The 230,686-nt window shown below is 36.7% G+C and carries 224 protein-coding genes and 2 tRNA genes (1 of these 226 cut by a window edge); 143 read left to right on the forward strand and 83 right to left on the reverse strand.

Annotation, left to right across the window (positions count from 1 at the left end):
• Positions 1-253 precede the first annotated feature (253 nt).
• The 44 genes from GKE48_RS07155 (at position 254) to GKE48_RS07370 (ending at position 39,566) form a co-directional block, all read left to right on the forward strand.
• Complete coding sequence (locus GKE48_RS07155; RefSeq protein ID WP_154300762.1) at positions 254-1,918, forward strand: primosomal protein N'; 1,665 nt, start codon at positions 254-256, stop codon at positions 1,916-1,918.
• Complete coding sequence (locus GKE48_RS07160) at positions 1,911-2,726, forward strand: TPM domain-containing protein (protein ID WP_173016904.1); 816 nt, start codon at positions 1,911-1,913, stop codon at positions 2,724-2,726. The genes GKE48_RS07155 and GKE48_RS07160 overlap by 8 nt, the downstream gene beginning before the upstream one ends.
• Positions 2,727-2,847: 121 nt before the next feature.
• On the forward strand, positions 2,848-3,513 hold the full coding sequence (locus tag GKE48_RS07165; protein ID WP_154300764.1) for a response regulator transcription factor: 666 nt from the start codon (positions 2,848-2,850) through the stop codon (positions 3,511-3,513).
• The gene (locus GKE48_RS07170; RefSeq protein WP_154300765.1) at positions 3,510-4,568 is read left to right on the forward strand and encodes a sensor histidine kinase; all 1,059 of its coding nucleotides are present in this window, start codon (positions 3,510-3,512) and stop codon (positions 4,566-4,568) included. Before GKE48_RS07165 ends, GKE48_RS07170 begins: the two co-directional genes overlap by 4 nt.
• Positions 4,549-5,259 (forward strand): LytR/AlgR family response regulator transcription factor, encoded by a 711-nt coding sequence (locus GKE48_RS07175; protein ID WP_154300766.1) that lies wholly within the window; start codon positions 4,549-4,551, stop codon positions 5,257-5,259. Before GKE48_RS07170 ends, GKE48_RS07175 begins: the two co-directional genes overlap by 20 nt.
• 9 nt (positions 5,260-5,268) lie before the next feature.
• Positions 5,269-6,516, forward strand: a complete 1,248-nt coding sequence (locus GKE48_RS07180; RefSeq protein WP_154300767.1) for a sensor histidine kinase — start codon at positions 5,269-5,271, stop codon at positions 6,514-6,516.
• 119 nt (positions 6,517-6,635) lie between these two features.
• The gene (locus tag GKE48_RS07185) at positions 6,636-7,388 is read left to right on the forward strand and encodes a hypothetical protein (protein WP_012739108.1); all 753 of its coding nucleotides are present in this window, start codon (positions 6,636-6,638) and stop codon (positions 7,386-7,388) included.
• Positions 7,389-7,541: 153 nt separating this feature from the next.
• Positions 7,542-7,973 (forward strand): hypothetical protein, encoded by a 432-nt coding sequence (locus tag GKE48_RS07190; protein WP_012739109.1) that lies wholly within the window; start codon positions 7,542-7,544, stop codon positions 7,971-7,973.
• A 79-nt stretch (positions 7,974-8,052) separates the two neighbouring features.
• On the forward strand, positions 8,053-8,823 hold the full coding sequence (locus tag GKE48_RS07195; protein ID WP_012739110.1) for a hypothetical protein: 771 nt from the start codon (positions 8,053-8,055) through the stop codon (positions 8,821-8,823).
• 150 nt (positions 8,824-8,973) lie between these two features.
• A complete protein-coding gene (locus tag GKE48_RS07200) occupies positions 8,974-9,750 on the forward strand; it encodes a hypothetical protein (RefSeq protein ID WP_055214653.1) in 777 nt (258 codons plus the stop codon).
• Between the two features lie 60 nt (positions 9,751-9,810).
• A complete protein-coding gene (locus GKE48_RS07205; RefSeq protein WP_154300768.1) occupies positions 9,811-10,575 on the forward strand; it encodes a hypothetical protein in 765 nt (254 codons plus the stop codon).
• 212 nt (positions 10,576-10,787) lie between these two features.
• The gene (locus GKE48_RS07210) at positions 10,788-11,552 is read left to right on the forward strand and encodes a hypothetical protein (protein ID WP_055214658.1); all 765 of its coding nucleotides are present in this window, start codon (positions 10,788-10,790) and stop codon (positions 11,550-11,552) included.
• 143 nt (positions 11,553-11,695) lie between these two features.
• Positions 11,696-12,136: a hypothetical protein gene (locus GKE48_RS07215; RefSeq protein ID WP_055214660.1), complete on the forward strand. Its 441-nt coding sequence runs from the start codon at positions 11,696-11,698 to the stop codon at positions 12,134-12,136.
• Positions 12,137-12,215: 79 nt separating this feature from the next.
• Positions 12,216-12,989, forward strand: a complete 774-nt coding sequence (locus GKE48_RS07220) for a hypothetical protein (RefSeq protein ID WP_022098453.1) — start codon at positions 12,216-12,218, stop codon at positions 12,987-12,989.
• A complete protein-coding gene (locus GKE48_RS07225) occupies positions 12,982-13,803 on the forward strand; it encodes a hypothetical protein (RefSeq protein ID WP_119220634.1) in 822 nt (273 codons plus the stop codon). Before GKE48_RS07220 ends, GKE48_RS07225 begins: the two co-directional genes overlap by 8 nt.
• Position 13,804: 1 nt before the next feature.
• Positions 13,805-14,353, forward strand: coding sequence for a DUF5028 domain-containing protein (locus GKE48_RS07230; protein WP_154300769.1), 549 nt, complete (start codon positions 13,805-13,807; stop codon positions 14,351-14,353).
• A gap of 1 nt (position 14,354) precedes the next feature.
• Positions 14,355-15,119, forward strand: a complete 765-nt coding sequence (locus GKE48_RS07235) for a hypothetical protein (RefSeq protein ID WP_154300770.1) — start codon at positions 14,355-14,357, stop codon at positions 15,117-15,119.
• Complete coding sequence (locus GKE48_RS07240; protein WP_173016905.1) at positions 15,112-15,927, forward strand: hypothetical protein; 816 nt, start codon at positions 15,112-15,114, stop codon at positions 15,925-15,927. The genes GKE48_RS07235 and GKE48_RS07240 overlap by 8 nt, the downstream gene beginning before the upstream one ends.
• 3 nt (positions 15,928-15,930) lie before the next feature.
• Positions 15,931-16,569, forward strand: coding sequence for an ATP-binding cassette domain-containing protein (locus GKE48_RS07245; protein WP_154300772.1), 639 nt, complete (start codon positions 15,931-15,933; stop codon positions 16,567-16,569).
• A 124-nt stretch (positions 16,570-16,693) separates the two neighbouring features.
• Complete coding sequence (locus GKE48_RS07250; RefSeq protein ID WP_119212795.1) at positions 16,694-17,461, forward strand: ABC transporter ATP-binding protein; 768 nt, start codon at positions 16,694-16,696, stop codon at positions 17,459-17,461.
• Positions 17,451-19,514 carry an ABC transporter permease gene (locus GKE48_RS07255; protein WP_154300773.1) on the forward strand — a complete coding sequence of 688 codons (2,064 nt, stop codon included), beginning with the start codon at positions 17,451-17,453 and terminating at the stop codon, positions 19,512-19,514. The genes GKE48_RS07250 and GKE48_RS07255 overlap by 11 nt, the downstream gene beginning before the upstream one ends.
• Before the next feature lie 88 nt (positions 19,515-19,602).
• The gene (locus GKE48_RS07260; protein WP_041688060.1) at positions 19,603-20,499 is read left to right on the forward strand and encodes a chemotaxis protein; all 897 of its coding nucleotides are present in this window, start codon (positions 19,603-19,605) and stop codon (positions 20,497-20,499) included.
• Positions 20,500-20,790: 291 nt separating this feature from the next.
• Positions 20,791-21,294 (forward strand): hypothetical protein, encoded by a 504-nt coding sequence (locus GKE48_RS07265; protein ID WP_049777885.1) that lies wholly within the window; start codon positions 20,791-20,793, stop codon positions 21,292-21,294.
• A gap of 57 nt (positions 21,295-21,351) precedes the next feature.
• Entirely contained in the window at positions 21,352-22,854 is a 1,503-nt protein-coding gene (locus tag GKE48_RS07270; RefSeq protein WP_055285436.1) for a hypothetical protein, read from the forward strand.
• Positions 22,851-23,456, forward strand: a complete 606-nt coding sequence (hisH, locus tag GKE48_RS07275; protein ID WP_012739124.1) for an imidazole glycerol phosphate synthase subunit HisH — start codon at positions 22,851-22,853, stop codon at positions 23,454-23,456. The genes GKE48_RS07270 and hisH overlap by 4 nt, the downstream gene beginning before the upstream one ends.
• 19 nt (positions 23,457-23,475) lie before the next feature.
• Positions 23,476-24,234, forward strand: a complete 759-nt coding sequence (gene hisF, locus GKE48_RS07280) for an imidazole glycerol phosphate synthase subunit HisF (protein ID WP_012739125.1) — start codon at positions 23,476-23,478, stop codon at positions 24,232-24,234.
• A gap of 12 nt (positions 24,235-24,246) precedes the next feature.
• Positions 24,247-24,921, forward strand: a complete 675-nt coding sequence (locus GKE48_RS07285) for a uracil-DNA glycosylase (RefSeq protein WP_154300774.1) — start codon at positions 24,247-24,249, stop codon at positions 24,919-24,921.
• Positions 24,922-24,991: 70 nt separating this feature from the next.
• Positions 24,992-25,468 carry a COG2426 family protein gene (locus GKE48_RS07290; protein WP_012739127.1) on the forward strand — a complete coding sequence of 159 codons (477 nt, stop codon included), beginning with the start codon at positions 24,992-24,994 and terminating at the stop codon, positions 25,466-25,468.
• A 167-nt stretch (positions 25,469-25,635) separates the two neighbouring features.
• A tRNA-Glu gene (locus GKE48_RS07295) sits at positions 25,636-25,707 on the forward strand.
• 91 nt (positions 25,708-25,798) lie between these two features.
• Complete coding sequence (gene rimP, locus GKE48_RS07300) at positions 25,799-26,269, forward strand: ribosome maturation factor RimP (RefSeq protein WP_012739128.1); 471 nt, start codon at positions 25,799-25,801, stop codon at positions 26,267-26,269.
• A 26-nt stretch (positions 26,270-26,295) separates the two neighbouring features.
• Positions 26,296-27,441 carry a transcription termination factor NusA gene (gene nusA / locus GKE48_RS07305; RefSeq protein WP_012739129.1) on the forward strand — a complete coding sequence of 382 codons (1,146 nt, stop codon included), beginning with the start codon at positions 26,296-26,298 and terminating at the stop codon, positions 27,439-27,441.
• A gap of 19 nt (positions 27,442-27,460) precedes the next feature.
• Positions 27,461-27,736 carry an RNase P modulator RnpM gene (gene rnpM, locus GKE48_RS07310; RefSeq protein ID WP_012739130.1) on the forward strand — a complete coding sequence of 92 codons (276 nt, stop codon included), beginning with the start codon at positions 27,461-27,463 and terminating at the stop codon, positions 27,734-27,736.
• Positions 27,726-28,043 (forward strand): L7Ae/L30e/S12e/Gadd45 family ribosomal protein, encoded by a 318-nt coding sequence (locus GKE48_RS07315; RefSeq protein WP_012739131.1) that lies wholly within the window; start codon positions 27,726-27,728, stop codon positions 28,041-28,043. The genes rnpM and GKE48_RS07315 overlap by 11 nt, the downstream gene beginning before the upstream one ends.
• Before the next feature lie 31 nt (positions 28,044-28,074).
• Positions 28,075-30,924 (forward strand): translation initiation factor IF-2, encoded by a 2,850-nt coding sequence (infB, locus tag GKE48_RS07320; RefSeq protein WP_154300775.1) that lies wholly within the window; start codon positions 28,075-28,077, stop codon positions 30,922-30,924.
• A 25-nt stretch (positions 30,925-30,949) separates the two neighbouring features.
• Entirely contained in the window at positions 30,950-31,342 is a 393-nt protein-coding gene (gene rbfA / locus GKE48_RS07325; RefSeq protein ID WP_012739133.1) for a 30S ribosome-binding factor RbfA, read from the forward strand.
• Positions 31,343-31,353: 11 nt separating this feature from the next.
• Positions 31,354-32,310 (forward strand): DHH family phosphoesterase, encoded by a 957-nt coding sequence (locus tag GKE48_RS07330; protein WP_154300776.1) that lies wholly within the window; start codon positions 31,354-31,356, stop codon positions 32,308-32,310.
• Positions 32,307-33,218 (forward strand): tRNA pseudouridine(55) synthase TruB, encoded by a 912-nt coding sequence (truB, locus tag GKE48_RS07335; RefSeq protein ID WP_154300777.1) that lies wholly within the window; start codon positions 32,307-32,309, stop codon positions 33,216-33,218. The genes GKE48_RS07330 and truB overlap by 4 nt, the downstream gene beginning before the upstream one ends.
• A gap of 16 nt (positions 33,219-33,234) precedes the next feature.
• Positions 33,235-34,161 carry a bifunctional riboflavin kinase/FAD synthetase gene (locus tag GKE48_RS07340; RefSeq protein ID WP_154300778.1) on the forward strand — a complete coding sequence of 309 codons (927 nt, stop codon included), beginning with the start codon at positions 33,235-33,237 and terminating at the stop codon, positions 34,159-34,161.
• Between the two features lie 121 nt (positions 34,162-34,282).
• Positions 34,283-34,549, forward strand: coding sequence for a 30S ribosomal protein S15 (gene rpsO, locus GKE48_RS07345; protein ID WP_012739137.1), 267 nt, complete (start codon positions 34,283-34,285; stop codon positions 34,547-34,549).
• Between the two features lie 160 nt (positions 34,550-34,709).
• A complete protein-coding gene (locus GKE48_RS07350) occupies positions 34,710-36,794 on the forward strand; it encodes a polyribonucleotide nucleotidyltransferase (protein WP_082414035.1) in 2,085 nt (694 codons plus the stop codon).
• 110 nt (positions 36,795-36,904) lie between these two features.
• Positions 36,905-37,327 carry an HIT family protein gene (locus GKE48_RS07355; protein WP_154300779.1) on the forward strand — a complete coding sequence of 141 codons (423 nt, stop codon included), beginning with the start codon at positions 36,905-36,907 and terminating at the stop codon, positions 37,325-37,327.
• A gap of 19 nt (positions 37,328-37,346) precedes the next feature.
• Positions 37,347-38,090, forward strand: a complete 744-nt coding sequence (locus GKE48_RS07360) for a YebC/PmpR family DNA-binding transcriptional regulator (protein WP_012739140.1) — start codon at positions 37,347-37,349, stop codon at positions 38,088-38,090.
• Positions 38,091-38,196: 106 nt separating this feature from the next.
• Positions 38,197-39,048, forward strand: coding sequence for a PilZ domain-containing protein (locus tag GKE48_RS07365; RefSeq protein ID WP_154300780.1), 852 nt, complete (start codon positions 38,197-38,199; stop codon positions 39,046-39,048).
• Positions 39,049-39,050: 2 nt separating this feature from the next.
• The gene (locus GKE48_RS07370) at positions 39,051-39,566 is read left to right on the forward strand and encodes a hypothetical protein (protein ID WP_022097173.1); all 516 of its coding nucleotides are present in this window, start codon (positions 39,051-39,053) and stop codon (positions 39,564-39,566) included.
• 309 nt (positions 39,567-39,875) lie between these two features.
• Here GKE48_RS07370 and uxaC read toward each other — a convergent pair whose 3' ends face one another.
• Together uxaC and GKE48_RS07380 are read right to left on the reverse strand one after the other, a co-directional pair.
• A complete protein-coding gene (gene uxaC, locus GKE48_RS07375; protein WP_154300781.1) occupies positions 39,876-41,282 on the reverse strand; it encodes a glucuronate isomerase in 1,407 nt (468 codons plus the stop codon).
• 21 nt (positions 41,283-41,303) lie between these two features.
• Positions 41,304-42,308, reverse strand: a complete 1,005-nt coding sequence (locus GKE48_RS07380) for a LacI family DNA-binding transcriptional regulator (protein ID WP_055215356.1) — start codon at positions 42,306-42,308, stop codon at positions 41,304-41,306.
• Positions 42,309-42,610: 302 nt separating this feature from the next.
• Here GKE48_RS07380 and GKE48_RS07385 point away from each other — a divergent pair, with 302 nt between their 5' ends.
• Both GKE48_RS07385 and GKE48_RS07390 read left to right on the forward strand, forming a co-directional pair.
• Entirely contained in the window at positions 42,611-44,107 is a 1,497-nt protein-coding gene (locus tag GKE48_RS07385; protein ID WP_055214808.1) for a tagaturonate reductase, read from the forward strand.
• 89 nt (positions 44,108-44,196) lie between these two features.
• Positions 44,197-45,684, forward strand: a complete 1,488-nt coding sequence (locus GKE48_RS07390) for a UxaA family hydrolase (RefSeq protein WP_022098496.1) — start codon at positions 44,197-44,199, stop codon at positions 45,682-45,684.
• 48 nt (positions 45,685-45,732) lie between these two features.
• Here the strand turns inward: GKE48_RS07390 and GKE48_RS07395 are convergent, their stop codons facing one another.
• Together GKE48_RS07395 and GKE48_RS07400 are read right to left on the reverse strand one after the other, a co-directional pair.
• A complete protein-coding gene (locus GKE48_RS07395) occupies positions 45,733-47,025 on the reverse strand; it encodes a sensor histidine kinase (protein WP_154300782.1) in 1,293 nt (430 codons plus the stop codon).
• Between the two features lie 29 nt (positions 47,026-47,054).
• Positions 47,055-47,768: a LytR/AlgR family response regulator transcription factor gene (locus GKE48_RS07400; RefSeq protein WP_154300783.1), complete on the reverse strand. Its 714-nt coding sequence runs from the start codon at positions 47,766-47,768 to the stop codon at positions 47,055-47,057.
• A gap of 225 nt (positions 47,769-47,993) precedes the next feature.
• Between GKE48_RS07400 and GKE48_RS07405 the strand changes: the two genes are divergently transcribed.
• The 3 genes from GKE48_RS07405 to GKE48_RS07415 all read left to right on the forward strand — a co-directional run bounded on the left by GKE48_RS07405 (position 47,994) and on the right by GKE48_RS07415 (position 55,283).
• Entirely contained in the window at positions 47,994-54,239 is a 6,246-nt protein-coding gene (locus tag GKE48_RS07405; RefSeq protein WP_154300784.1) for an InlB B-repeat-containing protein, read from the forward strand.
• A gap of 61 nt (positions 54,240-54,300) precedes the next feature.
• Positions 54,301-54,795 carry a hypothetical protein gene (locus GKE48_RS07410; RefSeq protein WP_154300785.1) on the forward strand — a complete coding sequence of 165 codons (495 nt, stop codon included), beginning with the start codon at positions 54,301-54,303 and terminating at the stop codon, positions 54,793-54,795.
• A 38-nt stretch (positions 54,796-54,833) separates the two neighbouring features.
• A complete protein-coding gene (locus tag GKE48_RS07415) occupies positions 54,834-55,283 on the forward strand; it encodes a hypothetical protein (RefSeq protein WP_055285496.1) in 450 nt (149 codons plus the stop codon).
• 97 nt (positions 55,284-55,380) lie between these two features.
• On the opposite strand, the gene GKE48_RS07420 is transcribed toward GKE48_RS07415, so the two are convergent.
• Positions 55,381-56,493: a sugar kinase gene (locus GKE48_RS07420; protein ID WP_012739150.1), complete on the reverse strand. Its 1,113-nt coding sequence runs from the start codon at positions 56,491-56,493 to the stop codon at positions 55,381-55,383.
• A 279-nt stretch (positions 56,494-56,772) separates the two neighbouring features.
• Here GKE48_RS07420 and GKE48_RS07425 point away from each other — a divergent pair, with 279 nt between their 5' ends.
• The 4 genes from GKE48_RS07425 (at position 56,773) to gltA (ending at position 64,847) form a co-directional block, all read left to right on the forward strand.
• A complete protein-coding gene (locus tag GKE48_RS07425; protein ID WP_154300786.1) occupies positions 56,773-60,675 on the forward strand; it encodes an Ig-like domain-containing protein in 3,903 nt (1,300 codons plus the stop codon).
• Between the two features lie 281 nt (positions 60,676-60,956).
• The gene (locus GKE48_RS07430) at positions 60,957-62,510 is read left to right on the forward strand and encodes a chitobiase/beta-hexosaminidase C-terminal domain-containing protein (protein ID WP_154300787.1); all 1,554 of its coding nucleotides are present in this window, start codon (positions 60,957-60,959) and stop codon (positions 62,508-62,510) included.
• Positions 62,511-62,565: 55 nt separating this feature from the next.
• The gene (locus GKE48_RS07435) at positions 62,566-63,444 is read left to right on the forward strand and encodes a sulfide/dihydroorotate dehydrogenase-like FAD/NAD-binding protein (protein WP_117913983.1); all 879 of its coding nucleotides are present in this window, start codon (positions 62,566-62,568) and stop codon (positions 63,442-63,444) included.
• Between the two features lie 17 nt (positions 63,445-63,461).
• Positions 63,462-64,847, forward strand: a complete 1,386-nt coding sequence (gltA, locus tag GKE48_RS07440; protein ID WP_243138467.1) for an NADPH-dependent glutamate synthase — start codon at positions 63,462-63,464, stop codon at positions 64,845-64,847.
• Between the two features lie 62 nt (positions 64,848-64,909).
• Here the strand turns inward: gltA and GKE48_RS07445 are convergent, their stop codons facing one another.
• Positions 64,910-65,452, reverse strand: coding sequence for a hypothetical protein (locus GKE48_RS07445; protein WP_154300789.1), 543 nt, complete (start codon positions 65,450-65,452; stop codon positions 64,910-64,912).
• A gap of 96 nt (positions 65,453-65,548) precedes the next feature.
• Between GKE48_RS07445 and GKE48_RS07450 the strand changes: the two genes are divergently transcribed.
• From GKE48_RS07450 to GKE48_RS07510, 13 genes are all read left to right on the forward strand, one after another.
• Positions 65,549-66,247: a thiamine diphosphokinase gene (locus tag GKE48_RS07450; RefSeq protein ID WP_173016906.1), complete on the forward strand. Its 699-nt coding sequence runs from the start codon at positions 65,549-65,551 to the stop codon at positions 66,245-66,247.
• Between the two features lie 84 nt (positions 66,248-66,331).
• Entirely contained in the window at positions 66,332-67,777 is a 1,446-nt protein-coding gene (locus tag GKE48_RS07455; protein WP_041688071.1) for an acyl-CoA carboxylase subunit beta, read from the forward strand.
• Between the two features lie 15 nt (positions 67,778-67,792).
• Positions 67,793-68,647 (forward strand): OadG family protein, encoded by an 855-nt coding sequence (locus GKE48_RS07460; RefSeq protein WP_055214834.1) that lies wholly within the window; start codon positions 67,793-67,795, stop codon positions 68,645-68,647.
• A gap of 2 nt (positions 68,648-68,649) precedes the next feature.
• Positions 68,650-69,015 carry a biotin/lipoyl-containing protein gene (locus tag GKE48_RS07465; RefSeq protein WP_012739159.1) on the forward strand — a complete coding sequence of 122 codons (366 nt, stop codon included), beginning with the start codon at positions 68,650-68,652 and terminating at the stop codon, positions 69,013-69,015.
• A 38-nt stretch (positions 69,016-69,053) separates the two neighbouring features.
• The gene (locus GKE48_RS07470; protein ID WP_012739160.1) at positions 69,054-70,205 is read left to right on the forward strand and encodes a sodium ion-translocating decarboxylase subunit beta; all 1,152 of its coding nucleotides are present in this window, start codon (positions 69,054-69,056) and stop codon (positions 70,203-70,205) included.
• Between the two features lie 12 nt (positions 70,206-70,217).
• Positions 70,218-71,636, forward strand: a complete 1,419-nt coding sequence (locus tag GKE48_RS07475; RefSeq protein ID WP_117913978.1) for an oxaloacetate decarboxylase subunit alpha — start codon at positions 70,218-70,220, stop codon at positions 71,634-71,636.
• Between the two features lie 188 nt (positions 71,637-71,824).
• Positions 71,825-72,445, forward strand: a complete 621-nt coding sequence (locus GKE48_RS07480; protein WP_330583102.1) for a hypothetical protein — start codon at positions 71,825-71,827, stop codon at positions 72,443-72,445.
• Positions 72,438-73,388, forward strand: a complete 951-nt coding sequence (locus tag GKE48_RS07485; protein WP_154300791.1) for a MurR/RpiR family transcriptional regulator — start codon at positions 72,438-72,440, stop codon at positions 73,386-73,388. The genes GKE48_RS07480 and GKE48_RS07485 overlap by 8 nt, the downstream gene beginning before the upstream one ends.
• A gap of 12 nt (positions 73,389-73,400) precedes the next feature.
• Complete coding sequence (locus tag GKE48_RS07490; RefSeq protein WP_012739164.1) at positions 73,401-74,639, forward strand: BaiN/RdsA family NAD(P)/FAD-dependent oxidoreductase; 1,239 nt, start codon at positions 73,401-73,403, stop codon at positions 74,637-74,639.
• Positions 74,640-74,661: 22 nt separating this feature from the next.
• Positions 74,662-75,333 carry a (d)CMP kinase gene (gene cmk / locus GKE48_RS07495; protein ID WP_154300792.1) on the forward strand — a complete coding sequence of 224 codons (672 nt, stop codon included), beginning with the start codon at positions 74,662-74,664 and terminating at the stop codon, positions 75,331-75,333.
• A gap of 57 nt (positions 75,334-75,390) precedes the next feature.
• A complete protein-coding gene (gene ispH / locus GKE48_RS07500) occupies positions 75,391-76,197 on the forward strand; it encodes a 4-hydroxy-3-methylbut-2-enyl diphosphate reductase (protein WP_243138472.1) in 807 nt (268 codons plus the stop codon).
• On the forward strand, positions 76,163-77,254 hold the full coding sequence (gene rpsA, locus GKE48_RS07505) for a 30S ribosomal protein S1 (protein WP_022098514.1): 1,092 nt from the start codon (positions 76,163-76,165) through the stop codon (positions 77,252-77,254). The genes ispH and rpsA overlap by 35 nt, the downstream gene beginning before the upstream one ends.
• A 101-nt stretch (positions 77,255-77,355) precedes the next feature.
• Positions 77,356-77,799, forward strand: coding sequence for a hypothetical protein (locus GKE48_RS07510; RefSeq protein WP_154300793.1), 444 nt, complete (start codon positions 77,356-77,358; stop codon positions 77,797-77,799).
• A gap of 16 nt (positions 77,800-77,815) precedes the next feature.
• Here the strand turns inward: GKE48_RS07510 and GKE48_RS07515 are convergent, their stop codons facing one another.
• The gene (locus tag GKE48_RS07515; RefSeq protein ID WP_022098516.1) at positions 77,816-78,571 is read right to left on the reverse strand and encodes a YlmH/Sll1252 family protein; all 756 of its coding nucleotides are present in this window, start codon (positions 78,569-78,571) and stop codon (positions 77,816-77,818) included.
• 111 nt (positions 78,572-78,682) lie between these two features.
• Between GKE48_RS07515 and GKE48_RS07520 the strand changes: the two genes are divergently transcribed.
• A complete protein-coding gene (locus GKE48_RS07520; protein WP_119211602.1) occupies positions 78,683-79,465 on the forward strand; it encodes a CheR family methyltransferase in 783 nt (260 codons plus the stop codon).
• 46 nt (positions 79,466-79,511) lie between these two features.
• On the opposite strand, the gene GKE48_RS07525 is transcribed toward GKE48_RS07520, so the two are convergent.
• Positions 79,512-80,624 carry a ribonuclease H-like domain-containing protein gene (locus tag GKE48_RS07525; protein WP_154300794.1) on the reverse strand — a complete coding sequence of 371 codons (1,113 nt, stop codon included), beginning with the start codon at positions 80,622-80,624 and terminating at the stop codon, positions 79,512-79,514.
• 160 nt (positions 80,625-80,784) lie between these two features.
• Between GKE48_RS07525 and rsxC the strand changes: the two genes are divergently transcribed.
• The 45 genes from rsxC (at position 80,785) to GKE48_RS07745 (ending at position 126,590) form a co-directional block, all read left to right on the forward strand.
• Positions 80,785-82,104, forward strand: coding sequence for an electron transport complex subunit RsxC (rsxC, locus tag GKE48_RS07530; protein ID WP_055285509.1), 1,320 nt, complete (start codon positions 80,785-80,787; stop codon positions 82,102-82,104).
• Positions 82,105-82,121: 17 nt separating this feature from the next.
• The gene (locus GKE48_RS07535) at positions 82,122-83,102 is read left to right on the forward strand and encodes an RnfABCDGE type electron transport complex subunit D (RefSeq protein ID WP_117913969.1); all 981 of its coding nucleotides are present in this window, start codon (positions 82,122-82,124) and stop codon (positions 83,100-83,102) included.
• A gap of 1 nt (position 83,103) precedes the next feature.
• Positions 83,104-83,718, forward strand: coding sequence for an RnfABCDGE type electron transport complex subunit G (locus tag GKE48_RS07540; RefSeq protein WP_154300795.1), 615 nt, complete (start codon positions 83,104-83,106; stop codon positions 83,716-83,718).
• Positions 83,719-83,731: 13 nt separating this feature from the next.
• Positions 83,732-84,415 (forward strand): electron transport complex subunit RsxE, encoded by a 684-nt coding sequence (gene rsxE / locus GKE48_RS07545; protein WP_022098520.1) that lies wholly within the window; start codon positions 83,732-83,734, stop codon positions 84,413-84,415.
• Positions 84,416-84,426: 11 nt separating this feature from the next.
• Complete coding sequence (locus GKE48_RS07550; protein WP_012739175.1) at positions 84,427-85,038, forward strand: electron transport complex protein RnfA; 612 nt, start codon at positions 84,427-84,429, stop codon at positions 85,036-85,038.
• 15 nt (positions 85,039-85,053) lie between these two features.
• A complete protein-coding gene (locus GKE48_RS07555) occupies positions 85,054-85,845 on the forward strand; it encodes an RnfABCDGE type electron transport complex subunit B (RefSeq protein ID WP_154300796.1) in 792 nt (263 codons plus the stop codon).
• 89 nt (positions 85,846-85,934) lie between these two features.
• Entirely contained in the window at positions 85,935-88,751 is a 2,817-nt protein-coding gene (locus GKE48_RS07560; RefSeq protein WP_154300797.1) for a YfhO family protein, read from the forward strand.
• 2 nt (positions 88,752-88,753) lie between these two features.
• On the forward strand, positions 88,754-90,055 hold the full coding sequence (locus GKE48_RS07565) for an ATP-binding protein (protein WP_022098523.1): 1,302 nt from the start codon (positions 88,754-88,756) through the stop codon (positions 90,053-90,055).
• Positions 90,052-90,675, forward strand: a complete 624-nt coding sequence (ruvA, locus tag GKE48_RS07570; protein WP_154300798.1) for a Holliday junction branch migration protein RuvA — start codon at positions 90,052-90,054, stop codon at positions 90,673-90,675. The genes GKE48_RS07565 and ruvA overlap by 4 nt, the downstream gene beginning before the upstream one ends.
• Before the next feature lie 32 nt (positions 90,676-90,707).
• Positions 90,708-91,709, forward strand: a complete 1,002-nt coding sequence (gene ruvB, locus GKE48_RS07575) for a Holliday junction branch migration DNA helicase RuvB (RefSeq protein ID WP_154300799.1) — start codon at positions 90,708-90,710, stop codon at positions 91,707-91,709.
• Between the two features lie 96 nt (positions 91,710-91,805).
• Complete coding sequence (locus GKE48_RS07580) at positions 91,806-92,213, forward strand: cell division protein ZapA (protein ID WP_055214854.1); 408 nt, start codon at positions 91,806-91,808, stop codon at positions 92,211-92,213.
• 85 nt (positions 92,214-92,298) lie between these two features.
• A complete protein-coding gene (locus GKE48_RS14555; protein ID WP_173016907.1) occupies positions 92,299-94,692 on the forward strand; it encodes a U32 family peptidase in 2,394 nt (797 codons plus the stop codon).
• A 30-nt stretch (positions 94,693-94,722) separates the two neighbouring features.
• The gene (locus GKE48_RS07590; RefSeq protein WP_022098527.1) at positions 94,723-96,087 is read left to right on the forward strand and encodes an FtsW/RodA/SpoVE family cell cycle protein; all 1,365 of its coding nucleotides are present in this window, start codon (positions 94,723-94,725) and stop codon (positions 96,085-96,087) included.
• Positions 96,032-97,525, forward strand: coding sequence for a peptidoglycan D,D-transpeptidase FtsI family protein (locus tag GKE48_RS07595; protein ID WP_022098528.1), 1,494 nt, complete (start codon positions 96,032-96,034; stop codon positions 97,523-97,525). Before GKE48_RS07590 ends, GKE48_RS07595 begins: the two co-directional genes overlap by 56 nt.
• A gap of 64 nt (positions 97,526-97,589) precedes the next feature.
• Positions 97,590-98,597: a lytic transglycosylase domain-containing protein gene (locus tag GKE48_RS07600; protein WP_243138468.1), complete on the forward strand. Its 1,008-nt coding sequence runs from the start codon at positions 97,590-97,592 to the stop codon at positions 98,595-98,597.
• 29 nt (positions 98,598-98,626) lie between these two features.
• Positions 98,627-98,944: a leucine-rich repeat protein gene (locus GKE48_RS07605; protein ID WP_022098530.1), complete on the forward strand. Its 318-nt coding sequence runs from the start codon at positions 98,627-98,629 to the stop codon at positions 98,942-98,944.
• A gap of 182 nt (positions 98,945-99,126) precedes the next feature.
• Positions 99,127-100,407 carry a diaminopimelate decarboxylase gene (locus GKE48_RS07610; protein ID WP_022098531.1) on the forward strand — a complete coding sequence of 427 codons (1,281 nt, stop codon included), beginning with the start codon at positions 99,127-99,129 and terminating at the stop codon, positions 100,405-100,407.
• A 15-nt stretch (positions 100,408-100,422) separates the two neighbouring features.
• Positions 100,423-101,811, forward strand: coding sequence for a hypothetical protein (locus GKE48_RS07615; RefSeq protein ID WP_022098532.1), 1,389 nt, complete (start codon positions 100,423-100,425; stop codon positions 101,809-101,811).
• Between the two features lie 54 nt (positions 101,812-101,865).
• A complete protein-coding gene (locus GKE48_RS07620) occupies positions 101,866-102,210 on the forward strand; it encodes a hypothetical protein (protein WP_118009016.1) in 345 nt (114 codons plus the stop codon).
• A 23-nt stretch (positions 102,211-102,233) separates the two neighbouring features.
• Complete coding sequence (locus GKE48_RS07625; protein ID WP_154300802.1) at positions 102,234-103,217, forward strand: hypothetical protein; 984 nt, start codon at positions 102,234-102,236, stop codon at positions 103,215-103,217.
• Positions 103,218-103,324: 107 nt separating this feature from the next.
• Entirely contained in the window at positions 103,325-103,714 is a 390-nt protein-coding gene (locus GKE48_RS07630) for a GerW family sporulation protein (protein WP_022098535.1), read from the forward strand.
• A gap of 60 nt (positions 103,715-103,774) precedes the next feature.
• Positions 103,775-103,915 carry a hypothetical protein gene (locus GKE48_RS14560; RefSeq protein WP_012739192.1) on the forward strand — a complete coding sequence of 47 codons (141 nt, stop codon included), beginning with the start codon at positions 103,775-103,777 and terminating at the stop codon, positions 103,913-103,915.
• Positions 103,916-104,052: 137 nt separating this feature from the next.
• Positions 104,053-104,238 (forward strand): 50S ribosomal protein L28, encoded by a 186-nt coding sequence (gene rpmB / locus GKE48_RS07635; RefSeq protein ID WP_012739193.1) that lies wholly within the window; start codon positions 104,053-104,055, stop codon positions 104,236-104,238.
• 253 nt (positions 104,239-104,491) lie between these two features.
• Positions 104,492-104,851, forward strand: a complete 360-nt coding sequence (locus tag GKE48_RS07640) for an Asp23/Gls24 family envelope stress response protein (RefSeq protein ID WP_012739194.1) — start codon at positions 104,492-104,494, stop codon at positions 104,849-104,851.
• 44 nt (positions 104,852-104,895) lie between these two features.
• Positions 104,896-106,599, forward strand: coding sequence for a DAK2 domain-containing protein (locus GKE48_RS07645; RefSeq protein WP_330583103.1), 1,704 nt, complete (start codon positions 104,896-104,898; stop codon positions 106,597-106,599).
• A 5-nt stretch (positions 106,600-106,604) separates the two neighbouring features.
• Positions 106,605-108,662: an ATP-dependent DNA helicase RecG gene (recG, locus tag GKE48_RS07650; protein ID WP_154300803.1), complete on the forward strand. Its 2,058-nt coding sequence runs from the start codon at positions 106,605-106,607 to the stop codon at positions 108,660-108,662.
• 15 nt (positions 108,663-108,677) lie between these two features.
• The gene (locus tag GKE48_RS07655) at positions 108,678-108,908 is read left to right on the forward strand and encodes a hypothetical protein (protein ID WP_012739197.1); all 231 of its coding nucleotides are present in this window, start codon (positions 108,678-108,680) and stop codon (positions 108,906-108,908) included.
• A gap of 133 nt (positions 108,909-109,041) precedes the next feature.
• Complete coding sequence (gene spoIVA, locus GKE48_RS07660) at positions 109,042-110,529, forward strand: stage IV sporulation protein A (RefSeq protein ID WP_012739198.1); 1,488 nt, start codon at positions 109,042-109,044, stop codon at positions 110,527-110,529.
• 71 nt (positions 110,530-110,600) lie between these two features.
• Positions 110,601-111,752, forward strand: coding sequence for a GGDEF domain-containing protein (locus tag GKE48_RS07665; RefSeq protein WP_055214871.1), 1,152 nt, complete (start codon positions 110,601-110,603; stop codon positions 111,750-111,752).
• Positions 111,753-111,772: 20 nt separating this feature from the next.
• Positions 111,773-112,300 (forward strand): adenine phosphoribosyltransferase, encoded by a 528-nt coding sequence (locus GKE48_RS07670; RefSeq protein ID WP_022098540.1) that lies wholly within the window; start codon positions 111,773-111,775, stop codon positions 112,298-112,300.
• 60 nt (positions 112,301-112,360) lie between these two features.
• Positions 112,361-113,098, forward strand: coding sequence for a purine-nucleoside phosphorylase (gene deoD, locus GKE48_RS07675; protein WP_055214873.1), 738 nt, complete (start codon positions 112,361-112,363; stop codon positions 113,096-113,098).
• A complete protein-coding gene (locus tag GKE48_RS07680) occupies positions 113,095-114,777 on the forward strand; it encodes a MutS-related protein (RefSeq protein WP_022098542.1) in 1,683 nt (560 codons plus the stop codon). Before deoD ends, GKE48_RS07680 begins: the two co-directional genes overlap by 4 nt.
• 69 nt (positions 114,778-114,846) lie before the next feature.
• The gene (locus GKE48_RS07685; RefSeq protein ID WP_022098543.1) at positions 114,847-115,029 is read left to right on the forward strand and encodes a hypothetical protein; all 183 of its coding nucleotides are present in this window, start codon (positions 114,847-114,849) and stop codon (positions 115,027-115,029) included.
• A gap of 16 nt (positions 115,030-115,045) precedes the next feature.
• A complete protein-coding gene (alaS, locus tag GKE48_RS07690; protein ID WP_330583104.1) occupies positions 115,046-117,688 on the forward strand; it encodes an alanine--tRNA ligase in 2,643 nt (880 codons plus the stop codon).
• Between the two features lie 114 nt (positions 117,689-117,802).
• Positions 117,803-117,979, forward strand: a complete 177-nt coding sequence (gene rpsU / locus GKE48_RS07695) for a 30S ribosomal protein S21 (RefSeq protein WP_005539624.1) — start codon at positions 117,803-117,805, stop codon at positions 117,977-117,979.
• 273 nt (positions 117,980-118,252) lie between these two features.
• The gene (locus tag GKE48_RS07700; RefSeq protein ID WP_012739205.1) at positions 118,253-118,549 is read left to right on the forward strand and encodes a YabP/YqfC family sporulation protein; all 297 of its coding nucleotides are present in this window, start codon (positions 118,253-118,255) and stop codon (positions 118,547-118,549) included.
• Positions 118,533-119,717 carry a sporulation protein YqfD gene (locus tag GKE48_RS07705; protein ID WP_154300804.1) on the forward strand — a complete coding sequence of 395 codons (1,185 nt, stop codon included), beginning with the start codon at positions 118,533-118,535 and terminating at the stop codon, positions 119,715-119,717. Before GKE48_RS07700 ends, GKE48_RS07705 begins: the two co-directional genes overlap by 17 nt.
• Complete coding sequence (locus GKE48_RS07710; RefSeq protein WP_055214885.1) at positions 119,710-120,729, forward strand: PhoH family protein; 1,020 nt, start codon at positions 119,710-119,712, stop codon at positions 120,727-120,729. The genes GKE48_RS07705 and GKE48_RS07710 overlap by 8 nt, the downstream gene beginning before the upstream one ends.
• A 1-nt stretch (position 120,730) precedes the next feature.
• Positions 120,731-121,240 carry an rRNA maturation RNase YbeY gene (gene ybeY, locus GKE48_RS07715; RefSeq protein WP_012739208.1) on the forward strand — a complete coding sequence of 170 codons (510 nt, stop codon included), beginning with the start codon at positions 120,731-120,733 and terminating at the stop codon, positions 121,238-121,240.
• A gap of 12 nt (positions 121,241-121,252) precedes the next feature.
• Positions 121,253-121,633: a cytidine deaminase gene (gene cdd, locus GKE48_RS07720; protein ID WP_012739209.1), complete on the forward strand. Its 381-nt coding sequence runs from the start codon at positions 121,253-121,255 to the stop codon at positions 121,631-121,633.
• 62 nt (positions 121,634-121,695) lie between these two features.
• Positions 121,696-122,064, forward strand: coding sequence for a hypothetical protein (locus tag GKE48_RS07725; protein ID WP_055285541.1), 369 nt, complete (start codon positions 121,696-121,698; stop codon positions 122,062-122,064).
• Between the two features lie 17 nt (positions 122,065-122,081).
• Positions 122,082-122,933 carry a DegV family protein gene (locus GKE48_RS07730; protein WP_022098550.1) on the forward strand — a complete coding sequence of 284 codons (852 nt, stop codon included), beginning with the start codon at positions 122,082-122,084 and terminating at the stop codon, positions 122,931-122,933.
• Between the two features lie 15 nt (positions 122,934-122,948).
• Positions 122,949-123,506 carry a TetR/AcrR family transcriptional regulator gene (locus GKE48_RS07735; RefSeq protein WP_055285546.1) on the forward strand — a complete coding sequence of 186 codons (558 nt, stop codon included), beginning with the start codon at positions 122,949-122,951 and terminating at the stop codon, positions 123,504-123,506.
• A 149-nt stretch (positions 123,507-123,655) separates the two neighbouring features.
• The gene (locus GKE48_RS07740; RefSeq protein ID WP_154300805.1) at positions 123,656-125,629 is read left to right on the forward strand and encodes an oleate hydratase; all 1,974 of its coding nucleotides are present in this window, start codon (positions 123,656-123,658) and stop codon (positions 125,627-125,629) included.
• Positions 125,630-125,729: 100 nt separating this feature from the next.
• Positions 125,730-126,590 carry a L,D-transpeptidase family protein gene (locus tag GKE48_RS07745; protein ID WP_154300806.1) on the forward strand — a complete coding sequence of 287 codons (861 nt, stop codon included), beginning with the start codon at positions 125,730-125,732 and terminating at the stop codon, positions 126,588-126,590.
• 3 nt (positions 126,591-126,593) lie between these two features.
• Here the strand turns inward: GKE48_RS07745 and GKE48_RS07750 are convergent, their stop codons facing one another.
• On the reverse strand, positions 126,594-127,373 hold the full coding sequence (locus GKE48_RS07750) for a ZIP family metal transporter (RefSeq protein ID WP_022098554.1): 780 nt from the start codon (positions 127,371-127,373) through the stop codon (positions 126,594-126,596).
• Between the two features lie 193 nt (positions 127,374-127,566).
• On the opposite strand from GKE48_RS07750, the gene GKE48_RS07755 reads away from it, so the two are divergent.
• From GKE48_RS07755 to GKE48_RS07880, 26 genes are all read left to right on the forward strand, one after another.
• Entirely contained in the window at positions 127,567-128,439 is an 873-nt protein-coding gene (locus GKE48_RS07755; protein ID WP_022098555.1) for an AraC family transcriptional regulator, read from the forward strand.
• On the forward strand, positions 128,436-129,974 hold the full coding sequence (locus GKE48_RS07760; RefSeq protein WP_154300808.1) for a glycoside hydrolase family 43 protein: 1,539 nt from the start codon (positions 128,436-128,438) through the stop codon (positions 129,972-129,974). Before GKE48_RS07755 ends, GKE48_RS07760 begins: the two co-directional genes overlap by 4 nt.
• Positions 129,975-129,979: 5 nt before the next feature.
• Positions 129,980-131,224: an aminoacetone oxidase family FAD-binding enzyme gene (locus tag GKE48_RS07765; RefSeq protein ID WP_154300809.1), complete on the forward strand. Its 1,245-nt coding sequence runs from the start codon at positions 129,980-129,982 to the stop codon at positions 131,222-131,224.
• Between the two features lie 5 nt (positions 131,225-131,229).
• Positions 131,230-132,876 (forward strand): NAD(P)/FAD-dependent oxidoreductase, encoded by a 1,647-nt coding sequence (locus GKE48_RS07770; RefSeq protein ID WP_082425959.1) that lies wholly within the window; start codon positions 131,230-131,232, stop codon positions 132,874-132,876.
• Between the two features lie 69 nt (positions 132,877-132,945).
• The gene (gene proB, locus GKE48_RS07775) at positions 132,946-133,797 is read left to right on the forward strand and encodes a glutamate 5-kinase (protein WP_012739219.1); all 852 of its coding nucleotides are present in this window, start codon (positions 132,946-132,948) and stop codon (positions 133,795-133,797) included.
• Between the two features lie 41 nt (positions 133,798-133,838).
• Positions 133,839-134,984: a hypothetical protein gene (locus GKE48_RS07780; protein ID WP_022098559.1), complete on the forward strand. Its 1,146-nt coding sequence runs from the start codon at positions 133,839-133,841 to the stop codon at positions 134,982-134,984.
• A 14-nt stretch (positions 134,985-134,998) separates the two neighbouring features.
• Entirely contained in the window at positions 134,999-135,253 is a 255-nt protein-coding gene (locus GKE48_RS07785) for a DUF896 domain-containing protein (protein ID WP_012739221.1), read from the forward strand.
• Complete coding sequence (locus tag GKE48_RS07790) at positions 135,254-135,814, forward strand: 5-formyltetrahydrofolate cyclo-ligase (protein WP_012739222.1); 561 nt, start codon at positions 135,254-135,256, stop codon at positions 135,812-135,814.
• Positions 135,814-137,061, forward strand: a complete 1,248-nt coding sequence (locus GKE48_RS07795) for a glutamate-5-semialdehyde dehydrogenase (protein WP_022098560.1) — start codon at positions 135,814-135,816, stop codon at positions 137,059-137,061. Before GKE48_RS07790 ends, GKE48_RS07795 begins: the two co-directional genes overlap by 1 nt.
• A gap of 27 nt (positions 137,062-137,088) precedes the next feature.
• Positions 137,089-138,765 (forward strand): bifunctional diguanylate cyclase/phosphodiesterase, encoded by a 1,677-nt coding sequence (locus GKE48_RS07800; protein ID WP_022098561.1) that lies wholly within the window; start codon positions 137,089-137,091, stop codon positions 138,763-138,765.
• A 24-nt stretch (positions 138,766-138,789) separates the two neighbouring features.
• On the forward strand, positions 138,790-140,211 hold the full coding sequence (gene miaB, locus GKE48_RS07805; protein WP_022098562.1) for a tRNA (N6-isopentenyl adenosine(37)-C2)-methylthiotransferase MiaB: 1,422 nt from the start codon (positions 138,790-138,792) through the stop codon (positions 140,209-140,211).
• 15 nt (positions 140,212-140,226) lie between these two features.
• Positions 140,227-142,881, forward strand: a complete 2,655-nt coding sequence (mutS, locus tag GKE48_RS07810; RefSeq protein WP_154300810.1) for a DNA mismatch repair protein MutS — start codon at positions 140,227-140,229, stop codon at positions 142,879-142,881.
• A gap of 15 nt (positions 142,882-142,896) precedes the next feature.
• The gene (mutL, locus tag GKE48_RS07815) at positions 142,897-144,774 is read left to right on the forward strand and encodes a DNA mismatch repair endonuclease MutL (protein WP_022098564.1); all 1,878 of its coding nucleotides are present in this window, start codon (positions 142,897-142,899) and stop codon (positions 144,772-144,774) included.
• Positions 144,775-144,782: 8 nt separating this feature from the next.
• A complete protein-coding gene (gene miaA, locus GKE48_RS07820; RefSeq protein WP_022098565.1) occupies positions 144,783-145,724 on the forward strand; it encodes a tRNA (adenosine(37)-N6)-dimethylallyltransferase MiaA in 942 nt (313 codons plus the stop codon).
• A 2-nt stretch (positions 145,725-145,726) separates the two neighbouring features.
• Entirely contained in the window at positions 145,727-147,001 is a 1,275-nt protein-coding gene (locus tag GKE48_RS07825; RefSeq protein WP_022098566.1) for a methionine gamma-lyase family protein, read from the forward strand.
• 79 nt (positions 147,002-147,080) lie between these two features.
• Complete coding sequence (locus GKE48_RS07830; RefSeq protein ID WP_022098567.1) at positions 147,081-147,344, forward strand: DUF4321 domain-containing protein; 264 nt, start codon at positions 147,081-147,083, stop codon at positions 147,342-147,344.
• A 19-nt stretch (positions 147,345-147,363) separates the two neighbouring features.
• Positions 147,364-148,056 carry a RadC family protein gene (radC, locus tag GKE48_RS07835; RefSeq protein WP_022098568.1) on the forward strand — a complete coding sequence of 231 codons (693 nt, stop codon included), beginning with the start codon at positions 147,364-147,366 and terminating at the stop codon, positions 148,054-148,056.
• Between the two features lie 22 nt (positions 148,057-148,078).
• The gene (locus tag GKE48_RS07840; protein ID WP_022098569.1) at positions 148,079-149,095 is read left to right on the forward strand and encodes a rod shape-determining protein; all 1,017 of its coding nucleotides are present in this window, start codon (positions 148,079-148,081) and stop codon (positions 149,093-149,095) included.
• A 15-nt stretch (positions 149,096-149,110) separates the two neighbouring features.
• On the forward strand, positions 149,111-149,950 hold the full coding sequence (mreC, locus tag GKE48_RS07845) for a rod shape-determining protein MreC (RefSeq protein WP_022098570.1): 840 nt from the start codon (positions 149,111-149,113) through the stop codon (positions 149,948-149,950).
• Between the two features lie 19 nt (positions 149,951-149,969).
• The gene (gene mreD, locus GKE48_RS07850) at positions 149,970-150,503 is read left to right on the forward strand and encodes a rod shape-determining protein MreD (RefSeq protein ID WP_022098571.1); all 534 of its coding nucleotides are present in this window, start codon (positions 149,970-149,972) and stop codon (positions 150,501-150,503) included.
• Entirely contained in the window at positions 150,487-153,240 is a 2,754-nt protein-coding gene (locus tag GKE48_RS07855; protein ID WP_022098572.1) for a penicillin-binding transpeptidase domain-containing protein, read from the forward strand. The genes mreD and GKE48_RS07855 overlap by 17 nt, the downstream gene beginning before the upstream one ends.
• Before the next feature lie 44 nt (positions 153,241-153,284).
• The gene (gene minC, locus GKE48_RS07860) at positions 153,285-154,037 is read left to right on the forward strand and encodes a septum site-determining protein MinC (protein WP_334296466.1); all 753 of its coding nucleotides are present in this window, start codon (positions 153,285-153,287) and stop codon (positions 154,035-154,037) included.
• A 108-nt stretch (positions 154,038-154,145) separates the two neighbouring features.
• On the forward strand, positions 154,146-154,958 hold the full coding sequence (minD, locus tag GKE48_RS07865; protein WP_055214926.1) for a septum site-determining protein MinD: 813 nt from the start codon (positions 154,146-154,148) through the stop codon (positions 154,956-154,958).
• 48 nt (positions 154,959-155,006) lie between these two features.
• Positions 155,007-155,282 carry a cell division topological specificity factor MinE gene (gene minE / locus GKE48_RS07870; RefSeq protein WP_012739238.1) on the forward strand — a complete coding sequence of 92 codons (276 nt, stop codon included), beginning with the start codon at positions 155,007-155,009 and terminating at the stop codon, positions 155,280-155,282.
• Between the two features lie 13 nt (positions 155,283-155,295).
• A complete protein-coding gene (locus tag GKE48_RS07875; protein ID WP_022098575.1) occupies positions 155,296-156,459 on the forward strand; it encodes an FtsW/RodA/SpoVE family cell cycle protein in 1,164 nt (387 codons plus the stop codon).
• A gap of 40 nt (positions 156,460-156,499) precedes the next feature.
• Complete coding sequence (locus GKE48_RS07880; protein WP_022098576.1) at positions 156,500-156,895, forward strand: methylglyoxal synthase; 396 nt, start codon at positions 156,500-156,502, stop codon at positions 156,893-156,895.
• Between the two features lie 69 nt (positions 156,896-156,964).
• Here GKE48_RS07880 and GKE48_RS07885 read toward each other — a convergent pair whose 3' ends face one another.
• The 3 genes from GKE48_RS07885 to GKE48_RS07895 all read right to left on the reverse strand — a co-directional run bounded on the left by GKE48_RS07885 (position 156,965) and on the right by GKE48_RS07895 (position 159,780).
• Positions 156,965-158,014 carry a tyrosine-type recombinase/integrase gene (locus GKE48_RS07885; protein WP_022098577.1) on the reverse strand — a complete coding sequence of 350 codons (1,050 nt, stop codon included), beginning with the start codon at positions 158,012-158,014 and terminating at the stop codon, positions 156,965-156,967.
• A gap of 96 nt (positions 158,015-158,110) precedes the next feature.
• On the reverse strand, positions 158,111-159,256 hold the full coding sequence (locus tag GKE48_RS07890) for a DEAD/DEAH box helicase (protein ID WP_154300811.1): 1,146 nt from the start codon (positions 159,254-159,256) through the stop codon (positions 158,111-158,113).
• Positions 159,257-159,402: 146 nt separating this feature from the next.
• The gene (locus tag GKE48_RS07895) at positions 159,403-159,780 is read right to left on the reverse strand and encodes a LysM peptidoglycan-binding domain-containing protein (protein WP_055214931.1); all 378 of its coding nucleotides are present in this window, start codon (positions 159,778-159,780) and stop codon (positions 159,403-159,405) included.
• Positions 159,781-159,957: 177 nt separating this feature from the next.
• Between GKE48_RS07895 and lexA the strand changes: the two genes are divergently transcribed.
• Complete coding sequence (gene lexA / locus GKE48_RS07900) at positions 159,958-160,578, forward strand: transcriptional repressor LexA (RefSeq protein ID WP_154300812.1); 621 nt, start codon at positions 159,958-159,960, stop codon at positions 160,576-160,578.
• Between the two features lie 367 nt (positions 160,579-160,945).
• On the opposite strand, the gene rsfS is transcribed toward lexA, so the two are convergent.
• The 23 genes from rsfS to GKE48_RS08015 form a co-directional block, all read right to left on the reverse strand.
• Positions 160,946-161,296 carry a ribosome silencing factor gene (gene rsfS / locus GKE48_RS07905; RefSeq protein WP_154300813.1) on the reverse strand — a complete coding sequence of 117 codons (351 nt, stop codon included), beginning with the start codon at positions 161,294-161,296 and terminating at the stop codon, positions 160,946-160,948.
• A gap of 3 nt (positions 161,297-161,299) precedes the next feature.
• Positions 161,300-161,896, reverse strand: coding sequence for a bis(5'-nucleosyl)-tetraphosphatase (symmetrical) YqeK (yqeK, locus tag GKE48_RS07910; RefSeq protein WP_154300814.1), 597 nt, complete (start codon positions 161,894-161,896; stop codon positions 161,300-161,302).
• Positions 161,897-161,907: 11 nt separating this feature from the next.
• A complete protein-coding gene (gene nadD / locus GKE48_RS07915; protein ID WP_012739248.1) occupies positions 161,908-162,516 on the reverse strand; it encodes a nicotinate-nucleotide adenylyltransferase in 609 nt (202 codons plus the stop codon).
• Positions 162,513-162,800 carry a ribosome assembly RNA-binding protein YhbY gene (gene yhbY, locus GKE48_RS07920; protein ID WP_022098583.1) on the reverse strand — a complete coding sequence of 96 codons (288 nt, stop codon included), beginning with the start codon at positions 162,798-162,800 and terminating at the stop codon, positions 162,513-162,515. Before yhbY ends, nadD begins: the two co-directional genes overlap by 4 nt.
• A gap of 17 nt (positions 162,801-162,817) precedes the next feature.
• Positions 162,818-164,110 carry a GTPase ObgE gene (obgE, locus tag GKE48_RS07925; RefSeq protein WP_154300815.1) on the reverse strand — a complete coding sequence of 431 codons (1,293 nt, stop codon included), beginning with the start codon at positions 164,108-164,110 and terminating at the stop codon, positions 162,818-162,820.
• 105 nt (positions 164,111-164,215) lie between these two features.
• Complete coding sequence (rpmA, locus tag GKE48_RS07930; protein WP_022098585.1) at positions 164,216-164,506, reverse strand: 50S ribosomal protein L27; 291 nt, start codon at positions 164,504-164,506, stop codon at positions 164,216-164,218.
• A gap of 4 nt (positions 164,507-164,510) precedes the next feature.
• Entirely contained in the window at positions 164,511-164,837 is a 327-nt protein-coding gene (locus GKE48_RS07935) for a ribosomal-processing cysteine protease Prp (protein WP_012739252.1), read from the reverse strand.
• A gap of 33 nt (positions 164,838-164,870) precedes the next feature.
• The gene (rplU, locus tag GKE48_RS07940) at positions 164,871-165,179 is read right to left on the reverse strand and encodes a 50S ribosomal protein L21 (protein WP_012739253.1); all 309 of its coding nucleotides are present in this window, start codon (positions 165,177-165,179) and stop codon (positions 164,871-164,873) included.
• A 150-nt stretch (positions 165,180-165,329) separates the two neighbouring features.
• A complete protein-coding gene (locus tag GKE48_RS07945) occupies positions 165,330-165,926 on the reverse strand; it encodes a phosphatase PAP2 family protein (protein WP_173016908.1) in 597 nt (198 codons plus the stop codon).
• A gap of 17 nt (positions 165,927-165,943) precedes the next feature.
• A complete protein-coding gene (locus tag GKE48_RS07950) occupies positions 165,944-167,173 on the reverse strand; it encodes a ribonuclease E/G (protein ID WP_154300817.1) in 1,230 nt (409 codons plus the stop codon).
• Between the two features lie 3 nt (positions 167,174-167,176).
• Complete coding sequence (hisA, locus tag GKE48_RS07955; protein ID WP_154300818.1) at positions 167,177-168,265, reverse strand: 1-(5-phosphoribosyl)-5-[(5-phosphoribosylamino)methylideneamino]imidazole-4-carboxamide isomerase; 1,089 nt, start codon at positions 168,263-168,265, stop codon at positions 167,177-167,179.
• A gap of 22 nt (positions 168,266-168,287) precedes the next feature.
• Positions 168,288-168,887, reverse strand: a complete 600-nt coding sequence (gene hisB, locus GKE48_RS07960) for an imidazoleglycerol-phosphate dehydratase HisB (RefSeq protein WP_154300819.1) — start codon at positions 168,885-168,887, stop codon at positions 168,288-168,290.
• Between the two features lie 30 nt (positions 168,888-168,917).
• Entirely contained in the window at positions 168,918-170,210 is a 1,293-nt protein-coding gene (gene hisD / locus GKE48_RS07965; RefSeq protein WP_022098589.1) for a histidinol dehydrogenase, read from the reverse strand.
• A 68-nt stretch (positions 170,211-170,278) separates the two neighbouring features.
• Positions 170,279-170,929, reverse strand: coding sequence for an ATP phosphoribosyltransferase (hisG, locus tag GKE48_RS07970; protein WP_022098590.1), 651 nt, complete (start codon positions 170,927-170,929; stop codon positions 170,279-170,281).
• Entirely contained in the window at positions 170,929-172,209 is a 1,281-nt protein-coding gene (hisZ, locus tag GKE48_RS07975; protein ID WP_154300820.1) for an ATP phosphoribosyltransferase regulatory subunit, read from the reverse strand. Before hisZ ends, hisG begins: the two co-directional genes overlap by 1 nt.
• Before the next feature lie 110 nt (positions 172,210-172,319).
• The gene (locus tag GKE48_RS07980; RefSeq protein ID WP_055214954.1) at positions 172,320-173,261 is read right to left on the reverse strand and encodes a diguanylate cyclase domain-containing protein; all 942 of its coding nucleotides are present in this window, start codon (positions 173,259-173,261) and stop codon (positions 172,320-172,322) included.
• Between the two features lie 16 nt (positions 173,262-173,277).
• Positions 173,278-173,808, reverse strand: a complete 531-nt coding sequence (locus GKE48_RS07985) for a Holliday junction resolvase RecU (protein WP_022098593.1) — start codon at positions 173,806-173,808, stop codon at positions 173,278-173,280.
• Positions 173,766-174,767: an RluA family pseudouridine synthase gene (locus GKE48_RS07990; RefSeq protein WP_154300821.1), complete on the reverse strand. Its 1,002-nt coding sequence runs from the start codon at positions 174,765-174,767 to the stop codon at positions 173,766-173,768. Before GKE48_RS07990 ends, GKE48_RS07985 begins: the two co-directional genes overlap by 43 nt.
• 15 nt (positions 174,768-174,782) lie before the next feature.
• A complete protein-coding gene (locus GKE48_RS07995; RefSeq protein WP_022098595.1) occupies positions 174,783-175,358 on the reverse strand; it encodes a hypothetical protein in 576 nt (191 codons plus the stop codon).
• A complete protein-coding gene (locus GKE48_RS08000; protein WP_012739265.1) occupies positions 175,336-177,174 on the reverse strand; it encodes a YgiQ family radical SAM protein in 1,839 nt (612 codons plus the stop codon). Before GKE48_RS08000 ends, GKE48_RS07995 begins: the two co-directional genes overlap by 23 nt.
• 10 nt (positions 177,175-177,184) lie before the next feature.
• Positions 177,185-177,919, reverse strand: a complete 735-nt coding sequence (locus GKE48_RS08005) for a pseudouridine synthase (protein WP_154300822.1) — start codon at positions 177,917-177,919, stop codon at positions 177,185-177,187.
• Positions 177,920-179,278: an RsmB/NOP family class I SAM-dependent RNA methyltransferase gene (locus GKE48_RS08010; RefSeq protein ID WP_330583105.1), complete on the reverse strand. Its 1,359-nt coding sequence runs from the start codon at positions 179,276-179,278 to the stop codon at positions 177,920-177,922.
• 37 nt (positions 179,279-179,315) lie between these two features.
• Positions 179,316-180,119: a GTP pyrophosphokinase gene (locus GKE48_RS08015; protein ID WP_055214964.1), complete on the reverse strand. Its 804-nt coding sequence runs from the start codon at positions 180,117-180,119 to the stop codon at positions 179,316-179,318.
• A 103-nt stretch (positions 180,120-180,222) separates the two neighbouring features.
• Between GKE48_RS08015 and GKE48_RS08020 the strand changes: the two genes are divergently transcribed.
• Positions 180,223-181,092 (forward strand): hypothetical protein, encoded by an 870-nt coding sequence (locus GKE48_RS08020; protein ID WP_154300823.1) that lies wholly within the window; start codon positions 180,223-180,225, stop codon positions 181,090-181,092.
• 12 nt (positions 181,093-181,104) lie between these two features.
• On the opposite strand, the gene GKE48_RS08025 is transcribed toward GKE48_RS08020, so the two are convergent.
• From GKE48_RS08025 to der, 7 genes are read right to left on the reverse strand one after another with little or no spacing between them, the layout of a single operon-like run.
• Positions 181,105-181,716, reverse strand: a complete 612-nt coding sequence (locus GKE48_RS08025; RefSeq protein WP_022098601.1) for an ATP synthase subunit B family protein — start codon at positions 181,714-181,716, stop codon at positions 181,105-181,107.
• A 27-nt stretch (positions 181,717-181,743) separates the two neighbouring features.
• Positions 181,744-182,229: a pantetheine-phosphate adenylyltransferase gene (gene coaD, locus GKE48_RS08030; protein ID WP_330583106.1), complete on the reverse strand. Its 486-nt coding sequence runs from the start codon at positions 182,227-182,229 to the stop codon at positions 181,744-181,746.
• A 2-nt stretch (positions 182,230-182,231) separates the two neighbouring features.
• Positions 182,232-182,810, reverse strand: coding sequence for a 16S rRNA (guanine(966)-N(2))-methyltransferase RsmD (gene rsmD, locus GKE48_RS08035; protein WP_330375390.1), 579 nt, complete (start codon positions 182,808-182,810; stop codon positions 182,232-182,234).
• A 3-nt stretch (positions 182,811-182,813) separates the two neighbouring features.
• Positions 182,814-185,306, reverse strand: a complete 2,493-nt coding sequence (locus tag GKE48_RS08040; RefSeq protein ID WP_055285617.1) for a LuxR family transcriptional regulator — start codon at positions 185,304-185,306, stop codon at positions 182,814-182,816.
• A gap of 30 nt (positions 185,307-185,336) precedes the next feature.
• Complete coding sequence (locus GKE48_RS08045; RefSeq protein ID WP_055214973.1) at positions 185,337-186,347, reverse strand: NAD(P)H-dependent glycerol-3-phosphate dehydrogenase; 1,011 nt, start codon at positions 186,345-186,347, stop codon at positions 185,337-185,339.
• A 36-nt stretch (positions 186,348-186,383) separates the two neighbouring features.
• On the reverse strand, positions 186,384-187,046 hold the full coding sequence (plsY, locus tag GKE48_RS08050) for a glycerol-3-phosphate 1-O-acyltransferase PlsY (RefSeq protein ID WP_055214975.1): 663 nt from the start codon (positions 187,044-187,046) through the stop codon (positions 186,384-186,386).
• Positions 187,046-188,371, reverse strand: coding sequence for a ribosome biogenesis GTPase Der (der, locus tag GKE48_RS08055; protein ID WP_055214977.1), 1,326 nt, complete (start codon positions 188,369-188,371; stop codon positions 187,046-187,048). Before der ends, plsY begins: the two co-directional genes overlap by 1 nt.
• Positions 188,372-188,510: 139 nt before the next feature.
• Between der and GKE48_RS08060 the strand changes: the two genes are divergently transcribed.
• The gene (locus GKE48_RS08060) at positions 188,511-189,344 is read left to right on the forward strand and encodes a hypothetical protein (RefSeq protein WP_154300824.1); all 834 of its coding nucleotides are present in this window, start codon (positions 188,511-188,513) and stop codon (positions 189,342-189,344) included.
• Between the two features lie 49 nt (positions 189,345-189,393).
• Here GKE48_RS08060 and pgeF read toward each other — a convergent pair whose 3' ends face one another.
• The 25 genes from pgeF to pta all read right to left on the reverse strand — a co-directional run bounded on the left by pgeF (position 189,394) and on the right by pta (position 211,079).
• Positions 189,394-190,278 carry a peptidoglycan editing factor PgeF gene (gene pgeF / locus GKE48_RS08065; RefSeq protein WP_154300825.1) on the reverse strand — a complete coding sequence of 295 codons (885 nt, stop codon included), beginning with the start codon at positions 190,276-190,278 and terminating at the stop codon, positions 189,394-189,396.
• A 14-nt stretch (positions 190,279-190,292) separates the two neighbouring features.
• Complete coding sequence (locus GKE48_RS08070) at positions 190,293-190,640, reverse strand: YraN family protein (protein WP_022098610.1); 348 nt, start codon at positions 190,638-190,640, stop codon at positions 190,293-190,295.
• Positions 190,640-190,930: an EscU/YscU/HrcU family type III secretion system export apparatus switch protein gene (locus tag GKE48_RS08075; protein WP_022098611.1), complete on the reverse strand. Its 291-nt coding sequence runs from the start codon at positions 190,928-190,930 to the stop codon at positions 190,640-190,642. The genes GKE48_RS08070 and GKE48_RS08075 overlap by 1 nt, the downstream gene beginning before the upstream one ends.
• Before the next feature lie 27 nt (positions 190,931-190,957).
• Positions 190,958-192,499, reverse strand: a complete 1,542-nt coding sequence (gene fliK, locus GKE48_RS08080) for a flagellar hook-length control protein FliK (protein WP_055285623.1) — start codon at positions 192,497-192,499, stop codon at positions 190,958-190,960.
• A gap of 10 nt (positions 192,500-192,509) precedes the next feature.
• Complete coding sequence (locus tag GKE48_RS08085) at positions 192,510-193,166, reverse strand: ribonuclease HII (RefSeq protein ID WP_055285626.1); 657 nt, start codon at positions 193,164-193,166, stop codon at positions 192,510-192,512.
• A gap of 23 nt (positions 193,167-193,189) precedes the next feature.
• On the reverse strand, positions 193,190-194,089 hold the full coding sequence (gene ylqF / locus GKE48_RS08090; protein WP_243138469.1) for a ribosome biogenesis GTPase YlqF: 900 nt from the start codon (positions 194,087-194,089) through the stop codon (positions 193,190-193,192).
• A gap of 11 nt (positions 194,090-194,100) precedes the next feature.
• Entirely contained in the window at positions 194,101-194,658 is a 558-nt protein-coding gene (gene lepB, locus GKE48_RS08095) for a signal peptidase I (RefSeq protein ID WP_022098615.1), read from the reverse strand.
• Positions 194,659-194,736: 78 nt separating this feature from the next.
• Positions 194,737-195,084, reverse strand: a complete 348-nt coding sequence (gene rplS, locus GKE48_RS08100) for a 50S ribosomal protein L19 (RefSeq protein ID WP_012739285.1) — start codon at positions 195,082-195,084, stop codon at positions 194,737-194,739.
• Between the two features lie 130 nt (positions 195,085-195,214).
• Entirely contained in the window at positions 195,215-195,733 is a 519-nt protein-coding gene (gene rimM / locus GKE48_RS08105; RefSeq protein WP_012739286.1) for a ribosome maturation factor RimM, read from the reverse strand.
• Between the two features lie 84 nt (positions 195,734-195,817).
• The gene (locus GKE48_RS08110) at positions 195,818-196,048 is read right to left on the reverse strand and encodes a KH domain-containing protein (RefSeq protein ID WP_012739287.1); all 231 of its coding nucleotides are present in this window, start codon (positions 196,046-196,048) and stop codon (positions 195,818-195,820) included.
• 23 nt (positions 196,049-196,071) lie between these two features.
• Entirely contained in the window at positions 196,072-196,317 is a 246-nt protein-coding gene (rpsP, locus tag GKE48_RS08115; protein WP_022098616.1) for a 30S ribosomal protein S16, read from the reverse strand.
• A 40-nt stretch (positions 196,318-196,357) separates the two neighbouring features.
• The gene (ffh, locus tag GKE48_RS08120) at positions 196,358-197,704 is read right to left on the reverse strand and encodes a signal recognition particle protein (RefSeq protein ID WP_022098617.1); all 1,347 of its coding nucleotides are present in this window, start codon (positions 197,702-197,704) and stop codon (positions 196,358-196,360) included.
• An 11-nt stretch (positions 197,705-197,715) separates the two neighbouring features.
• Positions 197,716-198,060, reverse strand: a complete 345-nt coding sequence (gene ylxM / locus GKE48_RS08125; RefSeq protein WP_181990434.1) for a YlxM family DNA-binding protein — start codon at positions 198,058-198,060, stop codon at positions 197,716-197,718.
• Between the two features lie 122 nt (positions 198,061-198,182).
• Positions 198,183-199,433, reverse strand: a complete 1,251-nt coding sequence (locus tag GKE48_RS08130; protein ID WP_022098619.1) for an AI-2E family transporter — start codon at positions 199,431-199,433, stop codon at positions 198,183-198,185.
• Between the two features lie 23 nt (positions 199,434-199,456).
• A complete protein-coding gene (gene ilvA / locus GKE48_RS08135; protein WP_154300828.1) occupies positions 199,457-200,674 on the reverse strand; it encodes a threonine ammonia-lyase in 1,218 nt (405 codons plus the stop codon).
• A gap of 34 nt (positions 200,675-200,708) precedes the next feature.
• Positions 200,709-201,641, reverse strand: coding sequence for a signal recognition particle-docking protein FtsY (gene ftsY, locus GKE48_RS08140; RefSeq protein WP_055214982.1), 933 nt, complete (start codon positions 201,639-201,641; stop codon positions 200,709-200,711).
• 2 nt (positions 201,642-201,643) lie between these two features.
• Complete coding sequence (gene smc, locus GKE48_RS08145; protein WP_154300829.1) at positions 201,644-205,213, reverse strand: chromosome segregation protein SMC; 3,570 nt, start codon at positions 205,211-205,213, stop codon at positions 201,644-201,646.
• A gap of 13 nt (positions 205,214-205,226) precedes the next feature.
• Positions 205,227-205,940: a ribonuclease III gene (gene rnc, locus GKE48_RS08150; protein ID WP_154300830.1), complete on the reverse strand. Its 714-nt coding sequence runs from the start codon at positions 205,938-205,940 to the stop codon at positions 205,227-205,229.
• A gap of 102 nt (positions 205,941-206,042) precedes the next feature.
• Positions 206,043-206,276, reverse strand: coding sequence for an acyl carrier protein (gene acpP, locus GKE48_RS08155; RefSeq protein WP_012739296.1), 234 nt, complete (start codon positions 206,274-206,276; stop codon positions 206,043-206,045).
• A gap of 20 nt (positions 206,277-206,296) precedes the next feature.
• Positions 206,297-207,310, reverse strand: coding sequence for a phosphate acyltransferase PlsX (gene plsX / locus GKE48_RS08160; RefSeq protein ID WP_154300831.1), 1,014 nt, complete (start codon positions 207,308-207,310; stop codon positions 206,297-206,299).
• 75 nt (positions 207,311-207,385) lie between these two features.
• Complete coding sequence (locus GKE48_RS08165; RefSeq protein WP_154300832.1) at positions 207,386-207,907, reverse strand: hypothetical protein; 522 nt, start codon at positions 207,905-207,907, stop codon at positions 207,386-207,388.
• Positions 207,908-208,015: 108 nt separating this feature from the next.
• Positions 208,016-208,195, reverse strand: a complete 180-nt coding sequence (gene rpmF / locus GKE48_RS08170; protein WP_022098626.1) for a 50S ribosomal protein L32 — start codon at positions 208,193-208,195, stop codon at positions 208,016-208,018.
• 3 nt (positions 208,196-208,198) lie between these two features.
• Positions 208,199-208,723 (reverse strand): YceD family protein, encoded by a 525-nt coding sequence (locus GKE48_RS08175; RefSeq protein ID WP_022098627.1) that lies wholly within the window; start codon positions 208,721-208,723, stop codon positions 208,199-208,201.
• A 133-nt stretch (positions 208,724-208,856) separates the two neighbouring features.
• Positions 208,857-210,056 (reverse strand): acetate/propionate family kinase, encoded by a 1,200-nt coding sequence (locus tag GKE48_RS08180; RefSeq protein ID WP_022098628.1) that lies wholly within the window; start codon positions 210,054-210,056, stop codon positions 208,857-208,859.
• A 27-nt stretch (positions 210,057-210,083) separates the two neighbouring features.
• Positions 210,084-211,079 (reverse strand): phosphate acetyltransferase, encoded by a 996-nt coding sequence (gene pta / locus GKE48_RS08185; RefSeq protein ID WP_012739301.1) that lies wholly within the window; start codon positions 211,077-211,079, stop codon positions 210,084-210,086.
• 207 nt (positions 211,080-211,286) lie between these two features.
• Here pta and GKE48_RS08190 point away from each other — a divergent pair, with 207 nt between their 5' ends.
• Positions 211,287-212,498 (forward strand): nucleotidyltransferase, encoded by a 1,212-nt coding sequence (locus GKE48_RS08190; protein WP_154300833.1) that lies wholly within the window; start codon positions 211,287-211,289, stop codon positions 212,496-212,498.
• Between the two features lie 61 nt (positions 212,499-212,559).
• Here the strand turns inward: GKE48_RS08190 and GKE48_RS08195 are convergent, their stop codons facing one another.
• From GKE48_RS08195 to GKE48_RS08225, 7 genes are read right to left on the reverse strand one after another with little or no spacing between them, the layout of a single operon-like run.
• Positions 212,560-213,924: a PFL family protein gene (locus GKE48_RS08195; protein ID WP_154300834.1), complete on the reverse strand. Its 1,365-nt coding sequence runs from the start codon at positions 213,922-213,924 to the stop codon at positions 212,560-212,562.
• Between the two features lie 23 nt (positions 213,925-213,947).
• Entirely contained in the window at positions 213,948-214,220 is a 273-nt protein-coding gene (locus GKE48_RS08200; RefSeq protein WP_022098631.1) for an ACT domain-containing protein, read from the reverse strand.
• A gap of 33 nt (positions 214,221-214,253) precedes the next feature.
• Positions 214,254-215,063, reverse strand: a complete 810-nt coding sequence (locus GKE48_RS08205; RefSeq protein ID WP_154300835.1) for an MBL fold metallo-hydrolase — start codon at positions 215,061-215,063, stop codon at positions 214,254-214,256.
• A gap of 2 nt (positions 215,064-215,065) precedes the next feature.
• Positions 215,066-217,120 carry a cell division FtsA domain-containing protein gene (locus tag GKE48_RS08210; RefSeq protein ID WP_154300836.1) on the reverse strand — a complete coding sequence of 685 codons (2,055 nt, stop codon included), beginning with the start codon at positions 217,118-217,120 and terminating at the stop codon, positions 215,066-215,068.
• A gap of 37 nt (positions 217,121-217,157) precedes the next feature.
• The gene (coaE, locus tag GKE48_RS08215) at positions 217,158-217,748 is read right to left on the reverse strand and encodes a dephospho-CoA kinase (protein WP_154300837.1); all 591 of its coding nucleotides are present in this window, start codon (positions 217,746-217,748) and stop codon (positions 217,158-217,160) included.
• A complete protein-coding gene (gene polA / locus GKE48_RS08220; protein ID WP_055285638.1) occupies positions 217,748-220,432 on the reverse strand; it encodes a DNA polymerase I in 2,685 nt (894 codons plus the stop codon). Before polA ends, coaE begins: the two co-directional genes overlap by 1 nt.
• Before the next feature lie 15 nt (positions 220,433-220,447).
• A complete protein-coding gene (locus GKE48_RS08225) occupies positions 220,448-220,816 on the reverse strand; it encodes a zf-HC2 domain-containing protein (RefSeq protein ID WP_022098635.1) in 369 nt (122 codons plus the stop codon).
• A gap of 117 nt (positions 220,817-220,933) precedes the next feature.
• Between GKE48_RS08225 and GKE48_RS08230 the strand changes: the two genes are divergently transcribed.
• A tRNA-Leu gene (locus GKE48_RS08230) sits at positions 220,934-221,016 on the forward strand.
• Between the two features lie 80 nt (positions 221,017-221,096).
• On the opposite strand, the gene glgA is transcribed toward GKE48_RS08230, so the two are convergent.
• The 9 genes from glgA to GKE48_RS08275 all read right to left on the reverse strand — a co-directional run.
• The gene (gene glgA, locus GKE48_RS08235) at positions 221,097-222,533 is read right to left on the reverse strand and encodes a glycogen synthase GlgA (protein WP_022098636.1); all 1,437 of its coding nucleotides are present in this window, start codon (positions 222,531-222,533) and stop codon (positions 221,097-221,099) included.
• A gap of 111 nt (positions 222,534-222,644) precedes the next feature.
• Positions 222,645-223,700, reverse strand: a complete 1,056-nt coding sequence (locus tag GKE48_RS08240; RefSeq protein WP_022098637.1) for a C40 family peptidase — start codon at positions 223,698-223,700, stop codon at positions 222,645-222,647.
• Positions 223,701-223,841: 141 nt separating this feature from the next.
• A complete protein-coding gene (gene spo0A / locus GKE48_RS08245; protein WP_154300838.1) occupies positions 223,842-224,627 on the reverse strand; it encodes a sporulation transcription factor Spo0A in 786 nt (261 codons plus the stop codon).
• A 151-nt stretch (positions 224,628-224,778) separates the two neighbouring features.
• Positions 224,779-226,128, reverse strand: coding sequence for a sodium-dependent transporter (locus GKE48_RS08250; protein WP_022098639.1), 1,350 nt, complete (start codon positions 226,126-226,128; stop codon positions 224,779-224,781).
• 32 nt (positions 226,129-226,160) lie between these two features.
• Complete coding sequence (spoIVB, locus tag GKE48_RS08255; RefSeq protein ID WP_022098640.1) at positions 226,161-227,396, reverse strand: SpoIVB peptidase; 1,236 nt, start codon at positions 227,394-227,396, stop codon at positions 226,161-226,163.
• 86 nt (positions 227,397-227,482) lie between these two features.
• A complete protein-coding gene (gene recN / locus GKE48_RS08260; RefSeq protein ID WP_022098641.1) occupies positions 227,483-229,156 on the reverse strand; it encodes a DNA repair protein RecN in 1,674 nt (557 codons plus the stop codon).
• Positions 229,157-229,179: 23 nt separating this feature from the next.
• Positions 229,180-229,635 carry an arginine repressor gene (gene argR / locus GKE48_RS08265; RefSeq protein WP_012739316.1) on the reverse strand — a complete coding sequence of 152 codons (456 nt, stop codon included), beginning with the start codon at positions 229,633-229,635 and terminating at the stop codon, positions 229,180-229,182.
• A 12-nt stretch (positions 229,636-229,647) separates the two neighbouring features.
• Entirely contained in the window at positions 229,648-230,529 is an 882-nt protein-coding gene (locus GKE48_RS08270; protein WP_022098642.1) for an NAD(+)/NADH kinase, read from the reverse strand.
• A 40-nt stretch (positions 230,530-230,569) separates the two neighbouring features.
• Positions 230,570-230,686, reverse strand: partial view of a TlyA family RNA methyltransferase gene (locus GKE48_RS08275; protein WP_022098643.1) — the 3' portion only. 687 nt of this gene lie beyond the right edge of the window; the window shows 117 of its 804 coding nt (coding positions 688-804); its start codon lies beyond the right edge, outside the window — the gene reads right to left on this strand; the stop codon is at positions 230,570-230,572.

Genomic DNA, 230,686 nt, shown 5'->3' on the forward strand with positions numbered 1-230,686 from the left:
AGGGCTTAACCAAGAGAAAAGGTTAAGACGGTTTGGATAGAACAAAGAGAGTTATTCTTAAGAGTAATCGGATGAAAGAATTTTAATGTGCAGTTTTGAAAGAGCAATATGAAATATAATGTATACAGGCAGGTCGCATGACCTGCTTTTTTTGTGCGTTTTCATACTAAATGTGGGTTTGAAAAGAGTAATAATGGGTGCTACAATTAGCATAACTTTGAATTAAGTTATTACATATGAGGGGAGAGAATGAATGTATCAGTGTCCTAATTGTGGCGGACGGTTAATTTTCGATATATCGTCACAGTCGATGTTATGTGAGCATTGTAATACACATTATAATCCATATAAGCTTGGAGAAGGAAATTCGGCTGAAGAAAATAAGGAGTATGATGTTACGGTATTCAAGTGTCCGCAGTGTGGCGGTGAAATTATGAGTACAGATAATACGATTGCTGATTTCTGCAGCTTCTGTGGAGCATCTACAGTTCTGGAAAGCAGAATTTCCAAAGAACTCCGTCCGGGATATATTATTCCGTTCAGCAAAACCAAGCAGGATTGTAAGAATCAATATAAGAAGATGATGAAGCGTGCATGGTTTGCACCTAAGGAATTAAAAGATGAAAAATATATTGATGGTTTCAGGGGAATCTATATGCCATACTGGGCTTATCATGTATCACAGAAAGGTCCTGTTGTATTAAGAGGAGAGAAAAGCAAAAGACGGGGAGATTACATTTATACGGACCATTTTGATATTAACGGTGATATGGACTGTCAGTATAAGGGAATATCGTTTGATGCGTCATCTTCATTTGATGATAATATAAGTGAGGCGATTGCACCGTATGATGTTAAGAATATGGCGGGATTTACGCCGGCATTTCTTAGCGGATTTTATGCTGATACGGCAGATGTAGGGTGTGATGTTTATATGAATGATGCAATTGATATGGCTGGTGAAGAGACATATGATTATGTATCCAATAATATCCCGCTCGGAGGGGTATCACTTCATGAAACAGAAAGTACTATTAAATCAAAATGTAATGCGGTAATCGAGTCTGTTGACAGGACATTGTATCCAGTGTGGTTTCTGTCGTATAGGAACAGGGACAGAGTTGCATATGCAACGGTCAATGGTCAGACTGGAAAAGTATCGGCAGATTTACCGGTTTCTATTGGCAGATATTTTGCTGGGTCAGCACTTCTGGCTGTTCCGATATTTATATTACTCAATATGTTCTTCACATTAAGACCGAAGGTAACACTTAATGTTGCAGCTGTAATAGCACTGATTACAATTATATTGTATGTGTTTGAACTGGGAAAAATAAAGAGACGGGACCAGAAGCTTGATGATAGAGGCTCATGGGAAGAATCAAAGCTTTCCAGCCGCAGATATAAAGCCGGAACAGATAATGATAATCTGGCAAAACAGATGGCTGATGGCAGAAATAATGCAAGGATTAACAGAGTAAGTAAGAAAGAAAAAAATAAAATGGCACCATTGTTGAAGGTTGTTGTTATATTTGCAATATGCTTGGTTGGAATTCCTAATTTTATGTTTGCTTTTTCTATATTTAGTGCAGTATTTTCAGTGGGTTCCTCTTTTTTCGTCAGTGCGGCATGTTTTGCTATAGGCGTTATTATTACGCTTGGTAATTGCAAGACATATAAAGAAGTATCAGGAGGAAAAAATGTGCCGGGAAGTGTAGGTGCACTTGTAGCATTGGCTGTTTCAACACTGATTCTGCTTATTAATCCGGTATCTGACCTTTTTTATTATGGTGCAGTTATATTTGTGCTTGCTTCGCTGATGTTTACACTTGTTGAGCTTATTAAGTATTACAATGTGCTTGCAACAAGAAGACTGCCACAGTTTGATAATTACAAGGGAGGTAATGATAATGCGTAGAAAAATAACATTTTTACTGACCTTTCTTGTAGCAGTTCTAATTATCGCATTGGCAGGAGGCAGAGTATACGCTGATACAGGCTATGAGGTTGAAGATTATGCTAATCAGGATTTCTGTTATGTTAATCAGGATACAGGCTATGAAGCAGTGATTGTTGATGATGCATTTCTTTTATCAGTTGCTGAGAAGAGCATGCTCCTTGAGAAGATGAAATTAATTACCACTTATGGTAATGTTATGTTTAACTCTATAAGCTATAACAGCACTTCGACAGAGAGTTATATTAAGTCTCTGTACAGAGAAAAATATGGTTCTGAGAGCGGAACGATATTTGTTATTGATATGGATAACAGAAATATATGGATACATAGTAATGGTGCTATTAACAGGACAATTAATAAGGCATATGCAGAAACAATTACTGACAATGTGTATACTTATGCATCTGATGCAGACTATTATATATGTGCGATGAAGGTGTATGAGCAGGAATATACGCTGCTTCAGGGAAGAAAGATTGCACAGCCAATGAAATATATAAGTAATGCATTGCTTGCGGTTGTTATTGCAGTTGTCATTAATTATATAATTGTGCGTGTGTACTCCTCAAAGAGGAAGGCATCAACAAAGAGCCTTATGAATGGATTGTTTGAGTACAGGGCATTTAATAATTGTAATGTTGTATTTACACATCAGACAAAAACATATTCTCCACGAGAATCAAGTTCTGGCGGTTCGTCAGGCGGAGGAGGCGGAGGCGGCTCATCCGGCGGCGGTGGAGGAAGCGGCGGCGGCCACAGCTTCTAATACGGTGGGCGTTTAGGAACAGTGTAAATCAAGACAGAGAAACCTTTTTGAGTTTTCTCTGTCTTTTTTTAGTGAAACAGTTTACAATACATTTATATCAAAATGCAGTGAGGAACTTATAATGAACAGAATTCTGATTGTTGAAGATGATAAAGATATAAGCAGGGAGCTTAAGGAACTGCTGGAAAATTCAGGGTATGAAGCGGTTGTACTGACTGATTTTAAAAATGCATGTGACAGTATTATTGCTGCAGAGCCGGATCTTGTTCTGCTTGATATCAATATTCCGTATATGAATGGGGAAATGCTTTTACAGCAGTTAAGGAGTAAATCAGATGTGCCGGTAATTATGGTTACAAGCAGGGATTCCGAGGCTGACGAGGTGCTTTCCATGAGTTATGGGGCAGACGATTATATAACCAAGCCGTATAATCCGACAATACTTCTGTTAAGGATTAATGCAGTATTTAAGAGGCTTGGTGCGAAGTCAGATAATACAACAACTTACCGTGGAATGGAAATACTGCCACACAAGGGTGTAATTAAGTATAAGGATGAAGAGATAACTCTTACTAAAAATGAAATGACAATATTCATGTATCTGTTATCACACAGGGAGCATATAGTTTCAAGAGATGAGCTTATGACTGAGCTGTGGAACAATGAGGAGTATCTTAATGACAATGCGCTGACTGTGAATATAAGCAGATTAAGAGGCAGATTTAAAGATATTGGTCTGGAAGATGTTATTGAGACAAGAAAGGGACAGGGATATATTCTCGTATGAAGTCAGGAAAATATATTAAAGACAGACTGTATTCAGTGTGCATATTTGTGGCAATGCTTATCATAAGCGTACTTATGATGGCGGCATTCAAGGTGTCTGTACAGTTGATAATCGCAGAAATATGTATAATGATAATATGCTATATTGCAGTTGTGCTGGCAGATTATTACCACAGAAAGAAGTTCTATGACGAACTGGAGGCAAACATAGCTGCACTTGAAGAAAAATATCTTATTACAGAGACACTTGTCAGACCGGCTTTCTATGAAGGTCAGATTTTCTATGATTCTGTGAGTGACATAGACAGGTCAATGACGGAGAATGTTAAACGATACAGGCAGGGAATGGAGCAGTTCAAAGAGTATGTTGAAATGTGGATTCATGAGATAAAGCTTCCGATAGCCTCACTTACACTCATGCTTCATAATAACATGGATAAATGTGATAAAGAATTTGCGGACAGGATGAATACGCAGATTCGCAGAATCAATAACTATATTGAGCAGATTCTTTATTATGTGAGAAGCGAAAATGCAGAAAAAGACTATATAATTAACGATGCCAGACTGTCTAAGATTATAAGTAATGTAGCATTAAAGAATAAGGATGATCTGCTTGAAAATGATATCACATTTGAAGTGAGCAATGCAGACAGGATTGTTCTTACAGATGCAAAGTGGATGGAATTCATGCTTAACCAGATAGTGAATAACAGCATAAAGTACAAGGATAAAACAAAGGCAGAGTCGTATATAAAGATGTCGGCAGCAGAGGATAAAAAATGTGTTGTTCTTGAAATACTGGATAATGGAATTGGTATAAATGCGTCTGATTTGCCGAGAGTTTTTGACAAATCATTTACAGGGGAGAATGGAAGAGAGTTCTCCAAGGCAACAGGAATGGGACTTTATATTGTAAAGAAGCTGTGTGACAAGTTAGGACATGCCATAACCATTGAGTCGGTAAAGGGCGAATATACACGGGTGAAGATTACATTTTATAAGAATGATTTCTATAAGGAGATAACAGACAGCAATGAAAGTGGCAGTATGTGATGACAACAGAGAGTTCTGTGAGAAGGAACGGACGACTATAAAAGATGTATTTAAGCAGTATTTTCAGGGAGAAGATTGTCAGGTGGATATCTACAATGACGGTCAGACAATTATTAATAATTATTCAGATAATGCTTATGATATGGTATTTCTTGACCTTGAACTGGGCGATGAGAATGGATTTGATATTGCGGAACAGATAGTATTAATGAATAATGACGCAATTATAATATTTGTTACATCTCATGAGAATCTGGTTTATGAAGCATTCAGATTCAGACCGCTTGGGTATATAGTTAAAGACAGATTTGACCGTGAATTTACAAGAATGATGGTAAAGATAGTTGATAAACTGATAAAGATGAGGCAGGTAATAGAACTGGGTGGAGAGAAATTCTATGTTGACAGGGTTGTTTCAATTGCAACGCAGAAAAGGAAGATATGCGTCAAAAGTCTTAAAGGAGAAATATTATTGGCAGATTCATATAGTAAGCATGTTGCAGAACTTGAAAAATATGGATTTGTGCAGTCAAGCAAGGGTGTGCTTATTAACATGAAATATATTAAGAGCATTGATGAAGATAACGATGTATTTGTGATGTATAATAACGAGCGCGTTCCTATAAGCAGGCGCAGGAAGAAAGATGTCATAGAAGAATACAGAAAATTCATGTTTGATAATAACAGGTAGGAAACAGGTATGATGGATATAATTAATATAGTGCTTACATGTGTATTCCTGTGTGTAATGAATACAGGTGTAATATTTATTATGGACAAGATAAGGAAGCTGACGGGAGATAATATAATACATGTGATTAAGATGGTTCTGTTAGTGGGTGCAGGGGCAGCAGTCTATATAATGACATATTATGGAATTAATCCATGGGTGATAATGGAACTAATGATTATCATTGCCATTCTGATTGTACAGTATATAGAACAGATAACAATTAAGGTAATACTGGAAATATCACTGATAAATTGTATCGGAATAGCCATATTATCTGCTAATCAGGCTGATATAATAGCAATATGTATTATATATCTGATTGTGGAATTATATATGTTTGTAGTCTATCTGTCTGCAATAATTATAAAATACAGGGAATTGGATAATCTGGAAATGATGTTCATACAGATATGTGTAAGTTCAGTGTTGGCGGGATTATTCTTTGGAACAGGCATATATGATACATATAACTATGGTGTAGAAACCGCTGGAATATTAATTGTGACAGTTTTAACATTTGAAATAATCGGACATTGGATGCAGGACTTTTTTAACAGGACTGAGGAGATTAATAAAAGAATGGAATATGCAAATGAACAGTTTGAGGTTGAACGTGTCCAGAAAATGTATGAAGAGAGCAGAAAGTTAAGACACGACCTTAAGCAGTGCCTGAGTTCTGCAATTGGTTATATGGATGACAACAATTATGATAAGGCGGAAGATTTCTTAAAGAATATTATGAGTGAGAAAATCAATTCATATGCTTATAGAAAATACTGTGATAATAGAACGCTCAACTATATTCTTAATGATAAGAATGATAAATGTGAAAAGCAGAATATAGCATTTACATGTATGGTACTTGGTCAGGTTGGACTGATTGATGATATAGATATGTGTATTCTTGTCGGAAATATAATTGATAATGCCATTGAGGCAGCAGCAAAATGCAGTGATCCGTATGTCAATGTTGAGATAACAAGCAGAGGTGGAATATTCATGGATGTGGAGAATCCTGTTAAAGAAACATTTCTTAACAGAAAGAATCCGTTCCTGACTACTAAGCTTGATAAGAATAATCATGGAATTGGTACGAAGAGCATAAGGGATATTGTTGCCAAATATAATGGGGAAATCAGGTATGAGGAAAAGGATGGAAAAGTAACATGTCATATATTCCTTTCAACCAAATATGTTAAGAAAGATAAAGAATAATTACCACTTGTGTCAAAAAACGACCGCTTGTGCATATGCTATTGAAAACAAGTGAATAGGGAATTACATTAAGACTGTACATTGATGGATGTACAGTCTTTTTAGTATAAGGAGAAGATATGAAGAAGAAAATAAAGAGTGCAGTAATAAGTATAGTTGTTATAGCAGTATTATTATTGGCAATTCTAATTGGTGTTAAGAATGGTACACTAGATAAGCTGACAAAAGAAATGCCGACACTTGCAACAAATCAGGCAGAGACAGAAAAGGCAACGGTAAATGCGAGAAATAATTCTACAGAAAGTAAACCTTATGATGGAATCGAGGTTGCTGAATATGGAGAAGAGTTTGTAATACGTAGAAAAATAGATGGCCGTAAGTACGACGAAAATGATAGAACTACATATAATATATATCATGTAAAAGTTAATGATTGCAAGATATCGAGACAGTGTGATTTTGATATTAACAGGTTGGATTTTGGATTGGATAATAAGAAAAAAAGTTTGGATGAAAACAATAATTTTATATCAGATTTTTATTATGCAACAGTAGAATTGGAGATAACAAAGGATATTGATGATAATGATGTGATGGATTATATGAATGTTTTTCAGACGACTTGGTCTATATTAAAATTGAATAGCGATGGAACAACACAGTCATTTAAAACTAGTGCATGTGTTGGCTCTGATGCGGAAACTAATCAAATTGGAAAAACAAATTTTAGCTTTGAAAAAGGAGAAACAAGAACATTAACATTATATTATATATTGTCGGATGAAGAAGTCGAAAATGATAAACTTGTTATAAGTTTTAGCCTTAAAAATTCACCATTTATAGGTCCATTAGCAATCGTACATGAACCATAAGCAAATTAAATAAGTTTTTTAAAACAAGATAATTACCACTTGTGCAAAAAAACGACCGCTTGTGCATGGGCTATTGAAATTGATAAATATAAAAGATACATTGAAGCAGACAGGTACTTATGTATCTGATTAAAATCTAAGGAGGATTTCTTTATGGATTTAAAGAAACTAACAGGAAAGCTGACAACAATAGTTGCAGCAGGAGCAATGGTAATGTCAATTGGTGGTGGTGTAGTGTGGGCTAATAATTGCAAAGATGAGTATGCCCATATGTCATTTGATGAATCTGCGGGGGAGTATCTGGATTATACGTCTAGTAGATTGAAAGAAGATACATCATGTGGATATATCAAAGGTATAGAATCATCGAACGGATATTCTTTTAATGCAACACTTGTTGGGGTGGATGAAACGGGATATTGTGAAGATTTTGAATTGATTGATTATGATGTTAATCCAGGAGATGAGATATGGATGTATAACTATGTCAAAGAAAATGGATATAATTATGCTGCAGTAAAGTGTGAGAGTAATACAGGGGATGATTACTCAGTTGGATTTTTATGGAGTCCAGATAGTGTCTAAAGTTTAATTAAATTATTTATTAGAAAGAAGATTGTATATCATAATATATATACAATCTTTTTTCTAAAAGGGAGCAGATATGAAGAAAAAAATAAAGAGTGCAGTAATAAGTATAGCAGTTATAGCAGTATTATTATTGTCAATTCTAATAGGGGTTAAGAATGGTACGCTAGATAAGCTGACAAAAGAAATGCCGACACTTGAAACAAAACAGGAAGAGACAAAGAAGTCAGCAGAAAATGAGTCTCAAAAAAATGAAAGCAGTAACTCTGTGAGAATAAGAAATTCTAGCAGAAGAGATATAGCAAATGTTGGTCAGCAGTTTGAATTAAGAAATAATGACGTAAAATATACATATGATGAGAATAATCGAGAAACTTATAATGTATTTTATATAACTGTTAAGAGCGTCAATATTTCTAGACAATGCGACTTTGATATTAATAGAATTGATTTCGGATTGAGTACAAAAAGAGATAGTATGGATAATAATGATAATTTTATATCGGATTACTATTATATGACGGTTGAATTGGAAGTAACCAAGGATATTAATGACAATGAAATGTTTGCAGATGATTATAATAATTTACAAACATTATGGACTAGTGTTAAGGTTAATAAGGACGGTACATATAATAAAATTAAGGATTATGAAAATGTAGGGTCAAGTTCAGACAATACTCATGGAAATGTACATTTTGAAAAGGGTGAAACTAAAACAATAACATTATACTATCTTATAACAGATGAAGAATTTGAGAATGAAACATTAGCAATAGATTTTCATTATTATGGGTCACCATGCAAAGGAACATTAGCAATCGTACATGAACCAGAAGAAAATTAAATCAGTTAATCTTTTTAGTAAATAATTACCACTTGTGTCAAAAAACGACCGCTTGTGCATATGTTCTTGAAAAGAAGTGAATAGGGAATTACATTAAGACTGTATGTTGATGAAATTCAATGTACAGTCTTTCTAGTATAAGGAGAAGATATGAACAAGAAAATAAAAAGTGCAGTAATAAGTATAGCAGTTATAGCAGTATTATTATTGGCAATTCTAATAGGGGTTAAGAATGGTACGCTAGATAAGTTGACGAAAGAAATGCCGACACTTGCAACAAGTCAGACAGAAACGGAGAAGTCAGCAGAAAACGAGTCTGAAAAAAATGAAAGCAGTAGCAACTCTGCTAGGGTAAGAAATTCTAGAAAAAGAGATATAGTAAATATAGGACAGGAGTTTGAATTAATAGATTGGGATATAAGGTATGGATATGATGAAAATAATAGAGATACATATAATGTTTTCAATGTAACCGTAAAGTCAGTAGATATATCAAGAGAATGTGATTTTGATATAAAAAGGATTGATTATGGTTTGACAAATAAAAAAGACAGCATGGATGATAATAATAATTTCATATCAGACTATTATTATGTAACTGTGAAATTAAATGTTAACAAAGATATTAATGATCATGATGTACCGCCTGATGGAGAAATAAGTATGTTCCAGACAATGTGGTATATAGGAAAGGTAGATAGTAATGGAACATTACAGCGTATCAGTAATAGTGGAGCTGTTGGTTCAGATGTACCAGATAAACATGGAAATGTATATTTTGAAAAAGGAGAAACTAAAACAATAACATTATATTTTTTAATAACTGATGAAGAATTTAAAAATGAAACATTAGCAATAGATTTTCATATTTACGGGTCTCCAGATAGAGGAACTTTAGCAATCATACATGAACCAGAAGCAAATTAAATAAGTTAAGTACTCATGCATTTGATTAAAATTTAAGGAGCATTCTAATAGGGAGAAGATATGAAGAAGAAAATAAAAAGTGCAGTAATAAGTATAGTTGTTATTGCGGTATTGTTATTGGCAATTCTAATAGGTGTTAAGAATGGTACACTAGATAAGCTGACAAAAGAAATGCCGACACTTGCAACAAAACAGGAAGAGACAGAAAAGTCAACAGAAAATGTAAAAAATGATTCTACAGAAAGTAAACCTTATCAAGGAATAGAAGTCGCTGGATATGGGGAAGAGTTTGAAATAAGGAGAGAAATATCTGTAGATCGTAAGTACAATGAAAACGATAGGACTACATATAATGTATACCATGTAAGAGTTAAAGATTGTAGAATATCAAGACAGTGTGATTTTGATATAAATAGGATTGATTATGGTTTGGCAAATAAGAAAGACAGCATGGATGATAATAATAATTTTATATCAGATTATTTCTATGTAGCTATCGAATTGGAATTAACTAAAGATATTAATGATAATGATGTGGATGATTATTATAATGTTTTCCAGACTTCATGGTTTATAGAAAGTTTGAATGACGATGGAACATTTGAACCTATTAAAAATGCAGGAACGGTTGGTTCAGATGCAGAAGCCAATAAAATTGGAAAAACAAATTTTAGTTTTGAAAAAGGAGAAACAAAAAATTTAATATTATATTGTATATTTACAGATGAAGAAGTTGAGAATGACATAATTGCATTGAATTTTCATCTAAGAAATTCACCATTTATAGGACCATTAGCAATCATACATGAACCAGAGACAAATTAGATAGGGCATTTTTATGAAATAGTTACCACTTGTGTCAAAAAACGACCGCTTGTGCATATGCTATTGAAATTAATAAATATAAAAGATACATTGAAGCAGACAGGTATTTATGTATCTAATTAAATTATAGGCTCTGATATAATTATCTGCTAGAAAAGAGGTTGTATATCAGGTAATGGATATACAATCTCTTACTTTGAAAAGGAAATATCATGAAAAAAAGAATAAAAAGTGCAGTAATAAGCATAGTTGTTATAGCAGTATTATTATTGTCAATTCTAATAGGTGTTAAGAATGGAACAATAGATAAGCTGACAAAAGAAATGCCAACACTTGAAACAAAACATGAACAGACAGATATACAAAATGAAAATCAAAACAATACAGGTAATGATTCTGCAAGAGAAGAAAACTTAAGTAAAAGAGATGTGGCGTATATAGGTCAGCAGTTTGAATTGAGGGATGATGATATAAGATATAAATATGATGAAAATAATCGGAAAACATATAATGTATTTTATATATCTGTTAGAACCGTTAATATTTCCAGAGAATGTAATTTTGATGTAAATAGAATAAGATTTGGACTAGACGATAAGAAAGATAGTATTGATGCAGATTATAATTTTATATCAGATTATTACTATGCAATGATAGAGTTAGAGGTTACTAAGGATATTAATGATAATGATATAATATTAGATAATGATAATGAATTCCATACATTATGGCATTCTGTAAAACTGAATGAAGATGGTACATATAATAAAATTGAAAATTATGAAAATGTTGGGACAAGTTCAGACAATACTCATGGAAATGTTCATCTTGAAAAGGGTGAAACTAAAACAATAACATTATACTATCTTATAACAGATGAAGAATTTGAGAATGAAACATTAGCAATAGATTTTTATATTGAGGGGTCACCATGCAAAGGAACATTAGCAATCATACATGAACCAGAGGCAAATTAGATAGAGCGTTTTTATGAAATAGTTACCACTTGTGCAAAAAAACGACCGCTTGTGCATGGGCTATTGAAATTGATAAATATAAAAGATACATTGAAGCAGACAGGTACTTATGTATCTGATTAAAATCTAAGGAGGATTTCTTTATGGATTTAAAGAAACTAACAGGAAAGCTGATGACAGTGGTCGCAGCAGGAGCAATGGTAATGTCAATTGGTGGAGGTGTAGTGTGGGCTAATAATTGCAAAGATGAGTATGCCCATATGTCATTTGATGAATCTGCGGGGGAGTATCTGGATTATACCAGAGGAAGAGACAAACAAGATACATCTTGTGGATACATAAAAGGTGTTTATTCATCAAATGATTATTCATTTAATGCAACACTTGTTGGCTCAGATGGTAATGATTCTCATAATTACTATGAAGATTTTGATCTGATTGATTATGATGTATTTCCAGGAGATGAGATATGGATGTATAACTATGTCAAAGAAAATGGATATGATGGAGCAGCAATAAAGTGTGAAAGTAATACAGGGGCTGAATATTCAGTTGGTTTTTTATGGAGTCCAGACAGTGTATAGAATCTGATATAATTATCTGCTAGAAAAGAGATTGTATATCAGATAACGGTATACAATCTCTTACTTGAAAGGGAGAAATATGAAGAAGAAAATAAAAAGTGCAGTAATAAGTATAGCAGTTATAGCAGTATTATTATTGTCAATTCTAATAGGGGTTAAGAATGGTACGCTTGATAAGCTGACAAAAGAAATGCCGACACTTGCAACAAGTCAGGAAGAGACAGAGAAGACTACAGTAAATGTTAAAAATGATTCTACAGAAAGTAAACCATATGAAGGAATAGAAATTGCTGGATATGGAGAAGAGTTCGATGTAAAATTGCATATTTTGACATCTGGTAAATATGATGAAAATGATAGAAGTACTTATAACATATTTCATGTAAGAGTTAATGATTGTAAAGTATCGAGACAGTGTGACTTTGATATAAATAGGATTGATTATGGATTAGAAAATAAGAAGGCTAGCATGGATAGTAATAATAACTTTATATCAGATTATTACTATGCAGCAGTAGAATTAGAAATAACTAAGGATGTTGATGATAACGAAACATCTGGTGTATATGATAATATTTTTCAGACTGTTTGGTATATAGAAAGTTTAAAAGATGATGGAACACATCCGCCTATTAAAAATGCAGGAACGGTTGGCTCTGATGCAGAAGCCAATCAAATGGGAAAAACATATTTCAGTTTTGAAAAAGGTGAAACAAAAAAATTAATATTATATTGTATATTTACAGACGAAGAGGTTGAAAATGACACAATTGCTTTGAGTTTTCATGATAGGACATCACCATATATAGGACCATTAGCAATCATACATGAACCGGGAGGAGAAAATGAATAAATTAATTAAAATAGAAATGGAAAGAGCATTTAAGAATAAGATGCTTATAATATCTGTAGTAATAGGATTAGTTATTGTTGGATTTAATATATGGAACGAGATTATTCCTGCAAGAAAAACATTAGATAAACTGCTTGAGATGGGAAAATACAGCGGTATACAGCTTCCGGGACTATATATGAAGTGGATGGGAGTAAGACCGGGGTCTTATGTATTTCTTTATTACTTTATTATGCCGCTGCTGACAGCATTGCCATATTCTATAAGTATATTGATGGATGTGAAGAAGCATTATGTTAATAATATATTTACAAGAATTGATAAAAAGAAGTATTACAAAGCGAAGCTTTTTGCCCAGTTTATAGTAGGTGGTTTTGTGGCAAGCTTTCCGCTTGTTATATCATTTGTTGTGACAGCTATGATTTTGCCAGCTTTTAAGCCAGAATCGGTCAGCTCACAGTTTAATTTCTCAAAACTGTCAGTTTTTGGAGATTTATTTTTTAAAGCACCGTTTGCAATGGCTGTTATAGTATTTTTATTTGCATTTGTGGGATTTGGACTTATTAACTGTATTGCATACATATTTGCAGACCTTGTAAATAACAGGTTTATGGTCGCACTTACACCATTCATGATGTATTTCTTTTATTATATTGTTTGTTCATCTATTGGAAGAGATGGCCCTATGGAATATCTGACAGCATCCAAACTGCGTTATTCTGAACTGAAATTTATGATAATTGATATGGTGATGTTAATAGTGCTGATAACAGTATCGTATTTTGTACGAAGCAGAAGAAAGGATGCAATCTGATATGAAGAAGAAAATATTAATAATAGCGTTAGTATGTATATTGGCGGGAGTGGCAGCGTTCTATATAGTTAAAGTCAATAAGATGTATCCACAGGGAAGTGTAACTGAATATGAGCTTAATGAATCGGTTGAATTGAATGGATATTCGGCATCTGTCAGCAGTTATAAGGTTATGTCAATTGAAGATTTTTTGAATGAGTATGGAATTGATAAAAGAAAAGACATAAGTGATGAGCAGGATGATTTATATGTGATGGTTGCTGAATGTACTTTAGATATAACGGGAGAGATGAAAGGATTTCCTTATGCAGATATCAGACTGGCATCGGGAGCTTTTTCACAGGGAATATCTAATGATTATATAAGAGAAATTAACAAAGATGTCAATTTTTCTAAGTTTGAGCAGGGGACGAGCATTACTGTAGATATACCTTTCCTTATCCACAGCATATCATTTCCTCACAGCATAAATGCTGATAAGCTGAACAAAGAAGAATGGCAGTTGTATTTCTCAGTAACTCCGGGTAAGTATGTGAGAATGGGTAAATAATATGTGGAATGAATTGAGAAGAAGATATGTTAATACAGAAATGCTGTTCTGGCTTGCAGGAGCAGTTATTTCCCAGGAAGTTCTGCTTACAATTTTCTTAAGGTCTTTACAAAGAAATGCGTCGGGAACACCGTGTGTATTAGATGTATTGACCTGTATGTCACAGAATTATGTGTTTCCACTGATGATGATTATAGCAGCTGTCTGCAATCAGAGAATGATGAAATGCGACAGAGATCCAATGATAATTCTGAAATACAGTTCGAGGGCAGGAATATATCTGTGGCAGAGTATCTGTACGATAGTGTATTCGGCAGTGCTGTCGTTAATATATGAACTGGCTGCAATTGCATATGCAGCAACTAAGTTTGATGTGTTTTTTAACTGGAACAGTTATTCAAGTTATAAATTAATGAATATGGATGTATTGCCGGCAGGTCAGGTGACAAGCATACAGGTAATGTTTGCTTACTGGATATTAATGGCTTTGATGATTGCGATAACATGTTTTATAGGAATTATATTTGAAATAATATTTTCGTCAGATGTTATATCAGGTGTGGCTGTTATTATATTTGCAGGAGTAGATATATTTATACCGCTTACCTATCATAAAATGATTATATTCGGGGCTGCATGGTATAGTTACGGAGAGTGCGCCAGAAAGCTTGGCATAGCTGCTTTAATTATGGCTGTTCTGATTATTGCAGGTCTTATTCTTCAAAGAAAGCGTGAGTATTATGAATATAAAAAAGAAGATGAGTAACAAAAGTATAAGAGGCGTTATATGGCATGATATTGCAAGAGGGTTCTATGCTGACAGATTCAGATATTTAATTGTTGTTCTTATGCTTGCCGGAGTGCTGATAATATTAGGAAATCATGAATTCGGAATGATGGATACGATATTCTTTATTCAGGGCGGTTATGATCCTGTTCTTATTATTAAGGAGGGAAAGATTGTATTTCCTTTTGTGTGGATGCTGATTCAGTTTCTTGTGCCATTCATGATATACAGTTATTGCAATGATGATTGTGAAGGCGTAGGGATTGATTTTCTTATGAAATGCAGAAGCAGAAGATTGTGGTGGAACAGTAAATGTCTGTGGAACTGCCTGACTGTACTTTCTGTATATGCAATTCAGTATGCAACAGCATTTGTATATGGATTATGCAATGGAAACCTGAGTATGAAGATTAATTATGAGCTTTTTGAAAAGATTAGTAATAAATCTGTTCCGGATAATGCGGCAAACGTGTGGATTATAGTGTATATGCTTGTAATGCCGGTTGTTGTTTCTTTGGTAACAGCACTGGTTCAGATGACAATCTCCATGTTTACGAATCCGATGATTGGCATGCTCGCAGTTATGGCATGGAATGTTATGTCAGTATTTATAAACAATCCGCTGATGATAGGAAATAATTCTATGGTGGTAAGAAGCAGTGTGTATAATGCACAGAGAATACAGGTATGGCAGTCGGTCGCAGTATGCCTTGTCGTGTATATTGTTGTGTATGTGGCCGGAATGATTGGATTTAATAAAAAAGATATTCTTGTGAGGGAGGATTAAAAAATGTATATTAAAATAACAGATGTTAATAAGACAATAAAGAAAGCACCAATATTAAGGGATATCAATCTGGAATTCACAGGTGGAAAGGTATATGGATTAAGAGGAAAGAATGGTTCGGGAAAGACTATGCTTATGCGTGCAATATGCGGGCTTATTACTCCGGATTCAGGAATAATTGATATTGATGGAAAGATACTTGGAAAAGATATATCTTTTCCGGAAAGTATAGGCGTGTTAATTGAGAATCCTTCATTTATAGGTAATTATACAGGGTTTAAGAATCTTAAGGTGCTGGCATCTATTCAGAACAGAATTGGTGATGAACAGATAAGAAAGGCACTTGAAGATATCGGACTTGACCCTGATGATAAGAGAACTTACAGAAAGTATTCTCTGGGAATGAAGCAGAAGTTAGGAATTGCGGCAGCAGTTATGGAAAATCCTGATATTATTATTCTTGACGAGCCGATTAATGCACTTGATGATGTCAGTGTTGAGAAGGTTCATGATATATTAGAAGAACAGAAGAAAAGAGGAGCGGTAATAATTATTGCATGCCATGATAAAGAAGAACTTGACCAGTTATCTGATGAGATTATAGAGATATCAGATGGCAGAATTATCAATAAAACCTGTTAGTAGTATCATTACATAGTACCGGAGTAATGTTACAAAAATGTAATGTTCCGTAATATTGAACAAACGACACCGGATTAGTTAAGTGGTAAAACATAATTAATCTATATGAAAGGAATTAATTATTATGGAAACAATACTTAAGATTGATAACATTGAAAAGTATTATGGAAACAAATCAAGTCTTACCAAAGCGATTGACAATATTTCGTTTGAGGTTGGAAAGGGAGAATTCGTTTCTATAATGGGAGCGAGTGGTTCAGGAAAGACGACTCTTCTTAACTGTATATCAACACTTGATAAGGTGACTACAGGTAAGATATATGTCGGAGACAATGAAATTACCCAGTTAAAGGGTAATAAGCTTAACAAGTTCAGAAGAGAGGAGTTAGGCTTTATCTTTCAGGACTTTAATCTTCTTGATACTTTAACAGCATTTGAAAATATTGCACTGGCACTTTCTATACAGAATGTTCCGGCAAGGGAGATTGAATTAAGAGTAAGACAGACTGCAAGAGAGCTTGGTATTGAAGATGTATTAAACAAATATCCTTATCAGATGTCAGGCGGACAGAAGCAGAGGGTAGCAAGTGCAAGAGCCATTATTACGAACCCAAAGCTTATTCTTGCTGATGAGCCCACAGGAGCACTTGATTCAAGGTCATCAAGGATGTTGCTTGAGAGCTTTAATTTTCTTAATACTGAGCTTTTGGCAACTATTCTTATGGTAACACATGATGCATTTACAGCAAGCTACGCAGGCAGAGTGATATTTATCAAGGACGGTAAAATCTTCAATGAGATACGCAGAGGCGAATCTACAAGAAAAGAATTTTTTGATAAAATCATTGATGTTGTGACATTGTTAGGAGGCGACCTTAATAATGCTCTTTAAGATATCTTTAAAGAACATCAGGAAGAGTTTAAAGGATTATACCGTCTATTTCTTCACTCTTATTCTTGGTGTCGCAATATTTTATGTGTTTAATGCAATTGACAGTCAGAGCGTTATGCTTGATGTAAGAGAAAATATGATGGATATTATAAAGCTGATGAATGACATGCTTTCAGGCGTGAGCGTATTCGTATCGTGCATACTTGGATTTCTGATTATATATGCAAGCCGTTTTCTTATTAAAAGACGTAATAAGGAGTTTGGCATATATCTTACACTTGGAATGAGCAAGAGAAAGATTTCAGCGATTCTTTTCTTTGAGACACTGCTTATCGGCATTGTTTCACTTGTGGCAGGGCTTGTTATTGGTACAATCCTTTCACAGTTTATGAGCGTGATTGTTGCTAATATGTTTGATGCTGATATGACTAAGTTTAAATTCATATTCTCAATGAAGGCATGCGTCAAGACTTTAATATATTTTGCAATTATGTATGTGTTAGTTATGATATTTAACACATTCAGTATCAGCAGATGTAAGCTTATTGATCTTCTCAATGCAGGTAAGAAAACTGAGAAGGTTACCATGAAGAACCCGGTTGTCTGCACAATAGTATTCGTCATAGGTGTTGGTATTCTTTCTTATGCATACTGGATGGTTACAAGGGGTGTTAGAACTTTAAATACTTTTGATAAAATAGGTATTCCTATTGCACTTGGCTGTGTTGCCACATTTTTAATATTCTGGTCAGTCTCAGGTTTTATGATAAGAATATTCACAAGTATTAAGAGTGTGTATTATAAAGGTGTGAACAGCTTTGTGTTAAGGCAGTTCTGCAGCAAGATTAACACTACTGTATTCTCGACAACTGTTATATGTATCATGCTTTTTATTACAATAAGCGTGCTTTCTGCAGCACTTTCAATGAAGGATTCGCTTTCAAAGGATCTGGACAGTATGTGTCCTGTTGATGTACAGCTTGCAAAATATTCATATGATGCGATGAGCGAGGCATATGCCACATCACAGGATATGAATGAAAAAGACAGGGAAATGCTGGAAGATTCCAAATTAAGTATAATAGAAACACTAAATAACAGTGGATTTGATGCGCAGAAGTATTTTAAGGATGTTGCAGAATATAATGTATACAACACCGGATTGACAGTTAAAGATACACTAGGGGATATTAATACAGATGATTATCAGTTTATTGCAGATACTATTATGCCGGTAATGACTATTGGCGATTATAATTCTGTTGCAAGACTGTACGGTAATAGTACGTATGAACTTAATGACGATGAATATATTATAGTGGCAGATTATAAGAACATGGTTATGATTAGAAATCAGGCATTAAAGAAAGGAATTACATTATCTGTCAATGGAAAAGAGTATAAACCAAGATATAATGAATGCAAGGATGGTTTTGTACATATTGGTGTTCAGAATATGAATGACGGGATTCTTGTTGTGCCTGATAACGCGGTAAAACCACAGCAGGTACGCAATATGGGGCTTAGTGCTGACTATAGGGCAGATACTAAGGAAGAAAGATATTTTATTGAAACACAGTTAGACAATTTAATGAAAAATATATCATTTAAGAAGAGCTTCATTAGCTGGAATTCCAGAATTGACCTGGCTGAAAGCAGTGTCGGGCTTGGAGCGTTAGTTACATTTATTGCCTTATATTTAGGAATTATATTCCTTATAAGCAGTGCGGCAATTCTTGCTTTGAGAGAATTGTCAGACAGTGCAGACAATAAGGAACGATATGGAATGTTAAGGAAGCTTGGAGTAGATGAGAGAATGATTGATATGGCGCTTTTTAAGCAGATTGGAATATTTTTTGCGTTTCCGCTGATTCTCGCACTTATTCATTCTGTGTTTGGAATTAAGTTTATTAACATAATTCTTGCAACTATGGGAATGAGTTCAATGGCAGCGTCTATAGGGCTTACGCTCGCATTCGTTGCTGTTATTTATGGAGGATATTTCCTTATAACTTATCTGTGCAGCAGAAGCATTATAAGACCTGTAAGATAAGTTTTTCATTATTTCATTGTTTTTTTAATATGTTTCTGTTATAATGTTCACATAGAAGTTGTTCGTGAACAACATGGAGGAATTTAATATGGAAACTAATATTTTGATAGAGAGTGGAACTAATGAGTTAGAGGTTCTTGAATTCACAATAGGGAATAATCATTATGGTATTAATGTTGCCAAGATTAAAGAGATTGTGCCATATAGTCCGGTTACACCGGTTCCGAATGCACATCCTAGTGTAGAAGGAATATTCATGCCAAGAGATTTAATGATAACAGTTGTAGACCTTGCTAAGGTTATTAAAAGTGCTCCTTCAGGAGATATTTCGAAGGATATGTTTATTATAACTAATTTCAACAAATTGAATGTCGCTTTTCATGTACATACAGTTGTTGGAATCCACAGAGTATCATGGGCTGATATTATTACTCCAGATACAACAATAAGTACTGCTGACAACGGAATTGCCACAGGAATTGTTAAGATTAACGGTCAGCTTATTATTATTCTTGACTTTGAGCGTATTGTATCAGATATAAGTCCGGAGACAGGTCTTAAGACTTCTGATATTCTCAAGCTTGAAGGCAGACCAAGAAGTGAAGCACATATTGTCATAGCAGAGGATTCACCTCTTCTTATTAAGCTGATATCTGATTCACTTGTTAAATCAGGTTATGATAATCTTACATTATGTCATAATGGTCAGGAAGCATGGGATTTTATATCAGATGCCAAGGCAGGAAAAGTACCGCTTGATATAGACTGTGTTATCACTGATCTGGAGATGCCGCTTATGGATGGCCACAGACTTACAAAGCTTATTAAGTCTGATGACAAGTTAAAGAATATTCCGGTTGTTATATTCTCATCACTTATTAATGAACAGATGAGAGCAAAGGGAGAATCACTTGGTGCAGATGTTCAGTTGTCAAAGCCAGAAATTGGACTGCTTGTATCAGAAATCGATAAATTACTCAGATAATTTTCTTCATTTTACACTTCCTCTTATGGGACGCCGCCTGACATGGGCGGTGTCCTTTTTTGCGCGAGCAGCGATGAGAGAAGATATGGAAAGTTCACAGTTGTGCTTGCACAAACTGTGAACTTTATATAGATTTTCGAGGAGCGCCGCGACAATGCCAGAACATAGTTCTGGCATATCGCTGCTCGCGCAAAAAGGATTGTCGCGGAGCGCCACCCGTGCAAAATACTGAAGCGATGACAACCATCAAAAAAGATGTTATAATTACATGGTTATGAAATGGAGGTACTTATGATTTATAATGATTTAATTGATGATATAAAGAGTGCTGATTATGTACTTTTTGGCTTGGGGAAAGAAATATATTCTTCTGATGATACAGAAATATATGACAATCTGAAAAAGCTGTTTGCATCTATGGAACATGTGAATTACTTTATTGTATCTACTGATAAAGCTGGTACAATCAGGAATTGTGGACTTAATGAAAGAAGAATTGTCTGTCCGGTCAATGAAAATAATGCTGAAGAAGAGGAGAAACAGTGGGATTTCTACAATAAATGGCTGTCATCCTCACTTGCAAAGAAGCTGGTTATTGTGGAACTGGGGGAAGATTTTTCTAACCCTAATGTTATAAGATGGCCATTTGAAAGAATTGTGATGATTAATCAGAAGGCTAAGATGTATCGTGTTCACAGTACATTTTACCAGATTCCTAAGGAAATCGGGGACAGGGCATGTGCTTTTGAGATGAATGGAGCACAGTTTATAAAAGAACTTGTAAAATGTTGTTAATAATCAATATTTATGATAATATTTTAGTATATTTTGATTGGATGGGAGGTAAGAATTTTGGCTGATAATGAACAGCAGGATGATTATCTTAGTAATATGCTTAATGCGCTGAATGAAAAGGAACAGGAGAGCCAGTCTTATAATGATCCAGAGACAATTGCAAGGCAGGCTAAAGAGAAGCTTGATGCTGAGAATGCTGTTAAAGAGGCTAATGAGCCGGAGCGTGAAGCTGATGCAGACGCTAAGTTAGAGGCGCTTCTTGATAATACTCCGCTAGAAGAGGCAGCGGAGGCAAAGTTGACATCAGATGATAATTCAGAACTTTCAGATGACGATATGAAAAGACTTATGAATATGAATCTTGATGATATTATTGATGATGTTAAGTCAGACAGTGCGTCTATAGATGATCTGTTTGGAAGTTCTCCTGATAAAGAAACAGAACATAATGAAAAAAGTGCTGATACTCAGGCACAGACGATTAGTGCAGATGATAAGAAAAAGTTAAAACCACAGAAAGAAGGCTTTTTCAAGAAGATTAAGAAAGTGTTCTTTGACAGTCTTGAGGATGATACAGAAACTGCAGAGAGTGCATCAGAAGCTGCAGAGAGTACATCAGAAGCTGTGGGAGAGAAAGAACGTATAGAAGAGAATGTAGTAAAAGATTCGTCTGATAAAGGAAAAACTTCATCTGGAAATGAACCTAAAGATGAGAATGAGCAGATTATAGAAGATGTGTTCGGAAACAAGAGTACGCTTGATGAGTCACAGGTTCCTAAGAAAGGCTTTTTTGCAAGACTTAAGTACAGGCTTGAACAGATGAAAGCAAAGCACATTGAAGAGGATAAGGCTGAGGAAGAAGCCGAAAGACTTGAAGAAGAAGAAAAGCAGAAGAATAAGGAATTAAAGAAAGCTGCGGCAGCAGAGAAGAAAGAGCAAAAGAAGCAGGCAGGAGAGGCTAAGAAAGCACAGAAGGCTAATAAACCTAAGAAGGTAAAGCCTAAGAAGGTAAAGAAACCGAAAGAACCACCTAAACCGCAGGATATTCTTAAGATAAAGCCTGTTTCAATTGTTATGCTTGTATTATTTGTAGCAGGTGTTTCGGTACTTATAAGTGTTTTAAGTTCAGGCTTTTATTATAACAACAGTGTTTCTCTGGCTAAAGATTATTACAGCAATGAGCAGTATGAGAAGGCTTATGATAAGTTAAGCGGAATAAAGCTTAATGGCAGTGATAAGACTCTTTATGAGCAGGCTTCAACAATTATGTATGTTCAGAAACAATATGATTCATATGAGAATTATATGAAACTTAACATGAAGACAGAAGCACTTGACAGCCTTATTAAGGGAGTGAACAGATATAATAGTCTTCGTCCGCAGGCACAGGAGTTAGGCATTGATAATAAGTTTACTGCTGTATATAAGCAGATAGTATTGGCTTTACAGGATACATTTAAGATATCTGAAACAGAAGCAATAGGATTATCATCAATGTCAGATACAGATTTTACTAATTATTATTACAGAATAGAAGAATACGGAAAGGCAGTACAATGATAGCAATTATCGATTATGACGCAGGTAACTTAAAGAGTGTTGAAAAGGCTCTGGTATCATTAGGAGAGGAGGTTTTAGTCTCAAGAGATTCAAGTGAAATCTTACAGGCTGATAAGGTTATTCTTCCGGGAGTTGGTTCATTTGGTGATGCAATGAACAATCTTGATAAGTTCGGACTAGTTGATACTATTAAGAAGGTGACAGGTAATGGAACCCCATTCCTTGGAATATGTTTGGGATTACAGCTTTTATTTAAGGAAAGTGATGAGACTCCGGGGGCGGAGGGACTTGATATTCTTCCGGGAAAGATATTAAAGATTCCTGCTAAGGATGGTTTCAAGATTCCGCATATGGGATGGAATTCTCTTGATATTAAGCCTGAAGCGAGACTTTTTAAGGGACTTGAAGGTAATCCGTATGTGTATTTTGTACATTCTTATTATCTTAAGGCAGCAGATGAGGGGATTGTGGCAGCAACTACGGAGTATACTACACATATTCATGCTTCGGTTGAAAGCGGCAATGTGTTTGCATGCCAGTTCCATCCTGAAAAGAGCAGTGATGTCGGACTTAAGATATTAAAGAATTTTGCGTCATTATAATTGCTAAAAGGAGTTGCTGATGTTTACTAAAAGAATTATACCATGCCTTGACTGCAAGGATGGAAGAGTTGTCAAAGGAACTAATTTTGTTGATTTAAGAGATGCAGGGGATCCTGTAGAGGTTGCGTCAATGTACGATAAATCAGGTGCAGACGAACTTGTATTTCTTGATATTACAGCTTCAAGTGATGGAAGAAACACAACTGTTGATCTTGTAAGAAGAGTGGCAGAAAGAGTGTTTATTCCGTTTACTGTAGGCGGTGGAATACGAAGCACAGATGATTTTAAGGTACTTTTAAGAGAAGGGGCTGATAAGATATCAATTAATTCGGCAGCTATTATGAATCCGCAGCTTATATCTGATGCGGCTGATAAGTTTGGAAGCCAGTGTGTTGTAGTTGCAATTGATGCAAAGAGGAATAGTGATGGTCATTGGAGCATATATAAGAATGGCGGAAGAGTTGATATGCATATGGATGCTGTAGAATGGGCTATGAAGGCAGAAAAGCTCGGTGCAGGAGAGATTCTTCTTACAAGTATGGACTGTGACGGAACGAAAGCCGGATATGATATTGAGCTTACTAATACAATTGCGTCAAATGTATCAATACCTGTAATTGCTTCAGGTGGTGCAGGCAGTAAAGAACATTTTCTTGATGCATTTACTAAGGGAAAAGCAGATGCAGCACTTGCTGCTTCTTTATTCCATTATAAGGAACTTGATATTATGGAACTTAAGAAATACCTTGCAGATAATGGTATTCCTATGCGTATGTAGGAGGATATGGATATGTCAATGATAGATAATGACTGGCTTCCTGCTATTAAGGAGGAATATTCCAAGCCATATTACAAGGAATTATTTACATTTGTTAAGGATGAATACAGCAAATGTGTTGTATATCCTCCGGCAGATGATATATTTAATGCGTTTCATTTTACACCGCTTAGTAAGGTTAAGGTACTGATACTTGGTCAGGATCCTTATCATAATGTACATCAGGCACATGGACTTTCTTTTTCAGTACTTCCGGGAGAGGAAGCACCGCCTTCACTTAAGAATATATATAAAGAACTGCATGATGACTGTGGATGTTATATTCCTAATAACGGATATCTTAAGAAATGGGCCGACCAGGGAGTGCTTCTGCTTAACACAGTACTCACTGTAAGAGCACATCAGGCTAATTCACATCAGGGACACGGCTGGGAGCAGTTTACGGATGCAGTTATTAATGCTGTCAATATGCAGGACAGACCTATTGTGTATATGCTGTGGGGTTCGCCTGCACAGAGAAAGGCATCAATGCTTAATAATCCGAAACATCTTATTCTTAAAGCACCACATCCGAGTCCGTTATCTGCGTACAGAGGCTTTTTTGGCTGCAGACATTTCAGCCAGTGCAATGAATTTTTAAAGGCTAATGGGGTAGAACCGATTGACTGGCAGATTGAGAATATATAATACACTTGATTTTTTAACAAATATTATGTATTATCAATTCTGTTTATTATTAAATTAAATAGGAGATAGTATGTTAAAAAAGTATTTGTATATTTTTCTTATTTCTATGGTTCCACTTATTGAGCTTAGAGGTGCAATTCCTGTATCACAGGGATTCCAGTTACCATTGTTACAGTCATATATTGTGTGCGTAATAGGTAATATGCTTCCTGTACCGGTTATTTACCTTTTTGCAAGAAAGGTTCTTGAGTGGGGAAAGGATAAGAAATATATTGGAAAGTTCTTTACTTTCTGTATTGAAAAAGGACACAAGGGTGGAGAGAAGCTTAAGGAGAAGGCTGGAAGAGGTCTTTTTGTAGCATTATTACTTTTTGTTGGAATTCCGCTTCCGGGAACAGGTGCATGGACGGGAACACTTGCAGCAAGTTTTCTTGATATGGGATTTAAGAAGAGTGTAATAGCAGTTTTGTTAGGAGTTTTACTTGCAGGAGTGATTATGGGAATCGCAAGTGCGGGAGTATTTACAGCAATTTTTAGTTTTGCATAAGATTATTAATTAGCTTGAAATCCAGTATTTAAGCGCTTTTTTGAAGATTTTGAATGATTATTGTAAAAAATATTAAAAAAATTCAAAAAAGTGCTTGACGGATTACGATAATTGAGTTAAGATATCATTGTTGCTGCGGTACACAACTGCAAGACAACGAAAGCTATGGCTTGTTGGTCAAGAGGCTAAGACGCCGCCCTCTCACGGCGGAATCAGGGGTTCGATTCCCCTACAAGCTACTATATGTGATACGGAAAGAGTGGGCAGAGATGTCCACTCTTTCGTTCATGTATAAGAAAACTGAATACTTTTAGAAAGGGTGAGTACTGCATGGGAAAAAGAGAAAGCTATGAAGCTAAGACAACAGAACTTATACAGCCGGTTGTTGAAGCTAACGGCGTGGAACTTTTTGATGTTGACTACGTGAAAGAAGGCAGCGACTGGTATCTGCGTGTCTACATTGACAAAGAAGGCGGAGTTACTATTGATGACTGCCAGAATGTGAGCAGAGCTTTCAATGAGATACTGGACAGGGAGAATTACATTGATGACCAGTATATATTTGAGGTAAGTTCTCCGGGTCTTACAAGACCTCTTAAGAAAGAGAAGGATTATGAAAAGAGTATTGGCAGAATGATTGAGATTAAATTATTCAGTCCTGTTGATAAATCTAAGGAATATTCCGGGGTTCTTAAGGAATATGATAAAGATACGGTAACAATCAGTATTGATGATGTAACTAAAACATTTGACAGAAGTAATCTGGCTATGATCAGATGGGCATTTGTAGATGAAGTATAATATATTTTTGGAGGAAATTAAAAGCAATGAATAAGGAATTAATTATGGCACTTGATGCTCTTGAGAAGGAGAATGGAATCGATAAAGAGATTATGTTTGCAGCTATCGAGAAATCTCTTATGGATGAGTACAAGGCTGAGTTTGATAAGGCTGATAACGGTCGTGTTGAGTTAGACAGAAGAACAGGTGATTTCCACATTTATTCTGACAGAACTGTTGTTGAGGAAGTTATTGTTCCAGAGAACAGAGAGAATAAGAAAGAAAAATATGTATCAGGTACTGATATTGCATTAGAAGATGCCAGAAAGATTAAGCCTGACTGCCAGCTTGGAGATGTTATTACTGTTGAAGTAAAGTCTGAGGAGTTCTCAAGAAAGGCTGCTAAGAATGCTAAGAATACTATTGTGCAGACTATCAGAGAGCAGGAAAAGAATGCTCTTTATAATGAGTATCATTCTAAGGAGAAGGAACTTATTACAGGTATTGTGCAGAGAGTTGCTGACAATGGTGATCTTACAATTGATCTTGGAAGACTCCAGACAGTTCTTAAGGCTGATGACAAGTTCAAGGATAAGAAGTTTGTGCCAGGCGATAGAATTAAGTTATATGTTGTTGATGTAATTAACAGAGAAAAGGGTGGTCCTGTTGTAAGAGTTTCAAGAAAGTCACAGGAGCTTGTTAAGAAACTTTTTGAAGAAGAAGTTACAGAGATTAAAGATGGCGTTGTTGAAATCATGGGTATTGCAAGAGAAGCCGGCTCAAGAACTAAGATGGCAGTAAGAGCTAATGTTGCAAATGTAGATCCTGTAGGTGCATGTGTCGGTATTAACGGTGCAAGAGTTAAAGCTATTGTTAATGAACTTGGCAATGAGCAGATAGATATCATTGAGTGGGACAGCAATTCAGCACAGCTTATCGTTAACGCATTAAGCCCTGCAAAGGTTGTTTCAGCAGTAGCTGATGATGAAGAGAAGAAGGCTAAGATTGTTGTTTCTGAGCAGCAGCTTTCTTTAGCAATTGGTAAGCAGGGACAGAATGTAAGACTTGCTGCAAAGCTTACAGGATATGGAATTGATATTAAGAGCGAGGCTGAACCTGAAGAACATACAGAAGAAGAGAACTTAGAAGAAGAGTATGTTGAACCATCTGAATTAAGCCTTGATGAAGAATAATTATTAGGAGTGATGCATAGTGGCTACAGTAAAGAAGATTCCACAAAGACAGTGTATTGGCTGCGGTCAGATGAAGGATAAGAAGGACTTAATCCGTATTCTGAAGACACAGGATGAATCAATTGTTATAGATGCTACAGGCAGGAAGAATGGCAGAGGGGCTTATATATGTGCGAATGAAGACTGCCTGTCTAAAGCATTTAAGAATAAGGGACTTGAAAGGTCATTTAAGATGGCAGTAGATTCTGCTGTCTATGATGAGTTAGCAAAGGAGCTGAATAATATTGGAAAATAAACAGAAAATCCTTAATATGATTGGACTTGCGCAGAAAGCCGGAAAGGTTGCAAGCGGAGAGTTTTCAACAGAGAAGGCTGTTAAAACCGGAAAGGCATACACAGTTATTGTTGCAGATGATTCTTCAGATAATACTAAGAAAATGTTTACAAATATGTGTACTTATTACAAGGTTCCGATACATTTTTTTAGTGACAAGGTGAGTGTTGGCCACGCGATAGGAAAGGAATTCCGCGCATCACTGGCAGTCCTTGATGAAGGATTTGCAAAGACCATAGAAAAATATTTTGAACAGGGTTTAGAATAACAGCAGTGCTGTTATTTGGAAAAGAGGTTAAATGGCAAATATGAGAGTACATGAATTGGCAAAAGAATTAAATATAACATCTAAGGATATTACTGATATGCTTAGCAACAGCGAGAAGACTTATAAGCCTGTAAGCGGACTTACAGATGCAGAAATTTCAAGTGTGAGAAAGAAGTTTGCTCCTGCACCTAAGGTTGAGAATAAGCCGGCAGCACAGCCAGCAAAGCAGTCACAGCCTGTAAAGAATGATAACAGGGATAACAGACAGCAGAATCAGGCTCCAAAGCAGCCACAGCAGGGAACACAGAATAAGTCTGGCAATGCTGATGATAAGAAGCATATCTCACAGGTATATTTCCCACAGAACAGTTCAAGGGATAAGAATTCCAGAAGAGATAATAATAACAGAGACGGACAGCGCGATAACAACGGCGGCTACAGAAATAATGACCGTAATAATGGCGGTTATAGAAATAATGACCGTGATAATAACGGCGGTTATAGAAACAACGACCGAGGCAATAACGGTTACAGAAATAATGACCGTAATAATAACGGTGGTTATGGTAACCGTGATAACAACGGTGGCTACAGGAATAACGACCGTAATAACAATGGCGGCTACGGTAACCGTGATAATAATGGTTACAGAAATAATGACCGTAACAATGGCGGCTATAGAAACAATGACCGCAACAACAATGGCGGTTATGGCAACCGTGATAATAATGGCGGTTACAGAAATAATGACCGTAACAACAATGGTGGTTATGGTAATCGTGATAATAATGGCGGTTATAGAAACAATGACCGCAACAATAACGGCGGTTTCAGAAATGACAGAAACGGACAGTCTGGAAATGGCGGCTTCAGAAAGGATAATGACCAGAACCGTGGAGGATTTAACGGAGGTCAGAGAAGAAATAATGACAGAAGAGATTCTGCACCTAAGGAAGAGTTTGATTTTTCAGCTAAGCCAGATTCAAGAAGACATGATTCAAGAATAGACAGCAAGAAGAATGACAGAAAGAGAGATAATGAGGCTAAGGAAAATCTTAAGTTCGCTAACAGCAGATTTGATAAGAAGCCTATGACAAAGCCTGAGAAGAAGGAAAAGGAAGAAGAGACAATCAAGCAGCTTGTTCTTCCAGATACTCTTACTATCAAGGAACTTGCAGATAAGATGAAGGTAGCTCCTGCAGCACTTGTTAAGAAGCTGTTCTTACAGGGTAAGGTTGTTACTATTAACGAAGAGATAGATTACGATGCAGCAGAAGAGATTGCTCTTGAGTTCAACTGCATATGTGAGCATGAAGAGAAGGTTGATGTTATTGCAGAACTTCTTAAGGAAGATGAAGAACCAGAGGATAAGCTTGTTCCAAGACCACCAGTTGTCTGCGTTATGGGACACGTTGATCACGGTAAGACTTCATTACTTGATGCAATCAGAGAAACTCATGTGACAGCTAAGGAGTCAGGCGGAATCACACAGAAGATAGGTGCTTACCAGGTAAATGTAAATGGTAATCTTATTACATTCCTTGATACTCCGGGTCATGAAGCATTTACAGCTATGAGAATGCGTGGTGCTCAGGCTACAGATATTGCTATTCTTGTTGTAGCTGCAGATGATGGTGTAATGCCACAGACAATTGAGGCTATTAACCATGCAAAGGCAGCAGGTGTTGAGATTATTGTTGCTGTCAATAAGATTGATAAGCCTAATGCTAATATCGAGAAGGTTAAGCAGGAGCTTACTGAGTATGGACTTATTGCAGAAGACTGGGGCGGTTCTACTACATTTGTTCCAGTATCAGCACATACTAAGCAGGGTATTGATGAGCTTCTTGATATGATTCTTCTTACAGCAGAGGTTAATGAGCTTAAGGCTAACCCTGACAGAAAGGCAAGAGGTATTGTTATTGAGGCTGAGCTTGATAAGGGACGTGGTCCTGTAGCATCTATCCTTGTACAGAAGGGAACTCTTCATGTGGGAGATGCTGTATCAGCAGGTTCTTGCTATGGTAAGATAAGAGCCATGATTGATGATAAGGGTAACAGAGTAAAGGTTGCCGGACCATCTACTCCGGTTGAGATTCTTGGTCTTAATGATGTTCCTAATGCAGGTGAAATCATTATGGCTGCAGATTCTGAGAAGGAAGCAAGAAGTATAGCAGAGACATTTATCAGCGAGGGAAGAAAGAAGCTTCTTGATGATACTAAGCATAAGGTATCTCTTGATGCACTCTTTGAGCAGATTCAGGCTGGTAATATGAAGGAACTTAATATTATCATCAAAGCTGATGTACAGGGTTCTGTTGAGGCTGTTAAGTCAAGTCTTGTAAGACTTTCTAATGAAGAGGTTGTTGTTAAGGTAATTCATGGTGGTGTTGGTAATGTTAATGAATCCGATGTAGTACTTGCATCTGCTTCTAATGCTATCATCATTGCATTTAACGTTAAGCCTGATAATCAGGCAAGAATTGTTGCAGAGAGAGAAAAGGTAGATTTAAGACTTTACAGCGTTATCTACAATGCTATTGAAGATGTTGAGGCAGCCCTTAAGGGTATGCTTGAGCCTATCTATGAAGAAAAGATTATCGGTCATGCAAGAATCATGCAGATATTCAAGGCTTCAGGAGTTGGTAATATTGCCGGCTGTATCGTTGAAGAGGGAAGAATTACAAGAGATTCTGTTGTCCGTATAACAAGAGGAAGTGAGAAGGTTTATGAAGGACCTATCGCATCTCTTAAACACTTCAAGGATGAGGTTAAGGAAATCAAGGCAGGTACTGAGTGTGGTATGGTATTTGAAAAGTTCAATGATATCCAGCCAGAGGATATGATTGAAGCACATATCATGGTTGAAGTGCCAAGATAGGATTTAGTTTTTATTTGGAGAATATATGCGTAAAAATAGTGTAAAGAATACCCGTATTAACGGCGAGGTATTGAAAGAATTAAGTAATATAATCAGAAGTGAGATTAAAGACCCTAGAATCAACCCTATGACTTCGGTTGTAGCGGTTGAGGTCGCTCCTGACCTTAAGACATGTAAGGCATATATAAGTGTTCTTGGTGATGAAAAGTCACAGAAGGATACGATTACAGGTCTTAAGAGTGCAGAAGGATATATAAGAAGACAGCTTGCAAGAACTGTCAATTTAAGAAATACTCCTGAAATAAGATTCATTCTTGATCAGTCAATTGAGTATGGTATTAATATGTCTAAGCTTATTGATGAAGTTACAGAACATGATAATAAGATGCACGTTGAGGTTGAAGACGAGACAGAATAAAGAGGTTAGTCATGAATATTATTGAAGAAATCGGACATGCAAAGGTTATAGGTATCACAGGACATATCCGTCCTGATGGTGACTGTGTTGGTTCAACATTAGGTTTATATAATTATATCAGGAAGAATCTTCCTGAGTGCGAGGTTACTGTTTATCTTGAAAAGCCGTCAGATGAATTTAATTATCTATCTGGTATTAATGATATTAAGCATGAGGCCGAGGATAAGCATTTTGATTTATTCGTAGTACTTGACTGCAGTTCAATGGATAGAATTGAACCATTTATGAACTGCTTTGAAAATGCTGATAAGACTATCTGCATAGATCATCATATAAGCAATAATTCATTTGCTGATGTTAATTATGTAGAGCCACAGTCAAGTTCGGCATGTGAAGTTCTCTATACAACATTTGACGAGGATAAGGTCGATAAAAATGTTGCAGAGTGCATATATACAGGAATAATCCATGATACAGGTGTGTTTAAGTACAGCTGTACATCAAGAAGGACAATGGATATAGCTGGAAAGATGATGGAGATGGGAATTGATTATTCTGACATTATCGATAACAGCTTTTATAAGAAGAGTTATATCCAGAACCAGATTCTTGGAAGAGCTTTGCTTGAAAGTGTGTTGTTTTATGATGGCAGATGTATATTTTCAAGTGTATCTATTGAAGAAATGAATTTCTATGGTGTCACTGGCAAAGAACTTGGTGGAATTATTGAGCAGTTACGCTTAACAGACGGAGTTGAAGTGGCTATATTCCTTTATGAAACAGATAAGGACGAATACAAAGTAAGTCTTCGTTCAAAGAAAATGATTGATGTTGCAAGAATCGCCACAGCATTTGGCGGTGGAGGACATGTGAGGGCAGCAGGATTCTCTGCTAAGGGCAATGTCCACAGTATCGTTAATAAGATTGGCGAAATGATTGAGCAGCAGTATAATGAGGATAATGCATGAATGGTGTTTTAAATGTATATAAGGAGCAGGGATTTACATCTCATGATGTAGTTGCAAAGCTTCGGGGAATACTTAAAACTAAAAAAATTGGTCACACAGGCACACTTGACCCGGATGCGGTCGGGGTGCTTCCTGTGTGCATCGGTAAGGCTACAAAGCTGTGTGACCTTATAACTGATTGGGGAAAGACTTATGAGGCTGTAATGCTTCTTGGCACAACGACAGATACTCTTGATATATCAGGGAAAATTGTTGCCCAGTCAGAGGTTAATGTGAGTGAAGTGGATGTCCTTAAAGTATGTAATGAATTCATAGGTGAGTATGAGCAGATACCGCCTATGTATTCAGCTTTAAAGTATAATGGACAGAAGCTTTATGAGCTTGCAAGAAAAGGTATTGAGATTGAAAGAAAACCAAGAACTGTCCATATTAATACATTAAGGGTGAATGATATCAATCTTTCGGATAAACAGAAAACAGTTACTATTACTGTTGACTGCTCAAAGGGAACTTATATCAGGTCATTATGTGATGATATAGGTAAGAAGCTTGGGTGTGGCGCATGTATGATGAAGCTTACAAGAACGCGGGTAGGTGAATTCATGCTTGATGATACACTTACACTTAACCAGATATCGGCTCTTGTGTTAAAGGGTGAAATAGAAGACAGGATAACTGGCATAGATAAGATATTCAGTGATTATCAGGAGATAACATTTGCAGAAGAATACAGCCGGTATCTTCACAATGGCAATAAGTTGTCAAGAGAACAGATACCAGCAGATGCTGCAATCAGTGATAATGAGAAATACAGAGTGTACGATTCTGATAAATGCTTTATCGGTGTATATGAATTTCGAGATGAAGTGCTTTATCCGGTTAAGATATTTTACGAAGACAACAAGTAAAGGGGCGTGATCATCTTTGGAATATATTCATGGAACAGATGATTTTCAATTAAATAAGGAAAGTGCAGTTACATTAGGAAAATTCGATGGAATTCATACAGGACATCAGAAGCTCATTGAGATTGTAAGGCAGAAAGCAGATGAGGAGAATCTGCTTGCGGTTTTGTTTACATTTGACAGCCTGCCACTTTCGATATGTCCACAGAAGTATCAGCATTTTATATCTACAAGCAGTGAAAGACGCAGACTGTGTGAGAATTTTGGCATAGATGTTGAGATTGAATATCCGTTTACAGATGAATTCATGCATATGGAACCTGAAGATTTTATATGCAGGATTCTTATTGATAAGCTGCATGCAAAGTATGTTGTTGTAGGTACTGATTACCGTTTTGGAAAAGACAGGGCAGGTGATGCAGCAATGCTTGTGGAAGCAGGAGAAGAACTTGGATTTACAACTATTATTGTTGAAAAGGAAAAATATCAGGATAAGGAAATCAGCAGTACATATATAAGAGAAGAATTAAAGGTTGGACATATGGAAACGGTAAATGTTCTTCTTAACAGACCGTTTAATGTTACAGGTGTGGTTTCGATAGGAAACCAGCTTGGACGGAAGCTTGATTTCCCTACTATTAACATATATCCGACGGAGTATAAGCTCCTGCCACCTAATGGAGTATATGCTACCCAGACGACTATTGATGGTGAAAAATTCTACGGGGTTACTAACTTAGGAACTAAGCCTACAGTAAGTGATGCACCGGAGATAAGTGTTGAGACGTTTCTTTTTGATTTTGACAAGGATGTGTATGGCAAGAAGGTTGATGTTGAATTCATACATTTTATAAGACCAGAGATGAAGTTTGAAGATGTTGAGGGATTGAAGAGACAGATTGCGGCAGATTCGGATTTTGCAAGAAATATGTTTCTTATTGGATAATTAATACTTGCAAAGGTTTAATGCCTGTGTTACAATAATCAAGTATGAGCCGTCACCCAGCTGTAGGACACTCCGACCTGAAGCTTAGTGGCAGGAGATTAATATTTAGGAGGATTTAGACATGATATCTAAGGAAAAGAAAGCAGAAATCATTGCTACTTATGGAAGAAAGCCAGGAGACACAGGTTCTCCAGAAGTTCAGGTAGCTATCTTAACAGAAAGAATCGCTGAGTTAACAGAACATCTTAAGGTTAACCAGAAGGATCACCACTCAAGAAGAGGTCTTCTTAAGATGGTTGGTAAGAGAAGAGCTTTACTTGCATATCTTAAGGATACAGATATTGAATCTTACAGAAATCTTATTGAGCGTTTAGGCTTAAGAAAGTAATTAATCAGGGCGGAGTGTATAACTCCGCCCTATTGCGTTGTTAATGGCAGAAGGGATACCCCGAGACCACTGAAATGTATATCATGGCGGTAGTTTATGGTGTGTTTTTCAGTTGTTTCGGACCTTCTGTTAAATATATATTTTTATGGAAGGAGTTCATATGTTTAAACAGTATGAAATGGAACTCGCCGGAAGAACTTTAAGAGTTGATATCGGCAGAGTGTGTGCACAGGCTAACGGTGCTGCGTTAATGCATTATGGTGATACTGTTGTTCTTTCAACAGCAACAGCATCTAAAGAACCAAGAGAAGGAATTGATTTCTTCCCATTAAGCGTTGAATATGAAGAGAAGATGTATGCCGCAGGAAAGATTCCTGGTGGATTTAACAAGAGAGAAGGTAAGGCATCTGAGAATGCTATCCTTACATCAAGAGTTATCGACAGACCTATGAGACCATTATTCCCTAAGGACTATCGTAATGATGTTACTCTTAATAACATGGTTATGTCAGTTGATGAGAATTGCAGACCAGAATTACTTGCTATGATTGGTTCTGCTATTGCTACATCTATTTCAGATATTCCATTTGACGGTCCATGTGCTACAACACAGATTGGTATGATTGATGGAGAATTCATCGTTAACCCATCTCAGGCACAGTGGCAGGATGGAGATCTTCAGCTTACAGTTGCTTCAACTAAGCAGAAGGTTATCATGATTGAAGCCGGAGCTAATGAGATTCCAGAAGACAAGATGATTGAGGCTATATATAAGGCTCATGATATCAACCAGACAATCATTGCATTTATTGATAAGATTGTTGCTGAGGTTGGCAAGGAAAAGCATTCTTATGTAAGCTGTGCTGTTCCTGCAGAGATGTTTGAGGCTATGAAGCAGGTTGTATCTCCAGAAGAGATGGAGGTTGCTGTATTCACAGATGACAAGCAGACAAGAGAGAAGAATATTGATGCTGTAACTGAGAAGATGAAGGAAGCATTTGCAGATAACGAGGAATGGCTTGCAGTTCTTGGTGAGGCTGTTTACCAGTACCAGAAGAAGACTGTACGTAAGATGATTTTAAAGGATCACAAGAGACCAGATGGAAGAGCTATTAACCAGATCAGACCACTTGCAGCTGAGGTTGATATTATTCCTAGAGTTCATGGTTCTGCAATGTTTACAAGAGGACAGACACAGATATGTGATGTTGTTACTCTTGCACCTTTATCAGAGGCACAGAAGGTTGATGGTCTTGATGAGAATGTAACTACTAAGAGATACATACATCACTATAATTTCCCTTCATACTCTGTAGGTGAGACTAAGCCATCAAGAGGACCAGGACGTCGTGAAATCGGACATGGAGCATTAGCTGAGAAGGCACTTGTTCCTGTACTTCCATCAGAGGAAGAGTTTCCATATGCAATCCGTGCCGTTTCTGAGACATTTGAATCTAATGGTTCTACATCAATGGCTTCAACATGTGCATCTTGTATGTCTCTTATGGCAGCAGGTGTTCCTATTAAGAGAATGGTAGCCGGTATTTCATGTGGTCTTGTTACAGGCGAGACAGATGATGATTATATTGTACTTACTGATATCCAGGGACTTGAAGATTTCTTCGGAGATATGGATTTCAAGGTAACAGGTACAACAGAAGGTATTACAGCTATCCAGATGGATATTAAGATTCACGGTCTTACAAGACCAATCGTTGAAGAGGCTATAAGAAGAACAAGAGAAGCAAGACTTTTCATCATGGATACATGTATGAAGCCTGCTATTGCTGAGCCTAGAAAGACTGTTGGTGAGTATGCGCCTAAGATTATCCAGACATCTATTGACCCTGCTAAGATTGGCGAAGTAGTTGGACAGCGTGGTAAGACAATCAACGCAATCATTGATGAGTGCGGTGTCAAGATTGATATTACTGATGATGGATTCGTTTCTGTATGTGGTGTTGAGCAGGCAGGAATGGATAAGGCTATGAAGTATATCAAGACTATTGTAGAAGACTTCGAAGAAGGCAAGATATATGAAGGTAAGGTTGTAAGCATTAAGGAATTCGGTGCATTCGTAGAGTTTGCTCCTGGCAAGGAAGGAATGGTTCACATTTCTAAGATTTCTAATGAGAGAATCAACCATGTTGAAGATGTTCTTACACTTGGCGATCATGTAAAGTGCAAGTGTATGGGTAAGGATAAGATGGGAAGAATCAGCTTCTCAATCAAGGATGCAATTTAATTAATATGAGAGCATATTAATTAAATACGGGTTTGAACAGATTGTATCTGTTCAAACCCGGCAATATAGAAGCATGAGTTATATTTGGTTATAGAAAAGAGGATACGATTATGGTAGATCAGAATTGTGCATATTGTGTAGAGGGTGACCTCGTAGCTAAGTTTGGTATTAAGATATGTGAGCTTGAGACATCTAAGGTATATCTGTTCAAGGAGCAGAGTCATCCTGGAAGATGTATCGTAGCACATAAGAAGCATGTTGGTGATATGAACGAGTTAACTGCAGAAGAGAGAGCTGCTTACTTTGAGGATGTTGCAAGAGTAGCAAGAGCTATCATGGCTGCTTTCCACCCAGATAAGGTTAACTATGGTGCATATGGTGATACAGGTCATCACCTTCATTTCCATCTCTGCCCTAAGTATAAGGACGAGTTCGAATGGGGTGGAGTATTCCTTATGAACCCAGATAAGAAGTATCTTACAGATGCTGAATATGCAGAGATGATTGAGAAGATTAAAGCAAACATTAAGTAATTTGAAATGAGGTATTTTTATGTCAGGACATTCAAAATTTGCGAATATCGCGCATAAGAAGGCAGCCAATGATGCAGCTAAGGGTAAAATCTTTACAAGACTTGGTAAGGAGCTTATGATTGCTGTTAAAGAAGGCGGTCCGGATGTTAATAATAATAGTAAGTTAAGACAGGTTGTTGCTAAGTGTAAAGCAGCTAATATGCCTAATGATACAATTGACAGAGCTATTAAGAAGGCTGCAAGTAATGATATGTCTAACTACGAATCAGTTACATATGAAGGATATGGTCCTAACGGAACAGCTATTATCGTAGAGGCTCTTACTGATAACAGAAACAGAGCTGCTTCTAATATCCGTAGTGCTTTCACTAAGGGTGGCGGTAATGTTGGTACTCCAGGCTGTGTATCATTCATGTTCGACAACAAGGGACAGATGATTGTAGACAAGGAAGAATATACCGGAGATGCTGATGAGCTTATGATGTTAGCTCTTGATGCTGGTGCAGATGACTTCAATGAAGAAGAGGATTGTTATGAAATCCTTACTTCACCAGAGGAGTTTGATGCTGTTAACCAGGCATTAGCTGATGCCGGAGTAACATTTGCTTCAGCAGAGGTTACTATGATTCCACAGACAACTGTTGACCTTACATCTGAGGATGATATTAAGAAGATGAACAGAATCTTAGGACTTTTAGATGAAGATGATGATGTTCAGAATGTATATCATAACTGGAATGAACCAGAAGAAGATGAAGAATAATTAATTATGAAAGAAGATTCTCATGCGAGTTTGGTATGAGAGTCTTTTTTTATTGCTGTAAATGTGTTATCATTATATCATTAATTGCGTGTAATGGAGAAAAACTATGCTTTTACAGGAGATGACCGAGGATAATAACCTGATAATTGAATTAAGCATGAATGGACAGAAATATGAGTTTCCATCTAAGGTTATAAGAAAAGTTAATCAGGGCGTATTGGTTGAGCCAATAAGAATTAATGGTAAGATATTAAGCTTTAATTCTTCAGGTGGCGGTATAACGGTAAGTATATATATGATAAGAGACGGTAAGCCTCCAATGTTGTGGAAAGGTGTTGCAGTTAATTCAATCAGAGAAGAGGAAGGAACATTATATAAGATTTCAGCTAATGGAGAAGGCTTTGAAGTTAACAGACGAGGGGCTTTCAGGCTGTTTATAGGTATCTCCGGTGTTGCACAGTTAGGAACTAACCGTAAGGCAGTTGATGTTATTGTTAAAGATGTGAGTGAGAGTGGATTCTCTTTTGTTGGCACGGAGGATATGGACAATGTCATTAATATGCCGGTAAGACTTGTGTTTGCTGACTTTAATCAGAATTACAGTCTTATGGGGATTATTGTGAGGAAGGTTGTTATCGGTGAGAACAAGATAGTATATGGATGCAGGTTAGGCGTGCGTAATGCTAACCTTGAACAGTATATAAGCCAGAAGCAGAGACAGATGTTATCAATGAACCATGGCAATTTTGCATTTCAGAATAAGGAGATACTGGAGAAAGCTCTTAAGGAACCGGGCAGGGCAGACAGGACAGCACAGGAACAAGAACCGGATGATAAGAATTATAAGAAAAAGCAGATCAAGAATGACGGAACATATAAAGAAAGAGATATTAATAAAGTTGGTAAAACTGAACGAAGAGATATATTCAGAGATACACTTGAAAGGAAGAAGGTATGATTATGAAACCTACTTTAAGGCAGATTGAGGAAAGAGAAAAGCAGAAAAAGGAAAAGCGCCAGATTGATACGCTGATTAAATATGACCGTGCCAAGATATGTCCAAAGTGTGGGGAACTTATGCGTTATGCATTTGGAGAAGTGTTTAAGTGTGACAACTGTGGAGCAGAGGAACTGACATCTTTTGGCAAGGTGAGAAAATATATAGAAGACCATGGTCCTTCTAATGCAGCTAATATATCAGATGGAACAGGGGTTCCTGTATCAACAATTAACAGGTATCTGCGAGAAGGAAGAATAGAGATTCCTGACGGTTCGGACAGCTATATCAAATGTGAGGACTGTGGAGCAGAGATAAGATACGGAAGATATTGTCCGGCATGTGCAGCAAAGCATAACAAAGGTCAGAATGTCGGTATATTTAATTCTGAAGCAGGAGAAGTTCCAAAGCATAAGAGAGATGCATATGGTAAGATGCATACTCTTGATGTAATGGAAAAGACAAGGAATAAAAGATAAGAACAATATAATAATGAAAGAACAGTAAAAGCCCGTTGGTTAAGAGATTAACCAGCGGGTTTTTTCTATAGATACATATAATAAGGATAAATGAGGAGAACAAAATGAAGAAAATGTTTATTACAGAGAGAAGCATAGAAGGAACAGAATGATGAACTTTCAGGGAAGAATGATGAACTTTCAATAAAGAATAATGAGTTACAGGCAGAAGTTGAAAGGTTAAAGAAGTTATTAGCAGAACAGAATAAGTAGTAAAAAAGCCGTTACCACAAATGTTGTGGCAGCGGCTTTTGTCTTTTTAGGTATTAATTAAAGATCAAATCCAAAGTATCTTACAGCGTTGTTGTATGAGATACCTTCAACTATCTTCTTTAATGCCTTCTCATCTGCTGGGTATTCACCATTCTCTACCCATCCACCGATAAGCTCGCACATGATTCTTCTGAAGTACTCATGTCTTGTGTATGAGAGGAAGCTTCTTGAATCTGTAAGCATTCCGATGAAGTTACCAAGAAGACTTAAGTTAGCAAGGCTTGTCATCTGGTTAGTCATACCAACCTTATGATCGTTGAACCACCAAGCTGAACCCTGCTGAATCTTGCCAACAGCCTTAGAATCCTGGAAGCATCCGATAACTGTTCCGATAGCAGCGTTAACTGAAGGGTTAAGTGAGTAAATGATTGTCTTAGGAAGCTCATCTGTAGCATTAAGTGCGTTAAGGAACTGAGCCATCTCAGCAGAGCAGTCATATGTGTTAATGCAGTCAAATCCAGTATCTGGACCTAACTGGTCATAACGGAATCTGTTATTATCACGGATTGTACCATAATGTAACTGCATTACCCAGTTACGCTTGTTGTATTCTTTACCTACAGATACCATGAATGCTGTCTTGAACTTGTTCATCTCTTCTGTAGTGATAGCAGAACCAGAAAATCTCTTAGCAAAGATTGCTTCGATTTCTTCTTCTGTGTATGGCTTGTACATTACATACTCAAGAGCGTGATCTGATACTGAGCATCCCATAGAAGCAAAGAAATCCATACGGTTTCTAAGAGCATCCATTAATGAAGCAAATGAATTAACTTTAATTCCGCTTACATTAGATAATGTCTCAAGGTAATCAAGATATTCAGGCTTTTCGATGTTCATAGCCTTGTCAGGTCTCCATGCAGGAAGTACCTGTACGTCAAATGTCTTATCATCCTTAAGAACCTGATGCCACTCAAGTGAGTCAACAGGATCATCTGTTGTACAGATTAATGTAACATTTGACTGCTTGATAAGGTTACGAACTGACATAGAATCTTCCTGTAGCTTTGCATTACAGAGATTCCATACTTCCTCAGCTGTATCGCCGTTGAGAATACCGTTGTATCCGAAGTATCTCTGAAGTTCAAGGTGGCTCCAGTGATAAAGTGGGTTACCGATAGCCATCTCAAGAGTCTCAGCCCATTTCTGGAACTTCTCGCGGTCAGAAGCATCACCTGTGATGTACTTCTCATCAACACCGTTAGTTCTCATCTGACGCCACTTGTAATGATCGCCACCAAGCCATACCTGTGTGATGTTCTCAAACTTTCTGTCTTCAGCGATTTCCTTAGGATTGATATGGCAGTGATAGTCAAGTATTGGCATCTTAGCTGCATAATCGTGGAATAAATGCTGAGCTGTTGGAGTTGAAAGTAAAAAGTCTTTGTCCATGAACTGTTTCATGATTCATAATCCTCCTGTGAATTAAAATATTGTTGTGTTGCGTTTTATTATATCAGCGGCGATGATACTGTGATTGTCAGCATCTTCACCGGATAAAACCTTCATTAGCACGCTTACCGCGCATGAGGATAGTTCCTCAACCTTACTGTCAATAGAGGTAAGTTCAGGTTCTGTACATAATGAAAGAACAGAGTTATTGTATCCAATAACCTCTAAATCCTCAGGAATTCTGATTCCGTGAGTATGTGCAAACTTGACAGCACCGGCAGCGATAGAGTCATCAGATGTCATAACGGCATCAAACTTCATTCCTTTATCATATAGATATGTAAGATAATCCCTGGCATGAGATATGTTCTTGCCACACAGATGATGGAATTCATCCGGGAGAGTAATACCAGCTTCATTAATTGCTTTAAGATAGCCGTGGTACTTATTCATGCCACTGTATGAAGTACTCGTATATAAGTAAACTATATTACGATGTGAATTATTTATCAAGAGTTTTGTCGCATTGTATACAGCTTCTTCATCATTGCACATTACTGAATAAATGTTGGCAGCGTCCAGATAGCCGTTGACCAGAACTATAGGAACATCTTTAGCTGCATTAATAATGTAGTCGTTGTTATGTTCACTGGTATTTTCTACAAACTGTGAACCGGCAAGAATAATTCCGTCAACTCTTTTACTCAAAAGAAGCTCGAGATAATTCTTCTTATTATTATAATCTTTACCAGTGCAGCAAAGAATAGAGTCGTAGTTGTATTTGCGAAGCTCCTGTTCAAGATAGTAAACAGCGTTGGCAAGGTATATATCAGATGAATCTATGCACATAATGCCAATTGTCTTCATAGTATTAAGACCTAATCCTCTTGCAAATACATTAGGAGTGTAGTCTAATTCTTTCATTGCATTAATAACTTTGTCTCTTGTCTTTTCAGAAACCCTGGTGTTGCCGTTAAGAACCCTTGAAACTGTTGCTATGGATACACCAGCTTTTTTAGAAACATCATATATATTAATATTCATGTGCGACCTCATCTCTTGACGAATGTAAATGTATCGCCTAACAAAAATTGATAAAAAATGAATAAATGTAAGCGCTTACATATTGATAAATGAATTATACAATGGTATTATTATAAAAACAAGTGTAATGTAAGAATTTTTTAAAAAGCAGAAAAATGTATTGACTTAGAGCATTTTTAAGTATATTTTATTTATGAAAGCGCTTACATGCACTTATTTACATACCATTTACTGGTTAATAATTAGGGACCGTTATCGTAAAACGGATTATTCCCAATGAAAAAAGGAGATTTAAGATGCAGAGATTAAACAAGAGTATTACACATGCAGTTGACAGACCTGTTAAGGTTATGCAGTTCGGTGAGGGTAACTTCCTTAGAGCATTCGTTGATTATATCTTCGATGTAACTAATGAGAAGACAGATTTCAACGGTGGTGTTGTTATCGTTAAGCCTATCGAGTTCGGTACACTTGAGAGATTCCATGATCAGGAATGCCAGTACACACTTCAGTTAAGAGGTTTTGTTGATGGAAAGCCTAAGGAAATCACACGTCAGATTACATCAGTAGTAGATGCAGTTGCAGCTATTGAGGATTATGACAAGTACATTGAGTATGGTACAAGCGAGACTCTTAGATTCATCGTTTCTAATACAACAGAGGCTGGTATCGTATTTGACGAGACAGATAACGATCCTAATGCACGTCCTCCTAAGACATACCCAGGAAAGCTTACACAGCTCCTTTACAAGAGATATCAGAAGTTCAACGGAGCAGCAGATAAGGGACTTATCTTACTTCCATGTGAGCTTATCGCTGATAATGGTATTGAATTAAAGAAGTGCATCATGAAGTTTATCGAGCTTTGGGGACTTGAAGATGGATTCAAGGATTGGGTTAACAATTACTGCTCATTCTGCCCAACACTCGTAGATAGAATTGTTCCAGGATATCCAAGAGAAGACGCAGCTAAGCTTTGCGAGGAATGGGGATATGAGGATCAGCTTATCGACAGAGCTGAAGTATTCGGTCTCTGGGTTGTAGAGAGTGATTCTAATCTTCCACTTGAGCAGCTTGAGAAGGAACTTCCATTCAAGGAAGCTGGACTTAATGTAGTATTTACTAAGGATCATCATCCATACAAGGAAAGAAAGGTAAGAATCCTTAACGGATCTCATACATCATTTGTATTAGCTTCATTCCTTGCTGGTAATGACAATGTAGAGAATTCTATGAAGGATCCTGTAATCAGAAAGTACATGGAAGAGACACTTTACAATGAAGTTATTCCTACACTTTCACTTTCTAAGGAAGATTGTGAAGAGTTTGCTAAGGCTGTTATTGACAGATTCCTTAACCCATTCGTAGATCATAGATTATTAAGCATTTCACTTAACTCAGTATCTAAGTGGGAAGCTAGATGTTTACCTTCATTCTTAGGATATGTTAACAAGTTTAACAAGCTTCCTAAGTACCTTACATTCTCTATCGCTGCACTTATGAGCTTCTATACATCACAGACAGAAGCTGAGTTTAACGGCGGTATTGTATTAAAGGGTAACAGAAACGGTGAAGAGTACAACATCACAGATGACAAGGCTGTTCTTGATTTCTTCAGAGATAATTCAGGAAAGTCTGCTAAGGAATTCACACATGCTTACTTAAGCAATACTAAGTTCTTTGGTGGCGAGGATCTTTCTAAGGTTCTTAACCTTGAAGAAGTTATTACTGAGTACATCACAGATATCAGAGAAAGAGGTATGAGAGCAGTAGTTAATGATTTAGCTGACTAATTAATAGCTCTTTGAATGATTATAGAGCGGATGTTTTTATATTCATCCGCTCTTATTTAATATAATAATCAAATTGAATTGGAGGATATATGCAGGATTTTATCAAGATTAATAAAGATGATAATGTTGCTGTAGCATTAAAGCCTATTGCTAAAGGCACAACTCTTAATGTTGCAGGAATTGATGTGACAACTGTAGAAGATATTCCACAGGGACACAAGTTTGTAATTAAGGCTATCAAGAATGGTGATCCGGTTATCAAATATGGTTTCAGAATCGGATTTGCACAGGCTGATATTCCAGTTGGAGCATGGGTTCATACTCATAACTTAAAGACTGGTCTCGGTGAATTACTTGAATATACATATGAACCAGAGGGACATAAGGATGTTGAGCCTTCAGAGCCAGCTTATTTCGATGGATATATGAGAGAGAACGGAAAGGTTGGTGTCCGTAACGAAGTATGGATTGTTCCTACAGTTGGATGTGTTAACTCAATTGCAAGAGCAATTGAAACAACAGCAAGAGCTAACAAGCCAGAAGGAGTAGATGAAGTAGTTGCATTTACTCATCCATATGGATGTTCACAGACAACAGAGGATCAGGAGAATACAAGAAAGATTCTTGCTGATTTAATTAATCATCCTAATGCAGGTGCAGTACTTGTTCTTGGTCTTGGATGTGAGAACAGCCGTATAGAAGTTCTTAAGGACTATATTGGAGAGGTTAATCCAGACAGAGTTAAGTTCCTTCAGGTTCAGGATGTTGAGAATGAGCAGGAAGAAGCTGAGAAGCTTATGAATGAGCTTATGGCTTATGCTGCAACATTTAAGCGTGAAAAGGTTAATGCCAAGGAACTTATCATTGGTATGAAGTGTGGCGGTTCTGATGGATTATCAGGTATTACAGCTAACCCAACAGTTGGTCTTTTCTCAGATATGCTTGTATCTAAGGGTGGTACAACTATCCTCACAGAAGTTCCTGAGATGTTTGGTGCAGAGACAATTCTTATGAACAGATGTGCTAACAAGGAACTCTTCGAGAAGACAGTTCACCTTATTAATGACTTTAAGGAATACTTCATTAAGAATGGCCAGGAGATTTACGAGAATCCTTCTCCAGGAAACAAGGATGGCGGTATTACAACTCTTGAAGACAAGTCTTTAGGATGTACACAGAAGTCAGGAAGCTCATTAGTAAAGGGTGTTCTTGCATATGCAGAGCCAGTTAATACTAAGGGACTTAATCTTCTCAGCGCACCTGGTAATGACCTTGTTGCTGCTACAGCTTGTGCAGCTTCAGGTGCACAGATGGTTCTTTTCACAACTGGACGTGGAACACCATTTGCATCACCGGTTCCTACAGTTAAGATTGCAACTAACTCAAGACTTGCAGGAAATAAGGGTAACTGGATTGACTTTAATGCAGGAAGAATTGTTACAGATGATCTTCCACTTGAAGATGCAGCTAAGGAGCTCTTCCAGCTCGTATTAGATGTTGCTTCTGGTAAGAAGGTTAAGGCCGAGATAGCAGGATTCCATGATCTTGCAATCTTTAAGCAGGGTGTAACATTATAATTAATACAATAATATAAAAGATGGGGACTGTATGTGCAGTCCCCATTTTTATATACAAGCCTGAAAATAGAATGTACCGTCTTTAGTAAAAAATGCATATATGCCGTTATATTTTTCTATTACTGAAATTATGCTGCGGACACCAATGCCATGGTCAGGTTCATCAGTAACAGGAATCTGGTTGTGGAATCGGGGCTCCTTAAAGTATGTATTGGCTATGTTGATGCATATTTTGTTATTTTTTTCAAACAACTTAATTGTTATAAGACGCTTATTGTCTTTTGAGACAGCGTTATCACACTGCTTTATACAGGAATTTATTGCATTTTCTAAAGCATTTGCAAGGAGACTGCACAAATCAGTAATTCTGTAACTTGAAAAATTAGTGGCAGTTACTGATATCTGTGTGGAAATGTCTGCGTCATGGGCTTTATTTATATATGAAGATAATATTAGGTTAATTGCTTCGTTGCTGCAGTATCTTGTTATTCTTGTGTTATCCAGATTATTATTAATTTCATTTATATATTCAAGAGCTTGCTGCGTATTGTTACCAGCAAGGCAGCTTTGTATGAAATTCATATGGTGTCTTAAGTCATGTCTGTATATCGCAGCCTGTTTCTGATAATCTGTAAGCTGAGATATTTCTTTTTCAGCCTGAGCTGCAGCTGCGGAAAGTATGATGTTTTCACGCTCTGCTGTATTTTTTTTGTTGGACATACTGAGTGTCACTATTGACAAGAAAAAATATAATACAACAATAAAACTGTCCATGAATTCAATTATTACGGCTTTGCCGGTATATAGAAGGTTAGTATATACGGTTAGAGCATATTCAAGTATATAATATGTAAGAGGGAGAAGGAAAAACATGGAAATAATGTTTTTTGATTCTTCTTTGAGTTTTATTATGTAAGGCGAAATGTATTTAATTACCACAATCAGAAGCGGAATAGTGATTACAATTGTTACAACATCTGAAATTACAGGGATTTCAGGAAATATATATTTTGCCAGGGTTCCAAACCATTTTCTGGGTGTACACATCAGATAAGCGGACATAACGGCAATAAATGATATATATATATTCTGGTGACATATATATCTGATAATAAGAATTAAAGGAATATGTATCAGTACAGGATAACATTTAAAAAGGACATTTTCGCCTAAAAGCACGTAGAATAATGCCTGAAACAGAACAAATAATACAGTAGTAAGTATAAAAAGGCGCTTATTGTCCTCCCATTGTATTCCGGCAAAATAGAAAGATACAATAATTCCGAATATTAAAACAAAACCATAATTAATAAGGTTTAGTACTGAGACTATGTCTGTCATTAAATTCTCCTCCGAATGTATATTATAGATTATTCTTCCATCTGGAAATCCAGATATTGTTTCTTTATGTCCGAAACGCGTCTTTGTGCAACCGGGATAGTTTTGCTGTTAGTTAATTCAATCCTGACTGCATCTATTGTCTTGATGTAATTCATATTAACAATGAAAGAACGGTGTGGCAGAGTAAATTCTTTATGTGTCATAAGTGTATCACATATAGATGAGAATACGTCTGTCGATATTACCTGCTCGTTGTCTGAAAGGTATAATATTACTTTCCGGTTAAGAGCTTCAGCGTACATAATATCTGATAAGTATATTTTATGTATACCTGAATTATTCTTTATAATATATGTATCATTGCGTTCCTTATGAAATGTATCAATAATATCATCCAGTGTATCATATAATGCTTCTTTAATTATGGGTTTAAGAAGATAATTAAATGCTTTGACTGTGTAGCTTTCTACAGCAAATTCAGGCGATGATGTCAGAAAGATTACAGGTGAAAATCTGTCAAAGGCACGGATTTCCCTTGCCAGATTAATGCCGTCCATTACTGGCATAATTATATCGAGAAAATATATGTCATATTTCTCAAATTCAGCAGTTGATGCCAGTTCAACACTGCTTGTGAAACATTTTATAAAAAATTTCTGACCTTTATCACAGGCGTATATTTCTAACAGTTCTCTAATTCTGTTTAATTCAGCTTCATTATCGTCACATATAGCAATTTTCATAGTATTTTCCTCATTAAAGCTTAGTATGTAAATTATCTCTTGATTAATTATATATTGCAAGAGACTAAATTTCTATATATAAATCTAATCGTTCATGTCAAAAAAATTGTAATTCACGCAGATAACCTCACAAATGTCTTTTAATCAGGTATTATAACTACAATATATAGCAGACGGAAAACTAAATATCAGTATATGTGGTTATAACATAAAGGAGGCGTTCGGATGAAGAGGTTTTTGAGTATACTTTTATGTTCTGCAATTCTTGCTGCAGCTATACCGGGCATGTATTACGCAGAAGGGAATCAGTCATCATATGATGAGCTGTCCCAGTTAAAGGAGATTGATTATCAGCTTAACGGTGGTCATTATGTCAGTGGCTATAATGCACCAGACAAATATCCGGCAGGGCAATTACCGGATAAGGATGATATTGTCAATCAGGGGTATGAGTTTGGAGGATGGTATGATAATAAAGAGCTGACAGGTAGTCCTGTAACGGAGATTTCAGAAGAGAATTACACAGGAGTTGTAGTTCTTTATGCAAAATGGATTGAACGTTATTATTACATTGACATACCTGAAAGCGTAGATGCTGATAAGACGAATCTTACAGTATCGGGACATGCAGGCGGACTGTATGAGAAAGATAAAGTAAGTGTATCTGTTTATTCTAAGAATGAATGGAATCTTCTGAATGGAGATGTAAAGCTTGGATATGAATTATATAATGAAGAGAATAAACTGTCTCTTACTAATAATTCAGTAATAACAGAGCTTACAGCAACAGGCAGTGACAAGACAAGAAAATATATGACAAGATTACAGGAAATTCCTAAATATGCAGGAATATATACAGATAATCTTACTTTTGATATTTCATTTGAAACAACAAAATATAACATTAAGTATGAAACTAATGGCGGAACACTTTATACTGATGATGATGAACAGGGGCGTGCAGCAGAGCTTGATAATTCGGTATATGAGGCGGGAACAAAGCTTTCAGATCTTCCGGTTCCGGGCAAGGCAGGCTCGACATTTTTGGGATGGTGTTATGATGCGGACTGTACAGATTATGTTGCCAGTACAGACAGACTTTTAAGTGATGTTGTATTATATGCATCATGGGTTGACGGTCAGGAGCTTAAGACAGTCAGTATAGATACATACGCAAGAAGTTATGATGTTGATGCAAATGATTTTACAATTACGGTAACTGATAAGAGCGGAAGGTTAACTAAAGAAGAAGTAAAGAATAAAGTATCAGTTAAGAATGTAAGCGATTCTTCTGAGAATACTTCAATAGATATTACAGCCGGAAGTGTATTAGATGATGGAGCGTATACATTTATAATAAAATGCAATGGCACATGGCAGGAAGGCTGTGGCTACCGTCTTGAACTTTCAGATGACAGGCTGTATTTCACAGGCTATGACCAGACAATAAGAGAATATGATTTTACAGTTTATAAGCCGGATGTAACTAATGTGAATCTTAGGGATGACATTAAGTACATAAAGTCAGGAAGCTTAAGTAATCTCTATGTTAACGGAGAGAAGGCTGATAGAATATCTGTGACGGTAATGACTGTAGGACAGGATGGTACAATAAGTCAGGAAGCTGTTAAAACTACAGGAAGCTTTACATATTCGGACAGTAAACTTAATGCAGGAGATAAGATTGCAGTATATGACGGAGATGTTGTGCCACAGTTAGATGGCAGTGTTATATCTGATGATGATGTTTCGTTCTTTGAGATTACATCAGCTAAGGGAAATGAATATTCCTACAGGGGTATGGCAGCAGAGGAGATACTCTTTGTTCCTGATGTTCTTCCTGTTAATGTAGCTGATGATAAGGATAATAATCCTGATAATGACAGCATAACAATTACAAAGAATAAAATGTCATATGGCAGTGACAGTCTTGGAGCAGGACTTGGACTTGATGAAGATACAACAGTTGATACAGGCGATTATCTTGCTCTGTATGCAACAGGAAATGATGATATACAGTATGCTGTTATAACAAATGTTTCAACTAATAATGCTGATTATGTAATCACATATAAGAATGTGACATGGGATGAAGTTCAGGCAGCCATGGATGTATATCAGACTGATAATGTGAGTGGTGAAAGTATATTACAGAATCAGGATATCAGTGGCATTGAACAGAGCGTTGAGCAGCAGGCTGTTGACAGTGGATTTGCACAGAGTGTTGTAGATGAGGTTGCACAGGCTGTTGTAAGAACGAATTCTTATCAGGAACTTCAGGAATATCTGTCTGATACTATGGATGCCAATATCAGCATTGTGCCGCAGGATATAACTTATCTTCCAGATAAGGCTCAGGGCAATGTTGCATTATATAGCAGCAAGAAACCAGAAGTAAAGCTTGAGCATGTAAGAGCTAACCTTTCAACTGATTTAAAACATTTTGAGAATGTAAGTGGATTAAGACTTGCTCTTGATATTGGTGTAGAGATTTCATTCTCTAATATGAAGGTAATTGTATCAGCAACATTTGAGCAGGAAGTTAAGATTAATATTAATGTAAGTGGTAAGGCTATATGGAAAGTATGGGGCATATTCCCATATATTGATGACTACCGTGTTGCGGTTTCATTAGATCTGTATGATTACACTGGAATTAATTTTAATGTTAATGTAAGAACTGCTGAAGAAGATGATGATGACGAAAGTTCTTCTAAACTTGATGAAGTGATTAATGGAATAGCAGAAGAACTTAAGAATATGATGGAAATCGGAACTACTTATATATCTGACAAGTCGGATTTATCTACAAGGCTTGAAGATATGAAGGATTCTGATGATGATAGCGAGATATCTGTTGCGAAGAGTCTTGCTGAAAGATATTCTGATATGCTTGATGATGAGGCTGACTGGGTTGAATTATACAGTAAGTCATTAACAGAGTCACATGTAAGGGTTATTGGAATTATTGATATCGAGTTTAAGGTTGAATTCGTTGTTTCTGCCAATGTTAATATATCAATGGGCATGACTTACTGGTATAAGAATGCCAAGAGATATGTTTACAGCATTATGGTATTTGACAGAAAGGTTACAAGTGATTCTATTGATTTAAGCGAAGAACAGTATGAGTTCTCGGTATATGCAATAGGAACAATAGGAATACGGGCAGGAATAAGACTAAGTGTGGCTGTAGGTCTTATATCAACAAAACTTGCAAGTGTTGGATTTACAGCAGAGGTTGGTGGATACGCCCAGGTATGGGGATATCTGTACTATCAGTTGAAATACGCAGCTTCGCAGGGCAGAACAGCAAGCTCAATGGGCGCTATATACATGGAAATAGGCGTGTATATGGAGGTTAATTTCCTGGCACAGGCACTTTCTGGAACGTTTAGTTATAATCCTACACTTTTTGAGAAGCAATGGCCGTTGTATAGTGTTGGTGTAGTTGAAAATGTGTGCGATTATGCATATGGTCAGGATTCTGTTAAAGATATCAAGATGAAGAGAGATGTTAAGACTGTAAGACTTCCTGATACATATTTTGAAATGCAGTATCTTGATATGAAAGAAGGTCTTGACGATAATAATGAGTATTTTACTAAGGTTTATGATGACAGTGACAGATATTTTTCTATAACAATGACTAATCCGGCGTTCTCATATGATCCTGAAACTAATATAGTTGAGGTTAATCCTAGTAGTGAACCTCAGCAGGATGGTGAGATGATAATAACATGGAAGAGTCAGAAGGGTTCTTTTAATACTAAGCCGATAACAAGAAAGATATCTCTGCACTGGGATAATTTAAGAGATGGATATTATATAGCATTCCAGACTAACGGTGGTTCAGTTGTAGATGCTATAATATCTAAGTACAATAAAGAAATTACAAAGCCTGAAGATCCTGTTAAACAGGGCTATACATTTGCAGGCTGGTATACAGATGAAGCACTTACAAAGAAATATACTATTCCGTCAGTAATGCCTAATGAGGACAGAATTGTATATGCGAAGTGGGAAGCAGCTGATATGATTTATAATGTTGTTGATTATGTGGAAGGAACGGATGGTGTGTATACAGCAGCTTTATCACAGAGAGTAAGTGCTGATGGAAGCACAACGATTAATTATTATTATGCAAGAAATAAATATAATATTAAGTTTGTTTCAGAAGGCAGTGTTGTTTCAGAAGGAAGATACACATATGGAACTCTTATGCCGACACCGGTTGCATATAGGGCAGGATATGTATTTGAAGGCTGGGAACCAGCTGTCACACAGACAGTTCCTGCAAAGGATACAACTTATACAGCCGTATGGAAAGAAGCAGATGATGTTGTATACACAACAAAATATTATCTTGAAAATGAATCAGGAGAATATGAACTTGATAAGACTAGAATTAATAAAGGAACAACAGGACAGAATGTAACTGCAGATAAGCAACAGTATGACAACAGGCTTTATCATCTTACAGATGATTTGCCATCTGGTACTGTTGCGGCAGATGGAAGCCTTATATTCCGGGTGCATTATGATAGAAATACATATAGCATATCATTTAATTCTATGGGAGGAACTGTAAGTACTGAAAAGAAAACAGCCAGATGGGGAAGCAATGTTATTGCACCGGTTCCTGTAAGAGCAGGATATGCATTTGCAGGCTGGTATGTTGACAGGGCATGTACAGAAGCGTTTGACGGTACAATGCCGGCATATGATATTACTTTATATGCAAAGTGGGATGCAGATAAGGTTAATTATACTGTTGAACATCTTGTTGAAAAGCTTGACGGTTCATATGAATTGTATGACAGACAGGCCTTTACATCTGATACTGACAGCCAGGTAACGCCATATGTTAAGTATATGGAAGGATTCAGTTCACCAGAGACAGAAACTGCCATAGTAAAAGGCGATGGTTCGACTGTTATAAGATATTTCTACAAGAGAAATGTACACAGATTTGTTCTCAAGCTGAATAATGGACAGCCGGATGTTGTATACGATTATAAATATGGCACTAAGATTAATATTATTAATCCGGAAAGAACCGGTTATACATTTACAGGCTGGGATGAAGATGTTGCAGGTACAATGCCAGACAGAGACGTCACTTATACTGCAAGCTGGAAGATAAACCAGTACACAATCAGTTTTAATACAGATGGTGGCAGTGAAATTGCTTCTATAACACAGGATTATAATACTGAGGTTAATTTTAATGAGATTCCGGTTAAGAAGGGATATACATTCACAGGATGGGATAAAGCTGTCCCGGATGTAATGCCTGCTGGTAATATTGTTATAACAGCACAGTGGAAGAAAGATATATATACTATAAGTTATAATCTTGATGGAGGAAAGGCTGACAATCCTGAAACATATGAGGTTGATACTAGCGTTATAACTCTTAAGAGACCACAGCGTACAGGTTATACGTTTACAGGCTGGAGCGGAACTGGTATAGATGGAACGGCTATGGATCCAGTAATTACAACAGGTTCTACAGGTAACAGAAGCTACACAGCAAACTGGAAGGAAAACAGTTATGTTATCCGGTTTATTCCATATGGTGACGGAACAACTGGTTCTATGCAGGATATGCAGCTTATGTATACAGATAAAGCAGCATTAAGTGCTAATCAGTTTAAGAGAACAGGTTATACATTTGCAGGATGGACAAAAAAGGCAGGAGCAGACAAGTTATATGATGATAATGAAATTATCAGTGGACTTGGAACAGCAGATAATGAAATAATTACCTTGTATCCAGCTTGGACTGCTAATGAGTATACAGTACATTTTGATACAAAGGATGGAGATGCAATAAACGACCTTGTATTTACATATGACAAGAAATACGAACTTCCAAAGACTTCAAGATATGGATATACATTCCTTGGCTGGTGTGTAGAAGATGGCGGAACGGTTACATATAAACCGGGAGCTTCTGCTGATAATCTTGTGGGTGAAGGAACGGTTACATTATATGCAAGCTGGAGTCTTAATAAGACATTTACTTACAGCCACCCATATTCATATCGTGTAACTGATGATTCAAAGGAAGAACCAGTCAAGCTGCATTTCTTCATAGATGGAGCATCAGGAACTTCAACAAGTGGTTATACAAGAACTAATTCCATCTATATGGAAGGTATATCTCTGAATGAGATAAAGAAGCATTGCAATACGATGACTGTTACAATCAGTTATTATATTAAAATGGTAGATGACGGATATGCAGAGGTAGACACTACATATAGAAAAGATTCTAACAAGTCATGGAATGGATGGCATGGAGAGAAGCTTGATCTCAAGAAGAAAAATAAACAGACAATCACGCACACATACAGCATAGGATGCAAAGATATAGATGCTATATGCTACAGATTTGATGCAAGTGGTTCATTTTCTGATAAATATGATTTGAGCAATATTAAGGTCAGTGTAAGGTTTGATTAATTAGTAATTCGTACAGACTGGTTTTATAACCGGTCTGTACGGAATGTCAGGAGGGATTGGAATGAAGATTTCAAAAAACAAAATTATGATAACAGCAATAATAGTACTGTGCGTAGCAGTTGCTGTTCTGGCTGCAGTGCTTGTTATCAGAAAAGATAAGAATAAAGATAATGATGATAAATTTACACCAACGATTGATTCTGATTCTGGTGAAATTGGTACAGGAAGTAATTACAGTGGCGGACAGAAGGGAATAAGGATACCAGGATATCCATCTATAACTGTAGATGCAGGAAAAGATAATGTTACAATGAATCTGTTTAACCCTGAAGGAAATCCATGCTACTTTACATTTGAAATTGTTTTATCTGATACGGGCGAGACTATATACAAGTCAGATATGGTTGAACCTGGAAAAGCTATAACTAATGTAAAACTGCAGCATCCGCTTGCAACAGGAGAACATAATGCTGTTATTAAGATTAGCACAGCATCGCTTACAGATGGAAAGACAATGAATGGTGCTAATGTTGAGACAGTTTTAGTTGCAAAATAAATAAATAGTCATTAATGGATGAAAGAATGGAGGCTATTATGAGAAAATTGACAGCTATGGCATTGAGTATGATGTTTATATTGGGAAGTATTATTCCTGTGGGGGCAGAAGAGACACAGACAAGACAGTCAACAATATCTGTATCAATTGATCCGGTCTATACAGTGACTATTCCGGCAAATACAACAATTGAAAGAGGAGAACAGTCTGTTAAGCTTGGAAGTGTTTCTCTTGATAATGCAAGATTAGAGCCAGACAAGAATGTAAATGTATCTGTAAGTGCAAGTGGAAAACTTAAGAACAGTAAAGATGAGAGTAAGACAATTGCATATAAGATTATGGATGGTAACAAAGAATTCAGTACAGCTACATATGCAGAGAGTGGAAACAGTACTAATCTGACACTTTCAATAGATAAGTCTGAATGGGATAAGGCATATGCGGGTTCATATTCAGATACACTTGTGTTTACAATCTCTTATAGATAGTGAAGCAAAAGAACTATAGATTATTAAATAAAAAAGAGTTGTCCGGTTTCACGGGCAACTCTTTATTTGGTCTGAATCCAAATATGAATTAAATTAATTATCTCTGAACTCTTGCGCCAGCACCACCAACGATACCTTCAACTTCCTTAAGAGAAGCCATTGTTGTATCACCAGGAGTTGTCATAGCTAATGCACCGTGAGCTGCACCGTAGTTAACAGCCTTCTCAGCATCTTCAAATGTCATAAGACCATATACAAGACCTGAAGCGAATGAATCTCCGCCACCAACTCTATCCATGATCTCAAGTCCATCATACTGAGCAGCCTTGTAGATTTCTCCATCAGCCCAGCAGATTGCTGACCAGTCATTAACTGTAGCTGTCTTAACCTGACGAAGTGTTGTAGCAACAGCCTTGAAGTTAGGGTATGTAGCAGCAGCTTCGTTGATCATCTTCTTATAACCATCAAGGTTAAGAGTCTTAAGGTTCTCATCGTTACCTTCGATTTCGAAACCAAGGCATGCTGTGAAGTCTTCTTCGTTACCAATCATAACGTCAACATACTTAGCAACTTCCTTATTAACTTCCTGAGCCTTAGCTAAACCGCCGATAGCTTCCCACATAGATGGTCTGTAGTTAAGATCGTAAGATACAATTGTACCGTACTTCTTAGCTGCCTTACAAGCTGCAATAACAGTCTCGCAAGCCTGCTCAGAAAGAGCAGCGTAGATACCGCCTGTATGTAACCAACGAACACCTAAACCACCATCGCTCTTGTTCTTGAAGATGTAATCAAAATCGAAATCTTCTGGAGTAGCCTGAGAAATAGCTGTGTTAGCTCTATCAGAGCAACCCTTAGCACCACGGATACCAAATCCTCTTTCTGTGAAGTTGAGACCGTTTCTGCAAAGACGTCCGATACCATCTGTCTTCTTCCAGCAGATAAGTGATGTATCAACGCCACCCTGCTCGATGAAGTCCTTCATAAGAAGACCTACTTCGTTATCAGCAAATGATGTGATAACAGCAGTTCTCATACCGAAGCACTTGTGAAGACCACGGATAACGTTATATTCTCCGCCACCTTCCCATGCTCTAAAGCTTCTTGCTGTACGGATTCTGCCTTCACCTGGATCAAGACGAAGCATAACTTCACCTAATGATACAGCGTCAAAAGTACACTCTTCAGCTGGTCTTAAATTTAATTTCATTTTTTAGATACCTCCAAAAATATTTTATTGCTACAATATTTTAACATAATAATCTGATTAATTCCATCATTTTACCCAAACTTTTATATGTTTTATAAGAAATATGATAAATTGCAACAGCAGTTGACAACAATAGCGAAAAATATTGTATGCAGGCATATTGAAAAAAGTATGTATAAGATGTAATATTAATAAATAAAGATTTCGATATAATATAATAGTTATTATTTGATTTTAATATAAGCACAGATATACTTATGCAAAGCGAGGGTTATATATATGAAGAATGTTAAAAAAATAAGACAGCTGACAATGCGTCTTAAAATGCAATGGAAGATTCTTATAGGTGTGCTTGTTTCTGGTGTTGCATGCGGTGGAGTACTTATATTTGCTAACGCTGACTCAAGTGTTTCTCTTTCTCTGACACCGGCACAGTCAAGTGTAATACAGGGATCTACATCTACAGTTATTCATGCCAATCTTTCAGGTACGGATGATGAATTTTATGACGCGAGCAATCCTTCGAACAATGGTATTGCAAGTCCTGTAAGACTTGAATGGACAATATCGGATGAAGATTATGATGTTGTAAAGTTTGTTAATCCAAGTTCAGGCGGAGATGCTTATCTGCAGACTGTATCAGGAACAACTAATCCTACAGTATATGGTAACAGGGCAGGAGCAGCTACAATAACAGCAGCATATCATTCTAAGAAGTTTTCAGATACAGGAGCTGTTGTATATGATAATGTACTTGCTACATCAACAGCAGCAGTATATGTTCCTATTAATGTTAATGTTGAAAGGAAAAGAGGTAATACTGTTCTTGAAGAGGCAGATCTTCTGAAAGAAGGAGATTTAATTACCATAACAGCCAATACCTGTGAGAGTAATAAGCTTTTTATTGAAACATCTAATGATTCAACAGGTGAGGTTAGTTCAGATGGAATCGTAGAGATGTATTATAGGGATTCTTCTAAAGTAGTACTTAAGGTTATTGGCGGTGGTTCAACTGTTATTACGGCAAGAACTGCAGACGGAAGCGGAATTAATCCTCTTACATATACATTTACAGTAAGGGCAGAGGTTAAGTTTAAGGAGAGTATATCTAATTCACAGGGACATTTTATAACACATCTTCCTAGCGATGCATCTAACAGATATATGGTTCTTTCAGATAAGGATTATGAAGCATTTACATATGAGGACATTCCTTCTAATGTAGTTAATCCTGTTAAGTCTAACGTAATATATAAGACAGATAATTCAAATGTAGCATCAGTTGCAGTTGGAACAGTATGTGGAGTACATGCAGGAGTTACAAAGGTGAGTGCAGGACTTACTACTATTGATGTTGGAGGCAATGAATCGTGGTTTACAAGAGATGCTGTTAATGTTGTAGTTCCATTTAAGAAGATGGGAAATGAAGTGAGCAATATGAATGTTGGTGATGAACTTCAGTTGTCAACATCAGCAATTGAATCAGAAGTAACATGGTCAACTTCTGATAACAAGGTACTTCAGGTGGATTCTGCAACTGGTCTTGTTAAGGCAGTTGGCGCGGGTACAGCTACAATATATGCAACAAGAGTACAGGATGAATTATACACAGTGTATAATATGCCATATCAGCTGGCATATAAGATTACAGTTATAGATGGTTTTGGCCTTAGTACAGTAAGCACAACAGTTAATATTGGAAGTTCAATAGACATTAAGGCTCTTGTTACTAATCAGCCAAGTAAATCACAGATTACATATACTGTAACTAATCAGGCTAATGAAGCAGGAGTTATACCTACATATGATCTTATAGAGGTAAGACAGTCAGATGATGGTACTGTATTTACAGTAACAGGTGTTGCGTCGGGTGTGACACATCTTACTGTTTCACAGAATATTAATGGAGTTATTAAGTCTGAGACTTGTGTAATATATGTTACCACTCCTGTAGGAGATGTAAGTATTAATCCTTCTTCAATATCAATTGACAGAGGAAGCACTGGAACAGTACAGGTATTATTCAATCCGGCAGGACCTACTAACAGCAATGTTTTATGGTCATCATCAGATACAACGGTAGCTACGGTAACAGGAGACAGTTACACAGCTACTATTAAGGGATTATCTGGTGGTAATGCAACGATTACAGTAATAACTGAAGACGGACTTAAGGTTGCAACCTGTGATGTCTATGTAAGAGAGCCAGTAACAGGAGTTACACTTAACGCGACAACAGTTGAGTCTACTATGGCAATTGGAAAGTATCAGCTTGTAGCAACTGTAAAGCCATCAGGAGACGGTGTGAACAGAAATGTTACATGGTCATCCTCAGATGAATCAGTTGCAACAGTTGATGAGAATGGCCTTGTAACATATATTAAGCCAGGATACTGTACAATTGTCTGCAAAACAGAAGATGGTGCATTTATTGCAACATGTAATTTTATTATAAGCATACCAGTTGAGACTATTAAACTTGATTATAAAGATGAGATTATGTCAATAGGACAGACATTAAGAATCACAGCAGAAGTTCTCCCTATAACGGCTACGAACAGGACTGTAAGTTGGGAATCATCTAATACTAATGTATGTATAGTTGATTCTAATGGTCTGGTTGAAGCTGTCGGAACAGGTAGTGCGACAATACTTTGTAAGTCACTTGATGGTGGTGTTACAGCAATGTGTAATATATATGTTAAGCAGCCTGTTACATCAATTGTCCTTAATACGACAGATATTACAGTGAGAAAAGGACAGGTGTTCTGGCTTAATGCCACATGTCTTCCAGAGAATGCAGATAATAAGCTTGTTACATGGGAAAGCCGTGATGAAAACGTATGTAAAGTAGAAAGCGATGGTAAAGTTACAGCTACAGGTGCAGGAACAACATCTATAATATGTACTAATGTTGACACGGGACTTACAGCATATTGTATTGTTACTGTTACACAGCCTGTAACAGGAATAACACTTAATTCTGATTATCAGGAATTATGGGTTGGAGCAAAATATGCTATTATACCTTCAATTGAGCCAATAGATGCAGAGAATAAGAAAGTCACATATCTTTCAAGTGATACATCAGTTGCAACAGTTGATGAAAATGGTGTTGTAACAGCCTTAAAGGGTGGTAACTGTGTAATTGAAGTTACAACAGATGAGTGTCATCTCACAGCAGCTTGTACAATTGTTGTTAAGGAATATGTTTCAACTATTACATTGAGTGAAAATAATAAATTCATGAATGTGGGTGCAACAGGAAAGCTTATTGCAACGGTTGGCACAGATACAGCAACTAATAAGAATATAGTGTGGTCATCATCAGATAACAGTATATGTTCAGTAGATCAGGAAGGTAATCTTAGTGCTGAATCAGTTGGTAATGCTGTTATTACAGCTACAGCAGCGGATGGAAGCGGAGTTACAGATTCATGTATCATAAGAGTTGTTAATCCGGTTACGGGAATAGAAGTTGTGCCGGATTCATTGAGATTGTTTGTTGGAGATTCACAGAAACTTGGTGTTAACGTATATCCGGATAATGCAACAATTAAAGATGTTGTATGGAAATCAGCTAATGAATCAATCGCAGTGGTTGATGAGGATGGCGAGGTGTTTGCTATCAGTTCCGGTAAAGTTAAGATTACAGCAACATCTCAGGATGGTAATAATATCAAAGGAATCTGCTGGGTTTATGTAACTCCAAGAGTTAATATATCCTCACTTAGAATTAATTCAAAAGAAATATATATGCTTACAGGCAGAACAAGACAGTTATCGGTAATAGTAAGGCCGGCTGTTAATAATGATTCATATGAATGGTACTCATCAGATACAGGAATAGTTACGGTTGATGGTAATGGTGTTATTACAACTGTAGGTCCTGGTGAAGCAGAGGTTTATGTCATAAGTGATGGTGCAGGTGTTGAATCAAGCTGTATAGTTCATTCACTTGCAATAAGCAGGTCTAATATTACTCTTGAGCAGTATGACAGATATACATTAGATGTAATAGGAACAGATAGTAAAATTACATGGAGAAGCAGTAATCCAAGGGTATGTACAGTTTCTTCTTCAGGAGAAGTTATTGGACGAAAAGCAGGAATAGCAACAATAACAGCTGTTGTTAATAATAAGACATTAAGCTGCACAGTAAGAGTTACAAGCATAAGATAATTCAGGTAATGATAAAATTATTATGACCATCAGTGTTGTACTGATGGTCATAATTTTTTGGACAAAAAAAGGAGATGCGGTCAAACATCTCCTTTTTCAAAATATGAGGGGGAGATAGAAAGAATTCTCTTTGCTATCTAATATAGAATATACATGATAAATGTGAGCAAAATGTGTACAATTAGTTAAACAAAAATAAAAATCATAAAATGTATTTTATTGATTAATATTCTCTAATATGTTAATATCAAAATGTTATTTAAGTGTATGGAGGTCTATATATGCCAGACGATTTTAATAAGAATACAAGCATAGAAGACGAAATTGAAAAGTCGTTGCAGAAAATGGTAGAAGAAGAAACTACAGTTGCCAAAGCTTATGTAGGAAAGGCTGATGATTATAAAGCAGAGCAGCCATCAGATATTAATGATGGGAGGACGAGAGTTGTTCCTAAGATAACAGATGAAATTCTTAAGGAACAGCAGGTAATTAATAAATCATCTCAACCAACACAAGAAGAATTAACTGATAGAGATATTTTACTTGATGATGATGACGATGAAGAACCAGAAGATGAAGATAAAGAGATTTTGAAAGACACCACTAAGAAACCACTGGATAAGAAGACAAAGCTTATTATAGCAGGGGTTGCTGCGGGAGTTGCATTAGTTTTAATTATAATAATTATAGTTGCTGTATCACTTAACAAGAAGAGTAAGAATAATTATAATTATTATTATCAGACAGGAATGAAACTGTACGAAGAGGGTAATTATGGTGATGCATCATCATATCTTAGCAAGGCTTCTAAAGAAAATGAGGGAAAGAAGAATCTGAACCTTAAGTATACATTGTATAGATGCTATGAAAGCTCAGGAAATGAGGATGAAGCTGTTAATGTGCTGAAGGATATACTTTCATATGATGAGAATTATGAAGATGCGGTTAAAGCTCTTGCAGATATTTATTATAAGAAAGAGGATGCAGATAATTTAACAAAGCTTATAAGAAAGTATCAGGATGGAAAATGCAGCAATGCAGTTAAGAATTATATTGTAAAAGAACCATCAGCTTCTAAAGAGCCGGGTTCGTATGATGATGATGTTGAACTTAAATTTACATGTGATTCTGGTTGTGTTGTTTATTATACAACTGATGGAAAAGAACCTGATATTAAGAGTACACTATATGATGGAACAGCAATTAAGTTAGAAACAGGCACAACTAAGATAAAAGCAGTTTCTGTTAATTCTATTGGGGTATATAGTAAAGTAGTTGAATTTGAATATGTTGTTGAATATGGTGCTCCTGTAGCACCAGATGTAACTCCTGCGTCAGGAAAATATTCAGATGGAGAGAAGATTAAGATTAATAATATCCCTGACAAATGTAAGGCATATTATACAACAGATGGTACAACTCCTACATCTTCATCAACAGAGTATACAGGTGAATTCGATATGCCAACCGGTAATACTGTAATCGCATTTGTAATAATTAACGATCATGAGCAGAGCAGTACAGTAGTTAAGAGAAATTATAATGTTGAAGTAAAGAATACATATACATACAGCCAGGCTGAAAGCCAGCTGAAAAATGTCCTTATATCAAAGAAGGTGCTTAAGTCAGACAGCAAAGCTTCAGATGGTTCAGGTGTTAATTTTGTCTATATTTCAAAGACAAAGGTTGGCAACAATGAAATGTATATTATCAGATATGATGTAATAAAGGGTGGTTCTACAACAACTGCTGGATTATATGGCGTTGATACATCAAGCGGTAAGGTGTATACTGTTACAGGTACAGAAGGCAGTTATTCTGCCAAAGAATACTAAAGGTTGATTGTGCGTAATGCACTTCATAATATTACTTTTTGAAAGGAGAATTGTAATGTATAAAATTCTTAAGGCTGAGAAGTTAGCAGAGAAGATCTTCCTTATGGATGTTGAAGCTCCTAGAGTTGCTAAACATTGTGAACCTGGCCAGTTCGTTATTGTAAAGATGGATGATTTGGGCGAAAGAATTCCACTTACTATTTGTGATTATGACAGAGAAGCAGGAACTATAACAATAGTTGTTCAGATAGTTGGAGCGTCTACTGAGAAGATGTCACATCTTAAAGCAGGAGATGCATTTGAAGATTTTGTTGGACCTCTTGGATGTCCATCAGAGCTTATCAGCAAGGATATTGAAGAACTCAAAAAGATGAATATTGTATTCATTGCCGGAGGTCTTGGAACAGCACCTGTATATCCACAGGTTAAATGGATGCATGAGCATGGTGTAGATGTTGATGTTATCGTTGGTGCTAAGAATAAGGAACTTATAATCTTAGAGGAAGAGATGAAGGCTGTTGCTGGTAATCTTTACATAACAACTGATGATGGAAGCTATGTAAGAAAAGGTATGGGTACAGATGTGCTTAAGGATCTTGTTGCAGAAGGAAAACATTATGATTTATGTGTAGCAATCGGACCTATGATTATGATGAAATTCGTCTGTCTTCTTACTAAGGAACTTGGAATTCCTACAATTGTCAGCATGAATCCGATTATGGTTGATGGAACTGGTATGTGTGGTGCATGTCGTCTTAAGGTTGGCGATGAGATTAAGTTTGCATGTGTTGACGGACCTGAATTTGACGGTCATCTTGTTGACTTTGACCAGGCTATGAAGAGAAGTGCTATGTACAGAACTGAAGAGGGAAGAGCAATGCTCAAGCTTCAGGAAGGCGATACACATCACGGCGGTTGTGGACAGTGTAATTAGAAAGGATGGGTTTCAAAATGGACGTAATGAAGAAAGTGCCAGTCAGAGAGCAGGCTCCTGACGTAAGAAATAAGAATTTTGATGAAGTATGTCTTGGATATAACAAGGAAGAAGCTATGGAAGAGGCAACAAGATGCCTTAACTGTAAGAATGCAAGATGTGTTCAGGGCTGTCCTGTATCTATCGATATCCCAGCATTTATTCATCAGGTAAAAGAAGGAAATATTGAGGAAGCATATAAGATTATTGGTAAGTCAAGTGCACTTCCTGCTGTATGTGGCCGTGTATGTCCACAGGAGACACAGTGTGAAGGTCAGTGTATCAGAGGAATCAAGGGTGAATCAGTATCAATTGGTAAGCTTGAAAGATTTGTTGCTGACTGGGCAAGAGAGAATAATGTTGAGCCAGAGAAGCCAACAGAGAAGAAAGGCAAGAAAGTTGCTGTTATCGGTTCAGGTCCTTCAGGACTTACATGTGCCGGAGATCTTGCAAAAATGGGATATGACGTAACTATATTCGAGGCTTTACATGAGGCTGGTGGTGTATTAGTATATGGTATTCCTGAATTCCGTCTTCCTAAGTCAACAGTAGTTGCCCACGAAGTTGAGAATGTTAAGAAGTTAGGCGTTAAGATTGAGACTAACGTTGTTATTGGTAAGTCAATGACAATTGACCAGTTACTTGAAGATGAAGGCTTTGATGCAGTATTTATCGGTTCTGGTGCAGGTCTTCCAAGATTCATGGGTATTCCGGGCGAGAATGCTAACGAAGTATTCTCAGCTAATGAGTACCTTACAAGAAGTAATCTTATGAAAGCTTTCAAGGATGAGTATGATACTCCAATAGCAAGATTTAAGAAGGTTGCTATCGTTGGTGGTGGTAATGTTGCTATGGATGCTGCAAGAACAGCATTAAGACTTGGAGCAGAAACTCATATCGTATACAGAAGAAGTGAGGAGGAGCTTCCAGCAAGAGCTGAGGAAGTACATCACGCTAAGGAAGAAGGAATTATATTTGACCTTCTTACTAATCCGACAGAGATTCTTACAGATGACAAGGGTAATGTTACAGGTATGAAGTGCATTAAGATGGAACTTGGTGAACCTGATGCTTCAGGAAGAAGAAAGCCTGTAGAGATTCCTGGTTCAGAGTTTGTTATGGAATTAGATGCAGTTATCATGTCACTTGGTACTTCACCTAACCCACTTATATCTTCAACAACTAAGGGACTTGACATCAACAAGAGAAAATGTATCGTAGCAGAAGAAGAAAATGGTAAAACATCTAAGGAAGGTGTATATGCCGGTGGAGATGCTGTTACAGGTGCAGCTACAGTTATTCTTGCCATGGGAGCAGGAAAGGCTGGAGCTAAGGGAATTGATGAATTCCTTTCTAACAACTAATCAGAATATAGTAAACCCGCTGTGTCTGTTAATTACACAGCGGGTTTTATTGATTATAAGAATTAATTAAACATTTTTTCAACGAACTGTTCTGAAAAATTCTCGGCTTCTTCATCTGAAAGTTCAGTAAATTGTACGGTTAACTGTTCTTTAACATAAGCTGTACGGTTAAAATATTTCATTTCTTCCTGAATATCTCCAGTGTAAGAATTTTCAATATCTTCTTTGGTTATGTTGTCTTCAAGCCAGTTAAGTACATTGGCGGCTTTCTTATCCTCAGTTTCAGCCTTGGCTTTAATTTTGTTAGAGTATTTCAAAGACCAGACACCGATTGCAATGAATCCGATAAATAACAGACCAAGAACAATATTAATAAAAAGGAATGAAGGTGCATCTTTAGTTACTATCTTAATGATACCGATATCATTAAGAATCATAAGAATGATTCCGATTCCTCCACATACAAAGAATGTGATGGCAGAAGATAAGTTATCCTTGTACTTGTCAGTGCTGCTTTCATACAGGCTTCCACCTGTAAGAAGAGAGTCATTCCCGTTATTATCCTGAATGTTGTCATTAGTTATGTCAGTTGCGTTTTCAGACATAATATTCCTCCTTGTTATAGAACTTAACCATAAGTCCTTTATTGTTCAGATATTATAAAATATAATTGTGAAAAAATAAAGAACATCTGGATTAATGTGGTAAAATACGAAAGAAAGATATTACAGATTAGTAAGATTAAGGAGATTGATATGAAAACACTTATAGTGACAGGGGGAAGTCTTGATATAAGCTGGGCAAAGGATTTTGTCAGGACAATAAATGCTGAATACATAATTGCAGCTGACAGTGGCCTTAAATATATTGATGAACTCGGACTTGTGCCGGATATGATACTGGGGGATTATGACTCAGTAGAAGATGGACTGCTTGATAAGTATAAAAGTATAGATATTAAGACTTATCCTAAAGAAAAGGATTATACAGATACGCATATTGCTATTATAAATGCATTGAAAGCCGGAGCGTCAGTCATATATATACTTGGGGCGACAGGTACAAGGATGGATCACACATTTACCAATATATGCAATATGAAAGCTGCACTTGACAGTGGCGTACCATGTTTTATATGTGACAGTCACAATAAAATATATCTTATAAATGACAAGATGGGAGAAGTGAAAGTGTCCAAAACAGGACAGTATGGTGATTATGTATCATTTGTTCCACTATCTGAAGAAACAATTATAAGTCTTGCAGGGTTTAAATATGTGCTTGATGATTATATACTTAATCAGGGTTTAAGCATATGCCAGAGTAATGAAATTAAAGAAAATGTGGCGGTTATAAATATAAAAAAAGGACTTGTGATTGTATTTGAAACAAAGGACTAAAAATACTTGTAATTATTGGCAGATTGTAATAAAATTAACAAAGAGTTGCGCAATAGCAACGTAAAAAACAAGGGAGGTCTCGTAATGAGTAATACAACACAGGCATTATCAAGGATTGAAGCAATACTTGATGATAGCAGCTTTGTTGAAATCGGTGCTGGTGTGACTGCCAGATCTACAGATTTTAACATTCAGGAAAAGAAGGCTCCATCCGATGGTGTTATTACAGGATACGGAGTTATTAATGGTAATCTTGTGTATGTATACAGCCAGGATGCAACTGTTCTTAATGGTTCTATCGGTGAGATGCATGCTAAGAAGATTTCAGCACTTTATGATTATGCTATGAAGATGGGAGCTCCTGTGATAGGTCTTATTGACTGCGCAGGTTTAAGACTTCAGGAAGCAACAGATGCTCTTGAAGGTTTCGGTACAATTTATAAGAAGATGTCTATTGCATCAGGTGTTATTCCACAGATCACAGCAGTTTACGGTAACTGTGGCGGTGGACTTGCAATTCTTTCTTCATTATCTGATTTTACATTTATGGAAGATAGCAAGGCCAAGCTTTTTGTTAACAGCCCTAATGCATTAGATGGTAATAATGAATCAAAGCTTGACTCAGCGTCAGCTAAGTTCCAGGCAGAAGCAGGAGTTGTTGATTTTACAGGAGATGAGGAGACTATTGCTAATGGTGTAAGACAGTTAGTTTCTATGCTTCCTGCTAACAACGAAGAGGATGCTGCAGTTTCTGCAACAACAGATGATCTTAACAGAGCATGCCCGGATATGGCAGCAGAGATTGCTGATCCTGCATTAGCTCTTTCAGATATTGCTGATGATAATGTATTTGTTGAAGTTAAGGCTTCATATGCTAAAGAAATGGTTACAGGATTTATTCAGGTAGATGGAATTACTATTGGTGCTGTAGCTAACAGAACAGCTCTTTATGATGAAGAGGGTGAAGTGGCTGAAAAGTTTGAACCGGTTCTTACAGTTAAGGGCGCTTACAAGGCAGAGAATTTTGTTAATTTCTGTAATGCATTTGAAATTCCTGTACTTACACTTACTAATGTTAAAGGATTCGAAGCTACAGTGGCAGCTGAGAAGGGAATTGCAATTGCAAGTGCCAAGCTTACATATGCATTTGCTAACGCAGATGTACCTAAGGTTAATGTTATTACAGGTGAGGCTTATGGAAGCGCATATGTTTCTATGAACTCTAAGTCTTTAGGTGCAGACCTTGTCTACGCATGGCCAACAGCTTCTATCGGAATGATGGATTCACAGCTTGCAGCAAAGATTATGTATGCTGATGAGATAGCAGCCGCTTCTGATGTGGCAGCAACTGTTTCAGAGAAAGCAGCTGAATATGCTAAGTTACAGTCAAGTGTTGAGTCAGCAGCAGCAAGAGGATATGTTGATGCTGTTATTGACCCGGAGAATACAAGACAGTATGTAGCCGCTGCATTTGAAATGTTATTTTCAAAGAGAGAGGTTCGTCCTGATAAGAAGCATGGAACAGTTTAATTAAGAGGTGACAATATGAAGAAGACTAATTTGAAAAGATTCTTATTGTTATTCTGCATGTTAGCCTGCGTATTCAGTATGACAGCCTGTGGTAATGCACAGATTGATACTAATACAGCTAAAGAATCCATTAAAGATAACGAGGTTGCTTATGTTGAGAATTACCTCAAGGACTGGGCAAAGGATATGATTCTTTACCTTGACAGCAATCAGGGTGAAGCAGGAACAGATGCTCTTATTGCAGATGCAGAAGCAGGAATAACCCTTAATGATGTTAACAGTAAGATGTATATTGTTAACCAGCAGGGAATGAATGTTAAAACAATAGGATTATACAATAGCTGGAACAGCACTAAAGATGAACTTGGTGAACTCAAAGAGTCTGTTGATGTTAACAACATTAATGTAAAGGTCAGTGATGAAACAAGTGAATTATGTACTATTTCAGTTAAACTTAAATTCGAAAAGAGAGTATGTACATTCGAATTTGTAATCAATACAGATTACACACTTGAAAGTGGAGCTATTAATCCATCATACACAACAGGTGAGAAGATGGGTAAGGCCGGAATGAATACACTTATTGGTATGGGAACTGTATTTGTAGTTCTTATATTCATTTCATTCATTATTTCTCTGTTCAAGTATATAAGCGTATATGAGAACAGAAAGAAAGAACAGAAAGAAGACACAGCTTCTGTTGGTGTTGATAATGCTATAGCACAGATTGTTTCTAATGAAGAAGAAAATGTTGAGGACGATCTTGAACTTATTGCAGTTATTACTGCAGCAATTGCAGCATCAGAAGGAACATCTACGGATGGTCTTGTTGTCCGCTCAATTAGAAAGGTTAATAATAGGAGGAAATAATCATGAAGAACTATACAATTACAGTTAATGGTAACGTATATGATGTTACTGTAGAAGAAGGAACAGGCAGTGCAGCTCCAGCAGCTAAGGCAGCCGCTCCTAAAGCAGCTCCAAAGGCTGCACCTAAGGCAGCAGCACCAGCAGGTGCTCAGGGAGCAGTTAAAGTTAACGCTCCAATGCCAGGAAAGATTCTTAAGGTTAATGCAACAGCAGGTGCTGCTGTAAAGAAGGGCGATGTATTGGTTGTCCTTGAAGCTATGAAGATGGAGAATGAAATCTGTGCTCCTCAGGATGGCACAATTGCAACTGTTGAGTGTGCAGCTGGTGATTCTGTAGAGTCAGGTAAGGTATTAGTTTCATTAAATTAATTATGATACTGATATAAAGTGACTTACGGAGGTATAAGATGAGTTATATTATAACAACTTTAGGAAACCTCGTTCACCAGAGTGCATTCTTCGGACTTACATGGGGTAATTACCTTATGGTTCTGGTTGCGTTTGTTTTCCTTTATCTTGCAATTAAAAAAGGATATGAACCTCTGCTCTTAGTACCTATTTCTTTTGGTATGCTTCTTGTAAACCTTTATCCTGACATTATGTTAGCAATAGAGGATTCAAGTAACGGTGTAGGTGGTTTGTTACATTATTTCTATTTACTTGATGAATGGAGTATTTTACCATCACTTATTTTCTTAGGTGTTGGTGCTATGACTGATTTTGGTCCATTGATTGCTAACCCGGCAAGTTTCCTGCTTGGTGCAGCAGCACAGTTTGGTATCTTTGCAGCATATCTTATGGCTATTCTTATGGGATTCCCAGATAAGGCAGCAGCAGCTATATCAATTATTGGTGGTGCAGATGGTCCTACTTCAATATTCCTTGCAGGTAAGCTTGGTCAGACTAAATATATGGGACCTATTGCAGTAGCAGCATATTCATATATGTCACTGGTTCCTATTATCCAGCCACCAATTATGAAGCTTTTAACAACTAAGAAGGAAAGAGAAGTTAAGATGGAACAGTTAAGACCTGTTTCTAAGCTTGAGAAGATTCTTTTCCCTATAGTAGTTACTGTAGTAGTAGTACTTATTCTTCCTACAACAGCACCACTTGTTGGTATGCTCATGTTAGGTAACCTTTTCAAGGAAAGTGGAGTTGTTAAGCAGCTTGCAGAGACAGCTTCTAATGCACTTATGTACATAGTTGTTATTATCCTTGGAACATCAGTTGGTGCTACAACAAGTGCAGAAGCATTTCTTAACCTTGATACATTAAAGATTGTTGCATTAGGACTTATTGCATTCGCATTTGGTACTGCAGCAGGTGTGTTATTTGGTAAGATTATGTGTCTTGTTACACATGGTAAGGTTAATCCGCTTATTGGTTCAGCAGGTGTATCTGCGGTTCCTATGGCAGCCAGAGTTTCGCAGAAGGTTGGTTCTGAGGCAGATCCTTCTAACTTCCTTCTGATGCATGCTATGGGACCTAACGTTGCCGGTGTTATTGGTACAGCGGTTGCAGCCGGCACATTTATGGCCATGTTTGGCGTTATGTAAAAGGAGGATATTATGGCAGAACAGGTTAAAAAACCTTTAAAGATTACTGAGACAGTATTGCGTGATGCACATCAGTCTCTTATAGCTACAAGAATGACAACAGAGCAGATGCTTCCTATCGTAGATAAGATGGATAAGGTTGGTTATCATTCAGTAGAGTGCTGGGGAGGAGCTACATTTGATGCTTCACTCAGATTCCTTAAGGAAGATCCATGGGAAAGACTTCGTAAGCTTAGAGATGGATTCAAGAATACTAAGCTTCAGATGCTTTTCAGAGGACAGAATATATTAGGTTACAATCATTACGCAGATGATGTAGTTGAGTACTTTGTTCAGAAGTCAATTGCTAACGGTATTGATATTATCCGTATTTTCGACTGCTTTAATGATTTAAGAAACTTAGAGACAGCTGTTAAGGCTGCCAAGAAGGAAAAAGGACATGCTCAGATTGCTCTTTCTTATACATTAGGTGATGCTTATACACTTGATTACTGGAAAGAGACAGCTAAGAGAATTGAAGATATGGGTGCAGATTCTATCTGTATCAAGGATATGGCTGGACTTTTGCTTCCATACAAGGCTACAGAGCTTGTACAGGCATTAAAGGATGGTTCATCTCTTCCTATTCAGATGCATACACATTATACATCTGGTGTAGCTTCAATGACATACTTAAAAGCAGTAGAAGCAGGTGCTGATATTATTGATACAGCTATGTCACCATTCTCAATGGGAACATCACAGCCAGCTACAGAGGTTATGGTAGAGACATTTAAGGGTACACAGTATGATACAGGACTTGACCAGAATCTTCTTGCTGAGATAGCTGATTACTTCCAGCCAATGCGTGAGGAAGCATTAAAGAGCGGACTTATGAATACTAAGGTTCTTGGAGTTAATATTAAGACATTACTTTATCAGGTTCCAGGTGGAATGCTTTCTAACCTTGTATCACAGCTTAAGGAAGCTGGTGCAGAGGACAAGTACAGAGATGTATTAGAGGAAATCCCAAGAGTTCGTAAAGATTATGGTGAACCACCTCTTGTTACTCCTTCATCACAGATTGTTGGTACTCAGGCTGTTCTTAATGTATTACAGGGTGAGAGATACAAGATGATTACTAAGGAATCTAAGAAGGTTCTTGCTGGTGAATTTGGTCAGACAATCAAGCCATTCAATCCAGAAGTTCAGAAGAAGGCTATCGGTGATACAAAGCCTATTACATGCCGTCCAGCTGACTTGATTGAACCACAGCTTGAGAAATTCAAGAATGATCCAATTGTACAGCAGTACAAGCAGCAGGATGAGGATGTGCTTTCATATGCATTATTCCCACAGGTTGCGACAGAGTTCTTCAAGTATAGAGAAGCTCAGCAGACAAAGGTTGATCCTGCAAAGGCAGATACAGCTAATAAGGCTTATCCAGTCTAATAATTAATATAATAGACCGTCATGTGCGCAAAAGCGTATGTGGCGGTCTTTTTTTGCAGCGAAGCTGCGTAGAGACTTGACCTGCAAAAAAAGCAGGCAGCAAGCCTGCAATCCAGAATGTTTCTCTTGATATAAATTCATTTTGCATGTAAAATTAAACAGTATAATTAAGCAAAAGGAGCACGATTGTGATTAAGTTAGAACGATTTGAAGTCATGAATATGAATAATGCCATCAGAGGTGCAAGAAATCCATTGAACAGCTGGGCAAGAATGGACAGTTACTTTGATGAGGAAGGAAAATTTGTTTTTGGTCCTAATGATCTTGACCTTGCCAAGAGATTATGTAAGGCAGGCTCAGACCACAGAAAGTTCATAAGACAGATATTTGTTACAGTCGATATAACAGCACCACTTTACTGGTGGAAGGAATACGATACATATAAGGTTGGAACAGTTGCCAATTCAACAAGTACAATGCACAAGATTCACAGCAAGCCTTTTGAGATGTCTGATTTCAGTACAGACCATATGACTGATGCCGCTCTTGATATGATGCAGAAGAATATTGATTTTCTGGAAGGAATCAGAACACAGTTTGTAGAGACTAAGGACAAAGCATTATGGTACAGCATGATACAGCTTCTCCCTGAAAGTTATAACCAGATGAGAACATGTACTCTCAATTATGAGAATCTTGTTGGAATATATTATTCTAGAAAGGGTCATAAGCTTGCAGAGTGGCATACCTTCTGTGACTGGGTAAAAGAACTGCCATATTTTGAAGAGCTTTTTATAGATAATGAATGATTTAGAACAACATACAGATGTATTAAATCTCATAAGAGTTAGAATGTCAGGACTTAGCAAGGGACATAAAAGAATAGCAGAGTATATTCTGGCTAATTATGAAAAATGTGCATTCCTTACTGCGGCAAAGCTGGGAGAAGTTGTTGGAGTAAGTGAGTCTACGGCAGTGAGATTTCCGGCAGCATTGGGGTTTTCAGGGTACCCGGAGTTCCAGAAAGCGTTAGAAGACATTTTGCAAGAAAAAATTCACTCATTCGATAGAATAGATGTACTTAATTCACACATGACAACCAATATGGTCGTGAATAATGTTATGTCAATGGATGCAAGAAAGATAGAGCATACATTAAAGTCATTTGATACAGCATCGTTTGATATGGCTGTTGAGGATATAATGGCTGCAGAAAGCGTGTATATAATTGGAGCGAGGTCGTGCGAACCACTAGCAGAATTCTTTGGGTATTATCTTAGGTTGGTCAAGAAAAATGTACAGGTGGTAAAGACTGGCAATACCAACGAATTATTTGAACAGATGATGTACATAGGTGAAGGTGATGTTGCAATAGGTATCAGCTTTCCCAGATATTCAATGCGAACGCTTAAAGCAATGGAATTTGCCAATAACAGGAAGGCGAGAGTTATTGCCATAACAGATTCAGTACACTCACCAATGAATATGTATTCATCATGTAACCTGTTTGCAAGAAGTGATATGGCGTCAATAGTTGATTCACTTGTTGCACCAATGAGTCTTATTAATGCTTTAATAGTATCAATATGCCTTAAGAATAGTGAACAGGTAGTAGAGAATATTGAGAAGATTAACACGTTTGTTGATAATTTCGAGTATTCAGGCAATGATGAGATTAATATGTTAGATGAAAATGTTGTCAATGAATTAAGAAAATGTATGGATAATGCAGCTATTGATGAAGAAAAGTAAGAGAGAGCGATAATGAGCAATGTTATAATAATTGGCGGTGGAGCAGCAGGAATGATGGCTGCGATAACTGCTGCCAGAAACAATAATAAGGTTACACTTATTGAAAAGAATGAAAAGCTTGGAAAGAAGCTTTTTATTACAGGAAAAGGCAGATGTAATTTTACCAATGCCGGGGATGAAGAAGATATATTTAACAGCATAGTTACCAATAAAAAGTTCATGTACAGCAGTTTAAGAGGATTTTCTAACTATGACTGTATGGGATTTTTTGATGAGCTGGGACTTAAATTCAAGATTGAGCGAGGTAACAGGGTATTCCCGGAGTCAGACCACTCGTCTGATGTTATAGGTGCGCTTTCAAGGCAGATGAAAAAACTTGGTGTAAATGTGCTTCTTAATACACAGGTTGTAGCTGTGAATGAGGAAAATGGCGAATTTGCAGGTGTTGTTGTAAAAGATGCATCAGGACAGAAGGAGATTAAAGGTGATGCGTGCGTTATTGCAACAGGTGGTAATTCATATTCATCCACAGGCTCTACAGGGGATGGTTACAGATTTGCAAAAAGTATTGGACACAGCGTTACACCAATACTTCCGGCACTTGTACCTCTTAATGTAAGAGAAGAGTGGGAAGAACTTCTTATGGGACTAAGCCTTAAGAATATAGAGGTTACATTTTACGATGGAGATAAGAAGGTATTTACTGATTTTGGAGAAATGCTTTTTACACATTTTGGTGTGAGCGGTCCTGTAATATTAAGCGCAAGTAGCGTTATTACTGGAATAGTTAAGGAAAGACCTGTAAGATTAAGCATAGACTTAAAGCCTGCAATTACTGATGAACAGCTTGATGAGAGAATATTAAGGGATTTCTCAAAGGAACAGAACAAGGCGTTTAAGAATTCATTAGATGAGCTGCTTCCTAAGAAGCTTATTCCTGTGATTGTAATGCAGTCCGGAATTAAGCCTGAAAAGAAGGTTAATGAGGTTACAAGGGAAGAAAGACAGAGACTTGTGAAGCTTCTTAAGAATTTTGACATGACAGTAACTTCTACGAGAGGTTTTAATGAAGCGATAATTACACAGGGTGGGGTTAATGTTAAAGAGATTAATCCTTCGACAATGGAATCAAAGCTTGTCAAGAATATATATTTTGCAGGAGAGGTTATAGATGTTGATGCAGTGACCGGAGGATTTAATTTACAGGTAGCATGGTCAACAGCATACGCTGCTGCAAGTCATATACAATAATTTATTTAAAGGAGCAGAGAAAATGAGTGCAATAGCAATCGATGGACCTGCAGGAGCAGGAAAAAGTACAATAGCAAAGCTTTTAGCAAAGCAGTTAGGATATGTGTATGTTGATACAGGTGCAATGTACAGGGCAATGGCTGTATATTTTTCACAGAACGACATTAATCCAGATGATGAGAATGCAATTAATGGTGCTGTAGATAATATTGATATTAGTATTGAGTACAAAGACGGCGTACAGCAGGTGATACTTAATGGTGAGAATGTGACATCACTTTTAAGAACAGAAGAAACAGGAAAGATGGCATCAAAGACATCTAAGTATGCAGAAGTAAGGACTAAGCTGGTTGCACTTCAGAGAGGACTTGCAAAGAAAACAGATGTTATCATGGATGGAAGAGATATAGGAACAACAGTACTCCCAGATGCATTTGCAAAGATATATCTTACTGCAAGTTCTGATGCGAGAGCTAAGAGAAGATATGATGAACTTAAGGAAAAAGGTGAAAACTGTAGTTTTGATGCTATCAAGGAAGATATTGAAAAAAGAGACTATGAAGATATGCACAGAGCAATATCTCCTTTAAAACAGGCAGATGATGCTGTGCTTGTTGATACATCAGATATGAATATAGAACAGGTTGTAGCTGCTTTAAGTAAGATAATAGATGAAAAGAAGGCGGGCAGATAATTGAAAGAAGTAATACTTGCAAAGTCAGCAGGCTTCTGTTTTGGTGTTCAGAGGGCAATGGATACTGTGTATGCTGAGGCAGACAAGAAAAATGTATATACTTATGGTCCGATAATTCATAATACTGAGGTTGTCAATGAACTTGAGAGCAAGGGTGTAAAGGCTGTTAATGATATATCTGAGATTCCAGAACCTGAAAAGTCAACTGTTATAATCAGATCTCATGGAGTATCAAAGGCAGTATATGAATCAATAAAGAACAGCGGGGCAAAGATTGTGGATGCAACATGTCCGTTTGTATTAAAGATTCACAAGATTGTAAAGGATGCAAGTGCTGAAGGTGACCAGATTGTAATTATTGGCAATGAGAAGCATCCTGAAGTTGAAGGCATTATGGGGTGGTCAGAGACACCTGTACATGTTGTTGATACAGTTGAAAAAGCTGAAAGGTTGAAACTTGACAAGAGTAAAAATGTGCGTGTGGTATCCCAGACGACATTTAATTACAAGAAATTTCAAGATTTAGTTGAAATTATAAAGAAAAAAGAGTACAATATTTGCATTAGTAATACGATATGTAATGCAACTGAGGAGCGTCAGAACGAGGCAAGACGGATTGCTCGAAGAGCTGATGCTATGATTGTTATAGGGGACAGCAGTAGTTCAAACACTCGTAAACTGTATGAAATTTGCAAGACGGAATGTCAGGAAACCTTTTACATTCAGACTCTTAGCGGCCTTGAGCTTGATAAGCTCGAATCATCAGACTGCATAGGTATTACAGCCGGGGCATCAACCCCAAACAATATCATTGAGGAGGTTTATACTAATGTCAGAAGAAAGCTTTGCACAGATGTTAGATAACGAAGAATGGAAGGAAATCCGTACAGGAGAGGTGGTAGACGGAAGAGTTATTGCAGTTAAGCCAGATAGAATTGTACTTAATATAGGTGGCAAATCTGATGGAATCATTACTCGTTCAGAGTATACATCAGCTCCTGATGTGGATCTTACTACTGTAGTCTCAGTTGGAGATGAGATGAAGGCTAAGGTTCTTAAATCAAACGATGGTGAGGGACAGGTTGCTCTTACATATAGAAAGCTTGTTGCAGATAATGGCAATAAGAAACTTGAAGATGCATTTAATAATCAGGAGCCAATTACAGGTGTAGCTAAGAACATCAAGGGTGGTCTTGAGGTTATCGTTGATGAAGCAAGAGTATTTATTCCTGCAAGCCTTATTTCAGATACATTTGTTAAGGATTTATCTGTATATAACGGTAAGGAAGTTACATTTGTCATCACTGAATATGATCCTAAGAACAGAAAGATTATCGGTGATTGCAAGCAGCTTATTGTTGCAGCTAAGAAGGCAGCAGCAGAGGCAGTTCTTTCTAAGATTAAGGAAGGCGATACAATCGAAGGAACAGTTAAGAATGTTACAGATTTCGGTGCATTCATTGACTTAGGCGGTGTAGATGGTCTTCTTCACATCTCAGAGATGTCTTGGGGAAGAACAGAGAATCCTAAGAAGGTTTACAAGATTGGTGATTCAGTTAAGTGCTTTATCAAAGAGATTAACGGAGATAAGATTGCACTTTCAGTTAAGTATCCAGACCTTAATCCATGGAATAACGCAGCAGAGAAGTATGCTGTAGGTAATGTTGTTAAGGGAACAGTTGCAAGAATGACAGATTTCGGTGCATTCGTCCAGTTAGAAGATGGTATCGATGCATTACTTCATGTTTCACAGATTTCAAGAGATCGTATTGAAAAGCCATCTGACGCACTTTCAATCGGTCAGGAAATTGAAGCTAAGGTTGTTGACCTTAACGAAGCTGATAAGAAGATCAGCTTAAGCATTAAGGCATTACTTAACGACAACGAAGCTCAGGAAGAAGCTCCAGCAACAGAAGAGTAATAAAGATATTATAAGGGCTGTGAAAAGCTCTATGTTGAGGCATTTGTTCACATCAGTGGGCAGATGCCTCATTTAATATGCTGGTAATCGGAGGTGTTGTTATGTATTCGAAAAACAAGCCGTCAATTGTGAATGGTTTATGTGCTGGTGTATTAGTCTGGATTATTTTACTGATTTCAGATTATATTGATGAAACGGTATTAGATAAAGGCTTTTTTATTGGTTTGATTATATACATGATTGTGCCTGTAATATTAGTCTGCTGTTATATTTATAATTACATTGCATACAAGCCGGACCGGAAAAAGCTTCTTGCATGGTTTGGCGGTTATAGTGCAGCATTTCTGGTATCTGGAGTAATTGTTTTTATACTTGTTAATAATGGACTGCTTATTAAACAAAAATACAGGGGTGATGGCATTTATTTAAATGGAATGGAATATATGTTTTATGGAGTTCCTGCCATTGTTGTTTTTGGAATGTTATGTATTGTGTTTCATTTGATATATTTTAAGATAAAAAAACATAGAAATTCGGGGCTGTAGAAAAACAGCCCATTTTTTAAATATATTTTCTGAATGAAAGATAAACACGGCCTTTTTTGGTTTCTTTACCGCAGCCCTGATAGATGAATTTGCCTGTTCCGCGGATAACAAGTATATCATTAGCTTTTAACTGATAGCTGTTGTTTTCCATCTGACGGCTGTTAATGAATATTTTTCTTGCCCTGAATAATTCTACTGCCTGACTTCGGCTTAGCTTTGTGAGGCTGGCAACGGCAGCGTCAATCCGTTCACTTGCAGATAAAACTTCAATATCTTCAAGCTCAGGTGAACATTCGATATCGTTAATATCAGTCTTTGTACACTGGATATGTGTATGCTTTACTGTAGACAGGTTGTCAATTATGAAATCAGCAATATGTGAAACACAGTAAAGATAGGCGTCCTTGCCTTTTATATTTATATCTCCAAGCATTTCTCTTTTAATTCCAAGATTCATAAGAGCACCAAGGTAATCTCTGTGTGACAGTGATTCAGCATATTTTTCTATAAGAGGAGATATCTTTATAAGAGTTATAGGAAATTCTTCTTCATAGCCAAGAGTTTCGTAAGAACCAAACTGTATCATCTGTCTTTCACATGCATCATTGCCACCGTATGTTTTAAAAGCTACGAAATTAAGTGCGTTTCTCATCTGTGCGAATACTGACTGCTCGTTGATATCCAGGAAATTGGTATAAGTATATATATTCTGGCGGAAGGAACGATTGGCTGCGTCCATTATTTTATTTTTTAAAAGCGATTCATTATCCATTAGTTTATAAATAATCCTTTCAGGTTTTTTGAAAATATGATAGAATTATAACAGAATTAAGAATAATTTACATTACATTTGTTTCGTGGAACGATGTAGAAAAGAGGGATTATGATTAAAGATTATGAGGATTTTAAGAAATTTATCCTGAGTCTTACAACTATTGACCTTAATGCATATAAGGAAAAACAGATGAAGAGGCGTATAGATACACTTATTGCAAGACATAAGTATGATGGTTACGATAGTTATTGTAAGGCAATAAAGGAAGATACAGGGTTAAGAGAAGAATTTGTTAATTATATTACGATTAATGTATCTGAATTTTATAGAAATCCGAATCTGTGGAAGACACTGGAGGATGTTATACTGCCGGATCTGATAAGTAAGTTCGGACCAAGACTTAAGGTATGGAGTGCGGCATGTTCTACTGGTGATGAACCATATTCACTTGCTATGGTGCTTGCAAAGAAAGTACCTATGAGGGATATTAAGATTATTGCGACAGATCTTGATGAACAGGTTCTTGAGAAGGCTAAAGATGGTGTATATGGTGAAAACAGCATAAAGGGACTTCCTAAGGAATTTCAGGATAAGTACTTTGAAAAGATGGGCGACAGGTTTTATAAAATATCTGATGACATAAAAAGATGTGTTGAGTTTAAGAAGAGTAATCTTCTAAAGGATCCATATCCAACAGGCTGTCATCTTATTGTGTGCAGGAATGTTCTTATATATTTTACAGAAGAAGCCAAGAAAGATGTATATGAGAAGTTTAATAAATCTTTAGTTACTGATGGGTGTCTGTTTGTAGGTAATACTGAACAGATAATCGGTTATAGGGATATGGGATACAGCTATGACCAACTTTTCTTTTACAGAAAGACTAATTAATAAAATGCGTAACCGGAATAATATCAGTCTGGTTACGCATTTTTAATTATGAAAATATATGATTTATAACGGAATGTATATATTTTTCTGTGTTATCAGTGCTTTTTAACAGTATATCATCTACGTTGCAGTATTTTTCCGGGTCAGAATAATCTTTTTTAAATATGTTTAAATCACAATTATCATAGAGCGGAAGAAAGATGCCCGTCTTTTTGGTGTAACAGTTAGAAGCAGAGCATTTAACACGGTTATTACTGTCTACATATTGTGCAATGCTTTTGTGAATGGCTTCGTCTTCTGATGTCAGATAATAATAATTCTTATAGTCTTTAAAAAAATATTTCAAAGTATCTGATATAACTGGTATTACAAGAGTTAATGTACGGTTCTTAATCAGAATATGTATATTGTTAAGACATATATGCCTGTCCACGGGTACGCCTACGGGCAGAGAACATTCAGCAATCAGCCGAAGGCTCACATTTCCATCGGAATCAGTATCTTTATCAATGACAGCATTGTCAACAGTGTAAGAATTCATAATTATTGCATAATAGGAAACAAGTGGAAGCAGACTTAGCATTCCTTCTATATCGTCATGGTTGTGAAGAAGGAGAAGTTTCCTGTATTCGTTATGTGCTGTATCAGAAGGTTTTGCTGCAAATTTTCTGTATATATCAATTAGTTCACCGCCTGAATACATATCTTCACGTTCTATTCCAAGAAAATGTTCAATAGTTTTCTGCTTATAGTCAGAAAGTGACAGAATAGATTTACATTTTCTTGCAGTTTTATATAAGTCAAGGCTTTCAAGATGTGAAAGGTCAAGTGAAACATTAAGATGTGCTGCACGCTCAGTAATAAAAGGAATATCGAAGGCATCCCCGTTAAAATGTATTAATGTATGAAAATCTTTTAGAAAATCATTAAATGCGGATAAAATATAAGCTTCATCGGAATCGGATTCTGCAAGCCACTGTAAATAATGCGATATTCCGTTACGGAAATATACAGCGCCTATGAGGTATACTATATTATAATTTCTTGAAAATCCTGTGGTTTCTATATCAAAAAAGCAGATGCTGTCGGTATCCGGACATATTGCTTTAAGCATTGCGGTGTCTGCGTTTGTGTGCAGGGTATCATTAATAGTTATCATAAAAAATCCTCGTTTTTAGGTTTGATTAGACAAACCGATTGTTAAAAAAGTACTCATTTTCTCTTATTATATAGGAATATATACACAAAAAAAAGTAGATTTTTGCTATTTATTGAGATAAAATACTATTTAATAAAAACTTTATAAGGAGAAATATGTCATGGGAAAGTGTACATTTAAAGGTGGATGTCATCCTTATGACGGTAAAGAGTTTTCTAAGGATAAACCAATCAAAGAACTCTTTCCAGCCGTAGGAGAGATGGTGTTCCCGCTTTCACAGCACATCGGCGCACCTGCTAAGCCAGTTGTTGCCAAGGGCGACTATGTCCTTGCAGGCCAGCTGATAGCCGAGGCAGGTGGATTTGTTTCTGCGAACATTCATTCATCTGTATCAGGTACTGTTAAAGCTATTGAGCCAAGAACATTGGCTACAGGCGGTAAGTGCAATTCTATCATTATCGAGAATGATGGCGAATTCAAAGAAGTTGAATATACACCTATGAAGTTCGAGGATCTTACTAAGGACGTTATCTTAGAAAGAATCAAGGCTGCTGGTGTTGTAGGTATGGGAGGAGCTGGTTTCCCAACTAATGTTAAGCTCTCTCCAAAGAATCCTGAAGCCATAGATTACATTATCGTTAATGGAGCAGAGTGTGAGCCTTACCTTACATCTGATTACAGAAGATTATTAGAAGAATCAGACAAGGTTGTTATGGGTCTTAAGATTGCTCTTAAGATATTTGACCATGCTAAGGGAATTATCGGTATTGAAGATAATAAGCCTGAGGCAATAAGAATCATGCAGGAAGCTACAGCTTCTGAGCCTGATATTGAAGTTAAGCCATTAAAGACTAAGTATCCACAGGGAGGAGAGCGTAGTCTTATATATGCAACAACAGGAAGAGCTATTAATTCAAGCATGCTTCCAGCTGATGCAGGCTGTATCGTACATAATGTTGATACAATATTCTCAATCTATCTTTCAGTTATAGAAGGTAAGCCTCTTACTAAGAGAATATGTACTGTAACAGGCGACGGAGTTAAAGAGCCTGGCAACTTCTATGTATGGTTAGGAACTAATTACAGACAGCTTCTTGACGCTGCAGGTGGTCCTGTAGGAGAACCTGAGAAATATATTTCTGGTGGTCCTATGATGGGATTTGCCATGTACAGTCTTGACGTACCTGTTGTTAAGGGAAGTTCATCACTTCTTGTATTCCAGAATGATATCGTATCTAAGATAGAGTCTTCTGCATGTATAAGATGTGGTAAATGTGGTGAGGCATGTCCGGAACACCTTCTTCCAGCAAAGCTTGCCGGTTTTGCATCACGTAATGATGAAGAAGGCTTTACTAAGTTCGATGGTATGGAATGTGTAATGTGCGGAAGCTGTTCATATGTCTGTCCAGCCAAGAGACCATTAACACAGCAGATTAAGGCTATGAGAAGTACAGTACTTGCTAACAGAAGAAAGAAGTAGAAAGGTGGGCAATCAAAGTGAGTGAGATTTTTAATGTATCGACTAATCCTCATGTGCGAAGCGGGAATACTACTCAGACAATAATGAGAGATGTTCTTATTGCTTTAACTCCTGCCAGCATATTTGGTATAGTTAATTTTGGCCTCGATGCACTGCTTCGTATAGTAATCGGTATTGTTACTTGTGTAGCATGTGAGGCATTATATCAGTATTTCATGCATAAGAAAGTTACTGTTACAGATTTAAGTGCAGCAGTAACAGGTCTTCTTATTGCATTAAATATTCCATCAACATTAAATGTTGGTTTTGAAATCGTAGGATGTGTATTTGCAATTATCGTAGTTAAGCAGCTTTTTGGAGGACTTGGACAGAACTTCATGAACCCTGCTCTTGCAGCAAGATGTTTCCTTCTTATTGCATATACAGGTCCGATGACTAATTTCGTTACATCTAACGGATTTTTAGACGCATATTCAGGCGCAACACCTCTTGCACTCCTTAAGCCTGGTGCAGAATCAACAGGCGTTGTTTCATTAGCTAAGATGTTTATTGGTACAACAGGTGGTGTTATCGGTGAGACTTCAGCAATCTGCCTTCTTTTAGGTGGTATCTACCTCCTTGCAAGAAAGGTTATTAACTGGAGAATACCTGTAATATATGTAGGTGTATTTGCAGCGCTTATATTCCTTTTTGCACCAGGACATCATTTCGATGTAATCTACATGCTTGAAGAAGTATGTGGTGGTGGACTTTTACTTGGTGCCATCTTCATGGCAACAGATTATGTAACTTCACCAATTACACCTAATGGTAAAATTGTATTTGGCTGCTGCTTAGGTCTTCTTACATTCATTTTCAGAATGTATGGTGGTTCAGCAGAAGGCGTTTCATATGCAATTATCTTCTGTAACCTCTTAGTTCCTCTTATTGAGAGAGTAACAGTTCCTAAGTCATTTGGTAAGAAGAAGCCAGAGAAGAAAGCAAAGGAGGCTGCATAAGATGAAGAAAATAGTTAAAGATGCATTAGTTTTATTTGCTATAACACTTGTAGCCGGAATTCTTCTTGGTGTTGTATATCAGATAACACTTGATCCTATTGCAAAGGCTAATGAGAATGCTAAGGAAAAGGCTTACAAAGCAGTTCTTGCAGAAGCAGACAGCTTTGAGACAATAGATGCCCTTCCTTCTGATGATGATATTAATGCTTCATCAGACATTGACTTCTCTAAGGATAAGGTCAATGAAGTTGCTATAGGAAAGAAAGGCAGCGAGACAGCAGGTTATGTTGTAACAGTTACAGATAGTGACGGTTACGGCGGAGATATCAAGTTTACAGTTGGTATTTCAACAGATGGAAAGGTACTTGGAGTATCATTCCTTTCAATCAGCGAAACTGCCGGTCTTGGTATGAGAGCTAAACAGGATCCATCATTCACATCACAGTTTACAGATAAGTCTGATGCAGTTACATCATTTTCAGTAGTAACAGATGGTTCAGCATCAGAAAGCAATGCTAATGTTGATGCAATCGGTGGTTCTACAATTACTTCTAAATCAGTCACAAAGGGTGTAAATTATGCGCTTGCAGTTTACAAGCTTGTGGCAGGAAACTAGGGAGGTGCGGACTTTGAATAAATGTATAGAAAGACTTTATAATGGTATTATTAAAGAGAATCCTACCCTGGTACTTACACTTGGTATGTGTCCTACACTTGCGGTTACTACATCAGCAATCAATGGTATAGGTATGGGACTTTCTTCTACAGTAGTACTTGCATTATCAAACCTTATGATTTCATTACTTCGTAAGGCTATTCCAGATGGTGTAAGAATGCCAGCGTTCATCGTTGTCGTTGCATCATTTGTTACAATGGTACAGTTCCTTATGCAGGGCTTCCTGCCAAGTCTGTACGACTCACTTGGAATATATATTCCTCTTATAGTTGTTAACTGTATTATCCTTGGACGTGCGGAAGCCTATGCTTCTAAGAATCCTCCAATTCCTTCATTCTTTGATGGAATAGGTATGGGACTTGGATTCACAATTGCTATCACAATCCTTGGAGCAATAAGAGAGCTTATCGGTGGCGGTACAATTTTCTCAGATGGTACTAACGCATTATTTGATCTCTCAACAATCGGTTACACACCAGCAAGTATCTTTATCCTTGCACCAGGAGCGTTCTTTGTTCTTGCATTCATGATTGCTATTATGAACAGAATTAAGAGAAAGAAAGGCATGAAGCCTGCAGAAGTTCCTGACTACACAGAAGAGATAGAAGAAGCTAAGGCTGAGGCTAAGAATAACTAAGGGAGGTAAATATGGGATATTTTTCACAGTTATTATTGATAGCTGTAAGTACAGCAATTGTCAATAATGTAGTTTTAAGCCAGTTCCTCGGTTTGTGTCCTTTCCTTGGAGTTTCTAAGAAGATAAACACAGCAGCAGGAATGGGTGGCGCTGTTATCGGCGTTATCACTATTTCATCAGCTGTCTGCAGTCTTATATATGACTGTATACTTACACCGCTTAAGCTTACATATCTGAATACAATTGTATTCATCCTTGTAATTGCGGCACTTGTTCAGTTTGTTGAAATGTTTTTAAAGAAGACATCACCATCTCTTTATGAAGCACTTGGTGTATACCTTCCACTTATTACAACTAACTGTGCAGTACTTGGTATTGCACTTACTAACGTACAGAACTATAACACAGCAGCAGGACTTAATATTGGTCAGAAGCTTTTAGATTCTGTAGTCAGTGGATTAGGAACAGCTGTTGGTTTTACAATAGCAATCATAATCATGGCTGGTATACGTGAAAGAAACGAATTCAATGATGTTCCGGAAAGCTTTAAGGGAATGCCTATTGTATTACTTACTGCAGGACTTATGGCTATCGCATTCTTTGGATTTTCAGGTATTATTTAAGAGGAGGACGACAAGATGTCAGGTATAATTATTGCTGCAGTTGTTGTAAGCTGCACTGGTCTTCTTCTCGGACTTTTCCTCGGAGTAATGGGTAAGAAGTTCTATGTTGAAGTAGATCAGAAAGAGATAGATGTAAGAGCAGAGCTTCCTGGAAACAACTGTGGTGGTTGTGGATATGCAGGATGTGATGCACTTGCTAAGGCAATTGCCGCAGGAGAAGCTCCAGCTAACGCATGTCCAGTTGGTGGCGCACCGGTTGCAGCAAAGATTGGTGCAATCATGGGTGAGGAAGTTGGAGAATCAGTAAGAATGACAGCATTTGTTAAATGTGCTGGTGACTGCGACAAAGCAAAAGAAAATTATGTGTACTCAGGTGCAATGGATTGTACAGCAATGAACGTCGTTCCTAACGGCGGTTCTAAGGCATGTACATACGGATGTATGGGATATGGTTCGTGTGTTAAGGCATGTCCTTTTGATGCAATTCATATTGTTAATGGTATTGCTGTAGTAGATAAGGGCAAATGTAAAGCATGTGGTAAATGTGTTGCTGTATGTCCAAGACACCTTATTGAAATCATACCATACAAGAGTAACTATACAGTTAACTGTTCATCTAACGATAAGGGTAAAGATGTTATGTCAGCATGCTCTGTTGGATGTATTGGATGTATGTTATGTACAAAGCAGTGTAAGTTCGGTGCTATTACAGTAGAAAACAATATTGCACATATTGATTATTCAAAGTGTACAGGTTGTGGAAAGTGTGCTGAGAAGTGCCCTAAGAAGATAATACATCTTCATTGATAATTTAATCACAATAAGTTATAATAAGAAACTGCCGTAGGCTTATGCTTATGGCAGTTTCCTAGTTTAAGAAAAGAGAAGATACACCTATGGCAGAGATGAAATCGAAGTTACAAGATTTTTATAAAAGACTTGATTCCAGAAAATCAACATATTTTCTGGCTTATTCAGTTATTTTTGCAATCCTTGCTATAGGTGTGTTTTCTTTTTATTTTTTCACTAGAAAGACATTCATATGGGAGGTTGATGGCTGGGAACAGCATTATAAGTCACTCATATATTATTCACAGTATTTAAGGGACTTCTTTAAAAATATATTTATCAATCATCAGTTTGTAATACCACAGTGGGATTTTGCAATAGGTGAGGGAAGTGATGTTATAGGAACATTTCACTATTATGTGATAGGCGACCCATTTACATTCTTATGTTTCCTGTTTCCAGCAAAGTACATGTATATATTCTATGAAGCAATGATTCTTTTAAGAATATATCTGTCAGGTATAGCATTTTCACTGCTGTGTTTTTATACAGGACATAAGAAAAGATATGTCCTTCCAGGAGCAGTAGCTTATGCATTCTGCTACTGGGCAATATACAATGCGGTAAGACATCCGTTCTTTCTTAACCCGCTTCTGTATTATCCGCTGCTTATATTGGGTGTTGAGAAGATAATCAGAGAGAAGAAAATGTGGCTCTTTACAATAACAGTAGCTGTTGCTGCAATGAGTAATTTTTATTTCTTCTACATGCTTGTGTTCACAACAATTATATACGTTATTGTGAGATTCATATTCCGTTATGGAAAGAATGTAAAAATGTGGGGCAAAGGAATATTAAGACTTGCAGTTTCATCGGTTACAGGACTGTGTATGGCGGCAATAGTGTTTCTGCCTGTGCTTCACGTTTTCTTAAGTGACAGCAGATTTAATACACCTAATAAAATGGGACTGGTATATCCTTTTTCATACTATGCAAAGCTTCCGGGACTTTTTATCGTTGAGGGTGATAACTTCTGGACATGCATGGGATTTGCAGTACCTGTGTTGCTTGCAGTGCTTTTAATGTTTAAGAGCAGACGTAAGTACACAATGCTTAAGACTTATTTTATTATAAGTGCTGTGATGATATGTATACCGTTCTTCGGACAGGCAATGAACGGATTTTCATATATGTGTAACAGGTGGATATATTCATTTGCATTATTATGTGCATATATACTTGTGTGCATGATGCCGCGTCTTATAACACTGGAAAGAAAAGAAATCCGCTTTATTGGAATTGCACTTACAATATATTTTGTGGTATGTATGTGCGTAAAGTATTCAAGAAATGGCAAGCTTATAAGTGCAGTTGCAATTGGAGTGATATTGCTAATTGGACTTAGCATAAAGAATGTTAATGAATATAACAGATGCATGATGGTGACAGTAGCGGTTATGCTGGCGGCATTAGCTAATGGTATATGGAAAAATGCTTCATTTGGGGAAAATTATGCGGCACAGTGCATAAGCGTTAAAATGGCACAGGAAGATGTGTTTGGAAGCGAGAAGGAGCTTATAAGTAAAGATGCTGAAGATACAGATTTTATCAGATATTCAGGCTCTGGACTTTCGTACAATATGAACTGCATAACAGGAATATCATCCTCTAATCTGTACTGGACACTTACTAATCCGTATGTATCGAAGTTCAGATATGATTGTGCAATCAGGCTTGATACGCTGCTTCCGCACAAATACACAGGCTATGATGACAGGTCATCTCTTATAACATTGTCATCTGCCTCAAAGTATCTGGTAAGTAAGACCGGTGGACTTGTTCCATATGGATTTGCTTATGAATCAGAAAATGATGATTATGTAATGTATAATAATGACAATGCACTTCCGTTAGGATTTACTTATGACAAGGCTGTTAATAAGAATGAATGGGAGGGCTTAAGTGCAGTTGATAAGCAGAAAGCAATGCTTCAGGCTGTTGTTATTGACAGGAGTGGGAAGGATACCAGGGAGGCGCTTCCTGACAGGGTATCTGTTAAAGATTTAAGTTATGACAGCCAGATTAAAGATTATACAATGAATTATGATGCCAAAGAAGTACAGTGTACGGATAATACATTTGCAGTAACTAAGGCAGGTGCCAGGGTAACATTTAACTTTACAGGCAGTGGCGCAGGTGAGACTTACTTTAATATTAATGGGCTTGATTATGAAGGCGCAGCACAGTTCCAGCTGTATTTTGGAAAGAAAAAGTTTGACCCGTTAGACTTATACTCTAAGTCAGACTGGAAAGAGCTTTCACATAATGAAAAGAAGAAGATATTTAAGAATTTCATATACTGGACACAGTCTACAAGCAGTGTTAAGCTTGGGATTACGACTGATACAGGAGTAACCAAGTCAATGAATTACTTTACATCTGATTACAGCTATTATAGTAACCAGCATGATTTCAGTGTGAATATGGGCTATTCGGAAGAAAATGTTACATCAGTTACAGTGACTTTCCAGAAGATTGGCGTGTATTCTTATGATGATATACAGATTGTATGCCAGCCAATGGACAGTTACACTGACGAGATTAATACACTTAAAGAAAATGTATTAACAGATGTAGAGCTTGGAAATAATAAGGTTACAGGTCAGATAACACTTGACCGTAATAAATATCTGTGTCTTACAATCCCTTATTCAAAGGGCTGGAAGGTATATGTAGACGGGGAAAGACAAAAGCTATATAATGCTAATGGTCAGTATATGGCTGTATATCTTACAAGTGGAACGCATAATGTAACACTTAAGTATTCTACGCCGCTTCTTAAAGAGGGAGCGTTGGTGTCACTTGCAGGTGTGGCCATCTTTGCCATGCAGCTTGTAATTAATAAGAGAAAGAAGAGGGAGTAATAATGTACAGAGAAGTTGCGAAACTTATTATATATGGTAATCATGAGGACACTATTCTTATGAAAATGTCCGATATTTTCAAAAAATTTGATAGGGATGAGGAGACTCCTGACAAGCTTATAAGTGATATATATGAGCAGATTAAGAGAATATTGGAGGTTGCCACAGATTATGGCTTTGATAAGAATTTATGGCATAATTACCTTACATTCTATCTTATAACTAATGAGAATCCATTCAGCCTTACATGTGAAAAGGTAGGTGCTAATGATGGAAGCGTTAATGAATTTGCTAAGAACGACTTCAAGGTGTTTATGAATCTGTTTAATTATGATTTCAGACCTATTGAGGCTGCACTTGGAATCAACTGTTTTTCACTTATATCTGATTACAAGGCAATTGTTAAGAAAGAGCTTATGTACAATAAGAATGTAAGTGAGAAGGTACAGGCTTTAAGCCTTAAGCTTGAGACAGCAAAGGACGAGAATGAGTTCTTTAATTATGTTACTGATTTCTATAAAGCATATGGTGTAGGAATGTTCGGACTTAATAAAGCATTCAGAGTAATAGGCGGTGATAATGGCGTTACATTTACACCAATTAACAATATGGATAAGGTTATGTTAGATGACCTTATAGGTTATGAAATCCAGAAGAAGAAGCTTGTTGAGAATACAGAGGCCTTTGTTCAGGGAAGAAAAGCTAATAATGCGCTTCTTTTCGGTGACAGCGGAACAGGTAAGTCAACTTCTATCAAGGCTATTGTCAATGAATATTATGACCAGGGTCTTAGAATGATAGAGATATACAAACATCAGTTCAAGGATTTATCTAATGTTATAGCAAGCATTAAGAACAGAAATTACAAGTTCATAATATATATGGATGATTTATCTTTCGAGGAATTCGAGATTGAATACAAGTTCTTGAAGGCTGTAATTGAAGGCGGTGTTGAGACTAAGCCTGATAATATTCTTATCTATGCAACATCTAACAGAAGACATCTTATCAAGGAAACATGGAATGACAGAAATGATATGGAAAGCAATAACGGTCTTCACAGATCTGATACTATTGAGGAGAAGCTTTCATTAGTGAACAGATTTGGATGCCAGATAAGCTACTCTAAGCCATCACAGAAAGAATTCTTTGATATTGTTATTGGCCTTGCAAGGAAGAATAATGTTAAGATGACAGATGAAGAGCTTATGGCAGAGGCTAACAAGTGGGAACTTTCACATGGTGGAATATCAGGAAGAACAGCACAGCAGTTTATCAATTACTGTCTTGGGGGTAGAGAATGATTTCATACATTAAAGGTGAGCTTGCCGAAATCCTGCCAGATGTAATCGTTGTGGAAGCCAATGGAATCGGATATAATATAAATGTTCCGGGTTCAGTTCCTGGTGAGCTTCCATCAGTTGGCAGTGAGGTTAAGATATATACATATATGAATGTCAAGGAAGATGAATGCAGTCTGTTCGGATTCCTTACAAGAGATGATTTAAGCATGTTTAAAATGCTTATCTGTGTCAATGGTATTGGCCCTAAGGCAGCGCTTGGTGCATTATCTAATATCACAGCAGATGATTTAAGATTTGCAGTTCTTGCTGATGATGTGGCAGCAATCAAGGCACTTCCTGGTATCGGACCTAAGACAGCACAGAAGATTATAATTGAGCTTAAGGATAAGTTAAAGCTTGATGAAGTATTTGAATCAGCACTTTCTAAGAATAAAAAGGCAGACAATAACAGTAATGTAAGTAATGTCATGATGATAAGAAATGACGCTGTTGAGGCACTTGTATCACTTGGATATTCAAGCAAAGATGCACTCGTTGCTGTCAAGGAAGTGGAAGATATAGAGAATAAGGATTCTGAGACGGTTCTTAAGGAAGCGTTAAAGAAGCTGGCTAAATTCTAGAGCAGAATAGTATTTGAGAAATGAGGGGCTATATGGAAAAGAGAATTATATCAACACAGATAACTGAAGAAGATTATGGTATTGAGAATTCCTTAAGACCGTTATCTCTCGATGACTATGTTGGACAGAATAAGGTTAAGAGTAATCTTAAAGTATATATTGAGGCAGCAAAGGAAAGAGGAGAGGCACTTGACCATGTGCTTTTCTATGGACCTCCGGGACTTGGAAAGACAACTCTGGCAGGAATTATTGCTAGTGAAATGGGGGTTAATATCAAGGTTACATCAGGTCCTGCAATCGAGAAGCCGGGAGATATGGCAGCTATACTTAACAACTTGAGTGAGGGTGATATTCTCTTTGTTGATGAGATTCACAGACTTAACAGACAGGTTGAAGAAGTGCTGTATCCGGCAATGGAGGATTATAAGATTGATATTATGATCGGAAAGGGTGCAACAGCAAGGTCTATAAGACTTGATCTGCCACAGTTCACTCTGATAGGGGCAACAACAAGAGCGGGACTTTTATCAGCACCTTTAAGAGACAGATTCGGTGTTGTAAGCCATATGGAATTCTATACAGTTCCGGAGCTTGAGAAAATTATTATCCGTTCAGCCAATGTGCTTAATGTTGATATTGACTCAGACGGAGCACATGAGCTTGCAAGAAGGTCAAGGGGAACACCGAGACTTGCCAACAGACTTTTGAAAAGAGTAAGGGATTTTGCACAGGTTAAATATAACGGACATATCAATAAGGATGTTGCTGATTATGCACTTAATCTGTTAGATGTTGACAGAGATGGATTGGACCGTAACGATCGTGTTATACTTACTACAATAGTTGATAAGTTTGATGGCGGACCTGTCGGTATTGAGACACTGGCAGCTTCAATAGGCGAGGATTCAGGAACTCTTGAAGATGTTTATGAGCCATATCTTATACAGAACGGGTATATTAACAGAACTCCAAGAGGAAGAGTTGCAACTAAAGCAGCTTATGATAATCTTGGCAGGCCATTCAAACAAAAATAACATAAAATATTCTAAAGAATGTGTTTTATGAGTTGAATAGTAAGTGTATTTATTATATACTTAATATGTTTATTTCTACATATATGGAGGGGTCTTATGTCATCAAAGAATACAGCAGAAGTAATTCTTGGAGGTAAGGTAATCAAGCTTGGTGGATATGAAAGCGAGGAGTATCTTCAGAGAGTTGCATCATACATTAATAACAAGATAACTGAATTTAATAAAGAAGAGAGTTACAGACGAATGTCAGCAGAGCTCAGAACTGATATGATGTATCTTAATATTGCAGATGATTACTTCAAGGCTAAGAAGATGGCAGACAGTATTTCATTAGATATTGAGAACAAGGATAAGGAAATATATGACCTTAAGCATGAGCTTATTGCAGCACAGATTAAGGCAGAAAGTTCAGCAAAAGAGATTAAGGAATTAAAGAGTGAGATTAACAAGTATCAGAAGAATATTGTCAAGTTAGAGACAGAACTGAATGACTCTAAGAAGTGATTTACGTAAGATTATCTGGTATTAATAATAACGGCTGTTGCAAATGCATTTGCAGCAGCCATTTAATTTAAAGGCGGTTACAACTATGAATGTTGATAAGAGAAAAACACAGGTGGAGGTTTTAGCACCAGCAGGTTCACTTGATATTATGAAAGCTGTTGTGGCGGCAGGGGCAGATGCAATATACCTGGGAGGCAATATGTTTGGAGCAAGGGCATTTGCCAATAATTTTAATGATGAAGAGCTTATCTGTGCTATTGAATATGCACATTTATTCGGTAGAAAGGTTTACCTGACAGTTAATACTCTTCTTAAGTCAAGAGAGATAGAGAACAGTCTTATAGAATATCTTATACCATTCTATGAGGCAGGTCTTGATGCAGTGATTGTACAGGATATGGGTGTGCTTAACCTTATAAGAAAACATTTTCCTGATATGGATATACATGCAAGCACACAGATGACACAGACCGGAGTGTATGGCAGCAGGCTTTTAAAGGAACTTGGTGCAACAAGAATAGTCACTTCAAGAGAGATGAATCTGCAGGAAATAAAGCAGCTTCATGAGAGATTAGATGTGGAGATAGAAAGCTTTGTGCATGGAGCATTATGTTACTGTTATTCGGGACAATGCCTGCTTTCAAGCTTTAACGGAGGAAGAAGCGGCAACAGGGGAAGGTGTGCCCAGCCGTGCAGGATGCCTTATGATGTGTATGATAACGGCGAAAAGATTAATAACAGAAACAACAGTTACGCATTAAGCCCTAAGGATATGTGTGCATTACAGATACTTCCTGATGTTATAGAAAGTGGAGTGTATTCTCTGAAAATTGAAGGCCGTATGAAGAATGTCACATATGCGGCTATGGTAACGCATATTTACCGTAAATATGTTGATATGTATCTTGAGAGGGGACGAAAAGGCTTCAAGGTAGATAAGCAGGATATTGATGACCTTTCAGATATATATAACAGAGGTGCATTTACTACAGGCTATTATGACAGCGTCAAGGGAAAGAAGATGATGTCACTGGGGCGTCCTAACCATATGGGAACGGAGTGCCTTAAGGTAGTATCTAACAAGGCAGGAAGAATTACATTTAAAGCATTAAAGAATGTAAACAGAGGTGATGTCTTTGAGATTGATAAGGAACATTCATTTGAGAGCGGAGCTGATGTGGCAGCAGGACAGACCTTCGTTGTCAATCTTCCTAAGAAATACCCGCTGTATGAGGGAAGAATTGTCAACAGAATGAATAATGCTAAGATTAAGGCATATATAGCGGATAATTATGTCGGGACAACACCTAAGCTTCATGTAGATATGAAGCTTAGTGTAAGAAAGAATGAAAATATATCACTTACAGTAATGTATGATGGAATTGAAAAGACATGTACAGGAGAGATAGTTACCGAAGCACAGAGCCGTCCGGCCTCAGAGGAGGAACTGGTTAAGAATTTAAAGAAAACCGGCGATACATGTTTTGTGGTGGAAGATGCAGAAGTGCAGCTTGATGATGGTGTGTTTGTGCCTGTCGGCTGGATTAAGGAATTAAGAAGAAATGTACTTGAACAGCTTGAGACACATTTAAAGCACAGTCTTGTAAGAACTTATAATAAGCCTGAATGTGCAGAGACTGACGACAAGAATGAAGCTGATGATAATAATTATCAGGTAAGAAAAGCTGCATACCTTCATGATATAGCGCAGGTAAAGAAAGCAGCATCAGTTTCAGGTGTTGAAAGTATTTATCTTGATTATAAGATGTTTTATATGAATGATGAGAATTCATTAAAAGAGGCTGTAAAGCACTGTCAGTCACATGGAATATATGTATATATGTTCCTTCCACATATTCTTAAGGCAGAGAAATATGATAAGTTTAAGTACTTATGTGAGAAAGCTTCTGACTGTGGCATAGACAGGTTTGTATGCCGTAATATTGAGCAGATTGGTTTTCTTGGAAGTGACAACTGGAAAAAATTATCTGACAAGGTGCATATTATTACGGACAGCGGCATATATATATTTAATACATTTGCAAAAGATGAATTAAGAAGGCTGTGCAGTAATGCCGGGGTTATTCTTGACAGAATGACACTGCCGCTTGAACTTACAGATAAGGAGATGAAGCCTGTAATTGGAAGTGACACGGAACTTGTAGTATATGGGAATGTGCCTCTTATGGTATCTGAACAGTGTGTGAGAAGAACTTACGGAAAATGTGACGGATGCTGGGGCATCATTAATATTACAGGGCCGAAGGGCAGCTCTTATACAGTGGAAAGTATGTGTGAATTCTGTTATTCTGTAATGAAGGGAGAAAAACTCAATCTTACAAAAGAAAATCCCGAAGAATGCGGTGTGTGTGTAATTCGTTATGAATTTGACGAAAGTGAAGCAGATGATATACAATTAGTTATGACTGATGGAGTGAGTGGCGGTACTACAGGACATTTTCATCAGGCAATCGACTAAGATTAAGTGACTTGAATAAAGGAGATTGCTATGCAGTCAGTTTTTATTGAACTTACAAAATACATATTTGCTTTTCTGATGGCGTTTTATGTTCTTTCTGCTTACAGAGGAGCAATAATCCATAAGGAAGAAAAGAGAAAAGGAATATATATCCAGCAGTATATTATAATATTCGCGATACATTTTCTTGGATATTATGTGTTGTATCTTATGAAAGGTGAGACTAGATATATAGGCTTTTATTTTGTACAGCTTATATATCTTATAGTATTCATTGCGTTTTATTACATATTGTATCCAAAGGCTTCAAGGCTTCTTGTTAATAATATGTGTATGCTGATGTCAGTTGGATTTATCATGATAGCAAGGCTTAATTTTGACAAATGTGTTAAACAGTTTGTTATTGCTGTGTTTGGAACGGTTATTATGTTTCTTGTTCCATGGCTTTTAAAAACTGTTAAGAGCTTCAGAAACTTTGGATGGATATATTGCATTTCGGGACTTGTGCTTTTATGTGCTGTTTTATTAGGAAATAAGGTGTATGGAGCCAATCTTACATTAAGCATAGGAGCATTTTCTGTACAGCCGGCAGAGTTTGTTAAGATTTTGTATGTTATGTTTGTTGCTTCGATGTTTAATAAGTCAACGACATTTAAACAGACATGTATTGTTACAGCGTTTGCCGCACTTCATGTTATTATTCTTGTGCTTTCAACTGACCTTGGTGCTGCACTTATATTCTTTGTGGTGTATATTGCAATGCTTTATATAGCAACAAGAAAACTGGCCTATGCCGGGGCAGGACTGATTGCCGGAGCAGGTGCATCTGTTATTGCATATAAGCTTTTTGCACATGTGAGAGCGAGAGTTATTGTATGGCGTAATCCGTGGGAATATATTGATACAAGCGGATATCAGATATGTCAGTCTCTTTTTGCAATTGGTATGGGATCGTGGTTTGGATATGGATTATGTCAGGGTATGCCTGATAAGATACCTGTAGCAGAGAAAGATTTTATGTTTTCTGCTATATCTGAAGAATTTGGACTCATATTTTCAATAGCTCTATTCTTAGTGTGCCTTAATAATCTTATTCTTATGATGAATATAGCTTCAAGATGTAAGACACTTTTTTATCGTCTTGTAGCTGTAGGACTTGGGGTTACATATGGGGTTCAGGTGTTCTTAACTGTGGGAGGTGCAATTAAGTTTATACCGATGACAGGTGTTACACTTCCTTTTGTAAGTTACGGGGGAAGCTCTATATTAAGCTCGCTTATAATGTTTGCTCTTATTAATGGAATGTACAATATGAGACAGGATGAAGGTGACAGGAAAGATGGCAGAAAACAAAAAACAGGACAGACGAAGAAAAAAACAAAACATACAAAGTGATATAGTTGATAATGAAAAGAAGAATCTGCGAAATAAAGAGACTAATATAATTGCATTCTTTTTTGTAGGACTTTTTCTTGCAACTATTGTGTATCTGTGTATATTCAATGTGAGAGATGCAGGAACAATTGTGAATAATCCTTACAATAAAAGAGTAGACAATCAGGAAAGCAAGGTTGTAAGAGGTGATATATTAGCAGATGACGGAGATGTACTTGCAACAACGCTTACGGATGAGGATGGTAATGAAACACGTTATTATCCTTATGATAATCTGTTCTGTCATTCGGTTGGATTTACTTCTCTTACAGGGATGAAGACAGGAATAGAACAGTCTCAGAATTATTTTCTTTTAAGTGAGACAGATAATGTGCTTGATCAGATTGGTAATGACCTGTCTGGAGGAAAAGCAAAGGGGCATAATGTTACAACAACACTTAATGTTGAACTTACTAAAGCGGCATATAAAGCACTTGGTAATAATAAAGGTGCAGTTATAGCGATGGAACCTGCTACGGGTAAGATTCTTGCAATGGTATCGAATCCATCATTTGATGCAAATGCAGTAAATACCGATTATGATGAGTGGATTACTTATGATAGTGCGGATTCGGTGCTTTTAAACAGGGCAACGCAAGGGCTATATCCACCTGGTTCAACATTCAAGATAATTACTGCTCTTGCATATATAAGGCAGAATCAGAATGATTATTATAATTATTCATATAATTGTGATGGACAGGCATATATATCTGGTGGAACTACTATTGCATGCTTTGATCATACGGCACATGGATATCAGGATTTAAGAAAAGCATTTGCTAATTCCTGTAATTCTGCATTTTCTACGATTGGAGCAGGACTTAATAAGACATCTTTCATGAATCTGTGCAGTACATTATTATTTAATTCTAATCTTCCTGTAGGGTTTGAGTATTCTAAGAGTACAATGGCTGTAACACAGGATTCTTCGATAAGTGAGATGCAGGAGACCGGTATCGGTCAGGGAAGGACGATGATGACACCGCTTCACAATATGATGATAGCGGCTAGTGTTGCTAATGATGGCGTTATGATGACTCCTTATATTGTTGACAGTATAAGTGACAGTGAGGGAAGAACGGTTGTTAAGAATAAGCCAACAGAGGCAGGAACTGTGATGTCAGCAGAAGAGGCAGAATACCTTACAGAATGCATGAGAGAGGTAATAACTTCTGGTACAGGAAATTCTATGAAATATTCATCATATGAAGCAGCAGGAAAGACCGGTTCGGCACAGTATGATGACTCTGACAGATATCATAGCTGGTTTACGGGCTTTGCACCTTATGATAATCCCCAGATAGCAGTATGTGTGATTCTGGAAGGGGGTTATTCTGGTGTGTCAAGTGCACAGGTGGTAGCAAAAGCTGTGTTTGATACATATTTCGGCTATTGATATTGAAGTTGTGAGAATGTATAATATTGTTTAGTGATTAATTGCATGATTATGAGGAATGATGATGAATACTGTTAACTATATCACTCCGTCAGATGGTGACATATATCTTGTTAATAACCAGACATATGTTAATTCTGGTGGGACTGATTTTGATAAAATATATAATAATATTACTGTGGACGATTCTCTTGAGAATATTTTTGCCGGAGCAGCAAAAGAATTTGGAATCAATGAGAATTTTCTTAAAGCTGTAGCACAGGCAGAATCAGGGTTTGATCCGGATGCTGTATCGTATTGCGGAGCACAGGGAATAATGCAGCTTATGCCATATACGGCAGAAAGCTATGGTGTTACGGATCCTTTTGATGCCAGACAGAATGTATATGCCGGTGCACAGATGTTATCAGAGCTGTTAGACAGTTATGATGGTAATGCTACGCTTGCTCTTGCAGCATATAATGCTGGCAGTGGTTCAGTACAGAAGTATGGAGGAGTGCCTCCGTATGAAGAAACGCTTAATTATATCAGCAAGATTAATGATATATTAGGTGGTGTACTTGCTAATGACTCAACAACCGTTGATGGTGCATATGCTACAGATTTTACTGTAGCTTCTGATGTGAATGCTCCTGATACAATTACAGGGAATTATGCCAGTAAACATACAGCGACTGAAAGGACAGGAAGCAGTTATAAGGAACAGGATAACAGTTCGCTTATAAGTTATGAGGAGTATCTGTATGTATGTGAAACATATAAGGATATCCTTGCTAAATTATTTTCGGCAATATCTGCAGATAAAGGTGACAATTTAGCTGCAGAATTGTATAATATAGTCACAGGAACCGGTTCTGAAAGAATTGGGGTAACAGGAACGGATATTATTAATAATAACAGTGATGAACAGCAGTACATAAAGACTGGGACATATTATGGACAGATAGAGGCAAATGTTCAGCTTATTAACAGAATGCCTTATGATAATGTATATAAGAATGATCCACAGTCAGTATATCAGGCACAGGCATCTATGATAAGTCCACTTGTTATTAAATTTTTGGAACAGTAATCCGGACTAACAGGAAAGAGGGAAATGATATGAGTGGTAGCCGAATTAAAGTGACATTGTACAACAGAACATTTAAAGAGATTGATATGTCAGATTTTACAAGAATAACAGAAGGAATTTTTTCTAACAGAGATGATATTGTAGAGGTTGCATTTCCAGAAGGGGTAGAGGTAATAGCACCTAATGCTTTTGAAAACTGCAGGAGACTTGAGAAAGTTGAGTTTCCAAAGTCCCTTAAATCAATTGAAAATGAAGCGTTCATTAATTGCCTTAGTCTTAAAGAAGCAGACTATGGAAAGAATGTAACGGTTGCACCTGATGCATTTAAGGGATGTATTAATTTATAATTTCATTAATTGATAAGAAGCCTTTAGTGGCTTCTTATTTTTTGCAGACATATCATACTAAAAACTTGACAAATATTTCTGCATAATATAGGATTTCTTACAGTGGCCTGACTATGCGTTGGTGCTGTATACGTGGGCTTGCGAAAGATTTTTAGAAATTCAGCACAGAAACGAGGAAGATAATGAGTAAGAAAAAGACATTTGTTACACTTGAACAGCTTAAGGAAATCGACAAAACATATCCGACTCCTTATCATCTCTATGATGAGAAGGGAATCAGAGAGAACGCTAAGAGATTAAAGGAAGCATTCTCATGGAATAAAGGTTATAGAGAGTATTTTGCTGTGAAGGCTACTCCTAATCCATATATTTTAAAGATATTAAAGGATTATGGCTGCGGTGTTGACTGTGCATCTATGGCAGAGCTTATGATGGGCTATGCGCTTGATTATAAGCCGGAAGAGATTATGTTCTCATCTAATGATACTCCAGCAGAAGAGTATGCATATGCTAATGAGATAGGTGCTACTATCAATCTTGATGATATTACTCATATTGAGTTTCTTGATAAGATATTAGACGGTAAGTTTCCTGAAACAATGAGCTGCCGTTACAATCCGGGCGGATATTTCCAGCTTGGAACATCTATTATGGATAATCCAGGTGATGCCAAATATGGTATGACACATGACCAGATTATTGAAGCATTTAAGATATTAAAGAGCAAGGGGGTTAAGCATTTTGGTATCCATTCATTCCTTGCAAGTAATACAGTATCTAATGAATATTATCCAACACTTGCTAAGATTTTATTCGAGCTTGCAGTTGAGTTAAGAGACAAAACCGGTGCAGATATTAAATTCGTAAATCTTTCAGGCGGTGTTGGTGTTGCTTACAAGCCAGATCAGGAGCCTAACGATATTGCAGTTATCGGTGAAGGAGTACACAAGGTATATGATGAGGTTCTTGGTGCGGCCGGAATGGGTGATGTTGCAATCTATACAGAGCTTGGAAGATTTATGCTTGCTCCATATGGCTGTCTTGTAACTAAGGCAATTCATGAGAAGCATATCTATAAGGAATACATCGGAGTTGATGCATGTGCATCTAACCTTATGCGTCCGGCAATCTATGGTGCATATCATCATATTACTGTTGCGGGTAAAGAGGATGCACCTTGCGACCACAAGTATGATGTCACAGGTTCTTTATGTGAGAACAGTGATAAGTTCGCAATTGACAGAATGCTTCCTAAGATTGATATGGGTGATTATCTTATTATCCATGATACAGGAGCACATGGTTTTTCTATGGGATACCAGTATAATGGAAAGTTAAGATCAGCAGAGCTTCTTCTTAAGGAAGATGGCAGTGTTCAGATGATCAGACGAGCAGAGACAATAAAGGATTACTATGCTACATTTGATTTCTGTGATGCGTTGGATAAGTTGAATTTAAAATAAACGAGGTTTGATATATTGAAGAATTTAGGTTATATAGCAGGCGAAATTACAAAGGGAAAGAATCTTTCAGAAAATCTTTTAAAGTATGGTAATGGAATGTGTTCCATGTATAATGGGCTTGGATTTATCAAAATGTCCATGAATTATTATACTGTACTTGATATTGCAAGAGATTTACAGAATGATAAAGACCTTCTTAACATGATTAACAGACTTAATGAGCTTGTGGAGCGTTTCGTGGAGAATGATGAATGTGATGATTATGAGGCATTCAACGAACTCAATTCATTCCGTGAACAGATTATTGAGATTATGGAAGTTATAACAGCTTATGTTGACAGATTAAGAATATATGAACATGTACTTAACAGAGTTGAGTACAGATTTAACGAAGGTGAACTGGATTACGACTACTATAATACCTATATGACTAATGAGATTATGCATTATATATTGTCTGACAAGGATAATGTTGTTATTAATGGCAAGATTTCAGAGATAGTAGGACAGCTTCCTGTAAGAATGTTAAAGGACAGATTCTTTGAGCATATCAGAGATGCATTTACACTGTATCATGGTGCTGGAAAGGATTCGATAGATGATTTCTATTACACTTTAAGTACAAGTGCGATGCTCTCAGGTGAGGCGGGATTTGATAAGTTCCCGGATGTCTATGATATATATAACACACTTGCAGGGGCTGATTACAGAAATATTGATAAAGACGAATATGTAAGACTCAAAGGAGCACTTGATATTGCAACTGAGAAGATGACAGATTATGCTGATGTATATGTGCTTCTTACACAGGTTGTTAATGATGCACTCACAGTTGTCCTTACAAGAAGAAATACACTTGACAGAATAGAAGAGATTGAGAATGCCAAGAATGTTTTAAGTAAGACGAGAAATGCTTATGTTACAGGTGAAAGATTTGAAGATATTTCAGAAGATTTTGCTGCATTTGAAGGAAAACAGGAAAGAATTCTTGAGGCAGTATCATCTGGTGATTATGCAATAGAATACAGCCTTGCTAACTTTGTGGATGAGCTTAAGGAATATGAGCTTTTATCTGCATATAATGCTTTGTCTAAAACACTTAAGTTACAGTCAGGCAGTGATTTTGTTAAACTTGAATCAGAGGTATTTGCTGAGATTCCTGATAATTCTTATGCTGATGAGACGGCAGAAAAGCTTATTATGGAACTTGACGACAGTTTTAAAAACATGAATGTAATGGTTAAGAGAGCTGTTATGGCATCAGTGCTTTCAAGTCTTCCGGTATTCTTTAACAATACGGAAGAGATACAGGCTTATATTAATAATTCTCTTATGCAGTGCAATGATGATGCAGAGCAGAAGGCAGTTGTTGAGATCATTAAGACAATGATAAGTGATAACTAATGCAAATGTGCTGATGTGCATATGAGAAGTTTAAGGTTTTTGGGGGATGTTAAGTTGAAGTGGTATAGATATCTTTATCTTGGGGATAACGCAAGAAAAGCAAAATACAAAACATTTGGTCTTATCAGAAAGAACAGATTTACCATAGATACTTATATTGTTGCAATTTCTGTCAATCCTGATAATATTCTTGATGTTTATTCAGCTAATATGCTGAAACAGCCGCATTTTAAGAATAAATCATACAGAGATAAAGTGTATGTTGTAGGACTTGCGAAGGGCAGGGATGAGGCACTTGAACTGGTAAGATGCATAGTTGACGACACATATTCCCATACAGGAGGCGTTGATGTCGCTGGTTATCTTAGGTTTGGCACAGAATTAAGGAAGGGCAGCTGACATGCTGCTGGAAAGGTGGGGCTATGCTGCATGTTTTATTGCTTATACTTAAGATAACAGGCATAGTTATCGCGTGTATTTTAGGACTTGTAATAATTGTTGTGGCAGCAGTTCTTTTTGTGCCGGTAAGATATAAGGCTGATGCTGATTATCATGGTAAGTTCAAGGTACATGCGAAATTGTCATGGCTTGGAATATTAAGGGTGCTTGTTTCGTATGATGAAGAACTTGCAATTAAAGCCAAGGCACTTTTTATTACAATTTACAGTAATAATCAAAAAAAAGAAAAAACTTCAAAACATAGGACATCAAAGAAGAAAAAAACAAAACACTCAGAAGAAAATATTTTTTCTGTAAACGACGATGAAGCCAAGAAGCTTACGGAAAATGAGGAAAAACCACAGATTAAGATGGCTGAGGCTGTGAGTGATACTAAAGAAGATACACAGGCTGTTAAAAATAATGTGGAAGATATTAAAGAGTCTGCAGAGAGTCTTAAAGAGACTGTATCAGAAGATGAATCTAAGACGACACAGAATAAGAACTTCTTTGATAAAGTTAAGGATAAATGCTTTGTAATATATACAAAGATTAAAGAGATAATAAACCTTGTAAAGGATACAGTAAAAAAGGTTTCCGGAGCGGCTGACAAGCTTAAAGGAAAAGTGAAGAAGGCAAAAGAATTTGTGACAGATGAGGATAATAAGGCACTTTTTCATTTTTTTGTGGAACAGTTAAAGACACTTATTAAGGTTATTAGACCTAAGAAATACAGAATTAATGCAAGACTTGGATTTGAAGACCCGGCGACAATGGGCAAAGTGCTTGCTTATATATCAATCTTTTATGGTATGTCAGGAGTTGACCTTTCTTTAGAACCGGTATTTGGTGAGAATATTAAAGAGGGCAGTATATTCCTGAAAGGAAATATATGTATATTTTCAGTGCTTGTGATAGCGTTAAGAGTGTATAGAAATGAACAGTTTAAAAAGTTTATTTCCAGATAGAGAAGGTTATGTTATAATGTTAACAGTACTTCACAAAACAAGGAGGTCAAAATCCCTCTCCTCATCATAGGATTCGGATTTTGATTTGCAAAACAAGGAGGGATTTTATGGCAGAGAATAATTTTGATTCAACAGTTGCATCACTTTTTAAGGGGATGGATGCATTTATATCAGCTAAGACTGTTGTTGGTGATGCGGTTACGGTTAAGGATACAATTATCCTTCCGCTTGTTGATGTTTCGTTTGGAGTTGGAGCAGGAGCATTTGCAGGGGATAAGAAGAATAATGCCGGTGGTGGAATGACCGGAAAGGTTACACCGAGCGCGGTTTTAGTTATTCAGAATGGTGCAACCAAGCTTGTTAATATTAAGAATCAGGATACTGTAACTAAGATTCTTGATATGATTCCTGATGTTATTGATAAATTCAAGGGTAAGGATGAAAAGGTTGTAACTGATGCAGATATTGATGAAGCTATTGAAGATGCAGCGGAGTAGTTTTTCATAAACATATGTAATGTGCATATTATATAACATACTTATTAAGGAAGTATATATATGTGCAGACTGCTTGGATTTATATTCTTCTGGATTGCTGTTGGAATGATAATAACACTGTTTATAATGGATAATGTATTCTTGTGCGTATGCATAATAATTACATTGATTGTTGTGGGTTATAACATGTTCTGCCAGTAATCAGAACAATATGTTGTGCTTTTGAGAGAATTTTGAAGAAAATTCTTGAAAAATGTGTTGCAAAATATTTTTTTATCTGATACAATAATTTCTGTTGTGGGTAAATTACCCAATACCGGTAAGGAGGTGTTATTGAAATGGCTAAGTGTGCAATTTGCGAAAAAGGTCCTCACTTTGGTAATGCAGTGAGTCATTCTCATAGAAGATCTAATAAAGTTTGGAATGCTAATGTTAAGTCTGTTAAAGTAAAGGTTAACGGAAATGCTAAGAAGATGTATGTTTGTACTTCATGCTTACGTTCTGGTTTAGTTGAGCGTGCATAATCTATGAGCTTTAAAGTTAATACCAGTATATTAAGGTGAATTGCGCAAAACGCGATTCACTTTATTTTTTGGACATTCATTTGATAATCAAAGTTTAATAAAGAATTCGAAAATGTGTTTATTTTTCTGTAGAAAGATAGTATAATATTTGTGCTATTTATATACATATTTTTATGTAAAGTTTGACTGCGCGAAACTTGCATCCGTATTACGGGTGTTAACAAATACAAGCCGCAGTATTGGAGGACTATCTATGAAGGGAACTTTGGAGAATAAACTTGGAAAAGTTTCGATTGATTCGGAAGTTATTGCACAGTACGCAGGTTCTACAGCAGTTGAGTGCTTTGGAATTGTGGGTATGGCTGCTGTCAGCATGAAAGACGGACTTGTTAAGCTTCTTAAAGGAGACAGCCTTACAAGAGGAATCAGTGTGGTTATAGATGAGAATAATCTTATTGAGATTGATTTTCATGTTATTATATCTTATGGTGTAAGTATTGCTGCAGTAGCAGATAATCTTATTGAGAATGTTAAGTATAAAGTGTCAGAATTTACCGGCCTTGAGATTAAGAAAATCAACATATATGTTGAAGGCGTAAGAGTAATTGATTAATTGAAATATTGTTATAATGCTTAATTGCAGAATGGAGGATAATCGTGGCAACTAATACAATAGATGCAGCACTTGTGCAGAAGATGTTTCTTGCAGGAGCTAAAAACCTTGAGTCTAAGAAAGAATGGATTAATGACCTTAATGTTTTCCCTGTTCCAGATGGTGATACAGGTACTAACATGACTCTTACTATTATGTCAGCAGCTAAGGAAGTAAGTTCTATTGCTAACCCTAATATGGAGAATCTTTCTAAGGCTATATCATCAGGCTCGTTAAGAGGTGCAAGAGGTAACTCAGGCGTTATCTTATCACAGCTCTTAAGAGGCTTTACTAAAGAGATGAAGGGCGTAACTGAAATTACTGTTGAGACACTTGCACTTGCAACAAGCAGAGCTACAGAGACAGCATATAAGGCAGTTATGAAGCCAAAGGAAGGAACAATCCTTACAGTTGCTAAGGGTATTTCTGATAAGGCTGCTGAGATTGCATCACAGACAGATGATATTGAAGAGGCTATGCGTATAATTATTGAACATGCTGAATATGTACTTTCTAAGACACCTGATATGCTTCCTGTCCTTAAAGAAGCGGGAGTTGTGGATTCAGGCGGACAGGGACTTGTTGTTGTTCTTAAGGGAATGTATGATGCACTTACAGGAAAGGTTACAGATTTTTCTATAACAGAGAGTAAGCCATCCAATGAACAGACAGTTCCGGGCGCAGGAAAGGGAGCTGCTGTAGAGAATGTAGATATAAAGTTCGGTTATTGCACCGAGTTCATAATTATGCTTGATAAGGAGTTTGATGAGAAGACTGAAGCAGACTTCAAAGCATTCCTTACATCGATAGGTGATTCTATAGTATGTGTTGCTCTTGATGATATTGTTAAGGTTCATGTGCATACTAACCATCCAGGTCAGGCATTTGAGAAGGCCTTGGAATATGGTCAGCTTACTAAGATGAAGGTCGATAATATGCGAGAGGAGCATAACCAGAAGGTTGTTGCACAGTCAGAACTGCAGGCGGCAGCAGCTAAGCAGGCTATGGAGAAAAATTCTGAAGCTGAACAGAAAAAAGCTGAGCCAGCTAAGGATTTTGGATTTATCACAATTGCACCGGGAAGCGGAATCGCAGAGATTTTTAAGGGACTTGGTGTTGATGAAGTTATTGAAGGCGGCCAGACAATGAACCCTTCGACAGAGGATATCCTTAATGCAGCAGATAAGATTAATGCCAAGACAATATATGTTCTTCCTAATAACAGCAATATTATTCTTGCAGCTAACCAGGCAGCATCAATTGTTGAAGACAAGGAACTTATTGTTATCCCTACTAAGACAGTACCACAGGGAATTACAGCTATGATTAACTTTGAGACAACACGCAGTGCTAAGGATAATGGCGATGCGATGACAGACAGTCTTTCAACAGTTAAGTCTGGACAGCTTACTTATGCTGTAAGAGATACATCAATTGACGGCAAGGAGATTAAGAAGGATAATTATCTTGGATTAGGTGATAAGGGACTTGCTGCAGTTGGTACTGATATGGATGAGACTCTTCTTGAGATGATTGAGTCAATGATGTCGGATGAAGCTGAACTTATAAGTGTTTACTATGGAGCTGATATTGAAGAAGCTGCTGCCGAGGCAGTTGTTTCTAAGATTGAAGAAAAGTTCCCTGATGTAGATGTTGAACTTCAGTTTGGTGGACAGCCGGTTTATTATTATATTGTATCTGTTGAGTAAGAATTATGAATATAACAGAATTAAAGGGAATCGGCGCTAAGACAGCTGAGAATTTTAACAGGCTTTCGGTATACACAGTATCGGATCTCGTGGGGTTATACCCACGGGATTACGATGTATACCATGAGCCTGTTTTTGTTAAAGATATAAGCCATGAATCAGAGCATACAGAGGTAGCTGTTGAAGGACAGGTATGCAAAAGCCCGGATATATATGGGAGCGGCAGGCTTAAGATATTAACTGTGACTATAAAGGATTATAATGGCGACTCCATAAAATGCAGCTGGTATAACATGCCATTTTTAAAGAATACATTAAGGCTTGGAACAAGATATGTATTCAGGGGAAGGCTGGTTAATAAAAGAGGCTGGTTATTAGAACAGCCGAAAATGTATACACTTGCCCAGTACAAGGAACTTCAGGGAACACTGCAGCCAATATATCCTCTGACTAAAGGTCTTACTAACAATGCTGTTACTAAGGCAGTTGCACAGGCACTTGAAAAATACAGCGCGGGACTTGAAAAGGAATATATACCTGATTATATAAGAAAGAGATATTCGCTTGCTGAGCATAATTTCAGTGTTGTTAATATACATTTTCCTAAGACAATGGAAGAATATGTTCAGGCGAGACACAGACTTGCGTTTGAAGAGTTTTTTTTATTCACGCTAGCAACTCTTTCATTAAAGAGTGCAAATGAACGCATACCGAACAGCTATGTAATACCAGAAAGCAAAGAAAAGGATCAATTCCTTGAAAGCCTGTCATATTCACTTACTAATGCACAGTTAAGGACTGTGTCAGAGGTTGCACAAGATATGTCAGGTGAACACCTGTGCAGCCGTCTGATACAGGGGGATGTAGGCTCAGGAAAGACAGTTGTTGCAACAATTGCACTTATCAATACGGTTATTGCAGGATATCAGGGAGCATTGATGGCACCAACAGAGGTTCTTGCAAGACAGCATTATGAATCGTTTGTTAAAGGCTTTGAAAAGGCAGGACTTGATATCAGAGTTGAACTTCTTGTTGGTTCAATGACAGCGAAACAGAAAAAGGAAGCATATGCAAGGATTGCAGATGGAACTGCCGGAATAATAGTAGGAACGCATGCGTTGATACAGGAAAAGGTTGAATATAAAGAACTGGCACTTGTTATAACAGATGAGCAGCACAGATTCGGAGTAAACCAGCGCCGTGACTTTTCACAGAAAGGGAAAAGCCCGCATATTCTTGTAATGAGTGCAACGCCAATACCAAGAACTCTGGCAATTATACTGTACGGTGACCTTGATATATCAATAATTGATGAGATGCCTGCGAACAGACTTCCTATAAAGAATTGCGTTGTGGATGAAAGCTACAGACCGAAGGCGTATGCATTTATACACAAGCAGGTTGCTTCCGGCAGACAATGCTATGTAATATGTCCAATGGTTGAGGACAGTGAGGCTGTAGAGGCTGAAAATGTTGTTGATTACACGGCAATGCTTAAGAAAGAACTTCCGGATATAAGGATAGAATATCTTCATGGCAAGATGCGTCCATCGTTAAAGAATGAGGTGATGGAAAGATTTGCAGCACATGAAACAGATGTGCTGGTATCAACTACAGTTATCGAGGTTGGTGTAAATGTGCCTAACAGCACTGTTATGATGGTAGAGAATTCGGAAAGATTTGGACTTGCACAGCTTCATCAGTTAAGAGGCCGTGTTGGGCGAGGAGAATATCAGTCATATTGTATATTTGTTACAGGCAATAAGTCAGAGAAGATAAGAAAAAGACTGGAAATTCTTAATAAATCCAACGATGGATTCAAGATAGCTGAGGAAGATTTAAGACTGCGTGGACCGGGAGATTTCTTCGGGGTAAGGCAGAGCGGTGATTTTGATTTCGGAATAGCAGATGTATTTACTGATGCAAAGACATTAAAGGAAGCGTCAGATGCAGCGAAAGATATGCTAAAGAAAGATCCTGAGTTAAAGCTTGAGAATAATGTATATCTAAAGCAGAAGGTTGCAGAGTATACGATTAAATGTTTAGAAAAGATTAATCTGTAAAGGAGATGTATGCACATGAGACAGATGGAATTCACAATGAGCAGACCTAATCTTGTCAAGCCAGGAGATGAGGTAGATATTACGGAGGGTAAGCTTCCTAGCAGTTATTATTATACGATAGAGCCGGCAGTTGCAATGTCAGGAAACTATTCAACACCTGACAGGTTAAAGTCAAGACATGGAATTGTTAAAGAGGTTGGAGAGACAAGCAGGGGTTATTATGTGCTTGCGGAATTTGATGAATAATTGCGACTATTCGGAATTAAGCAAAATTACAATTAAATGCAGAATAAAAATTATGCTTTTCACATATATTTTTTACAAGTATATGCGGAAGGCATAATTTTTTATGTACCGCTTTAATTACAGGGAGGAAAGTATGTCAGACAGAAAGGAAAATATAAACTTTAATCTGTACGAGGATATAAAGAAACGCACTAATGGGGAGATATATCTTGGTGTGGTAGGTCCTGTACGGACAGGAAAGTCGACATTTGTAAAAAGATTTATGGATCTATGTGTAATTCCTGAGATTGCAGATGCTAACGAGAAACAACGCACAATCGACGAACTGCCACAGAGTAGTGCTGGAAGTACGATTATGACTACTGAACCTAAGTTTATACCTGGTGAGAGTGCAGCAATCTGCATGGCTGATGATATTAAGATTAAAGTGCGTGCAATTGACTGTGTTGGATTTATGGTTGATGGCGCAATGGGAGCAGAGGAGAATGGCAAAGAAAGAATGGTTAATACTCCATGGTCAAAAGAACCGGTTCCATTTTCAATGGCAGCACAGATTGGTACTGAAAAGGTGATAGAGGAGCATTCTACTATTGGAATCGTTATTACAACAGATGGCTCATTTACAGGAATAGAACGGGATAATTATGTCAACGCGGAGCAGATGGCTATAGATAAGCTGAAAAAGATTTCAAAACCGTTTGTTGTGATATTAAACTGTGTGAAGCCTTATGCTAAAGAATCTGTGCAGCTTGCAGAAGCTATGAAAGAAAAATATGGTGTAAATGTCTATGCTCTTAATTGTGATCAGCTAAGAAAAGAAGATGTTGACAGGGTTATATCAGGTGTGCTTAAAGAATTTCCGGTATCACAGCTTGATTTTTATGCACCTGCATGGGTTGAAGTACTTGAGTCATCACACTGGCTTAAGATGCATATAGTAGATGCGGCACTTTCGATTCTTGATAATATAAATGTTATGAAGGATGCGTATCTTGAGTTGAATAATACATGCGAATACATAGAAAAGATTGATGTGAAAAATGTTGATATGTCAACAGGGAGGGTTGAAATTGAATTTAAGCTTTCGAAAGATCTATATTATAAAATATTAAGTGAACTTACAGGAACGCAGATTAATAATGAGCATGAGCTTATAGATATGATTAAATCTCTTTCAGACAAGAAGAATGAACTGGGAAGCTTTGGTGATGCAATAAGCGAAGTTAATCTTAATGGCTTCGGAGTTGTTACACCTTCAAAAGAAAATATACAACTGGATGAGCCGGTAGTGATTAAGAATGGCAATAAATATGGAGTTAAGATAAAAGCTAAAGTTCCGTCTATTAACCTGCTTAAGACAGAAATAATGGTTGAAATTGCCCCGATTGTTGGAAACAGGAATCAGGCAGAAGATCTGATTGAATATATAAAAGGAAATATGAAAGATAATCCGGACGGAATCTGGGATACCAATATATTTGGAAAGACAATAGAACAGATTGTATCAGACGGAATATATGAAAAAACACATAATATGACAACTGAGAGCATGGGAAAGATTGGCGATACAATTGAAAAAGTAATGAATGAGAATTCAGGACTTGTGTGTCTTATTGTGTAAAAAATACTTTATTTAACTGAAAAGTTATGATAATATAAATTCAATTATAATTGAACGACAAGAGGTTTGCAATGGAAAAGAAAGGAACTGGAGCTGAACATGTAAGTTACAGACATAATGTGTTCAGAAACAAAATGCTTGGCTTTGAGAAAATATTATTTATCATAATGGTATCGGTTAATATCTTATATATTATAGTGTCATTTGCTGATAAGAATCTGCCGGCTATAATGACAGAAGATATAATAAGATTAATATCCGTTACGGCGGTCCAGATTATAAGCTGCTGTTCATTCAGAATTATTAATTTCAGAGATAATTTTTCTAATGAAACTAAAAACAGGATGTGTTGTATATCACTGGTAGGGCTGTTTGCTGCTGAGGAACTTTTATTTTATTTTTGTGAACCCTTGTGGGTTGGAACAGCAGTGGTAATGGTGATAAGTTCATTTTTTAATGACAGAAAGACCATTTTTGTTATATATGCTACATCAATAGCTGTATGGATTGCATCAGCATTTATGTATAATTACAGTGCTTCAAGTGCAGTGAAGGCACTTGATGTAAGAGATTTTGCAGCTACATTTTTACTGATAAGCTGTGTATTTGCAATATCGGTTATATTGTATAATTTCAATAAGCTGCAGGTGGAAGATGTTGTTGAATATTATGATGGAGAGAAAAAGCTTCAGGAGAAGCTTTCAACAGATTATCTGACACAGCTTCATACAAGGTTTTCTATATATGAGAACATCAAGCAGGCAATGCATGATTATTACTTTTCAGGGAAAGATGTATGTGTGGCAATGCTTGACATTGATTTCTTTAAGAAAGTTAATGACACATATGGTCATGACAAAGGTGATATGGTATTAAGAACATTATCGCGGGTTATAAGCCAGTACACTGATGATACGATTCATGCAGGCAGATACGGAGGAGAGGAGTTTCTGATTCTTTTTTCAGGATATACCAGAAAGCAGGCAGGAAAGATACTGGAAGGAATGCTTACTAATTTTAGAAATCAGGAGTATGATTTCTTGCCTGAAGATGTTATAATAACATTCAGTGCTGGCTTTACATATCTTGATAATAAAAATATTGATGTGGAAGGCTTCATAAAATGTGCAGATGAGGCACTTTATTATTCTAAAGAGCATGGAAGAAACCAGATAACATACTATAATGATCTGAGATTACGAGACATGCAGGTTAACAGATAACCAAGGAGGATTTATATTAGATGAACAAGAAAGTTGAAGATTATGTAAGAAGTATACCTGATTTCCCAGAACCGGGGATTATATTCAGGGATGTTACAAGTGTTATCCAGAGTCCTGAGGGATTAAAGCTTGCAATAGACGGTCTTACAGATCTTATAGGGGATACAGAATTTGATGTTGTAGTAGGACCAGAATCAAGAGGGTTTATATTTGGCGTTCCTGTTGCATATAATACCGGTAAGGGATTTGTTCCTGTAAGAAAGAAGGGAAAACTTCCGTGTGAGACTATATCAGCAGATTATGAACTTGAATATGGTACAGCTACTATAGAGATGCATAAGGATGCGATTACTCCGGGACAGAAGGTTATTATTGTTGATGATCTGATTGCTACAGGCGGAACAACAGAAGCTATTATCAAGCTTGTAGAAGAGCTTGGAGGAGAAGTAGTGAAAGTTCTTTTTCTTATGGAGCTTGAAGGCCTTAAAGGAAGAGATAAGATTGCAGGATATGATGTCGAGTCAGTAATTAAATACCCAGGTAAATAATTATTCGGGCTGCTTTATTATATAAAGCAGCCTTTTTAAGATTGATAACAGGAGGCAGATATGGGGACACCACATAATGAAGCACAGACAGGAGATATAGCAAAGACAGTTCTTATGCCGGGAGATCCTTTAAGGGCAAAGTATATAGCAGATAATTATCTTACAGATGTAAGCTGCTTTAATACGGTCCGCAATATGTCAGGATTCACAGGAATTTATAACGGATGCAGGGTATCTGTTATGGGAAGTGGTATGGGAATGCCTTCAATGGGAATATATTCATATGAATTATATAATGTATATGATGTGGATAATATTATAAGGATTGGTTCAGCGGGAGCATTTGATGATGACCTTAATCTTATGGATATTGTACTTGGAATGGGCTCATGCACTGATTCTAACTTTGCGGCACAGTACAATCTTCCGGGCATATATGCACCGATAGCTGATTTTACGCTTTTAAAGACTGCATATGATGTTGCAGAAGAAAAACATTTTTCGGTTAAAGTTGGCAATGTACTGGCATCAGATGTATTTTATAATGATGATACAACAGTTAATGACAGATGGAAGAAGATGGGTGTGCTTGCAGTTGATATGGAGTCAGCAGCGTTGTATATGACTGCTGCCAGATGCAGAAAACATGCACTTACTATTCTTACAATAAGTGACCATCTCTACAGGGGTGAGAAGCTGTCAGCACAGGAGAGACAGACAGGATTTACTAATATGATGGAGACAGCTCTTGAAACTGCAGTCAGATTGCAGAATAACAGGCAGATGGAGGATTTATGACAGATACAGATTTAGAGATTATTGTTTTTGTACTGCTGGCTGTTGCAATCGGCGTGTATGTATGTGTAAGCAGCAGTATTAAGCGGAAGAAGGCAGCGGAGAATGCCATAAAGAAAGCGTGGGGCAAACGTGTTGTATACAAGGGAACAGATGAGAGCTTTGAATATATATCGCATTATGCCAAAGGTAATCCGAGTGAATCTATGATTGATGATATAACATGGAATGATCTTGGCATGGATGAAGTATTTAAATGTATTAATAATACTAATTCATCTGTTGGACAGGAATATCTATATAAGATGTTAAGAGAACCGGTTGCAGATGCAGAAAAGCTTCACGAACTGGACAGGCTTGCAGATGAATTCACAGCTAATGAAAAAGAAAGAATCACAATTCAGAAGATATTTATGAATATGGGAAAAAGCCGTAAGATTGCAGTTACAGATTATATCGGTTATATAATGGATATAGAGCAGGGAAGTAATATTGTGCATTATCTTGCGTGGGTATTTCTTATTGCTTCAATACTTGTTACGGTTCTTGTAACTCCGGTGCTTGGAATATGGCTTATAATTGCATCGGTAGCATTTTCAATAATTACTTATTACAAGTATAAGGCTAAGATTGAGAATTATTTCAAATGTATTAATGTTATTGTGAAAATGGCATCGGCATCTGAAGATATATGTGAAAGCAATATAAGTTTTCTTGAACCAGAGTGTAACAGGCTTAAAGAGATATTAAAGAGCTTTTCTAAAGTAACAAAAGGCTCATGGATGATTGAATCAGGCAATGTTGATGGTTCAATCGGAGAGGTTGTACTTGATTATCTAAGAATGATAACGCACATGGATATTGTGAAGTTTAATAAGATGACAAAGCTTATAACTGCCAAAAGTGAGGATGCATATAACCTTGTAGATACACTTGGATTCATAGAGACATCAATTGCTGTTGCATCATTCAGGGAAAGCCTGCCATTTTACTGTAAGCCTGAATTTGTGGAAAATACTAATAACCTTAGTGTGAAAGAAGTGTATCATCCGCTTATAGATAATCCTGTGTGTAATTCAATAACAACTAAAGGAAATGTTCTTCTTACAGGTTCTAATGCTTCAGGTAAATCAACATTTTTAAAGACAATAGCAATCAACAGTATTCTGGCACAGACTATAGGAACAAGTCTTTCCAAAGAATACATTGCTCCAGTATATAGGATATATTCTTCAATGGCATTAAGGGATGACCTTGCTAATTCGGACAGTTACTATATTGTTGAGATTAAGTCATTAAAGAGAATTCTTGATGCAGTTGGTAAAAAAGGCAGAACGGTTCTATGCTTTATTGATGAGGTACTTCGTGGAACTAACACTGTTGAGAGAATTGCAGCATCATCAGAGATATTAAAGAATCTTAATACAGGCAGGGCGTTGTGCTTTGCAGCAACACATGATATTGAGCTTACAACAATACTTAAGGACTGTTACAGCAACTATCATTTTCAGGAGGAAGTTACTGAGGATGAGGTTAAGTTTGATTATAAGCTGTATGCCGGACCTGCAACAACAAGGAATGCAATCAAGCTTCTTAATGTTATAGGGTATGATAAGAATATAATTAAGGGAGCAGAACAGCGTGCAATGCATTTCCTGACAGATGGAAACTGGAAATCTTGATAAATGTTGTTTCTTGTGATATTATAAATTATTGCGAAGGCTTTTATTATAATTCGTGGAGGTAATAATATGGTTGGGTTAGTCAGCGCGCTCGTGGGCGAGATAGCTTATGAAGTGGTAAGATTTGTTATAATGCTTGCGTTACTGGTACTTGCAGTATTCGTAGGTGGTAAACTCCGAAAGGCAGCAGATGCCAAGAAGGCAGCTAAGATGGCTGCATCGGAGAATAAAGAGAAAGAGATTACTGAATAATCAGGAGGAAGTTAAAGTGCAGTACAGAGGTGTGAATGAATTAAGAAGATTATACCTTGATTTCTTTGAGAGCAAGGGACATTTGAAAATGAAGAGCTTTTCTTTAGTTCCACATAATGATAACAGTCTGCTTATCATTAATTCAGGTATGGCTCCACTTAAGCCATATTTTACAGGACAGGAGATTCCACCAAGAAGAAGAGTTACAACTTGTCAGAAGTGTATAAGAACAGGTGATATCGAGAATGTAGGTAAGACAGCAAGACATGGTACATTCTTCGAGATGCTCGGTAACTTCTCATTTGGTGATTATTTCAAGGATGAAGCTATTCACTGGTCATGGGAGTTCTTAACAGAGACTGTAGGACTTGATCCAGACAGATTATATCCATCCATATATCAGGATGATGATGAAGCATTTAATATATGGAATAAGGAAATCGGTATTGCACCTGAAAGAATATTCAGATTTGGTAAGGAGGATAACTTCTGGGAGCATGGCGCTGGTCCTTGCGGTCCATGTTCTGAGATATATTATGACCGTGGTGAGAAATATGGCTGTGGTAAGCCAGACTGTACAGTAGGCTGTGACTGTGACAGATATATGGAAGTATGGAACAATGTATTCTCACAGTTTAACAATGACGGACACGGCAATTACACAGACCTTATCCAGAAGAACATTGATACAGGTATGGGACTTGAAAGACTTGCAGTTGTTGTGCAGGATGTTGATTCTATATTTGATGTTGATACATTACAGGCACTTCGCAACAAGGTTTGTGAGATGGCTGGAGTTAAGTATAAGGAAGATGAGAAGCAGGATGTCTCTATCCGTGTTATCACAGACCATATCCGTTCAGTAACATTTATGGTAAGTGATGGAATTATGCCATCTAACGAAGGAAGAGGATATGTCTTAAGAAGACTTTTAAGAAGAGCTGCAAGACATGGAAGACTTCTAGGTATTGAAGGAAAGTTCTTATCTAAGCTTTGTGAAACTGTAATTGAAGGCTCTAAGGATGGTTATCCTGAATTAGAGGAAAAGAGAACATTTATTACTAAGGTTATCTCTGAAGAAGAAGATAAGTTTAATAAGACTATCGACCAGGGATTAAGCATCCTTAATGATATGGAAGCTGAACTTGCTTCTAAGGGTGAGAATGTATTATCAGGAGCAGACGCATTTAAGCTCTATGATACTTACGGATTCCCTATTGATCTTACTAAGGAAATCCTTGAAGAGAAGAATATTACAATTGATGAAGCTGGATTTAATGCAGCTATGGAAGAGCAGAGAGTTAAGGCAAGAAATGCACGTAAGGTAACTAACTATATGGGTGCTGATGCAACTGTATATGATGAGATTGACCCTGCTATAACAAGCACATTTGTCGGATATGACAAGCTTACTAATGAATCTGAGATTACAGTTCTTACAACAGAGGAAGAAGTTGTTGACGCTTTATCTGAGGGTGATAAGGGAACTGTTATTGTAGATGAAACTGTATTCTATGCTACTATGGGTGGTCAGGAAGGCGATAAGGGTGTTATTAAGACATCTGAAGGAGAATTCACTGTTGAGACTACTATCAAGTTAAAGGGTGGCAAGATTGGTCATGTCGGAACTATGACTAAGGGCATGATGAAGGTTGGAGATACTGCAACAATGGAAGTTTCCCCTGCTTACAGAGCAGATACATGCAAGAACCACAGTGCAACACACCTTCTTCAGAAGGCTTTAAGAACTGTTCTTGGTGATCATGTTGAGCAGAAGGGTTCATACGTTGATCCTGACAGATTAAGATTTGACTTTACACATTTCCAGAGCATGACTAAGGAAGAGATTGCTAAGGTTGAAGATATTGTTAATGAAAAGATTGCAGAGGCTATTCCTGTTGTTACTGATGTAATGACAATTGAGGAAGCTAAGAAGACAGGAGCTATGGCACTTTTCGGTGAGAAGTATGGCGAGAAGGTAAGAGTAGTTGCTATGGGAGACTTCTCTAAGGAATTCTGTGGTGGTACCCATGTTGCTAATACAGCTAATATCAGACTTTTCAAGATTGTATCTGAGGCAGGTGTTGCTGCAGGCGTAAGAAGAATTGAGGCTCTTACAGATAAGGGTGTTATGAAGTACTACGCTGAACTTGAGAAGACTATTGAAGAGGCAGCTAAGGCAGCCAAGGCAGAGCCCGTACAGCTTGTTAAGAAGATTGCAGCTATGAATGATGAGATTAAGTCACTTATGAGCGAGAATGAGAAGCTCAAGGCCGAGCTTGCTAATAATGCACTTGGAGATACAGCAGGAGATATCAAGGAAGTTAACGGCGTTAAGTATATCGCAACTAAGGTTGACGGTGTTGATATGAATGAATTAAGAAACCTTGGTGATAAGTTAAAGGGTGAGATTGGTTCAGGTGTTGTTATTATCGTCAGCGCACAGGGTGCTGATAAGGTAAGCGTTATTGCAATGGCAACAGATGATGTTATTGCCAAAGGTGCTCATGCTGGTAACCTTATCAAGGCTCTTGCTCCTATTGTTGGCGGTGGCGGTGGCGGCCGTCCTAATATGGCTCAGGCTGGTGGTAAGAACCCTGCCGGTATTGATGAGCTTATTGCTAAAGTACCTGATACAATTCTTGCACAGATTGGATAATTGGGGCTTGACGATTTGCAAAAATGTGATATAATGTTTTTTGTGCGATTAGTAAATACCCTATTTATGTAGTTTGGCGCACAATTTGCAACAGAAGGGTGGTCAGGAAGTAGTATGTCAAATGTCATCGTTAAAGAAAACGAGTCTTTAGATAGCGCATTACGCAGATTCAAGAGAAACTGTGCTAAGGCAGGCATTCAGCAGGAAATTCGTAAGAGAGAACATTACGAGAAGCCAAGCGTAAGACGTAAGAAGAAGTCAGAAGCAGCTAGAAAACGTAAGTTCAACTAATAATTAATATTTTTGACATGAGAGAGCGGTGCTTAGGCATCGCTCTTTTTGGATTTATAATAAAAAATCCGGTTTTGCTGGAAAGTCTCAATTATAAACTTAACAGGATACTTAATTTTGAAGCAACAAATCACAACTATTTCAGACAACATATAACGGATATTAAAGAGAGTCTTATTAAAAAATTAGAAATAGGAAATATAATGACAGACTAAAATCATACTTTAAAGGATAACAGCATAGAATATAAAAAGATTTTGGAAGTCTGCTTATATGGTCGATTTTATCAGCAGCGGTATAAGGCTCGGACAGATGTGTGATCTTAGCAGAGATGTTGTTGCAGGACTTCCTGTTATATCAATGCTGGGTGACTGCGAGGTTTTTATAGAGAATTACAGGGGGATACTTGAGTATTCAAGCGAATATCTTAAGGTTTCTACGAAAATAGGTAATATAAGAGTGAGCGGGAGCAATCTTGTGATATACCATATGAATCAGGACGAAATCCTTCTTAGGGGACGCATTGGCAAAGTTTCTCTAAAAGGAGAGGCTGATGAAAAGGATACATAATTATATTGTTATTGAAATATCCGGATGGGAGCGGGAAAGGTTCGTTAATCTGTGCTGCAGGCGCGGGATTACATTATATAACTGCCAGTGTGTGAAAGAGACAATAAGAGCGAGAATAACAAGACAGGATTATTTCAAGACTAAGGAAATGCGAAGAAAATGTCATGTTCATATTAAAGTTTTAAAGAAACATGATATAGAGTTTCTTTTTGCAAGATACAGAAGAAATTATTCGATAATTGCTGGCTTTGCCACTGCATTTGTATTGATGTTCATTGCCAGCAGATTCGTGTGGAGTATTGAATTTGACGGAAATTACATATATACAGATGATTCAATGCGTAGGTTTCTTAAAGAGCATGGCATCAACACAGGTGATAAAGTTAAGAATATAGATACAGAAAATATCGAGAAGGCAATTAAAAATGAACTGTCGCAGGTTACATGGGTTAATGTACGGATTGAGGGAAATATTCTGAAAGTCAGTATTGATGAATCTAAAGCTGATGAGCTACACAGCACCACTAATGATGGCAATATAATATCAGGATATTCCGGTGTTATTGAATACATTATAACCAGAAGCGGAACACCGAAGGTCACTGTTGGTGACGAGGTATCAGAAGGCGACATACTTGTTGAGAATACATTGTATGTTCCTGATGATTACGAGGAGAATATACAGCAATTTCAGACGCAGGCTCAGGCGGATATTCTGATAAGAACGCAGTTATCATGGGATAATGAGATAAATGCGGTATATGCCGATAAAATATATACTGGACGAAAGATGACGACATATGCTATAAGCATAGATAAATATGAAATTTCTCTCGGCTTTCCACGACATTTAAAAGAGTATGACAAGGTTGTTAATGAGGGGAATATAAAGATTGGTAATCTGATTGCACTTCCTGTATCTGTACAGAAGATTACTCTTAATGAGTATAAGGAAAATGAGGCTGAGTACAGTGAGGAGGAAGCAGCGGCTATTCTTAATGAAAAAGCTGAGAGATTTATAAAACATTTGAAAGAAAATAAAGTGCAAATAAATGATTATCATGTTAATATAGAAAGAAGCGGGGATAAGTATATTGCACATGCTGATATTGATGCAACTGTTCCTGCGGATTTTGATGTTAGAAAGGTGGAGACATCTGATGAGTGAGGTAGAGAGTCTTATTAATATACCGGTGGAACACTGTTCGAATATATTTGGACAGTTTGATGAATATGCGAAGGTTATAGAGAAAACACTTAAGGTTACAATTATTGTAAGAGACAGCTCTGTGAAGGTTATAGGTGCAGAGGCAGCAGTGCAGAGAGCATCAGGAGTACTTAATTATCTGTATGAGCTGTCTAAGAGAGGCAACCAGATTACAAGACAGAATGTTGATTATTCCATTGCACAGTCATTTGAAGAAAAGGCTGATTTGCTGATTGAGATTGATTCTGATACAGTGTGCAGGACGATTGCAGGAAGGCCTATCAAGCCTAAGACATTCGGACAGAAGGAGTATGTTGATGCCATTAGGGATAAGATGATTGTGTTCGGAGTAGGACCGGCAGGAACAGGTAAGACATACCTTGCTATGGCGATGGCTATTAATGCATTTAAGAATAATGAGGTCAACAAGATTATTCTTACAAGACCTGCGATTGAGGCTGGTGAAAAGCTCGGATTCCTGCCGGGAGATTTGCAGAGTAAGGTTGATCCGTATCTTAGGCCTCTGTATGATGCACTTTTCCAGATTATGGGTGCAGAGAGCTTTAATGCTAATATGGAAAAAGGTCTTATCGAGGTTGCACCGCTTGCATATATGAGAGGCCGTACACTTGACAATGCATTTATTATTCTTGATGAGGCACAGAATACAACACCTGCACAGATGAAGATGTTCCTTACACGAATTGGATTCGGCTCAAAGGTTGTTGTTACAGGTGATATGACACAGAAGGATCTGCCAAGGGATACCGTGTCAGGTCTTGAGGTTGCGACTAAGGTTTTATCCAAGGTTGAAGAGATAGCATTTATAAAGCTTACGAATAAAGATGTTGTAAGGCATCCTCTTGTACAGAAGATTGTCAAGGCATATGAGGATTACGAGGAGAATCAGGCTAAGGCTGCCAAGAGAAGAGAAGCAAGAAAGGGAAGTCAGACAGGAAGGAGAAAAAATTGATATGACTATTAATATAGAGTACGAAGCCGAGGAAAAGCTTGACTTAGATTATGAGAAGATAATTACTGATGTTGTCAATGAGGCGGTTGATTATGAAAAATGTCCTTATGAAGCAGAGGTTAATGTAACAATTGTTGACAGTGAATCTATCCACGAGATTAATAAGGAATACAGAAATATTGATTCTCCGACAGATGTACTTTCATTTCCGGGAGTTAATTATGTTACACCTTCGGATTTTGATGCAATTGAGGACGAGTTAGAAAACAATGCTGAGGATTATTTCAATCCTGATACAGGAGAGCTTCTTCTTGGAGATATTGTTCTGTGCGTTCAGAAGATTAAGGAACAGGCGGACAAGTATGGTCATTCTGAAAAAAGGGAGTTGGCATTTCTTACAGCACACAGTATGATGCACCTTTTTGGTTATGACCACATGACACCAGAAGAAAGTGCAGTTATGGAAGCAAAGCAGAATGAAGTACTTGAAAGACTTGGAATTACCCGTTAAGAGGTGACATATATGACAGATAATGAACTTGTTGCTAAAGCTAAAGAGGCACTTGAGAACTCATATTCACCGTATTCACATTTTGCAGTTGGTGCGGCACTTTTAAGTACTGATGGACAGGTATTTATAGGCTGTAATATTGAGAATTCTTCTTTCGGGGCTACTAACTGTGCAGAAAGAACTGCAATATTTAAGGCGGTCAGTGAGGGTGTAAAGGATTTTAAGGCGATTGCTATTGTATGTTCAGGAGACCAGCCTGCTTATCCGTGTGGAATATGCAGACAGGTGATGTCTGAATTTTTCAATCCTGATACAAGAATTATTGTTGAGGAAGGCGGCGGGCTTAAGACTTATACAATGAGTGAAATTCTGCCAGACAGCTTTTCGTTATAGTATAATATTGCTTATAAATGTTAATACTTCCCAGTAAGGACAACTTACAGGAGGGAGTATTGATGAATAAGAAATCATTCTGGCTTTATGTTGTGATTATGACTATGGCTGTAATAGCTGTAGTACTTGCAATATTTATACTTGTGGTAACAGATAATAAGAAGCCTTCTAATCAGCATTTTAAAGAAGAGGTAAGCTCGCAGGTGACTAAAGTAACTGAAAGTGAAGAGTACCAGTATGTGCTTAAGTACGAAAGAGATACTTTAAGAATATACAGAAATATTGTGAACGAAGGACGCGAAGTGTTCTATGATTATGCAGATATTAATATGGATTCACTTCCAGATGATATAAGAGAAAGACTGACTAAAGGGATATATTTTGAAGGAGAAGCACAGCTGTATGATTTTCTGCAGACATATAGCAGCTAGAAAGGATATACATTTACATGGTTAAGATTATTTCGGACAGTACAAGTGATTTGACTAAGGAACTTATAGACAAGCTTGATATATCGGTTATTCCGCTTCACATTCTGCTAGGCAATGATGAATACAGGGATGGAATTGATATTACGCCAGATAAGATATATGAATGGGCAGATGAGAATAAGACAACACCTAAGACGTCGGCGGTGTCTATTGATGATACAATAGAGATGTTTAAATGTGTTCTAGAAGAGGATAGGGATATTGTCGCATTTGCAATATCAGAGGATATGTCAACTACAGCTAATGTGTTCAGACTTGCGGCAAGAGAGCTTGAGGCAGAGGACAGGATTCATGTAATTGACTCTGAGAATCTGTCTACAGGAATAGGACATCTTGTTGTCGAGGCTGCTGTTATGGCAGGAAAAGGCATGTCTGCAGCTGACATTGAGAAGAATATATTAGAATTAAGACCGAGAGTCAGGGCAAGCTTTGTTGTTGATACGCTTACTTACCTTCACAGAGGAGGAAGATGCAGCGGACTGGCTGCCATGGCTGGCGGTGTACTTAAACTTCATCCAAGAATTGAAGTTAATAATGGAAAGATGAATCCTGGAAAGAAGTACAGAGGACGCATGAAGAATGTTGTACTGGATTATGTTAAGGATATGGAAGAAGACCTTAAGAAGGCTAAGAAAGACCGTGTATTCATTACACACTCTGGCTGTGATAAAGAGATAGTTGATGAAGTAAAGAATTATCTTAAACAACTTGATGTGTTTGATGAAATATATGAAACAAGGGCAGGCGGCGTTATATCTTCTCATTGTGGTCCGGGAACATTAGGAGTTCTTTTTATTGCCGGAGAATAATTTCAGGAGAAATGTATGGCTAAATTTACGAAAAAAGCGATAATGGACTGTTTTCTTAATATGCTAAAGCGTAAGAATATTGACAGGGTAACGGTTACAGATATATGTGAGGAATGTGGAATTAACAGGAATACATTTTATTATTATTTCAGTGATATATATGATGTGCTTGACAGTGTTCTTATAGAAGAGACAGAAAAGAATATTGATATTACGGAAGATGCAACTTTTTATGAGACATATAGTAAGGCAGCTTCTGTTATTATTGAGTATCGTGCAGCAGTTATTCATGTGTATAATTCCAGAAACAGAGATATTATTGAGAAATATCTGCATAATACAACAGAATATCTTGTTGGACTTTTTGTTAAGAAATATTCTAAAGACCATAAGCTTACAGAAGATGACAGAGAGTATATAACAAGCTTTTACAGCTATTCAATAGTTGGAATTGTGTCAAGATGGATAGGCGATGGAATGCCGCCATATGATAAAGATCTTATTAAGCGTTTTTCTGAATCATTTGATGCAACGATTGATACAATGATTAATCTATGTGAAGCTAATAATTAGTTATTAAAAACAGACAAAACATGTAAAGTGTTCGATTTTGGGACAAAGTACATGCTTTGCCTGTTTTTTTATTTGGAGAAAAAATGTATGCTAAATATAATAAAAAACGGCAAAAATAAATAAGAAAGCACAGAAAGGTGGAAAAGATTATGAGCAAAAAGGCGTTAAAACTAGGAGCAGCTTCTATTCTTGCACTGGGGGCAGGTGCGGCAGTTGTATCAAAAAAGAACAAAAGGGATGAACAGAGGAAGGTAACTAAAGACATTCAGGAAAGAGCACAAAAGGAGTTTCGCAATACTGAAAGAGGGAAATATACTAAGAATAGTAAGGGAATATATTACTCTAATGGTAACTATGAAGCATTTGCAAGACCGGAAAAACCAGAAGGAGTTGATGATAAATCAGCTTATATTGTAGGAAGTGGTCTTGGTGCATTAGCTGCAGCGTGCTTTCTTGTAAGAGATGGACAGATGAAGGGTGAGAATATTCATATACTTGAGGCTATGGATATTGCAGGCGGTGCATGTGATGGAATTAATGATCCTACAAGAGGTTATGTAATGCGTGGCGGACGAGAGATGGAGAATCATTTCGAATGTCTGTGGGATTTGTTCAGAAGTATTCCGTCTATTGAGACTCCGGGAGTTTCTGTACTTGATGAATATTACTGGCTTAACAAGCATGATCCTAATTATTCTCTTTGCAGGGCAACTGTAAACAGAGGTGAAGATGCACATACAGATGGCAAATTTAATTTAAGCCAGAAGGGCTGTATGGAAATAATGAAGCTGTTCTTCACTAAAGATGAGGATCTGTATGATAAGACAATTGAAGATTTCTTTGATGAGGAAGTTTTTGATTCAGATTTCTGGCTGTACTGGCGTACGATGTTCGCATTTGAAAACTGGCACAGTGCGCTTGAAATGAAGCTTTATATTCAGAGATTTATCCATCATATAGGTGGACTTCCTGATTTCTCAGCATTGAAGTTTACCAAGTATAACCAGTATGAATCACTTATTTTGCCTATGCAGAAATATCTTGAAGATGCAGGTGTTGATTTCAGGTTTAACACAAGAGTTGATAATGTAATCTTTGATTTCAGGGATGGAAAGAAGATTGCAAAGACCATTGAATGTACTGTAAAAGGTGAGACTAAGTCAATTGATCTTACTGAGAATGATTTGGTGTTTGTTACTAATGGAAGCTGTACAGAAGGTACTATATACGGTGACCATACACATGCCCCGGTAGGTAATGCAGAGGTAAGAACAAGCGGCTGCTGGAGTCTGTGGAAGAATATTGCAGCACAGGATAGTTCATTTGGACACCCAGAGAAGTTCTGTGGTGATATATCAAAGTCTAACTGGGAGTCTGCAACTGTTACAACAAGCGATGAGAAGATTATTTCTTACATTAAGAAGATATGTAAGAGGGACCCAAGAACTGGAAATGTTGTTACAGGCGGAATTGTCAGCTGTAAGGATTCAAGCTGGCTTTTAAGCTGGACAATTAACAGACAGGGACAGTTTAAGGAACAGAAGAAGGATGAGGTGTGTGTATGGGTATACAGCCTGTTTACTGATGTTGATGGTGATTATATCAAGAAGCCTATGAAAGAGTGTACAGGTGAAGAGATTACAGCAGAATGGCTGTATCATCTTGGCGTTCCTGTTGAAGAGATTGATGAGCTTGCTAAGAACCACTGTAACACTACACCAACAATGATGCCATTTATTACTGCATTTTTCATGCCAAGAAGAAAAGGTGACAGACCTGATGTTATTCCTGATGGCTGCGTTAATTTTGCATTTCTTGGACAGTTTGCTGAGACTCCGAGGGACACAATATTTACGACAGAGTATTCAGTCAGAACTGCAATGGAGGCTGTATATGGACTGCTTGGCGTAGACAGAGGTGTTCCTGAGGTCTGGGGCAGTGTATATGATGTAAGAGACCTGCTTGATTCATCTGTTAAGCTTATGGATGGCAAATCTCCATTAGAGATTGATTTAGGACCGTTTAATGTTATCAAGAAGGTTGTCTTAAAGAAGATAAAAGGAACTGTTATTGAAAAAGTGCTAAAAGACCATGATGTAATTAAAGATTATATGAAATATTAGTTGAAATATTAGCTGAAATGTGTTGAAACATGAAGGGATACCAGTTAAACTTATGGCTGGTATCCCTTTTTGCAGGGAAATAATACATCAGGAGATAAAAGTGAAGAAGACTATAATATTAACTTTGTTATTGATAACAGCTCTGGTTGCAAATGGATGCGGCAATAAGAAAAATGTAACAGACATGAAAGATAAAGAAACTACTGTCTCAGCGGTACAACAGGAAACAACACAGTTAAGAACACAGGAGACAACTACTGGACTGACAATGGATTCTGAAACACAGCAGGAAGAGACAACAGAAGAAGAAAGCAAGACAGTTGTGGCAACGGAGGTTACGGATTCTTCACAGACTGTATATGAGACAGCACCACAGGTAGCAGAGCCAGATAATAATAGCTTTGCAGCGGGTTATGCAGCATCATCACAGTATTCTCAGCTTGTAATTGTCCAGTCGAATGGAACAAATGCAACTGTAACTATGCATGAACTGCAGGATGGCGTATGGACTGAGATTTTAAGGACAGATGGATTTGTAGGTTCTAATGGAGTTGGTGAGGCGAGTGAGTTTACATCAGCTACACCACAGGGAACATTTCCGTTGTATTTTGCATTTGGAATTAATCCGGATCCGGGAACGAAAGTTCCTTATCTTCAGGTAGATGAATATGATTACTGGGTAGGAGATTCGTCTTCTCCTTTATATAATCAGTATGCAAGAGCTGATTCTGATACAGACTGGGACAAGAGCAAGTCTGAAAGAATAATTGATTATCCGACAGCTTATGGGTACTGTCTGTTTATTGGATATAACATAGAAGGTGTTCCGGGAAAAGGAAGCTGTTTTTTCTTACATTGCTCTAATGGAAGACCAACGGCAGGCTGTGTATCAGTACCAGAGTCTGATATGGCATTTATATTAAGAAATATAGGTGAGGATTGTGGGATAGTGATTGAGTAATCACTATCCCAATGCTATATCAAGAACCATCATAAGTGCAAATCCTACAGCGGCACCTATAGTTCCTATATTGCTGTGTTCGCCGTTCTGTGATTCAGGAATAAGTTCCTCTATTACAACATACATCATAGCTCCTGCTGCGAAAGAAAGCAGATAAGGAAGAACAGGCGTGATAATACCAGCAATAAGAATTGTTATGAATCCGCCGACAGGTTCAACAACACCAGAAAGCACTCCGCATATGAATGCTTTCTTCTTACTCATGCCTTCACTGCATAATGGCATTGATATAATTGCTCCTTCTGGAAAATTCTGTATTGCAATACCAATTGCAAGAGCCATTGCAGCAGTAGCAGTTATTCCTGAATCTTTCATCATTGCACCGGCGAATGCAACACCGACTGACATACCCTCAGGAATATTATGTAATGTCACAGCAAAAAGCATCATTGTAGTTTTGGATATGGAATTGGTTCTAATACCTTCCTGATTTCTGCTTTCAATATGCATATGTGGAATGACAGTATCAAGAAGCAGAAGAAAGAATATTCCTGCGAGAAAACCAACCAGTGCAGCCAGCCATTCCGGAGCACTGCTTCCTTTTGACATATCTATAGATGGTATCAGCAAAGACCATACTGATGCGGCAATCATAACTCCTGCCGCGAATCCTAAAAGCATTTTCTCAAACTTTGGAGCAATCCGTTTTTTTAAGAAGAACACCATGGCAGAGCCAAGAGATGTTCCGATAAAAGGAATTGCTAATATTATAAATTCTGACATAAAAGCTCCTTTCTATGTAAGTTAGGCATAACTAACATTATTATTATAGCATTTAAGGGTTTATATTACAAATGTTTTATCGAAAGAGAGTGATAATATGCCAAAAGTTACCTGTAACGACTTTCTGAAATAAAAGTTTCCTACAACGACTTTTTGTGATAGAATGTTTCTATACAAGTTGGAGGTGTCAGATATGGGGAATGTAGTTGATAAAGGAACCAGCTTTTTGTTTCATGTGAACAGGTATGTGGCAGGTAGTGAAACTGACATGTATAAACATGGATATGCGGAGCTTTTATATGTGTCTGATGGAAGCCTTACTGAGCATGTATGTGGGGATAAGGTGCATATAAAGAAAGGCGATGTATGCTTTATTAATTCGGGGTGCGTACATAAGGAAAGCTTTGAGGAAGATGACACATTTGTAATAAGACTCGAAGTGTCAGATGAGATTATTAATGCGGTTATAAGTAATGCTATGGCGGATAAACAGGCGGTGGATTATATTAAAGAGCTTGTTAAAGTGTTAAAGAACAGCGGATATATACATTTTGGCTATAAAGATGATTATGATAATGAGCTTAAGGATATGCTTACTGCTATGATAAGCGAGTGTGGTGTGGCGGATATGGCGTCTGCATATATATGTCAGGGGCTTATGCTTAGGATTCTGTGGCGGCTAGGAACAGTATATGAGTATGCACAGTCAAGATACATAAGAAAGAAAATTAACTGGCTTTTGCATCAGGAAATTACAGATTTTATTGAAGATAATATGAAAGATGTTACAATAGATATGCTTGTTGAAAGATTCGGTTATCAGGAGGATTATTTCAACAGGTTTTTAAAGGCACAGACAGGTATGACTTTCACGGAATATCTGCAGGATTGCAGATTGAACAAATCGGCCATTCTCTTAAAAGAAGATTCAATGGATGTTGATGAGATTATAAAGGAAGTCGGATATAGAAACAAAGGATATTTTTACAGGATATTTACAGAGAAATACAACATGACACCTGCAAAATTTAGAAAATATATTAAAGAAAAGGAGTTTACGATATGAGTGATATGTATAACAATCCGGTACAGAGAGGATTCTTTCCAGATCCTTCGTTAGTAAGAGTTGGAGATGACTATTATATGGCTAATTCAACATTTCAGTATTTCCCTGCAATTGCAATCAGCCATTCCAAGGATATGATTCACTGGCATGTAATTGGACATGCAATTACAGATTCAGAAGAACTTGATTTAAGAGATATTAAAGACTCACATGGCATATGGGCACCGGATATTAATTATGTTGATGGTAAATTCATTATAATGGCAACTTTAAGGCTTAACGGAGATGGCAAAAGAGATAATAATGTATTAAGACGCCAGCTTGTTGTAACATCAGATAAGCCACAAGGACCATATTCAAAGCCAGCCTGGCTTGAGGTTGATAATATTGACCCATCTTTATTTGTTGATGATGACGGTAAGAAGTATCTTCTTATAAGTCCGGGAATCAATCTTTTACCACTCAGTGATGACTGCACTAAGGTTATAGGTGAAAGTGTGTGTGTATGGCCAGGAACTGGAGAGAGATGTCCGGAAGGACCACACATTTTTAAGAAGGGTGAGTATTATTATGCAATGCTTGCGGAAGGCGGTACAGGCTATGGACACGGAATCAATGTTGCCCGTTCAAAGAATCTGTATGGACCATATGAGGAATCACCATACAATCCTGTATTGAGACAGTTTAATCCAGATGCACCGATTCAGAGAACAGGACATGGCAATATAATTGAGACACAGGACGGAAGCTGGTGGTGCTATTATCTGTGTGGAAGACCTAATCAGGGCAACTATACAACAATAGGAAGAGAGACAGCACTTGACCCTGTTACATGGCTTTCAGACGGCTGGTTTGTGATTAATGACAGAAAAGGACCAAGCCTTACACAGAAAGCACCTGAATTACCTGAATGCACATATGAAAAATGGACAAGAGATGATTTTGATGATGATACACTTAATCTTAACTGGGAGTTTGTAAGAAATCCTGTTAAGGGTAATTATTCTCTTACAGAAAGAAAAGGATACTTAAGGCTCTGGACAATGGACGGAACTCTTAATGAGATAAGGGCTAAGAATACTCTTGTAAGAAGAGAACAGGAATTATCGTATACAGCACATACAAAGGTTGACTTCTATCCTGAAAAGGACGGAGAACAGGCAGGTCTTACCTGTTATTACAGTACTGCGACTTATGCAAGATTGTCATTGTGTTATGAGAATGGAAGAAAATTGCAGCTTGTGATTAACAGAAACCATGGCGAAGAACTTATCTCACAGGTGGACAATATAAAGGAGCAGAGCATATACTTAAAAGTTGTAGTTGATAAACTGACAAGAAGCTTTTTCTACAGCTATGATGGTGAACAATGGGAACCAGCAGGAGTGCTTGAAAATTGTATATATCTGTGTGATGAGGGTGTGCCTGATGACAGAAAGCGTCATACAGGAACGCTTGTTGGAATATATGCCAATAATGGTGGCTGCGGAAGCAGGATACCGGCAGATTTTGATTATTTTGAATATGAGGATTAGATTTTATGAGTTTTGATTGTGTGGTTATAGGCGGAGGTGCAGCCGGAATGATGGCTGCCATACAATGTAAAGAGAATAATATGCAGACTGTGATTATAGAACACACAGCAAAGCTTGGAACTAAGATATTAAAGACTGGCAATGGCAAATGTAATTTTTCTAATACATTTATGACTAAGGAAATGTATCAGAACAATAACGCAGATTATGCGATGGAGATTATTAACAGGTTTAATGTTGATGATACAATACATTTTTTTGAGGACTTAAGTGTATATAAGAAGGAACGTAATGGTTATCTGTATCCGAGGTCAGAGATGGCGGCTTCTGTGGCTCTGGCGCTTACAGGAAAGATACAGGCACTTGATATTCCGGTTTTCTTTGAGACATCTGTTAAAAGAATTGACAGGGCAGGCAGCGAATATGTGTTACAGCTTGAAGGAGCGAAGACTAATACAATTAAGACTAAGACAGTGATACTTGCATGCGGTTCGGCAGCTTCACCGTCTTCTGGTTCTGATGGAAGCGGTTATAAGCTTGTTAAGAAGCTTGGAATTAAGGTTGTTAAGCCTCTGCCGGCTCTTACGGCACTTGAATCGGACAAGAAGAATATGAAGCTTGCAACGGGTGTAAGAGCATATGGTAATGTTAAGATTATGGCAGCAGGCAGAGTGGTTGCTGAGGATACTGGCGAGATTCAGTTTACTGATTATGGAATATCAGGAATCCCTGTTTTTCAGGTGAGTCGTTTTGCTGTCAGGGCGATGGAAGAAGGTCAGAGGGTTGAAGCACTTGTTGATGTGGCAGCAGATATTAAAGAAGATGACCTTTTATCAATGCTAAAATGTGCTGTTAATACAAGAAAGCATCAGTCAGTAAGCGAAAGCCTGTCAGGGTTGTTTAATAAAAAGCTTGTAATGATGATATGTAAGGATATTGGAATTGAGGGCAATTCCTCGGCTTCTGATATAGATGACGACATATGCCAGAAACTTGTCAGACATATGAAATCCCTCCGCTACCATATAACAGGATATAAGGGAAATGATTATGCACAGGTATGTCAGGGTGGTGTTGATGTATCCGGACTGAATGAGAATCTTGAATCAGTTGATAACCCTGGGATATTCTTTGCAGGGGAGCTTGTGGATATAGACGGCAGATGTGGTGGTTATAACCTTCAGTGGGCATGGAGCAGCGGCGTGGTTGCTGCTAAGTCAGCGTTTGATTATTGTAACAGACAGGAATAAGAATAATGGAAAAGAAATGTATTAAGATTAGTAATATAAAGATATCTCCTGATAAAGATACAGCATTTTTAGAAGGAATTATAAGAAAAGAATTAAGACTTGGAAAAGATGCACAGATTGATTATGAAATAGCAAAAAGGTCACTTGACTGCAGACACAAGCCTCAGGTTATGCATATATACAGTGTCGAAGTGTATAAGGTGGTGCGTTCCGGCAGGGAAGAAAAGCTTGAGAATATAATTAAGAAATCAGGCTGTAAAAATGCTGTTATGTCTAAAAGGGTTATCTATAAGTTTCCTGTTAATGCGACAGAAAATGTTAATGAAGATGAAAGACCTGTAGTTATCGGGTTTGGACCGGCAGGAATATTCTGTGCTCTTGAGCTTGCCAAAGCGGGGCTTAGACCTGTTGTATATGAGCGTGGACAGGATGTTGATACAAGAACGAAGAAGGTTGCACAGTTCTGGGAGACGGGGGAGCTTGATACAGAATGTAATGTTCAGTTTGGTGAAGGCGGAGCAGGCACATTTTCTGATGGAAAGCTTAACACACAGATTTCAGATACATTTGGAAGAATAAGATATGTTCTGCAGAGCTTTGTAAAGTTCGGTGCATCAGAAGAGATTCTGTACGCCAATAAGCCGCATATAGGAACAGATGTGCTTGCGGTTGTAATTAAGAATATAAGACAGCATATTACTGCGCTTGGCGGTGAAGTTAATTTTGGAAGCTGTCTTAAAAAGATTGAGATTAAAGACGGAAAAGTGTGTGGTGTTGTCATATCTGACAAAGATGGCGAGTATGCAAGAAAATGCAGTAAAGTGTGCCTTGCAATAGGTCACAGCTCAAGAGATACATTTGAATATCTTCACAGTGAGAATATAGATATGGAGCCGAAGCCTTTTGCTGTTGGAGTAAGAATAGAACATCCTCAGGAAATGATTAATTATAATGCTTATGCTGATGCTGCATATGAGCTTCCGGCTGCTGATTATAAAGTTACTTACAAGACAAAGAATACAGATAAAGAACGAGGTGTGTATTCTTTCTGCATGTGTCCAGGAGGTTATGTTGTTAATGCTTCATCAGAGAACGGCAGGACATGTGTTAATGGAATGAGTTATTCAGGCCGTGATTCCCGCAATGCTAATTCAGCAATAATTGTTACAGTCGGACCGGATGATTTCGGACATGGAGTACTTGACGGAATAAAATTTCAGAGACAGTTAGAAGCAAACGCTTATGCTGAAGGAAATGGAAAAGTTCCGGTACAGTTATTTGGCGATTTTGAAAAAAATATAACAACAACGGAATTGGGAGAGGTTGAGCCTTGCATAAAGGGTGAATATACATTTGCTAATCTTAGGAATGTATTACCTTCTTATGTGACAGATTCGGTTGTTGAAGGTGTGCATGGTTTTTCAAGATTTATACATGACTTTGACAGGAAAGATGCCGTACTTTCGGGTGTTGAGAGCAGAACATCAAGTCCTGTAAGAATAATAAGAAACGATGAACTTGTAAGTACATCAGTATGTGGATTGTATCCGTGCGGTGAAGGTGCAGGGTATGCAGGAGGCATAACATCTGCTGCAGTTGATGGTGTTAAGGTTGCGGAATATATGGCAGTAACAGCTGCTTGTATGGGATAATATGGACTTTTTAATAAAAATATAGTAAAATAGACCAGTATTTGATTTTTTTACTGGAGATATTAAAATATGGGGAATTATAGAGAGTTTATAAAAGATAAGAAAAGAATTGTTATAAAGATAGGTTCATCTTCACTTATGCATGAGCAGACAGGCAGATTGGACCTTTTAAAGATTGAAAAGCTGGTAAGGATTCTTATTGATATTAAGAATTCAGGAAAAGATGTTGTTTTAGTTTCTTCTGGTGCAATAGCTGTGGGAAGGGCTGTTATAGGACTTTGTGACAGACCTACAGAACTTCCGGTAAAACAGGCATGTGCATCCATAGGACAGGCTAAGTTAATGATGGTTTACCAGAAGATATTTGCAGAATATGGTGCAGTTGCATCACAGGTTCTTCTTACCAAGAATACAATAGTTAATGATGTTAACAGAACTAATGCGCAGAATACATTTAACGAAATCTTAAAACTTGGGGCAGTTCCAATCGTTAATGAGAACGATACAGTATCAACTTACGAGATTGAACAGCTACAGGCTTTTGGAGATAATGACAGACTTTCAGCAATTGTTGCTTCAATTATCGGAGCGGACCTTCTTATTCTGTTATCTGATATTGATGGTCTGTATACAGATGATCCAAACACTAATCCTAATGCAAAATTTGTTGAAACTGTATACGAGATTGATGAGAAGCTTATGGGAATGGGTAAAGATTCATCTGGCAGTAATATGGGGACTGGCGGAATGACAACCAAGCTTATTGCAGGAAAGATTGCAACACTGTCGGGGGCGGATATGATTATTACTAATGGTAATGATGTTGACAATATTATCAGGGTTATGGCAGGAGAGAATGTTGGAACATTGTTCTTAGACCACAGAGCATCTGATTTTGACCTGATGTCTCTTATAGATTAAGGCTGATTGAAGATTACTTGGACGACAACGGGAGGTCATACATGGATATTAAGCTGATGAGGAATTCGGAGAAGGGAATATTTTATTCTATTAATGACAGGCTTTTAATGCAGATAACAGATGATAATTATCAGTATCAGGGTCTTCAGGGAAAGAAATATTTTATTCTGAATGCAGCAACTAATGAAAAATTTGAAGTGGCATCGCAGATTAAGAAGTATAATTTCTGTAAGGTGAGATATGCATGCCTTGAAAGAAATTATATGTTCTTCACATCACTGGAATCAGTGACTGAAAGCCGTACACTTCTTACTGTATACAGGTTTATGTTCGATACTAATGAGAATGAGGCAGTATTCAGTATGGAGATAGATAATACTGATATATCTGATGGATTGAGATATTATATATTTGTTATGGATTCTAATTATTTTTTTGTTGAAAAGCTTGAAAAGAAAGGAAAACTGAAAGATATATTTCTCTATGATATTAATTCTGAAACAGATAATGATATGAGTGATACATTTGTGAAAAATACAGGTATATATAAGGTACTTCCAATAGGTGGAAACAATTGTGTCATAAAATTCGGGGCAGACAGACTTGTATCAGATGGAACAGGCGGCGAAGAAAAAATAGCTGTACTTAATGCTAAACAGTTTGTTTCTGAGATATCGTTTAATGGTCAGATGATAACTATGGAAGAACTTGATGTGTCAGATGAATCGACTACATTTCCATATATAAAGGCAGGTTCTGGAAAGATTATTTATTCGAAATATAATTTTAATAGTCAGTCAGAAGAAATCATTATATATGATGCTATAACAAAGGTTAAGCAGGTAAGACTTAATAATAATGTTGAACATGCAATGGATTTAAGTTTTACTTATATTATCAATGATATCCCATATTTACTTAAAAAAGTGGATAAAAGTACATGCTTTGTTAATCTTAATACACAGAAGCCAGAATACAGGCTTCATTCTGATATGAAATTCAGATATATGAAAAATGATATTGTTGTTATAACCCGTATGAGACATCGATTTTTCTTTATTAAGAAAGCTTCTGAATATATTGAAGCATATAGAATTTTGGATCTTCATCATCCTGTGCTTTCTACAAAGGCTGTATATAACAGTTGTGCAGAAAGCGGAGATGATTTGATTATATTTACTAATTAGTGACAGAGGTTTGTATGGTTACAGAGAAAACATTAGAAAGAATTAACGAGCTTTATCATAAATCTAAAGCAGAGGGACTTACAGATGCAGAACTTGCTGAACAGAAGCAGTTAAGAGCTGATTATGTTAAAGCTTTCAGAGAAAACTTAAGAGGACAGTTAGAATCTATTAAGATTAAGAATCCTGATGGTTCTTTAATAGATGTCAAGGCAAGACATGATGAGAAGATGAAAAGATTGGCAGAGGAACAGGCAGAGAAAGGTAACTAGATGGATAAGAATGAAGTGCGTCAGCTTATTATGAACCGCAGACATGAATTGTCAGATGAAGATATTGAAATGCAGAGCGGACTTATAATTGACAGATTGAAAAAATCGGACATATATAAGACATCGGAAAATGTATTTCTGTATATGAGCTATAACAGGGAAGTTGATACATATATGCTTCTTTCGCAGTGCTTTATGGATGGCAAGAAAGTATATGCTCCAAAAGTTTTATCAAAGACACAGATGGAGTTTTATTGCTTATCTGATGAGAATGATCTTGTAAGTGGTTATATGGGAATTATGGAACCGTCTGACGTCTGCGATAAAGCTAAGATCAGAGATGGACTTTTTATTATGCCGGGGCTTGCGTTTGATTATGATTTTCACAGAATAGGTTATGGCGGAGGCTTTTATGACAGATATCTATCGGAAGATAATACATTTATAAAAGCGGCACTTGCTTTTGATTTCCAGCTTTTAGAGAGTATTCCTTATGAGGAACATGATTTAAAACCGGATTATATTATTACACAGACACAGTTTATAAGGAGGGAGAATTGATGGAATCACTTGAACAGATTGGAATTAAGGCTAAGAAGGCATCAAGATATCTTGCTAAGCTTGGAATAGATGAGAAGAATAAGGCACTTGAAGCGGTTGCTGATGCACTTATAGCTAATGCAGAGAGTATAATTGCAGCCAATGAAAAAGACCTTGTTAATGCCAAAGCCAACGGAATGAAGCCTGCTCTTATTGACAGACTTACGCTTGATGTTAAGAGAATCAATGCAATGGCAGATGGAATAAGAGTTCTTACAGGTCTTGAAGATCCGGTTGGCGAAGTAACAGGCATGAAGAAAAGACCTAATGGACTTGTTATCGGAACGAAGAGAGTACCTCTTGGCGTTGTTGCAATTATATATGAGTCAAGACCTAATGTTACTGCTGATGCATTCGGACTTACTTTCAAGTCTGGCAATGCCTGCATCTTAAGAGGCGGAAGTGATTCTATTAATTCTAATATTGCTATTGCAGATGTTATTGCAAATGCACTTTCTGACAACGGAATTAATCCTGATGTTATTAATCTTATAAAAGATACAGACAGAGCACTTGTTAACCAGCTTATGAAGATGAATGATTACATTGATGTAATTATTCCAAGAGGTGGAGCAGGGCTTATTAAGAATGTTGTCAACAACAGTACAGTACCTGTAATTGAAACTGGTACAGGGAACTGTCATGTATATGTTGATGAATATGCTGATATTGATATGGCTGTCAAAGTTATATATAATGCCAAGACTTCAAGAATTGGAGTATGTAATGCGTGTGAATCATTGGTTATTCACAAAGCTGTTGCAAAGCAGGCAATTCCACTTATTGTAAATGCACTTAAAGAAAAGAATGTTGAAGTGCGTGGTGATGAATATGCAATGCAGTGTGATTCAAGAATTGTTCCGGCAAGTGATGATGACTGGGGAATGGAATATCTTGATTACATTATATCTGTTAAGACTGTTGACTCTGTTGACGAAGCAATAGAACATATTAATACATATAACACAGGCCATTCAGAGTCAATAATTACTAAAGATTACAATAATGCCAACAGATTTCTTGATGAAATAGATGCTGCATGTGTATATGTAAATGCTTCCACAAGATTTTCTGATGGATTTGAATTCGGATTCGGTGCTGAGATTGGAATAAGCACACAGAAGCTTCATGCAAGAGGTCCTATGGGGCTTAAAGCACTTACAACTACTAAGTATGTTATATACGGAGAGGGACAGATAAGACAGTAAGATGTTTTATAAGTATGGGGTGTTTTTATGATTAGAAGAGATTTTGATTTAGAAGAAATGAAATATTTTCTTCATCTTGTCGGACAGAGTACAGATGATTATCTTTATATACTGGATTTAACTAATGATAAAGCTGTTTATTCAAAATCAATAACTAATGTGTTTGCACTTGATTCAGAGGAATTTTCCAATGCTATGCAGGAATTGGTTAAAGTTGTTCATCCGGACGATATTGATATGCTGATGAATGATATAGAGGATGGAATGAATGGAAGAAAGAGCAGTCATAATTTAGAGTATAGATGGAAAACTGTGGATGGAGAATATGTTGCAATAAATTGTAGAGGACAGTATATAATAAGCCATGGAGCTATTTACCTTATCGGAAGAATATCGGAGATTGGGAAACAGAGCAGATTTGATAATAATACAGGGCTTTACAGGGAAATTGTTCTTGAAAATGTATATAATGAATATGCTAAAACCAGAAATGCGTCAGGTTTTCTTATGCTTGTTGGTGTAGATAATTTTAAAGAAATTAATGAAAAATATGGTGCAAAAACAGGTGATGAAGTATTGAATATTCTTACTGATTCAATAAAGAAATATATTGACACACCACTTAGAATATTCAGAATGCCTGGTGATGAATGTGCCATATTTATGCCGTATTCCATGGAAAATGATATTAATCAGGCTAAGATTCTCTATAAGAGAATAAGAAATCGTATTGACAGAGCAATTGAAATAAGAAAGTATGATATATTTTTTACAATATCAGCAGGGGTTGCTGAATTTGATACAGAGAAAGACAGTTTTAATGAGTTGTTAAAAAATGCCAAATTTGCTCTTCATGCTGCCAAACTCAATGGTAAGAACCGATGTGAAATATTTGTTGAAACTGAGTATACAGAGTATATAGAAAAACTTAGTGTTCAGGATGAATTACGCAGATGTATAAGTGAAGGCTTTGAAGGATTTGAGTTATATTTTCAGCCAATATATAATACCGACGATGACAGTTTGTCAGGAGCAGAGGCTCTTATAAGATGGAATAGCAGAAAATATGGATTTATAGGTCCTAACACATTCATACCGCTTCTAGAGGACAGTGCACTTATTATTCCACTTGGAAGATGGATAATTAATACTGCTGCTAAGGCATGCAACAGATGGATTACCAGTATTCCGGATTTTGTTATGCATATTAATTTGTCTTTTGTACAGATTGTCAAAAGTAATATAGTTAAAGATGTATTAGAGAATATCGAAAGATACAGTGCAGCTAATAATCATTATGTATTTGAAATAACAGAAACTATAGAGATGGACCAGATACCAGCTGTTCAGAACGTATTTAAAGAATTTGTAAAGAATGAATTCAGATTCGCAATTGATGATTTTGGAACAGGATATTCAAATTATGGATATATGCGTGACAGAACATTTGATATAGTTAAAGTTGACAGGTCTTTTGTAACTGATATAGATAAACTTAAAGATAATTATCTTATGGTAAGTTTTATAATTAAGATGGCACATGAGATGGGATTGCATGTGTGTATTGAGGGTGTTGAAACAAAGGAAGAACTTTCATGTGTTAAGAAACTTGGTGCAGATTATATTCAGGGATACTATTATGGTAAACCGGTATGCTTACAAGATTTTGAAGAACAGCACTTGAAAAGATTTGTATTAGGATAAGTATAGAATGGAGAATTGTAGATAATGCAGGAAGTTAATAACACCAGTGCACTTGAAGAACAGCTTTATTATATTGGAGAATGTAAGAAGTTCCTGGAAAAGAAAACAAAAGAAATAGGCAGACCGTTATATGCATGTGTACACACATTTGGCTGCCAGATGAATGCCAGAGATTCTGAGAAGCTTCTCGGGGTACTTAAAGAGATTGGATATCTTGAGACAGAGGATGAGGATAAGTCAGATTTTGTTATATATAATACATGTACTGTAAGAGAGAATGCTAATCTTAAGGTTTATGGACGTCTTGGACATCTTAAGAATGTCAAAAGAAAGAATCCGCATATGCTTATTGCAATGTGTGGCTGTATGATGCAGGAGCCTGATGTGGTCGAGAAGATAAGAGATTCTTATAAGTTTGTTGATATTGTTTTTGGTACATTTAATATATATGCAATGGCAAAGCTTATATATAACAGAATTACATCAGGAAGCCAGGTTATTGATATCTGGGAAAAGACAAAGGATATTGTTGAGGAGCTTCCTACAGAAAGAAAGTTCCCATTCAAATCAGGTGTTAATATTATGTACGGCTGTAATAATTTCTGTACTTACTGTATCGTGCCTTATGTACGAGGAAGAGAGATAAGCCGTGAGCCTAAGGATATCATTATGGAGATTGAAAGGCTTGTAAAGGATGGCGTCAAAGAAGTTATGCTTCTTGGACAAAATGTTGATTCTTATGGAAAGACACTTGACAAGCCTGTATCATTTGCGCAGCTTCTAAGAGAGATTGATAAGATAGAGGGACTTGAAAGAATCAGATTCATGACACCTCATCCTAAGGATATTGAGGAAGAGACTCTTGAAGTTATAAGAGATTCCAAGAAAATATGTAATCATATACATTTTCCACTTCAGTCAGGAAGCTCAAGGCTTCTTAAGCTGATGAACAGAAAGTATACTAAAGAGCATTACTTAGAGCAGGTTGAGATGATAAGAAGAATACTGCCCGATGTTTCTATTACAACTGATATTATTGTTGGGTTTCCAGGAGAGACAGAGGAAGATTTCGAGGATACTATTGATGTTGTAAAGAAAGCAAAGTTTGATAGTGCATATACATTTATATATTCAAAAAGAACAGGTACGCCTGCTGCCAGAATGGAGAATCAGGTGCCTGAGGATGTTGTTAAGGACAGATTTAACAGACTGCTTGCAACTGTAAATGAGGTGTCACATGAGCATATCAGAAGATATGAGGGCATGGATATGAAAGTCTTGGTTGAGGGTAAAGATGACCATGAAGAAGGTTTTGTTACAGGCAGAATGACTAATAATATTCTTGTACATTTCGCAGGGGATGAATCACTTATCGGACAGATTGTTACAGTACATCTTGACGAATGTAAAGGATTTTACTATATGGGCAGACTTATCGAGGATTAATCAGGGAGTAATATAATGGCAGAGTATTCACCAATGATGCAGCATTATCTTGCTACTAAAGCAGAGTACAAGGACTGCATACTTTTTTACAGACTTGGAGATTTCTATGAAATGTTTTTTGATGACGCTTTAGTTGTCTCTAAGGAACTGGAACTTACATTAACAGGAAAAGACTGTGGACAGGAGGAACGTGCGCCTATGTGCGGCGTTCCTTTTCATGCGGCAGAAACTTATATTAACAGGCTTGTTTCTAATGGACACAAGGTCGCAATATGCGAGCAGATGGAAGACCCTAAGCAGGCAAAAGGTATTGTTAAAAGAGAGGTTATAAAGGTTGTAACACCGGGAACTAACTTAAACAGTCAGGCACTTGATGAAACTAAGAATAATTATCTTATGAGTATTGTTTATCTTGGAGATGTGCTTGGTGTTGCTATTGCAGATTATTCAACAGGTGACTTCTTTGTAACTGAGATTGAGACAGGTGCGGAGCTTATTGATGAAATTAATAAGTTTGTTCCGTCAGAGATAATACTTAATGAGTATTTTGCAATGAGCGGAATAGACCTTACATTTATATCAGAGAAGCTTTCCATATCAGTGTCAACACTTGAAAACTGGTACTTTGATGATGATTCCTGCAAGGCAAAGTTAAAAGAACATTTTCATGTAAATATGCTGGACGGACTTGGAATCAAGGATTATCCGGTAGGAATTGATGCTGCGGGAGCACTTCTTATATATCTTACCCAGACACAGAAAAGCGATATGTCGCATATTACAAGCATTGTGCCTTACACAACAGGCAAATACATGCTTATAGACAGTTCATCAAGACGAAATCTTGAGCTTGTTGAGACTATGCGTGAAAAGCAGAAAAAAGGCTCGCTTCTGTGGGTACTTGATAAGACCAAGACTGCAATGGGCGCAAGAGCGTTAAGAAATCTCGTTCTGCAGCCGCTTATTAACAGAGACGAGATTATAAGAAGACAGGACGCTATAGAGGAGCTTTCTGATAATGCAATTGACAGGGAAGAGATTCGTGAATATCTTGGCCCTATATATGACCTTGAGCGAATCATGACTAAGATTAGTTGTAAGTCGGCTAATCCAAGGGATTTAATTGCATTTAAGAATTCCCTGGAGATGATACCTCACATTAAGAATCAGATAGGACATTTTAAGTGTGATGTATTCAGACAGTGCTTTGAGCAGATGGACGACTTAAAAGACTTATATAATCTTGTTGACACTGCAATTATAGATGATCCTCCGATTACAATGCGTGATGGCGGAATGATAAAGGACGGCTTTTCAGCAGAGGCTGATGAGCTTCGTAATGCCAAAATTAAAGGAAAAGAATGGCTTGCAGAGCTTGAAAGCAGGGAGAAAGAAAAGACAGGAATTAAAAATCTTAAAGTTAAGTATAACAAGGTATTCGGATATTACCTGGAGGTTACTAATTCATTTAAAAACCTTGTTCCTGCTGAATGGGTACGAAAGCAGACTCTTACCGGTTCTGAAAGATACACTACAGATGAGTTAAAGCATCTTGAAGATATTATTCTTGGCGCAGAGGATAAGCTGTACTCACTTGAGTACGACTTATTCTGTGAGGTCAGGGAGCGCATAGCGGCAGAGGTTGTAAGAATACAGAACACTGCTAAGGCTATTGCAATGATTGATGTGTATGCGTCACTTTCTGTAGTTGCAACACAGAATAATTTCGTAAGACCTAAGATTAATGAAAAGGGTATTATAGATATTAAGAATGGTAGACACCCTGTAGTTGAGAAGATGATTTCCAACGATATGTTCATTGCTAATGATACTTATCTTGACAATGGCATGAACAGGATTTCGATTATCACAGGTCCTAATATGGCTGGTAAATCTACATATATGAGACAGACTGCACTTATTGTGCTTATGGCACAGACAGGTTCTTTCGTGCCTGCTGATTCAGCCAATATATGTATTGTAGACCGTATATTTACACGAGTCGGAGCATCTGATGACTTAGCTTCCGGACAGTCTACTTTCATGGTTGAGATGACAGAGGTTGCCAATATTTTGAGAAATGCAACTCCTAAGAGCCTTATAATTCTTGATGAAATCGGAAGAGGAACAAGCACATTTGATGGACTGAGCATTGCTTGGGCTGTTGTTGAATATATTGCCAATACTAAATATCTTGGAGCCAAGACGCTTTTTGCAACACATTACCATGAACTTACCGAGTTAGAGGGAACGCTTGACGGAGTTAATAATTACTGTATTGCTGTCAAGGAGAACGGTGATGATATCGTCTTTTTAAGAAAGATAGTAAAGGGTGGTGCTGACAAGAGCTATGGTATTCAGGTTGCCAAGCTTGCAGGAGTTCCTGATGTGGTTCTTAACAGGGCGAAGGAGCTTGTTGTTGACTTAAGTGATGCTGATATATCACAGAAAGCTAAGGACATTGCACAGTATTCCAAGAAGCTTGACAAGATGAATGACAAGTACAGAAAGGTTAATGACCTTGAAGTTAAGCAGATGTCTCTTTTTGATACTGTTAAGGATGATGATATAGTAACTGATATAATGAATCTTGATATAAGCAATATGACACCTATTGATGCACTGAATACGCTTTATAAGTTGCAGGGAAAAGCTAAGAACCGCTGGTAAAACAGGGAGGATTGTATGTCAATAACACTTTTAGACCAGAATACGATTAATAAGATTGCTGCAGGAGAGGTCGTCGAAAGACCTTCTTCTGTAGTTAAAGAACTTGTTGAAAATGCTATAGATGCCGGAGCAACTGCGGTTACAGTTGAGATAAAGGAAGGTGGAATTTCATTTATCAGGGTTACTGACAATGGAAGTGGTATCAATAAAGATGAGATTGAGATAGCATTTAAAAGACATGCAACAAGTAAAATTAAATCAATTGAAGATCTTATGGCTGTTTCGTCTCTGGGCTTCAGAGGTGAGGCACTAGCGAGTATAGCTGCTGTATCACAGGTTGAACTTATTACCAAGACTGCTGACAGTCTGAGTGGTGTGCGTTATACAATTGATGGCGGAGTACCAGGTGAAGTGGCAGAAATAGGCGCTCCGGAGGGAACTACATTTATTGTAAGAAATCTTTTCTATAATACTCCTGTTAGAAGAAAGTTCTTAAAGACAGCGACTACCGAGGGAGGATATATTGGTTCGCTTGTGGAATATCTGGCACTTTCGCATCCTGATATTTCGTTCAGGTTCATAAGTAATAACCAGAATAAGCTGCATACATCGGGTAATATGAATCTTAAAGATATAATATATAATGTGTATGGCAGGGATATAACTAATAATCTGTATGAAATCAGCGGCAAGTCGCAGGATATTGAGGCTTCTGGTTTTATTGGCAAGCCTATGGTTGTCCGCGGAAACAGGACATATGAGAATTATTATATCAACGGCAGATATATCAAGAGCAGTATTATAACTAAGGCTATAGAGGATGCCTATAAGGGCTTTATAATGCCACATAATTATCCGTTCAGTGCGATACATTTTAAGATTAATCCTGCAATTATTGATGTAAATGTACATCCAACCAAGATGGAACTGCGATTCTCGAACAATGAATATATATATAATTTTGTATATGATACATGTTTAAAAGCTCTTAATTCAAAAGAACTTATTGCAGAAGTTTCTGTGCCTGATCCTGTTGCAGTTAAAATGCAGGAAGCACCTGTTGTAAGAAATGTTATGCCGGATGTTAAGCTGCCAGAGAAGAATGTTTCGGATAGTATGCCATGTAAGACAGAGACAAAATCTGCAGAGTCTGCAAAAGCAGAAATTAAGCCGAAAAGACTTCCGGAGCCATTTGAAATTAAGGGTTCTCTGCAGATGGTTAAAGAAGATAAAGTAAGATATGAAGCTGTGACAAAATCTGAACCACCAAAGCAGATGAATCTTTTTGAGAATAAGCTTCTTGATGAGAACAGCCGTAACAAATACAGAATCATAGGGCAGCTGTTTGATACTTACTGGCTTATTGAATTTGAAGATAAATTCTATATGATGGATCAGCATGCGGCGCATGAGAAAGTGCTTTATGAAAGAACGATGAACAAGCTTCATAATAAGACGATTGGAACTCAGATGATTCTTCCACCTATTGTACTGTCACTTAACATGCATGAGGAAGAAATATACAAGACTAATCAGGATATATTTAAAAGATTAGGGTATGAGATTGAAGAGTTTGGCGGCAATGAATATAAGGTTACAGGAATTCCAGCAGGACTTCCTAAGATGGATTACAAACAGCTCCTTATTGATGTTCTGGATGGACTTTCTGAAGAAAGTGCCAGCAAAGATCCTGATATTATTACTGAAAAGGTTGCAAGCATGTCATGTAAAGCGGCTGTAAAGGGCAATAACAGACTGTCATTTAATGAGGCATTTGAACTGATGGACGAGCTTATGAAGGCAGAGAATCCATATAACTGTCCGCACGGTAGACCAACACTTATTATGATGAGCAGATATGAGATAGAAAAGAAATTTAAACGAATAGTATAGAGGCTGATATGAAGAAAGAACCTTTAATAATACTTACAGGTCCGACAGCAGTTGGAAAGACTGAACTTTCCATTGCACTTGCAAAGGCGGTAAATGGTGAGATAATAAGCGCCGATTCCATGCAGGTATACAGATATATGGATATCGGAACTGCCAAGATAACAAAAGAAGAGATGCAGGGGGTTAAGCATTATCTTGTTGATGAGATTGAGCCTTCAGAGGGCTTTGATGTGGCAAGATTTAAGTCTATGGCAACAAATGCAATACAAAAAATCCGTGAGAACGGTCATATTCCTGTAGTTGTTGGCGGAACCGGATTTTATATACAGGCACTTTTATATGATTCTACATTTGAAGATGATGAAAGTGACTATGAATATAGAGATTATCTTCAGGGGATTGCTGATACTAAGGGTGCAGAGGTGCTTCATGATATGTTAAAGGAAGCTGACCCTGAATCTGCAGAGGCAATTCATGCTAATAATGTCAAAAGAGTTATTCGTGCACTTGAATTTTATAAGACGACAGGCAGAAAGATATCAGAGCATAATAATGAGCAGAGAGCTAAAGAGTCGCCTTATAATTTTTGTTATTTTGTTCTTAATGATAAAAGAGAAATTTTATACGACAGAATAAACAGGCGTGTTGATATAATGTTTGACAACGGACTGCTTGATGAGGTAAAACATTTGTCGGACATGGGGCTTGTAAAGGACGATGTTGCCATGCAGGGAATCGGATATAAAGAGGTGTTCGATTATCTTGAGGGCAGATGTGACGAGGCAGGTCTTAGAGAGATGATTAAGCAGGATACAAGACATTTTGCAAAAAGACAGCTTACATGGTTTAGAAGAGAACCATCAGTTACATGGGTGGATTTTTCCCAGATACGAAGAGAAGATGCACTTTCGTATATGCTTGAACAACTAAAAGAAAAGGAAATTATTTAATTATGAGAGAAATGTATAAAAATATGGGAATCTGTGATGAGGTGTATGATTATTGCGACAATATAATTAAGTCGCTTCATGACAGATTTGAAGAGATAGATAAGAATGCAGAATATAACCAGATGAAGGTTATAAAGGCGATGCAGGATGAAAAGGTTGCCGAAATGCATTTATCAGGAACAACAGGTTATGGTTATAATGATGACGGTAGAGATACTCTTGAGAAAATATATTCAGATATATTTAAGACAGAGGATGCACTTGTAAGACCACAGATTATCTGCGGAACTCATGCGTTAAATGTAGCTTTATCATCTAACTTAAGACCAGGTGATGAGCTTTTATCACCGGTTGGGAAGCCGTATGATACAATGGATGAGATTATCGGTATCAGACCTTCTAAGGGAAGCCTTGCAGAATATGGAATTACATACGCACAGGTTGACCTGCTGCCAGATGGTGGTTTTGATTATGAGGGTATTAAGAATGCAATCAATGAAAGAACAAAGCTTGTAACAATCCAGCGTTCCAAGGGATATGCTTCAAGACCAACACTTTCAGTTGAAAGAATTGGCGAGCTTATAAGTTTTATCAAAAGTATCAAGCCAGATGTTATATGCATGGTTGATAACTGCTACGGTGAATTTGTTGAAAGAATTGAGCCTTCAGAGGTTGGCGCTGATATGATAGTCGGTTCACTTATAAAGAATCCTGGTGGCGGACTTGCTCCATGCGGCGGCTATATCGCAGGAAAGAAAGAATGTGTTGAACAGGCAGCTTACAGATTATCTTCACCGGGGCTTGGAAAAGAAGTCGGTGCAACACTTGGCGTAAACCAGAGCTTTTATCAGGGACTTTTCTTATCACCTGTAGTTGTTGCAGGTGCGCTTAAAGGTGCTATATTTGCTGCAAATGTATACGAAAAGGCAGGTTTTGTAGTAAGACCTGATGGAAGTGAGCCAAGATATGATATTATTCAGGCAGTTGAACTTGGAAGTGCAGACGGGCTTCTTGCTTTCTGTAAAGGAATTCAGGCTGCAGCACCTGTTGACAGCTTTGTTACACCAGAACCATGGCCGATGCCAGGATACGATTCAGACGTTATAATGGCTGCTGGAGCCTTCGTTCAAGGCTCATCAATAGAGCTTTCTGCTGATGGTCCGTTAAAAGAACCTTATTCGGTATTCTTCCAGGGGGGACTTACATGGTATCATGCCAAACTTGGAATTATGATGAGTGTTCAGAAAATGTTTGAAAAAGACCTTATAAAGCTTTGATTGAATTAATATTTGTGTTATAATATATTGGAGTATGGATTTTTCCGTACTCCAATTTATGGTTAAAGGATGAAAATCTATGAGTAATATTTCTAAATATAAGAACGGCTGGCTTTTATGGCTATTCATTCTGATAGGCATTGTGCTTGGCGGTCTTATTGCAGAACTTACTGCCAGTGTGCATGCACTTAGCTGGCTGTCTTATGGACAGAGTTTCGGGCTTGACAATCCGCTGGTATTAAATCTGGGAGTACTTGTAATAACATTTGCACTCCAGATTAAGATTACTATTGCCAGTATAATAGGAGTTATACTCGCAATTATTATTTACAGATTTATTTAATCTGACTGCTGTTTAATTTATGGTCTATGAGAATATAATAACAGGTGTGGAGGAAAAAAAACTGCTTCCTTACGAAAAATGTCTTGAGTATGGTGCATCATCACTTGATAATGCTGAACTTCTGGCAGCGATTATAAGAACAGGAACCAATGGTTTAAGTTCTATCCAGCTTGCAGAGAAGTTACTGGAGAATGCCGGCAATCTTAACGGTCTTTATGGTATGTCCGTTTCAGAACTTATGCAGATTAAGGGTATAGGAAAGGCAAAGGCTGTCCAGATATGCTGCATTCTTGAACTTTCAAGAAGAATTGCAAAGCAGAAGGCTAGAGAAAGACTTGACTTTTCGAATGCTGAAACTATTGCAGAATATTATATGGAAGATATGAGACATCTAAAGAGAGAACATCTGGTTCTTGTAATGCTTGATAACAGGTGCCGCCTTATTAGAGATAAGGTGATGTCTGTTGGAACTTCTACTGGTTCAATGGTTTCTGTAAGGGAAATATTTAAGGAGGCACTTGACAGCAGGGCAGCTTCGATAGTTATCCTGCATAATCATCCATCAGGCAATCCATCTCCTAGCAGAGAGGATATGAAGGTTACTAAGAATATTATGGAAGCCGGCAGAATTATTGGCGTTGAGCTGTTAGATCATATTGTTATAGGAGATAATTCTTATTTCAGCTTTAAACAAATGCAATACATTAATTAACAATTAAGAAAGGAATTAAGACATGGGTAATGCATACGGAATTGATATAGGCACAAGTAATTTTAAAATGTGCTGCAGTGATAAGGATAAGATACTTAATGAAAAGAATATTATAGCTATAGCTAATAAAACAGAGATTTTAGCTTTTGGAGATGAAGCATATGAAATGTATGAGAAAGCTCCAGAGCATATTGAGGTTTCTTTCCCGGTTAAGTTTGGTGTGATAGCTGATATTGAGAATATGCAGACACTTCTTTTTAACTTCTTTAATAAGATTAATGAAGGAAAGAAGATTACCGGATCAGATTTCTATATTGCTGTACCAACAGATGTAACAGAAGTAGAGAAGAGAGCTTTTTATGAATTAGTTGTTGATTCAAAAGTAAAGGCAAAGAATGTTTATGTAGTTGATAAACCTGTTGCAGACGCTATAGGTGCAGGCCTTGATGTAACTAAGTCTAAGGGTATTATGATTGTTAATATCGGAGCAGAGACAACTGAGATTTCAGTTCTTTCTTTAGGCGGAATTGTTATAAGCAAGGCTGTTAAGATTGGTGGTAATAAGCTTGATGACTGTATTATAAGTAATGTAAGAAAGGCTTATAATCTTGTTATAGGAAGTAAAACTGCGGAAAATTTAAAGAAAGAGTTAGGAAGTGCTGTTCCAGTAGCAGAGAGTTTTGCACCTGGCTTTGGAAGAAATGTTTTATCAGGTCTTCCTGTAAGTGTTGATATTTCTTCCGATGTTATATATCAGGCTATAATTGATTCATTACATTCTATTATGGATGCTATTAAGGTTATACTTGAGAGAACACCACCAGAACTTGCAGCTGATATAATCAAGGATGGTGTTTACTTTACAGGAGGAACTGCACAGATTAACAATCTTGAAAAGTTTATCAAAGATGAAACTAATCTTAATGTCAATATTGTTGAACATCCTGCAGAGAGTGTTGTAAGAGGTCTTATGGGAGTTGTATCTAATCCGGAATTTGCTAAGGTTGCATATACTCCTACAGAGAAAAATTTTGATTAAAGGGCAGGTTTTAAGATGAGAAAGAATATTTCTTCACTTATGACTTCGAAGAATATTCTCATTGCACTTACGGTTTTGTGCTGTTTCTTTATTGGTACGAGCTTTTTTACAGATACGCTTACCAAGCCTCTTAAAAAGTGCGTTTCAATGGTTGTAGTTCCGGTACAGAAGGGTATGAACAATATTGGATTCTGGGTTTATGATAAATACCAGACACTTCAGGAGATATCAGTTGTTCTTGATGAGAATAAGAAGCTTCAGAGTCAGGTTGATGATCTTACAGAAGAGAATAACCAGTTAAAACAGGATTCTTATGAACTTAACAGACTTCGTGATTTATATGAGCTAGACCAGCAGTATGCAGGTTATTCGAAAGTTGGAGCCAGGGTTATTGAAGTTACTACAGATAACTGGCATTCGTCATTCAAGATTGACAAAGGAACTGACGATGGTCTTAAAGTTAATATGAATGTTATTGCCAGCGGAGGGCTGGTAGGAATTATTTCTGAAACAGGAAGTAATTATTCTATTGTTAAGACAATTACAGAGAATAACAGCAATGTAAGTGGAATGCTTATAGATACTAATGAAACATGTATTGTTCAGGGAGATGTTGAACTGATGGATACAGGCATGATACGCGTATCACATTTTAAAAGTGATGTTGTTGTCAGAAATGGCGATAAAGTAGTTACTTCTAATATTAGTGATAGGTATCTGCAAGGAATTCTGATTGGGTATATTAAGGATGTTAAGCTGGATTCTAATAATCTTACCCAGTCAGGATATATTGTTCCTGCTGTGAATTTTAATAATTTACAGGAGGTTCTGGTTATAACACAGCTTAAAGAATAAGTGTTTAGGACAATTTATTATGAAAAGAAAGATAACAGAATTAATTATTATATTGTTTTTCTATATCATGCAGGTTTCTGCAGCAAGAGTAATATCAATTGCTAATATTTCACCAAACTGGCTTATTATTATGCCTGTATTTTTTGGCTTCTTCTGTGGTAAGAATGATGGAATGTTTGCAGGATTTTTTGCTGGAATTATGTATGATTTGTTCTATTCCGGTTTGTTCGGATTTACAGCACTTATTTTTATTTACATAGGATATTTTTCGGGATTTTTTTATCAGAAGTACGAGGTAAGGGAAGTTCTTATCCCTCTTGCACTTGTGATTACAGCTGATTTTGGATATGGATTCATATCATATATTGGTAATTTTCTGCTTCAAAATAGACTTAATGTTGGATTTTTTATGTCACGCTTTATATTGCCGGAGGTTGTTTATACAGCTCTTGTTTCATTACTGATATATCATCCGATACATTATTTTTGTGTTATAACGGAGCAAGGAAAAGAGAGAAAGAAGAAGGGTAAGATTGATGAAGGAAGTATTTGAGTACATTATAAGTCTTCTTAAATCCAGAATTTTTCCTATGATTCTTGTATTTATTGTTCTGATTTCTGTTCTTGTTCACAGATTGTTTGTTCTTCAGATAATAAATGGAGATTCATATGTCGAAGACTTATCAAGTTCTATACAGAAAGATATGAGTGTTGCGGCTGCCAGAGGCCGTATCTATGACCGTAACGGTGTTCTTCTTGCTTACAATGATCTGTCATATGCAGTCAAGATAAGCGACTCTGGAAGATATTCAGATAACGCAACTAAGAATACAACTATTAATAATTCTATTAACAAGACATTAGATATTATAGAAAATCATGGAGATACATATTCTAATGATTTTCCTATTATCTATAATAATGGACAGTTCTCATATAATGTTGAGGGTACATCGCTTTTAAGATTTTTAAGAGATTCTTATGGAACTGAGTCGATAGCAGCACTTTCTGACGAACAGAAGGCTACATCAGCAGAGAATATGTTCAAGTACCTTTGTAAGACTTATGAGGTTAATTATGATGAATTTGGAATAGAACATTCTCTTATGATTGTTAATCTAAGAAGATATATGGCTGCCAATTCGTATAACAGATATCTTACATTTATTATTGCAAATGAAGTATCGGATGAAACTGTTGCAGCTATACTGGAAAACAGTGATGGTCTTGTTGGCGTTACTGTGGAAGAGCAGTATATAAGAAGATATGTTGATAGTGTATATTGCTCACAAATACTTGGATATACTGGAACAGTCTCTAATTCAGAATTAGAGGAGCTTGGCGATGGATATGAAAGTAATGATGTTGTTGGTAAATCAGGAATTGAAAAGAGCATGGAGAATGAGTTATCCGGAGTAAAGGGTGAGAAATCAGTATATGTTGATACTGTAGGAAGAGTTACAGAGGTGCTTGATCAGGAAGATCCACAGGCTGGACATGATGTATATCTTACAATAGATATTAACCTTCAGAAATCAATATATAATGCAATAGAAGATGAGATAACCGATATATTCATGAAATATTTCACACCTGGAAGCAATAAGATAACTTATAATGGTTCTGGTGATGTTGATACTATATATATAACAGCACAGGAAGTATATTTTGCACTTATTGATAATAATCTGGTTTCATTAAAAGAAATTGAAGAACAGAATACACCTAATGAAGCTGAGATTTACAGTCAGTTTGAGACAAAAAAGGCACAGACTTTATCATGGTTGGATAGTGAGCTTAAATCTGGTAACACTGCTTATGGAAAACTTTCAGAGGAACAGCAGTTGTATATCTGGTATATATATGACCTTTTAAGAAGTGAGAATATATTCAGTCTGGCTAATGTTGATACAAGCGACAGTGTTTATTATGACTGGGTATACGGGGATTCGACAAGTCTCTCACAGCTTTTGACGTATGGTATATCTAAGAACTGGATAGATATGTCATCGCTTACATCAGAGAAGTATACAAGTCTTCAGGAGTCATATGATGCACTTGTTGATTATATTATTTCAGCACTTGATTCTGATACAGCATTTTTTAAGAAAATGTACAAATATATGATTAATGCTGGAAGTATTTCAGGAAGACAGGTGTGTATGCTTCTTTATGAACAGGGCGTTCTTGATATGAATGCAGATGATTCACGTTATCAATCTCTTTCATCAGGAAGCATGGGAGCATATGAATTTATGTCATATGTTATCTCTAATAAGATTATTACTGTTGGACAGCTTGCACTTAAACCATGCTCAGGCTCAGCAGTTGTTACTAATCCTAATAATGGCGATATTTTGGCACTTGTTTCATATCCAAGTTATGATAATAACAAGTTGTCAGGAACAGTAGATGCAAAGTATTACAGTTCACTTGTTACTGATAATGCAAGTCCTCTGCTTAACAGGGCGACACAGTCATTTATTGCTCCAGGTTCTACTTATAAACCATGTACAATTATTGCCGGCATGGATACAGGTATAATATCATCATCTACTGTATTTAACTGTTCAGGAGTCTTTGACAAGGTAACGCCTTCACCAAGATGCTGGCAGAGATGGGGTCATGGAAGTGAATCGGCTGCTACTGCGATAAGAGATTCATGTAATGTTTATATGTATAATGTTGGTTATAATCTTGCATGTAGTAAGAATGGTTCATATAATAGTACTTATGGAACTAATATATTAAAGAACTATTCTGATATGTTGGGGTTATCTAACAAAACTGGCATAGAGATTGAGGAAGGAACACCTGGTGCATCTTCACAGAATGCCATTGCATCAGCAATCGGACAGGGTAACCACAGATACAGTACACTTAATCTTGCCCGTTATGTTACAACGCTTGCAACATCAGGTACATGTTATAATCTTACTCTTATTGATAAGATTACTGATTATGATGGCAATATTATTAAGGAAAACCACGCAGAAGTTAATAATCAGGTAGAATTAAGTTCTGATATATGGAATACAGTTCATTCTGGTATGAATATGGCTGCAGGAACATATACAGCATTATCATCATTGCATATGTCGATTGCTGCTAAGACAGGAACTGCACAGGAAAGGACAACGGATCCTGACCATGCTACATTAATATCATATGCACCTTATGATAATCCTGAATATTGTATGGCTGTGCGTATTCAGAATGGTTATGCAGCTTCTAATGCAGTAACATTAGGCGCAGAGATATATAAAATGCTTTTTAATATTAATGAATAATATTTATTGATATATACTAAAGAAATAATAATATAAAATGTGAGGTGAGTGCTTTGGATAATTCAGTCATAATCAAAGGAAGTAAAAGTGGAATAACAGTATTTCTTGACAATGAGATGCCTTTTGAAGAGTTACTTGAAAGTGTTTCAGATAAGTTTAAAAATGCATCAAAGTTCTTTAATAATGCAAATATGGCAATTTCTTTTGATGGAAGAGATTTATCTGCAGAAGAAGAAAAGAAAATACTTAATATTATATCGGATGTATCTGACCTTAATATTGTATGCGTTCTTGATGAGAATAATGACATGAAAACTGTATATGAAGAAGCTGTTAAGAAAGCTATCTCCAGTACGGCGGTCCAGGTGCCGGAACCAGCTTTACAGCCGGTAAGCCAGACAGTGTCAGATCAAAGAACATCATGTATGTTCTACAAAGGGACACTTCGTTCAGGTCAGGTATTTGAAGCTGACGGAAGTGTTGTTGTATTAGGCGATGTTAATCCGGGAGGAAAAGTTGTTGCCAAGGGAAGTGTTATAGTACTTGGAAGTCTTAAAGGTAATATATTTGCCGGTGTCGATGGCAACGAGAATGCATTTGTTGTTGCACTTGAAATGAGTCCTATGCAGATTAAAATTGGAGATATTATTGCAAGAAGCTCAGATTCAGGAACTAAAGCTACAAAGGGCAGAGGTAAAGTTAAGGTTGTAGAACCTAAGATTGCTTATGTCTATGACCAGAATATATATATCGAAGATTTAGAGCAGAATGCACTGGATGATATATGCTTAGATTAATTTAATATGTTTTTATACTGTTTTATAAAAAAATAGTTGATTTAACAGAAAAAATCTCGCATAATTAATATATTGCGATTTATTATGAATTATTAATGGAGGTTTAATATGAGTGAAGTTATAGTTGTAACATCAGGAAAGGGTGGTGTAGGTAAGACTACAACAACAGCTAATATTGGTACAGGTCTTGCTAAACTTGGAAAGAAGGTCGTTATGATTGACACAGATACAGGCCTTAGAAATCTTGATGTTGTATTAGGACTCGAAAACCGTATTGTATATAATCTTGTTGATGTCGTTGAAGGTAACTGCCGATTAAAGCAGGCTATGATTGCTGACAAGAGATGTCCTAATCTGTTTCTTTTACCAACAGCACAGACAAGAGATAAGTCAGCTGTGACACCTGAACAGATGATTAAGGTTATTGATGAAATTAAGAATGATCCTGAAGGATTTGACTACATAATTCTTGATTGTCCTGCAGGGATTGAGCAGGGATTCCAGAATGCAATTGCTGGTGCAGACAGAGCTTTAGTTGTTACTACACCAGAGGTTTCTGCTATCAGGGACGCTGACAGAATTGTAGGACTCCTTGACGCTCACGGACTTCAGAATCATGAAGATTTAATTGTAAACAGAATCAGAATGGATATGGTAAACAGAGGCGAGATGATGTCTATTGATGATGTTAATGATATTTTACAGCTTAATGTTATTGGAGCTGTTCCAGATGATGAAAATATCGTTGTGGCAACTAATAAGGGACAGCCACTTGTAGGAGATGATTCTCTTGCAGGACAGGCATACATGAATATCTGCCGTAGAATTACCGGTGAGGAGATTCCATTCCTTGATCTTAATGGTAAGGGAGGTTTCTTTAAGAAGCTTTCTTCACTTTTTAAGAGTGATAAGAAGAATTAATATGTATTATAATAAGTCACATATGGCTTATTCAGGGAGGGATTAAATATGGGATTACTTGATTTATTTAAGAAAAAAGGTTCAAGTGATGTAGCTAAGGACAGATTAAAGCTTTTGCTTGTTTCTGACAGAGCTAACTGTTCACCAGAGGTTATGGAAATGATTAAGAATGATATTATTAAAGTCATTTCAAAGTATATGGAAATTGATACAGATGGTCTTGATATTCAGATTACATCAACGGAATCTGATACTAACAATGGCTCTGTACCAGCAATTTTCGCTAATATTCCAATTAAGGATATGAGAAACAGCGAAAAGTAATAAGGGTTTTATTATGTTAAAAAAATATAAATTGCGTTCATACAACTTTATATTGGTATTTATTCTGATTGTAACATCAGTATTTGCTCTTGCTGTGGTTAATAGTGCCAACAGTGCATATACAATGAAACAGGGTGCTGGTATGGTTGTGTCATTCATAATAATGTTTATTGTATCATTTATTGATTACAACTGGATTCTTAAGTATTTCTGGATATGGTATGGTGTGGTTACAGTAATGCTTATAGGTGTTCTTACAGTGTTTGGTCATGGATCACACGGTGCTACAAGGTGGTTTAAGATAGGACCTATACAGTTACAGCCATCAGAATTCTTAAAACTTGCACTTATATTACTGGTCGCAAAGCTTGTTGCTGCTAATAAAGAGAGGCTTAATTCAATTAAGTTTCTTGCATTAATAGCGTGTTTAACATTATTTCCAATATTGTTAGTTGCTATGCAGCCTAACCTTTCAACGACAATACTTTTATGTCTTATTATTATTGCAATGCTTTATTGTGCCGGGGTAAGTTATAAGATATTTGGAATTGCGATATTAATTGCAGTTCCGGTTATATCAGCATTTTTGATATATGTTGTATCAGTTGAACATCCAATCCTTATAGAAGATTATCAGCGAAAGCGTATTGTTGACTTTATTGAAGGTAATAAGTCAGAAGAAGTAGATATGACTGATGCTGGAACATATCAGCAGGCATATGCTGTTCAGGCTATTGGTTCTGGTCAGCTTTATGGTAAAGGTCTTAATAATAATGATACTTCTTCTTTAAAGAATGCCGGATATATTGCAGAAGCCCAGAATGACTTTATATTTGCAGTAATAGGTGAAGAATTAGGCTTTACCGGAAGTTGTATTACAATTTTTTTATTGTTTCTGATTGTTCTGGAGTGTATAATAACAGCTGTGAGAGCAAGAAATTTTGAAGGAAGGCTGATATGTTGTGGTGTAGCAATATATATTGGATTTCAGACATTTATTAATATAGGTGTTGTTTCATGGATACTTCCTAATACTGGAGTTCCATTACCTTTCTTTAGTTGTGGTATCACATCTTTACTTACATTATTCATAGCTATGGGCATTGTACTCAATGTAAGTCTGCAAAGAAATGTTGAAAGAGATGATGATATGTTTGCAGATGATTTCAGAGGATAGCTTTTATACATTTTAATTTATACATTAGGGGGAAGCTTAAATGAACATTGGTTTAATAGCACATGATTCTAAGAAAAAATTAATGCAGAATTTCTGTATAGCATATAAGGGTATTCTTAATAAGAATCAGCTTTTTGCTACAGGTACAACAGGAAGGCTTATTGAAGAGGTTACTAATTTATCGATACATAAGTTTCTTGCCGGACATCTTGGTGGTGACCAGCAGTTATGTGCACAGATTGAACATAACCAGATAGATCTTGTTATTTTTCTTAGAGAGGCAGAGAATCCTTTAGCACATGAACCGGATTCTGATAATATATGCAAACTTTGCGATATGTATAATATTCCATTGGCCACTAATCTTGCAACAGCGGAATTGCTTGTTAAATCTCTTGAGAGAGGCGATATGGAATGGCGTGAAATTTATCAGTAGAATAATTAAAATAATAAAAGGTGATATTCTGCCACATAATAGTGGAAGAGTATCACCTTTTATACATTGTCAATCTTTTCTTAACTTGACAATGTTTCTTGCAGAACGCTTGTTTTCTTCTACAATCTCTGCATAATGCTTCCGTGTAGTATTAACATCTTTATGTCCTAAAACATCAGCAACAAGATATATATCCTGGCTTTCCTGATATAGATTAGTACCATAAGTACTTCGAAGCTTATGCGGGGTAATATGCTTTACAGTTGTAACAGTCTGGGCATATTTCTTAACAAGAAGTTCAACAGATCGCACACATAGGCGCTTCTTTTTTGCTGATATGAATAGTGCATTCTCATGTCCTTCATCAGGCGTTAAATTCTTTCTTTCTTCAAGATAATTAAGAAGTGCTTCACGGACTTCGTCACCAAAGTATACAAAGCTTTCAGAACCACCTTTTCTTATAACTCTGATTCTGTCATTATCAAAATCCACATCATTAATATCTAATCCAACGCATTCAGACACTCGTATACCTGTTCCAAGCATAAGTGTAAGGAGAGCCAGATCACGTGTTTTAAGCTTTTCATGGCTTTGGAGCTGTGTTTTGGTGAGCTTATTGCCTGATTCCACATTATCAAGAAATTCAGCAACTTCATTAGGCTCCATTCTTATAATAGCTTTTTCATGAATTTTAGGCATATCAACTTTTATAGTCGGATTCAAACTGATTATTTCATAACGGCAGTAATATTCATAAAAACGTCTTAAAGCACATAATTTACGCTTGGCAGCACTTTCAGAATTAGTTATATCACGGCCGTTCTTTTTGTAAAGCTTTATATGGCGTAAGTATCTGGTTATATCTGTACCATCTATTTTTTCTAAATCCTGTGGTTTAAAGTCTTTCATTGCATATGAACTGAACTTAGGTATGCATTCAATGAGAAATTCAAAGAAACCTTTAATATCCATTGCATAGGCAATCTTAGTTCTTGGCTGCTTATTAAATTCAAGACTGTCAAAATACTGTGTACAGAAATCTGGTAATATATCAAGTAATTCATTAAGCTTTTTTTTGTACTTGATGTTTTGTTGTTCGGTGTATGTTTTTTCAGCCATTAAGAATACCTCCATATATAAAAAATTACTAATCACTTCGTTAAACCTGACTTTAGCGAAGTGATTACTGCATGGATAATTATATTCTGCAATCTCTTATTTTGCAACTAATTTCCCCTGATAGAGCTTCTTAGTGACTATATTGATGTGAAATGCTTTCTGGTATGATTTAATCTTGTTAAGTTCATTATCAGTTATAATAGATATACATGTTCCTGCATTGCCATTACGTCCACAGCGTCCACATCTGTGAATATATTCCTTATTGTCCTCAGGAAGGTTTACATTAATTACTGTATCAATATTATCAATCTGAAGTCCTCTGGCTGCTATATCTGTTGCAATAAGGAGCTGAATCTTTCCACTTCTGAAATTCTCTATTGCAGCTTTCTTGGCTGAATTATCTTTATTACCGGCAATTGAAGCTACATTGTAATGATGATATTCAAGCTTCTGAAGGGATTCTTCCAGATCATACTTGGAATTAACGAATATAATTGCTTTCTCTGGTTTAACAGCTTTAATAATCTTTCTTAAAGTTTCAATTCGTTCCCTTCTGTCAGAAATAACGCTTATATGCTTGATTGTAGAAGGAATCTGACTTGTATTACCAGAATTACTGTTAATATCAATGAATATTGGTTTGAAACACAAAGTATTAGTCCTTGTCTTCTTATCTACGCTTGCAGAGAATAAAAGAACCTGTGTGAACTTCATTAAAGACTTTCTAATTGCTTCTACATCCTGAATAAATGTCTTATCAAAGAGCTTGTCTGCCTCATCTAGAACAAGAGTCTTAACCTCATGTACTTTAATCTTCTTGTTACTTATAAGCTGATGTATGCGGTTAGGTGTTCCGATAATTATTGCAGGCTTATTAGATTTAATAGAATCAATCTGTCTTGATATATTCACATCTCCTATTAATGCAACAGATGAAAATGTATTATCCATATGTGCAAAGATATCTTTAAGCGTATTATTGACCTGTATTGCAAGCTCTGCTGTTGGAACAAGAACAACGGCCTGAATATTATGAGTATTACTCTTTAATCTGTTAATAATCGGGATAAGATATGCAAGTGTCTTACCTGTTCCGGTTGATGAACAAGCTATAATATCACGGTTGTCCATTATATGCTTATACGTCTGACGCTGTATTTCGGTCATATCGACGATTTTATTATCTGAAAGATAATCTGATACACCCTGAGAGATAGTCTCTATATCGCTAAATTTCATGGTTAATCTCCTTATAAATAAATTATTAAATATTAAGTTATATCTACAGCCATTTCGCTATCAATAAATTTTAACAAAAATGCAGTGAAAAGTCCAATATTAAGTAGCTTTTCACTGCATGCGGGAAATGTATATGCAATTAGATATTATCTTATCTCAGTTGAATAATAATATATTACAAGATTCTTACCTGAATGGATTGTGTCAGATGATAAATCATTCATCTGCATTATATTGTTAATATATGAAGCTGTATCTTCATCCCCATTATTATATCTGTCAGCAAGTGACCATAATGTATCATTATCTTCTACAGATACTGTTGTGTAATACTTATATGTTCGTGTTCTGTTCGAGTCATCAGAAGCCTTGACAATAATGCCTCCAATAGAAACGGCAAATATAAGAATTGAACATATAATAACCATTCTTAATGACTTGACAGTCATCTGTCTGTTTCTTCTGCGTCTGTCGCTTCTTTTCTTAGCTGCTGCTCTTCTATATGTGTATTCTGAATTATTCATACGTAAAACCTCCAATCAAACAAGTGTTCTGTTGTTATGAGTTGATTATATAATCAGAACATGCGTTTGTCAATAAAAATCGAACAAATTTTCCGAACATTTTTTCAGAAATTATGTTTGCACATAATGTATAAATGTGGTAAAATTATTTAAAAGAATTTAATGGAGGTTCGTAATATGGCATATGGCAGAATAACTCAGAAACAGTCTGAGATTCTTGAATATATTAAATCACAGATTCTTAACAAAGGATATCCACCATCAGTAAGGGATATATGTCAGGCAGTTAATCTTAAGTCTACATCATCTGTTCACGCACATCTTGAGTCTTTGGAGAAGAATGGATATATAAGAAGAGACCCGACTAAGTCGCGTACAATAGAGATAATTGATGATAACTTTAATCTTTCAAGGAGAGAGGTTGTTAATATCCCGTTATTAGGTCAGGTTGCCGCAGGACAGCCACTTCTTGCCGTTGAGAATATAACAGAGTACTTTCCTATTCCATCTGAATACATGCCAGGTGGAGAGGTATTCATGTTAAAGGTCAAGGGTGACAGCATGATTAATATAGGAATCTACGAAGGCGACCAGATAATAGTAAGAAAGCAGAATACAGCTTCTAATGGAGAAGTAATTGTTGCACTAGTAGATGATTCAGCAACAGTCAAGCGTTTTTACAAGGAGAACGGACACATAAGACTCCAGCCAGAGAACGACTTCATGGACCCAATCATCGTAGACGACTGCGAGATACTAGGAAAAGTAATCGGTTTAATAAGATTAGGTATCAACTAATAAGAATTATTATTATTGATTGAAAAAATCCAGCCATAGATATATAACTAATCCGATAACCAGCCGTGAGAGCTTGGTGAGCTGCCAAAGCAACAAAACAAGCTCTCACGGCGTCCGGATTTAAATATATCTATAGCTGGATATATTTTTATTATCCCACAATTAACAACCGTAATGCACTGCATCCTCCCGGTGGCATACGAAGCCGTAGGTATATAGATAATCAGAACCGTTTGAGGACGCCGGCACTTGGTAAGCTGCTGCAGGCAGCGAACCTAGTACCGCTGCGTCCGAAACCGAGCGAAAGCGGGTTCTTATTATCTATATACCTACGACAGAGTCCCTCTCCGGGAAGCCAGCCTAAACATTACAGGCTGTTAATATCAACCTCTTTACCATCACGCCATATACGTTCAATATTATAGAACGCTCTGTCATCCTCAGAGAATACATGAACAATAACATCCTTGTAATCAAGAAGAATCCATGAAGCTGTATTATAACCCTCAACCTTAGGATCATCGAAGCCAGCCTTGAACATTTCTTCTTCTACATTATCTACCATAGCCTGAATCTGGTTAGTATTGCTACCACTAGCAATAACGAAATAATCTGCAATAACAGATACATTGCTGATATCAATAACTCTGATATCTTCAGCCTTCTTATCCTGTAAGGCATCTATGATAACCTTTAACATATTCTTAGAATCTGCCATATCTTAATTCTCTCTTTCTTTAATAATCCCTTTGTAGTATTCGTAGGTATCAACGGTCTGTGTATCGATATTACGACCAGTTTTTCTTATATACGAAAGGGTGTCGTCTAATATTACATAAGCCGCCATATCAATATCAGTGAATGCCATATGTCTTATGTCATCAAGATTGGCAGCTTTATTTCTGTAGGGTTCAATATAATCTGCAATGAATACAATCTTTTCTAATAAAGTCATTGCAGGCTTTCCTGTTGTATGCCACTGGATGGCAGAACATATTTCATCATCTTCAACATTGTACTTGTGTGTTGCATAATATGCACCAAGCTTTGAATGAAGCAGATAAGGACTTTCAAACTCAATATCTGATATTGGAAGTCCAAATAGTTCACATTCAGCAATCTTTACATCATCAGGAACACATTTGGCACAATCATGAAGAAGACCTGCAATATACGCCTTGTTCATATCTGCACCATGACACATGGCAAGACAGGCACTTGTATTAGCAACACCCAGTGTATGCTGGTATCGCATGTTGTCTGTACGGAGTGCGTCTTTTACCTGTGTTCTTAATTGTTCAATATATTTGTTATCCATAATAAAACCTCTTAAACATAAAGTTTTCTGGACTTTATATACTCTTCTACTTCTTCGCCGACATCTTCTTTTACTGACAGACCCATTGCAACCTTCTTTCGTATATCAGTTGAACTGTAAGGAAGTTCCGGAACATCAATAAAATCAATAACCGCACCATATTTATCAGCAAGAAAATGTTTCTGCTCTATAAGTACACTGGCTGAATTATTGTCCCTGTTAGCACATAAAAGATGACAATGGCTGCATATATACTCAGGATGATACCAGTCCTGAATATAAAGAAGCGAATCTGCACCTATTATAAAATATATTTTCTTATATGAATCATATATCTGTGCAAGTGTATCGGCTGTGTAGGTATTACCGGGACGGTCAGTTTCAATCGTAGAAAGTGACATGTAATCAAAAGGTTTAATTGCAAGCTTTACCATATTACAACGGTCAGTTGCACTTACAATTGGAGAATTATCTTTGTAAGCAGGTGTGCCTGAAGGCATGAATAATATTTCATCAATATCAGACTGTTCGTAAGCACATCTGGCAATACCTGTGTGTCCTTTGTGGATTGGATTAAATGTCCCCCCCATAATACCTATTATTTTGTCTGAATTAATCATGGTAAAATGATTTTTTTGTTGTCCTTAGATTCCTTGTAAAGAACGATTTTCTTTCCAATAACCTGAACAACCTGTGAGCGTGTTCTTTCTGCAACCATCTGTGCGATTTCTCTAGGGTCATCGGCACAGTTATTAAGAACACTTATTTTGATAAGTTCTCTTGCCTCAAGAGCTTCTGCAATAGCTGCAGTGTTCTCAGGAGTAAGACTGTTCTTTCCAAACTGGAATATTGGATCCATTGTCATTGCAAGACCCTTTAAATAAGCTCTCTGTTTGCTTGTCATATATTCTCTCCTATTAATTATGCTTTATAGTAATCAAACTCAAGGTAATCACCAACGATAACTGTATCGCCTTCCTCAATTCCAAGCTTCTCAAGTTCATCAAGAACACCTGAGCGCTTCATGAATTTCTGGAAGAAATCAAATCCCTTTTCAGATTCAAGGTTAGTATAACCAAGCATTTTATCAATCTTTGGTCCGTTGACAACGTATACGCCATCTTCGTTAATAGAAACTTCAAAGCTTTCGTTAGGATTATCCATAAGCTCGTCGTAGTCAAATTCTTTTTCAAATAATACAGGTTCGTCCTTGAAGTTATCAAGCAGTGTTCTGACTGCGTATAACAGCTCTTTAACGCCCTGTCCTGTAACAGCTGATATAGGATATACCTTAATACCTTCCGGCTCAAATGCATCTCTTATAGCCTGTACAGGGTCACTGCCATCATTATATATAACATCAATCTTATTAGCTGCTATAACCTGTGGTCTTTCAAGAAGCTTAGGATTATAATTCTCAAGCTCTTTGTTAATAGCCTTAATATCAGCTATAGGATCACGGCCTTCAGTTGAAGCTGCATCAACAATATGAATAATGACTTTAGTTCTCTCAATATGACGTAAGAACTGGTGTCCAAGACCAACACCTTCTGATGCACCCTCAATAAGACCAGGAATATCAGCAATAACGAAACCTTTACCACCATCAAGATCAACAACACCAAGGTTAGGATTAAGTGTTGTGAAATGATAATTGGCAATCTTAGGTCTTGCATTAGTTACTCTTGATAAAAATGTTGATTTACCAACATTAGGGAATCCTACAAGACCAACATCAGCAATAACCTTAAGTTCAAGACGAACCCATAATTCCTGCGCATCCTGTCCAGGCTGTGCATACTGTGGAGCCTGCATGGTAGATGTAGCATAGTTCATGTTACCTTTACCACCACGGCCACCTTTAAGAATAGTTTCCTGAAGGTTATCTCCAGACATATCTGCAATAACTTTACCGGATTCATCATCATATATAACAGTTCCTTCAGGCACTTTAATTATAAGGTCTTCACCATCTTTACCTGTGCATCTTCTCTTGCCGCCTTCTTCGCCGCTTTCAGCAATATATTTGCTGTTATGTCTGAAATCACCGAGTGTATTAAGCCCTTTATCGACCATAAAAATAATATCTCCGCCATGACCGCCATTGCCGCCATCAGGACCGCCAGCAGGAACATAAAGCTCTCTACGGAAGCTTACATGACCATCTCCACCCTTGCCGGATTTAATAAAAATGCGGACTCTGTCTGCAAACATAACCTTTCCTCCATTCTATATTTAAATTATGTTAACTGTTTAGAATTAACATTTACAAATTAAGAAAAAAGCTCCAAATCCGAAGACTTGGAGCTAAAAAACAAATTAGTCGTTTGAAACAACAGGATAAACAGAAACCTGCTTTCTATCCTTGCCCTTTCTTTCGAACTTAACAGTTCCATCAACAAGTGCGAATAATGTATCATCGCCACCACGACCAACATTAACACCTGGATGAATCTTTGTTCCACGCTGTCTGTAAAGAATATTACCAGCTAAAACAAACTGTCCGTCAGCTCTCTTAGCGCCTAATCTCTTAGACTCTGAATCTCTACCATTCTTTGTAGAACCTACACCCTTTTTATGAGCGAATAACTGAAGATTCATATTTAACATAAGGTTACACCTCCTTAACACTAATTGATAAGTATTTCGGATTATCCTCAGCCACAGAACTAACACCTAATTCATATGACTTAAGTAAAATCGAAGTTTCCGGACTAACAGGCATAGCCATCTTAAAGATAACAATTCCTTCATCCTCATTAACTGACACATCAAACTTATCATCGGTAAAAGCCTCTATCGAATTAATAGTATTGATTGTCAGAACTGAAATAGCAGAACATATAATATCACTGCCGGATTCAGCATATCCTGCATGACCTGCAGAATAAAAACCTGTGATCTCTTTTTCAGAGTTCTTAAAAAAAGTTATATGAGTCATGAATAACACACCTCACAAACATCCATACAAAAATTAAGCATTAATCTTTTCAATCTTAACTTCTGTGTAAGCCTGTCTATGACCATTCTTCTTGTGATATCCAGTCTTTCTCTTGTACTTGTAAACGATAACCTTCTTATCTCTGCCTTCGCCTACAACGCTAGCTGTAACTGTAGCACCGGCAACTGTTGGCTCACCAACCTTAGCCTCGCCGTTGTTTACAAAAAGAACCTGATCAAATGTAACAGTGTCACCAGCATTAACTGCAAGCTTCTCAACTCTGATAGTATCGCCTTCAGAAACTGTGTACTGCTTACCACCTGTTGCTATAATTGCGTACATATGGTATCCTCCTTAATTAAATACTCGCCAGTTTTGGGGAATCCGACATACATCAGATACACTTATACCCTAACTGAGCGGCACACAAAATATATAATATACATTCAGTTACTATTTGTCAAATGTTTTTTAGAAATATTTTAAAAATTTTCAGATAATCCATAAGCCGGCAATTCCACATATAATTCCTACTGCGAATCCGGCAACAACATCTCTTACAAAATGTACTCCTGCAAGCACTCTGCTTGCTGCCATAATTGCTACAAGCATAAGCATTATAATCCCTACTGGAACAGAAACATAAAACCAGCACATCGCAATAATTGTAATGGAAAAAACATGTCTGCTTGGCATTGATTCCCCTTTAGTATCTTTAACGAACAAGGGCTTTATATTGTATTTTTCATAGGGTCTTTTCGCATCAATACATTTTCTTATAACTGATACAAGAATAAATGATGTAAAAGGTGTCAGAATAAGCTTGGATGTAAGTAAAAATTTATCAGTTTCAACAACTATACCGCTGTTTCTTAACATAATCGGAGTTGTCTCAGAAAAGAAAGTCCCATGAAAACTCATTATTATAAGAAGAATGTATGCAAATGCGATAAAATAAGCCATATATTTGTATATGAATTTAAGAATTGCATAAGCCGGCTTACAATTAAGAAACCATTCTGATATCTTTCTATATCTTCTTTCGTATGCAGGAATCTCCTGTGAAATATTTACTTCAGTATTATCCATAAATCCTCCATGCATTTTCAGGCTTTATTAAGACTTTCAGACAGACTTTTTCCAATTTTCTTTCGTGTAATCTCAACAAGACCAAGCTTGGTGATGTCAACGATTGTAGTGTTTACTATATCCTTTTTTGCCAGAGATTTCAAATGTTCCATCAGAATATCGCAATTTCTCTGATTCATATTAATAAAATCAACGATAATAATTCCCGAGAGATTTCTTACCTTAATCTGCTGGCACAGCTTGTCTGCGGCTTCAAGATTAGTTTTTAATGCAGAAGCCTCGATTGCTTCCATGCTCTTTGCCTTAGCTACATTCTTACCAGAATTAACATCAATGACAGAAAGTGCTTCAGTCTGTTCGATAATAAGATATCCACCTGATTTTAACCAGACCTTCTTGGAAAGAGCGGTATCTATCTCTTTTTCTATAGAATAGAGCTTGTATAAAGGCCATAATTCATCTTTATACATACGGATACTTATATTACTGCTATGAGGCAGATATGTTTCTAATTCATTATATATAGCCGGAATATCTGTGATAATCTCAACACTGTCTTTTCCAGACAGATGAACAATTTCCTCAATATATCCAGGTCTGTCTTTATGTACAAGTGTATAGAACTTTGAAAAAACAGCTTTTTGGAGCATATCAGTGTATTCGTCACACAATGTGTTTACATCTTTAATAATATCATCAATATCAGCATCAGCACAGCCGCTTCTTAATATTATTCCGAAATTTGAAAGATAATCATAGCCTGTTTTTTCTATGGCTTCCTGCTGCTTCTGAATGAGAATGTCAGCAACACGTTTTTTTATCTCTGTGATTGTTTCATTAGATTTTATCTTTTTTGAAATGTGAACACCTTTTACATCGTTGGAAACAACTGAATAATTGCCGGTAAGCTCTATCTTTGAAGATACCTTTGCAGGTTTGGTTTTAAGCGGCTCAGTTATAACTTTTACGAGAATTCTGTCGCCCTGACATATTGCAGGATTGTTTTTCTCATTAAAAAATATTGGTGCTTTGTTGTCTGGTATAGAGTAATAACATTTCTGCTTATCCTCTATCTCAATAAATGCAGCGTTAATATTCTTAACTACATTTTCAACTCTTCCAACATATATGTTACCAACAACACTGCCACTATCTAAAGGCTTAAGATAGTGGCAGGTATTATCAGAAGTATATATGCAACAGAAGATTTTATTGTTAATATCTGTGATTATATATTTATATTCCATAAATTATCTGTTCCATGTTTTAATATTTCTATAGAAGCATGTTCTGTTTCCAGTGTGGCATGCAGCACCAACCTGACGAACCTTTGCAAGAATAGTATCATTGTCACAGTCGATGTCAAGAGAACCTACATACTGGAAATGACCTGATGTAAGACCTTTAATCCAGAGCTCCTGACGGCTTCTGCTGTAATAAGTCATAATGCCTGTTTCTAAAGTCTTATTGAAGGCTTCCTCATTCATGTAAGCAAGCATAAGGACTTCACCATTGACATAATCCTGTACAACAACAGGAATAAGACCATTGGCGTCAAGCTTTAAATCCTTAAACGAAATATCAGCCTTAGGCATTGCTGATGCCTTGCTGTAAGATGCTCCGGATTCAAAAAGATTTACAGCCTCCTTAAGGTCAATACGTTTTTCATAGATTGCCTTACCGATAATTGCACCATGGATACCGGCATCATTAATATGTGTAAGATCATCCATGCAGCTCATGCCGCCTGAAGCAATAATATCAATGCCTGTTTTATCAGAAAGAATCTTAGTCTGTTCAACATTAGGACCGGCAAGCATACCATCCTTTGATATATCAGTATACACAATTGTCTGTACACCGATATCCTTCATTGCAAGTGCGAGTGAAAGAGCAGTCTTATCACTGACCTTCTCCCAGCCCTCGATGGCCACAAGACCATCCTTTGCATCAACACCTACAACAATATGTTCAGCACCGAATCTGTCAATGGCAGCCTTAATAAAATCAGGATTCTCAACAGCCTTAGTACCGATAATAACTCTGTATACGCCGAGATCAAGAACCTCCTGAATGTTTTCAAGAGTACGGATTCCACCGCCCATCTGTACAGGAACATTAACGCTTGAACATATCTTTTTAATAGTTTCTGCATTAACACCGTGTCCTTTCAAAGCACCATCAAGGTCAACAGTATGTATAAACTGTGCTCCTGCCTCTTCAAAGCTTTTGGCTATCTCGTAAGGTCTTTCAGAATATACAGTAACTTCATTAAAAAGTCCCTTCTTTAAGCGGACACACTGCCCGTCTTTAACATCAATTGCTGGATATAATCGCATATATGTAACTCCTTAAGTATATTTAGAGACTTCCCTTAGTAGAGAGAATTGTCTTGATTCTTGTATCTTTAACAGTTGCCTCATCCAATGCCTTTGCAAATGCTTTAAACATGCCTTCAATAATGTGATGATCGTTCTCACCTGCAATCTTTCTTATATGAAGATTCATGCCTGCACTGTAGGATATTGCATAGAAGAATTCTTTAACCATCTGTGTATCAAAGTATCCAACGCTGTCTGCTGTAAATGTAGATTCAAAGCCAAGATATGGTCTTCCTGAAAGGTCTATGGCACACATGATAAGTGTTTCATCCATAGGAAGAATAATATCACCATATCTTTTTATGGACATCTTATCTCCGATAGCTTCTTTGATAGCTTCACCAAGTACAATTCCGACATCTTCGATAGTATGGTGGCAGTCAACTATTAGGTCACCAGTTACCTTTAACTTAAGGTCAAAAAGACCATGCTTTGCAAAACTTTTTAACATATGGTCGAAAAAACCGATTCCTGTATCGACCTCTGCTTCTCCCAAACCATCAATTCTTAAAAATAAAGCAATATCAGTTTCACTTGTTTTTCTTTTTACAGTTGCCTGTCTGATTTCAGATACAGCCATATAATCCCCGTTTCCGCGCCAGTGCGCTAATTAATTTTCAAATCTTACCTTAATTGAATTAGCATGAGCTGTAAGATGCTCTGCTGTAGCAAATTTCTCAATATCTGTGTGGATAGCTTCAAGAGCATTTCTAGAATATGAAATAATGCTTGATTTCTTAATGAAGTCATCAACACTTAAAGGCGAGAAGAACTTAGCTGTTCCATTAGTAGGAAGAACGTGGTTAGGACCTGCAAAGTAATCACCAAGAGGCTCTGAACTATATTCTCCAAGGAAGATAGCACCTGCGTTCTTAACCTTAGTCATAACATCAAAAGGATTCTTAGTAACAATTTCCATATGTTCTGATGCAATCTCGTTAGCAACATCTACAGCCTCGTCAATATCCTTAGCAACAAGAATATATCCGTAATTATCAAGTGATTTCTGGATAATTTCCTTTCTTGATAATTCAGCTACAAACTTATCAACCTCTGCAGATACCTTATGTGCAAGGTCTTCACTTGTAGTTACAAGAATTGCAGATGCCATCTCATCATGTTCAGCCTGTGATAAAAGATCTGCTGCAACATAACGAGGATTAGCAGTCTCATCGGCAATTACAAGAATCTCACTAGGACCAGCCACAGAATCAATGCTTACATAACCAAATACAGCCTTTTTAGCAAGGGCAACATATATGTTACCAGGGCCACATATCTTATCAACCTTAGGAATTGATTTTGTACCATATGCCATAGCTGCAACAGCCTGTGCTCCGCCAGCTTTATATATAACATCAACTCCAGCCTCTTTAGCTGCAACAAGTGTTGTAGGATATACCTTTCCTTCTTTATCAGGTGGAGTACACATTATAATCTGCTCAACACCTGCAACCTTTGCTGGAAGAACATTCATAAGAACTGATGAAGGATAGGCAGCCTTTCCTCCGGGTACATACACACCGACTCTTGCAAGTGCAGTAACCTTCTGGCCTAATATAGTTCCGTCAGGCTTAGAATCAAACCAGCTGTACTGTTTCTGCTTCTCATGGAAAGAACGAATATTAACGATAGCCTTTCTTATAACCTCAATAAGTTCAGGGTCAACTAAAGAGTATGCTTCTTCAATCTCTGCCTCTGTTACGACAATATTGTCAGCATTGATATCAGCCTTATCAAAATTCTTAGTATATTCAAATAAAGCCTCATCGCCCTTTGTCTTGATATTAAGAAGAATCTCAGCAACTGCCGATTCGAACTTTCCATAGCTGTTAGGACTTCTCTTTAAAAGATTCTCTAAAATATTATTCTTACTTTCATCTGTTAATTCAACGATACGCATTATATTTCCTCCTTGTTTTGCGAAGCAAAATCCGAACTCCATAGTGAGGAGAGGAATTTTCCTCCTTGTTATATCCCCTGTGTTTCTATATATTTCTTGACATCATTAATAAGCTTGTTAATTCGCTCCTGCTCCATCTTCATGCTTACCTGGTTTACAACCATTCTCGCAGAAAGAGGACACACCTCTTCGAGGACTTCAAGACCATTTTCTCTTAAAGTTGCACCTGTCTCAACGATATCAACGATAACCTCTGCAAGACCTACAATAGGTGCTAATTCTACAGAACCGTTAAGCTTGATAATCTCTACAGTCTGATGCTTTATATTATTAAAATAATCCTTTGCAATGTTAGGATACTTAGAAGCAACTCTTATAAGCTCATGATGCTGTAACTTTTCTCTTGCTGATTCAGGACCACATACACACATTCTGCATTTGCCCATCTGAAGGTCATATACTTCATAAAGACTTCTTCCTTCTTCAAGAATTGTATCCTTACCTACAATACCGATATCGGCCGCACCATATTCTACATATGTAGGAACATCAGATGGCTTTGATAAAAAGAAACGGAATCCTAATTCTTCATTAGTGAAGATAAGCTTTCTTGTCTTTTCATCCTTCATCTCTTCGCAAGGAATACCAATCTGTTCAAATATCTCCATTGCCTTCTTTGCAAGACGGCCTTTTGCTAATGCAATAGTTATATATCTCATTAAAATGTACCTCCTACAAGGCTTTTTACAGCTGCTCTTTCATTTTTCCCTGATTCATCAATAACTCTTATTGTTGAATCAGAAGCGTATTCATCATCAATAAATGCTACATTTACTAATGAAGATTCTTTAGCATATTCAATATATTGAGAATCAGACTTGCTGTCTTTATATTCAATCATGCAGACATTAACACCAGTACTTCTTAATTTCTTAGATACATTTATAGCATCACCAAGCCTGTCAGCATTGTATACAAGAAGTGTTCCATTAGCGTCGTGTGGGATGTGGATATTCTGTCTGTTAAGTGCGGCTATAAGTCTGTCAATTGTGATAGAGAAACCAATAGATGCCTTGTCACAGCCAAACTGACCGAGCAGCTTGTCATAACGTCCGCCATTCACAACAGGCTCCCCTGTTCCAAATGTATATGCATGGAATATAATTCCAGTATAGTATGCATGCTCAGATAAATCTCCTAAATCAAAAGAGATATATTTATCGTAATTGTTATTCTTAAGAAGCTCATATAACTCCTCAAGTCTGTTAACAGCCTGTATGCACTCTTCTTCATCTGTTAAAGATTTAGCCTTTTCAAGCACCTCTGTACCACCAAATAACTGAGGAAGTTCAAGCAATGCTTTGGCAACTGCATCATCAATATTAAGACTATCTAAGAGTTCTTCAACACCGAAGTAATTCTTATCCTTGATAAGTCTTAATAATTCTTCTGCAGAATCTCCTGTAATGCCAGCTTTATGTAAAAGACCATTAAAGAAAGCAACGTTACCAAGCTCAACCTGAAACTCTGTAAGACCTGCTGATAACATGCAGTCAATAACCATAGAGATAATCTCATAATCTGCTGCCAGAGAGTTATCATTGATAAGCTCTGCACCAAGCATTGTATTTTCTTTAAGTCTTCCCTGATAATACTTGCTTACATTGATAAATGTATTGCCAAGATAACAGAGCTTGACTGGAAGAACTCTGTCTTCAAAATATTTTGCTGTAGCTCTTGCTATAGATGGTGTCATATCCGGTCTTAATACTAAAGTGTTTCCGTATCTGTCAAAAAGCTTGAACATTTCATTAGACGGTACACTTCCACGTTCTTTATTGAATACATCAAAGAATTCAATAGAAGGTGTCTGTATATCATTATATCCATATGATGCACAGACATCATGAAGACGATTCTCAATGACCTTCTTTTCTGCACATTCTGTACTGTATATATCGCGCACACCCTCTGGTGTATGTAGTAAATCTTTCTTCATAAATGTATATCCTTTCGTTATATTGAATGCTTTAATGCGTTGAAGTGATACTATGCTAACACACTAAATTTGTATGAATTATACATAAATATGTAGTTATTGTCAACAAACTATTTATCAGAATCTTCGATTTCTCCGTGCAGGAACTCCTTATAGATTATATATCTGTTGCCTCCTTTAGAACGTGCCATATTAATTGCTTTTTGGATTTTTTTCTTAATAAGGTCTAAATCCTTTCCATTATCAGGATATCTTCCTATGCCAATAGAAAATTCTATATTATATGATGAATCAATAAATTTACAATGCCATGAAATCTGGGTCCTAATATGCTCCAAAAATGCACGCAATTTAACTTCTTTATTGATGTTTTTAATAGCAATAATGTACTTAAAATCATTCAGACGACCTAATACACCACGGTCATCAATTGCTTTTAATATGGTATCTTCAATTACATATGTTATTCTGTGGCATTCGTCATCAGTATGTGTAGCCTTAAACTGCTCAATATTGTCAACTTCAAGATATATAAGCGAAAGCTGGCAGTTATTATCGGATTCTATGTTTTTTATACAGAATTCTTTTATAGCAGGTTCAGGCTGCATAATTAGTAAATTTCTATTTTCAGCAGTTTCATTTTTAAATGCTTTAATCTGCTGCTGTAATTTTTTATTAAGCTCACGGATAACTAAAACATCAGATATATGTAATTCAAGGTATTCAGATGAATCAGTATTAGGTATAACTTTCTTTTCTATATCAACAATTACCCATCGGTATGAATTATCTATTCTTCGCATCCGTATACACATGGATTTCTTGATTTCAGGTCTTAAACTGTTGGCAACATCAATAAAATCGTCAATGTCAACCTGATGAATAGCATCCATAATTGAATAATGTTTTGACATTCCAAGGAACAGATACATAGGCTCATTTGCAGTTACTATTGAGAAATTTCTGTCAACTACAGCATATCCATTAGTAAGTTCATATTCATCAATATAATTATTATAGTTATTATAAGCATTATGATTATCACTAATCATCTAACCCCCTGCCTTTCTATCGTAATTCTATATCCTTCTGGATTGTTTCCAGATAATGAACAGGAATTCCCTGATTTGCATATATACGGAAATTCTGGTTTATTTCTTTATATGTGAAGCTTTTCCGACCACCATTTTCACTTCTTTCCCAAAAACTGATTATATCAGAAAATGGTACATAATAGAACTCATCTCTTGAAGAAAAATATATAATTATGAAGGAGATACCGTCCTGTTTCTCAAATTCACGCATGAATTCAATCTGATGTTCATGGATGTTCTGAATTGGAAATGTATCTGTTGCACATTCTTTTGCATCAAAACATACAGGAATTCCCTGAACAACACCAATATAGTCAACCGTACTTTTCTGGTCAAAATATGCCAGTGTAATATGTCTTGTGCTTTGGTCTATATTAATTGGTTTTATGGGTGTTGGAATCTTTTGGACAAGTGCAAGATGTGAAGTCCTGTATTTATCATTAGACATATTAATAAGGTCTTCTAATGTAGAGCCTCTAAGTCCTCTTGAATTCCAGGTCGGCATAACTGTTCTCCTTTCATGACATTTTTAAAAGAATCAGGTATTGCAGCGTATATATGAATGTCCATATCTGGAATATCTAATTCATATGAATGAAGCATCTGGTCTTTTACTTTGTATTGTCTGTTAAATGTATCATTAACAGATTTCTGACCGTATTTATAATCACCTATAAGAGGATGTCCGATACTTGCAAGATGAGCTCTTATCTGATGGCTTCGTCCTGTAAGAAGATGAATCTTTAGCAGAGTCACATTGCCATTACAACATACCGGAATATACTCTGTCTCAATCGGAAGTGAATCTTTAGTTTCAGTCCTGCTTATAGTCACTTTATTAGTTTTGTTATCTTTATACAGATATCCTTTTATTAAAGCATGCTTATCAACGTTTCCCTTTACAATGCACAGATAGTACTTTCCAAGGGTTCTCTGTTTAAATGCTTCCGATAACTGCTGTAATCCTTTAGTAGTCTTTCCAGCTGCTACAATTCCGCTTGTATTACGGTCTAATCTGTTGCATATGCCCGGCTTGAATGACGCTAAATCACCGGCGTTAAGTTCTCCCTTATGTATAAGGTGTGCAATTAAATATTCAACAAGTGACACATCTTCAGGCTTTGCCTTCTGTGAAAGCATGCCAGAAGGCTTATTAATGAATATAACATCAGAATTCTCATAGATTATATCAAGTGGCCTGTATATTCTGTTGTAGTAGTCGTCATTAACTGTTCTGTTATTATCAGCTGAGAATTTTTCAAATGTCTCATCAGAAAAGAAAATCTTGATTATATCACCACATTTTAATTTCTCATCACCTGTTGCTTTGGAATTATTGAGTGTAATATTCTTTTTTCTCAGCATTTTGTAAAGAAAGCTCTTAGGGGCGTTGGATAAATAACGCTCAAGACAGCGCATCATCTTCTGACCTGCGAGCTTTTCATCAATGTTAATTTCTTTCATATAATACCTGCTTAATTACATGCTCATTCTTAGTAATGCGTCTGTTATATACTGTTTTCTGTCAAGGCTGTTTTCCTTGCTCACATCAAAATTCAAGGCTGCATTCTTAACTTTTTCAAGATATGTATCCTTATCCTTATAAAGAAGGACAGCACATGTAAGCTTCTCATTCTTCAAGAACTCCTTAACACTTGTCTCGAAAAGGTTCTTGTCAGCTTTAGCAGCACTTGTATAGGCAAGTATCTGGTTATCACTGATAACTGCTGCCATAATACCAACAGGCTTCTGCTTATTGGATACAACAAGGTCATAGACGCTGTTTAATTCGCCTTTACGTTCTTCAATAGCACTCTTTAATTCTTCGTCACAGTTCTTATGTGGAATAAGAACAAAGTATGATACTGCAAATTTGGCAGCAGGCAGAACAAGTACAACAGCAAGCATTGTAAGGTAGTTATTCTTTGATTTCCATATTATGAAACCAATGATAAATATTACGAGTACAACAGCAAATGCAATAATTGTTTTAATCATATTGCGGCTTTTTTTATAGGCAAGATAACCGAACTCACCTTTTTCTACTTTTTTCATTACTTCTGCTCCTTATTTTTCTAGGTGGAATAAGACATTTTGGACCAAATCCAATCAGGTCATTTCTGTTGTTGGCAAGAAGTGCTTCTTTTACAAGATCGTAATTCTCAGGCTTCTTGTACTGGATAAGTGCTCTCTGCATCTCTTTTTCATGATGGGATACAGGTGTATATACCTTTTCCATTGTTCTTGGGTCATAACCTGTATAATACATACATGTTGAGAGTGTTGACGGTGTGGGATAAAAATCCTGTACCTGTTCTGGCATATAGCCTAAGTCACGCACATATTCAGCAAGCTCAATAGCCTCTTTCATGGTTGAACCCGGATGGCTGGACATAAGATATGGCACTACAAACTGCTCTTTTCCTGTCTTATCATTAATTCTTTTATAGCGTTTAATAAAGCTGTCATATACCGCTCTTGAAGGTTTACCCATTCTTGATAAAACCTTATCTGATATATGCTCTGGTGCAACACGGAGCTGTCCGCTAATATGATTCTCACACAATTCTCTTAAAAATGTATCATCAGAATCTTCCATACAATAATCAAATCGTATGCCTGACCTTATAAATACTTTCTTAACAGAAGGAATCTTACGAAGCTTTCTTAAAAGGCTTATATAATCCTTGTGTTCCACGACAAGATTCTTACATGGCTTAGGAAAAAGACACTGTTTATTGACACATGCTCCCTTACTTAACTGCTTGTCACAGGCTGTTCTTCTGAAATTAGCTGTAGGGCCGCCAACATCATGAATATATCCCTTAAAATCGGGGTCATGTGTCATCAATTCGGCTTCTTCTATTATATTTTCATGGCTTCTTGTCTGTATGATACGTCCCTGATGGAAGGTAAGCGCACAGAATGAACATCCGCCGAAGCATCCTCTGTTGCTTGTAAGAGAGAATTTAATCTCTGATAATGCAGGAATACCACCCATTTTCTTATATACAGGGTGATAATCTCTCATATAAGGCAGTGAATATACATCGTCCATCTCCATCTGTGTAAGCGGCATCGCCGGAGGGTTCTGTACGACATACATTTTTTCCTTAACCTTTTCAACAAGAATCCTGGCGCTGAAAGCATCAGTATTAATGTACTGTGTATAGAAGCTCTCAGCATATTTCTTCTTATCAGCTGCAATCTCATCATAGCTTGGAAGCTCTATATAATCATCATATATGTGATCAAGGCTTTTTGCTTTATATACAGTGCCTCTTATATATGTGATGTCTTTAACATCAATTCCGGCTTCAAGCGCCTCTGCTATCTCTACAATAGAATGTTCGCCCATTCCGTAAGAGATAATATCTGCACCCGAATCAATAAGGATTGAATGTTTCATCTTATCAGACCAGTAATCATAGTGCGACATTCTTCTTAATGAAGCCTCAATGCCACCAATAATAATAGGTGTTTTCTTATATGTCTGTCTTATAAGATTACAATATACAATAGTTGCATAATCGGGACGCATGCCCATTTTGCCCCCAGGCGAATATGCGTCATTCTTTCTGTGCTTTTTATTGACTGTATAATGATTAACCATTGAATCCATATTACCTGCAGAAACAAGAAATCCTAATCTTGGTTCTCCGAGGATTGTAATTGATTCTTTCTTTTTCCAGTCAGGCTGTGCAATAATGCCAACCTTATAACCACGGCTTTCTAATAGCCTTGTTATAATAGCCATTCCAAAAGAAGAATGGTCAACATAGGCATCTCCGCATATATACACGAAGTCGCACTGCTGCCAGCCCCTTTTTTTCATATCTTCTCTGCTAATTGGAAGAAAATCCTTAACCATGGAATTCTCCTTATCTTTTAATCTGGTTTCGTTGTAATATTGATATCTCTTTTTTGGTAAGTGCTCTGTATTCACCTGTTTTTAGGCTTTCATCAAGTGGTAATGCACCAAATGTTATACGCTTAAGGAACAGAACCTCTGAACCTATGGCAGTAAACATTCTCTTTACCTGATGAAACTTCCCCTCATGTATTGTTACATGAATCTCAGAATAATCCTTATCAGAATTATAGCTTAATACCTTTAATATGGCAGGAAGTGCTGTCAGCTCTTCATCAACGAATAGTCCATCAGCAAACTGCTTAACTTCCATATCACTTATCTTACCTTTAACTTTGGCATAATAAGTCTTATCAACATGCTTTTTAGGTGATAGCAGATCATGTGCCATAGCACCATCATTCGTAATTATAAGAAGCCCTTCGGTGTCCTTATCAAGTCTTCCTACCGGAAAAAGGTCTTTTCTGTTATTAGTTTTAATAAGGTCAATCACTGTTGTACATGTATTGTCATCAGTTGCCGAAACAACACCGGCAGGCTTGTTAAGCATAAAATACTCATATTCATGATAGCCCACAGCATTACCATCTACATTTACAGAATCACCATCTGTATTAATCTTTGATTCAGGCTTTGTCACAATATTGTCATTAACAGTGACTCTCTTTTTTCTTATCAGTTCTTTAACTTCACTGCGTGTACCAACCTGCATGTCTGCAAGATATTTATCAAGTCTTATAAGCATTTACATCCATCTCCAGCCTGCAAGATATTTATTTTTTAACTGTCCGTTAGCGTTCTTGCCCCATCCAAGTGGATAGCCATCAACACATACAAGTGTCCAGCCAGATTTGACATTAAAATCATCAATATCGATAGTCTCTCCTTTAAGATATCTGATTACTCTGTCATCTGAAACAGGAAGGTCAAGACAGTTATTAAACTGATCCTTAGTAAGTGCCATTGCAAATGCCTGACTCGGTTCAAAACGGTTCTTCTTAAGTTCACCTAGCAGCAGACCATTTCTTATAATTCTTAAACCGCGTTCATCTGCCATATAAGGAGATGTAAGAAAGACCCTTGTATCTCTTATATTGATATAAGCAGGGTCATATTCAAATGTGGTGCTGTCCATGAACTCCTTTAATTCATCAGGAAGCTTTGTCTTTCCTGATACAGGTCTTTTAGAAGATGTATAATCTTCGCCGTCTTTCTCAAATAATGCCACAAAATGTCCTTCTCCAGGCATCTTATGAGGAAATATTCTGACAGCCTTCTCAAGATGATATCCTTCATCAGTATCAAAGCCGTGTGAGAAACCTTCATATGGCTTGATATCTATAAGGCGCATATCAGGTCTGTTGGTAAGAAGATGTATTACTGAATCTTCATCCTCCAGCTTTGAAAATGTGCATGTAGAATATAATAATTTACCACCCGGTTTTAACATGTCAGCACCGGCAAGAATGATATTCCTCTGAATCTGTGAATAGAACTCCGGACCGTTCTTTTCCCATGCTTTGATAAGCTTATTGTCTTTTCTGAACATTCCTTCACCTGAGCATGGAGCATCAATAAGTACTTTGTCAAAGAATCCTGAGAATCTTGAAGCTATACCCACAGGGTCTTCATTAAGGACGCACAGATTAGGAACACCGAATACTTCAACATTCTTAAGAAGTGCTTTGGCACGCGAATTGCTTATATCATTGGTTATAATTAGTCCTGTTTTGTTTAATTTGGCTGCAAGCTCTGTTGATTTTCCACCGGGAGCTGCACACATATCAAATACAACATCTCCTTCCTCAATCGGAAGAACATTGGCAGGTGTCATGGCACTAGGCTCCTGAATATAATATAAGCCTGCAAAATAATATGGGTGTTTAGCAGGCTTGTCATCTTCTGAATAATAGAATCCGTTCTCAATCCAAGGAACAGGTTCTAACTTAAACGGACATATCTTAAGGAAATCCTCTGTTGAAATTTTAAGGTTATTGACACGCAGTCCATATAATCTCTTATCATTAAAGCTTTCTATATAGCTGTCATATTCATCACCTAACATCATTTTCATTGATTCTGTATATTTCTCTGGTAAATTCACTTTGTATACCTCAATTCTGTATAGTTTCTGTAATGAGTTACTGCACTGACTGTGCCCGGTAATCCTCAGCAATTATATCCAACTGGCGTGAAAATCTTGAAAGTTCATTAACATCGCCTTTTTCAAATATTTCATAGAATTCATCCTGGATTTTTATAACAACCTGCTTATTGGCAACCTTGTACAGATTCTGGATTGTACTTAATATATCTGAAACAATATTTGCCTTAACCATAAAGTAGGTCTGGGAATTAATAATTTCATCATGGATAGATGACATTTCGTTATCAAGTGTTATAAGTGCATCTGATGCCGCATTTAGTCTTTCTTTCACATGTGCAGGAATTTCACCATTATATTTGTATTGCAGTGAATGTTCAATAATTGCCCAGAAATTCATGCCAAGAGTTCTTATCTGAATCTCTACGGGTATAATAGTAGTTCCTTTCACTGTCTCAACTTCATAATGAACTATAAGATGATAACTTCTATAACCACTCTCTTTAATATTTTTAATATAATCTTTCTCACTTATTACAGTCATGTCTTTTCGTTTCTTGATAAGTTTCACAACTGTATATATATCTTCCGTAAACTGACATATAAGTCTTATGCCTGCAATATCAAAAAGTTTTTCCTGAATTTTATCGATTTCAATCCCTCTGCGCTGTGCTTTTTCTATTATACTAGAAATACTTTTTACACGTCCTAAAACCTGTTCTATGGGTGAATAGACACCTGCCTGACGATATTCTTTAATTATATGGTTGAATTTTATCTGAAGTTCTTCCACCGCTAGATCATAAGGTGTAAGAATTTCCTTCCACATCTGAATTTCCATTGTAGTCTCCATTTCAGCTTTTATTGCATAATTATGTTTCATTATAACACATAAAAACATATTTTTGAGAATATTATTAAATATCTATTATTAAAGAGGCTGTATGATAAGCATAATACTTATTCTTTTATTTGTGTTTTCGGTATTATCGGTTCCTGTGTGTCACGGAGTGATTTCCGGACTATATCTTTATGGCATGAAAATATTTCCGGGATTATTTATATCTTTTATTCTCACTAATATTCTTGTAAGAATTCTGCAGCAAAAAAATATTAATAATCCATGGATACTTGTAATAACAGGTCTTATGACAGGCTTTCCAAACGGAGCCTATATCTGCTCATGGTACAATAAAAATAATCCTGAAAACAGACTCGGGAACATGCTTGCCGGCATAATCAATATTCCCAGTCCGGCATTTCTTATAAGCTATGTATATATTAATATCCTCGAAAAATGTATCAGTCTGCCAATGTTTCTTGCACTGACATATACACCGGTAATATTATGTTCATATATGGCAATTCTGTTTTTTAGGGATAAAGATAATAAAAAAGACAATGCTCCACATATAAAAAATGACAAAAAACTGATATTCCATTTCTTTGAAGAAGCTGTAGACAGTTCAATTAATACTGCTCTGACGTTGGGAGCTTACGTTATTATTTTCTCTGTCATTGTAAATATTATAATGCATTTTTCACAAAGCAATACCGCTGGTTTGTTAATATCATATTTATTTGAAATATCAAATGGTCTTGCCATAATTAAAAATGCCGGAATTCCTATGAATATAACAGTATTATTGACAGTATTACTTGATGCATTTGGCGGAGTATGCATTATTATGCAGACAAAAAGCATATGCAGCAGTTATATAAGCATAAAAAAATACATATATCAGAAACTTGTACTGTGTATAGTAACACTTGCAATGACTTATCTGCTGATATATGTATTAAATATACTATAAGATTATTAATTGTTATTCATTATTGTCTGTATCCGTGGAATCCGAATCTTCCGAATTGTTTTGCACAGTTTCTTCAGTTTCTCCTTCTTCAATACCACTAAGCTCATTCCTATTATTATTGACAACAGATAATACATTTTCTAGACCTGATAATAACGAATCATATTTTTCTTTATTATCCTTAATTGAATGTTCAATAATATACTGAAGTTTTGCAAGCATATCATCTGTGTACTGCATAGCACCATACCTTATGCTGTTTGCTTCCTCTGTTGCATTATCCAGGATAGCCTGTGCCTGTGCTGTAGCCTGTTCAATAAGCTCATTAGCCTGTGCATAAGCTCTCTGCATAATTTCATGCTCATTAATAAGTTCTTCAGTCTGAACCTGTGCTGCATTAATAATAGCATCAGCCTGTTCCTTGGCATCTGCAAGAATAGCATCTTTATTGCTTAAAATCTTCTGATATTTCTTAACTTCATCAGGAGTTTTTAATCTTAATTCTGTAAGCATATCCTCTAACTGCTCTTTATTAACAATAATCTTAACATTAGATAATGGATAATATTTACAGGTATCAATATAACTTTCAATATCACTTATTAACTGCTCAATTCTGCTCATCGTTTTACTCCTTTAATAGTATTTTGATTATTTTGTGATTCCATACTTCTCATAGACTCTGTCTATAATCTCTTCCGGAACGAACTTTTTAATATCCCCGCCATACATAGCCATCTCTTTAACGATGCTGGAACTTAAATATGCATACTTCAGGCTTGTTGTAAGAAATACCGTATCAATCCCAGGAGCCGCAACTCTGTTAGTCTGCGACATTGCAAGCTCATATTCAAAATCAGTGACAGCTCTTAATCCCCTTATTATCACAGAAACGTTATGTTCTGCAGCAAAATCCACCAGTAATCCACTAAAGCTTAATACTTCAACATTAGGCAGATCCTTTGTCACTTCTCTTAACATATTAACACGCTCTTCCACTGAAAACAATGGTGTTTTGGTACTGTTATTTAAAACGCCAACTATCAGATGCTCAACAAGACTTGCTGAACGCCTGATTATATCCAAATGTCCTAATGTCACCGGGTCAAAACTTCCTGGATAAATCGCTTTTTTCACAGTTATTCACTCTCCTTTAATCGTATAAAAATATGCTTATTAGTTTTATAATTCTTAATCTTTACAGTCTCAAATCCACATTCATCAATATAATCCAAAGGCACATTAAGAGCCTCCTCAATTACAATAATTGTATATCTGTCTACAATATCCGAATGTGATAATGCAAGTAATACGTCATATTCATAGTCTTTTCCATAAGGTGGATCCATAAATATAATATCAAATACTCCGCTGCCTGATAATCTGTTTATTGCAGACAAAACATCCTGTTCCATTACAACAGCCTTAGGGGAAAGTTTTGTAAATGTAAGATTATCTTTAATAACAGCTATTGCCTGTCTTGCATTTTCTACAAGAACAGCTTCTTTTGCACCACGGCTTAACGCCTCAATACCTATCGCACCACTTCCTGAATATAAATCAAGAAACCTGCATCCTGCAATATCTGATTGTAACATATTGAACAATGTTTCTTTAATTCTGTCAGTAGTTGGTCTTGTGTTGTCACCTTCAGCAGCCTTTAAAGGCATGCTTCTGGCAATTCCAGCTATTACTCTCATAAATATCAGTTCCTTTATATTTTATTCAAAAAAATTCTTTAATTCTGCACGAGAATTAATCTGCAGTTTATTAAATATAACTTTCATATTGGACTTTACAGTACTCTCAGCAATAAAGAGCTGTTCAGCAATTTCTTTATTAGAAAATCTCTGTGATGCAAGCTTTGCAACATCTGCCTCACGTACAGTAAGTCCATAATCTGCAAGGGCATGTCCAGCTTTTTTTATTGATTTAACCCCTTTTTCATAACCCTTTGAAATCTTTATAACATTTCTGATAAAGCCTTGATTATCATGGCCTATAACAGTTTCTGCCATAAGCTCAGATATGCTGCTGTAATTATGTACAAAAGGCATATATATTCTGTCTGGTTCAGCAAGCTTTATGGCCTCTTTAAGAAACTTATGGGCTTTAATTGTCTCACCTGTTTCTTTATTCGCAATTGCAAGATATATATATGTATATATCTGTGGAAGGATATAAGAAAAAAGATTGTTAAGTCCTAAAAGCTGACCGCTTATACCAAGAAAATGATGATACTCACGATTAAGTATAAGATATTTTCCAAACACAATGTTAACAAAACTAAGAGAGAAGAAATTAACGGAATCTTCAATCTTTTTCTGGTCTTTAATCCATGCAGCAATTTTATCCTGCTGTTCTATATCAGAATACATACATGCATGGCATATATCCGAAAGCTTTTCAAGCGATTTGGATTTTCGGGTATCCCTTCTTGCCACAGCTTCAATTTTGTGCATATTTTCCTTATACTGATCATTAAATCCTCTGTAGAGTGCTATATTTGCAAGAATATAATATGCAGCAATGTATATAGCATACTGATTACGGCTGTCTGCCATATATATTGCTTTCTGACAGAGAATCTCAGCTCCGTCAAGGTCACCTCTGTTATATAAAACATCAGCACGCATCAGAGCTTCAAAACCTTTTCCATGACCATTCGTTATTCTGTAATAATCAGGTGCACACTGTTCAAGCGTTTCAAGTTCCTTATCAAGTGCTCCAGACTGTCTGTGATATAACATCATAATTGAAGGGCATTCATAATTAAATGGAAAGCCACCGGCAATTATATTTACAGGTGATTTAGAAATAGAAAGAATAATATTAAAACCTTCTCTCATTTTTCCAAAATCATTATATTCTGTAAAAGCTTTTATAAACTGTATCTCCGCCATGTAAGAATTCTTCTTGTTGTCACTTAAAACTGAATCCTTACAGATATCTGATGTTATATCCGTAAGAAGAGTTTCAACCATATGCTTCTCATTAAACATAAGCAGTGAGAAACATATAATCAAAGAAAATTCATAATGTCCCTCTTTTTCTATATCCCAGTAGTGATTGGCAATGTCCGTAAATACATCTTTATTCTGCTTAATTACATAAGGATATATATCTATAAAATCAATATTATGCTGATATATTTTCCTATATTCCTTTGAGTGGCTGTAAAGCTTCATCGCTTCAAAGTAATTACCATCATCAAGATTCGTATCAGCAGCTCTGAGTGTAATCTTAGTAACTTCATCAACAGGCATTTCGTCAAGAACCTGAAGAATGAATCCGTCAAACATAGGATTAAAGCTGTACCTTCTTGTATGCTCATCATAATTAATTAACGGAATTGAATTAAGAAGTTTAAGACACATTTTTTCTTCTAAAAAAGTCTGCTTCATGCACTGGTTAAGATTAAAGCTTGAAAATACGCTCATGGTAGCAAGAAATTGTCTTTCATCATCAGACAACTCCAGCCATACATTATTTTCAATAAATGTATACGCTTTATCAAGCACAGTCTTATCTGCATCGGTATGTTTATTCTTATAGGCTTCCATGTATAGATGTACTACATATGGCCATCCCAGAGTCTTATTAAATATATCTTTAGAAGTTTCTTTATCAAGAATAATTTCATTAAGTCTGAAATAATCTTCAATATCTTCCTGTGAAAATGCAAAATCCTTTTTTGTGATTCCCAACGCATCATCCTTAGTTATAAGATTAATAATACTCTGATTAGTTAATTTTTTTAATATAAATGCATATCTCAATCCTACTGCGGTTGATAAATATGATGCAGCAAATATTCTGCACATATTATCATCAAATATATCATCAAAGTTATCAATCACAAGCAGAGCAGAGAATTTCTCTGAATTCATAATAGATAAAAGATTAATAACTTCATTAATAGCATAATCCGAATCAGGAAATCCAATTTTCTTAAAAGCTGCAGCCAATGTATTATCAAACATTTTGACAGCATTGCAGAAATTATCCCAAAAAATCTCTCTGGAACTTTCTGCATCTATCCATAAAACAGTATACCCTGGGTAATTCTTAAAAAAAGTCCTTATTACTTTGGATTTACCATATCCTGTAGGCGCATAAATAAAGCTGTATCTATACATCTCAAATCTTGAAAGTTTGTCTTTAAGACTGCCCGAAATGTATGCTCTGTTCGATAGATTTTTAATATGAGCCATCAGTTTTCCCCCTCTGTTAATTCAGACTGATTACTTCCATTCAGAATTATCAATCTCTATTTTTTTATCTCTTAACATAAGTTCCTTAACAGCTTCAGCAGCAGGTTTGTCTTCAAAAAGCACCTTATTAACCTGCTCTACAATCGGCATCTCAATATTATATTTCTTAGAAAGTTCTAACGCTGCCTTTGCAGAGAACACACCTTCTACTACCATCTGAACTTCTTTCATAGCCTCGTCTTTGGTGTATCCTTTACCTATGAGGATTCCTGCACGTCTGTTACGGCTGTGCATACTTGCACATGTAACGATTAAGTCACCAATACCTGAAAGGCCAGCAAAAGTATGAGGATTAGCTCCCATCGCAACACCAAGTCTTGTTATCTCAGCATTACCTCTTGTTATAAGAGCAGCTTTAGTATTATCACCATAACCAAGCCCATCTGCAATACCTGCGGCAAGCGCGATAACATTCTTTAATGCGCCACCTATACATATTCCCAGCATATCCGGACTTGTATACACCCTGAATACATCACTCATAAAAATATTCTGTAAATATTCAGCTGTTGCCTTTTCATGTGCACCTATGACACATGTTGTAGGAATGCCACGGCTTACCTCTTCAGCATGGCTTGGTCCTGATAAAACTGCAACCTTGGCACAAGGAATCTCCTCTTCTACAATCTGGCAGAGTGTTAATAAAGTATGTTCCTCAACCCCTTTTGCCACATTTACAATAATCTGTCCTTCCTTTACGAAAGGTGCAATCATCTTTGCAGTAGAACGTGTATAAGGAGATGCGACTGCAAGTACAAGTACATCTGCACTGCCAATTACATTCTCTGTATCTCCTGAAACAGTAATACTGTCAGGAATCTTTACACCAGGAAGGCATCTTTTATGTTCTCTTTCAGTCTGAAGCATAGCAACTTCATCCTTTAATACTGACCATACTGTTACATTGTGTCCGTTGTTATTAAGAAGTAAAGCAAGACCTAAGCCCCAGCTTCCTGCTCCTAAAACACTTACATTTGCCATAATTATACTCCAATCTGCGCATAAGCGCATCAAAAATTAATTCTTTTTTTCACCGATTTTCCGTTCTGTTCCCTGAACCAGTCTTACAATATTACTGCGGTGTCTGATAAATGCAAGTGCTGCAAGAGCGAAAACAATAACAGTGCCTTCAACAAGGTCTGTTCCATTTAATGGAAGCCAGCCTAAGAATCCCCATATAAGAAATTCAACAAAAAACATTGCCATACCTATAAGTGAGGCCAGTGAAACATAACGGCTTATCCTGGCTACAAGTGCAAAAAAGAAAATACCAAAAACTGTAAACATAAAACAGTACTTAGGAAAAAGCATAAGACTTATAACAACACCTGAAGATGCTGCTATTCCCTTTCCCCCCTTAAACTTAAGGTAGAACGGAAAATTATGTCCAAGCACAATTCCAAGGCCACAATACAGAAACAAAAGCATTTCCGGAATTGCAGTATGTGGTACTATAAGAAAATGTATCAATATATCAGCAATTACAGCTTTAAATGCATCTAACAGATAAGTTGCAATTCCAGCTTTCTTGCCAAGAGTTCTCATAACATTAGTAGTTCCCGCATTGCCACTGCCATAATCCCTGATGTCAATCTTATTGAACTTTCCCATCCAGTACCCTGCCTGAATGAGTGCTCCGGCAAAATATCCATATATAAGAACACCTATTTTAAATAACATTACTCTTTCTCCTTACGTTCTCTGTTGATGAATCTGATAGATGTACCTCTGAATCCAAAGGATTCTCTTATTCTGTTTTCTATATATCTTGTATAAGAAAAATGTGTGAGTGCTACATCATTAACAAACATAACAAATGTCGGTGGTTTTACCGAAACCTGAGTCATGTAATAGATTTTAAGTCTCTTACCCTTATCTGAAGGTGGCTGCTTCATTGCAACTGCTTCTGTAAGAATTTCATTAAGCACACCGGTAGGAATACGCATAGTCTGTGCATCAACAATGTGATCAACTAATTCATATATTTTATTAAGTCTCTGACCTGTCTTGGCAGAAACAAATATAATCTCAGCATATGACATAAATGCAAGAGTATCTTTAATCTTATTCGTAAACTCATAGATAGTCTTGTCATTCTTCTCTATGTCATCCCATTTGTTAACAGCAATAATAATACCCTTGCCTCTTTCATGCGCTATTCCGGCTATCTTGGCATCCTGCTCTGTAACACCTTCCGTAGCATCAATAACAAGAATTGCAATATCAGCTCTTTCAACTGCTGCAACAGTTCTTATGATACTGAAACGCTCCAGATCTTCTTTAATCTTGCTCTTACGGCGTAGTCCCGCTGTATCAATAAATACATATTCTTTGCCATTATACTTGATAGCTGTGTCAATAGCATCTCTTGTTGTACCGGCAATATCAGATACAATAACTCTGTTCTTGCCTACAAGCTTATTGATGATTGATGACTTACCAACATTAGGCTTACCTATTATAGCTACCTTAGGTCTGTCATCTTCTTCATCAGTATCTGAACCCTCTGGGAAATGACTCACCACTTCATCAAGCACTTCACCAAAACCTAACTTATTAACGGCTGATATAGGAAATGGTTCTCCAATTCCAAGATTATAGAATTCATATACATCAGGCATCATCTTTTCAAAGCTGTCTACTTTATTGACAACAAGAATAACAGGCTTGTGTGAACGTCTTAACATATCAGCAACCTTAGAATCTGAATCTACAAGTCCCTGCTTAACATCAGTCATAAATATAATTACATCCGCAGTTTCAATGGCAATTTCAGCCTGTTCACGCATCTGTGAAAGAATAATATCACCTGTATCCGGCTCTATACCCCCTGTATCTATAAGTGTGAAATTGTGGTTTAGCCAGCTTACCTCTGCATAGATTCTGTCTCTTGTAACACCCGGTGTATCTTTAACTATTGAAATCTGTTGTCCGCACAGACTGTTGAATAATGTTGATTTACCAACATTAGGTCTTCCGACAACAGCAACTATTGGTTTACTCATAATTCCTCCTTGCTCTTATAGCAAATTTACAAAAAATTAATACACGCAATCTATAATATAATATCAGTTTAATTGCTTTTTGTAAAGCACTGTGATATCATACAAAATATTGATTTTAAGCACTTTAGGAGGTGTTTTTGTGAAATTTTCCCGCAAAAAATTAACATTTATTCCGGTATTGGTTCTTATATCGGCAATTATTTTTCCATCTTTTACTGCACTGGCAGCAGATGCATCTTATAAGTTCTCTGCAATTGATTTAAAATTAAAAGTTCCTGAGGAACTGATATGTTTTACCCAGACGACTACAGGTAACAATGCTTATCTTAAAGATATAGGAGCTGAAGATGCCAATGAAGTACAGAACTCAATGAAAGCATCTAATATATATCTTGAAGCATTTTCAAAAGACATTTCTTATGAAATTGCTGTTGTCGGAATGAAAGCAGGCTCATCACTTTCCAACCTTGATGAACTGGATGAGAATCAGTTAAGTGGCATGTTCCTGCAGTATATTGACTCAGAGAATGCCAAACAGGAAGATGGTCTGACAGAGACAATGACAGGCAAGGCTATAGATATAATTAACGACCGTCCATATTTCAGGACAGAGGTTACATCTGTATCAGACGAAAAGCAGACAATTTATACAAGAAAATACTACACTGTAGCACGCGGATATATATATATGTATTCTCTTCAGTCGAAGGATAATGAAATCACTGATGAGATGATTAATGACATCAGATACATAATCAATTCAGCCCAGTATACAGATGTGAAGAAATCCATATTTGAAAACGGTGTGTTTACAGAGACTTTATCGACAATACTTACAGTAGCTATTCCTATTGCTATACTTGCAGCAATATATCTGCTTATAACCAGGGTTGGCAGAAAAAGCCGGTCAAAGCTTTCTTCTGAGGAGGCTGAATTAAGAGCCAGATACAAACAGGAACACAACAAAAAATAAAAAAAGCCAGAACAGATTATCAACAAAACATCTGTTCTGGCTTTTTTTATTATCTGCATATACTCATGAATCCACACAAAACGCCACGTTTTCCATGCGAAGCCCTGTGCGAAAAGAGCCAGTCACTGTTACAGCTTGTGCATATATCAGATATACCTATGTTATCAGGTTTTATTCCGGCATGAATCATATTAAAATAATTAGCCGCCTGAAGATTAAGCTGGTATTTATCTCCTGTCGTATGATAAAGTATCATACCGATTTCATTCTGGCTGTAAGCACTTCTGAACTTTTCTGCAACTGCTTCATCAACCTCATAACAGTCCTGACATATTGATGGTCCTATGAATGCATGAATATCCTCTGGCTTTGACCCATAAGTTCTGTTCATAAGCTGTACCGTTTCATGTGTTATATCTGCAACCGTTCCACGCCATCCTGAATGTGATGCACCTATGCATCTGTTTACAGGATCAATAAAATATACAGGTACACAGTCTGCAAAATATGTAATAAGACACAGACCGGGTTCATTAGTTACAAGTCCGTCAACATTATCAAAATTTCTTGCTCTTGTAAGTCCCATTCCTGCCATATTATAATCAACAGCAATCACATTGGTAGTATGTGTCTGTTTTGTACAAACACAGTTTTCAGGCTTAATATTCATTGTATCAAGAAACAGTTCATAATTCTTATATACATTTTCATTATCATCGCCCCTGTCAAAAGAAAAATTCATGCTTGAATATATTCCTTTGCTCACTCCACCATCTCTTGTTGAAAAATGAAGAGTGACCCAGTCAAATTCATCAAATGGTGTAAACTCAATATAAGGAATTCCATTCTTCTGTGATATTCTTGTGGAATTATTAACCACAGCTCCTTTTAATCCTTCATAAAGTGTTCCTGTATCAATATATTTAATATTCATGATTATAATCCTTGTTAAAATGCATTTTTAATATGTGTTACTGTTTCTCCATCTATTCCTATGACATCAAAACGGCATGGTATATCACAGCTTTTATATCTTGTTGCCATATAGAATTGTGCAACATGCCTTATTATCTGCTTTTTTCTGTAATTTACAGCTTCAACTGCATATCCGTATTTGTTATTACTTCTGTATTTGACCTCAACAAATACAATATAATTATCTTTCTTTGCGATAATATCTATCTCACCTGTTTTATTGCGGAAATTCCGTTCAAGAACAGTATACCCATTATCAACAAGATATCTGGCAGCAAGCTGTTCTTTATCTGCGCCAGCAGCTCTTTTATTAACAGCCATTATTTACCCACTTTCCCTTTAATCTTATCGCATTCATCTACAAATACAAGAATTTCTGCAACTACGGTATATAGTTCAGGAGGAATCATTTCTCCTATTTCAAGTTTTGATAAAGTATCAGCAAGCTTAGAATCCGCATATACAGGAACATCAGCCTCTCCGGCCTTTTCAATAATTGATTCAGCAATATATCCACGTCCTGTTGCAAGTATCTTTGGTGCCTGTTCCCCCGGAGTGTATTCAAGTGCAACTGCTATTTTGGGCTTATCATCATTATTCTTTTTCTCCATATGCTGCTCCTTCTTTAGATAAAGCTGTCATGCTTTTGCATCGAATATGTATTGTCCACCTGCAGCTGGTCTTGCCTCTGCTTCTATAAAATCCTTAACAAAATCAAGACGGTCTGAAGAATCAGCTGCTACCTTCATTTCAAAATGTGTATTATATCCAAGTTTTTCAAGCCTGGCATTAAGTCTGTCTATATGCTGATACACAAAATCAAGCAGTTCTTCTGTCTCGAGAACAAAATTAGTTGAAACATTGTTACCTCCAGACAGATTAACATATATATCCATTGATTTAAGATTATCCATATCCAGATGAAGCATTGCACTTATATTATCTGTTTTTCCGGCAAGATTCTTTTTATTAGTGAATACATACAGTTCCCCATTACCTTCACTTTTCGAGAATTTAACCGGCATCTGAAAATATGTCATATTCTTATTAAGATCATTCATGAAATCAATATTACTTTTTATATCAGAAAGACTCTTCGAAAGTTCAGGAGCTGAATTGCCTGCGGATTTCAGTGAATTTTCAATATTCTCTACATTTTTTCTTATACGCTTATAATATGAGCTTACAGCTTCCTCCCCTTCCTGTATATCCTTAGGAGTAAGCTTCATTGTATCATTAATTACAGCATGAAGAATCTCTCTGAAGCTTCCTGAATTGATAATTTTCTGAAAATTATCAGAATTAAGACTATTATTTTCAGCAAGCTGGGTAATAAGTTCCTTCACAGAAGTTTCTGAGATATCATTATTAAGTTTCACTCCTGAATCAGACAGCATATTATTTAATTCATCAATTGTCTGCTGCGATAGGACATCGCAGGCGGATGATGAGCTTACAGTTTCCCCATCAAACCCCTCATACATGCCTGTAATAACATTTTGAAAATCCATAATATCCTGATTGTTCTTTAACAGATCATTAACTATACCATTCTCCATATTTGACAAAAGATTCTCAATATGTCCGTTAAACTGACCATACATCTGGAACTCACGGATATTCTGTTCATTGACAGGAATCTCAAGTCTCATTAGATTGGCAACAGTATTAAGTGAGGCTTCGGGAAATTTCATGGAATATTTAACCATATTTCCTAATGTCTGTGCATCAACCGGCATGCCCAGTCCTAAAAGTTCTTTGACAATATTAATATTATCATCCGTAGCTCCAAGACCTGCAGCCTCCAATGCTTTATCAATAAGAACTGCCTGCTGTTCATTAGCTAAAACCGGTTTGATTGAAATTTTATTATCAGAGTTATCCTCCACCATAAAAGTCACATTCTGTCCGATATTAATTAAAGCACCCTGCATAAGCTTAGCCTGAATCTGTGCTCCATTGTTCATTGTAATATATGCATTATCACCATTTAACTGGCTGACATATCCTGTAAACGTGTCACCTGACATAAGAGAATTTAATATTTTCATGCCAGCAGCCTGTACAGCATTATTGTTTCCAGATGATTCATGTGATACATTTTCCGACACATTAACATCTGTGGTCTGGCTGCCTGATGATATATTATTTTTGAAAAAATCGGACATATTAATATTCATATACGTTCACCTATATAAAATTCTTAATAAATGTTCTTCTGTGTATAGGACATGGACCGTACTCTTTTATTGCTTCAATATGAACTTTAGTTCCATAACCTTTGTGCCTGGCAAATCCATATTCCGGATACAAAGAATCATATTCGGTCATAAGTCTGTCCCTTGTTACTTTCGCAAGAATACTTGCAGATGCAATTGACAGACTCTTGGCATCACCTTTAATAATCGGAATCTGTTTAACATCAATTCCCGGAATTGTAACTGCATCATTAAGAAGTATATCGGGTTTTACAGATAATTTATTAACTGCTTCGCGCATTGCTTCATAAGTTGCCTGTAATATATTAATCTCATCAATCCTTTCAGGAGATACAATTCCGATTCCATATGAAAGTGCTTCTTCTTTTATAACATCAAAAAGCTCATCTCTTTTTTTCTCACTTAATTTCTTGGAATCATTTACATAAAGAATCCTTTTTCCTTTAGGAAGAATTACTGCACCTGCAACAACAGGACCTGCAAGCGGTCCTCTTCCAGCTTCATCTATTCCACATATATAAGAAAATGTATCATACATTTCTTCGTATTCACGCATAGCTTCAATACGCTGTTTCTCAGCCTCCAGCTTTGCTGCTTTTTTAAGTTCACGTTCTTCTTTAAGTGTCATAGCTTTCCTTTCCGGTATCTTAATTAAGGTCTTTCAAGTGAGATTGTACCAATCTTTCCTTCTCTGAAATCATCAAGAATACATGCAGCACATTTTTCATAATCAATATCTGAACCTTTCTTAATACAGCCACGTTTTCTGGCAATATGTTCCATAATACAGAGTGCAGCAACATTTTCAGGATTCATCATTGTTTCAGTATCAACATTATCAAATATATCTTCTGTTATATCATAACGGCTATAAAGCTGCGACTGATAATTCTTCTTAAGAATCTTTATAGTTTCTAATGCAAGCTCCTCAATATTAAGAATCTGGTCATTAATTGAACCAATCATTGCAAGTCTTTCACCGACATTTCTGTCTTCTATCTTAGGCCAGAGTATACCCGGTGTGTCAAGCAGCTCAACACTTCCATTAATTCTTATCCATTGCTTTCCTTTTGTAACACCCGGCTTATTACCTGTCTTGGCACTCTTTCTTCCGGTGAATGAATTAATAAATGTTGATTTACCAACATTAGGTATTCCAACAATCATAGCTTTGATGGAACGGTTCTTAATTCCTCTTGCTCTGTCTCTTTCAATCTTAGCAGAACATGCAGCAGTTATAAGATTATTAACTGCACGGTTGCTTACATTGAGTCTTGAGTTAAGCTTTAGGCAGTAAAAGCCTTTATCTTTAAAATATGTTATCCATTCATCCGTTACTGTGTCATCTGCAAGGTCCGATTTATTCAATAATACAATACGTGCCTTATTTTTAGCCAGCTTATCAATATCCGGATTCCGGCTGCTTAACGGTATTCTTGCATCCACAATCTCAATAACAAGGTCAACAAGCTTTATATCTTCTTCCATCATTCTTCTGGCCTTAGTCATATGACCAGGATACCAGTTAATGGCTCTTTTCTTCTCTTCCATATATCTCTCCATTATTTAACAAAACCAAATGAATCAAACGGTTCTATTACCATCCATACTTTTCCTACAACATTCTTACGTTTAACCATTCCAACACTGGCAAAACGGCTATCCTCACTATTATTACGATTATCTCCAAGTACAAAGTATTCATCATCAGCAAGTTTATAAGGATTGGCAGCTACACCTGGAGTAAGTATTGTCGTATCAACATAATCATCAAGCTGTACATCATTAATATATACCCTGCCATCCTTTATCTGGACTGTTTCCCCTGGAAGACCAACTACTCTCTTTATGTATATCTTAGAGGAATCAACAGAATCCTGTTCGAAAGCTATACAGTCAAATCGCTTAGGTCCATTAAATGCATATGATATTCTGTTTATAAGAACAGTGTTATCATTAGACAGCGTTTCCTCCATAGAATTACCAACAACTGTAGAACGGCAGCATATGAATGTAACCAGAACATAAGCAAGTACTATTACAACACATACATCTGCTACATATTTGCATATATTAAGCAATGTAGTATTTTCCTGATATCTTCTCTGAAAAAATCTCATAATATTCCGACCTTTCCTGTCGCTTATATATAAGTAAAGGGACATTTTTTCAAATGTCCCTTACCGTGAATAACAAAATTATCTAACTAATTCCTTAACCTTAGCAGCCTTACCTGTTCTCTGTCTTAAGTAGTTAAGCTTAGCTCTTCTAGCCTTACCGCGTCTTACAACTTCAACCTTCTCAACGATAGGTGAATGTAATGGCCATGTCTTCTCAACGCCAACGCCGTTAGAAATCTTTCTTACTGTAAATGTAGCTCTAACGCCAGTTCCCTGCTTCTTTAATACTGTTCCCTCGAAAACCTGGATTCTTTCACGGTTTCCTTCCTTAATCTTAGCTGATACTCTTACAGTATCACCAACTCTGAACTCAGGAGCCTGAGCCTTAAGCTGAGCATCTTCGATGTTCTTAATAATTGTATTCATGTGTGACCTCCTTAATATTATGATGTTCTTAATACAGGTTCTGTAACAGAGGACCATCCCTTTTTCTCACAACTTATTTAGATTATCATAATCAAGCAAATAATGCAAGACTAAAAATACATTTTCTTTATTATTTATTAATATCCAGAAGCCCTGGTAAGATATGGACTGTTATAGTCTTCTTATCAAGGTCATGATCTAATATACACTGGTCAATAACCGGTATTAAATAGCTTTCGCCATTATCTGCCTCTACTTCATATACATTGTTGGCGCCTGTTTCTAATACATCTTTTAGTACGCCCAAATGTTTTCCTTCATCTGTTATTACATCAAGTCCGATAAGATCGCATATAAAATACTCTCCCGGCTCAAGTTTAACAGCATCTTCTCTTGAAACGAGCAAGTCGCATTTTGTGTATTTCTCTATATCATTGATGTCATCAAATTCTTTAAACTTAAGTATTACGAACTGCTTAAAGAATTTAACTGAAGATACAGTGACAGCTACCTGTTCTCTTTTTCCATCGATAACACATTTCTTAAGTTTCTTAAAACGAAGAGGATCATCTGTTGTAGGAAAAACCTTAACTTCACCTCTGATTCCGTGGGTCGATGTTATGACCCCTACCCTTAACATATCTTCCACTTAAATTCTCCATTCTGACATAAATGTATATATAAATAACAAAACAGACAGCCCCGAAAGGCTGCCTTAGACAGTAGTGTTTGCTTAATTATCTATTTCAACAATCACTTTCTTGTCGCTCTTAGAAGCTGCAGCTGAAACAACTGCTCTTATTGACTTGGCAATTCTACCAGACTTGCCGATAACCTTGCCCATATCCGAAGGAGCAACCTTAAGATTGACTACAAGAGCCTTATCTTTTTCAGTTTCTGTTACTACAACCTCATCCGGATTATCAACTAGTGCCTTAGCGATAATTTCCACTAATTCTTTCATAGTCAATTACACCTCCACTAGTCTTATTTTTCGATACCAGCCATCTTGAAAAGCTTTCCAACAACCTCTGTAGGCTGAGCTCCGTTTGATAACCACTTCTTAGCAGCCTCAGCATCAATGCTTAACTTGCATGGATCGTAATTAGGATCATAAGTACCGATTTCATCGATAAATCTACCATTTCTTGGAGATCTTGAGTCTGCTACGATAATTCTATAGAAAGGATTTTTCTTCTCACCTAATCTCTTTAATCTAATCTTTACTGCCATTACATTCACCTCCTGTATTATTCTTAAAAATTAATCTATGTTAAAAAGGTAACTTGAAACGTCCCTTTTTAGCACCTTTCATCATTCCCGGCATCTGCTTCATCATCTTCTTCATCTGTTCGAACTGTTTTACAAGTCTGTTAACATCAGCAATATCAACACCTGCACCTCTTGCAATTCTGTTCTTCCTTGAAGGATTAAGTATGTCCGGATTACTTCTTTCTGCCTTAGTCATTGAATATATGATAGATTCGGTTCTTCTCATATTCTTCTCTGCTTCATCATCATCGATTGAAACATTCTTCATCTGACCTGACAGTCCTGGCATCATGCTCATAATTGAACTGATACCACCCATATTCTTAATCTGTCCCATATACTCAAGAAAGTCATTAAAATCAAATTCTGCTTTCTTAAGCTTTTCTTCCATAGCTTTTGCCTTGTCAGCGTCAAGCTGTGCTTCAGCCTTCTCAATAAGGGTAAGGACATCCCCCATACCAAGTATTCTTGATGCCATACGGTCTGGATAAAACTGTTCAAGATCTGAAAGCTTTTCCCCCATACCAACATAAAGAATTGGCTTTCCGGTAACTGCCTTAATTGAAAGTGCAGCACCACCTCTTGTATCACCATCTAACTTAGTAAGGATAACTCCGTCAATGCCAACCTTCTCGTTAAATGATGAAGCAACATTAACAGCATCCTGACCTGTCATGGAGTCAACTACAAGAATTGTCTGGTCAACTGATACATTAGCTTTAATCTCTATAAGCTCATTCATCATATCTTCATCAACATGAAGTCGTCCTGCTGTATCAAGAATAACGGTATTAAAATCATTATTCTTAGCATGGGCTATAGCAGCTTTGGCAATATCAACAGGCTTCTGGTTAGTTCCCATAGAGAATACTTCAACGCCCTGTTTATTACCATTAATAGTAAGCTGTTCAATGGCTGCTGGTCTGTATACATCACAGGCAACTAAGAGAGGTTTTCTTCCCTTCGCCTTGAACTTACCAGCAAGCTTTGCTGTAGTAGTTGTCTTACCAGCACCCTGAAGACCTGCCATCATGATAACAGTAATCTCAGAACCAGGTTTCAAGGCAATCTCAGTTGTCTCAGATCCCATAAGAGATACCATCTCTTCATTAACAATCTTGATAACCATCTGACCAGGTGTAAGACTTGACATAACATCCTGACCGATTGCTCTTTCTTCTACAGACTTTATAAACTGCTTAACAACCTTAAAGTTAACATCAGCTTCAAGCAGGGCAAGCTTAACTTCCTTAAGAGCAGCCTTAACATCAGCTTCTGATAAACGGCCCTTACCACGAAGATTCTTAAAAATATTCTGCAATTTCTCTGATAAACTATCAAATGCCATAATATCTCTCCTTAAAATTCTTCAAGAATCTCATTGGATAACTTCTTGATTTCATGAATATCAGATATATCCTGACTTTCCATGTAATCATCAACTAAAGAATCAATCTTAGATACCTTGTCCTTGGTTTCAAGGAACTTCTGTATAAGATGAAGCTTAGCCTCGTATCCATCAAGTGTCTTCGTAACTCTCTTAATCAGATCATGTACTCCCTGCCTTGATATACCGTATTCATCGGCAATCTCGCTGAGAGATAAATCATTGTAGATAGCATCTTCATATATCTTCTTCTGGTGGTCGTTAAGTAACTCTCCATAAAAATCATATAAAAGATTCTGTTCAACAATTCTTTCCATAACACCTGCCACATACTTAAATATTACATAAGCCATGATTGACTCATAAGCCTTGAGTATAATATCAGATATCAAAAAAAGTGTCAAGCATTTTTACTTGACACTTTTAAAAATTTATTAAATCAGCTTTCAAGCTTCTTTTCCCGCTCATTAGGAGGATATTCAACTTCATATTCTTCGCTTAAATTCTCCATTCCGTTAATCTGTAGTCTCTTAAACACCCATTTCTTAATAAGATGATATATAACTGCAAATATAGGAACACCTAAAAGCATTCCTGCAAATCCCCATATATCACCAAAGAGGAGTATTGCAAACAATACCCAGAAACTTGAGATTCCTGTAGTATTACCAAGAATTTTAGGTCCGATAATATTACCGTCAATCTGCTGTAATATAAAATTAAATATTACAAAGAACAGGCACTGTGCAGGATTGACAATAAGACATAATAAAGCTCCAATAAACCATGCTATGTACCAGCCAAAGAAAGGAATAACATTAAATATTCCAACAATGAATGCAATAAGAATCTCACTCATCATCTCTTTGCCAGGATTACATATTGTAAATATCTTAAGTGATATAAAACATATAAGTGCTATTACAAAGGCATCAAGGATTTTGCCATTAACAAAGCCGCTGAACACCTTATCAGTATACTTAATCTCTTCCATAACGCTGGCAGCACGTTCTTTCTTGAATATACTATAGACAACCATCTCTCCCTGCTTTGCAAGCTTTTTTCTTGCTGTAAGAAGATACGCTGCAACAATGAATCCGATAAGAACATTAAAAAGTACAACAATGATATTAACTACACCGGTTGAAACACCGGAAGCAATTCCCTGTGCATATCCAAGAAACTCGTTACCGAGCCAGTCATTAATAAATGTATATGTTTTATCGATAATATTCTCTGAATATTTCATAAGAGTTTCATTTTCGTTAAGAAACTTCTGTACAAAATCAATAACTTTATTGACATTATCAGGAATAATCTGAATAAGACGCACAACACTATTTACAAGATTAGGAATAATAACAATAATCATAAAATATATGAACAGAATTGCTATAAGAAGCCCTGTAAACACACTAAGATTATTAGACAGGCTTTTCTTTTTCTTCTCATTCTTAATAAACTTAAATACCTTATTATATATATTATCGAAGAAATTACATATTGGACATATTACATATGCTAATACCCCGCCAATTATAAAAGGCATAAGAGTTTTGCATATATGTGAAAATGCTTTGTGGATAGCATCAATTCTGAACAATGCAAAAAAAAGCAATAGTGACAGCGCAGCTGCCCCAAATAATGCCATTGTAACTCCTGCATATCTTTTGAAAGAATATTTCTTCATAGATTTCCCTCTGCAGATAGTGATTAAATGTTTACCTTAACAATTCTAGGTCTTAAACCTGCTGCTTCAAGCTTGTCAACAATCTCATCCTTATGTTCATGTCCGAAAGCTTCAATAGTAATTCTAAGCTCAACAGTTGCTTTTCTGTTAATGCTTACAAACTGGTTATGCTCAAGCTTGATTACATTACCGTTAGCTTCTGCAATAATAGAAGCTACTCTTACAAGTTCACCTGGCTTATCTGGAAGAAGTACAGAAACAGTGAAGATTCTGCTTCTCTGTACAAGTCCCTGCTGAACAACAGATGACATTGTAATAACATCCATATTACCACCAGAAAGAATTGAAACAATCTTCTTATCCTTAACATCAAGCTGCTTTAATGCTGCAACTGTAAGAAGGCCTGAATTCTCAACAATCATCTTATGATTCTCTACCATATCAAGGAATGCAACTATTAAATCTTCATCAGGAACTGTAATAATATCATCAAGATTCTTCTGAAGGTATGGGAATAACTTGCTTCCTGGAGTCTTAACAGCTGTACCGTCTGCAATTGTACTTACAGTAGGAAGAGTAACAACCTTTTCAGCCTTAAGAGATTCCTGAAGACAGTTAGCACCGGCAGGCTCAACACCAATAACCTTGATATTAGGATTAAGAAGTTTTGCAAGTGTAGATACACCTGTTGCAAGTCCGCCACCACCAATAGGAACAAGAATATAATCAACTGTTGGAAGCTCTTTAATAATCTCCATTGCGATAGAACCCTGACCTGTTGCAACATCTAAATCATCAAATGGGTGAACAAATGTAAGTCCTTTCTCCTTGGCAAGCTTCATTGCATATTCGCATGCTTCATCATAAACATTACCGTAAAGAATAACCTCTGCACCGTATCCCTTAGTTCTGTTTACCTTGATAAGTGGTGTTGTTGTAGGCATAACTACTGTTGCCTTAACCCCATATTTCTTAGCTGCAAATGCAACACCCTGTGCATGATTTCCGGCAGAAGCTGTAATAAGTCCCTTCTGTCTTGCTTCCTCTGACATCGTACTAATCTTGTAATATGCACCTCTTACCTTATAAGCACCTGTGTACTGCATATTCTCTGGCTTAAGGTATACTCTGTTACCAGTCTGGCTGCTGAAATACTCACTATATACCAGATTAGTAGGAAGTGTTGCTTCCTTAACCTTCTCGGCAGCTTCCTCGAAACTTTTCAATGTTAATTCTTCCATTACACTTAATCTCCCATCTTAATTTATTAACTTATCAATCTTCATCAGAGCCGTTATCTACATCGAATAATGCATTAACAAATGTGTCTGAATCAAACTTCTGTAAATCTTCGACTTTCTCACCAACTCCAATATATTTAACAGGAATACCAAATTCTGCCTGTATAGCAACGGCAATTCCCCCTTTGGCAGTTCCATCCATCTTAGTAAGAATAATACCTGTGATATTAGTTACATCATTAAACTCTCTAAGCTGAGAAAGGGCGTTCTGACCAGTTGTTGCGTCAAGAACGATAAGATTTTCCCTGTATGCATCAGAATACTCTCTTTCTATAACTCTGTCAATCTTACGAAGCTCTTCCATAAGATTCTTCTTATTCTGAAGACGTCCAGCTGTATCACATAAAAGAACATCTGCCTTTCTTGCTTTACATGCAGCGATTGAATCATATATAACGGCAGCTGGATCAGAACCCTCACTCTGTGCAATAATATCAGCACCAGTTCTGTTAGACCATTCTGTAAGCTGCTCTATAGCCGCAGCTCTGAAAGTATCGGCTGCAGCCATAATAACCTTCTTGTTCTGTGCTTTAAGAAGACCGGCAAGCTTGCCTACAGATGTAGTTTTTCCTACACCATTAACGCCGATAAGCATAACAATGGATTGGCGGTTCTCAAATTCATATGCATTCTCGCCGAGATTCATCTTTTCCTTAATACTGTCAATAAGAAGCTGCTTGCAGTCAGCAGGATTCTTAATCTTATTCTCTTTAACCTTATTCTTAAGGTCGTCAAGAATCTCTTCAGTTGCAACAACACCTATATCACCCATAATAAGGGTTTCTTCAAGCTCATCATAGAAATCGTCATCAATTGACGAAAATCCTGAGAAAACAGAATCAATTCCGGAAACAATATTATCTCTGGTCTTGGTTAAACCTTCTTTTAATTTACTAAAAAATCCCATATTTACTCCTTCTTCTTGTCAAGGTCATTAGCTATAAGATCTACTGAAACAAGTGCAGATACACCCTTTTCCTGCATAGTTATGCCATACAGTCTGTCAGCTGCAGCCATTGTTCCTCGTCTGTGAGTGATAACAATAAACTGTGTATGCTTTGTAAGCTTGTGAAGATAATTAGCATATCTTCCTACATTAGAATCATCAAGTGCGGCCTCAATTTCATCAAGCAGACAGAATGGTGAAGGTTTAAGGTTCTGGATTGCAAAAAGAAGTGCGATTGCAGTAAGTGCCTTTTCACCACCTGATAACTGCATCATGTTCTGAAGCTTCTTTCCTGGTGGCTGTGAAATAATAACAATTCCTGCCTCAAGAATATCTTCACCTTCAACTAGCTCTATTGTTCCTCGTCCACCACCGAACAATTCCTTGAATACCTTATCGAATTCAATCTTAATTTCCTCAAACTTCTCTTTAAACTGAATTCTCATACCATTATCAAGCTCATCAATAACCAGTACAAGAGCCTCTTCAGCCTTAATCATATCATCATGCTGTGTCTTTAAGAAGTTGTATCGTTCGCTTACTTCCTTATATTCTTCAATAGCATTGACATTAACAACACCAAGCTTTTTAATATTAGCTTTGAGAATATTAATCTGCTTCTTAATATCAGATATATCAGTAAGCTCTTCACTTCTTAATTCAGCAGCATAGCTGTATGTAAGCTCATATTCATTCCACATGTAATCTACTATAGAGTCATTCTCTTCTTCTAACTTTTCCTGCTGGTTATGCAGACGCATACTTTCTTTTTCAAGAAGAACAATCTGTTCATTAATCTTTTCACGTTTATCAAAGAATGTCTTATGGCTTGCATTAATAATATCTCTATCCTTGCGGAGAGCTGTAATCTTAGTATTGCAGTCTTCTATCTGATTCTTAGCTTTATGAATATCACTTCTTAACTTTTCAATCTGTGCATTCTTATCTTCAACCTCTGATGATAAAGATTCTTTTCTCTGTCTTATATCAGCTTCTTCTGATTCAAGAGCAGCAATCTCAGAATTGATTCTTATAATATTTTCCTGAATAAATGCTGTCTTCTGCTCTACCGAACTGAATCTTATCTTAAGATTCTCAATATCATCATTAGCCTTATCAAGTTCAGCCTTCTTTGCTTCAAGCTGTTTGTTAAGATTCTCAATTTCTTTTCTTGAGCTTTCATTCTGTATATCAAGCGCACTAAGACTGCCACTTACCTGATTCTTATTCTCATCAATCTCCTTAATCTGTCTGTCAATCTCAGTAGTTTCAGCCTTATCTTTATCATATATAATTCTGATTTCAGATAACTTCTGCTTTGCCTGATTAAGATTCATCTGTTCTGTATTAACAGCTAAAGATACCTCTCTGTTAGCCTTATTATCTGCATCAATAAGTTCTCTTACAGATGCAATCTTAGCTCTGTTATCTGCAATCTTTGCTTTAAGTTCAGTTGATGATTTGCTGAGTTCTGATACAGATTTCTTAAGTTCTTCAATCTCTCTTCTCCTGCCAAGAAGATTGCTTGAATTCTTAAATGCACCACCTGTCATTGAACCGCCCGGATTGAGCTGTTCACCCTCAAGGGTTACAATCCTTAAGCTATACTTGTATTTCTTGGCAATAAGGAGCGCATTATCAATATTATCAACAACAAGAATTCTTCCAAGAAGATACCTGGCTAAGTTCTCATATTCAAAAGAAACTCTTACAAGATTGCTTGCAATTCCTATAACACCATTTTCCTTAATACAAGGCTCTTTTTCAAGAGTATTTCTTCCTGATATTGCATTGAGTGGTAAAAATGTAGCTCGTCCAAGCTTATTCTGCTTAAGATATGCAATCAGCTCCTTAGCAGTAGATTCCTTATCAGTAACAATATTCTGTATTGTTCCGCCTAATGCTGTCTCAATAGCTGTTTCATACTTTCTTTCAACCTTTACAATATCTGCAATAACACCAAGAATTCCAGGATTGCTGTCCTTTAATTCCATAATCTTACGGATACTGTTGCCATAACCGTCATATCTTTCAGTAATATTAACGAGAGATTCAAGTCTTGATTTTTCTCTGTGATAATTCTGTACAATCTTATCATGCTGTGCATTAAGGTCAGCATTTTCATTCTTAATAGCCGTAACTTCATCATTATTGGCTGCAATTCTTTCTGCTATTTCCAAAGCATTTTTCTGTGCAGTTTCTAATCTCTCACTGATATCATTAATCTTAACATTCTGTTCAGCTTCATCACTCTTGTCTTTGATAAGACGGCTGTTAAGCTCAGCTTTTCTTATATTGAGCTGTTCAAGCATAGTTGTGAACTTCTGGTTTTCAGCATTAATAGATGACTTCGCATTAAGTCTGTCGTAGATATCATTCTGACGGCTCTCAATCTGATCTGACACCCCATCAATATCCTGCTTTATAACATCAGCAGCATCCTGTTTAGCCTTAAGATTATTCTCGAACTCTTCTACAGATGTTGAAAGCTCATTGAGCTGTTTCTTAAAATCAGCTACATTGGTCTGCTTTGCAGCTTTATCTTTATCAATAGCTGCAATTCTGTCACTGTAATGCTTTTCATTATCAGTGAATCTGTTAATCTGCTCTGTGATAACATTAATCTCACCGTTAAGTCTCTGGCTTTCAAGCTCAGTGTTTGATAAAAGTGAATTAACATTCTCAATGTCAGAATTAACCTTAGATAACTGTTCCTCTGCCTCTTCATATTCAGCCTTGGTACTCTCATACTCAGCTCTTGAATTAGCAAGGTCGTTATCAGCAATGCCAATCTTTCCTGTCAGTTCTTCAAGATCTTTGCTTATCCTGTCTGATTCCAAAAGAAATGCATTAACATCATATTTCTTTAAATCAGCTTTATAGTCAAGATATTCCTTGGCCTTTTCAGACTGGACCTGTAATGGTCCGACCTGTTTTTCAAGCTCTGATAAAATATCATTAACACGGACAAGATTAGCCCGCTCATTTTCAAGTTTCTTGATTGCAGTAGCTTTTCTTCTCTTGAACTTAACAATTCCAGCGGCTTCATCAAAAAGCTCTCGCCTTTCATCAGGCTTTCCAGAAAGAATCTTATCAATCTGTCCCTGTCCGATAATAGAATATCCTTCCTTACCAATACCGGTATCATAAAACATTTCTGTTACATCTTTTAATCGGCATGAGTTACCATTGATAAGATATTCACTCTCACCTGAACGGTATACTCTTCTTGATACTGTAACTTCATCGTAATCAACCGGAAGTGCATGGTCGCTGTTATCAAGTGTTATAGATACAAATGCGAAACCAACCGGCTTTCTGTTCTCAGTTCCTGCAAATATAACGTCTTCCATCTTAGAACCACGAAGCTGCTTGGCACTCTGTTCGCCTAAAACCCAGCGCACAGCATCGGCGACATTACTTTTACCTGAACCATTAGGCCCTACAATACCTGTAATACCATTATGAAAATCAAATACTATCTTATTAGCAAATGACTTAAATCCCTGTACTTCTATACTTTTTAAATACATAACCCCTCACTTATTATTTCTTATCAGAGTTGATATCGTAGCCTTTATTCTTAAGCTCGATAAGTGCAGCATATGCTGCATTCTGAGATGCTGATTTCTTAGTGTGGCCTGTTCCTTTAATATTAAAAAGCCCGTCAACTACAGCAGCTACAACGAATTGTTTGTTATGTTCAGGACCTTCTTCACCGATGAATTCATAATCAACTTCTTTTCCAAGTCCCTGAATAACTTCCTGTAATATAGTCTTGCTATCAAAAAAGAGTTTCTTATTATCAAGGTCATTAAGAATGAACTTATTAACAAATTCTTTTGCATTAGCAAAACCACCATCAAGATAGATGGCTCCTATAACAGCTTCACAGGCATCTGATACGATAGAATCCCTGCTTCTTCCTCCGGTAAGCTCTTCTCCTTTACCGAGTCTTATAAATGTATCAAGCTTAATAGCTCTTGCACACAGGGCAAGTGTAGGCTCACATACAATGCTGGCACGAAGTCTTGTCATCTTTCCTTCAGCCATCTCAGAGTGATTCTTATATATATAATCACTTGATGAAAGCTCAAGAACAGCATCTCCTAAGAATTCCATTCTTTCATTATCACAACACTGTCCCTTTTTCTGTTCATTAGCATAAGAACTGTGAGTAAGAGCAACTTCAAGCAGACTTATATCTTTGAATTCATAACCAATAGTCTGCATAAACACAGATAAATTTTTATTATGCATAATACACCTTTCTGCGAACTTTTGAAAACAAGAGCATAAGGAACAAATTATGCAAGAATATTTGCTCCTTATGCTCTTAGTTTTCATCGCAATCTGTATAGTTTATTTATTAGTTGCATTCTGAATCTGAACAACTGCATCATTAACTGTTACGATTGATTCAGCGGCATCATCAGGAATCTGGATATCGAATTCATCCTCAATTCCCATGATAATCTGAAATACATCTAACGAATCTGCTCCAAGATCATCAACAAATGTTGTCTCTGGAGTAATCTTTGATTTATCAATGTTAAGTACATCTGCAATAATATTCTGTAATTTCTCGAATTCCATAATATCTATCCTTTCAATCTTTAATTATGCTGCTCAGGAATCTGACCGAGCGCCTCAATGATTTTATCATTTATATTCATTTTTGTAAATGTTACACACTGAATTAATGAATTCTTAACCTCTTTAGCTTTGGCATTGCCATGAGTCTTTACTACAAGGCCATTAAGACCGATAAGCGGAGCTCCACCGTGTTCTGAAGCATCCATTGATTTAAGCTGTGTCTTTAATGACTTCTTGATAAGAAGTGCACCAATCTTAGTCTTTAAAGAAGACATCATAACTCCCTTAATCTTGCCAAGTATCATCTTGGCTTCACCTTCGTAAAGCTTTAAGATACAGTTCCCAACAAATGCATCGCATACAATGATGTCTGCATAGCTGTTAGGAATCTCTCTTGCTTCAATACTTCCTATAAAGTTAATGTTAGGACACTCTTTAAGCATTGGATATGTTTCTTTGACAAGTGAATTACCCTTTTCTTCCTCAAGTCCGACATTGACAATTGCAACTCTTGGATTCTTAATTCCAACAACATTCTCCATGTATATAGAACCCATAACAGCCCACTGTACAAGCATAGTTGCTCTTGCATCTACATTAGCACCACTGTCAACAAGCAGTGAAACACCATCTTTAGTAGGGATAAGTGCTGCCATTGGTGGTCTGTCAACTCCACGAAGTCTTCCAACGATAGTCTGACCACCAACAAGGATTGCTCCTGAGCTTCCGGCAGATACGAATGCATCAGCTTCTTTATTCTTAACCATATACATTGCTTTAACAAGAGATGACTCTTTCTTTCTTCTTATAGCCATAACAGGAGGTTCACCTGTTTCAATTACATCATCTGCATTAACAATCTCTATTCTTGATGAATCATACTGCTGTCCATTAAGACATTCTTTAATCTTATCTTCCTTACCTACAAGATATACAAAGCAGTCCTTATCAGCAGCAACAGCCTGTACTGCTCCTTTGACAATCTCTGCTGGTGCATTATCTCCACCCATAGCGTCAAGTGCGATTTTTACCATAAATTAAACTCCATTTCATATTAATCATTAAAATACTATTGTAAAATATACTACGAATATCAAATTAACGCAACCTTAAGCATTTTTAAATAAATCATTAAGATATTCAGTAATCTGAACTCTGATATCATCATAATCAGACGGATGCATCATATAACCATATGCAACGATAGAATCCTTGTCATAATATATATTAAGATTAAACCACCACGCAACATCAGAAGTTATTGAATCATCTGTTTTATTATAACCTTTATAAGTGGCTATATTAATTTCATGCAAAAGATAATAGAAAAATCCATTGGCATTATTATCAGATATCACTTTTGTTCCATTTACATGGGCATTCTGTCCGCTGACAGACAGCTGCCAGCTTCCATCCGCATTCTGCTTAAGATTATAACTTAAAGATAACACATTATCAGCATAATCATTGTATGTAAAACTAAGACCTTTGCCATAAGCATCATCTATCTGTGCCTGAGTCTCCTGAGTTTCGGTTGAATCTGCAGTAATACTTTTTGCACCGCATCCCTGTAATGGGATAATACATAATTCTAATATAAATATAAATGCGAGTATTTTATTCACTTTCATAATCAAAAGCCTTCCCTTTATCAAAATCCCACATAGTATAACACATTTCTTTATAAAACAAAACAAGCTGCCCCAAACGGGACAGCCTATCAAAATTCATGTTAGTAATTAGTCAACAGAGATGATTTCTTTCTTGTTATAAGAACCACAAGACTTGCATACTCTATGAGGCATCATTAAAGCGCCACACTTTGAGCACTTTACAAGATTTGGAGCAGCCATCTTCCAGTTTGCTCTTCTCTTATCTCTTCTTGCCTTTGAAGATTTATTCTTTGGACAAATTGACATATGTTACACCTCCTTAAAATTCTTTAAAATATCTTTGAAAACAGACATTCTTGGATCCAGGGACTCTCGGTCACAGCCACACTCTGAGACATTCAGGTTGTGTCCGCATATAGAACATAGCCCCTTGCAATCAGGGGTACATAATGTCTTACCCGGCATGGATATCAGTATTTCGCCGAAAACTAATCTGTCCACGTCGAGTTCGTATCCACCAATATAGTCTTTTTCTTCCTTTGCTTCTTCCCCGGCAGCATTGTCTGAGAAATCAACGATTTCATCAACACTGTACTCTACTTTCGTAGGAACAGACTCTAAACATCTGTCACATGGAATATCAAGAACAACAAAGCTCTCAGCTTTAATCTCAAGCTTATTCTTACCAATTCTGGTAATGCTTAATTCAAACTCTGGCTTCTCAAGTATACTATACTTAGCGATTCCAGTGTCAAAGCTTTCTGATTCAATTGAAACCTTTTCTATTCTTTCATCCTGTGAACCGGATAAAAGCTCTCTTAAATCAATTAGCATAATTGTCTCCAATTCATACTATTATGCACAGGAAAAGCATGCGCTAATCCACACCTTGTCAATTATACGCATGCTCCCTGTCTTTGTCAACAACAAATTCACTTAAATTCAATATTTTTCGCGAATATATCAATTATTTTACTAATGCTAATGTTTCTCTTGCGATTGCAAGCTCTTCATTAGTAGGAATTACGCAAAGCTTAACCTTAGATTCTGGTGTAGAGATAATTCCTTCTACTCCACAAGCCTTCTCGCTTGCAGCTTCATCAAGTTCAACACCAAGGTATCCAAGATATTTAGCTACCATTGGACGAAGCCATGCAGCATTCTCACCAACACCAGCTGTAAATGTAATGGCATCAACACCGTTCATAGCTGCTGTGTAAGCACCAATATACTTAGCTACTCTGTAAGCATAAGCTTCAAGTGTAACCTTAGCAATTTCGTTACCGTCGTTAGCTGCAGCATTAAGATCTCTGAAATCACTTGAGATTCCGCCTGACATACCAAGTACACCAGACTTCTTGTTAAGGATATTGAGCATCTCGCTTATTGTAAGGTTCTCATGGTTGCATAAGAACTCTAAGATAGCCGGATCAAGGTCACCCGAACGTGTTCCCATGATAAGTCCTTCAAGTGGAGTAAGACCCATAGAAGTATCTACACACTTACCACCAACAGAAGCTGAGATTGAAGCACCGTTACCAAGGTGGCATACAATAACCTTAGCTGTCTTAGGATCAAGGTTAGCAAACTTGATTGTCTCTTTAGAAACAAAGCTGTGGCTTGTTCCGTGGAAACCATATCTTCTTACGCCGTACTTCTCATAGTATTCACGAGGAATAGCATAGAGATAAGCCTTTGGCTCCATTGTTCCACCAAATGCTGTATCCCATACAGCTACATTTGGCTTGCCTGGCATAGCTGCCTCAACGGCTTCAATACCGATAAGGTTAGCTGGGTTATGTAAAGGACCAAGGTCGAAGCACTCTCTTACAACCTTCTTAACATCTTCTGTTACAAGACAAGACTCGATATACTTCTCACCTGCGTGAAGTACTCTGTGTCCTACTGCTGCAATCTCATCTGTAGACTTGATTACGCCGTGCTCAGCATCCTGAAGAGCATCAAGAACAAGCTTAACTGCAATGTTGTGATCCTTCATAGGTGTTTCAACAACATACTTATCCTTTCCTGTTGGCTTGTGTGTAAGAACAGAACCTTCTATACCGATTCTCTCTACAAGACCTTTTGCGATTACGCTCTCATCATCCATGTTAATAAGCTGATACTTAAGAGATGAGCTTCCACAGTTTAATACTAAAATATTCATTACAAAAATTCTCCTTAAAAATGTTAATTATGCATTCTGAGCCTGAACTGCTGTCATAGCTACTACACCAACGATATCGTCAGCGAAGCATCCTCTTGAAAGATCGTTAACTGGCATAGAAAGTCCCTGAAGAACAGGACCATAAGCTCCAGCCTTAGCAAGTCTCTGAACAAGCTTATAACCGATGTTACCAGCTTCAAGGTTAGGGAATACAAGTGTATTAGCCTTACCAGCTACCGGGCTCTCAGGTGCCTTAAGTGCAGCAACTTCTGGAACTAAAGCAGCATCTAACTGAAGCTCACCATCAACAGTGATATCTGGGTACTTCTCTTTTGCAATCTTAACAGCATCAGCAACCATAGTTACTCTGTCATGCTTAGCACTTCCGTATGAAGAGAAGCTAAGCATAGCAACCTTAGCGTCCTTTCCTACAAAGCTCTTGAATGAATCTGAAGAAAGCTTAGCAACCTCAGCAAGCTTCTCTGAATCATAATCTGGGCTTACAGCACAGTCAGCGAATACAAAAAGACCGTTCTCACCGAATTCGCAGTCTGGAACTTCCATAAGGAAGAAACCTGAAACTGAGCTGATACCTGGCTTAGTCTTTAATAACTGAAGAGCTGGACGGATTGTGTTACCTGTTGAGTGGCATGCACCAGATACTGCTCCATCAGCATCTCCACATTTACACATAAGGCATGCATAGTACATGTAATCCTTCTCCATCTGTTCCTTAGCCATCTCAGGTGTAACACCCTTCTTGCTTCTTAACTCAACGAATTTATCAATATACTTCTGCTTATTAGGATCGTTAAATGGATCTACGATTGTGGCGCCAGAAATGTCATAGCCCTTACCATACTTCTCGATCTCTTCAGGAGTACCAATGATAACTAAATTAGCAATGCCTTCCTTTAAAATCTTCTCAGCAGCTTCATAAGTTCTCTTATCCATAGACTCTGGTAATACGATAGTCTTCTTGTCTGCTTTTGCTCTTTCTTTAATTGTGTCAATAAATGCCATGATTAATGACTCCTCCTTATAAAAAAGTAAATTTTCAGTAAACATACTGAACTCTGACAAAAATTATATACCAATTTTTAGTCGAAAACAAGGTCGTCTGGCACTTAAAAATGTTTTAAAAACGATACATTGACTAAATTCAGCAATAATTTTGACATAAATGTACGATTTCAGTAAAATATAATAAAAACATAAAGGAGACACTACATGAAAGCATGCGGAATTGTTGCAGAATATAACCCATTACACACAGGACATGTATATCAGATGAATAAAGCAAGACAGATTTCGCAGGCTGACTGTATTATCGTTGTTATGAGCGGCAATTTTGTGCAGCGTGGTGAACCGGCAGTAATTGATAAGTATGCAAGAACAAGTGCTGCATTAAAAGCTGGTGCTGATATTGTTGTTGAACTACCTGTATACTACGCATTATCAAGTGCAGAGAATTTTGCTAAAGGTGCAGTTCTTACACTTAATACAATGAAAGCCGCTTCAATCTGTTTTGGTGCTGAAACTGATAATGTAGATTGTCTGGCAAAGATAAGCCGTACTATAATATCAGAATCGCCTGAATATAAGGCAATTCTTAACAAAGCTCTTGCAGAGGGGCTCTCATATCCTGCGGCAAGACAGACTGCTCTTCTGGAATATCTGCCTGAATGCAAAGACATAATTACAGGTTCTAATAACATTCTTGCAATTGAATATATAAAAGCAATTCTTTACAACAACCTTAACATGACATATTATCCGGTGCTTCGTGAAGGTGCTGGCTACAATGACGACACAGATACCGCTGAGTATGCAAGTGCATTTGGAATAAGAAAAATGCTTATGTCAGATGAACATGACAGATTAAAAACATACCTTACTGCCGGTATGTATGAAGAAATAAGCAATTCTAAGAGCTGTCCTTTATTTCTTGATGATTTCAGTAATATATTTAATCATAAAATGTTATTTATTAAGCAGATATGTAACATTAATAATACTGACTTTGCTGACAGACTTGCTGAATATGAAGATATCAGTCCGGACATCGCAAACAGATTTGCAGGTACATTTACAGGAAGTGACACTATCACAGAATTTGCAATGAAAGTCAAATCAAAGAATATAGTATATTCAAGAATATGCCGCTGCATTATGCATATAATTCTTGAAATAAGAAAATCCATGTCCGATTCATACAATAATATACCATATATAAGATTATTAGGTTTTAATAAAACCGGACAGCAGTATCTTGGAAGCATCAAGAAAGAACTTGATGTGCCTTTCATTACCAAGGCTGCTGATTATAAAAAAGAACTTATATTTGACCTTGCATGTTCTGACATATATGCACAGGCTGTATATGAAAAGTATGGGTATGTAATGAAGAATGAACTGCAACAGAATATAATACGTATATAAAAATACACCGGCTGAACCATTAATCTGATTCAACCGGTGCATTTTTTATATTAATTCTTAATTAGTTCTTAAAGCTGTGGATTGGTGCAGGAATTCTTCCCTCTCTGTTCACGAATGCAGAACAGTCAAATTTATTAACAGGCATAATAGGCGCATAACCTAAGAGTCCGCCGAATTCAACTGTCTCTCCAATACCCTTTCCTACAACAGGAATAACTCTTACTGCTGTTGTCTTCTGATTTACCATACCGATAGCTGCTTCATCTGCAATAATTCCTGAAATTGTTGTTGCAGGTGTGTCACCTGGAATAGCTATCATATCAAGACCAACTGAGCATACACATGTCATGGCTTCAAGCTTTTCAATTGTAAGTGAACCTTCATTAACCGCGTCAATCATTCCCTGATCCTCTGATACAGGGATGAATGCTCCACTAAGTCCGCCTACATAAGAAGATGCCATAACACCGCCCTTCTTAACCTGATCATTAAGCATTGCAAGTGCAGCTGTAGTACCAGGTGCTCCTGCTCTCTCAAGTCCGATTTCTTCAAGAATCTCTGCTACTGAATCTCCAACAGCAGGAGTTGGCGCAAGTGAAAGGTCAATAATACCAAAAGGTACACCGAGTCTCTTAGAAGCCTCCTGTGCAACAAGCTGTCCAACTCTTGTAATCTTAAATGCTGTCTTCTTGATAGTTTCGCAAAGGACCTCAAAGCTCTTTCCTCTTACACTCTCAAGTGCGTATTTAACAACACCAGGACCACTGACACCAACATTTATAATTGCATCATCTTCTGTCACACCGTGGAATGCACCAGCCATGAAAGGATTATCATCAGGGGCATTACATAACACAACAAGCTTGGCACATCCTAAAGAATCTTTATCCTTAGTAAGTTCTGCTGTCTCTTTAACTATCTCGCCCATAAGTCTTACTGCATCCATGTTAATACCAGTCTTTGTTGAACCGACATTAACAGAACTGCATATAAGCTCTGTCTGTGCAAGTGCCTGTGGAATTGATCTTATTAAAAGTTCATCACTCTTAGTCATACCTTTTGATACAACTGCTGAATAACCACCAATGAAATTAACACCAACAGTATGAGCCGCTTTATCAAGAGTTTTCGCAATAGTAACATAATCCTCAGGTGTCTTACATGCAGAAGAACCAACAAGAGAAATAGGTGTAATTGATATTCTCTTATTAACAATAGGAACACCGAATTCCTTTGCAATCTCTTCTCCGGTTGAAACTAAATCCTTAGCAAGAGTTGTGATTTTGTTATATATTTTCTCATTTACCTCAGCTAAATCAGGACCAGCACAGTCAAGAAGATTAATACCCATAGTAATAGTTCTTACATCAAGGTTCTCTTTCTCGACCATTTTGTTAGTCTCTGTAACTTCCATAATATTAATCATAGTATTTAAGTCTCCTCACTTTCTTAGATACGGTGCATCATGTCAAATATTTCTTCACGCTGGCATTTAATTACAACACCAATATCTTCGCCAAGCTTATTAAGATCTTCATTAACATTATCAAAATTCTTTGTAGAACCAGACATATCAACAATCATCATCATATTAAAATATCCTGAAACAATAGTCTGTGAGATATCAAGGATATTAACCTTTGTATCAGCAAGATAAGTACATACTCTGGCAATAATACCAACAGTATCTTTTCCTACAACAGTAATTACACATTTTTTCATAGTTTTCCTCTTTCTGCACCTTGTAAGCGCCTGTTATATTTCGCAAATACCTGATAAAACATCACGCTTTGCAACCTCTATATCAAAATCCGAAGATTTGAATGAGTTATCTGACATATCAATTTCTAACTTCACCGTCTCATAAGCAAGTTTATCATAGTTATTCTCTTTGCTTAAATGACCAAGATATATTTTCTTAAGCTTATCATGAAGCAGGGAATTGACAAGCTGTCCAGATGTCTCATTAGAGAGATGTCCTTTATTACCTAATATTCTTTTCTTAAGATAAAAAGGATAAGGACCAACCTGTAACATATTGATATCATGATTGGCCTCAACAAGCATAATATCAGATTCTGTCAGATTATCAACCACATAATCATCAAAATACCCTAAATCAGTTACAACCGATGCTTTTTTTATGCCATCTGCACATTTTTGAGTAAATGTATACGCAACCGGTTCGTTAGCATCATGTGATATACGAAATGGGTGGACTGTTACATCTCCAATTGAAATATCTTCATCCGCATTTATCTTATTAAATATGCCATCCGGAATATTCCCAAGTGATGAAATCTGTTCTATCCCCTCTATTGTACCAGACGTTGAATAGATTGGAATCCCATCTTTTCTCGATATAACACCGATCCCTTTTGTATGGTCAATATGTTCATGTGTTACAAATATTGCATCAATATCTTTAAGACTTAAACCCGCCGTATTAAGTCCTTCTTCAATTCTTTTCCTGCTTATTCCGGCATCAAAAAGAACATGTGTGTCCTCCGTACCAAGGTAGATACAGTTTCCACTGCTTCCGCTGGCAATCGGCATCATTCTCATAATTATTTATCCTCCCAGCGAAGCTCTATAACATCACCATCATTAAGTGGCGATGAATAATCAGCATCATTTCCGTTATGTAAGAATACAAGATTCCCCCTTACCATTGTAAGATCAAATGGATAGAACTGGAACAGGTCTACAACTATATAATCAGGCTTGCCTGATAAAACAACGCTCTGACCATTAACCGTAATAGTTATATCCAGCGGTTGTATAACTGGTTCTTCTGCTACCTTATCATCAGTTTCTTCTGATTCCTGCAGCTTTTCTGATGCCATAATATTCTCATTATATTCCTCTAATGAAGAAGTTCTTACCGTAAAGTTCTCATATACTTTAGTATTCTTATCTGCTGGTTCATTATTAACAGTTACATTGAGTGTCTTATAATCCAAGTCAAGAAACTCAAAAAGCTGTGCAACTGTATAGAAGTTCTCCATACGGATTTTGTCGCCGTCATTAATATCATAGAACTCTGACTTTAATTCTCCATTAACATATGCAAATCTTGGGCAGACTATAGTTTTATCATTTACTATAAATGTTATCTGGGAATTAAACTCTTCAAGCTGTCCTATTGTTATGCTTGCCGGTTCTCCTACTGTAGATTCCGTTACAACTATTATATCATTCTGTTCAATCGGAGTATGAAGATTAGCCGGTCTTCCATTAAGCGTAACAACTGCACCTTCCCCGGCACTTCCCCTTACAAGTCTTGACTTTCCATTAACAGTAAAGTTAATCTCTGCTCCTCTTCTTGGGAAAAGCTTTTCATTAGGGAAGCCAATCTGCATAACAGCATCTACAACTGTAAGATTACTTGTATCATAGAGCTTTATTCGTTCTTTATTAACAGTAACAAATACAAAATTGTTCTTTTGCGTATAATAATTAGTGCATATACCGACAGGAGTTACATATAATGAATCCTTCTTGAAATTGTCAACCTGAAAATCAACTGATGTAAGTACTTCTTCACCTCTTACTGCTACTCTCTGGTGCGGTATTCCAAGACAATCAGCCACTCTTTCTGTATAACCTGGTATCTTGCCACCACCTCCGACAACAAACACAGCATTTACAGGCTTACCGCCATTAAGCTCAATAATCTTTTCTGCAACATCCTTTGCCATCGCATCCACAACATCAGCTGCTGCATTTCTTATTTCAAGTGCATCTACCTTCTGCGTGATACCCATTATATCTTTAAATGTTACAAGCCCTTTTTTCTTAGAGCTTGCAGACATTTTAATCTTTTCAGCAGTATTAAAATCAACAAGGTAAGTTTTTGCGATGCACTCTGTTATCTCATCACCTGCGCAAGGTATCATGCCGTATGCAATTATACAGCCATCCTTTGTAAGACAGATATCTGATGTTCCTGCACCTACATCTACAAGCCCTATGTTAAGAAGCCTGTACTGCTCAGGAATTGCTATATTCATGGCTGCTATAGGCTCTAATGTAAGACTTTCAACATTAAGTCCGGCATATTCAACAGCCTCATAAAGTCCATCAACTACCTCTTCCGGCAAAAATGTAGCAATAAGTTCAACTGAAATCTTAGAAGCCTTATGCCCCTCAAGATTATTAATATCATAGCCGTTAAGCTGATATCTTATAGGGGTGTTTCCGACACAATAAAATCTTGCTTTATCTTCTTTTTCGTTAATCTTATTATGTGCATTCTCAACCGCCAGAAGATTAAGTGAATAGATATGTTCCTGCGTAACCCGTGTTTCCTCTTCAAATTCATACTCAGCAGACGAATTAATAGTTTTAAGAACTCGTCCAGCAGCAGCTATGCATACTTCTGAAAGTTCCCTTCCAAGCTGGTTTTCAAGAGAATTCTTAACTTTTCTGATTGTATCGCCAACTTTATAGATATCATGAATCTGACCATCAAGCATTGCTCTGGTTTCATGCTTCTGCTCAGCCATTGCAATAACTTTAAAACGGTTCCTTTCCATGTATCCCACAACACCGACAATACTTCTTGTTCCTATATCAAGACCAAAAACAAGGGTCTCATTTCTTGACTGTGTATTATCCATACCCTACCTCTAGAATAAACAAATTATGTATAATGTATCATATTCCAAGTATAATCTCAAGCTGGGCGCGTGTTTTTTCAATATCTGCGCCATTATTAATCACTTTATCTGCATGCTTTCTGAACTCATCATCAGATAGCTGGCTTTTAAATATGTCTGATATCTTTTCATCAGAATAGCCTCTTGAAGCAGCAAGTCTTTTTCTTCTCTCATCTTCCGAAACATATATATACCATATCTCATCCATGAATATATCATAGTGATCTTCAATAAGCAGTGCTGCCTCAACAAAACAGTAATCAACATCATCTGCTATCTTATGATTATTAATCTGATTAATAATCTCTTGTTTTACAAGAGGATGAATTATGCTGTTAAGAACGATTCTCTTATTAGGGTTCTTAAATATAATATCTGCGAGAAGAGGTCTGTTTATCTCTCCATCTTCTCCTACAATCTGCTCCCCGAATATATCAACGACCTTTTTAAATCCAATATTACCTGAGTGGTATATATTTCTTGCAACAAGGTCTGCCTGTATAATGTCGCAGGAACACATTTCTTTAAGGAGTGCAAGAACAGAAGATTTTCCTGCTCCTACACCACCTGTGATTCCAATAACTTTCATTAGTGTGCCTCCAGCCAGTCTTTTCCTTCCTTTAAATCTACCTCAAGAGGAACTTTAAGGCTTACTGCATTCTTCATTCCATCAAGCATAATCTGCTTTACAGTTTCAACCTCATCCTCTGCCGTCTCAACAAGAAGCTCATCATGAACCTGCAATATAAGTCTTGACCTGAGATTATGCTCCTTAAGTGCATTATATACATTAATCATTGCCAGCTTTATAATATCAGCTGCAGTTCCCTGAATCGGTGCATTCATGGCAACTCTCTCTCCAAAAGAACGCTGCATGAAATTAGAAGATTTAATCTCTGGAATTTCTCTTCTTCTATTGTACATTGTAAGTGAATATCCTTTTTCTTTGGCATCACTTACGAGTCCGTCAATAAATGTCTTGATAGTCGGATAGCTTGCAAAATATCTTTCAATATATTCTTTAGCTTCTTTTCTTGAAATACTAAGATCCTGACTTAATCCAAATGAACTCATTCCATAGATAATGCCGAAATTAACTGCCTTGGCATTTCTTCTCTGTTCATCAGTAACCTCATCGAGCGGTACGCCAAAGACCTGTGCCGCCGTTGCTCTGTGGATATCTGCTGATGAATTATACGCCTCAATGAGCTTCTCATCCCCTGACATATGAGCAAGAATTCTTAACTCTATCTGAGAGTAGTCGGCATCCAAGAATACAAAGCCATTCTTTGGAACAAATACCTTTCTTATAGCCTTACCCATCTCCATTCTTATAGGAATATTCTGAAGATTAGGCTCTGTACTGCTTATTCTTCCAGTAGCAGTTATTGTCTGGTTAAATGTACCATGAATTCTTCCATCTTCTGATATATACTGTGTAAGACCGTCAGCATAAGTTGATTTAAGCTTTGATAACTGTCTGTATTCAAGAATCTTACTTACAACCGGATAATCAGGTGCAAGCTTTTCAAGTACATCTGCGGCTGTTGAATAGCCACTCTTTGTCTTCTTTCCGTTAGGCATTCCAAGCTTTTCAAAAAGTATTACACCAAGCTGCTTTGGTGAATTGATATTGAACTCTTCGCCTGCTGCTTCATATATCTCTTTCTCAAGAACCAAAATCTTAGTGCCAAGTACCTTAGAATAATCAACAAGTGCCTTTTTATCAACACTTATGCCCTGCTGCTGCATATCAAAAAGAACAAATATAAGAGGCATTTCTATAGTTTCAAAAAGCTCATACATATTCTCACTCTTTAACTGTTCTGTAATTTTATCAGCACATTTGTAATAAGCATATGATGAAAGACATGCATACTTAATAAGATTGTCTTCCGCTTCATTTACTGCCTTATTAATTGACAATTTACCCAGAAGTTCTGTTTTTGAAGGATATGTTAATGATAAAAACTCTCTTCCAAGACTTTCATAATCATAACTTTCGTTACTTGGATGAAGCAGATATGCCGCAATTGCAGTATCAATAAATGCTTTTTCTGAAACAAGCGGATAGCCATTTATCTTGTCTTTTTCAAATATATCAAGATAATCTTTAATATTGGCAGATGCTATATTTCTGTTAGAAGCCACGCTTACAACATCTGACAGACGGTCTGCAAGATAACTCTCTGTAACAAAGCCCGATACCGGAATATAATATATTTCTGTATCTGATAGTGTTATTCCAACTGCAGTCAGTTCACTTTCTCTTACAATAGAAAGTCCGATTTTTTCAATTCCACCTGCTATATCCATTGCTTTGTTAAATACATTTTCAACCTCAGCAAAATCAGATATCTTCTTGAAATATTCATAACATTCAGGATCTTTAGCAATTATATCTGTATTCTCAAACTTCTTTAGCATATTTTTAAAATTATACTTCTTAAAAAGTTCATATGAATTCTCATTAAAGAAATCACCTGCTTTAGAATCTTCAACTTTATAATCAATCGGAACATCGATTTTAATCTCTGACAAGAATCTGCTCATCTTAATCTGCTCGATATTCTCAGTTATTGATGTTTTTGCTTTAGGCGGCTTCAACTCGCAAAGATGTTCAAAAACATTATCAAGACTATGATATTCCCGAATAATGGCAGACGCTGTCTTAGGTCCTATCCCCGGTGCTCCCGGTATATTATCAGATGTATCCCCCATAAGGGCTTTAACATCTATAAATTCATGAGGAGTAACTCCATACAGATTAAATACATCTGATGGATAATAATCTTCAACCTCTGTTACACCTTTCTTTGTCTTTGGTATTCTTATCTTAATATGCTCATCTGCCAGCTGAAGCAAATCTCTGTCACCTGAAACAATTGATACATCTATTCCTTTCGCAGCACTTTCCTTCGCAATTGTACCTAGAATATCATCTGCTTCGTATCCCTCCTGCTCGACAACTGTAATATTCATTGCTTTAAGCAGCTCCTTCATAAGAGGAACCTGCTGCTTTAGTTCTGGCTGCATAGGCTTTCTTGTCCCTTTATATCCATCAAATGCCTTATGTCTGAATGTCGGTGCAGATAAATCAAATGCAACCGTAATATAGTCGGGCTTTTCTTCATCAAGAAATTTAAATAAAATATTAAGAAAGCCATACATAGCATTGGTATGTATGCCTTCTGCATTAGTAAGGTCAGGAACTCCGTAAAATGCCCTATTTAATATGCTGTGTCCATCTATTAATATAAGTTTTTCACCCATAACAATCTCCCATCTTTAAAAGAATTTAATAATGATAAGAAGCAATGCTGTAAGAACCATAACTGTAGAAACAAAAATATATCTTACCCTGGTAAAATGAGTCCATTGTCTTAAAAACAAACATTTAGCCTCACTGTCCTTAAGCTTCTGCTCAACCAGCCCTGTAAAATCAAATGCATCTAAATATGCACTATATCTGCTGTTCTCTGTTCTTTTCTCACTATCATCTTCTAATCCATATAAAATTATATAATATATCTCCATCTCTTCACGACAGTCTGCACAGTTAAGAATATGATTGGTAAATGCTTCTTCATCTTTAAGTGACAGATTGCCATGTTCAAAGCTTTCTATCCTGCTCTGGATTTCCTTACAGTTATCCATAAACGCCTCCATAAAAGGATTATAATACAATAATAAAATAATATTCGAAATTTATTATGTACGCAAGTATTCTTTACTTGATTTTTAAGATTTATTATGATAAACTATCAAAGTCGCGCAGGTGTGGCGGAATGGCAGACGCAGCAGACTCAAAATCTGCCGGTGGTAACATCGTGCGGGTTCAAGTCCCGCCACCTGCATTAAAAAAGGAAGTTGCTTTTATCGCAGCTTCCTTTTTCTTTTATAGAAAATCACCGTTAAATACAAAACTGTCACTTAATTAAAGTGAATTATAAAGTTCTTCATACTTTCTAGCTGAACTGTTCCATGAGAAGTCTGTCTTCATTCCCCTGTCAACAATCTTATTCCACTCTCTCTTATGATTGTAATATACATCCTTAGCATAATTAACAATACCAAGCATCTCATGTGCATTATAATTAGCAAAAGAAAATCCTGTTCCCTTACCTTCATATTCGTTATATGGCTCTACAGTATCCTTAAGGCCACCTGTTTCTCTTACTATAGGAACTGTTCCATATCTAAGGCTCATTAGCTGAGAAAGACCGCAAGGTTCGAATAATGACGGCATAAGGAATGCATCACAGGCTGCATATACCTTATGTGACATATCTTCTGAATAATATATATTAGCTGACACTCTGTCATTATATTTCCAGTCATAATGTCTGAACATATTCTCATATCTCTCTTCACCGGTACCAAGAACAACAAACTGTACATCTTCTGCACAAAGCTGATCCATAACATATGCTACAAGATCAAGTCCCTTCTGATCTGTAAGTCTCGATACAAGCCCAATCATAAACTTACCCTTATCTTCTGTGAGTCCAAGTTCCTTCTGAAGTGCAACCTTGTTCTTCCACTTTTCTTTTCTAAAGGTTACCTGATTATAGTTGTTGTAAATTCTCTTATCTGTCTCTGGGTTATATTCATCATAATCAATACCATTAACAATACCAGATAAAACATTAGATCTTGCTCTCATAAGGCCATCAAGATTCTCACCATAAAACGGTGTCTTTATCTCTTCTGCATAAGTTTCACTTACAGTTGTAACCCTGTCAGCATATACAATACCACCTTTTAAGTAATTAGCATCATCATAGGCTTCAAGCTTATCTGATGTAAAATATTCATCTGGAAGTCCTGTAATATCCTTAACTTTCTTAAGATCCCATATGCCCTGGAACTTAAGATTATGTATAGTCATAATAGACTTGATACCCTGATAAAACTCTCCCTGAGAGAATCTTTCCTTAAGATATACAGGAATAAGACCTGTCTGCCAGTCATTACAATGAATTATGTCTGGTCTGAAGCCAAGCACAGGAAGAGCTGAAAGTGCAGCCTTGCTAAAGAATGCAAACTTCTCAATATCCTCATGAATCCAGCTGTATGGCTTATTACCACCAAAATAGAATTCATTATCAATAAAGTAAAATGTCACACCATTCCACTCTAATTCAAAAACACCTACATACTGTGTTCTCCATGCAAGATCTATGTAAAAATGTGTCTTATAAACCATCTTTTCACGATACTCCCAAGGTATACATGTATACTTAGGTATCATTACCCTTACATCAAACTTAGTCTTGTCAAAATACTTAGGAAGTGAACCTGCAACGTCAGCAAGTCCGCCGGTCTTAATAAATGGTACAGCCTCTGATGCAATCAACAATACATTTTTCATACATTAGTCCTCATTTCTTCTTAATTATAATCCCATACTCTTCATGCATTTATAAAAAAATAAGTGCAGTCCTTGTAAAACTGCACTCATTATATCACATATATTATAATATTACCAGTAACGTCTTATAGCAATTACACTCATACCTATTGAATTAACACCAACAAGCCTTACTGAACCGCCTGGAACATTAGCATGAATCATCTGTCCCCCACCTACATATAATCCAACATGTCCCGGATAACATATAACATCGCCTGGCTGTGCATTGGCAAGTCCGTTAACCGCTGTACCACCATATGCCTGGGCACTTGATGATCTTGAAATACTAATCCCATACTGTCTGAACAGATAAGAAGTAAATCCTGAGCAGTCAAAACCTGATGGTGAACTTCCACCGCTTACATATGGAACTCCAAGAAGTGAATATGCAAGTGAAACAACACCACTTGCTACAGATGAATCACCCTTTGCCGGTGTAACTGTTGTATTAATCTGCTGGTTCTGTTTCGCCGCTGCTGCCTGACGTTCCTGTTCTTTCTTAGCCGCAACTTCTGCCGCTTTCTTAACAGCTGATTCAAGCTGGCTGTTTACATCATCAGCCTTAGCCTGTGTTTCCTGAATAGTACTATAAAGCAATGCCTGTTTCTCAGTAAGCTGTGTCTGTGCTTCATCAAGTTCCTGCTTATCACTTTCAAGTTTTTCCTTGAGTTCCTTAATTTCACTAGCAGTCTGAGCCATTTCATCAAGCTTGTTTCTGTCATAATTATAAACTTCCTGCATATACACTGCTTTATTAAGCATTGTACTCATGTCTGATGAAGTAAGGAAAACTTCAGCTAATGATACAGACTGGTCTTCATACATATACTTGATACGAAGCTTCATATCCTCATATTGCGCTGACTGAATCTTCTCTGCCTCTTCAAGTTTTACATTAGCTGCATCTATTTCATCAGATTTATTAGCCATCTTAAGTTCCAGATCATCCATCTGTTGTAACAGATAAGCCCACTGATCCTGAAGATTATCCAATTCCTGTTGTGTCTGTTGCTTCTGCTGCTTTAACTTATCAACGTCATCTGCAAATACAGCAAATACTGTGGATACAGTTAATGTAGATGATAATAACACGGCTGCAAAACCTTTAAATATTCTCTTACGCATATATAACCTCAACTAAAATAATTATTACAAAATTGTTAAAAATCGTTTACGATTTTGTAATTATAATATAAACGCTGCTATTTATCAAGGCTTTACAATTAAATATACATGAAAAATATGTGAACATTTTTATATTAAATATTATCTAATATTGTACTGCAGACGAATTTTATCCGAAATCAATGCGATGAATTCTGAATTAGTTGGCTTTCCTTTTCCACAGTTAATAGTATACCCAAACAGATCATTCAGTGTATCTGTATTACCACGATTCCATGCAACTTCAATTGCATGTCTTATAGCTCTCTCTACCCTGCTGGGTGTAGTTTCGTATTTTCTTGCAATAGTTGGATAAAGTACTTTTGTAACACTGTTTATAATTTCTGCATCCTTTACTGATAAAGTAATTGATTCCCTAAGATACTGATAGCCTTTAATATGTGCCGGAATCCCGATATCATGAATTATATTTGTTATATCTGTCTCAAGATTTCTGTCTGTAATAGAAACCGGTTCTCTTGGCACTGTTTTTACACTTACTTTGTCATGCTGATTTCTTATGTATCGTATTCTGTTAACCAGCACCTCATTGTCAAATGGTTTCATTATGTAATATGCTGCTCCCATATTAAATGCATCCTCAGTTACACTGTCTCTGCCTATAGCGCTTATTACAATAAAGTCTGGCTTTGAATCTAACGTTTTGTCTGCCCTTACTTTTTCCATAACAGTAATTCCATCTATCCCAGGCATTATAAGATCAAGTAAAACAACATCCGGCTGGCTCTCATGAATCATTTTCACGGTATCTGCACCATTATCAGCCGTTCCAACAATTCTCATGTCATCTTCCTCATCAATTACACTCCTTAATGCCTCCAGAATACTCTGATTATCATCTGCGATAGCTATTTTAGTCCTCTCCATACATTCAAGCCCTTTCATAATGTGAAAATTAAATAATCCGACATTTTTCAACTTCACAATAGTTAGTATAGTTTTTACAGCAGCAGTCTGCAAGCACTTTTTATCGCAAGATATCTCAGCATTCGACAAAATTCGACACAGTTTTTGTTTATTAAATCAAACCATCAATAATAATGAATAAAATAATCAGAGGCAGGATATATTTAAGATAAAACTTAAAAATCTTAGGCATGCCGATACCCTTTCCTGTATTAACTTCATTCATATAATTATCATATCCCCAGCCAAGCTTAGTCGTACAGAATAGAAGTATAACAAGGCTTCCTATAGGAAGAATAAGACTGCTTACAAGAAAATCTTCCAAATCAAGCACATTAGTTCCAGCGCCAAGCGGTGTAAATCCGCTTAATACATTGAACCCAAGAATGCATGGGATACTCATGATAATTATAATAAACAGGTTAATTACACCTGCTTTCTTACGGTTCCATCCAAAAGCTTCCATATTGCATGCAATAATGTTCTCCAGAACAGCAATAACTGTGGATAATGCCGCAAATGTCATAAAAAGGAAAAACATTGCGCCCCAGAATCTTCCACCTGACATATGTTCGAACACCTTTGGAAGTGTGACAAATATAAGGCTTGGACCACTGTCTGTTGGTATATTATATGACATACATGCTGGAAATATGATAACTCCTGACATAATTGCAACAAATGTGTCAAGTAATGTAATCTGTATTCCCTCTCCTACAAGTGCTCGTTCTTTCCCAATATAGCTTCCAAATATCATCATTGAGCCCATTCCCACACTTAAAGTAAAAAAAGCCTGCCTCATTGCCTCAATAATAATATTTCCAAGACCAACCTCTTTTATCTTATCCATATCAGGAACAAGAAAATATTGCATTCCCTTTCCGGCACCATCAAGCGTAAGACTGTGGATAGCAAGAATAACAATAAGTCCAAGAAGAATAAGCATCATATATTTTGTAATCTTCTCAACACCATTCTGGAGTCCCATACTGCAGACAATAACCGCAATAAGAACTATCACTGCCATCCACACAAACATTATCCATGGATTAGCAGTTACATCAGCAAACATCTGTGAACTGTCTGTGTTTTTTGTAATATCACCAGTTACATACTTAATAAAATATCCTAGCATCCATCCTGAAACAGTAGTATAGAAGAATAAAAGTATATAATTGCCTATCATTCCAAGATATCCATGAATATGCCACTTCTGTCCAGGTCGCTCCAGTTCATGATACGCCCTTATTATGCTGCTTTTAGAAGCTCTTCCCATTGCAAGTTCCATTGATAGTACAGGAATTCCAAACATAAGAAGGAATAACATATATAATAAAACAAATATTCCACCTCCATTATTGCCTGCAACATATGGAAAACGCCATACATTTCCAATTCCGATTGCGCAGCCTGCACTTATAAGTATGAATCCAAGTCTGCTGCCAAATTTCTCTCTTTCCATCGTATTATAATCCTTTTCTTTGTTAGTTTCTTTTAGTCTTTATCAAGCATTCTATCAATAAATATACCATATCCGCAAGTAGAATCATCAACAAATACATGTGTGACCGCCCCAATTATCTTTCCATTCTGAATAATCGGGCTTCCACTCATCCCCTGAACAATTCCATTAGTCAGCTTGAGAAGCTCTCCTGATGTTACTTTAAATGTTATATTCTTAGAATCGCCATACTTTAAATCTGTTATATCAATTTCATAATCATGAAAACTGCCATTGTTATAAAACCTTACATATGCTGTTCCTTTTGAAGCTTCATATGACCCGGCTGCTTTCATCAGTTCAGGTGAATACTCATTATATAAAGAGTACGCATTTTCACCGTATATGCCTTTATCAGTATTACATCTTATACTTCCTATGTTGTCCTCTCTATAATCAATAGTACCAAGAAGCTCTCCCGGCTCTCCATTTTTTCCAGGTACAATAGACAGAATCCTTGTTCTGTATATCATGCCATCTTTTATATCAAGTACCTTCCCTGTTTCGTTATCTGATATTCCATGTCCTAATGCGGCAAATGTGCCATCTTCACACACATAAGTAACAGTTCCAACACCCTGTGTATCATCTTTAACCCAGATTCCGATTTTGTATTCTCCTGCAACATTTTTCACAGGTATAATCTGCTCTTCAATTTCCTGACCATCCCGCCTGACAGTTATGTCCATACTATTTCCCGCCGATTCTGACACCGCCTGTAAAAGCTGTTCTTTCGTATCTGTCTGAGAACCATTAACTTTAATTATATAATCACCTTTATTAATCTTTCCTTTGGCAGGAACAACATTCTGCCCATCATATGTGCATATTGTCTCTGTATTAACAACATATACTCCATTACATTTAAGATATATACCTACCTGAAAACCACCAGAATAAATGTATTTTTCATCGACTACCTCCATATGTGTCCTTGCGACAGAAAGCAGTCCAAAAAGCTTATAATCCACATAATACTGACCGGTATTTCCCGACTGGATTGTAACCTGCTTTCCAAAATCAATATTATCGGCACATATATTATTACTGCTGTCATATACAGTACCAACAACAGGTATGTCCATAGAAAAAACAGCCTTATCCTGCTTATATATATATAGCTTATCTGGAATCTTTTTCTTAATTGAATTACAGTATATATAAGCTCCAAAACCTATGCAAAATGCCAGAACCCCGGCATAAATTAACCCTTTTTTAAAATTCTTCATATCAATCCACCATCCTTCTAAGATTAGTATTGACCAATGAAATACTTTTAAAAAAGGGTATTACTGTAAATTCAGTTAAAATGTATTTAATTATTTTTTGCCGTCTGTGCCATATTCTTAAGTTCTTTTGCATTAGACACAACTGCATCTGTAATACTTGAACCGCCAAGCATTCTTGCTAACTCACCTATACTTTCATCATATGAAAGCTTTGTTATGTTACTTATTGTCCGATTATCTTTAGTAGACTTCTCAATAACATAGTGATTATCAGCCATTGCCGCAATCTGAGGCAGATGGGTAATGCATATTATCTGATGAGTTTTTGAGAGTGTATTTAACTTCTCTGCAACAAGCTGTGCCGTCTTTCCGCTGATTCCTGCATCAATCTCATCAAATATCAGTGTTTTGGATACATCTGTCTCTGCCATTACACTTTTAATAGCAAGCATGATTCTTGACAATTCTCCACCTGATGCAATCTTTGCAAGAGGCTTCATATCTTCACCCGGATTAGTTGATATCATAAACCTGACATTGTCAGTTCCGGTTGAATCAGGATTTTTCTCTTCAAATTCAGCTTCAAATCTTACATCAAGAAAATTAAGCTGTTTTAAGGCATTTATTATATCCTGCGAAAAATTTAGTGCTGTTTTCTTTCTCTGGCTGCTTAAAAGAGAAGCCGCATTCATAAGTTTTTTATAAGCTCTATCATATTCAGCTTTTCTTGCAGCAACAACTTCATCATAATTCTCATATTCAGATAACTTCTGTTTCTTATCATCAAGAACAGATAATATATCTTCAATCGACTTGCCATATTTCATCTTAAGAGAATTAATCATATCAAGTCTTTCTTCAAGTATATTGAATTCAGACTGGTCAAATGTAAAATCATCCATATAAGATGAAAGGTTATGAGCCACATCTGATATAAGATTCTCAATATCAGCCAGAATATCACAGTCATCTTTCAAAGATTCATCATATTCGCTTGCAGCTATCATATTCTTTAATGCAGCTCCTGCCATATCACTAAGATTATTGTCACCTTCTGAAAGCAGCATCGACACCTCAGAAAGATTTCCTGCAATCTTCTGGAAGTTACTCATTCTCCGGTAATCAGCTTCAATCTGTTCATCTTCTCCAGGTTTTAAAGCAGCTGATTCAAGCTCATTGATTTCATATTGAAGAAAAGCCATCTCTTTAATCCTTGATTCATCATCACCAGAAAGACTTTCATATGCTTTTTTGCATATAGTATATTCCTTATAGCATTCTTTATACGAATCAAGAAGTGGATTAATACTGTTATCATAATCATCAATTACAGACAAATGATTACTCTCATCCATAAGAAGCTGGTTATCATGCTGTCCGTGAATATCAATCAGTTCATGTGCAAGAACTCTTGTCTGGGCTGATGTAAAAGACTGTCCGTTAACCTTAATCTGCGAACGATTTGCCATAATTTTCCTCGAAATAACAAGTTCACCATCATCGCATGATATAACCCCCAGTTCTTTGATTCGTTCAATCTTATCTTCTGGTATTGCAAATGTTATCTCTGAAAGTCCATATTCACATCCTGACCTTATAAAATCAGGTGATGTCTTGCTTCCTAATGCAGCATTAATAGAACCAAGAATAATAGATTTACCTGCACCGGTTTCACCAGAAAGTATATTAAGTCCTTCATCAAAATCAATATTCTCTTCTTCTATAAGTGCAAGATTCTTAACATGTAAATTAACTAACATATCCTGCCTTTCAATTCTGTCTATTAATTGTTCTTAATAAGTTTCTTAATCTTGTTCATAACAAGCAAAGTATCATTAACAGTCCTTACTGCACACATGATAGTATCATCTCCTGCAATAGAACCTACAATCTCATTCCATTCCAGTGCATCTATTGCTGCACATACAGCCATTGCCATTCCAGGTGCAGTCTTAATTACAAGAATATTCTGTGCCATATCCATTGATACAAAGCCTTCTTTAAGAACCGTTAAAAATTTATCACTTGCAACAGGTTTGTCCTTTGTAAGTGTTGCATACCTTGTTCTCTTACCATCCACAGAAACTTTTGACAGATTAAGCTCTCTTATATCTCTTGAAACAGTAGCCTGCGTAACATTATAGCCTTCATCGTTCAGAATCTTTGCCAGCTCCTCCTGTGTTCCAACTTCGTATCTGTCAATTACTTCTAATATCTTTTTATGTCTGTCTGTTTTCATAATTATCCCCAACTACATTTTGTTCCTTATTCTCTCTAAGAATGAAATTCTGCTTGTCTTGACAAATCTTGATATACGCTCTGACTGCGTAATAACAATTCTGTCTCCCGTTACAACTTCACAGAAGCTTTCTCCATCAAATGTGGCAACTCTTGCGCTGTCATTCTTAAGAGAACCCGTCATTCTTCCTGATGAGCTTTTATTATCCTTCATCTCAATCATAATCTCATCATCGGCAGCAAATATAATACTTCTCTGATTAAGTGAATGAGGACATATAGGTGTCACCATTATAAGTCTTGCTGTCGGCTGTATTATAGGTCCTCCTGCTGACAGACTGTACGCTGTCGATCCTGTTGCGGTCGAAACAATTACCCCGTCAGCCGAATATGTATTAAGATACTCGCCATTGACATATATATCAAAATCAATAATTCTTAAAGCACCATTTCTGTTAATTACAACATCATTAAGTGCCACATCAGAAAAAATGCGTTCTTCACCGCGATATATACATCCATCAAGCATCATGCGTCTGTCAATCTCATAATCGTCTCTAAGAAGACTCTCTAATGTCTCCTCAAAGCTTGACATATCTGTGTCTGTAAGATAACCAAGAGTTCCGATGTTAACGCCTATAAAAGGAATATCCTTCTCAGACAACTCCCTCGATGCCTGAATAAGTGTACCATCACCTCCAAGAACAATAACACATTCAGTATTATCAGGAACCAGTCTTACATCACTGTATGAACCTGTTTTATTAAATGCCTGTTCCTGTTCTATCTGGCATACACATTCAGCTCCTTTTGAGCGTAAAAAATGTGCAATCTTTCTTGTATTAACACCATCAGGATCTTTAAACCTGTTAGTAACAATATAAAAATATTTCATGCTGAACCTCATTTAGTATACGAAAAGAATTAAATATATATTACAATACTTCGTGAGCTTTTTCAACTACATTTTCTACAATAAATGGAATTTCCTTTATCTGTGGTTCTGCAATTTTCTGCAAATGCAGCAGATACTCAATATTCCCCTCAGGTCC

The organism is Lachnospira eligens (genome assembly GCF_009680455.1).
Lineage (GTDB): Bacteria > Bacillota > Clostridia > Lachnospirales > Lachnospiraceae > Lachnospira > Lachnospira eligens_A.

What these genes read in the sequence shown, in the direction of transcription:
- GKE48_RS07155 (WP_154300762.1), top strand. Translation starts at nt 254, where the DNA reads ATGTATCAGTGTCCTAATTGTGGCGGACGGTTAATTTTCGATATATCG.
- GKE48_RS07160 (WP_173016904.1), top strand. Translation starts at nt 1,911, where the DNA reads ATGCGTAGAAAAATAACATTTTTACTGACCTTTCTTGTAGCAGTTCTA.
- GKE48_RS07165 (WP_154300764.1), top strand. Translation starts at nt 2,848, where the DNA reads ATGAACAGAATTCTGATTGTTGAAGATGATAAAGATATAAGCAGGGAG.
- GKE48_RS07170 (WP_154300765.1), top strand. Translation starts at nt 3,510, where the DNA reads ATGAAGTCAGGAAAATATATTAAAGACAGACTGTATTCAGTGTGCATA.
- GKE48_RS07175 (WP_154300766.1), top strand. Translation starts at nt 4,549, where the DNA reads ATGAAAGTGGCAGTATGTGATGACAACAGAGAGTTCTGTGAGAAGGAA.
- GKE48_RS07180 (WP_154300767.1), top strand. Translation starts at nt 5,269, where the DNA reads ATGATGGATATAATTAATATAGTGCTTACATGTGTATTCCTGTGTGTA.
- GKE48_RS07185 (WP_012739108.1), top strand. Translation starts at nt 6,636, where the DNA reads ATGAAGAAGAAAATAAAGAGTGCAGTAATAAGTATAGTTGTTATAGCA.
- GKE48_RS07190 (WP_012739109.1), top strand. Translation starts at nt 7,542, where the DNA reads ATGGATTTAAAGAAACTAACAGGAAAGCTGACAACAATAGTTGCAGCA.
- GKE48_RS07195 (WP_012739110.1), top strand. Translation starts at nt 8,053, where the DNA reads ATGAAGAAAAAAATAAAGAGTGCAGTAATAAGTATAGCAGTTATAGCA.
- GKE48_RS07200 (WP_055214653.1), top strand. Translation starts at nt 8,974, where the DNA reads ATGAACAAGAAAATAAAAAGTGCAGTAATAAGTATAGCAGTTATAGCA.
- GKE48_RS07205 (WP_154300768.1), top strand. Translation starts at nt 9,811, where the DNA reads ATGAAGAAGAAAATAAAAAGTGCAGTAATAAGTATAGTTGTTATTGCG.
- GKE48_RS07210 (WP_055214658.1), top strand. Translation starts at nt 10,788, where the DNA reads ATGAAAAAAAGAATAAAAAGTGCAGTAATAAGCATAGTTGTTATAGCA.
- GKE48_RS07215 (WP_055214660.1), top strand. Translation starts at nt 11,696, where the DNA reads ATGGATTTAAAGAAACTAACAGGAAAGCTGATGACAGTGGTCGCAGCA.
- GKE48_RS07220 (WP_022098453.1), top strand. Translation starts at nt 12,216, where the DNA reads ATGAAGAAGAAAATAAAAAGTGCAGTAATAAGTATAGCAGTTATAGCA.
- GKE48_RS07225 (WP_119220634.1), top strand. Translation starts at nt 12,982, where the DNA reads ATGAATAAATTAATTAAAATAGAAATGGAAAGAGCATTTAAGAATAAG.
- GKE48_RS07230 (WP_154300769.1), top strand. Translation starts at nt 13,805, where the DNA reads ATGAAGAAGAAAATATTAATAATAGCGTTAGTATGTATATTGGCGGGA.
- GKE48_RS07235 (WP_154300770.1), top strand. Translation starts at nt 14,355, where the DNA reads ATGTGGAATGAATTGAGAAGAAGATATGTTAATACAGAAATGCTGTTC.
- GKE48_RS07240 (WP_173016905.1), top strand. Translation starts at nt 15,112, where the DNA reads ATGAGTAACAAAAGTATAAGAGGCGTTATATGGCATGATATTGCAAGA.
- GKE48_RS07245 (WP_154300772.1), top strand. Translation starts at nt 15,931, where the DNA reads ATGTATATTAAAATAACAGATGTTAATAAGACAATAAAGAAAGCACCA.
- GKE48_RS07250 (WP_119212795.1), top strand. Translation starts at nt 16,694, where the DNA reads ATGGAAACAATACTTAAGATTGATAACATTGAAAAGTATTATGGAAAC.
- GKE48_RS07255 (WP_154300773.1), top strand. Translation starts at nt 17,451, where the DNA reads ATGCTCTTTAAGATATCTTTAAAGAACATCAGGAAGAGTTTAAAGGAT.
- GKE48_RS07260 (WP_041688060.1), top strand. Translation starts at nt 19,603, where the DNA reads ATGGAAACTAATATTTTGATAGAGAGTGGAACTAATGAGTTAGAGGTT.
- GKE48_RS07265 (WP_049777885.1), top strand. Translation starts at nt 20,791, where the DNA reads ATGATTTATAATGATTTAATTGATGATATAAAGAGTGCTGATTATGTA.
- hisH (WP_012739124.1), top strand. Translation starts at nt 22,851, where the DNA reads ATGATAGCAATTATCGATTATGACGCAGGTAACTTAAAGAGTGTTGAA.
- hisF (WP_012739125.1), top strand. Translation starts at nt 23,476, where the DNA reads ATGTTTACTAAAAGAATTATACCATGCCTTGACTGCAAGGATGGAAGA.
- GKE48_RS07285 (WP_154300774.1), top strand. Translation starts at nt 24,247, where the DNA reads ATGTCAATGATAGATAATGACTGGCTTCCTGCTATTAAGGAGGAATAT.
- GKE48_RS07290 (WP_012739127.1), top strand. Translation starts at nt 24,992, where the DNA reads ATGTTAAAAAAGTATTTGTATATTTTTCTTATTTCTATGGTTCCACTT.
- rimP (WP_012739128.1), top strand. Translation starts at nt 25,799, where the DNA reads ATGGGAAAAAGAGAAAGCTATGAAGCTAAGACAACAGAACTTATACAG.
- nusA (WP_012739129.1), top strand. Translation starts at nt 26,296, where the DNA reads ATGAATAAGGAATTAATTATGGCACTTGATGCTCTTGAGAAGGAGAAT.
- infB (WP_154300775.1), top strand. Translation starts at nt 28,075, where the DNA reads ATGGCAAATATGAGAGTACATGAATTGGCAAAAGAATTAAATATAACA.
- rbfA (WP_012739133.1), top strand. Translation starts at nt 30,950, where the DNA reads ATGCGTAAAAATAGTGTAAAGAATACCCGTATTAACGGCGAGGTATTG.
- GKE48_RS07330 (WP_154300776.1), top strand. Translation starts at nt 31,354, where the DNA reads ATGAATATTATTGAAGAAATCGGACATGCAAAGGTTATAGGTATCACA.
- truB (WP_154300777.1), top strand. Translation starts at nt 32,307, where the DNA reads ATGAATGGTGTTTTAAATGTATATAAGGAGCAGGGATTTACATCTCAT.
- rpsO (WP_012739137.1), top strand. Translation starts at nt 34,283, where the DNA reads ATGATATCTAAGGAAAAGAAAGCAGAAATCATTGCTACTTATGGAAGA.
- GKE48_RS07350 (WP_082414035.1), top strand. Translation starts at nt 34,710, where the DNA reads ATGTTTAAACAGTATGAAATGGAACTCGCCGGAAGAACTTTAAGAGTT.
- GKE48_RS07355 (WP_154300779.1), top strand. Translation starts at nt 36,905, where the DNA reads ATGGTAGATCAGAATTGTGCATATTGTGTAGAGGGTGACCTCGTAGCT.
- GKE48_RS07360 (WP_012739140.1), top strand. Translation starts at nt 37,347, where the DNA reads ATGTCAGGACATTCAAAATTTGCGAATATCGCGCATAAGAAGGCAGCC.
- GKE48_RS07365 (WP_154300780.1), top strand. Translation starts at nt 38,197, where the DNA reads ATGCTTTTACAGGAGATGACCGAGGATAATAACCTGATAATTGAATTA.
- GKE48_RS07370 (WP_022097173.1), top strand. Translation starts at nt 39,051, where the DNA reads ATGAAACCTACTTTAAGGCAGATTGAGGAAAGAGAAAAGCAGAAAAAG.
- uxaC (WP_154300781.1), bottom strand. Translation starts at nt 41,282, where the DNA reads ATGAAACAGTTCATGGACAAAGACTTTTTACTTTCAACTCCAACAGCT.
- GKE48_RS07385 (WP_055214808.1), top strand. Translation starts at nt 42,611, where the DNA reads ATGCAGAGATTAAACAAGAGTATTACACATGCAGTTGACAGACCTGTT.
- GKE48_RS07390 (WP_022098496.1), top strand. Translation starts at nt 44,197, where the DNA reads ATGCAGGATTTTATCAAGATTAATAAAGATGATAATGTTGCTGTAGCA.
- GKE48_RS07395 (WP_154300782.1), bottom strand. Translation starts at nt 47,025, where the DNA reads ATGACAGACATAGTCTCAGTACTAAACCTTATTAATTATGGTTTTGTT.
- GKE48_RS07400 (WP_154300783.1), bottom strand. Translation starts at nt 47,768, where the DNA reads ATGAAAATTGCTATATGTGACGATAATGAAGCTGAATTAAACAGAATT.
- GKE48_RS07405 (WP_154300784.1), top strand. Translation starts at nt 47,994, where the DNA reads ATGAAGAGGTTTTTGAGTATACTTTTATGTTCTGCAATTCTTGCTGCA.
- GKE48_RS07410 (WP_154300785.1), top strand. Translation starts at nt 54,301, where the DNA reads ATGAAGATTTCAAAAAACAAAATTATGATAACAGCAATAATAGTACTG.
- GKE48_RS07415 (WP_055285496.1), top strand. Translation starts at nt 54,834, where the DNA reads ATGAGAAAATTGACAGCTATGGCATTGAGTATGATGTTTATATTGGGA.
- GKE48_RS07420 (WP_012739150.1), bottom strand. Translation starts at nt 56,493, where the DNA reads ATGAAATTAAATTTAAGACCAGCTGAAGAGTGTACTTTTGACGCTGTA.
- GKE48_RS07425 (WP_154300786.1), top strand. Translation starts at nt 56,773, where the DNA reads ATGAAGAATGTTAAAAAAATAAGACAGCTGACAATGCGTCTTAAAATG.
- GKE48_RS07430 (WP_154300787.1), top strand. Translation starts at nt 60,957, where the DNA reads ATGCCAGACGATTTTAATAAGAATACAAGCATAGAAGACGAAATTGAA.
- GKE48_RS07435 (WP_117913983.1), top strand. Translation starts at nt 62,566, where the DNA reads ATGTATAAAATTCTTAAGGCTGAGAAGTTAGCAGAGAAGATCTTCCTT.
- gltA (WP_243138467.1), top strand. Translation starts at nt 63,462, where the DNA reads ATGGACGTAATGAAGAAAGTGCCAGTCAGAGAGCAGGCTCCTGACGTA.
- GKE48_RS07445 (WP_154300789.1), bottom strand. Translation starts at nt 65,452, where the DNA reads ATGTCTGAAAACGCAACTGACATAACTAATGACAACATTCAGGATAAT.
- GKE48_RS07455 (WP_041688071.1), top strand. Translation starts at nt 66,332, where the DNA reads ATGAGTAATACAACACAGGCATTATCAAGGATTGAAGCAATACTTGAT.
- GKE48_RS07460 (WP_055214834.1), top strand. Translation starts at nt 67,793, where the DNA reads ATGAAGAAGACTAATTTGAAAAGATTCTTATTGTTATTCTGCATGTTA.
- GKE48_RS07465 (WP_012739159.1), top strand. Translation starts at nt 68,650, where the DNA reads ATGAAGAACTATACAATTACAGTTAATGGTAACGTATATGATGTTACT.
- GKE48_RS07470 (WP_012739160.1), top strand. Translation starts at nt 69,054, where the DNA reads ATGAGTTATATTATAACAACTTTAGGAAACCTCGTTCACCAGAGTGCA.
- GKE48_RS07475 (WP_117913978.1), top strand. Translation starts at nt 70,218, where the DNA reads ATGGCAGAACAGGTTAAAAAACCTTTAAAGATTACTGAGACAGTATTG.
- GKE48_RS07485 (WP_154300791.1), top strand. Translation starts at nt 72,438, where the DNA reads ATGAATGATTTAGAACAACATACAGATGTATTAAATCTCATAAGAGTT.
- GKE48_RS07490 (WP_012739164.1), top strand. Translation starts at nt 73,401, where the DNA reads ATGAGCAATGTTATAATAATTGGCGGTGGAGCAGCAGGAATGATGGCT.
- cmk (WP_154300792.1), top strand. Translation starts at nt 74,662, where the DNA reads ATGAGTGCAATAGCAATCGATGGACCTGCAGGAGCAGGAAAAAGTACA.
- ispH (WP_243138472.1), top strand. Translation starts at nt 75,391, where the DNA reads ATGGATACTGTGTATGCTGAGGCAGACAAGAAAAATGTATATACTTAT.
- rpsA (WP_022098514.1), top strand. Translation starts at nt 76,163, where the DNA reads ATGTCAGAAGAAAGCTTTGCACAGATGTTAGATAACGAAGAATGGAAG.
- GKE48_RS07510 (WP_154300793.1), top strand. Translation starts at nt 77,356, where the DNA reads ATGTATTCGAAAAACAAGCCGTCAATTGTGAATGGTTTATGTGCTGGT.
- GKE48_RS07515 (WP_022098516.1), bottom strand. Translation starts at nt 78,571, where the DNA reads ATGGATAATGAATCGCTTTTAAAAAATAAAATAATGGACGCAGCCAAT.
- GKE48_RS07520 (WP_119211602.1), top strand. Translation starts at nt 78,683, where the DNA reads ATGATTAAAGATTATGAGGATTTTAAGAAATTTATCCTGAGTCTTACA.
- GKE48_RS07525 (WP_154300794.1), bottom strand. Translation starts at nt 80,624, where the DNA reads ATGATAACTATTAATGATACCCTGCACACAAACGCAGACACCGCAATG.
- rsxC (WP_055285509.1), top strand. Translation starts at nt 80,785, where the DNA reads ATGGGAAAGTGTACATTTAAAGGTGGATGTCATCCTTATGACGGTAAA.
- GKE48_RS07540 (WP_154300795.1), top strand. Translation starts at nt 83,104, where the DNA reads ATGAAGAAAATAGTTAAAGATGCATTAGTTTTATTTGCTATAACACTT.
- GKE48_RS07550 (WP_012739175.1), top strand. Translation starts at nt 84,427, where the DNA reads ATGGGATATTTTTCACAGTTATTATTGATAGCTGTAAGTACAGCAATT.
- GKE48_RS07555 (WP_154300796.1), top strand. Translation starts at nt 85,054, where the DNA reads ATGTCAGGTATAATTATTGCTGCAGTTGTTGTAAGCTGCACTGGTCTT.
- GKE48_RS07560 (WP_154300797.1), top strand. Translation starts at nt 85,935, where the DNA reads ATGGCAGAGATGAAATCGAAGTTACAAGATTTTTATAAAAGACTTGAT.
- GKE48_RS07565 (WP_022098523.1), top strand. Translation starts at nt 88,754, where the DNA reads ATGTACAGAGAAGTTGCGAAACTTATTATATATGGTAATCATGAGGAC.
- ruvA (WP_154300798.1), top strand. Translation starts at nt 90,052, where the DNA reads ATGATTTCATACATTAAAGGTGAGCTTGCCGAAATCCTGCCAGATGTA.
- ruvB (WP_154300799.1), top strand. Translation starts at nt 90,708, where the DNA reads ATGGAAAAGAGAATTATATCAACACAGATAACTGAAGAAGATTATGGT.
- GKE48_RS07580 (WP_055214854.1), top strand. Translation starts at nt 91,806, where the DNA reads ATGTCATCAAAGAATACAGCAGAAGTAATTCTTGGAGGTAAGGTAATC.
- GKE48_RS14555 (WP_173016907.1), top strand. Translation starts at nt 92,299, where the DNA reads ATGAATGTTGATAAGAGAAAAACACAGGTGGAGGTTTTAGCACCAGCA.
- GKE48_RS07590 (WP_022098527.1), top strand. Translation starts at nt 94,723, where the DNA reads ATGCAGTCAGTTTTTATTGAACTTACAAAATACATATTTGCTTTTCTG.
- GKE48_RS07595 (WP_022098528.1), top strand. Translation starts at nt 96,032, where the DNA reads ATGGCAGAAAACAAAAAACAGGACAGACGAAGAAAAAAACAAAACATA.
- GKE48_RS07600 (WP_243138468.1), top strand. Translation starts at nt 97,590, where the DNA reads ATGAATACTGTTAACTATATCACTCCGTCAGATGGTGACATATATCTT.
- GKE48_RS07605 (WP_022098530.1), top strand. Translation starts at nt 98,627, where the DNA reads ATGAGTGGTAGCCGAATTAAAGTGACATTGTACAACAGAACATTTAAA.
- GKE48_RS07610 (WP_022098531.1), top strand. Translation starts at nt 99,127, where the DNA reads ATGAGTAAGAAAAAGACATTTGTTACACTTGAACAGCTTAAGGAAATC.
- GKE48_RS07625 (WP_154300802.1), top strand. Translation starts at nt 102,234, where the DNA reads ATGCTGCATGTTTTATTGCTTATACTTAAGATAACAGGCATAGTTATC.
- GKE48_RS07630 (WP_022098535.1), top strand. Translation starts at nt 103,325, where the DNA reads ATGGCAGAGAATAATTTTGATTCAACAGTTGCATCACTTTTTAAGGGG.
- GKE48_RS14560 (WP_012739192.1), top strand. Translation starts at nt 103,775, where the DNA reads ATGTGCAGACTGCTTGGATTTATATTCTTCTGGATTGCTGTTGGAATG.
- rpmB (WP_012739193.1), top strand. Translation starts at nt 104,053, where the DNA reads ATGGCTAAGTGTGCAATTTGCGAAAAAGGTCCTCACTTTGGTAATGCA.
- GKE48_RS07640 (WP_012739194.1), top strand. Translation starts at nt 104,492, where the DNA reads ATGAAGGGAACTTTGGAGAATAAACTTGGAAAAGTTTCGATTGATTCG.
- recG (WP_154300803.1), top strand. Translation starts at nt 106,605, where the DNA reads ATGAATATAACAGAATTAAAGGGAATCGGCGCTAAGACAGCTGAGAAT.
- GKE48_RS07655 (WP_012739197.1), top strand. Translation starts at nt 108,678, where the DNA reads ATGAGACAGATGGAATTCACAATGAGCAGACCTAATCTTGTCAAGCCA.
- spoIVA (WP_012739198.1), top strand. Translation starts at nt 109,042, where the DNA reads ATGTCAGACAGAAAGGAAAATATAAACTTTAATCTGTACGAGGATATA.
- GKE48_RS07665 (WP_055214871.1), top strand. Translation starts at nt 110,601, where the DNA reads ATGGAAAAGAAAGGAACTGGAGCTGAACATGTAAGTTACAGACATAAT.
- GKE48_RS07670 (WP_022098540.1), top strand. Translation starts at nt 111,773, where the DNA reads ATGAACAAGAAAGTTGAAGATTATGTAAGAAGTATACCTGATTTCCCA.
- deoD (WP_055214873.1), top strand. Translation starts at nt 112,361, where the DNA reads ATGGGGACACCACATAATGAAGCACAGACAGGAGATATAGCAAAGACA.
- GKE48_RS07680 (WP_022098542.1), top strand. Translation starts at nt 113,095, where the DNA reads ATGACAGATACAGATTTAGAGATTATTGTTTTTGTACTGCTGGCTGTT.
- GKE48_RS07685 (WP_022098543.1), top strand. Translation starts at nt 114,847, where the DNA reads ATGGTTGGGTTAGTCAGCGCGCTCGTGGGCGAGATAGCTTATGAAGTG.
- rpsU (WP_005539624.1), top strand. Translation starts at nt 117,803, where the DNA reads ATGTCAAATGTCATCGTTAAAGAAAACGAGTCTTTAGATAGCGCATTA.
- GKE48_RS07700 (WP_012739205.1), top strand. Translation starts at nt 118,253, where the DNA reads ATGGTCGATTTTATCAGCAGCGGTATAAGGCTCGGACAGATGTGTGAT.
- GKE48_RS07705 (WP_154300804.1), top strand. Translation starts at nt 118,533, where the DNA reads ATGAAAAGGATACATAATTATATTGTTATTGAAATATCCGGATGGGAG.
- GKE48_RS07710 (WP_055214885.1), top strand. Translation starts at nt 119,710, where the DNA reads ATGAGTGAGGTAGAGAGTCTTATTAATATACCGGTGGAACACTGTTCG.
- ybeY (WP_012739208.1), top strand. Translation starts at nt 120,731, where the DNA reads ATGACTATTAATATAGAGTACGAAGCCGAGGAAAAGCTTGACTTAGAT.
- cdd (WP_012739209.1), top strand. Translation starts at nt 121,253, where the DNA reads ATGACAGATAATGAACTTGTTGCTAAAGCTAAAGAGGCACTTGAGAAC.
- GKE48_RS07725 (WP_055285541.1), top strand. Translation starts at nt 121,696, where the DNA reads ATGAATAAGAAATCATTCTGGCTTTATGTTGTGATTATGACTATGGCT.
- GKE48_RS07730 (WP_022098550.1), top strand. Translation starts at nt 122,082, where the DNA reads ATGGTTAAGATTATTTCGGACAGTACAAGTGATTTGACTAAGGAACTT.
- GKE48_RS07735 (WP_055285546.1), top strand. Translation starts at nt 122,949, where the DNA reads ATGGCTAAATTTACGAAAAAAGCGATAATGGACTGTTTTCTTAATATG.
- GKE48_RS07740 (WP_154300805.1), top strand. Translation starts at nt 123,656, where the DNA reads ATGAGCAAAAAGGCGTTAAAACTAGGAGCAGCTTCTATTCTTGCACTG.
- GKE48_RS07750 (WP_022098554.1), bottom strand. Translation starts at nt 127,373, where the DNA reads ATGTCAGAATTTATAATATTAGCAATTCCTTTTATCGGAACATCTCTT.
- GKE48_RS07755 (WP_022098555.1), top strand. Translation starts at nt 127,567, where the DNA reads ATGGGGAATGTAGTTGATAAAGGAACCAGCTTTTTGTTTCATGTGAAC.
- GKE48_RS07760 (WP_154300808.1), top strand. Translation starts at nt 128,436, where the DNA reads ATGAGTGATATGTATAACAATCCGGTACAGAGAGGATTCTTTCCAGAT.
- GKE48_RS07765 (WP_154300809.1), top strand. Translation starts at nt 129,980, where the DNA reads ATGAGTTTTGATTGTGTGGTTATAGGCGGAGGTGCAGCCGGAATGATG.
- GKE48_RS07770 (WP_082425959.1), top strand. Translation starts at nt 131,230, where the DNA reads ATGGAAAAGAAATGTATTAAGATTAGTAATATAAAGATATCTCCTGAT.
- proB (WP_012739219.1), top strand. Translation starts at nt 132,946, where the DNA reads ATGGGGAATTATAGAGAGTTTATAAAAGATAAGAAAAGAATTGTTATA.
- GKE48_RS07780 (WP_022098559.1), top strand. Translation starts at nt 133,839, where the DNA reads ATGGATATTAAGCTGATGAGGAATTCGGAGAAGGGAATATTTTATTCT.
- GKE48_RS07785 (WP_012739221.1), top strand. Translation starts at nt 134,999, where the DNA reads ATGGTTACAGAGAAAACATTAGAAAGAATTAACGAGCTTTATCATAAA.
- GKE48_RS07790 (WP_012739222.1), top strand. Translation starts at nt 135,254, where the DNA reads ATGGATAAGAATGAAGTGCGTCAGCTTATTATGAACCGCAGACATGAA.
- GKE48_RS07795 (WP_022098560.1), top strand. Translation starts at nt 135,814, where the DNA reads ATGGAATCACTTGAACAGATTGGAATTAAGGCTAAGAAGGCATCAAGA.
- GKE48_RS07800 (WP_022098561.1), top strand. Translation starts at nt 137,089, where the DNA reads ATGATTAGAAGAGATTTTGATTTAGAAGAAATGAAATATTTTCTTCAT.
- miaB (WP_022098562.1), top strand. Translation starts at nt 138,790, where the DNA reads ATGCAGGAAGTTAATAACACCAGTGCACTTGAAGAACAGCTTTATTAT.
- mutS (WP_154300810.1), top strand. Translation starts at nt 140,227, where the DNA reads ATGGCAGAGTATTCACCAATGATGCAGCATTATCTTGCTACTAAAGCA.
- mutL (WP_022098564.1), top strand. Translation starts at nt 142,897, where the DNA reads ATGTCAATAACACTTTTAGACCAGAATACGATTAATAAGATTGCTGCA.
- miaA (WP_022098565.1), top strand. Translation starts at nt 144,783, where the DNA reads ATGAAGAAAGAACCTTTAATAATACTTACAGGTCCGACAGCAGTTGGA.
- GKE48_RS07825 (WP_022098566.1), top strand. Translation starts at nt 145,727, where the DNA reads ATGAGAGAAATGTATAAAAATATGGGAATCTGTGATGAGGTGTATGAT.
- GKE48_RS07830 (WP_022098567.1), top strand. Translation starts at nt 147,081, where the DNA reads ATGAGTAATATTTCTAAATATAAGAACGGCTGGCTTTTATGGCTATTC.
- radC (WP_022098568.1), top strand. Translation starts at nt 147,364, where the DNA reads ATGGTCTATGAGAATATAATAACAGGTGTGGAGGAAAAAAAACTGCTT.
- GKE48_RS07840 (WP_022098569.1), top strand. Translation starts at nt 148,079, where the DNA reads ATGGGTAATGCATACGGAATTGATATAGGCACAAGTAATTTTAAAATG.
- mreC (WP_022098570.1), top strand. Translation starts at nt 149,111, where the DNA reads ATGAGAAAGAATATTTCTTCACTTATGACTTCGAAGAATATTCTCATT.
- mreD (WP_022098571.1), top strand. Translation starts at nt 149,970, where the DNA reads ATGAAAAGAAAGATAACAGAATTAATTATTATATTGTTTTTCTATATC.
- GKE48_RS07855 (WP_022098572.1), top strand. Translation starts at nt 150,487, where the DNA reads ATGAAGGAAGTATTTGAGTACATTATAAGTCTTCTTAAATCCAGAATT.
- minD (WP_055214926.1), top strand. Translation starts at nt 154,146, where the DNA reads ATGAGTGAAGTTATAGTTGTAACATCAGGAAAGGGTGGTGTAGGTAAG.
- minE (WP_012739238.1), top strand. Translation starts at nt 155,007, where the DNA reads ATGGGATTACTTGATTTATTTAAGAAAAAAGGTTCAAGTGATGTAGCT.
- GKE48_RS07875 (WP_022098575.1), top strand. Translation starts at nt 155,296, where the DNA reads ATGTTAAAAAAATATAAATTGCGTTCATACAACTTTATATTGGTATTT.
- GKE48_RS07880 (WP_022098576.1), top strand. Translation starts at nt 156,500, where the DNA reads ATGAACATTGGTTTAATAGCACATGATTCTAAGAAAAAATTAATGCAG.
- GKE48_RS07885 (WP_022098577.1), bottom strand. Translation starts at nt 158,014, where the DNA reads ATGGCTGAAAAAACATACACCGAACAACAAAACATCAAGTACAAAAAA.
- GKE48_RS07890 (WP_154300811.1), bottom strand. Translation starts at nt 159,256, where the DNA reads ATGAAATTTAGCGATATAGAGACTATCTCTCAGGGTGTATCAGATTAT.
- GKE48_RS07895 (WP_055214931.1), bottom strand. Translation starts at nt 159,780, where the DNA reads ATGAATAATTCAGAATACACATATAGAAGAGCAGCAGCTAAGAAAAGA.
- lexA (WP_154300812.1), top strand. Translation starts at nt 159,958, where the DNA reads ATGGCATATGGCAGAATAACTCAGAAACAGTCTGAGATTCTTGAATAT.
- rsfS (WP_154300813.1), bottom strand. Translation starts at nt 161,296, where the DNA reads ATGGCAGATTCTAAGAATATGTTAAAGGTTATCATAGATGCCTTACAG.
- yqeK (WP_154300814.1), bottom strand. Translation starts at nt 161,896, where the DNA reads ATGGATAACAAATATATTGAACAATTAAGAACACAGGTAAAAGACGCA.
- nadD (WP_012739248.1), bottom strand. Translation starts at nt 162,516, where the DNA reads ATGATTAATTCAGACAAAATAATAGGTATTATGGGGGGGACATTTAAT.
- yhbY (WP_022098583.1), bottom strand. Translation starts at nt 162,800, where the DNA reads ATGACAAGCAAACAGAGAGCTTATTTAAAGGGTCTTGCAATGACAATG.
- obgE (WP_154300815.1), bottom strand. Translation starts at nt 164,110, where the DNA reads ATGTTTGCAGACAGAGTCCGCATTTTTATTAAATCCGGCAAGGGTGGA.
- rpmA (WP_022098585.1), bottom strand. Translation starts at nt 164,506, where the DNA reads ATGTTAAATATGAATCTTCAGTTATTCGCTCATAAAAAGGGTGTAGGT.
- GKE48_RS07935 (WP_012739252.1), bottom strand. Translation starts at nt 164,837, where the DNA reads ATGACTCATATAACTTTTTTTAAGAACTCTGAAAAAGAGATCACAGGT.
- rplU (WP_012739253.1), bottom strand. Translation starts at nt 165,179, where the DNA reads ATGTACGCAATTATAGCAACAGGTGGTAAGCAGTACACAGTTTCTGAA.
- GKE48_RS07945 (WP_173016908.1), bottom strand. Translation starts at nt 165,926, where the DNA reads ATGGATAATACTGAAGTAAATATTTCACAGGAGATTCCTGCATACGAA.
- GKE48_RS07950 (WP_154300817.1), bottom strand. Translation starts at nt 167,173, where the DNA reads ATGGAATATAAATATATAATCACAGATATTAACAATAAAATCTTCTGT.
- hisA (WP_154300818.1), bottom strand. Translation starts at nt 168,265, where the DNA reads ATGCGATTATATCCAGCAATTGATGTTAAAGACGGGCAGTGTGTCCGC.
- hisB (WP_154300819.1), bottom strand. Translation starts at nt 168,887, where the DNA reads ATGGCTGTATCTGAAATCAGACAGGCAACTGTAAAAAGAAAAACAAGT.
- hisD (WP_022098589.1), bottom strand. Translation starts at nt 170,210, where the DNA reads ATGCGTATCGTTGAATTAACAGATGAAAGTAAGAATAATATTTTAGAG.
- hisG (WP_022098590.1), bottom strand. Translation starts at nt 170,929, where the DNA reads ATGAGATATATAACTATTGCATTAGCAAAAGGCCGTCTTGCAAAGAAG.
- hisZ (WP_154300820.1), bottom strand. Translation starts at nt 172,209, where the DNA reads ATGAAGAAAGATTTACTACATACACCAGAGGGTGTGCGCGATATATAC.
- GKE48_RS07980 (WP_055214954.1), bottom strand. Translation starts at nt 173,261, where the DNA reads ATGATTAGTGATAATCATAATGCTTATAATAACTATAATAATTATATT.
- GKE48_RS07985 (WP_022098593.1), bottom strand. Translation starts at nt 173,808, where the DNA reads ATGCCGACCTGGAATTCAAGAGGACTTAGAGGCTCTACATTAGAAGAC.
- GKE48_RS07990 (WP_154300821.1), bottom strand. Translation starts at nt 174,767, where the DNA reads ATGAAAGAAATTAACATTGATGAAAAGCTCGCAGGTCAGAAGATGATG.
- GKE48_RS07995 (WP_022098595.1), bottom strand. Translation starts at nt 175,358, where the DNA reads ATGAAAAAAGTAGAAAAAGGTGAGTTCGGTTATCTTGCCTATAAAAAA.
- GKE48_RS08000 (WP_012739265.1), bottom strand. Translation starts at nt 177,174, where the DNA reads ATGGTTAAGGATTTTCTTCCAATTAGCAGAGAAGATATGAAAAAAAGG.
- GKE48_RS08005 (WP_154300822.1), bottom strand. Translation starts at nt 177,919, where the DNA reads ATGCTTATAAGACTTGATAAATATCTTGCAGACATGCAGGTTGGTACA.
- GKE48_RS08015 (WP_055214964.1), bottom strand. Translation starts at nt 180,119, where the DNA reads ATGGAAATTCAGATGTGGAAGGAAATTCTTACACCTTATGATCTAGCG.
- GKE48_RS08020 (WP_154300823.1), top strand. Translation starts at nt 180,223, where the DNA reads ATGATAAGCATAATACTTATTCTTTTATTTGTGTTTTCGGTATTATCG.
- GKE48_RS08025 (WP_022098601.1), bottom strand. Translation starts at nt 181,716, where the DNA reads ATGAGCAGAATTGAGCAGTTAATAAGTGATATTGAAAGTTATATTGAT.
- GKE48_RS08040 (WP_055285617.1), bottom strand. Translation starts at nt 185,306, where the DNA reads ATGGCTCATATTAAAAATCTATCGAACAGAGCATACATTTCGGGCAGT.
- GKE48_RS08045 (WP_055214973.1), bottom strand. Translation starts at nt 186,347, where the DNA reads ATGGCAAATGTAAGTGTTTTAGGAGCAGGAAGCTGGGGCTTAGGTCTT.
- plsY (WP_055214975.1), bottom strand. Translation starts at nt 187,046, where the DNA reads ATGTTATTTAAAATAGGTGTTCTTATATATGGATATTTTGCCGGAGCA.
- der (WP_055214977.1), bottom strand. Translation starts at nt 188,371, where the DNA reads ATGAGTAAACCAATAGTTGCTGTTGTCGGAAGACCTAATGTTGGTAAA.
- pgeF (WP_154300825.1), bottom strand. Translation starts at nt 190,278, where the DNA reads ATGAATATTAAATATATTGATACAGGAACACTTTATGAAGGATTAAAA.
- GKE48_RS08070 (WP_022098610.1), bottom strand. Translation starts at nt 190,640, where the DNA reads ATGGCTGTTAATAAAAGAGCTGCTGGCGCAGATAAAGAACAGCTTGCT.
- GKE48_RS08075 (WP_022098611.1), bottom strand. Translation starts at nt 190,930, where the DNA reads ATGGAGAAAAAGAATAATGATGATAAGCCCAAAATAGCAGTTGCACTT.
- fliK (WP_055285623.1), bottom strand. Translation starts at nt 192,499, where the DNA reads ATGAATATTAATATGTCCGATTTTTTCAAAAATAATATATCATCAGGC.
- GKE48_RS08085 (WP_055285626.1), bottom strand. Translation starts at nt 193,166, where the DNA reads ATGACACTTAAAGAAGAACGTGAACTTAAAAAAGCAGCAAAGCTGGAG.
- ylqF (WP_243138469.1), bottom strand. Translation starts at nt 194,089, where the DNA reads ATGGAAGAGAAGAAAAGAGCCATTAACTGGTATCCTGGTCATATGACT.
- lepB (WP_022098615.1), bottom strand. Translation starts at nt 194,658, where the DNA reads ATGAGATTTTTTCAGAGAAGATATCAGGAAAATACTACATTGCTTAAT.
- rplS (WP_012739285.1), bottom strand. Translation starts at nt 195,084, where the DNA reads ATGAATACAATTATTAAGAACATCGAAGATGCTCAGCTTAAGGCTCAG.
- GKE48_RS08110 (WP_012739287.1), bottom strand. Translation starts at nt 196,048, where the DNA reads ATGAAAGAATTAGTGGAAATTATCGCTAAGGCACTAGTTGATAATCCG.
- rpsP (WP_022098616.1), bottom strand. Translation starts at nt 196,317, where the DNA reads ATGGCAGTAAAGATTAGATTAAAGAGATTAGGTGAGAAGAAAAATCCT.
- ffh (WP_022098617.1), bottom strand. Translation starts at nt 197,704, where the DNA reads ATGGCATTTGATAGTTTATCAGAGAAATTGCAGAATATTTTTAAGAAT.
- ylxM (WP_181990434.1), bottom strand. Translation starts at nt 198,060, where the DNA reads ATGGAAAGAATTGTTGAACAGAATCTTTTATATGATTTTTATGGAGAG.
- GKE48_RS08130 (WP_022098619.1), bottom strand. Translation starts at nt 199,433, where the DNA reads ATGAAGAAATATTCTTTCAAAAGATATGCAGGAGTTACAATGGCATTA.
- ilvA (WP_154300828.1), bottom strand. Translation starts at nt 200,674, where the DNA reads ATGGAAGAATTAACATTGAAAAGTTTCGAGGAAGCTGCCGAGAAGGTT.
- ftsY (WP_055214982.1), bottom strand. Translation starts at nt 201,641, where the DNA reads ATGGGATTTTTTAGTAAATTAAAAGAAGGTTTAACCAAGACCAGAGAT.
- smc (WP_154300829.1), bottom strand. Translation starts at nt 205,213, where the DNA reads ATGTATTTAAAAAGTATAGAAGTACAGGGATTTAAGTCATTTGCTAAT.
- rnc (WP_154300830.1), bottom strand. Translation starts at nt 205,940, where the DNA reads ATGCATAATAAAAATTTATCTGTGTTTATGCAGACTATTGGTTATGAA.
- acpP (WP_012739296.1), bottom strand. Translation starts at nt 206,276, where the DNA reads ATGGAATTCGAGAAATTACAGAATATTATTGCAGATGTACTTAACATT.
- plsX (WP_154300831.1), bottom strand. Translation starts at nt 207,310, where the DNA reads ATGGTAAAAATCGCACTTGACGCTATGGGTGGAGATAATGCACCAGCA.
- GKE48_RS08165 (WP_154300832.1), bottom strand. Translation starts at nt 207,907, where the DNA reads ATGAAAGTGAATAAAATACTCGCATTTATATTTATATTAGAATTATGT.
- rpmF (WP_022098626.1), bottom strand. Translation starts at nt 208,195, where the DNA reads ATGTCAATTTGTCCAAAGAATAAATCTTCAAAGGCAAGAAGAGATAAG.
- GKE48_RS08175 (WP_022098627.1), bottom strand. Translation starts at nt 208,723, where the DNA reads ATGCTAATTGATTTAAGAGAGCTTTTATCCGGTTCACAGGATGAAAGA.
- GKE48_RS08180 (WP_022098628.1), bottom strand. Translation starts at nt 210,056, where the DNA reads ATGAATATTTTAGTATTAAACTGTGGAAGCTCATCTCTTAAGTATCAG.
- pta (WP_012739301.1), bottom strand. Translation starts at nt 211,079, where the DNA reads ATGGCATTTATTGACACAATTAAAGAAAGAGCAAAAGCAGACAAGAAG.
- GKE48_RS08190 (WP_154300833.1), top strand. Translation starts at nt 211,287, where the DNA reads ATGAAAGCATGCGGAATTGTTGCAGAATATAACCCATTACACACAGGA.
- GKE48_RS08195 (WP_154300834.1), bottom strand. Translation starts at nt 213,924, where the DNA reads ATGATTAATATTATGGAAGTTACAGAGACTAACAAAATGGTCGAGAAA.
- GKE48_RS08200 (WP_022098631.1), bottom strand. Translation starts at nt 214,220, where the DNA reads ATGAAAAAATGTGTAATTACTGTTGTAGGAAAAGATACTGTTGGTATT.
- GKE48_RS08205 (WP_154300835.1), bottom strand. Translation starts at nt 215,063, where the DNA reads ATGAGAATGATGCCGATTGCCAGCGGAAGCAGTGGAAACTGTATCTAC.
- GKE48_RS08210 (WP_154300836.1), bottom strand. Translation starts at nt 217,120, where the DNA reads ATGGATAATACACAGTCAAGAAATGAGACCCTTGTTTTTGGTCTTGAT.
- coaE (WP_154300837.1), bottom strand. Translation starts at nt 217,748, where the DNA reads ATGAAAGTTATTGGAATCACAGGTGGTGTAGGAGCAGGAAAATCTTCT.
- polA (WP_055285638.1), bottom strand. Translation starts at nt 220,432, where the DNA reads ATGGGTGAAAAACTTATATTAATAGATGGACACAGCATATTAAATAGG.
- GKE48_RS08225 (WP_022098635.1), bottom strand. Translation starts at nt 220,816, where the DNA reads ATGGATAACTGTAAGGAAATCCAGAGCAGGATAGAAAGCTTTGAACAT.
- glgA (WP_022098636.1), bottom strand. Translation starts at nt 222,533, where the DNA reads ATGAAAAATGTATTGTTGATTGCATCAGAGGCTGTACCATTTATTAAG.
- GKE48_RS08240 (WP_022098637.1), bottom strand. Translation starts at nt 223,700, where the DNA reads ATGCGTAAGAGAATATTTAAAGGTTTTGCAGCCGTGTTATTATCATCT.
- spo0A (WP_154300838.1), bottom strand. Translation starts at nt 224,627, where the DNA reads ATGGAGAGGACTAAAATAGCTATCGCAGATGATAATCAGAGTATTCTG.
- GKE48_RS08250 (WP_022098639.1), bottom strand. Translation starts at nt 226,128, where the DNA reads ATGGAAAGAGAGAAATTTGGCAGCAGACTTGGATTCATACTTATAAGT.
- spoIVB (WP_022098640.1), bottom strand. Translation starts at nt 227,396, where the DNA reads ATGAAGAATTTTAAAAAAGGGTTAATTTATGCCGGGGTTCTGGCATTT.
- recN (WP_022098641.1), bottom strand. Translation starts at nt 229,156, where the DNA reads ATGTTAGTTAATTTACATGTTAAGAATCTTGCACTTATAGAAGAAGAG.
- argR (WP_012739316.1), bottom strand. Translation starts at nt 229,635, where the DNA reads ATGAAAACAGACAGACATAAAAAGATATTAGAAGTAATTGACAGATAC.
- GKE48_RS08270 (WP_022098642.1), bottom strand. Translation starts at nt 230,529, where the DNA reads ATGAAATATTTTTATATTGTTACTAACAGGTTTAAAGATCCTGATGGT.